The 230,686-nt window shown below is 40.3% G+C and carries 176 protein-coding genes and 2 tRNA genes (2 of these 178 only partly in view); 91 read left to right on the top strand and 87 right to left on the bottom strand.

Going from position 1 to position 230,686, the window contains the following annotated elements; translation table 11 throughout:
• The 3 genes from nadC to BFP71_RS04760 form a co-directional block, all read left to right on the top strand.
• Window positions 1-772: the 3' portion of a carboxylating nicotinate-nucleotide diphosphorylase gene (gene nadC / locus BFP71_RS04770; RefSeq protein WP_069834285.1), read on the top strand. The gene continues 86 nt to the left of window position 1, outside the view; the window shows 772 of its 858 coding nt (coding positions 87-858); its start codon lies off the left edge, out of view; its stop codon occupies window positions 770-772.
• Window positions 773-881: 109 nt separating this feature from the next.
• Window positions 882-1,382 carry a YcxB family protein gene (locus BFP71_RS04765; RefSeq protein ID WP_069834284.1) on the top strand — a complete coding sequence of 167 codons (501 nt, stop codon included), beginning with the start codon at window positions 882-884 and terminating at the stop codon, window positions 1,380-1,382.
• Between the two features lie 86 nt (window positions 1,383-1,468).
• The gene (locus BFP71_RS04760) at window positions 1,469-2,314 is read left to right on the top strand and encodes a DMT family transporter (RefSeq protein WP_069834283.1); all 846 of its coding nucleotides are present in this window, start codon (window positions 1,469-1,471) and stop codon (window positions 2,312-2,314) included.
• On the opposite strand, the gene uvrA is transcribed toward BFP71_RS04760, so the two are convergent.
• Entirely contained in the window at window positions 2,311-5,139 is a 2,829-nt protein-coding gene (uvrA, locus tag BFP71_RS04755; RefSeq protein ID WP_069834282.1) for an excinuclease ABC subunit UvrA, read from the bottom strand. The genes BFP71_RS04760 and uvrA overlap by 4 nt on opposite strands.
• Window positions 5,140-5,413: 274 nt before the next feature.
• Here uvrA and BFP71_RS04750 point away from each other — a divergent pair, with 274 nt between their 5' ends.
• Genes BFP71_RS04750 through BFP71_RS04735 form a run of 4 tightly spaced genes read left to right on the top strand, consistent with a single transcriptional unit; the run spans window position 5,414 to window position 8,148 of the window.
• Entirely contained in the window at window positions 5,414-6,013 is a 600-nt protein-coding gene (locus tag BFP71_RS04750) for an RNA polymerase sigma factor (protein WP_069834281.1), read from the top strand.
• Window positions 5,988-6,224 carry a hypothetical protein gene (locus BFP71_RS04745; RefSeq protein WP_069834280.1) on the top strand — a complete coding sequence of 79 codons (237 nt, stop codon included), beginning with the start codon at window positions 5,988-5,990 and terminating at the stop codon, window positions 6,222-6,224. Before BFP71_RS04750 ends, BFP71_RS04745 begins: the two co-directional genes overlap by 26 nt.
• A 17-nt stretch (window positions 6,225-6,241) precedes the next feature.
• Window positions 6,242-6,895 (top strand): endonuclease III, encoded by a 654-nt coding sequence (gene nth / locus BFP71_RS04740; protein ID WP_069834279.1) that lies wholly within the window; start codon window positions 6,242-6,244, stop codon window positions 6,893-6,895.
• Window positions 6,896-6,918: 23 nt separating this feature from the next.
• A complete protein-coding gene (locus BFP71_RS04735) occupies window positions 6,919-8,148 on the top strand; it encodes a glycosyltransferase family 4 protein (RefSeq protein ID WP_069834278.1) in 1,230 nt (409 codons plus the stop codon).
• Here BFP71_RS04735 and BFP71_RS04730 read toward each other — a convergent pair.
• On the bottom strand, window positions 8,114-9,415 hold the full coding sequence (locus BFP71_RS04730; RefSeq protein WP_069834277.1) for a gliding motility protein GldB-related protein: 1,302 nt from the start codon (window positions 9,413-9,415) through the stop codon (window positions 8,114-8,116). The two genes, BFP71_RS04735 and BFP71_RS04730, sit on opposite strands and share 35 nt — an antisense overlap.
• Window positions 9,416-9,459: 44 nt before the next feature.
• Between BFP71_RS04730 and BFP71_RS04725 the strand changes: the two genes are divergently transcribed.
• Window positions 9,460-10,107 (top strand): porin family protein, encoded by a 648-nt coding sequence (locus BFP71_RS04725; protein WP_069834276.1) that lies wholly within the window; start codon window positions 9,460-9,462, stop codon window positions 10,105-10,107.
• Between the two features lie 53 nt (window positions 10,108-10,160).
• On the opposite strand, the gene BFP71_RS04720 is transcribed toward BFP71_RS04725, so the two are convergent.
• Both BFP71_RS04720 and BFP71_RS04715 read right to left on the bottom strand, forming a co-directional pair.
• Window positions 10,161-12,626 (bottom strand): S9 family peptidase, encoded by a 2,466-nt coding sequence (locus tag BFP71_RS04720; RefSeq protein ID WP_069834275.1) that lies wholly within the window; start codon window positions 12,624-12,626, stop codon window positions 10,161-10,163.
• A gap of 91 nt (window positions 12,627-12,717) precedes the next feature.
• Window positions 12,718-13,659 (bottom strand): ion channel, encoded by a 942-nt coding sequence (locus BFP71_RS04715; RefSeq protein WP_069834274.1) that lies wholly within the window; start codon window positions 13,657-13,659, stop codon window positions 12,718-12,720.
• A gap of 124 nt (window positions 13,660-13,783) precedes the next feature.
• On the opposite strand from BFP71_RS04715, the gene BFP71_RS04710 reads away from it, so the two are divergent.
• The 9 genes from BFP71_RS04710 (at window position 13,784) to BFP71_RS04670 (ending at window position 23,321) form a co-directional block, all read left to right on the top strand.
• Entirely contained in the window at window positions 13,784-14,158 is a 375-nt protein-coding gene (locus tag BFP71_RS04710) for a BlaI/MecI/CopY family transcriptional regulator (RefSeq protein ID WP_069834273.1), read from the top strand.
• Window positions 14,145-16,586: a M56 family metallopeptidase gene (locus BFP71_RS04705; RefSeq protein ID WP_069834272.1), complete on the top strand. Its 2,442-nt coding sequence runs from the start codon at window positions 14,145-14,147 to the stop codon at window positions 16,584-16,586. Before BFP71_RS04710 ends, BFP71_RS04705 begins: the two co-directional genes overlap by 14 nt.
• A gap of 145 nt (window positions 16,587-16,731) precedes the next feature.
• Window positions 16,732-17,361: a peptidoglycan-binding domain-containing protein gene (locus BFP71_RS04700; protein WP_069834271.1), complete on the top strand. Its 630-nt coding sequence runs from the start codon at window positions 16,732-16,734 to the stop codon at window positions 17,359-17,361.
• A gap of 3 nt (window positions 17,362-17,364) precedes the next feature.
• Window positions 17,365-17,745, top strand: coding sequence for a hypothetical protein (locus BFP71_RS04695; RefSeq protein WP_069834270.1), 381 nt, complete (start codon window positions 17,365-17,367; stop codon window positions 17,743-17,745).
• 9 nt (window positions 17,746-17,754) lie between these two features.
• On the top strand, window positions 17,755-18,591 hold the full coding sequence (locus BFP71_RS04690) for a hypothetical protein (RefSeq protein WP_069834269.1): 837 nt from the start codon (window positions 17,755-17,757) through the stop codon (window positions 18,589-18,591).
• The gene (locus BFP71_RS04685) at window positions 18,578-19,066 is read left to right on the top strand and encodes a Rab family GTPase (RefSeq protein WP_069834268.1); all 489 of its coding nucleotides are present in this window, start codon (window positions 18,578-18,580) and stop codon (window positions 19,064-19,066) included. The genes BFP71_RS04690 and BFP71_RS04685 overlap by 14 nt, the downstream gene beginning before the upstream one ends.
• Entirely contained in the window at window positions 19,063-20,925 is a 1,863-nt protein-coding gene (locus BFP71_RS04680; RefSeq protein WP_069834267.1) for a hybrid sensor histidine kinase/response regulator, read from the top strand. Before BFP71_RS04685 ends, BFP71_RS04680 begins: the two co-directional genes overlap by 4 nt.
• Window positions 20,926-21,034: 109 nt before the next feature.
• Entirely contained in the window at window positions 21,035-22,582 is a 1,548-nt protein-coding gene (locus BFP71_RS04675; protein ID WP_069834266.1) for a sensor histidine kinase, read from the top strand.
• Between the two features lies 1 nt (window position 22,583).
• Window positions 22,584-23,321, top strand: a complete 738-nt coding sequence (locus BFP71_RS04670; RefSeq protein WP_069834265.1) for a LytR/AlgR family response regulator transcription factor — start codon at window positions 22,584-22,586, stop codon at window positions 23,319-23,321.
• A 9-nt stretch (window positions 23,322-23,330) separates the two neighbouring features.
• Here BFP71_RS04670 and BFP71_RS04665 read toward each other — a convergent pair whose 3' ends face one another.
• Together BFP71_RS04665 and BFP71_RS04660 are read right to left on the bottom strand one after the other, a co-directional pair.
• Window positions 23,331-24,311 carry a hypothetical protein gene (locus BFP71_RS04665; RefSeq protein ID WP_069834264.1) on the bottom strand — a complete coding sequence of 327 codons (981 nt, stop codon included), beginning with the start codon at window positions 24,309-24,311 and terminating at the stop codon, window positions 23,331-23,333.
• 105 nt (window positions 24,312-24,416) lie between these two features.
• Window positions 24,417-26,945 (bottom strand): M14 family metallopeptidase, encoded by a 2,529-nt coding sequence (locus tag BFP71_RS04660; protein WP_069834263.1) that lies wholly within the window; start codon window positions 26,943-26,945, stop codon window positions 24,417-24,419.
• A gap of 269 nt (window positions 26,946-27,214) precedes the next feature.
• Between BFP71_RS04660 and BFP71_RS04655 the strand changes: the two genes are divergently transcribed.
• Window positions 27,215-27,586 (top strand): hypothetical protein, encoded by a 372-nt coding sequence (locus tag BFP71_RS04655; protein ID WP_069834262.1) that lies wholly within the window; start codon window positions 27,215-27,217, stop codon window positions 27,584-27,586.
• Between the two features lie 115 nt (window positions 27,587-27,701).
• Window positions 27,702-28,250, top strand: coding sequence for a 2'-5' RNA ligase family protein (locus tag BFP71_RS04650; RefSeq protein WP_069834261.1), 549 nt, complete (start codon window positions 27,702-27,704; stop codon window positions 28,248-28,250).
• Here BFP71_RS04650 and BFP71_RS04645 read toward each other — a convergent pair.
• The 3 genes from BFP71_RS04645 to BFP71_RS04635 are packed head-to-tail and all read right to left on the bottom strand — an operon-like array spanning window position 28,235 to window position 30,073.
• Window positions 28,235-28,759, bottom strand: a complete 525-nt coding sequence (locus BFP71_RS04645) for a YceI family protein (protein ID WP_069834260.1) — start codon at window positions 28,757-28,759, stop codon at window positions 28,235-28,237. The two genes, BFP71_RS04650 and BFP71_RS04645, sit on opposite strands and share 16 nt — an antisense overlap.
• On the bottom strand, window positions 28,743-29,579 hold the full coding sequence (locus BFP71_RS04640; protein ID WP_069834259.1) for a DUF3298 and DUF4163 domain-containing protein: 837 nt from the start codon (window positions 29,577-29,579) through the stop codon (window positions 28,743-28,745). The genes BFP71_RS04645 and BFP71_RS04640 overlap by 17 nt, the downstream gene beginning before the upstream one ends.
• A complete protein-coding gene (locus BFP71_RS04635) occupies window positions 29,576-30,073 on the bottom strand; it encodes a DUF6702 family protein (RefSeq protein WP_069834258.1) in 498 nt (165 codons plus the stop codon). The genes BFP71_RS04640 and BFP71_RS04635 overlap by 4 nt, the downstream gene beginning before the upstream one ends.
• A gap of 84 nt (window positions 30,074-30,157) precedes the next feature.
• On the opposite strand from BFP71_RS04635, the gene BFP71_RS04630 reads away from it, so the two are divergent.
• Together BFP71_RS04630 and BFP71_RS04625 are read left to right on the top strand one after the other, a co-directional pair.
• Window positions 30,158-30,742, top strand: a complete 585-nt coding sequence (locus tag BFP71_RS04630; RefSeq protein WP_069834257.1) for a HupE/UreJ family protein — start codon at window positions 30,158-30,160, stop codon at window positions 30,740-30,742.
• A 17-nt stretch (window positions 30,743-30,759) separates the two neighbouring features.
• Window positions 30,760-33,093 carry a M1 family metallopeptidase gene (locus BFP71_RS04625; RefSeq protein ID WP_069834256.1) on the top strand — a complete coding sequence of 778 codons (2,334 nt, stop codon included), beginning with the start codon at window positions 30,760-30,762 and terminating at the stop codon, window positions 33,091-33,093.
• A 60-nt stretch (window positions 33,094-33,153) separates the two neighbouring features.
• Here the strand turns inward: BFP71_RS04625 and BFP71_RS04620 are convergent, their stop codons facing one another.
• The 14 genes from BFP71_RS04620 to BFP71_RS04555 form a co-directional block, all read right to left on the bottom strand.
• On the bottom strand, window positions 33,154-34,005 hold the full coding sequence (locus tag BFP71_RS04620) for an NAD(P)-dependent oxidoreductase (RefSeq protein ID WP_069834255.1): 852 nt from the start codon (window positions 34,003-34,005) through the stop codon (window positions 33,154-33,156).
• 100 nt (window positions 34,006-34,105) lie between these two features.
• Window positions 34,106-34,969, bottom strand: coding sequence for a helix-turn-helix transcriptional regulator (locus BFP71_RS04615; RefSeq protein ID WP_069834254.1), 864 nt, complete (start codon window positions 34,967-34,969; stop codon window positions 34,106-34,108).
• An 88-nt stretch (window positions 34,970-35,057) separates the two neighbouring features.
• Entirely contained in the window at window positions 35,058-35,804 is a 747-nt protein-coding gene (locus BFP71_RS04610; RefSeq protein WP_069834253.1) for a hypothetical protein, read from the bottom strand.
• A 41-nt stretch (window positions 35,805-35,845) separates the two neighbouring features.
• Window positions 35,846-36,328, bottom strand: a complete 483-nt coding sequence (locus BFP71_RS04605) for a DUF2306 domain-containing protein (protein ID WP_069834252.1) — start codon at window positions 36,326-36,328, stop codon at window positions 35,846-35,848.
• 4 nt (window positions 36,329-36,332) lie between these two features.
• Complete coding sequence (locus BFP71_RS04600) at window positions 36,333-37,091, bottom strand: LytR/AlgR family response regulator transcription factor (protein WP_069834251.1); 759 nt, start codon at window positions 37,089-37,091, stop codon at window positions 36,333-36,335.
• Window positions 37,088-38,122, bottom strand: a complete 1,035-nt coding sequence (locus tag BFP71_RS04595) for a sensor histidine kinase (protein WP_069834250.1) — start codon at window positions 38,120-38,122, stop codon at window positions 37,088-37,090. Before BFP71_RS04595 ends, BFP71_RS04600 begins: the two co-directional genes overlap by 4 nt.
• 15 nt (window positions 38,123-38,137) lie before the next feature.
• Window positions 38,138-38,821, bottom strand: a complete 684-nt coding sequence (locus BFP71_RS04590) for a hypothetical protein (RefSeq protein WP_069834249.1) — start codon at window positions 38,819-38,821, stop codon at window positions 38,138-38,140.
• Window positions 38,822-38,883: 62 nt separating this feature from the next.
• Window positions 38,884-39,528 (bottom strand): tetratricopeptide repeat protein, encoded by a 645-nt coding sequence (locus tag BFP71_RS04585; protein ID WP_069834248.1) that lies wholly within the window; start codon window positions 39,526-39,528, stop codon window positions 38,884-38,886.
• A 253-nt stretch (window positions 39,529-39,781) separates the two neighbouring features.
• A complete protein-coding gene (locus BFP71_RS04580) occupies window positions 39,782-40,225 on the bottom strand; it encodes a DUF2141 domain-containing protein (protein ID WP_069834247.1) in 444 nt (147 codons plus the stop codon).
• A gap of 187 nt (window positions 40,226-40,412) precedes the next feature.
• Window positions 40,413-40,850: a DUF2141 domain-containing protein gene (locus tag BFP71_RS04575; protein ID WP_069834246.1), complete on the bottom strand. Its 438-nt coding sequence runs from the start codon at window positions 40,848-40,850 to the stop codon at window positions 40,413-40,415.
• 10 nt (window positions 40,851-40,860) lie between these two features.
• The gene (locus tag BFP71_RS04570; protein ID WP_069834245.1) at window positions 40,861-43,026 is read right to left on the bottom strand and encodes a TonB-dependent receptor; all 2,166 of its coding nucleotides are present in this window, start codon (window positions 43,024-43,026) and stop codon (window positions 40,861-40,863) included.
• A gap of 115 nt (window positions 43,027-43,141) precedes the next feature.
• Window positions 43,142-43,888 (bottom strand): LytR/AlgR family response regulator transcription factor, encoded by a 747-nt coding sequence (locus tag BFP71_RS04565; protein WP_069834244.1) that lies wholly within the window; start codon window positions 43,886-43,888, stop codon window positions 43,142-43,144.
• A complete protein-coding gene (locus BFP71_RS04560) occupies window positions 43,885-44,940 on the bottom strand; it encodes a sensor histidine kinase (protein WP_069834243.1) in 1,056 nt (351 codons plus the stop codon). The genes BFP71_RS04565 and BFP71_RS04560 overlap by 4 nt, the downstream gene beginning before the upstream one ends.
• Window positions 44,941-45,038: 98 nt before the next feature.
• Window positions 45,039-45,749, bottom strand: coding sequence for a LiaF transmembrane domain-containing protein (locus BFP71_RS04555; RefSeq protein ID WP_141719674.1), 711 nt, complete (start codon window positions 45,747-45,749; stop codon window positions 45,039-45,041).
• A gap of 302 nt (window positions 45,750-46,051) precedes the next feature.
• On the opposite strand from BFP71_RS04555, the gene fumC reads away from it, so the two are divergent.
• The 5 genes from fumC (at window position 46,052) to BFP71_RS04530 (ending at window position 52,222) form a co-directional block, all read left to right on the top strand.
• Window positions 46,052-47,452, top strand: coding sequence for a class II fumarate hydratase (gene fumC, locus BFP71_RS04550; RefSeq protein WP_069834241.1), 1,401 nt, complete (start codon window positions 46,052-46,054; stop codon window positions 47,450-47,452).
• A gap of 43 nt (window positions 47,453-47,495) precedes the next feature.
• Entirely contained in the window at window positions 47,496-48,149 is a 654-nt protein-coding gene (locus tag BFP71_RS04545) for a hypothetical protein (RefSeq protein WP_069834240.1), read from the top strand.
• A gap of 85 nt (window positions 48,150-48,234) precedes the next feature.
• Window positions 48,235-49,935, top strand: coding sequence for a single-stranded-DNA-specific exonuclease RecJ (gene recJ / locus BFP71_RS04540; protein ID WP_069834239.1), 1,701 nt, complete (start codon window positions 48,235-48,237; stop codon window positions 49,933-49,935).
• A 19-nt stretch (window positions 49,936-49,954) separates the two neighbouring features.
• Entirely contained in the window at window positions 49,955-50,686 is a 732-nt protein-coding gene (gene lptB / locus BFP71_RS04535) for an LPS export ABC transporter ATP-binding protein (protein ID WP_069834238.1), read from the top strand.
• Window positions 50,687-50,722: 36 nt separating this feature from the next.
• On the top strand, window positions 50,723-52,222 hold the full coding sequence (locus BFP71_RS04530) for a GH3 auxin-responsive promoter family protein (RefSeq protein WP_176723321.1): 1,500 nt from the start codon (window positions 50,723-50,725) through the stop codon (window positions 52,220-52,222).
• 609 nt (window positions 52,223-52,831) lie between these two features.
• On the opposite strand, the gene BFP71_RS04520 is transcribed toward BFP71_RS04530, so the two are convergent.
• Together BFP71_RS04520 and mazG are read right to left on the bottom strand one after the other, a co-directional pair.
• The gene (locus BFP71_RS04520; RefSeq protein ID WP_176723320.1) at window positions 52,832-54,598 is read right to left on the bottom strand and encodes a chloride channel protein; all 1,767 of its coding nucleotides are present in this window, start codon (window positions 54,596-54,598) and stop codon (window positions 52,832-52,834) included.
• Window positions 54,595-55,407 (bottom strand): nucleoside triphosphate pyrophosphohydrolase, encoded by an 813-nt coding sequence (gene mazG / locus BFP71_RS04515; protein ID WP_069834235.1) that lies wholly within the window; start codon window positions 55,405-55,407, stop codon window positions 54,595-54,597. Before mazG ends, BFP71_RS04520 begins: the two co-directional genes overlap by 4 nt.
• 87 nt (window positions 55,408-55,494) lie before the next feature.
• Between mazG and BFP71_RS04510 the strand changes: the two genes are divergently transcribed.
• The 5 genes from BFP71_RS04510 (at window position 55,495) to BFP71_RS04490 (ending at window position 59,120) form a co-directional block, all read left to right on the top strand.
• The gene (locus BFP71_RS04510) at window positions 55,495-55,725 is read left to right on the top strand and encodes a hypothetical protein (RefSeq protein ID WP_069834234.1); all 231 of its coding nucleotides are present in this window, start codon (window positions 55,495-55,497) and stop codon (window positions 55,723-55,725) included.
• Window positions 55,726-55,815: 90 nt separating this feature from the next.
• Complete coding sequence (gene glmM / locus BFP71_RS04505; RefSeq protein WP_069834233.1) at window positions 55,816-57,198, top strand: phosphoglucosamine mutase; 1,383 nt, start codon at window positions 55,816-55,818, stop codon at window positions 57,196-57,198.
• 10 nt (window positions 57,199-57,208) lie between these two features.
• Complete coding sequence (locus BFP71_RS04500) at window positions 57,209-58,348, top strand: cysteine desulfurase family protein (RefSeq protein ID WP_069834232.1); 1,140 nt, start codon at window positions 57,209-57,211, stop codon at window positions 58,346-58,348.
• An 84-nt stretch (window positions 58,349-58,432) separates the two neighbouring features.
• Window positions 58,433-58,711, top strand: coding sequence for a hypothetical protein (locus BFP71_RS04495; protein WP_141719673.1), 279 nt, complete (start codon window positions 58,433-58,435; stop codon window positions 58,709-58,711).
• 91 nt (window positions 58,712-58,802) lie between these two features.
• Window positions 58,803-59,120, top strand: coding sequence for a hypothetical protein (locus BFP71_RS04490; RefSeq protein WP_069834230.1), 318 nt, complete (start codon window positions 58,803-58,805; stop codon window positions 59,118-59,120).
• Here BFP71_RS04490 and hemH read toward each other — a convergent pair.
• A complete protein-coding gene (hemH, locus tag BFP71_RS04485; protein WP_069834229.1) occupies window positions 59,117-60,136 on the bottom strand; it encodes a ferrochelatase in 1,020 nt (339 codons plus the stop codon). The two genes, BFP71_RS04490 and hemH, sit on opposite strands and share 4 nt — an antisense overlap.
• Before the next feature lie 329 nt (window positions 60,137-60,465).
• Between hemH and nrtS the strand changes: the two genes are divergently transcribed.
• The 4 genes from nrtS to BFP71_RS04470 all read left to right on the top strand — a co-directional run bounded on the left by nrtS (window position 60,466) and on the right by BFP71_RS04470 (window position 65,430).
• Window positions 60,466-60,714, top strand: coding sequence for a nitrate/nitrite transporter NrtS (gene nrtS / locus BFP71_RS19500; RefSeq protein ID WP_394331364.1), 249 nt, complete (start codon window positions 60,466-60,468; stop codon window positions 60,712-60,714).
• A gap of 47 nt (window positions 60,715-60,761) precedes the next feature.
• Window positions 60,762-61,970 carry a bifunctional alpha/beta hydrolase/OsmC family protein gene (locus BFP71_RS04480; protein WP_069834228.1) on the top strand — a complete coding sequence of 403 codons (1,209 nt, stop codon included), beginning with the start codon at window positions 60,762-60,764 and terminating at the stop codon, window positions 61,968-61,970.
• A 105-nt stretch (window positions 61,971-62,075) separates the two neighbouring features.
• Window positions 62,076-64,001 carry a cation:proton antiporter domain-containing protein gene (locus BFP71_RS04475; RefSeq protein WP_069834227.1) on the top strand — a complete coding sequence of 642 codons (1,926 nt, stop codon included), beginning with the start codon at window positions 62,076-62,078 and terminating at the stop codon, window positions 63,999-64,001.
• A 70-nt stretch (window positions 64,002-64,071) separates the two neighbouring features.
• A complete protein-coding gene (locus tag BFP71_RS04470) occupies window positions 64,072-65,430 on the top strand; it encodes an amidohydrolase family protein (RefSeq protein WP_088124872.1) in 1,359 nt (452 codons plus the stop codon).
• Window positions 65,431-65,477: 47 nt separating this feature from the next.
• On the opposite strand, the gene BFP71_RS04465 is transcribed toward BFP71_RS04470, so the two are convergent.
• Together BFP71_RS04465 and BFP71_RS04460 are read right to left on the bottom strand one after the other, a co-directional pair.
• Complete coding sequence (locus BFP71_RS04465) at window positions 65,478-65,999, bottom strand: hypothetical protein (protein ID WP_069834225.1); 522 nt, start codon at window positions 65,997-65,999, stop codon at window positions 65,478-65,480.
• A gap of 98 nt (window positions 66,000-66,097) precedes the next feature.
• Window positions 66,098-66,640, bottom strand: coding sequence for a DUF2911 domain-containing protein (locus tag BFP71_RS04460; RefSeq protein ID WP_069834224.1), 543 nt, complete (start codon window positions 66,638-66,640; stop codon window positions 66,098-66,100).
• 137 nt (window positions 66,641-66,777) lie between these two features.
• Between BFP71_RS04460 and BFP71_RS04455 the strand changes: the two genes are divergently transcribed.
• On the top strand, window positions 66,778-68,328 hold the full coding sequence (locus BFP71_RS04455; protein ID WP_069834223.1) for a glycine--tRNA ligase: 1,551 nt from the start codon (window positions 66,778-66,780) through the stop codon (window positions 68,326-68,328).
• Between the two features lie 3 nt (window positions 68,329-68,331).
• On the opposite strand, the gene BFP71_RS04450 is transcribed toward BFP71_RS04455, so the two are convergent.
• Window positions 68,332-69,381, bottom strand: coding sequence for a PA0069 family radical SAM protein (locus BFP71_RS04450; RefSeq protein ID WP_069834222.1), 1,050 nt, complete (start codon window positions 69,379-69,381; stop codon window positions 68,332-68,334).
• Window positions 69,382-69,534: 153 nt separating this feature from the next.
• On the bottom strand, window positions 69,535-70,446 hold the full coding sequence (locus tag BFP71_RS04445) for an ROK family protein (protein WP_069834221.1): 912 nt from the start codon (window positions 70,444-70,446) through the stop codon (window positions 69,535-69,537).
• 46 nt (window positions 70,447-70,492) lie between these two features.
• On the opposite strand from BFP71_RS04445, the gene BFP71_RS04440 reads away from it, so the two are divergent.
• Window positions 70,493-71,662 carry a hypothetical protein gene (locus BFP71_RS04440; protein WP_069834220.1) on the top strand — a complete coding sequence of 390 codons (1,170 nt, stop codon included), beginning with the start codon at window positions 70,493-70,495 and terminating at the stop codon, window positions 71,660-71,662.
• Here the strand turns inward: BFP71_RS04440 and BFP71_RS04435 are convergent.
• The 13 genes from BFP71_RS04435 to BFP71_RS04380 form a co-directional block, all read right to left on the bottom strand.
• Window positions 71,659-73,311 (bottom strand): glycoside hydrolase family 13 protein, encoded by a 1,653-nt coding sequence (locus tag BFP71_RS04435; protein WP_069834219.1) that lies wholly within the window; start codon window positions 73,309-73,311, stop codon window positions 71,659-71,661. The genes BFP71_RS04440 and BFP71_RS04435 overlap by 4 nt on opposite strands.
• Window positions 73,312-73,316: 5 nt before the next feature.
• A complete protein-coding gene (locus tag BFP71_RS04430; protein WP_069834218.1) occupies window positions 73,317-75,263 on the bottom strand; it encodes an amylosucrase in 1,947 nt (648 codons plus the stop codon).
• 111 nt (window positions 75,264-75,374) lie between these two features.
• On the bottom strand, window positions 75,375-77,075 hold the full coding sequence (locus tag BFP71_RS04425) for a sodium:solute symporter (protein ID WP_069834217.1): 1,701 nt from the start codon (window positions 77,073-77,075) through the stop codon (window positions 75,375-75,377).
• Between the two features lie 173 nt (window positions 77,076-77,248).
• Entirely contained in the window at window positions 77,249-78,598 is a 1,350-nt protein-coding gene (locus BFP71_RS04420) for a vanadium-dependent haloperoxidase (protein ID WP_245701816.1), read from the bottom strand.
• Window positions 78,599-78,636: 38 nt separating this feature from the next.
• Window positions 78,637-81,816, bottom strand: coding sequence for a CHAT domain-containing protein (locus BFP71_RS04415; protein ID WP_069834215.1), 3,180 nt, complete (start codon window positions 81,814-81,816; stop codon window positions 78,637-78,639).
• Between the two features lie 72 nt (window positions 81,817-81,888).
• Window positions 81,889-82,584: a hypothetical protein gene (locus tag BFP71_RS04410; protein ID WP_069834214.1), complete on the bottom strand. Its 696-nt coding sequence runs from the start codon at window positions 82,582-82,584 to the stop codon at window positions 81,889-81,891.
• Entirely contained in the window at window positions 82,581-83,150 is a 570-nt protein-coding gene (locus BFP71_RS04405) for an RNA polymerase sigma factor (protein ID WP_069834213.1), read from the bottom strand. Before BFP71_RS04405 ends, BFP71_RS04410 begins: the two co-directional genes overlap by 4 nt.
• A gap of 169 nt (window positions 83,151-83,319) precedes the next feature.
• Window positions 83,320-83,391: transfer RNA gene (locus BFP71_RS04400), tRNA-Glu, on the bottom strand.
• Window positions 83,392-83,442: 51 nt separating this feature from the next.
• On the bottom strand, window positions 83,443-83,673 hold the full coding sequence (locus BFP71_RS19235) for a class I lanthipeptide (RefSeq protein WP_141719672.1): 231 nt from the start codon (window positions 83,671-83,673) through the stop codon (window positions 83,443-83,445).
• Window positions 83,674-83,812: 139 nt separating this feature from the next.
• Window positions 83,813-84,151 carry a LytR/AlgR family response regulator transcription factor gene (locus BFP71_RS04395; RefSeq protein WP_069834212.1) on the bottom strand — a complete coding sequence of 113 codons (339 nt, stop codon included), beginning with the start codon at window positions 84,149-84,151 and terminating at the stop codon, window positions 83,813-83,815.
• A gap of 1 nt (window position 84,152) precedes the next feature.
• Window positions 84,153-85,064: a thiopeptide-type bacteriocin biosynthesis protein gene (locus tag BFP71_RS04390; protein WP_176723318.1), complete on the bottom strand. Its 912-nt coding sequence runs from the start codon at window positions 85,062-85,064 to the stop codon at window positions 84,153-84,155.
• Entirely contained in the window at window positions 85,057-87,294 is a 2,238-nt protein-coding gene (locus BFP71_RS04385) for a lantibiotic dehydratase family protein (RefSeq protein WP_176723317.1), read from the bottom strand. Before BFP71_RS04385 ends, BFP71_RS04390 begins: the two co-directional genes overlap by 8 nt.
• A gap of 10 nt (window positions 87,295-87,304) precedes the next feature.
• Window positions 87,305-88,516: a lanthionine synthetase C family protein gene (locus BFP71_RS04380; protein WP_069834209.1), complete on the bottom strand. Its 1,212-nt coding sequence runs from the start codon at window positions 88,514-88,516 to the stop codon at window positions 87,305-87,307.
• 163 nt (window positions 88,517-88,679) lie between these two features.
• On the opposite strand from BFP71_RS04380, the gene BFP71_RS04375 reads away from it, so the two are divergent.
• Both BFP71_RS04375 and BFP71_RS04370 read left to right on the top strand, forming a co-directional pair.
• On the top strand, window positions 88,680-90,887 hold the full coding sequence (locus BFP71_RS04375; protein ID WP_069834208.1) for a peptidase domain-containing ABC transporter: 2,208 nt from the start codon (window positions 88,680-88,682) through the stop codon (window positions 90,885-90,887).
• A complete protein-coding gene (locus BFP71_RS04370) occupies window positions 90,884-92,200 on the top strand; it encodes an HlyD family secretion protein (protein WP_069834207.1) in 1,317 nt (438 codons plus the stop codon). The genes BFP71_RS04375 and BFP71_RS04370 overlap by 4 nt, the downstream gene beginning before the upstream one ends.
• Window positions 92,201-92,207: 7 nt before the next feature.
• Here BFP71_RS04370 and BFP71_RS04365 read toward each other — a convergent pair whose 3' ends face one another.
• The 10 genes from BFP71_RS04365 to BFP71_RS04320 all read right to left on the bottom strand — a co-directional run bounded on the left by BFP71_RS04365 (window position 92,208) and on the right by BFP71_RS04320 (window position 115,236).
• On the bottom strand, window positions 92,208-94,220 hold the full coding sequence (locus BFP71_RS04365; RefSeq protein WP_069834206.1) for a glycoside hydrolase family 65 protein: 2,013 nt from the start codon (window positions 94,218-94,220) through the stop codon (window positions 92,208-92,210).
• 116 nt (window positions 94,221-94,336) lie between these two features.
• Window positions 94,337-96,991, bottom strand: a complete 2,655-nt coding sequence (locus tag BFP71_RS04360) for a TonB-dependent receptor plug domain-containing protein (protein ID WP_069834205.1) — start codon at window positions 96,989-96,991, stop codon at window positions 94,337-94,339.
• An 84-nt stretch (window positions 96,992-97,075) separates the two neighbouring features.
• The gene (locus BFP71_RS04355; protein WP_088124870.1) at window positions 97,076-98,344 is read right to left on the bottom strand and encodes a VOC family protein; all 1,269 of its coding nucleotides are present in this window, start codon (window positions 98,342-98,344) and stop codon (window positions 97,076-97,078) included.
• A gap of 74 nt (window positions 98,345-98,418) precedes the next feature.
• The gene (locus BFP71_RS04350) at window positions 98,419-100,095 is read right to left on the bottom strand and encodes an amidase (protein WP_069834203.1); all 1,677 of its coding nucleotides are present in this window, start codon (window positions 100,093-100,095) and stop codon (window positions 98,419-98,421) included.
• Between the two features lie 66 nt (window positions 100,096-100,161).
• Entirely contained in the window at window positions 100,162-103,455 is a 3,294-nt protein-coding gene (locus tag BFP71_RS04345) for a VCBS repeat-containing protein (protein ID WP_069834202.1), read from the bottom strand.
• Window positions 103,456-103,460: 5 nt separating this feature from the next.
• Complete coding sequence (locus BFP71_RS04340; RefSeq protein WP_069834201.1) at window positions 103,461-106,769, bottom strand: VCBS repeat-containing protein; 3,309 nt, start codon at window positions 106,767-106,769, stop codon at window positions 103,461-103,463.
• A 13-nt stretch (window positions 106,770-106,782) separates the two neighbouring features.
• Window positions 106,783-107,355 (bottom strand): hypothetical protein, encoded by a 573-nt coding sequence (locus BFP71_RS04335; protein WP_088124869.1) that lies wholly within the window; start codon window positions 107,353-107,355, stop codon window positions 106,783-106,785.
• Window positions 107,352-110,564, bottom strand: a complete 3,213-nt coding sequence (locus BFP71_RS04330) for a VCBS repeat-containing protein (RefSeq protein ID WP_245701815.1) — start codon at window positions 110,562-110,564, stop codon at window positions 107,352-107,354. The genes BFP71_RS04335 and BFP71_RS04330 overlap by 4 nt, the downstream gene beginning before the upstream one ends.
• Before the next feature lie 182 nt (window positions 110,565-110,746).
• Entirely contained in the window at window positions 110,747-112,237 is a 1,491-nt protein-coding gene (locus BFP71_RS04325; RefSeq protein ID WP_069834199.1) for a RagB/SusD family nutrient uptake outer membrane protein, read from the bottom strand.
• Between the two features lie 8 nt (window positions 112,238-112,245).
• Complete coding sequence (locus BFP71_RS04320; protein WP_069834198.1) at window positions 112,246-115,236, bottom strand: SusC/RagA family TonB-linked outer membrane protein; 2,991 nt, start codon at window positions 115,234-115,236, stop codon at window positions 112,246-112,248.
• 367 nt (window positions 115,237-115,603) lie between these two features.
• Here BFP71_RS04320 and dgt point away from each other — a divergent pair, with 367 nt between their 5' ends.
• The 5 genes from dgt (at window position 115,604) to BFP71_RS04295 (ending at window position 126,289) form a co-directional block, all read left to right on the top strand.
• Complete coding sequence (gene dgt / locus BFP71_RS04315) at window positions 115,604-116,914, top strand: dGTP triphosphohydrolase (protein WP_069834197.1); 1,311 nt, start codon at window positions 115,604-115,606, stop codon at window positions 116,912-116,914.
• Between the two features lie 78 nt (window positions 116,915-116,992).
• The gene (locus tag BFP71_RS04310; RefSeq protein ID WP_069834196.1) at window positions 116,993-119,416 is read left to right on the top strand and encodes an efflux RND transporter permease subunit; all 2,424 of its coding nucleotides are present in this window, start codon (window positions 116,993-116,995) and stop codon (window positions 119,414-119,416) included.
• Between the two features lie 22 nt (window positions 119,417-119,438).
• The gene (ileS, locus tag BFP71_RS04305; RefSeq protein ID WP_069834195.1) at window positions 119,439-122,744 is read left to right on the top strand and encodes an isoleucine--tRNA ligase; all 3,306 of its coding nucleotides are present in this window, start codon (window positions 119,439-119,441) and stop codon (window positions 122,742-122,744) included.
• A 7-nt stretch (window positions 122,745-122,751) separates the two neighbouring features.
• Window positions 122,752-123,333 (top strand): lipoprotein signal peptidase, encoded by a 582-nt coding sequence (locus tag BFP71_RS04300; RefSeq protein ID WP_069834194.1) that lies wholly within the window; start codon window positions 122,752-122,754, stop codon window positions 123,331-123,333.
• Window positions 123,334-123,436: 103 nt separating this feature from the next.
• Entirely contained in the window at window positions 123,437-126,289 is a 2,853-nt protein-coding gene (locus BFP71_RS04295; protein WP_069834193.1) for a M16 family metallopeptidase, read from the top strand.
• Between the two features lie 72 nt (window positions 126,290-126,361).
• Here BFP71_RS04295 and BFP71_RS04290 read toward each other — a convergent pair whose 3' ends face one another.
• The gene (locus BFP71_RS04290; RefSeq protein WP_069834192.1) at window positions 126,362-126,676 is read right to left on the bottom strand and encodes a DUF721 domain-containing protein; all 315 of its coding nucleotides are present in this window, start codon (window positions 126,674-126,676) and stop codon (window positions 126,362-126,364) included.
• A 95-nt stretch (window positions 126,677-126,771) separates the two neighbouring features.
• Between BFP71_RS04290 and BFP71_RS04285 the strand changes: the two genes are divergently transcribed.
• Window positions 126,772-127,557: a hypothetical protein gene (locus tag BFP71_RS04285; protein WP_069834191.1), complete on the top strand. Its 786-nt coding sequence runs from the start codon at window positions 126,772-126,774 to the stop codon at window positions 127,555-127,557.
• Here BFP71_RS04285 and hemW read toward each other — a convergent pair.
• Window positions 127,550-128,674 (bottom strand): radical SAM family heme chaperone HemW, encoded by a 1,125-nt coding sequence (hemW, locus tag BFP71_RS04280; RefSeq protein ID WP_069834190.1) that lies wholly within the window; start codon window positions 128,672-128,674, stop codon window positions 127,550-127,552. The genes BFP71_RS04285 and hemW overlap by 8 nt on opposite strands.
• 191 nt (window positions 128,675-128,865) lie before the next feature.
• Between hemW and BFP71_RS04275 the strand changes: the two genes are divergently transcribed.
• From BFP71_RS04275 to BFP71_RS04240, 8 genes are all read left to right on the top strand, one after another.
• Window positions 128,866-130,626, top strand: coding sequence for a ShlB/FhaC/HecB family hemolysin secretion/activation protein (locus BFP71_RS04275; RefSeq protein WP_069834189.1), 1,761 nt, complete (start codon window positions 128,866-128,868; stop codon window positions 130,624-130,626).
• 1 nt (window position 130,627) lies between these two features.
• On the top strand, window positions 130,628-131,329 hold the full coding sequence (locus BFP71_RS04270; protein WP_069834188.1) for a DUF4271 domain-containing protein: 702 nt from the start codon (window positions 130,628-130,630) through the stop codon (window positions 131,327-131,329).
• Window positions 131,330-131,357: 28 nt separating this feature from the next.
• Window positions 131,358-132,134: a uroporphyrinogen-III synthase gene (locus BFP71_RS04265; RefSeq protein ID WP_069834572.1), complete on the top strand. Its 777-nt coding sequence runs from the start codon at window positions 131,358-131,360 to the stop codon at window positions 132,132-132,134.
• A 64-nt stretch (window positions 132,135-132,198) separates the two neighbouring features.
• On the top strand, window positions 132,199-133,194 hold the full coding sequence (locus BFP71_RS04260) for a PorP/SprF family type IX secretion system membrane protein (protein WP_069834187.1): 996 nt from the start codon (window positions 132,199-132,201) through the stop codon (window positions 133,192-133,194).
• A gap of 130 nt (window positions 133,195-133,324) precedes the next feature.
• Entirely contained in the window at window positions 133,325-134,557 is a 1,233-nt protein-coding gene (locus BFP71_RS04255; RefSeq protein WP_141719670.1) for an SUMF1/EgtB/PvdO family nonheme iron enzyme, read from the top strand.
• A gap of 47 nt (window positions 134,558-134,604) precedes the next feature.
• Window positions 134,605-135,414: a type IX secretion system motor protein PorL/GldL gene (gene porL, locus BFP71_RS04250; protein ID WP_069834185.1), complete on the top strand. Its 810-nt coding sequence runs from the start codon at window positions 134,605-134,607 to the stop codon at window positions 135,412-135,414.
• 10 nt (window positions 135,415-135,424) lie between these two features.
• On the top strand, window positions 135,425-137,233 hold the full coding sequence (gene porM, locus BFP71_RS04245; protein ID WP_069834184.1) for a type IX secretion system motor protein PorM/GldM: 1,809 nt from the start codon (window positions 135,425-135,427) through the stop codon (window positions 137,231-137,233).
• A gap of 11 nt (window positions 137,234-137,244) precedes the next feature.
• Entirely contained in the window at window positions 137,245-138,285 is a 1,041-nt protein-coding gene (locus BFP71_RS04240) for a hypothetical protein (protein ID WP_069834183.1), read from the top strand.
• 45 nt (window positions 138,286-138,330) lie between these two features.
• On the opposite strand, the gene uvrC is transcribed toward BFP71_RS04240, so the two are convergent.
• The 3 genes from uvrC to porW form a co-directional block, all read right to left on the bottom strand.
• Window positions 138,331-140,139, bottom strand: coding sequence for an excinuclease ABC subunit UvrC (gene uvrC, locus BFP71_RS04235; protein ID WP_069834182.1), 1,809 nt, complete (start codon window positions 140,137-140,139; stop codon window positions 138,331-138,333).
• 82 nt (window positions 140,140-140,221) lie between these two features.
• Window positions 140,222-142,546, bottom strand: coding sequence for a penicillin-binding protein 1A (locus BFP71_RS04230; RefSeq protein WP_069834181.1), 2,325 nt, complete (start codon window positions 142,544-142,546; stop codon window positions 140,222-140,224).
• Window positions 142,547-145,270: a type IX secretion system periplasmic lipoprotein PorW/SprE gene (gene porW / locus BFP71_RS04225; RefSeq protein WP_069834180.1), complete on the bottom strand. Its 2,724-nt coding sequence runs from the start codon at window positions 145,268-145,270 to the stop codon at window positions 142,547-142,549.
• On the opposite strand from porW, the gene BFP71_RS04220 reads away from it, so the two are divergent.
• The 13 genes from BFP71_RS04220 (at window position 145,221) to BFP71_RS04160 (ending at window position 155,375) form a co-directional block, all read left to right on the top strand.
• Window positions 145,221-146,075 carry a M23 family metallopeptidase gene (locus BFP71_RS04220; RefSeq protein WP_069834179.1) on the top strand — a complete coding sequence of 285 codons (855 nt, stop codon included), beginning with the start codon at window positions 145,221-145,223 and terminating at the stop codon, window positions 146,073-146,075. The genes porW and BFP71_RS04220 overlap by 50 nt on opposite strands.
• A 20-nt stretch (window positions 146,076-146,095) precedes the next feature.
• Entirely contained in the window at window positions 146,096-146,503 is a 408-nt protein-coding gene (locus tag BFP71_RS04215) for a bactofilin family protein (RefSeq protein WP_069834178.1), read from the top strand.
• 55 nt (window positions 146,504-146,558) lie between these two features.
• On the top strand, window positions 146,559-148,133 hold the full coding sequence (locus BFP71_RS04210) for a TlpA family protein disulfide reductase (RefSeq protein WP_069834177.1): 1,575 nt from the start codon (window positions 146,559-146,561) through the stop codon (window positions 148,131-148,133).
• Window positions 148,130-148,333, top strand: a complete 204-nt coding sequence (locus BFP71_RS04205) for an AtpZ/AtpI family protein (RefSeq protein WP_069834176.1) — start codon at window positions 148,130-148,132, stop codon at window positions 148,331-148,333. The genes BFP71_RS04210 and BFP71_RS04205 overlap by 4 nt, the downstream gene beginning before the upstream one ends.
• An 87-nt stretch (window positions 148,334-148,420) precedes the next feature.
• Window positions 148,421-148,819, top strand: coding sequence for a hypothetical protein (locus tag BFP71_RS04200; protein WP_141719669.1), 399 nt, complete (start codon window positions 148,421-148,423; stop codon window positions 148,817-148,819).
• Entirely contained in the window at window positions 148,816-149,946 is a 1,131-nt protein-coding gene (gene atpB, locus BFP71_RS04195) for a F0F1 ATP synthase subunit A (RefSeq protein WP_245701814.1), read from the top strand. Before BFP71_RS04200 ends, atpB begins: the two co-directional genes overlap by 4 nt.
• A gap of 32 nt (window positions 149,947-149,978) precedes the next feature.
• Window positions 149,979-150,242, top strand: coding sequence for an ATP synthase F0 subunit C (gene atpE / locus BFP71_RS04190; protein WP_069834175.1), 264 nt, complete (start codon window positions 149,979-149,981; stop codon window positions 150,240-150,242).
• A 74-nt stretch (window positions 150,243-150,316) separates the two neighbouring features.
• Complete coding sequence (locus tag BFP71_RS04185; RefSeq protein WP_069834174.1) at window positions 150,317-150,811, top strand: F0F1 ATP synthase subunit B; 495 nt, start codon at window positions 150,317-150,319, stop codon at window positions 150,809-150,811.
• Between the two features lie 9 nt (window positions 150,812-150,820).
• Entirely contained in the window at window positions 150,821-151,378 is a 558-nt protein-coding gene (atpH, locus tag BFP71_RS04180) for an ATP synthase F1 subunit delta (protein WP_069834173.1), read from the top strand.
• 31 nt (window positions 151,379-151,409) lie between these two features.
• The gene (atpA, locus tag BFP71_RS04175) at window positions 151,410-152,984 is read left to right on the top strand and encodes a F0F1 ATP synthase subunit alpha (RefSeq protein WP_069834172.1); all 1,575 of its coding nucleotides are present in this window, start codon (window positions 151,410-151,412) and stop codon (window positions 152,982-152,984) included.
• 36 nt (window positions 152,985-153,020) lie between these two features.
• Window positions 153,021-153,899 carry an ATP synthase F1 subunit gamma gene (gene atpG, locus BFP71_RS04170; RefSeq protein ID WP_069834171.1) on the top strand — a complete coding sequence of 293 codons (879 nt, stop codon included), beginning with the start codon at window positions 153,021-153,023 and terminating at the stop codon, window positions 153,897-153,899.
• A gap of 58 nt (window positions 153,900-153,957) precedes the next feature.
• A complete protein-coding gene (locus tag BFP71_RS04165; RefSeq protein WP_141719668.1) occupies window positions 153,958-154,770 on the top strand; it encodes a hypothetical protein in 813 nt (270 codons plus the stop codon).
• Window positions 154,767-155,375, top strand: coding sequence for a class I SAM-dependent methyltransferase (locus tag BFP71_RS04160; RefSeq protein WP_069834169.1), 609 nt, complete (start codon window positions 154,767-154,769; stop codon window positions 155,373-155,375). Before BFP71_RS04165 ends, BFP71_RS04160 begins: the two co-directional genes overlap by 4 nt.
• Here the strand turns inward: BFP71_RS04160 and BFP71_RS04155 are convergent.
• From BFP71_RS04155 to BFP71_RS04130, 6 genes are all read right to left on the bottom strand, one after another.
• Window positions 155,372-162,565: a hypothetical protein gene (locus BFP71_RS04155; RefSeq protein WP_069834168.1), complete on the bottom strand. Its 7,194-nt coding sequence runs from the start codon at window positions 162,563-162,565 to the stop codon at window positions 155,372-155,374. The genes BFP71_RS04160 and BFP71_RS04155 overlap by 4 nt on opposite strands.
• Window positions 162,566-162,752: 187 nt before the next feature.
• The gene (locus tag BFP71_RS04150) at window positions 162,753-169,742 is read right to left on the bottom strand and encodes a LamG domain-containing protein (protein WP_069834167.1); all 6,990 of its coding nucleotides are present in this window, start codon (window positions 169,740-169,742) and stop codon (window positions 162,753-162,755) included.
• A 474-nt stretch (window positions 169,743-170,216) separates the two neighbouring features.
• Window positions 170,217-177,149, bottom strand: a complete 6,933-nt coding sequence (locus tag BFP71_RS04145) for a T9SS type A sorting domain-containing protein (RefSeq protein WP_176723315.1) — start codon at window positions 177,147-177,149, stop codon at window positions 170,217-170,219.
• 292 nt (window positions 177,150-177,441) lie between these two features.
• Window positions 177,442-178,605: an AIR synthase related protein gene (locus BFP71_RS04140; RefSeq protein ID WP_069834165.1), complete on the bottom strand. Its 1,164-nt coding sequence runs from the start codon at window positions 178,603-178,605 to the stop codon at window positions 177,442-177,444.
• Window positions 178,606-178,686: 81 nt separating this feature from the next.
• Window positions 178,687-180,774: an OmpA family protein gene (locus BFP71_RS04135; protein ID WP_069834164.1), complete on the bottom strand. Its 2,088-nt coding sequence runs from the start codon at window positions 180,772-180,774 to the stop codon at window positions 178,687-178,689.
• Window positions 180,775-180,809: 35 nt separating this feature from the next.
• Complete coding sequence (locus tag BFP71_RS04130; RefSeq protein WP_069834163.1) at window positions 180,810-181,313, bottom strand: hypothetical protein; 504 nt, start codon at window positions 181,311-181,313, stop codon at window positions 180,810-180,812.
• Between the two features lie 205 nt (window positions 181,314-181,518).
• Between BFP71_RS04130 and BFP71_RS04125 the strand changes: the two genes are divergently transcribed.
• The 4 genes from BFP71_RS04125 to BFP71_RS04110 are packed head-to-tail and all read left to right on the top strand — an operon-like array spanning window position 181,519 to window position 185,243.
• On the top strand, window positions 181,519-182,226 hold the full coding sequence (locus BFP71_RS04125; protein ID WP_069834162.1) for a response regulator transcription factor: 708 nt from the start codon (window positions 181,519-181,521) through the stop codon (window positions 182,224-182,226).
• A gap of 2 nt (window positions 182,227-182,228) precedes the next feature.
• Window positions 182,229-183,713: a sensor histidine kinase gene (locus BFP71_RS04120; RefSeq protein ID WP_069834161.1), complete on the top strand. Its 1,485-nt coding sequence runs from the start codon at window positions 182,229-182,231 to the stop codon at window positions 183,711-183,713.
• A complete protein-coding gene (locus tag BFP71_RS19130) occupies window positions 183,710-184,387 on the top strand; it encodes a DM13 domain-containing protein (protein ID WP_088124866.1) in 678 nt (225 codons plus the stop codon). The genes BFP71_RS04120 and BFP71_RS19130 overlap by 4 nt, the downstream gene beginning before the upstream one ends.
• Window positions 184,388-184,391: 4 nt before the next feature.
• Complete coding sequence (locus BFP71_RS04110) at window positions 184,392-185,243, top strand: hypothetical protein (RefSeq protein ID WP_069834160.1); 852 nt, start codon at window positions 184,392-184,394, stop codon at window positions 185,241-185,243.
• Between the two features lie 69 nt (window positions 185,244-185,312).
• Here BFP71_RS04110 and BFP71_RS04105 read toward each other — a convergent pair whose 3' ends face one another.
• Genes BFP71_RS04105 through BFP71_RS04095 form a run of 3 tightly spaced genes read right to left on the bottom strand, consistent with a single transcriptional unit; the run spans window position 185,313 to window position 188,033 of the window.
• Window positions 185,313-186,110 (bottom strand): (Fe-S)-binding protein, encoded by a 798-nt coding sequence (locus BFP71_RS04105; RefSeq protein WP_176723314.1) that lies wholly within the window; start codon window positions 186,108-186,110, stop codon window positions 185,313-185,315.
• A gap of 13 nt (window positions 186,111-186,123) precedes the next feature.
• Complete coding sequence (locus BFP71_RS04100) at window positions 186,124-186,699, bottom strand: DUF1287 domain-containing protein (protein WP_069834159.1); 576 nt, start codon at window positions 186,697-186,699, stop codon at window positions 186,124-186,126.
• An 8-nt stretch (window positions 186,700-186,707) separates the two neighbouring features.
• Entirely contained in the window at window positions 186,708-188,033 is a 1,326-nt protein-coding gene (locus tag BFP71_RS04095) for a 4Fe-4S dicluster domain-containing protein (protein WP_069834158.1), read from the bottom strand.
• Window positions 188,034-188,132: 99 nt separating this feature from the next.
• On the opposite strand from BFP71_RS04095, the gene BFP71_RS04090 reads away from it, so the two are divergent.
• Window positions 188,133-188,205, top strand: a tRNA-Phe gene (locus BFP71_RS04090).
• A 113-nt stretch (window positions 188,206-188,318) separates the two neighbouring features.
• Here BFP71_RS04090 and BFP71_RS04085 read toward each other — a convergent pair.
• The 5 genes from BFP71_RS04085 to BFP71_RS04070 form a co-directional block, all read right to left on the bottom strand.
• The gene (locus tag BFP71_RS04085) at window positions 188,319-189,122 is read right to left on the bottom strand and encodes a pseudouridine synthase (RefSeq protein ID WP_069834157.1); all 804 of its coding nucleotides are present in this window, start codon (window positions 189,120-189,122) and stop codon (window positions 188,319-188,321) included.
• Between the two features lie 43 nt (window positions 189,123-189,165).
• A complete protein-coding gene (gene scpB / locus BFP71_RS04080; protein WP_069834156.1) occupies window positions 189,166-189,750 on the bottom strand; it encodes an SMC-Scp complex subunit ScpB in 585 nt (194 codons plus the stop codon).
• Window positions 189,750-190,136, bottom strand: coding sequence for a TraR/DksA family transcriptional regulator (locus tag BFP71_RS04075; protein WP_069834155.1), 387 nt, complete (start codon window positions 190,134-190,136; stop codon window positions 189,750-189,752). Before BFP71_RS04075 ends, scpB begins: the two co-directional genes overlap by 1 nt.
• Window positions 190,137-190,346: 210 nt before the next feature.
• Window positions 190,347-190,499, bottom strand: coding sequence for a hypothetical protein (locus BFP71_RS19345; protein WP_176723313.1), 153 nt, complete (start codon window positions 190,497-190,499; stop codon window positions 190,347-190,349).
• Between the two features lie 173 nt (window positions 190,500-190,672).
• Window positions 190,673-196,759, bottom strand: a complete 6,087-nt coding sequence (locus BFP71_RS04070) for a lamin tail domain-containing protein (RefSeq protein WP_069834154.1) — start codon at window positions 196,757-196,759, stop codon at window positions 190,673-190,675.
• Window positions 196,760-196,986: 227 nt separating this feature from the next.
• Between BFP71_RS04070 and BFP71_RS04065 the strand changes: the two genes are divergently transcribed.
• The 3 genes from BFP71_RS04065 to BFP71_RS04055 all read left to right on the top strand — a co-directional run bounded on the left by BFP71_RS04065 (window position 196,987) and on the right by BFP71_RS04055 (window position 200,416).
• The gene (locus BFP71_RS04065) at window positions 196,987-197,979 is read left to right on the top strand and encodes an aspartate-semialdehyde dehydrogenase (protein WP_069834153.1); all 993 of its coding nucleotides are present in this window, start codon (window positions 196,987-196,989) and stop codon (window positions 197,977-197,979) included.
• Entirely contained in the window at window positions 197,976-199,163 is a 1,188-nt protein-coding gene (locus tag BFP71_RS04060) for a THUMP-like domain-containing protein (RefSeq protein WP_069834152.1), read from the top strand. The genes BFP71_RS04065 and BFP71_RS04060 overlap by 4 nt, the downstream gene beginning before the upstream one ends.
• Window positions 199,164-199,318: 155 nt before the next feature.
• Entirely contained in the window at window positions 199,319-200,416 is a 1,098-nt protein-coding gene (locus tag BFP71_RS04055) for a tetratricopeptide repeat protein (RefSeq protein WP_141719667.1), read from the top strand.
• Window positions 200,417-200,659: 243 nt separating this feature from the next.
• Here the strand turns inward: BFP71_RS04055 and infB are convergent, their stop codons facing one another.
• Genes infB through BFP71_RS04040 form a run of 3 tightly spaced genes read right to left on the bottom strand, consistent with a single transcriptional unit; the run spans window position 200,660 to window position 205,188 of the window.
• Window positions 200,660-203,431 (bottom strand): translation initiation factor IF-2, encoded by a 2,772-nt coding sequence (gene infB, locus BFP71_RS04050; RefSeq protein ID WP_069834150.1) that lies wholly within the window; start codon window positions 203,429-203,431, stop codon window positions 200,660-200,662.
• A gap of 39 nt (window positions 203,432-203,470) precedes the next feature.
• The gene (gene nusA, locus BFP71_RS04045; protein WP_069834149.1) at window positions 203,471-204,715 is read right to left on the bottom strand and encodes a transcription termination factor NusA; all 1,245 of its coding nucleotides are present in this window, start codon (window positions 204,713-204,715) and stop codon (window positions 203,471-203,473) included.
• Window positions 204,716-204,720: 5 nt separating this feature from the next.
• Window positions 204,721-205,188, bottom strand: coding sequence for a ribosome maturation factor RimP (locus BFP71_RS04040; protein WP_069834148.1), 468 nt, complete (start codon window positions 205,186-205,188; stop codon window positions 204,721-204,723).
• Window positions 205,189-205,346: 158 nt separating this feature from the next.
• On the opposite strand from BFP71_RS04040, the gene BFP71_RS04035 reads away from it, so the two are divergent.
• Entirely contained in the window at window positions 205,347-206,348 is a 1,002-nt protein-coding gene (locus BFP71_RS04035; protein WP_069834147.1) for a M28 family peptidase, read from the top strand.
• A 3-nt stretch (window positions 206,349-206,351) separates the two neighbouring features.
• Here BFP71_RS04035 and rfbA read toward each other — a convergent pair whose 3' ends face one another.
• On the bottom strand, window positions 206,352-207,212 hold the full coding sequence (gene rfbA, locus BFP71_RS04030) for a glucose-1-phosphate thymidylyltransferase RfbA (RefSeq protein WP_069834146.1): 861 nt from the start codon (window positions 207,210-207,212) through the stop codon (window positions 206,352-206,354).
• Window positions 207,209-208,258 (bottom strand): dTDP-glucose 4,6-dehydratase, encoded by a 1,050-nt coding sequence (gene rfbB / locus BFP71_RS04025; protein WP_069834567.1) that lies wholly within the window; start codon window positions 208,256-208,258, stop codon window positions 207,209-207,211. Before rfbB ends, rfbA begins: the two co-directional genes overlap by 4 nt.
• Window positions 208,259-208,425: 167 nt before the next feature.
• Between rfbB and BFP71_RS04020 the strand changes: the two genes are divergently transcribed.
• The 4 genes from BFP71_RS04020 (at window position 208,426) to hpf (ending at window position 211,154) form a co-directional block, all read left to right on the top strand.
• Complete coding sequence (locus BFP71_RS04020; RefSeq protein ID WP_069834145.1) at window positions 208,426-209,565, top strand: acyl-CoA dehydrogenase family protein; 1,140 nt, start codon at window positions 208,426-208,428, stop codon at window positions 209,563-209,565.
• 129 nt (window positions 209,566-209,694) lie between these two features.
• Window positions 209,695-209,889, top strand: coding sequence for a 30S ribosomal protein S21 (gene rpsU, locus BFP71_RS04015; protein ID WP_069834144.1), 195 nt, complete (start codon window positions 209,695-209,697; stop codon window positions 209,887-209,889).
• 22 nt (window positions 209,890-209,911) lie between these two features.
• Entirely contained in the window at window positions 209,912-210,832 is a 921-nt protein-coding gene (locus BFP71_RS04010) for a tyrosine-type recombinase/integrase (protein ID WP_317040705.1), read from the top strand.
• Between the two features lie 25 nt (window positions 210,833-210,857).
• Window positions 210,858-211,154 (top strand): ribosome hibernation-promoting factor, HPF/YfiA family, encoded by a 297-nt coding sequence (gene hpf, locus BFP71_RS04005; protein WP_069834143.1) that lies wholly within the window; start codon window positions 210,858-210,860, stop codon window positions 211,152-211,154.
• A gap of 54 nt (window positions 211,155-211,208) precedes the next feature.
• On the opposite strand, the gene metK is transcribed toward hpf, so the two are convergent.
• The 4 genes from metK to BFP71_RS03985 all read right to left on the bottom strand — a co-directional run bounded on the left by metK (window position 211,209) and on the right by BFP71_RS03985 (window position 214,715).
• Window positions 211,209-212,456 (bottom strand): methionine adenosyltransferase, encoded by a 1,248-nt coding sequence (gene metK, locus BFP71_RS04000; RefSeq protein ID WP_069834142.1) that lies wholly within the window; start codon window positions 212,454-212,456, stop codon window positions 211,209-211,211.
• A gap of 70 nt (window positions 212,457-212,526) precedes the next feature.
• Window positions 212,527-213,243 (bottom strand): SAM-dependent methyltransferase, encoded by a 717-nt coding sequence (locus tag BFP71_RS03995; RefSeq protein ID WP_069834141.1) that lies wholly within the window; start codon window positions 213,241-213,243, stop codon window positions 212,527-212,529.
• The gene (locus tag BFP71_RS03990) at window positions 213,240-214,001 is read right to left on the bottom strand and encodes an alpha/beta fold hydrolase (protein WP_069834140.1); all 762 of its coding nucleotides are present in this window, start codon (window positions 213,999-214,001) and stop codon (window positions 213,240-213,242) included. Before BFP71_RS03990 ends, BFP71_RS03995 begins: the two co-directional genes overlap by 4 nt.
• Window positions 214,002-214,715 (bottom strand): pyridoxine 5'-phosphate synthase, encoded by a 714-nt coding sequence (locus BFP71_RS03985; protein ID WP_069834139.1) that lies wholly within the window; start codon window positions 214,713-214,715, stop codon window positions 214,002-214,004.
• A gap of 68 nt (window positions 214,716-214,783) precedes the next feature.
• On the opposite strand from BFP71_RS03985, the gene BFP71_RS03980 reads away from it, so the two are divergent.
• The 11 genes from BFP71_RS03980 (at window position 214,784) to BFP71_RS03930 (ending at window position 224,300) form a co-directional block, all read left to right on the top strand.
• Window positions 214,784-215,236, top strand: a complete 453-nt coding sequence (locus BFP71_RS03980; RefSeq protein ID WP_069834138.1) for a GatB/YqeY domain-containing protein — start codon at window positions 214,784-214,786, stop codon at window positions 215,234-215,236.
• 1 nt (window position 215,237) lies between these two features.
• Window positions 215,238-215,762, top strand: coding sequence for a CvpA family protein (locus BFP71_RS03975; protein WP_069834137.1), 525 nt, complete (start codon window positions 215,238-215,240; stop codon window positions 215,760-215,762).
• Window positions 215,759-216,328 (top strand): anthranilate synthase component II, encoded by a 570-nt coding sequence (locus BFP71_RS03970; RefSeq protein ID WP_069834136.1) that lies wholly within the window; start codon window positions 215,759-215,761, stop codon window positions 216,326-216,328. Before BFP71_RS03975 ends, BFP71_RS03970 begins: the two co-directional genes overlap by 4 nt.
• A 90-nt stretch (window positions 216,329-216,418) precedes the next feature.
• On the top strand, window positions 216,419-217,057 hold the full coding sequence (locus tag BFP71_RS03965) for a CBS domain-containing protein (RefSeq protein ID WP_245701813.1): 639 nt from the start codon (window positions 216,419-216,421) through the stop codon (window positions 217,055-217,057).
• Between the two features lie 7 nt (window positions 217,058-217,064).
• Window positions 217,065-217,940, top strand: a complete 876-nt coding sequence (locus BFP71_RS03960) for an NAD kinase (protein ID WP_069834134.1) — start codon at window positions 217,065-217,067, stop codon at window positions 217,938-217,940.
• 41 nt (window positions 217,941-217,981) lie between these two features.
• Window positions 217,982-218,701, top strand: coding sequence for a type IX secretion system protein PorG (gene porG / locus BFP71_RS03955; protein ID WP_317040704.1), 720 nt, complete (start codon window positions 217,982-217,984; stop codon window positions 218,699-218,701).
• 83 nt (window positions 218,702-218,784) lie between these two features.
• Window positions 218,785-219,522, top strand: coding sequence for an isoprenyl transferase (locus tag BFP71_RS03950; protein ID WP_069834132.1), 738 nt, complete (start codon window positions 218,785-218,787; stop codon window positions 219,520-219,522).
• Between the two features lie 8 nt (window positions 219,523-219,530).
• Window positions 219,531-222,185, top strand: a complete 2,655-nt coding sequence (locus BFP71_RS03945) for a BamA/OMP85 family outer membrane protein (protein WP_069834131.1) — start codon at window positions 219,531-219,533, stop codon at window positions 222,183-222,185.
• 1 nt (window position 222,186) lies between these two features.
• A complete protein-coding gene (locus tag BFP71_RS03940; protein WP_069834130.1) occupies window positions 222,187-222,723 on the top strand; it encodes an OmpH family outer membrane protein in 537 nt (178 codons plus the stop codon).
• A gap of 28 nt (window positions 222,724-222,751) precedes the next feature.
• Window positions 222,752-223,342, top strand: coding sequence for an OmpH family outer membrane protein (locus tag BFP71_RS03935; protein WP_088124865.1), 591 nt, complete (start codon window positions 222,752-222,754; stop codon window positions 223,340-223,342).
• A gap of 61 nt (window positions 223,343-223,403) precedes the next feature.
• Window positions 223,404-224,300: a S66 peptidase family protein gene (locus BFP71_RS03930; RefSeq protein WP_069834128.1), complete on the top strand. Its 897-nt coding sequence runs from the start codon at window positions 223,404-223,406 to the stop codon at window positions 224,298-224,300.
• Here the strand turns inward: BFP71_RS03930 and chrA are convergent.
• Genes chrA through BFP71_RS03900 form a run of 6 tightly spaced genes read right to left on the bottom strand, consistent with a single transcriptional unit; the run spans window position 224,292 to window position 230,359 of the window.
• Entirely contained in the window at window positions 224,292-225,470 is a 1,179-nt protein-coding gene (gene chrA, locus BFP71_RS03925) for a chromate efflux transporter (RefSeq protein WP_069834127.1), read from the bottom strand. The genes BFP71_RS03930 and chrA overlap by 9 nt on opposite strands.
• An 8-nt stretch (window positions 225,471-225,478) precedes the next feature.
• Window positions 225,479-226,453: an isopenicillin N synthase family dioxygenase gene (locus tag BFP71_RS03920; RefSeq protein ID WP_069834126.1), complete on the bottom strand. Its 975-nt coding sequence runs from the start codon at window positions 226,451-226,453 to the stop codon at window positions 225,479-225,481.
• Between the two features lie 47 nt (window positions 226,454-226,500).
• Window positions 226,501-227,190, bottom strand: coding sequence for a DNA repair protein RecO (gene recO, locus BFP71_RS03915; protein WP_069834125.1), 690 nt, complete (start codon window positions 227,188-227,190; stop codon window positions 226,501-226,503).
• Window positions 227,190-229,469 carry a type IX secretion system anionic LPS delivery protein PorZ gene (gene porZ / locus BFP71_RS03910; protein ID WP_069834124.1) on the bottom strand — a complete coding sequence of 760 codons (2,280 nt, stop codon included), beginning with the start codon at window positions 229,467-229,469 and terminating at the stop codon, window positions 227,190-227,192. The genes recO and porZ overlap by 1 nt, the downstream gene beginning before the upstream one ends.
• A complete protein-coding gene (locus BFP71_RS03905) occupies window positions 229,429-230,034 on the bottom strand; it encodes a thymidine kinase (RefSeq protein ID WP_069834123.1) in 606 nt (201 codons plus the stop codon). Before BFP71_RS03905 ends, porZ begins: the two co-directional genes overlap by 41 nt.
• A 1-nt stretch (window position 230,035) precedes the next feature.
• Window positions 230,036-230,359 carry a 2Fe-2S iron-sulfur cluster-binding protein gene (locus BFP71_RS03900; protein ID WP_069834122.1) on the bottom strand — a complete coding sequence of 108 codons (324 nt, stop codon included), beginning with the start codon at window positions 230,357-230,359 and terminating at the stop codon, window positions 230,036-230,038.
• A gap of 115 nt (window positions 230,360-230,474) precedes the next feature.
• Here BFP71_RS03900 and BFP71_RS03895 point away from each other — a divergent pair, with 115 nt between their 5' ends.
• Window positions 230,475-230,686, top strand: partial view of a hypothetical protein gene (locus BFP71_RS03895; protein WP_069834121.1) — the 5' portion only. The gene runs 784 nt beyond the window's last position; the window shows 212 of its 996 coding nt (coding positions 1-212); it begins with the start codon at window positions 230,475-230,477; its stop codon lies off the right edge, out of view.

Raw genomic sequence — 230,686 nt, 5'->3', positions numbered from 1 at the left:
CACACTAGCATCTGTTCCAGAAACCGCGACTAATGCGGCTTATTTGATCATGAAGGAAAGCGGTGTAATCGCAGGCATGGAGTTGGCCGCGCGTATCTTCCATAAACTGGATCAGGGGATAGAATTAGAGCCGCTGGCTCAGGATGGAGACTATGTGCATCGTGGTGATATTATACTTCGCATTAAGGGAAATGCACGGGCTATTTTAAGTGGAGAGCGGCTATTACTCAACTGCATGCAACGCATGAGTGGTATTGCTACCAAAACGGCTGATTTGACTAAACTTATTGCTGGAACCAAGGCTAAACTATTGGACACGCGCAAGACAACGCCGAATTTGAGGATGTTAGAAAAATGGGCGGTTTTGATCGGTGGAGGGGTGAATCATAGATACGGTTTGTATGATATGATTATGCTAAAAGACAATCACAACGATTTTGCAGGTGGGATAACGGCAGCCGTCACAGCCACTAAGGCATATTTAAAAGAAACGGGGAAAGACCTAAAAATAGAAGTTGAAACGCGTAATCTAAAGGAGGTGGAAGAGGCACTTGCTGTTGGGGGTGTTGATAGAATTATGCTCGACAATATGAGTAATGCAGATATGTCTGCCGCTGTTGCATTAATAGCGGGCCGTTCAGAGACTGAAGCTTCCGGTGGCATTACTGAACGAACCATTCAGGGCGTAGCAGAGACCGGAGTTGATTATATTTCCGTAGGAGCACTTACCCATTCCATTAAAAGTCTGGATATTAGCCTTAAAGCCGAATAATACTTTGCCAAAGAACAAGCGCAATTTTTTAGTACTATTGATAGAAGCCTTGGTTTTGATCATTATGTTTGTGTTCCTTTTTCGACACTGTGTATAAAGAGGCTTTATTATGATTGTTAAAACAAAAAAATACGCGTTAGATAAGAAGGCTTACAGACGCGCCGGAATGCGCAATGTACTAACCCAACAATGGTGGGTTGGCCTTATCGTTTTAGCCATTTCTTCAATGACCTTTGTCATCCCGTCTAATTGGTGGTGGATTGGTGCGTTGATCGCTTTCACGTTATACTTACTCTTCTGGTTGATCCAATTTGCCGGTGTTACTCAATTAGAGCAAAGTAAGATGCTTTTCGAAAAGCTATCTTATGAAATCAATAGCCAGCAGATCCTGATTAAAATGAATTCCAAACAAGGCATGCCGATGAAGTGGGATCAGATTAAAAGGGCATGGGTCGACAAAAATCAAATTGTTTTGGTAGTGAGTAAAGCTCAGCTAATGCTTTTTCCTTTCACTGCCTTTAAAACGCAAAACGAAGTAAAATTCGTGGAGACGATTTTGAAGCGCAAGGGCTTATTGAAAAGCGATGCTCCTGCCGAGCAGAAGTCATAGGTTACTGCTAACACCTTAATAGCCTCTTTTCTAGGCTTTTGCTTACTGAGCCTTGATTGAAATAAGTTTCGATTACCTTTAGCCTCTTGAATTCTCGTTACTATACTGAAGGGCTTATCGCTGTTTTTCTATTTGGAATTACACCGGTGTTTATCAAAGAAGTTTCGGCTAATGCCTTTACTATAGGTATCGTTAGGCTTATCATTGGCTCAGTATTTCTGTTTAGTCTGGTTCGTGTCAGAAAGCTGAAGAAGCTTTCAAAGAAGGATTGGAAAGGACTGTTTTATATTGGTCTTTTATTTGGAGCCCATTGGATGACTTATTTCATCAGTGTGAAGCTCTCCACACCCTCCATGGCAATTCTTTCTGTTTCTTCTTTCGGTCTTCATATGATCTATTTAAACTGGATTATCAATGGCCAAAAACCCTTGTTGAAAGATCTTTTAGCGGTTCTGGTCGCATTGGTTGGTATTTTCTTGATTGTACCAGAATTTAACCTCGGTAATGATCTGACGGCCGGAATTCTTGTCGGACTTTCCAGTGCATTTTTCTTTGCCGTATTACCTTTTGTCCAGCGACGACATCAGCACATTGATTCTTTAACCCGAGCATTTGGTCAATATGCATTTGCGATGATCGTTTTCGTGGTCATGATTAGTGAGTCTAACTGGGATCTGACAAACCAAGATTGGTTGTTTCTAGGTATTCTGGGTATTGTTTGTACTGTTGGGGCGCATACGCTTTGGTTACGAGCATCTACTATGCTGGCTCCGGCAAAAATCAGTCTTATATTCTACTTGGGGACCCCAGTAGCTATGATAACGAGCTATTTGTTTTTAGACGAGGAAATGAGCGCCTCCAATCTGATAGGCGCAGGTCTGATTATTTCAGCCAATGTTTTTAGTGCATTAAAAAAACGAACAAAAACCTAGTTCAATACCTCCGATAAATACTTTGCGGTATGGTTATCTTTTAGTTTTACCATTTCTTCAGGAGTTCCTTGGAAACAAAGGTTACCACCTGCATCACCACCTTCAGGGCCTAGATCAATAATCCAATCAGCGCATTTGATCACTTCAGTATTGTGCTCAATGATCACTACAGAGTTGCCTTGTGCCACCAAAGCGTTAATAGACTTCATCAACTTACTGATGTCGTGAAAGTGAAGTCCAGTAGTAGGTTCATCAAAAATAAAGAGGATACTCTCTTTGGAGCTGTTCTTCCCTTTTCCACCTCCTTTGCCTAAGAAATAAGCGAGTTTTACACGTTGTGCTTCACCACCACTTAGTGAATTAGAAGATTGGCCTAGCCTGATATAGCCTAAGCCCACTTCCTGCAAAGGGGCTAGTTTACCGATAACTGAACGTTCATCAGCAAAAAACTCCATGGCATCGTCAATGGTCATGTCCAAAACATCGGCAATATGCTTTTCCTTATAAGTGACTTCTAGAATCTCCTGTTTGAACCTTTGCCCCTTACAGCTTTCACAAGTCAAGTGAATATCTGCCATAAATTGCATTTCGATTTTCACGACTCCTTCACCTTGACAAGTTTCACAACGTCCACCATCTACATTAAAGGAGAAAAATGCCGGCTTATAGCCTCTTTGCTTGGCAATTGGCTGGTCGGTGAAAAGCTGACGAATGGCATCGTAGGCCTTTACATAAGTAACAGGATTAGAACGAGAAGACTTTCCTATGGGGTTTTGGTCAACAAATTCAATCTGAGTAACTGATTTTAGAGCGCCCTCAAGCCCATCCATTTTTCCAGTTTGTTCCCCAACGGTTCCGAGCATTTTACCGAGCCCTGGATAGAGCAGTTTTTTGATTAAAGTCGATTTTCCTGAGCCACTTACGCCTGTTACCACAGACAAAACACCCAATGGAATGTCCACATTAAACCCTTTTAAGTTGTTTTCTCGAGCGCCATTAATACTAATGCTATCCCGCCATTTACGTCTGGCCTTCGGAATTTCCAAACGTGCTGATCCATTAAGATATTTCGCGGTATAAGTGTCTCCAACAGTTTTTAACTCTTCCAATGTGCCTTGGAACATCAATTCACCTCCGTTAGATCCAGCATCTGGCCCAATATCAATGATTTGGTCGGCGGCATGCATTACTTTTTCCTCATGCTCTACCACCACAACTGTATTGCCTAAGTCTCTAAGTGTTTTTAGAACAGAAATCAATCGATCGGTATCTCTTGGGTGAAGTCCAATGCTTGGTTCGTCAAGAATATACATTGAGCCTACTAGCGCGCTGCCTAAGGATGTGGCAAGTTTTATACGCTGGTATTCTCCGCCAGAAAGCGAAGAAGTCAATCGGTTGAGGGTTAAATAACCAAGCCCAACTTTATCGAGGTATTCCAGTCTGTTCTTTATTTCACGAATCAAACGACCAGCGATGTTTTCTTCGAATTCTGTTAAAGACAGCGCATCGAAAAACTGAATCGTTTGCTGGACTGATTGTAAAACGATGTCTGTGATCGATCTTTCGTTGATTTTCACATAAGAGGCATCCTTTCTTAAGCGAGTGCCCTTACATTCTGGACAATCGGTACGACCACGGTAACGGGATAACATCACCCGGTATTGAATCTTATGGGTTTTAGATTCTAAAAAGCTGAAAAACTTGTTAATACCCTTAAAATACTTGTTTCCTGTCCAAAGAAGTTCTTGCTCTTCCGCGGTAAGCTCACTAAACGATCGGTGTATAGGGAAGTCGAATTCAATGCCATGTTTTAGCAACGGTTCAACCCATTTTTTCATGGTTTCACTTCGCCATGGGGCAATGGCCCCTTCATAAACGGAAAGCGATTTATCGGGAATCACCAAATCAGGATCAATCCCCAATATTTTACCGAACCCTTCGCACCGTTTACACGCCCCATAGGGGTTATTAAAAGTAAATAAGTTCACGCTTGGCTCTTCGAAAAGAATGCCATCGGCTTCAAATCTATCTGAAAAAGAAAAACGACCTTCTCCTGGAATTTCGATGATACAATCTCCTTCTCCTTCGAAAAGCGCCGTTTGTACGGAGTCTCCAAATCTAAACTGGGTATCTTCATCATGTTTGACTACACCACGATCGATTAGAATCTCAAGTGATTTACCCTCTATTTCTGAAGGGTTTTCTAACAAAGCCTCGATGAAATAAGGGCTCCCATCAGAAAGCACCCTTGTATATCCTTTTTGAAGCAGGATATTCAATTCTTGCTCTATAGTTCTGTCCTCCTTTTCGAGTAATGGGCATAGTACCATCACTCGCGTGTCTTCAGGCTTAGACATCATAAAGTCTACGATGCCGCTTACGCTATCACGTTCAACAATTTTGCCACTTTTAGGAGAATAGGTTTTTCCGATTCGGGCAAAAAGTAACTTTAAGTAATCGTAAATCTCAGTTGAAGTACCTACAGTGGACCTAGGGTTCCTCGTGCTTACTTTTTGCTCAATGGCAATGGCAGGAGATACTCCTTTAATATAATCCACTTCTGGTTTTTCCATTCTGCCCAAAAACTGTCGGGCATAACTACTCAAACTTTCAACATACATGCGCTGTCCCTCCGCAAAGAGCGTATCAAATGCCAAGGATGATTTTCCCGAACCTGAAAGCCCTGTAACTACTACCAACTTGTTGCGAGGTATAGCTACACTTAAACTTTTTAGGTTATTTACTTTGGCACCTTTAATGATGATGAACTCCTTTGGGTCGAGGTCATCAATAGGGGTTTTATTCAGGACAGTTGTTGAATTCATGAGCGTGCAAAGATAACATAGCGATTAGCTAAATGTTACTTTAATTTTGAGTTGAAAAATCAGAATAAAATTTCACTCTTTGGCATTATCATTGCTTTTAATTTTGAGTGTAAGTCAAAAGACCAAAGCAAGAAAGTTAAATTTGAAATTAGCAATTGTAAATTTGCTTTGTATTCCAGATTTTCTACTTTTGAGATAACGATAAAATTAATTCCAACCCTAAAAACCGGCACAATATGATATAAACCTCTACGTTAACCTAATAATTACTGACATGAGGAAATATGCTGTAAGCGATAGTCAATTGATATCGCAGTATAAAAATGGTAACGAAGAGGGTTTCACTACGCTGGTAAACCGTCACACCAAGAAAATTTACACTACCATCTATTTGATCGTAAAAGATCAATATTTGGCTGAAGACTTGTTACAAGAAACCTTTGTTAAGGTGGTTAACACCATCAAATCAGGGCGATATAACGAGGAAGGTAAGTTTCTACCATGGGTCACTAGAATTGCCCATAACTTGGCTATCGACAACTTTAGAAAAGCTAAGCGATACCCAACTATTGTCATGGAAGATGGCAGTAGCGTATTTAATACTCTAGAATTTTCGGAGGACTCAATTGAGTCCAAACAAATAAAACAAGATACTCACGCTTTGCTACGCGACTTAATTAAAGAGTTGCCTGATTCACAGCGTGAAGTGCTTATGATGAGGCATTATATGCAAATGAGTTTTCAGGAAATTGCTGATACCACAGGTGTGAGTATCAACACTGCCTTAGGACGCATGCGCTACGCACTCATCAACCTTAGAAAAAAGATGGACAAAAAGAACGTTGCGTATGATCAAAACCTTTACCCAAGATGACTTAGTACGATACATTTACAATGAAACTTCCGCTGAGGAAGGTTCGGAAATAGAGATAGCCATGCTTTTTGATGAAAAGCTGGCCGAAACTTATGCCGAACTGTCTACAGTGGTGGGCGATTTAAATGGTGCTTTAAAGTCACCGACAAGAAACACAATTGATAGTATTATCAGTTATTCTAAATCGTATCACTTACATTCTGTGGATTAAGCTATTAATTTAGCACTATGACACGGAAAGAGCGTTACGAAGAATTTGTAAACTATTTTAGTGAGAATCAGCCGCAGGCTGAGACTGAATTGAACTACGGCAACCCGTTTGAATTACTGGTTGCTGTAGTTTTAAGTGCCCAATGCACTGATAAGCGAATTAACTTAGTCACTCCTAAATTATTCGCTGACTTTCCCACACCCGAACATTTGGCAGCGTCCAATTTCGACGAATTATTCCCTTATATAAGATCGGTTTCTTACCCCAATAATAAGACCAAGCATCTCATTGGCTTGGGAAAAATGCTAGTGGAGGACTTTAACTCTGAAATTCCTCAGACGATAGAAGAATTGCAAAAGCTACCCGGGGTAGGCCGAAAAACTGCTAATGTGATTACTTCAGTGGTCTGGAACCAACCTTCTATGGCAGTTGATACGCATGTTTTTAGGGTATCGAAAAGGCTAGGGTTAGTAAATCAGAACCTAACAACACCTTTGGCGGTCGAAAAACAGTTAGTCAAACATTTGGCTAAAGACGTGATTCCGCTGGCCCACCACTGGCTTATTTTACACGGGAGATACACCTGTTTGGCCAGAAAACCGAAATGCGAAGAATGCAATTTGATCCATTTCTGTCGTTATTTTGAAAAGAAAGAAGGCATAAAAAGGTGAGTGGGAATTGTTAAATTTGATTAGTGGCCGAACGCATTCTATATATACACCAGTATTTTAAGACGCCTCAAGACGGTGGTGCCATTCGTTCTTATTACTTATCAAAAGGCTTGGTAGAAAAAGGCTTTGAGGTTGAAATGATCACTAGCCACAATGAATCTTTCTACACCTTAAAAGAAATCAACGGTGTAAAAGTGCACTACCTCCCTGTCGCTTATTCTAACGACATGGGTTTTATAAAAAGAGTATTGTCGTTTCTGAAATTTGTAAGACTCGCCAAAAAGAAGGCCGCAAGTATCCAAAACATCGATAGCGCTTATATCACTTCCACACCATTGACGGTTGGTCTTATAGGTCTTTGGTTAAAGAGAAATTATAATATTCCCTATACTTTCGAAGTGCGCGACTTATGGCCGACTGCTCCTATTCAAATTGGTGCAGTTAAAGGCAGGGTTTTTAAAAATTGGCTCTATCGATTGGAGAGAAAAATCTATGAAGGTTCGGATAGAATTGTTGCTTTGTCGCCAGGAATGCGAGATTGGATAAAGCAGGTAGTTCCGAATAAGAATGTATACATGATTCCGAACATGGCTGATTGCGAGTTTTTCAAAAACGAGATCAAGGATCCAAAACTCATCAAATTCTATCATGCCGAAAAGCCATTTGTCGTGACCTATCTGGGAAGTATTGGTACTACAAACCATTTGGAGTTTTTACTGGATATAGCGTCATGTACCAAAGAAAATTCACTTAATGTAGATTATAAGATTGTTGGCCAAGGCTCGCAACTTGGTCATATTAAAAGTTTGGCTTATCAAAAAGGCCTAGATAATATAGAATTCATCGGTCATCAGGATAAAGAAGGGGTAAGGAGAATCTTGAATATCACGGATGCCACTTATGTCAGCTTTGCCGATTTACCAGTACTAGCTACAAATAGTCCGAATAAATTCTTTGATAGTCTGGCTTCTGGAAAACTCACAATAGTGAATACACCAGGATGGACGAAAGACTTGGTAGAGAAGTCAAAATGTGGCTTTTATGCTGATCCGAATGATCCAAATGACTTTTTAAAGAAGTTAAAGCCATTTTTGGAAAATCGAGAAGCTTTGGATCAGTTTAAGGCCAATGCCCGAAACCTTGCTGAAAGCTCTTATTCTAAGAAACTACAAATCGATAAACTGGTAAAAGTGCTGAATAACGAAAGCCAGATTAAGGCTAACGATAACGAGGTCTATATTTTGACTGCGTAAGTATTTTTTGAGCATCTGTCTCTGCCATCAGTTCGACAAAACCGACTTCTGTTTCCTCACGATATGCTTTAACGATCTGCCAGCCAAGCCACTGGCCTATCCTTCCCGGGCAAAGTTTATCTATTTCTGGAACAAAAGGACGTTCGTCTACATACTTCTTAATATTTGATGGATTATCACTGTAGAGTAATCTCTTGTCCAAAAAGTGAGACCAGATAATGCCTTCACTCACTGTCGCATTCGCCAATTGTTGAGGGGTATATCCCATTATAATGCTATCCGCAACACATGGGAGCATTTCTTTTGCAAACTCTAATGCCTTGCCATAAGAGATCATTTCCTCCAAAACCGTTCTTTTACCCTCTTTGGCACTATTGAACTTAAAAGAAGTGAACTGTATAAGTTGAGGGACTAAATGCGCTGGGGTAAGCCTTGTTCTTAGGTAATCATATACGTTAGGTCTGTAAGAAGCTTCTTCCCCAAGGTAATAGTCTAGCCCAATGACGACTAGCGTATCTGAGAAATGAAAATCTGACCCAAAACCCGAGTAAACAGCTTTTACCTTCGGCAACTTAAAGTCAGGATAGTATTGCTGAATTCTTGCATAAGCTCTATCCAATTCATAACTCACTACACCCATATCAATCAAATCGATGGTTTCTTGGTAAAGTGTATCAATCGAAGGGTTTTGAAGTAGCGCTAGATTGTCCTCAAACAACTTCTCTTCTGACCGATATTCGAATAGTGAATAGAAGTAGTTCTGTTCTGTCAAATTAGATGATAGATAGTTTAGAAGGGTGCTGGTACCTGTCGATTCTGTCACGGGTATGTTCGGCAAGTTCGATCCTGAGAAAATATCGTAGACATCCTTGAGGCTTTTCCCAGGGTTGTTGGACAAATAGCCATATGTCACAAACTGGCGTAAACTTCTGTCATTATCTAGAATCTTATCGAACTCATCATATGATTTAGCTCGAAATAGACTCCCAAATTCTTTTTCTTGGATTAGGTTTTGGAGGTTAATCAGTACTTGGTTTTCCGAAGGTCTACCACCAAACTCAAAGAAAACATCCTTAATGATAGGGTGTGCATTAAGGAATTCGACCAAGGCATCCATGGTTTGGATACCATGAATTTCGTGTGTCAGGTTTTCAACAGAAAGTTGAATTTCTACATCAGAGATATCAACATTACCATCGCAAGGATCATTATCTGAGCAAGATAAAAACCCTAAAAGCAAAATCAGAAAACAAAACCTTTTAAGCATCTACACATTTTAAATGACAAATGTATTTATTTATTTTATCGAACATGAAGAAATACATAATCTCCGCCATTTTGGTGGCAATGCTTGGTCAGCTCTCAATAGCTCAGGATTATAGAATAGGGATTAAACTCGGTCCAACACTTTCACTATCCAGAACGTCGACAGATGGTAATAGTACGAGTATAGAAAGAGATGGATCTGCCGTTAAGTTTTTAATTGGTGCTTTTGTAGACCTGCCGTTCAAGGAAAACTATCACTTTCATACCGGGATAAATTTTGCTTCAAAAACCACCCGAGTCAGTGTTACAGATGCCAGTGTTTTAGCCGGTCGTCCTGTATCCGAAAGGTATGACCACGAATACTTGCAAATACCGCTTCTTTTAAAGCTCTATACCAATGAAGTAGTCTTGGATACACGCGCATTCTTCAATTTTGGTGTGGTACCAGAACTAAGATTAAATACGGACAATGAAAGTAATGCTGTGGAGTTAGTTCGAGAGTTTAGAAGTTTCGATTTGTCAGGGAATTTCGGTGGTGGACTAGAACATAGTATTGGGGTAAATACCCGAGTATATGCAAGCTTGAATTACTATCTCGGATTCTTAAACCAGGTAAAAACGCAGAACGCGCTGTACGATGATTTTCAAATAAAGAGTAATCTCTTTAGTCTAGAACTGGGGATTAAGTTCTAATAAAAAGGGCCTCAAATCACTGATTTGAGGCCCTTTTTTGAATGAATAATCGTTTACCTGCCTTTGGAATCTAAACTGGTAGGCTCAGGTTTAGTCGCCGCGTTTTTCACATACTTTTCAAGCCAAGTATCCATTTCCCACAGCATATGTAAGATTGATTCTTTCGCTCGGTAACCGTGACTTTCATCTGGCAACATCACTAGTCTTGAAGTGCCACCATGCCCCTTAATTGCATTGTAGTACCTGATACTTTGGATCGGGAATGTTCCAGAGTTATTATCAGCTTCGCCGTGAATTAGAAGCAATGGTTCGTTCACCTTGTCTGCATGCATAAATGGCGACATATAGTTGTAAAGCTCAGGTGCTTCCCAATAAGTTCGCTCTTCACGTTGAAAACCAAAAGGTGTTAATGTTCTATTATATGCTCCACTTCTCGCTATTCCAGCTGCAAAAAGATCGGAATGCGCCAAAAGGTTGGCCGTCATGAAGGCACCATAAGAATGACCACCAACACCCACTCGATTTCTATCGCCAACACCAAGGTCAGCCACCGCATCAATTGCCGCTTTTGCATTCATTACAAGCTGTTCACGGAATTTGTCATTTGGCTGATTGTCTCCTTCCCCAATGATCGGGAATTGAGTATTGGCCATAACAGCATAACCTCTCAATACCCAAAACAGGGGCGAACCGGAGCTTACGCGCGTAAAAGAATAAGGGGTGCCGCGTACTTGAGCAGCAGTTGTTACAGACTTGTATTCAATCGGATAGGCCCACATCAAAACCGGGAGTGGTCCATCTTTTTCTTTGTCATAGCCCTTTGGTGTATACAATACCGCCGTTAAGTCTACACCATCTTCTCTTTTATATTTAATAATTTCCTTATTTACAGCCATCATATCAGGCTGAGGGTGTGGAAAGTCAGTAATTGCTTCCATAGAACCCTTTTTCAGGTTGCGAACGAAGTAATTTGGTGGCTCATTTTCAGACTCTCTGATGGTAATAATCTTATCCGCTTTGGCAGAAATAATGTCTACCGGACGCTCATAATAAGGCGCTTCTGAGCGGAAGATGATGTTTTGTTTTTGGTTCTTCAGGTTGAACTTACTCAAGAAAGGTCTGTCTCCTTCGGCAGAACCACCTGTACTGCTCATAAAAATATTATCCTTGTCAAACTTCAGTACAGACCAACCATAATCATTCGAAACCATCATAGGTCTTCCAGGATCATTGTAGCGATCAGTCGTACTGCGATCAATAATCACTTTACCAGCAGTTCCAGGCTTAGACGGGTTAATGAGCGTTCGTTTGTCCAATCGTTTTGCCCACCAGCTCTCATTCAGAATTGCTCGTGAGTCATCACCCCACTGAATGCCAGCGTAGCGTAAGCTAGTACCAGCAAGTTTTGTTGGTTTGGCTGTAAATGGAGCGTTTACCATATAAACTACATCCCTTTCTGCGATATCGGCTTTAGGATCGCCACCATCTTTCGCTTCAGCCCAGTACAGTGTGGCTGGCTTATCGGCACGCCAAGTCATACTTCTAGCGCCCAGTCTTGTCGCATCAAAACCCTTAGGTCTTACTTCGTCCAAGGCAATTTTTGCCATTTCTTTCACCATGTTTCCTTTGGTATCCCAAACTTCATAGTTAAATGGAAATCTAGAAGCTGGAACAAGGTAAGAAAACGGTTTTTGAATGGTTTGAGTCAAGATATACTGCCCATCAGGAGAGATACTGAAGGCCTTAATAATATTGGGGCTACCAACCTTAGTTTGGTTTCCGTCTAGGTCGATCATTTTCAACTGAACGGTGGTATAGTACTCAAATAATGAAGCATCATAAGGGTTCTCCAATAAATCTTGGTACGTTCTAGAAGGTGCTTCTGCACCAGCGGTTTCTTGCGTAACAGGGCCTTTAGGTGCACGAGGTTTTTTTGGCGCTTCGCCACGACCTTCCATAATAGTACTCACTAATAATTGATTACCGTCTGGCATCCAGTCAAAAGCAGAAACGTAGGCATTATTAATAATAGCCCCAGTCAGCTTTTTAGCTGATTTTGATTCTACATCGGCAAGCCAAAGCTCTATCCCATTATCGGTAGTATGGGTAAAGGCAATTTTAGATTCATCAGATGACCAGGATACATTGCTAATCTGAGGTTTGGCAGGTAAGCCTGAAAACGAGTATTCTTTACCCGTAGCTATTTCCTTAAGCGTAAGGCCAGTCATAAATGTACGCCTACTTCTTCCGTTCGTAGCGGGATTAATTCGGGTTCCACCAATACGAAGCTCTGTAGCAGCAACTTCTGCTATACTTGGGTAGCCGGGTCTCTCCATCAAAAGCATCCACTCAGCTTTAGAGTCTATACTCACTGATGGTGTCGATGGTGCATCGATAAGTTTTGCTATGGCTTCAGGAGGGCGTTGATAACCTTCTTGAGCTTGCGCCGGTGCGGCATAAAGCCAAGCCACCATTACGCAAATACTGCATATGCGATAGATATTTTGTTTCAGTTTCATATTGTCATGTATTTAACTGCTTTTGAAATTATGATTTCACGGCTGAAAATCAACAGCTAATACACTGATGTACCAAATGTGGGATAGAAGGCTAATTGAGATCTGCAGGTTCAGTAGCGCCTAGCTTTTCCATATTGATGTGAATTTTGCCTTCTTCTAGACTATTATAAATGGGAGTAAATCGCCTTCCCCATTCAATTTCGTCGGCGATGTAGCTGGTGCGATCATAAACCTGTCTGGCATAAGTATCGTCGAAAGCTTTGAACATAATAATCACTTCGACTTGTTTATCCTTAAAATCTTCCTCCGTCCATCCATAAACAGGGCTTTTTTCAGTAATCGGGTGAACGACGGTCCAACTCATGGAAAAGAAGTTGATTTTTTTACGTTCAAGCTCTACTGTTTTAAAGATTCTCCTTTTTTCCCTGTTGCTCCAATAAGTAATGACAAAGTCAACCTCAGATTCAATCAGCTGGTTTTTACTCTTGTTAGAAAACCGAAACATTAAGGCGTTAATATCCTTATAAGGAGCCACAATCGCATTTTCACTATAAATCAGACTTCTGCCGGGTCTGGAAAACCTCGCGAACATCAGACCAGTAGCCAGGGCAAACCCTAGTAAGCCTAAAAAGGATTCGATGGCCGCCAAGAAACTTACAGCATTGCTTTCCGGGCTTAAAGCCCCAAAGCCTACTGTGGTAATCGCCTGTGTACTAAAGTAAAAACAGGTAATGAAATCATTGGCAATTGTATCAGATGAGTAGCCCGCTATACCATCTACGCCAGCAATAAAGTAGCATAAGGCAAAAACAAAGTTGGCACCTAAAAAGAGCAAAAAGAGGATGCCAAAAAACTTCCACCACTTAATGGAGATTAACTCGTGATATAAATCCATAGAGTCCCAAAACTGAAGCCCCTCTTTCTCCACATTGAATTCACCATTCTGAGAAATCAACCTTGTCGTTCTAGAATAGGCTTTTTGACCAAAGCCTAACTCTTGACTTTTACCCTTCGTTTGTTTTTTCGAAGCCATTGTAAATCAAAACTACAACTCTTAGAGAAAGATAAAAGAAGAAATTAATACGAAAGATTTCGTATTGAAATTTGCTTCTACGAAATTGTTCGTATATAATTGTAGTACGAAAGACCTCGTAACTATGACAAAGCCGACAGAATCAGAACTAGAAATACTTAGAATACTTTGGGCAAAAGGCCCTTCAAGTGTCCGAGCAGTCAATGACATCATCAATGAGTCGAAAGACTCAGGATATACTACTACCCTGAAAATCATGCAGATTATGGTGCAAAAAGGGCTAGTGGATCGTGATGAATCTAGCCGAACTCATATTTACCGAGCACTTATTGGGCAAGAGAAAGTCCAAACCGCCATGTTGGACAAGTTGATGGACACGGCCTTTGGTGGATCTGCCTCTCAGTTGGTTTTACAAGCACTTGGTCGTGGGGATACCTCCAAGCAGGAACTTGAAGAAATAAAGGCACTCATTAAAAAGCTAGAAAATGGAAATCAATAGTAACATTCTAGAAGCGCTAGGCCTAACGCTATTAGATTCCTTATGGCAGGGCGTTATTATACTGGCCATTGCTTTTTTGGGTCTGGCAATACTCCGAAAGGTGGAAGCAAAATGGCGACATAATTTGCTGTTGGTTTGTATTCTTATGCTTCCAATGGGTGGAACGCTCAGCTTTGTAAAACACTATCAATCAATTGAGGTTCAGACAGAGTTCTCAGAGCGACAGTTTGTCACCAATAGTATTGATGCTACTCAGTCTCAAGAACAAGAGGTAAGAGAAAGATCGATTGTAGTTGTTCCACCAATTATTCAAAGTACATGGATCGCCGATAAAGCACACTGGGTAGCGAAAATTTGGTTAGTAGGTTTGATCCTTTTTTCTATTCGTGGCATTGGCGGCTTGTTCTATTTGAACCGAATTAAGCGTAAAGCAATAGAGATCCAAGACTCAAAGCTGAACATACTTTTAAATAAGCTAAAAAAGGAATTCAGTATTCGTTCAGAGGTCCTCTTAAGAGAGTCTTCAATGGTATTGAGCCCTATGGTTTCGGGTTATTTTAAACCCATGATCATTTTTCCCATTGGCCTGATTCAAGGTTTAACCTCAGATGAGGTAGAAGTGATTTTGGCACATGAATTAGCACACTTGAAGCGAAACGACTTTATCGTTAGCCTGATCATTACGGCACTCAGGTCAATATACTTTTATCATCCAGCTTATTGGTGGCTACAAAGTCAGCTTGATAATGAGCGCGAATATGCATCAGATGAAATGGTCATGAGTAAGCAGTCCAACGGTCTACTACTTGTTAAAGCCCTGGCAAAAACTCAAGAATATACAATGACAACACCTGCGGTTGGTTTCGCAGGAAATTCAAAAAATCAATTACTCAAACGTGTAAACAGAATTATGAAAAAACAACAACGTCCGAATTGGCTCAGCGGCTTAGTGACCGTACTGGTATTAGGCTCCGCTTTTATGCTGATGAGTCAGAGTCAAAAGAAAGAATCCGATAATAAACTTAGAAGTTCGTTCATTATTACCCCTGACACACCCAAAGAGATTAAGGATAGCCTTTATGAGACCCTTGGTTCTAAATTCAGTATGTCTTACGATATAGACACTGGCATAAGCGCTTATAATGGTGCTGCTATTCCTAACGATACGACCAAATTAGCACTGGCGATTCAGGAGATTATTCAAGATGAAAGCCCTATAAAGGTGAATACAAACGATCGTGGTGAGGTGGTTTCGATTAAGCGGAATAGCGAATCACTGAAAGGCGATGAATTCAGGGTTTACCGAAAAGCATATCGTCAACTGAGCCAATATGCCCTAACAAAAGCAGGTGTTGAGGAGCTTGAGAAGTTATCAAAAGCTGAACTGACAGAAGTAGAAAAAGTCGCTGTGAAAAGAAATGAGGTGCTACAAAACCAACGGTATCTCCAACAACTCAAAGCGCAGGACTTATTGGACGGTTTGGTAGATGAGCTTGAAGAACTTGATGAGTTAGATGAAAAAGGAGGCATATCTATAGTCTCATTGAAAGAGAAGAGTGAACAGCTAAAAGAAATTGCAAAAAGATATGGTGCCTTAAATGTTGAAAAGGAGGCAGAACGACTGAAGGCAATAAATACAAGAAGTCTTGTCATTCAGGACTATGCCAGGAGCTTAGAAAAGCAAGCGCAGCTTTTAGAGTATGTCTCAAAAATTCGGGAACAAGCAATAGCAGAGGGTTTACCGAAAGAGGAATCGGATAAGTTATTGGAGCAAATAATAGCTTTGGAAAAAGAAATTAAAGCTAATGCTGTGAGTCTAACGCCAAAAGTTAGCTTAAAAGGATCGGTTTCAGAGATTTATGAAATTAAGACTGTCGCAGATAGAGTGGCAAGCCTGCGAAAGGAAATGAAAAGGGTTGAGAGCCTCATGGAACAAGGAGATGTTTCTAAAGAGGAAGCTCTATTGATGATGGAGGAACTCAAGCTAATGGAAAATACGATTGGCGAATACAGGGCCAGAAAATATGATGAGTTTGTTCAAAAAGACTCACGAAATGCCTACAATATTTTCATCAATGAACAAGATAAGACAGGCAAGAGTGGAAATGATGAGAATGACTTAATGGTCCACACCAGAGTCACACCTACTTATGAAACTTTCACCTTTAAAGAAGGAGAATCTCGATTACATTGGGTTGGGTATGCACTTGATGGCTTGTTTAGTAAAAAACTAAACAAGAAAGTCTTTCTCTTGAATGGAAAGGTGATGAAAGACTGGACATTTAAAAACTTCGAGTCACTTGATTTCAATAAAGTCAAAGCCATTGATTTCGCAGCCGATAAAGACATGAAAAAGTATTTTGGTGATGTCCTGTCTAAGAAAATACTCAGAAACTATGACAGCGTGATTAGTATTACCACAAACTGATATAGTTACCCTTAAAGAAAGCCTCAACCGACATGCGGTTGAGGCTTTTTTGTTTTATTGGGGGTAACATTATTGAAATCGATTTATCCCTTAGAAAATTGTTTTATTTTTATTCCTTGAAAGTACTTTTTAACTGAGACCAAAAATGAAACGCCTCTTGACCTTTGCGATCCTTATAGGGGTCATTTCTTACATAGTCGTTCAGTACCTGAAAGACAGAAGGTTTAATCCGCAGGGCGATTATGACTACGTTATTTCCGAAACCATCGACAAGGATTTTTATGACCCAATGGTAGTAAAAGAGTACTACAAAAGCGCTCTTGAAATTGGTGCATATGCGCGCTCCCTTTGGAATAATGATGGTATAGACGTACGGTTTATGGATCGTGAGAATTTCGAATCCACTCAGGCCACTGAGTATTATAACCTGCTTATTGCCACCACTAAATTGCTCGAGGACAAACTTGAGACATCGGCAAAATATGCGGCTGAAGGATATACCAAAGATGAGATTAAGGCGATTATGGAAAAAGGCCTTACCCCAAAAGACATTGAGTTAAAAGAGAAGAGCTATTTCTTAGGATTGGGCATCGGTATAAATGGACAGGCAACTATGGAGTTGCAACAACTTTTAAACGAAAAGGGGCAAGACCTACTCGTAGATGGTATTTTCAACATTATTACAAGGAATGGTCTGCGAGAATTCCAGACTAAAAATGGTTTATACCCATCAGGAACAGTAGATAAAAAGACATTACAGGCATTACTAAAATAAATTATGGCTAAGCAAAAAGAAGAACAAGCGCCACAAGGCACTGGAGTAGATCCAAAGATAGAGGCGGTAAAGCAGCTGATTTTTGGTGAAAACATGCAGCAATACGATTCTGAATTTAATGAGATAAAAGCCCTCATTAAAAAGACCCGTACTGATGTAGAGAATGAGATCAATGATACGCGAGATGCATTGAACAAGCTCATTAACCAGACTAAGGAGAGCCTAACTAATGATATTTCTGATCTCAGAAGCGATATGAATAAAAAAGTGACCCAACTTCGCTCAGATATGGATGATTCTGTGGCCGATCTTGACGAGCGCAAAGTAAATCGCAAGCTCTTGGGTACTATGCTACAAGAAATGGGTAAGCAAATCGCTGAATAATCATTTCAAATGAGTCAGAGCGCAGGTTTTGATCAACTTAGAAAAATCTTGCTGGAACAAGACCGGGAAGATCGGCAAGCGCTTGCCCAAAAACTAGAGGAACTCGATGCTCAGGTTAATGACAAGGAGAAATTAGAAGAGCGAGTAAACCCTATTTTGGTTGATCAGAATGGTGCTTTAAAGAATAATTTTTCTCAGCTTTTTGGTCCACAAATCACAGAGTCCATTCGTAAGCAGATTAAAGAATCTCAAGACGAAGTTGTGGAGGTGCTTTACCCAATTATTGGTAGAATGATCAAGAAGTATATTACTTCAGAGATTGAAAAACTATCGGAAAAAGTAGATGCACAAATGGAAATGGCCTTTTCGTGGGAAGGCTGGAAAGTGAGAATAAAAGCTTGGATTTCGGGTACCCCACAGAAAGACATGGTCATGTCAGGGCTGGTAGAACCAAAAATTGAAGAAATATTCGTAATTGAGCGTAATTCAGGTATTCTACTAGGGAGCTACACTAAAAAAGAATCATTGGATGGCGATATGGTGGCAGGTATGCTCACCGCTATCAAAGCCTTTGTAGAAGATGCTTTTTCTGCCGATAGCCAAGAGCTTGAAAGCATCGATTATCAGAACTACAAAGTAATTCTGAAAAGCTTTAATTCCTTCTATATTGCAGTAGTCACCTCAGGCATTGCCAACGCTAGTTTCAAAGATAAACTAGACGATCAGCTGCTAAACTTTGCTCAAAAAGTGTTGACAAAAGCTAAAGAGGGAGAAGAACCGAACCAAGAGCAAATCACAACCGGACTAGCCGAATACTTTAACGATTTTGAAGATGTCAGTGAGTAAAAAAGTTATACTCATTGGACATTTTGGTGTTGGGAAGTCTTCATTGGTCAAACGATTTGTACACCAAAAATTTTCTGAAGACTACATTACAACGATCGGTGTGAAAATCGATAAAAAAGTAGTCAATGTGAAAGGCCTCTCGGTGAACATGATCATATGGGATATTGCTGGAGAAGATTCTCAGCAAAAAGTACCCGCAAGTTATCGGCTTGGAGCTCACGGTGCCTTGTACGTTTTCGATGTGAGTCGCCCTTCTACTTATGAAAAGTTGACTGAAGAATTAGCCTTCTTAAATGACATTATCCCAGATATACCAATACAAATTCTAGCCAATAAATGTGATCTTCTTTCCGAAGAAGAATTAAAAGAAGTTTTAGAAAAAGTAGCTAACCCTCAGGTCTTTCAAACTTCTGCCAAAACGGGCGACCATGTGGAGGAAGCCTTCGAACTTTTGGCCAAATCGATGGTCTCATGAGTTCGGCGATCGATGAAATAAAGCTTGGCCTCGTCCAAAATAAATCCCAGGTAGTCATCTTCCATACCGATGGCCAAGTACAAAAAAGTTGCAACACCCTGTTTAATGTAAACTCAGCCTCTTCCATTTATAATCAGTTCGATTTTCTTAAAAGTTTGGAAGAACTCATTCCAACATTGCCTTTGGCAGAAAGGCTTCATTTTGGGGCAGTTGAGTGGGAAGAGCAGGTCAACGGACTATTTTCGATCAGCTTGGAAAGAGTTCAGCCCGAAACGGTTCATTGGGTAATTCAAGATAAGACGGAGGGAAAATCTGAAACGCAGAAAATTCAGCAGGAGCGAAACGAGGCCACTATCAACGAAGAGTTTCTAGATATTCAGCGCAAGTATCTTGAAATGGAGAAAGAGTTGCTTCATTATAAAAATCAGGAACTGGAGAGAATCCAAGCCTTTAAAACCCAGTTTTTTGCTGAAGTAAGCCACGAAATGCGAACCCCTTTAAACAGCATTGGCGGTTTAATTAATTTGTTACAAGAAGGACCGAAAAGTAGATCATCGGAATACCTGAAAGCGTTAAGTGCTACATCTACCCACTTAAATTCCATTATCAATGATATTCTGGACCTGTCGAAAGTCGAGGCGGGTAAACTTGAGCTAAATAATAGCCCTTTTGATCTACGGAAATCGCTCCAAAATGTAGTCACTGGCTTTTCTCATATGGTGCAGGAAAAGGGACTAGAACTGATATTGACTATTGATCAAGAAGTCCCAAAAACACTAGATGGAGATGCGGTCAGGTTAACCCAAGTCGTCTACAACCTACTGGGAAATGCTTTAAAGTTCACTGGCAATGGCCATGTCGAATTAAGGGTAGTGCGCCTAAAGAAATCATCGGAACGCTGCGAGCTAGGTTTCGAAGTTTCTGATACCGGCAAAGGTATGTCCCCTGAGAGTATTCAACGGATACTAGAACCGTATGGTCAAGCCGAAGGTCAGGATTACGGCCAGTACGGCGGCACGGGTTTGGGAATGGGTATTGCTAAAGAACTGATCAACCTCATGGGGGGTCAATTATCTATAAAAAGTGAGGTCGGTGTTGGAACTAAAATGGCTTTCTCGATTAATTTTGGGATAACTGGCGAGTCAATTCCGTCTAGCGATGAAATCACCCTTAGGCTAGGTCACTTGAACGTGCTGATCGCCGAAGACGACCCGGTGAGCCAAATGGTACTTAAAGACTCTTTGGCTAAATTTCAGATTTTGGCTCCTCAACTGGTGTCGAGTGTAAAAGAATTAAAAACAGCCCTTGAAACTTCAAAGTTCGACGTTGTTTTATCAGACCTGAACTTAACTGATGGTAATTCATTAGCGCTTTTTAGTGAGATGGCTGCGCAATCTTTGCCTCCAATAATTTTTCTATCTGGAGACATTAGCGAGCAACCAAAGTCCTTTGAATTCGATAATTGGCATTTTCTTTTGAAACCCGTCAATTTGAATGCCTTGGGTACACTTTTGAAAGGTATCAAGCCAACCTCCATGGTCGATCTTTCAAACTTAAAGGTGGCTACACACCAGAATGTGGATCTGATGAAAGAGTTGATTCAGATAATTCTAGATACACTACCAGAAGAAATAGAGAAGATAAATGTGGCGCTATCAGAAAGCGAATTAGTGATTGCCAAAAAGGGATTGCATAAAATAGGGCCAAGTGTGAGCTATTTGGGAAATGACCAATTAATTGATACGAGAAGGCTATTGCACGATCGCTTGGAAAATAGTGACGATATCACCGTTGAATTTGATCAATTCTCGGTTGAAATTTTAACCGCTCTTGGAGAATTGAAGGCCATTGAGATATGAAGTCTTATTAATTATTACCGAATTCTAATTGATAAATACCGAATCCTCATCCAATAGAAATATCTCCGAAACATCCCTGTTATTCGTACTGAATCAAAAACTCAAAATAATGCGAATTTTAATTTCAGTACTCTTATTCTTTTGTTGTGCCTCGGTCAAGGCGCAACAAGCAATCATTACAACCAGTGAATTGCCCTTAGGCATAGAGATAATTAACCGAGCCGGAGATTACTCCGATATTTCTGACTATTGCGATGGATTTGACGAGAACGGATTTCCAATTAATCTGGTCATTCCGTTTGACATGTCAATAGCTTATTTTTTGCCAACCGTCACTGCTGACAATAATGAAGGTTATTCTTATACTACACGCAAAGAGAGGAAGCTGGGACCAGTGGACAACCTTATTTACGAGTATGAGGGGAAGTCAGTCGGGTTCTTGGGCTCCTTGTCCTACAGCCCTGGCTCTAGGGGTTACCTACAGGTAAATTTCGAAGATGCAGGACAGTCAAAACAGCTCATTAACTTTCAGTTCCGAGTAGATTACAAAGAGCCTCATATTGAAGAGGTCTTGCTAGGTAGCGAAATAGTAGAGCTTATTAAAGAATCTTATGGCAAGGATATTTTTGATATTACCACTCGGAAATACGACGCTTGGAAGGAGAAAGGCTACTCCTCTACTGGTGGAGATACAATTCCAACGGACCTAGTGCTACCGAGATATGAGAACAGCATTTTTTTCAATATCACAGGAAATTATGACGTGACCAGGCTCATTCTAGAGCGCAATGGGGAAGAGATAGCTTACGATAAAAGTGAAATGCTATTCAATTGGGTGATGGATTTGTCCGATCTAAAACCTGGTAATTATAAACTGACTGTAGTTAATGATGAAAAGGTATACGGTGAGAAAATCGATAGTTTCGAGTTTACCATCAAGGAAGATTTCTGGGGCACATGGGGTTACTGGTTGATTGGAACTTTAGTTGTAATGGCCATCTTTTTCATCATCTATAGAATCAATGCCCAAAGAAAACTAGACCAGGCCAATGCCCTAAAGCAGATTTCGGAGGCCGAACTTAAAGCGATCCGCTCCCAGTTAAATCCACATTTTCTTTTCAATGCCTTAAATGCCATCCAAAACCTTGTCAACAAAAGTGAGACAGAAAAGGCGAACGACTACATAGCAAAGCTTGCCAAGCTGATGAGAAATGTACTTTCCCAGTCCGATGAGTCTTTACATGCTTTGTCCAAGGAGATAGAGTTAAGCAACCTTTATTTGGCATTGGAAAACATGAGAGTTCCTTTTGACTTTGAAATCCAAGTGGATCGTTCAATTGACCAAAACATGTTAGTGCCGACCATGATTTTGCAGCCTTATCTGGAAAATGCTGTGGTGCATGGTGTCAATAAGGCCTTTGCAACCATTGTTTCGGTGAAAATCTTTGAAAAAGAGGAACATTTAATCCTTGAAGTAAAAGACAATGGAAAGCCTGAGTCAACTTTTATTAATGAAGGGAGAGGCATGAGTTTAGGCAAAGATCGAATTGAAATAATTAAGAAGCAGTTGGGATCAGAAGCTAAGGTTGGGATTAAAACAAGAGCGTCTTCCGAAGAAGGCTTTTTAGTGACAATTCAACTACCGACTAATTTATAGTATGAAACAGTACACCGCCATTATAGTAGATGACGAACTCAACAATAGGGAGAACTTAAATGGACTTTTGGTCAAATACTGCCCGAACATTGAGGTAATTGGTCAAGCTGCCAGTGTGGCTGAGGCAAAAAAACTGATTAATACCACTTCTCCTGAAGTGGTGTTTTTAGATATTGAAATGCCAGGCGGAAACGGTTTTTCGCTCTTAGAAGGGATTCCTTCACAACCTTTTAAGGTGATTTTTGTCACCGCATATGATTCTTATGCTCTAAAAGCAATCAAATTTAGTGCGCTAGACTATGTATTGAAACCGATAGATAAAGAAGAGTTGATCGCTGCAGTTGAGAAATTATCGGATGAGTCTCAGAACAAAACTAAGATTGAAAACTTAGGCCATTACTTAAATGGAGGTGCTCAGAAAATTGCCCTTAGTTTAATTGACGAAGTGCGCCTAATAGATATCAACAAGATCATTAGGGTTGAAGCGGATAACAACTACGCTACGTTTGTACTGCAAAGTGGTGAAAAAGTGATTGTGTCTAAGAATTTGGGTCATTTCTATGATTTATTGAAAGATCATGGATTTTCCAGAGTACATCAGTCACATTTGATCAATCAGAAATTTCTGGAGCGGTATGTCCGAAAAGATGGAGGCTATTTGGTCATGGAAAATCAGGACCAAGTCCCAGTTTCACGTACCCAAAAGCAACACGTAACGAAGTTGTTTTCTTCGATATGAAAGTAATTATTAGAGGTTCGGATCCTTTATATCTGTAAACTTTGCAACAATACTTCCGATTTGCTTTGGTGTTAATGTGAGATTGTCGACAGGTATGAGAACAGGCTCATTTTTACTATGAAGTTTCAACAAAAGGCTCGTCTTTTCAGCATCAAGATATAGATAAGAGAATTGTATATCCGTCCAAGCTAAATACTTGTCTTTATCCCATTTTATACCTTTCTCATCGATAATAATTCGCTCACCTTTTTTAAAACTTAAAAAAGCTTGAAGAGAATAAAGTATTAAGAGAATTGCTATTTCTTTCGCACTCAAATTGCGATTCAAGTAATAAAATGCTCCGGCCAATAGAACGAAACTAAATAGGAATAGTCCTAAATTAAATTCTGCAGATTGGATTTCATATGACCTTCGGTATACCTTATTTGGGTTAAAGTTGGTTGCCTTGAAACTGCCACGGTATTTTTCCTCTTCAAGTTGGGCTTTATATTCCTGGTAGGCAGTTGGCTTTGTAGTAATAGGATCGACTTTTGCGTTTATTTTTTCGGAAAAACGCTCTAGGTAATCGATAATAGAAAACCAACGCTTATGAATTAGGTTGCCAAGGAAAACCAGCAGAACTGCTATGATTAGTTTTAAATAAAAGTTGTACTGATTTCTATTCTCTATTGATTCTTCATATTCTTCAAAATCGACGAATGTGTCGTCATCTACCCAATAAGAGTAAGCTTTGATGGTTGATTTTATATCTCTGCCTTTGCGAATCTTTACATTTAAATTATAACTTATACTAAACTCCAAGTACTGATTTGGCTCAGGTAATGTATAATCTTTAGAGAGTAACAGGCTTTGAAGATCACTGTCGAAGATTATTCTGACAGTATCAGCTAACTCGTAGGAATATAAGGTGAACTCCTCATTTACATTTTCGCCATTTATAAGATATCCGCTCAGTATATATGGTGCATATACTGGTTGCTCTTTGGACATTTCAGCGTAAAAGGGAAAAATAACTAACAAGCCGAACAAACCCCTAAAAAGGACTCTGTTCGACTTGATAAACTCTTTTAGGCTAGTAGAAATGATGGGAGTCTTTTACTGACCTACAAAGAATATGGCATTAGCCATAAACAGCTTTCCGTTTTCCCAGAAAGCTCTAAAAAGCGGGTTATCTGCAAAATAGACCATTGCTCCACCACCTTTATTTTCCACGCCAAACACCATGGATTTTGCTAATTGCTCTTTGGCGTTTTTGCCTGCCACACCAGAAACATGCGACTCAGCACTTTCAATTATGCCAACATTCCAACCATTTGGTAGATAAGCTAGTCTTGAACTGTTATTCTTAATAGTGAAGTATTGGTTGGCGTAACCGAAGCCCAGCGGATGAGTGTTGTCAATTTTTAATTTAAAGATTGCCCCTGGAAGACGAGAATCTTCGAACCTTTTTCCACGATCGGCATATGAAGTAAGCGCTGCTTGTTCTCTTTCTTCAGCGGTTGCTTTTTTCGGTTTATCGTCACTAGATCTACGCTTCAATTGGAAACCTTTTTTGCCCACAAACGAATTGATAGCTCTTTCAATGGCAATGACTTTTCCTCCGCCTCTTACCCAAGCGTTGAGAGATTTCATGCCTTCTTCGTTCAAAATACCACCATAGCCGCCAGAAGGCATCACAATAACATTATAGTCATCCAAGTTTACCCTTCCGAAAGAACTCGTATTGACCATAGTGATCGGGTAATTGAGTTCTTGTTCCATAAAGTACCAGAATTCACCAAATCCTAGAGACGATACGCCATTGCCCCTCAATGCTAGAATTTTAGGCTTTTGGATAAAAGGAACATTGTTTGACCCAAAGTCTTTACCAGCTTCCACAAACGTTGTTGGGGTAGAATAGAGACTTCGGTTATACTTGGAAGCCGTGCTTTTTACAAGTTCGTCGAATTTACTCTTCATATGAGTATTTCCTTTCCTTGTGATGATCAATGTACCCGGATTGAATTCTCGGCCCGTCACCGTGAATGTTTCAACCGCAAACCGAATTTTGATATCGTGTTTAAGTAATTCACCCAAAAACTTAGCATCCTCAAGCGTTTCCCATTTGGCTAGGTAGGCTGCTGGCTTATTACCAACTAGTACCTTTTCAGGTTTTGCGATCGTGATTTCTGCTGGGCTTACATTCACCTTAGTTTCTGTGGCAAAAGCATCTAACCCTAGCATATATGGCGCTGCCCAGGCGGTAATATCATAAGTATTAGAAGTACTGGTATAAGTGTCAGGTTCAAAGAACGCTTGAACTAAAACCGCCTTTGGCTGATAAGCAGATATAACGATATCACCATTCTGAATAGACATATTTTTGGTCGTACCTGTCATATAATCAAAAGCCGAAACAGCTTTACGGGTGGAACCTGTCCCATAAAGGATCTTATGCCTTTTGAGGAAGTCCTCTAATTGCTTCAGCTTATCAGGGTGGTTCGTACCTCTAATGACGTAAGTCTTAAATTTTGCTTTTGGACTATTAACAGCATTGTCGAAATAGGCGGTGAATTCATCCACCATTTTTGCTGAATTGACCGAAGCAGTTTCAACCGTTGACATACCTGTAGTGAAGTGGTGCGCGATGGCATCTGCTAATTTAAGCGTATCGCCTTCGTCAGTCAGAATTGCCAAATCACTACTGGCTTGTTCGTATGTCATTCCTATAGCGCCATTGTACATAGGGTAGGAGTCGCCATAGCTCGGATAAAGAATATCAAAGCTCTCTTTAGTAAAGAATAACCATCCGTTTTCATCGAAATACTTTGCATGGTTCTTCCCAATCATCTCCTGAAAATCTCTTTGCCATTGGGTGACTTGCTCGTGAACAGGTTCTGCCGCTGGCGCGAAGTAATAAGGGCTATTACTGCCTTGCTCGTGAAAATCAACATGAATGTGCGGCATGATTGTGTTATAAAGCTTCATTCGGTGTTGCGATTCCACCTGCTTTTGCCAAGCCCAATCTCTGTTTAAGTCGAAAAGATAGTGGTTGGCTCTTCCCCCCGGCCATGGTTCGTCGTGCTCAGCAGCCTCACGACTTGGATTTGGAGTAGTACCTGCTACTTGATTGATCCAATTAGAATATCTATCCCGACCATCAGGGTTCACGCAAGGGTCCATAATAATCACTGTATTCTTTAACCAAGCTTGAGCTTCACGATTCCCAGGTCGGACCAATTCATACAAAGTCTTCATGGCGGTTTCCGTGCTGTTCGCCTCATTTCCGTGAACATTATAACTCAACCAGACAATTCCGATCTTTTCTCCAACCGGATCGCCTTCCATCAACTTAGCGCGTTTCAAGTTATCGGTTCTAATCTGTTCCCAATTATCCATGTTCTGTTGTGAAGAGAGGATATTGACCACTAAAGGCCTTAGTTCGTTGGTTTGACCATATTCTTGAGTAGTTACATTGCTCATTTCTCCGGCTACATACTGGTAGTAGTCTACCACCTTGTAGTGAGGGGTAAATCTTGTGCCAAGCTCATATCCTAAAAACTCATCGGGACTTTTTAAGGACTGTGCTTGAAGGCTAGCAATAGTAAATACAAGTAAAATAAGGGTACTGAAAAGTCTTTTCATTATGAGATTTTTAAGGAGGCGGAATTTACATGAAATGCCCACGAGATACAACACGATCTTATGCGGGGGATTTTATCTGCAGAATAAAGAATTGGCTTTTGAGTAGCAACTAATCTCACACTATATCGAGAAAATTATAGTAAACTGATAAGATAATATTGAAAAAATGAAGTTAAGAATATAAATATATATTAATTAAAATGTTAATTTTCTGATGAGTTTTTGAAAAGGCTGGCAGCTCTCTCAATACTGATTAAAAGGAGTCTAACATGGCAGCCATCAAAATACACTATTTCAAGGGTCTAAAGGCCTATTATGCAAGGTTTGGTCGAAAATGGGTCGTTGAAGAGAATGGTCAGCGCACGTCTTTCAATTCTTTTGAAGATATGATTAGCGAGTACCCTATTTTAATGGAGTTACCTGTGATGCAGGTTGCCGCGCTCCGAAGAATGCGAGGTAAGTATAAACCAGCAATGAAGAGAAAGGGAAAACCGCCAATCAATGTAAGAATAACGGTAGTGAGAGAAAAGTTGGTTACCTGCTACTATTGCTCAGGTAAGGGAGAGGTATTTGATGGGTTTGTTTGCCCTAATTGTAACGGTAAAAAGCAGTTTTTGGTGACAACCCGAGGTTTGGGTTAGATAGAGAATTCGCTAAAGCACTAAACTTACCTTAAAGATGCTACATGGCTAGTATGTCCAATTGAATTTTAGCGTTTAAGCAATACTGAAAATGGAATAATGATTAGTTTTCCATGTGAAGCCGAATCAACGCCGATACTTTATCGCACTCATCCCACCCGATCCACTCCAAAGTGAAACCCAAAGGATAAAAGAATCTTTCTACCAAGTTTATGCTAGTAAAGGTGCTTTAAGGTCTCCTGCACACATCACACTACATATGCCATTTCTCTGGAGAGATGATAAAGAGGAGAGGTTATTCAATTTGCTTGTGCATGCAACTAAAGAGACTGAATTTACCCTCACGCTAAATGGATTTGGCTGTTTTCCACCCAGATCAATCTTTATTAATGCTGAGAAATCACAAGAGTTAATTGACTTTCAGAAGCGTCTAACGAATTATACGAAAAGAGCGATGAACCTCTTCAACTCTACCCATAATAAGGGCTTTCATCCCCATATGACGGTCGCCTTTAGAGATTTAAAGAAAGACAAATTTGCTGCTGCCTGGGAGGAGTTCCAGTCAAAGAATTTTCGCGCCGAGTTTTTAGTCAACTCTTTTTGGTTGTTAAAGCACGATGGAAAAGTTTGGGTGCCCTATCGAGAGTTTCAATTTGAAGTGTAGGGTAGTTTTATTTCTATCCTGACATTATCGCCAAGTATTAGGTGGTTTTTACCCACTTTATAATCTCTTCTGTCAAGCTCCAATCCACCAACGAAAAACCAAGTAGGATTACTTTGGTCAATGGTGAAGTCAATCTGTACCTCCCGTTTAGTTCCTTTGATCTTCAAATCGCCCAACATGCTGTAACCCTCGGCGGTTTTTTTAATGCTGGTTGATTTAAATGTAAGATTTGGATGATTTTCTACGTCAAAGTATTTGGCTTTTCTGAGATGTTTGTCCCGCGCCTTATTTCCTGTGTTGATGGATTTAGTAGGAATACTGACTTCAAAACGCGATGTTTCAAGGTTCTCTATACTAAACTTTTGTGTGACGGTAATCTCATCAAAAGTGCCATCAACGGTTAATCCAGCATTTTTAATGAAGAAGGTTACTTCGGTCTTATCGGATTGTGCATAACCAAAAGAGGTTAAGCATACGAGTATAAGTATGGTACTAATTCTTGTAAGCATGGAGAACTCCTGTGTCTTTAATTAATTTGACATAATCCGTCAACTTCAATTCTAATTCTGTTGGCCCAACGGCATATGGGGCGATTTCGAATGGGTTGAAATAAAATATTAAACTCTTATTGATAATGGCGAAGTTGTCGTTCAGTTCAAACTTTCCATTTTCGAAGTAGTAGCCTTTTACCTTCAATGCTTGTGAAGGAGGTATTTCTTTTAACATTCTGAACTCAATTTCAGCTGCATCATTCAATTCCCTTTCATAACCAACGCTGAGTATATCGCTAAGTTGTATAGGATCGCCAGTGGCTAAGTCGTAACTTCTATAGACCTGATAGGCGTTCGGGTGGGCCCCTCCAGTATAGGAATATATGGTGGATGCTACGCTAATGAAAGCGGAGTCTTGGTAGATAATGTCCGAATTTACTTCCATTGACCAAGAAGCTTTGTATTCGGGCAAATCCTTCAATACATCTTCATAGGCCGTCGATAATTCACTAATTAAGCTTTCGAAGCTATCGGGTTTATCAGAGATAAAAGCGTATTCAAAAATGTTGAACTTTATGTTCTCGTTGATTTTTTCAATCACCGCTGCAGGAACTTTTCCATTGATTTTTGGGTACTCGACGCTATACTCAAGGCACTGACTGGATAGGCTATCCGTTGCACATGGTCCCTTTTGCCCAACGAGGCGCTCCACCTCATAATCAACATAACTTGGAATGGCATCGGGCACTTCGATCGGTAGATTTTGCTCTGATTTAGAACCAAAATCGCAAGAGGAAAGTGAAAGTGCTGCTAGGAAAGTAAGGAGGTAGGGTTTCACTCGTCGAATTTGAAATTGATAAACTTGGTGTCTTTGTCAAGCTTATAACTCTTAAGCTTTCCTTTTGATTTAAAATGAACGATGTTTTGTTGATCGTCGAATACTTCCATAAGCGCTACATTGGTTACTTCAACTTCATCTACCTTTTCCACATCTAATATTTCGTAGTAGCACCAGCGGCCATCGCCTTCCAATTCTGAGCCCAAATAAGTGATCTCCTTTTTAGAACCGTTGATTAAAAAAGACACCTTCGTCTTGATATAATTTCCGATCAGGCTATCCAAAACCTGTTCATCAGACGGCTTATAAGTATCGATTCGATCGATTTTATGAAACTTCTTTAACCCAACTTCTAGGTCATCCAGAAATATACGGTGACTCACTTGTACCGACTTACTCTTAACATCGTGTTCTATATCCGTAACACTAACGTGAAAAGGGTGCCAAAACAGATAAGCACTAAATAAAACCGAATAAATAAGGTTTAGCTGCATGCCTTTAAGTTTTATAGGGAGATTCAAAATTAAACTTTATTATTGCATTCCTTACAAATTCCAGGCCCTAATTAAATCCTCATTATGAGCCAGTTTGGCATGTATTTCGACATTGGACGAGCCCATATTTTAGACTGGCAGGCCTATGATCACATTTTGTTTGTGGTTGCATTGTGCGCGATCTACCTACTCCAAGATTGGAAGAAGGTTTTAATTCTAGTGACCGCTTTTACGATTGGTCATTCTATTACCCTGGCCTTAAGCACCCTAGAGATTGTAAAAGTCAGGTCGGACATTATCGAATTCTTAATTCCTGTGACCATTTTTATTACTGCGCTTTCAAACCTTTTAAGAAAACAGAGTGCGCTTACACCCTCGAATTTGAACATGAATTACTTTTTCGGGATGTTCTTTGGCCTGATTCATGGTTTGGGGTTCTCGAATTATTTAAAAAGTATTTTGGGGAAAGAGGATAGTCTTGTGACACCGCTTTTATCCTTTAATCTGGGCTTAGAACTGGGTCAGATTATCATAGTATTGGTATTTATGATTATCTCCTTTGTCTTTGTGAACCTCTTTAATGTGGCGCGAAGAGATTGGAACTTAGTAATTTCATCGGCAGTTGGGGGAATCGCCCTAACCATGATGATGGAAACGAAATTTTGGTAAACTTAACATAATAAAGAATGAAGAGACTTTGTCTTATTACACTGGCTATGACATTTATGGGTGTCGGTGCTTTTGCTCAAGTGGTAAACAGCAACCACGGTAAGCGTTTTGAACAGCTTGAGCGCATGCTGCGTGATCCGAGTGTATACAGATCTGCCTCTGGAGCACCAGGACCACAGTACTGGCAGCAAAAAGCAGATTATAAAATTGAGGCAACCTTAGATGATGAAAATCAGAGGTTGACTGGTGCTGAAACCATTACCTATTACAATAACTCACCAGATCCACTGGAATACCTTTGGATTGCTTTGGATGAGAACGTAAGAAAACCTGATAACGATTCTTATAAGTTTGAACCGAGTCGTATTCGTCCACGAATGACCTACGATCAACTCGACGCCTTAGATGGGCATGATAATGATTGGGGTTTCCATATTATGGAAGTGAAAGACGCCAAAGGAGCCGATATGAAATACACCATCAACCAAACAATGATGCGTGTAGATTTAAAATCCACTTTAAAGCCTGGGTCAAAGATTGAATTGAACATCAAATGGTGGTACAATACAACTCCTAGAGCTATTTCTGGTGCACGTGGAGGCCATGAATATTTCCCAGAAGATGGTAATTATATCTACACTATGACAGGTTGGTTCCCTAGAATGGCAGTTTACTCTGATTTCCAAGGTTGGAACAACAAACAATTCACAGGAAGAGGCGAATTTGCTTTAACTTTTGGTGATTATGATGTGAAAATGACTGTACCTGCCGATCACGTCGTAGGATCGACAGGAGTATTAAGCAATGCTAAGTCAGTGCTAACCTCAGAACAACAAAAACGATGGGAACAAGCAAAAAAAGAACTTGTTGAACCTGTTAAAATTGTGACATTAGAAGAGGCGAAGGAAAACGAAAAGAACAAAGCTTCTGGCACAAAAACATGGCACTACAAAGCAGATGACGTTCGTGACTTTGCGTGGACTTCCTCAAGAAAGTTTGTTTGGGACGCTATGGCAGTGGAGATAGAAGGAAGAAGTGATAAGCCAATGGCCATGTCTTACTATGCAAAAGAGGCCTATGGAATTTATGAAAGATATTCTACTAAGGCTGTAGCCCATACGCTTCGTACCTATTCACGTTTTACAATCCCTTATCCATACCCAGTTGCTATTTCAGTAGAGGCATCTAATGGAATGGAATACCCGATGATTTGCTTCAACTACGGTAGAACCCTACCTGATGGTACTTATGCTGAGTCTACAAAATATGGTGCTATCGGCGTAATCATTCATGAAGTGGGACACAACTTCTTCCCGATGATCGTGAACTCAGATGAGCGCCAGTGGACATGGATGGATGAAGGCTTGAATACGTTTATGCAGTATCTTACTGAGCAAGAGTTTGATCCAAATTATCCGCATAGAAGAGGACCAGCGCATAAAATCGCACCTTATATGGCCTTACCAAAAACGCAGTTAGAGCCAATAATGACCAATTCAGAAAATATTATTGGTTTTGGTAATAACCAATATGCAAAAGCCGCAGCTGGACTGAATATACTTCGTGAAACGATTATGGGAAGAGAGCTTTTCGATTTTGCGTTTAAAGAATATGCGAGAAGGTGGGCCTTCAAACACCCAACGCCAGACGATCTTTTCAGAACTTTGGAAGATGCTTCAGCGGTAGATATTGACTGGTTCATCAAAGGATGGTACTTCACGATCGACAATGTGGATATCGCAATTGATGATGTAAAATGGTACCAGTTGAGTACTAAAAACCCAGAGATAGAATATCCAATTTTGAAAGAACGTGCTAAGCAATCTCAAAGTGACTTAGCCGCGAATAGAAATAGAGCAGAGGGACGTAAATTCTATGTGGAGGAAGATGAAAGACTACAGGATTTCTATTACTCTTATGATCAATTTGAAGTTACCGACGCTGCCAAAGCTGCTTATCAAAGGTTTGATGCTACGCTTAGTGATGAAGAGCGAGCAATCTTAGGAGACAAGGCTAACTTCTACGAGATAGAATTCTCTAATGTTGGTGGTTTGGTTATGCCGATCATTATCGAATGGACATTTGCTGATGGCACCAAGGAAGTGGATAGAATTCCTGCTTACATCTGGAGAAAGAATGAAGAAAAGGTCACTAAAGCCTTTATGAAGAAAAAAGAAGTAGTACAGATCAAACTAGATCCGGATAGAGAAACAGCAGATACAGATGTTTCGAATAACTACTTCCCAAGAGTGAACAAGCCTTCTAGGTTTGAACTATTCAAGAGCAGAGGTGGAGCGGCTAGAGGCCAATCTTCTGGTTCTAACCCAATGCAAAGAGCTGGCGGTAGATAATACCTTTAGTATTTATACAAAAAAGCCTTCCCTGAAAAGAGGGAAGGCTTTTTTATTTGCTTAAGCATTAATCGATTTATAGATCGCAGAGAAGTCAAGTTCCCCAAAACCATTTTCTATAGCCGCTTTATATAGCGTTTCAGTTTGCTCCAAGCTTGCCATTTTTACTTTCAGTTCACTGGCAGTATCAAGAGCCAGCATTATGTCTTTATGAATCCACTTTAGAGGGAAATTCGTTTCGAAGTTGTCATTTGCAAGTCTTGTTTTTAAACCTCCAATGAAAGGTGCCGTCACAGGCGTTACAGTTAAGATATCCAGCAACTGATTAGAAGGTAAGCCCATTTCTTTACCAAGGGCCATTGCTTCTGAAAAAGCAGTCATTGATTGGGCTAGTAACAAATTGATGAGCATTTTTAAGTTTGCCCCGTTGCCAACTTCATCCAAAAAGATGGACTTTCTGCCCATACTGTCAAAGTATGGAGCCAAAGCTTGAAGCTCTTCTTGTTTTCCACCTACGAGGAAAAGGAGCTCACCATTTTCAGCAGGAGCCTTACTACCCGCCACTGGAGCATCGACAAAATTCACTTTCGCCATAAGCGCCTTTTTGGATAATGCTCTACTAAATGATGGATTCACAGTACTCATATCTACCCACCATGAATCATGCTTCAAATTGGGTAGAATTTTATCTGAGACTTCTTGTACAACTCCTGGTGTGGAAAGCATCGTAAAAACAATATCTACAGATTTGGCTAGCGCCTCAGGACTTTCGACGAATTCAGCGCCTTTTTGTAACAAGTCCTGCGCCTTCGACTTTGTGCGGTTGTATAACACAAGTTCGAAGCCTGATTTGATTAAGTTGGTAGCCATTCTGCTACCCATAATTCCGAGTCCGATAAATCCAATTTTCATAAAATGCTTTTAGGTTTTTCAATAATATATAGCGGCAAATAGACCATATGGTGAGTACAGAAGTTGTGTTTTTCGATCAACTTGGCCAATTGATCGAAAATTACTTCACTTGGGTTAGGGCATACTGTTTGGGAGTTATGTTATACTGCTTCTGGAATGTTTTAATGAAGTGGGGAACATCGTTAAAACCAGATAGCTGCGCTGCATAGACTATAGGTATATCTTCTTCTACGAGTAATTTGCGCGATTTTTCAAGGCGTTGCTTAATCAACCAAGATTTGGGGGATGTACCGAACTGATGGTGAAAAGCCCTGCGAAAAGTTGAAACGCTCCTGCCAGAAAGTGTAGCATAGTCTTCAACAGCCAAAGGCTTATCATAGTGTGCTTTCATAAATGTATCCAAGTCCTTTTTTGGGCTTGTGTTCAATGTCCGAAATCTGCTAATGAGCTCACTGTTATCTGTTTGGATGAGCAGGTTGAATGCTTCATGCATTTTAGTGGTCGCTAGAACGTTATCGGCTTTAGCATCTAAATAAATAGAAAGGGTTTGCTTGGCAAAAGTGCCGAACTGCGTCGGTAAATCAAGTTTATAAGGTGCTCTTTTAGCATCAGAAGTTGACTTTTTCATTAAACCACTTTTGCCTAAGTAGTCATCCAAAAACGTGCTGTTGAAAAAAAAGACGATAGCCTCAAAGCCGGCTGCCTGAGCGAATATGTCAGTGATGGCATAAAGACCCGCTGGTAGCAATACCATTTGATTCGCCTCTACTTTTAATGGCAGACTATCATCCGAATGTACATTTAAGGCACCTTGAAGTACCAAGGTGATGGCATGTGATGAGAGTAGTCGGTGATTGTCTAAAGTATGTCTATTCGTTTTTTTATGAACGATACCGCACTGATTATCGGCCATTAATGTCGTAATCTGCTTAGAATGATAAAATGCTTGCGGTAGTATCTTCATTTCTGAACGGCTCGATGCCAATATCGGAAAGAAGAATTAAGAAAAATTGTGTTTTTCGATCAGATTTAGTTTTTCATGTCTGTTCGGCTTATTTACCCTGAGGGCTGAAGGTTACGTACTTTCGCTTAGGTTCTTCCAGGCCATCGTAAATCGGAAAGAAAATTCCTTTGATTACATTCTTTTGATCTTGAAATACGTAGACCGTACCCAATTCTTGTTCAAAGCCCGTTCCAGGTTCGGGATAAAAGTCAAACTCAAAGGCACTAATGCCTTCTAGATTATATGTAAAGAAAACTTTACTCAAGGCTTCCGATTTATTGACTACAGCTTGGGTAGAATCAGTTGTAAAAGCTATCTGATTATTACTGAGGATATGATTTTCGATTTTGGCTGTGTATTTCGATTCAATTAAACGCGATGTGGATAAACTTTTAACATCCAGCTTTTCAAAATGGTAAAATGTGGGGCGATCGTCTAGTGTAGAACTTAAAATGATCTGTCCATTATCAACTTTTCCGAATAGCGTATCCCTTGGACCGTAAAGTTGAATGTCTTCTTTGTCCAGGTCGAAAGTCCACCTTTCTTGCCCATCCCATGAATGACTAATCGCCTTGTTTTGCGCTTGAAATTTAAAAGTCATCAAACCTGAATTATAAAGGAAGGAAGAGTCTTGGGGTGCAGAATCATCAATCTCAAACGACCCATTATTATCGACCATAGTGTAAACAGGCTGAAGAACCTTTACATAAGTCATAATCCATAGTTCGTTCTCTTTCTGTGCGAGAGCGGATAATGAACATAGAACTAGGCTAAATGCAATGATTTGTTTTCGCATAGCCAAATATAAGCCGAATCTACTTTTTCCTAAAACCTTAGTTATGCCAAGCTGGCAAACTGCTGCTGCCAGGTTTTTTTAAAGCGAACAAAAATAATGGTGCCTAAAAGCATAATACCAGCTGTTGCGATGCCGACCATACCAAAAAAGGGCGTTTCTGGAATTCTAGTCAATGCTTCAGATGCAAAAGCAGCATAAAGCCCGATAACCGACCAGTACATGAATGAGAAGTGTCTGTAAATCCAGCCTTTCTTTTTGCGTTGTATCACTGGAATCATGCCGCCAATGAGTGTGAGTGTGCTGGCAATAGCTGCGTAGTGAAAAATGCCAAATCCACCAAAAAGTCGATAAGTCATAAAAGCAGTAACATTCAAGACTAACATAGAAGCCACATAGACATAGCCAATTTTTACATGTTGTTTAGTGCCTTTTCTCACGATTAGCACGAAAACACCAGTAATCACGGCCACTAAAGCTGAAATTAAATGAACTAATCCTACGTTACTACCAATTAAATTGTCCATGCAACTATTTGTCTAACCAACGTTTAAAAATCTGTACTTTATCTCTACTCACAATGGCATCCATTTCATCAGAACCGTTGAGAATTAATCTTAAACGACTATTTGAGTAGGTCACAATGTCATTTACAGCGTCAAGGGAGACCAGGTACTTTCGATTGATGCGGAAAAACCGTTCTGGATCCACTAACTGTTCTACTTGCTCCATGGTATAGTCGATAATGAAGCGTTTGTTTTCTGTGGTTTGTAAGTATGTGGCCTTCTCTTGGCTAAAGAAGAAAGCTGTCTCAGAGACTGGCAGCGTACGAATATGTTCCCCTATTTTGACAACAAATCGTTCTTTATACTTTTTAGTCATCATTTGAACAGCTTGTTCTATGAGCGTCATATTCACCTGCGGTGATTCTTCTGACTTAAATCGCTCTTCATACTTATTCAGCGCATGTTCTAGTTCTTCTGGGTCAATTGGTTTGAGAAGATAGTCGACACTGTTGAGTTTAAAGGCTTGAATGGCATATTCGTCAAAAGCTGTAGTAAATATGATGGGTGCATTGACCTGCACTTGGTCTAAAATTTCGAAACTGAGGCCATCGGCTAGTTGAATGTCGAAGAAAAGTAAATCGGCTTCATTTTCTTTTAACCAGGCCACGGCTCTTTTTACAGAGTCTAGTTTGGCTAATATTTCAATATTCGAATCAAGCTTTTCTAATAGGGTGACCAGCCTTTTTGCCGCCATTGATTCGTCCTCTACAATAAGTACTTTCATGATGAAAATGACAATAGGGGAAGTTTAACAATAAATTCAGTATCTGTTTCTTGTATTTCTACCTTGTTTTCGCTCAAAAACTCGTATCGAGCAGCTATATTTTTTAAGCCTACACCAGCTGATTCCTCGATAGGGATATTCTTCTTTTGAAGGTTGTTTTTGACTATGAGAGTTTCGTTATTTTCGACATATATATCTATGGTGAGGGGCTCTTCTTCGGCTATTGTATTATGCTTAATGGCGTTTTCAAGGAGCATTTGCAATGCAATTGGAGGTACCAAACGTTGTTCGTAGCCTGATATTTCAATATTGACCTTGAGTTTATCGTCGAACCTGATTTTCTGAAGAAATAGGTACGACTTCACAAACGCCATTTCTTTTTCCAAAGAAACTACCTCTTGAGACTGTGTATCAAGTACGTAACGATAAACTTTTGACAGCTTTCTAATGAAATCTGCGGCCATATCTTGGTTTTCATAAACCAAATTTGTTAGTGCATTTAAGCTATTAAATAGGAAGTGTGGATTCACCTGATTCTTTAGGGACTCATACTTAGTAGACATCTGTTCCCGCTTTATGCGCTCGGTATCTATAGATGCTTTTCGCCAATTGTCTAAGAAGGTTTTAGCGAACAGGAAAAATGATATAAAGAAGGTGATACCAATGGAAATCCACACATCTCTACTGCCCCAACTCGTACTGATACCTGGTATAAGATTGTAAGACCAATTCAGAAAAACGATTACTAGAGGGGTGTAGATAAATACTGTTATAACGCCCAGAATGAATCGCTTCCCAGGATTTTCGAGCCAGGAAATTTTGTTGTTCCAAAAGTCGACTAGGTACTGGTTACCCTTCCAGAAGAATAACCACATAAAACCTGAATAGGAAACGCTATACTTTATGAGTTTCCAGCTCTGCTCTACCATGTCTGGATTGAATGCGAATGACATGGCACAACCCAGCATGAATATTAGAAATCCTTGGAAGATTTCGTTTTGCCAGCGCTTCTTAAATTGGGGAATCCTCATTTCTAAATATAATATTTATACCGATTGTGACTTGAACTGTGCTTTATATTTCCGGCTCCAGTAACTAATAATCGGAGAGCCTACAAGCGCTGGTAAAACCCATAACACCCAACTCATTTCGGAAGGAATCTTGAAGATTTCTCCATTTTGAACAAGGAAAGCCGTGATGGAGGCGATGAGGCTTCCTGCCATGGCATTCATATGGGCAAAAAACCACCACATTTTTTCAGCATTGGCCAGATTCTTAAAACCTTTGTAGCTCAGTCTGCCAGTTTGTGTTGTAAAATACCCAAAGAATAGGCAGAGATAACCCAGTATGGACGAGAACTCTGATTTGATAAGGTAATTAACACCCATGCCTATCATTACAATCCCAAAACCCATGGTCACTACTGCTGCAATCCAGTCGATCGGTGCGGCTTTTTTAGTTCTTTTGATCGTGATAACTCGGTAGCCTGAAAAAGCCATATAAAAGCTGAAAACTGCGATTACCATCAGAAATGAATTGAACCGAATCAGGCTGATAATGAGCATCGCACTGATAAACACCCAAAACATACACCAGAAGTATACTTTACCTACTTGTCTGTGCAACTTTCCACCTTTCTTCCCGAAAAATGCCGCGCTTAAACCAGTCAATAGGGAGATAATTGCGGTTACAACGTGAGAGGTTATGAGTATTTTTTCTAGCAATTCCATAAGGGTATCAAAAAGTGTAAACGTTGGTTCCCTATTAAGAGAACCAACCTTAATGTAAAGTATTATTTACCGCACTGTGCTATTAACGACTCCGCCATGTCCTTACCCCAAGTCGGGTCTAGGCTTTTGCCAGTTTCTTGTGCATCAAATGCTGGTAAAGTCTTTTTAACCATAGCACAAGGCTTATCAGTTGGCGATCCAAAGAATTGGGCCATACCAAACTGCATTTGTGCTAATAGCGCTTGAGCTCTTGGGTTTTCTGGGTTTATTTTCAATGCAATGCTAAAGTGCTGCATTACTTTTGGAGAAAGCATTTGACCTCTGTTTCCCGAGTCAGCTGCTAATTGTGCCATATAATTATAACCCTGTAGGGCTACCACTTCTGAGTTGTTAGGCGCCGCTGCTTTTGCTTTATCTATAAACGTTTGAGCCTTTGAGGTATAGCTATCTTTTGTTGCAATATCTTCGGCCTTAAAAGACATATTAATATAGCTTAAAGCGGCATAGTAATGTGGATGCCATTCACTATCTATTTTAGCCGAAATTCTTTCAAATTGGCTAGCCACTGCTTGAGTTTCCTCAAGGCTTCCTGCTTGACCTAAGGCAGTCAAACCCTTTTGCATGGCTTTGATATATGCCTCTTGGCCTTGACCGTGAAGTGAAAAACCTGCTATTAATAATGCGATTAATAAGAATATCTTTTTCATGTTTTTGAATTTTGCGTTTGTGATGATATAAAAGTAGTGTCCCCATCAACCGGGTTGAAAAAAGACTTACCCAATCGTAGTATTTTGAGGATGAGTCGTCGGTATTGAAATCCTAAATCCATGTAGTTCTAAACCGAGGTGATCATAGTCATGGTTTAGAGCGGAATTCTACCATCAGTTTAAGGTAAATAGATGAAAAAAGCCCATACGCTACTACGCGCATGGGCTCGACCTTGTGTGTTTGATTTAGTGTTTAATATCCACCTAAGTACATAATTTCTACATACTGATCGCTATCTTCTGTAACCTCAAATGCTGCATCATCGAAATCTGGTGGGCCCATTTCTCCTTGAGCTTCATTAGAGAATCCATAGCCTTCAAGTGGCATACCATAACTATTGAAATCTAGTTCTTCGTTACTGTTTTCATCATGCATAACGGCAATGGCATACTCTCCAACAGGAACTTCCTCAAATACTATTTCGACGGAACCTTTTTCCACTGCTATCGACTTTGTCATAAAGGCATCGTCACCCGGAAATTCTGTTTCCCCATTGTGGAGTGCTACCATCACATAGCCATCTTCGTTTCTTAAACCATCAACCGTTACGGTGATTGTTACCTTTTCTACTTCTTTTGCTGGAACCATGCCCAATGCCAGTCCCAAGGTTAATATCATTGCTGTAAGTGTTTTCATAATATGCTTTTTTCGTTTTTGATATTATAAAAGTAAGGGTGGCCCGTGCGTCTAGAAAAAAGGTCTTACCGAATCGTAGAATCATACGGATGAATCGTAGTTGTATCTTTTATCGAAGTATGATGCGCTTCTAAAACGCAAAAAGCCCGCTAATTCTAGCAGGCTTTTTAATCAGGGTAAACAGCTATTACATGCCCATATATACTATTTCTACGCTATGATCAGTATCATCTGAAACTTCAAAAGAAGCATCATCAAATTCTGGAGGGCCCATTTCAGCGGTCGCCTCATTTGAGAACCCAAAACCTTCGATCGGCATGCCATATTGGTTAAAGTCCATCTCGTCATTTCCATTTTCGTCGTGTAACACGGCAATAGCATATTCGCCTTCCGGTACTTTTTCGAAAACTACTTCAATACTGCCTTTTTTGGCCTCCGCTGACTTCATCATAAAGCCCTCGTCTCCTGGAAAATCCGATTCTCCGTTATGCAATGCGATGGTAATGTTGCCATCACTATTTCTAATCCCGTCAATGGTTACGGTCAGCGTTACTTCTGCCTTTTGCTCCTTAAATGGCACGAATAAAATGCCTAATGCTACGATAATTGTTGTAAGAGTTTTCATATGTTCTGTATTATAAGTTGTCTAATTGATTTTCTTGGCCATCTTTCGTTAGTGTGATAAACAAGCCGAGGAATATAAATCTCTTGGCGGCCTGTTTAATCGGTTGACTATTGTAAAATCCATTATTGTCGGGTTGAGTAGCATATTGATAGCCAAATATGTTGTCCCTTCCCAAAACGTTGGATGAAGACATGTAAATAATGATGTTTTGCTTCACTAGTATGGCAGCACCTAAGCTTAAATCATGAAAAGCTGGTGTTCTATCGTTTTGGAAACCATCTCTATTCGGGTTGTGAAAGCTTCTTGCCGATGCATAATTATAGGTAGCACCGAACTGAACTCTCAGTGGCTGCACAAAGTGCTTTAAGACGAAAGAGAAATTGTGTTTCGATAAAAAAGATGGTGTTGCCACGGTGTTAAAGTCTTGGTAGTCGCGCTGAGAGTCTACATAGGAATAAGATACCCAATAGTCAGTCTCCTTGAAAGTTTTACCATCTCTCCAGAATACGTCTACACCTCTAGCTTCTCCAAAACCATTGTTATTGAAATTTAATGGATTAAAGTCGTTCAAATCCTGATACTTCACTAAGTCGTCATAATCCTTCAAATAAGTCTCAACTCTAAATACACGACTGTCTTTAAAATACTGATAGTTCAGAATGTAGTGCGTCGCACGTTCTGGCGCTAAATTGTTGTTTACAAGGGCAAATTCATTTTGAGGTGCCTGTAAAAACTTTCCATATGCCAGCGAAAATTGGCCCGTTTCGTTCACTTTATAAGACATGGCAATTCTTGGGCTCACCCATGCCTGGTTTAAGAGCGACGAATGCTCGAATCGAAGCCCCGTTCTAAGGATTAACTTATTCGAAGCGAAATAATCTGACTCTACAAACGTGGCCAAAGTATTGTCTTCAAAGTTGAATGCTTCTTGTGTACTGGTTAATTCAAATTCACGGTCGAAACGCTTGTGAAGAACTTCCGTGCCTATGTTTACAGACACTTTTTCACTTGCATCCCAGTTGAAGGCAATTTTACCATGTAAACCACGCTCTATCTCATCGATTTGATCTGCATTGAAACCAATATCTTCCCTATTATATGTAGTAGAAAGACCTCCACGAACCGACCATTTCTTGTTAAGTATATCTTTATAGTTCGCGTTTAAGTAGAAATACTTATTGTCAATGCTGATGGTGTCCTTGATACCATCTCGATCAATATTTGGCTGTCTGATCGTGAAGTTGGACAAATCTGCGTTAGCGTAAACCTTCAATAAACCAGTTTCATTCACCTTTTGACGGAAGACAAACTCGCCAACCTTGCCTACAGGAGCGCTTTCCCAATCAAAGTTTTGACTGATTAAATCCTGATAAGGGCGTAAATCAGTGTATTGAACCTTACCTGAAATGGAAGTATTGTCCCATCTTTTAGTGTACGCCAAATCACCACCTACTGACATTAGCGAGATGTCGCCTTGTGTTTTATCTGCGATATCATTTGAGTTTAAAACGAGTGCCGAAGAAAGGGCTTGACCATATTCCGATGAATATCCTCCAGTGCTAAATGTAGTTCCTTTAAAAAGGAAAGGGCTAAACCGTCCTCGCGTCGGCACATTTGGGGCTGTGGCACCAAAAGCGTTTCTAACTTCTAATCCGTCGATAAAAACCTTTGTTTCATAACCTTCGCCACCACGAACGAACAAACGACCTGACTCACCAACCGTTGCTGTACCTGGCAACGTATTGATAGCACCCATGATATCACCAGCTGCGCTGGCTGTTGTTACGATATCTAAAGGTTTTAACACCGTGATTTTCTTCACATCACTGGCTTCAAAGGCTCCTGCCGTAATAGTAACACCATCGAGTTTATTGATCGCCTCTTTGATAATAAGCTTTAGATCGATGACCTTTCCTTCGATCTTTACAGGCTGTTCTAAAGTCTTGTAACCAATAAAACTTACAATTAATATTTGGTCACCGGTTTCTGACGTTTCGAAAGAAAACGATCCATCTGATAAAGTACTGGAACCATCGAAAGAGTCTTTGATGTAGACATTTGCCCCTGGAATGGACTCTCCTTTATTATCACTGACGCTACCTTTAATGGTAGTTTGCGACCAAGCATTGACAGTGCTAAGGAGTACAATTGTTAAGATTAATTTGAGCTTTTGCATAACGTGCTGTTTTGATACTCAAATGTGCAATGACTCATGCACTCCTATAAATAAGAGTTACCGAACCGTAGAATTTCTATGATGGACCGTAGGAAGTAGGGCTGGTTCGTAGGGCTTAGTACTTCAGCACTTCTTTGAGCTTACTGTGCCCGCTACGACTTACTGGTAGTTGACCACCCGTTTTTAATGAAAGTAAATAGGAGTCTTTTTCGTAGAGTTCGAGCTTTTCAATCTGCTTTACATTTACGATGTGGGACCTATGAACTCGGACAAATTCTCCATGTGGGAGTTTGTTTTCCAAGTGTTTCATACGCATCAGTTTTAAAAACTTGCCCTGGTCTGAGTGGATGGCTACGTAATCGTCTTGCGCTTCGAAATGAGCAATTGCTTCTAGTGGGAGAATTTGAATTTTATTACCCGTTTTTACAACAATCCTGTCTAGCGATTCATCACTTTCAGATCTGGTTTCTTGTAGCTCAGTAAGTTCCTCTTTGATGACACTTGAACTTCCGATTTTGGCTTTTGCCTTCGTCACGGCCTCGTTAAACCTATCTTCTGCGTAGGGCTTTAGGAGATAATCTGTGGCGTTTAGTTCAAAGGCTTTGATTGCATATTGATCAAATGCGGTACTAAAAATAATAACTGGCGGTTCTTCGAGTAATTCCAGCATTTCGAAGCCAGTAATTTTCGGCATCTGTACATCTAAAAAGATAAGATCGGGTTTGTGTTCCTGAATAGCTTTTAAGCCCTGAAATCCGTCGCCACACTCTTGAATGACTTCAATATCATCGAATTTTTGCAAATAGGCTTTGATCAAGTCTCTTGCTAAACTTTCATCGTCAATAATTATGGTCCGGATCATACGTCGGTTGCAATTTGTGGAATGTCGAGCCTAACAGTGAATAAGTTATCAGTCTTCTCGGTAACTACCAATTGAGGAACACCATAAATAAGCCTAAGTCGTTCAGTTACGTTTTTCAAACCGATTCCTTTCCCTTTTTTGCCCACTGCATTTGGGTCAAACTGATTACTTACCTCTATTCTTAATAAGTTTTGCTCCTGCCAAGCTTTCAATTTAATGGTAACCTGTTCTAGGCTCTCATAAATGCCATGTTTGATGGTATTCTCGAAGATCGGTTGAAGAATCAAGTTGGGTAAGTGCAATGCGAGACAGTCTTTTTCAATATTAGTTTCTACCGAAAGCCGATCGCCAAACCTGACTTTCTCTATGTCCAGATATAACATGATGTTGGTGATCTCATCATTCATAGTATTCATCTGGTCATTTTCTTTGCCTAATGAATACCTTAAAAATTCAGAGAGTTTCACAACCATATCCCTCGCCTTTTCAGGAGATATAATAGTAAGCGATGCAATTGAGTTTAAGCTGTTGAAGATAAAATGGGGGTTGATCTGCGACTTCAACATTTCCAGCTCTGAGCTTTTGAGCATGGTTTCTAACTGAGAGCGCTCTTGGTTTTTTTCATTTACATCATCGTAGTATAAAATGAGGTAATACACCAGTATGATGATGAAGTAATACATAAGGCCAAGGGCACCACGCCATGGCAATGACTCGCGCAAAAAGTTTAAGTACTCTTCTTCACCAGCTAGTCTGGTTAATATACTATTGCTGATAAAAAGGGCTAACCCGACCGAAATTACCAGCGCTGCCACATGGCTAATAATTAAGTTGAGGAGCTGTGATTTATCAAAGGAGCTATACCTAACATTGAACCAGTAAGATAGCCCCAGCCCATAGAAAATGCCGTTGAAAATGGCACTATCGATCGCGGCCATTTTAACTTCTAAATCGTTGAAATAGAAAAGTCCAAAGGCAAACAGTATGCTGATCACAAGCCAGATGCCTGTGTAAATGATAATGTTTCTATTTCGAATGAAAGGGTGATTCATAAAAAAATCCGCGCGAAGCGGAAATTACAAAAAAGCTAGAAGTGATTAACGGTGAGCCGTAAGAATAAACTTTCGACCCACCGTTTTAAAACTTGGTGTTATTTAACCTCTCCTCCTCCAAAGAGCACCAAACCTTTAATTACCAATTCTTTTCCATCATTAGCGTCATTTTCGTTGATGACCTTGCGCTCATCAGAGAAACCTCCAAAAATTGCAGTGACTTTTACTTTCACATTCATGTCTGCAGGAACTCTAATGTCGCAACCTCCGAATAGAACAAATACATCCAATACGTTCGTGCCCCAGGCTAAATCAGAGTTAATGAGGTTTAAACTTGTTCCTCCAAATATCGAAGTGAGTTTGCCTCCTTTGAATTCTTTGGATGTGACCACTCGCTCGGCTCCTGAAAATACTGCCAGTTCGTCGACGTAGTCGAGTTCATTCTCAAAACTTTTTTTTTCATACTCGTCTTTGTGGCTATTACGCTTCAAGATTAAGGAGAGACCAACTCCTACAAGCGCTAGTGGCCATAAGTCGAATATATCATTGAAACCAAAGTTCCAGTAATAGTAATCGGCCATATCATCCAAGAGGAAAATTCCACCTATAATTAATAAGGTGATACCTAATCCAACTTTCTCTCTTACCGATAACATAAATACACCAACAATGATGAGTATTGAATGCCACCTGAATAGATAGTATGGTAAATTAAATCTGAAGATTTCTAGATTATCGAAAGTCAGTAAGAGACCAATGATTAAGAAGGCTGCTCCTACAAATATTCGTCTGTTTATTTTTGATTCCATGATTGTTAGCTTTTTGCGTTTCGTTGTTTTTTGAGTTTTGACTTTTGGGCTTTTAATGTCTCCGACCAAAGAGACGTACCGACCAAAGTTGTTTTGTTGTTTTTGACTATTCAAATGTACGCCGATCACCTACCAAAATGGTTCGTGAAATCGGTAAACAAACGCCATGTCTCGGTAAACGGTCAGAGCTTTCGACTAAGATTTTTTGCTTCACGCTACCGTTCGGTGAATAACCGTAGTTTTCCTTTATCCTAAACACCCCAATGCCTAATTTTGAATAGCTTTAAAACATCTCATTCACTATGGAATACAGAATAGAAAAAGATACAATGGGCGATGTGGAAGTACCAGCAGACAAGTACTGGGGAGCCCAAACACAAAGATCTCGCAATAACTTTAAAATAGGACCGGAGGCTAGCATGCCGCTAGAAGTGGTACATGGCTTTGCTTATTTGAAAAAAGCCGCTGCGCATACCAATTGTGAGCTAGGCGTTTTGAGTGAAGAAAAGCGTGATTTGATTTCTGCTGTTTGCGATGAGATCCTAACAGGTTCGCTGGATGATCAATTTCCTTTGGTTGTTTGGCAGACAGGTTCAGGTACGCAGTCTAATATGAATGTAAACGAAGTGGTTGCCAACAGATCACACGTTTTGGCGGGTAACAAACTGGGCGAGGGTAAAACGTTTATTCATCCCAACGATGATGTGAATAAATCTCAATCATCCAATGATACATACCCAACAGGGATGCACATTGCTGCCTATAAAATGATAATTGAAACTACTATTCCGGGTGTTGAACAATTAAGGAATACCCTGAAGGCCAAGTCTGAGGCTTTTATGAATGTGGTTAAGATTGGTAGAACACACTTAATGGATGCTACACCGCTTACTCTAGGACAAGAATTTTCGGGTTATGTTTCTCAATTAGATCATGGACTGAAAGCTTTGAAGAATACTTTGGCCCACCTTTCAGAGTTGGCCTTGGGGGGAACTGCTGTAGGTACTGGAATCAATACACCTGAAGGATATGCTCCTTTAGTCGCAAAGAAAATAGCAGAGTTTACAGGACTGCCGTTTGTTTCTGCTGAGAATAAGTTTGAAGCCTTAGCGGCTCACGATGCTTTTGTGGAAACACATGGTGCGTTAAAACAGCTAGCTGTTTCACTGAACAAGATCGCGAACGACATTAGAATGCTAGCTTCAGGGCCAAGGTCGGGTATCGGAGAAATCATTATCCCGTCTAATGAGCCGGGCTCTTCAATTATGCCAGGTAAAGTAAATCCTACGCAATGTGAAGCCATGACCATGGTTTGTGCACAAGTTATGGGTAATGACACTACCGTATCAGTAGCTGGCGCACAAGGTCACTACGAATTGAACGTGTTTAAACCAGTTATGGCTTACAACTTATTGCAATCGGCCCGTTTGATCGGTGATGCTTGCGTTTCTTTCGAACAGAACTGTGCGATCGGCATAGAACCAAACCATAAAAGTATCCAGCAGCACTTGAATAACTCTTTAATGTTAGTAACCGCGTTGAATACGAAAATTGGTTATGAGAAGGCGGCAAAAATTGCCAAAACAGCCCATGAAAACGGCACTACCTTGAAAGAAGAATCAGTAAACCTGGGGTACTTAAGCGCCGAAGAATTCGACGAGTGGGTGAGACCTGAGGATATGATTGGTAGTTTGAAAAGCTGATGTTATTGTCATAACTTGTATTTCTGAATCTAATTTTACCCAAATGAAAGGTCAAAAAGCACTTTTTACCATCCTTCTTGGTGTTTTTGTTGCCACGGCGGCATTAGCCCAGACCATAGATGTAAGACCACTGACTAAGAAAGAGCTCAGTGAGTGGAAAAAGCGAAAAAAGAAACTTACAGTAGAGGAGTTTAAAAGGCTTTCTGATGAAAATGTTGCACAGAAGGCTCAAATAGCGGCCAGTCAGGGAGAGATCGAAAATCTGGAGAGACAATTGTCAAGCAAAGATGATAAGATCAGTGAGTTGCAAAAGCAGGTTACTCGAATGCAAGCTGCTTATCAAGTGTCACAGCGTGAAATTAATAACTTAAAATCTCAACCAAATCGACTTCCTATGAAGGTTGAAAGAGATGGCGGAGAAGATTTCAGCGTTGGTGTAGTGTTCAAAGTGCAAGTAGGTGCGTTTCGTAAAATTGATCTAAATAAATATGCTAACAGTTCGAAAGATTTCTCTGAAGAGGAAATGGAAGAGCTGAGAAAGTATGTGATAGGCAATTTTAGAAATTATGATGACGCCAACGTATTAAAAAGGTATTTAAGAGAAATGGGAGTTGAAGATGCTTGGATTGTCCCTTACAGAGATGGCAAGCGTGTTCCACTTAAAGATGTACTAGACATTAAGAAAGTGTCTAACTAGTATTTTTGAATTTATCTTAGCAGTGCCTTCTTGAGGGCACTGTTTTTTTGTGCCCAAATAACTGATTAACCCTTAAATTTAACTTATGCAGAAACGGTGGCTATTTGAAGAGGGGCATAATCCTGATGTACTCAATGTACTTCAAGAAGAAGTCAAGATAAATGAGACAATAGCCAAGTTATTGGAGCAGAGAGGCGTTTCTACTTTTGAAGAGGCCAAAACCTTCTTTCGTCCTTCCTTAGATCATTTACACGATCCTTTCTTAATGAAAGATATGGCGAAAGCCGTAAATCGACTAACCGATGCGATCGGTAATGGTGAAAAAATCATGATTTACGGTGATTATGATGTGGACGGCACTACGTCAGTCGCCACTTGCTTCGGATTTTTGAATGAGTTCTATGATAACCTCGGATACTATATCCCAAATCGGTATAAAGAGGGTTACGGTGTTTCGAGTCAAGGCATTCAATACGCCAAAGAGGCAGGATACTCCTTGATAATCACCTTAGATTGTGGGATAAAAGCCGTTGATCGCGTGAAAGAGGCCAACGATCTTGGGCTAGATGTGATCATCTGTGACCATCATACTCCAGGAGATGAGTTGCCTGCTGCATATGCAGTTTTAGACCCAAAGCGAGCTGATTGCGAATACCCATATAAAGACCTATCGGGGTGTGGCGTTGGTTTTAAGTTATTGCAAGGTTTCTGCATCCAATCTGGCATAGCATTGACCAAACTCTACCCGTATTTGGATTTACTAGCCGTAAGTATTGCTTCGGATATAGTACCGATTACTGGGGAAAACCGAGTGATGGCATTTTTTGGATTGCAAAAGGTAAATCAAGACCCTAGACCAGGACTTAAAGCACTTATTGAGCTGTGTAGAGCACAAAAAGAACTCACCATTTCAAGTATTGTGTTTGGTATAGGCCCTAGAATAAATGCGGCCGGAAGAATGGATGATGCTGGCGCGGCTGTAGACTTGTTATTAGCCAGTACCGAAGAGGAGGCGTTAAGCTTGGCCGCCACGGTAAACGATAAAAATGACGCTAGAAGAAATTTTGACAGCGCAAATACCGAAGAAGCACTGGAAATGATCATGTCAAATGAGGAATTTCGAAATGCAAAGTCCACAGTTTTATATAAAGAGGATTGGCACAAAGGTGTCATCGGGATCGTAGCTTCTAGGTGCATCGATAAGTTTTATAAACCCACGGTAATTCTAACTGAATCTAATGACATGGTTACTGGCTCGGCTAGATCGGTGATGGGGTTTGATGTTTACGCCGCAATAAGCGAATGTTCAGATTTGCTTGAGCAATATGGAGGACATATGTATGCCGCAGGAGTTACCATGCCGATCGATAATGTGGATGCCTTTAGAAAAAAATTCGAGGAGGTAGTTTCAAGAGATATTACCGAAGATCAGCTAACACCAGCTATTAATATTGATAGTCTTGTGAATTTAGAAGACATCAACGATCGATTTTATAGTATTATCTCACAAATGGCCCCATTTGGGCCAGGAAATCCACAACCCCTGCTTGTAACCGAAGATGTTTACGCCGAAAATGTTAAAGTCCTAAAAGAACAGCATTTAAAATTCACAGTCAGACAAGAAGGTACGAATGTTGCTTACGATGTGATCGGTTTTGGGTTTGCAGAGTATGCCGATTTAGTCGGTAGTGGAATGCGATTTCATATCGCATTTTCGGTAGAAGAAAATGATTTTCGTGGAAGAAAATCGCTCCAACTCTTCCTAAAAGACCTCAAGTTTGATTGATTAGCGTATTTTTACAGAAATGAAGTTATCTGCTGAGCACCTTGTTAAAACCTACAAAAAGAGAAAAGTAGTCAACGATGTTTCAGTTGAGGTAAAGCAAGGAGAAATTGTTGGGTTACTCGGGCCAAATGGTGCGGGAAAAACCACCACCTTTTATATGATTGTTGGCCTTGTAAGACCAAATGAAGGCCATGTTTTGTTAGACGGTGAGGATATTACCGCACTACCAATGTTCAAGAGGGCCCAAGCGGGCTTGGGATATTTGGCCCAAGAGCCGTCGGTTTTTCGAAAACTTACGGTGGAGCAGAATATAATGGCAGTGCTCGAAATGACTAAGCTACCCAAGCAAGTGCAGAAGGAAAAAATGGAGTCCTTGCTGGAAGAGTTTAGCCTAACGCACGTGCGGAAAAACTTAGGGCGGGTGCTTTCGGGAGGTGAAAGGCGCCGAACAGAAATTGCGAGAGCACTTTCGGTAGACCCCAACTTTGTATTGCTTGATGAACCATTTGCTGGGGTAGACCCAATCGCAGTGGAGGAAATCCAAACCATTGTCGCCAAGCTAAAGGACAGAAATATTGGTATTCTAATCACCGATCACAATGTTCAAGAAACCCTGTCAATTACAGATAGAGCATACCTAATGTTCGAGGGTAAACTTCTAAAAGCTGGTACAGCCGAAGAACTAGCTGCTGATGAACAAGTCAGAAAAGTGTATCTTGGAAAACACTTTGAGTTGAAAAGAAAAATTTAAGCTTTGGCAATCCTGAATTCCATTCTCACCTGGGTCATGAAGAAACGCATGCATCAGATTGAGCTATTCATGAAATACCCTCATGATGTTCAGGAGGAACTATTTAAAAAACTGGTAACCACAGGCCGAAACACTGAATTTGGTCGCACCCACGGTTTTGCCGACGTTCATACTGAAGAACAGTTTAGGAAACTCATTCCAATTTCTTCATACGAAGACATTTGCCCCTATATAGAACGAAATATGGCAGGAGAACAAAACCTCCTGTGGCCGTCAGATGTCAAGTGGTTTGCTAAATCATCGGGTACCACCAACGCAAGAAGTAAGTTTATACCCGTTTCCTATGAAGCATTAGAAGAGTGCCACTTTAAAGGTGGTAAGGATATGCTTTCTATTTATTGTAACAATTATCCACAGACTAAAATGTTTGATGGAAAAGGACTTACAATTGGTGGAAGCCAGCAAATCAACCAATTTGATAGCAATAGTGAATCATTCTATGGCGACGTTTCCGCGGTAATTATGTCCAATCTTCCTTATTGGACTAAGTTCGTTAGAACACCCACATTAGATATTGCGCTCCTAGAAGAATGGGAATCCAAGATTGATCTCATGGCAAAGCATACCATGGATGAAAACGTCACAAGTATTTCAGGCGTGCCGACTTGGACCATCATATTGCTTCAAAAGATTATGGAATTAAAGGGGGTTGATAATATCCATGAAGTTTGGCCTAACCTAGAAGTTTTCTTCCATGGTGCAGTCGCTTTCGGCCCTTACAAGAGTATTTTTAAGAGCATTATTCCATCCGATCAAATGCGCTATTTGGAGACCTATAATGCTTCAGAAGGCTTTTTTGGAATTCAGAATGAAATTGGATCAGAAGATATGCTACTGATGCTCGATTATGGTATCTACTACGAGTTCATTCCGTTCTCAGAAATTCATAAAGAGTCTCCAAAAACGGTAGGTTTAAGCGAGGTAGTGGTCGGAGAGCAGTATGCTTTAATTATTTCTACAAATGCTGGCCTTTGGCGCTACAAGATCGGCGATACCATTCAGTTCACATCTACTAACCCTTTTAGATTTAAAATATCGGGCAGAACCAAGCATTTCATTAATGCTTTTGGTGAAGAAGTGGTGGTCGAAAATGCAGAAAGAGCGATTGCCATGGCCGCGGAAAAAACGGGAGCGCAGATCAATAACTTTACAGCTGCACCGCGGTATTTTAAGGAAAATGAAAAAGGTGCTCACGAGTGGATAGTTGAATTCGAAAAGGACCCAGACGATATCGATCGTTTTGTAAAGTTACTGGACGAAACACTTAGAGATATTAACTCTGATTATGATGCCAAACGTCACAGGAGTTTAGCCCTGACTCAACCGATTATTCATCACGCAGCACCGGGTACTTTTTACGAATGGATGAGAAACCGAGGAAAGTTGGGTGGCCAGCATAAGGTGCCAAGGCTTTCAAATTCCAGAGAATATTTAGATGACATTCTCAAGCTAATGAGCGTTGATCATATTGATTAAAAAAGGCTGCTCAAATTAATTAAACCGTTTCTAATATTCTATCAGGAATTAGTCCTAGAACTAGGATTTAATGGAATGCAATTTTTTGAAACTGACAGCCATTAAAACGAAAAGTTCTTCATTTTCAAAAATTGTATTATTCTTATAGTGCCAATTTTAAATTTTCAGTTAGTGTTTGCTTTAAGTTATCGGAATGTGAAAAACGAGCGTTACCAATTCGACCCCTCATAATATTTAGGTAATCAACTATTTAAAACATTTTTGGGCGCTGGGGTAGGCCCAAACTAATTTTATGTATAAAAAGTTTGAATTTTTTTTAAGCTTAATATTAAGCGAAATACTGGTAAAACCATATTTTTTTTGTCGCGATATTTTGACAGTTTTTAGACAAAAAAAAGAATCAAAAATTTGGCTCATTTTTTTTCCACAATTTCGATTTTTTATCCACAGACTTTATCAAAATTGCTATAATCACCTGATTAAAAGATAGTTATGAGTAAAATTTAAAACTAGAATTTTGTTGATAACTATTTTGAATTTTAGATCAAAGTAAAAATTCTAAAAAATCATCTTGTTGGTTTTCAGGGACTTTGAGGCCGTTTTGAGAGCCTATTCTTTATTTTGCCGTTTAAGCTTTGTGCGGTAAGTATTGAAAATTCTAGATTTAGATACGATGCCTATATATTCATCATTATCGATGACAGGTAAGTTCCAAGCGCCTGTTTTTTCGAATTTGCCCATAACCTGCTGCATGTTTTCATTAGAATTTACTGTTTCAGGCGGTTTACTCATTAATGTTCCAACAATTACATTTTTCTGAGATTCACTGTCAAACATGATTTCCCTAATATCATCGAGTGTGATTATGCCTTTTAAGACATTATTTTCATCCACTACTGGAAAGATATTACGCTTAGATTTTTTGACAAGATCCACCAAATCGTCCAACTTATTTTCTGGATGGATGGTCAATAAATCCTTTTCAATCAATTTGCTAATGTTCATCAAACTGAGTAATTGCTTGTCCTTATCGTAGGGTATTAAGTCTCCAGACTCTATCAATTTGGCCGTGTAAAAGGAGTGCTTTTGAAAATAACTATTGGCACTAAAGGCCACTGCCGACACGAGCATCAGGGGTAGGAACAATGTATAGCCACTCGTGATTTCTGCAATCAAGAAAATGGCGGTTAATGGTGCATGCAAGACACCACTCATAACACCACACATACCGACTAATGTAAAGTTGCTGACAGATAGTGTTTTGCCTAGGTCTAGGAGGTTGTTAATGGAGGCAAATAAGAAACCAGTAATGCCCCCAATGAAAAGGGAAGGGGCGAAGATACCGCCATTGCCGCCCGCTCCGATTGTAAAACCAGTGGCGAATGGTTTGAGTAAAAGCACCATAAATGCGAATGCCACAATGGCCCATGGATCTGAAATTCCTGCGAACAATTCGCTATTACTGAATACTTCCGAAGCTTGACCGTTTAAGATCAGCTTAATTGTATTATAGCCTTCACCAAAAAGAGGGTTGAATAATAAGATAAGTAAGCCTAAGGCCAAGCCGCCTATGATAGCCTTAAATATCGGCCGCTTGATTTTGGCTACTAATTTCTCGGCAAACAGTGTGGTATTGGTAAAATAATAGGCGACAAGCCCACAAATAGCACCCAAGACAAGGTAGAACAGAAAGTCACTTGTTTGAAATGGATCAGTTAGATCGAATGAAAACAAAACATTGTCACCAGAAAAGAGCATCGATATTAGGGAACCAAGTACGGAGGCGATAAGTAATGGTATAAACGCTCCAATGGTTACCTCACTTAAAATGACTTCTATACTAAAGATCACACCCGCCACAGGTGAATTAAAGATGCCAGAAATCGCGGCAGCGGCGCCACAACCAATCATCAGAGTTCTCTGCTTATAGTTCAGGTGCATTAAGCGCCCAATGTTAGATCCGATGGCAGATCCTGTCACTACAATAGGTGCCTCCAAACCGACAGAACCTCCAAAGCCGACGGTCAGTGCAGAAGTTAGCATTCGGCTATACATTTTAATTCGGCTGACGATACTCGATTTTTTAGATATATAATAAAGAATAGAAGTGACGCCGTGGCCTAGAGTTTCTTTTAACACATATTTGGCTAGGAGTGCAGTCACCAGAATACCAACTACAGGTAGAAATACATGAATAAAAGAGATGTCTAATGAAAGTAGCTTGGCCTGTATGAAATGAACAGTTCCTTTTAAAGTAACTGCGGCTAGCCCTCCGATAACACCCGTTAAGCCCGCCAAAAGAATTACAAAATTCTTAATGCTTAAATGTCGGATTCTCCAGACTAGAAATTTACCCAGTAACCTTTTCAAAATCATTTGATTGATTTGGCTCTCTCCCAATATTCATCCATTTCGTCTAGACTCATATCAGAAATGCTTTTGCCGTCTTTCTGCGACTCACTTTCTAAGTACTGAAACCTTTTGATGAATTTGAGATTTGTTCGTTCCAGTGCCTCTTCAGGATCGATATCGATGAATCTGGAATAATTTACTAAAGAGAAAAGAAGGTCTCCAAATTCTGCTTGAGCCTTTTGTTTATCGATCGGTGTATCGGAATCTACATTGAATTCATCCTTAAATTCCTGCATTTCCTCTTCGACCTTTTCCCAAACCTGTTCTTTTTTCTCCCAATCAAAGCCTATTCCTCTTGCCTTATCTTGTATCCTAATGGCCTTTACCAGAGCGGGTAAGGAGTTGGGCACGCCGCCTAAAACAGAGACGTTACCTTTTTCTTTCAATTTGATTTTCTCCCAGTTGGCTTTTACAGCTTCTTCGTCATCGGCCTGCACATCGCCGTAAATATGAGGGTGTCTATGGACAAGCTTATCGCTAATCGCCGAGAGCGCATCTGCCACATCAAAAGCACCTTTTTCGTCTGCGATTTTCGAGTAAAAAACCATATGCAACATTAGGTCACCGATCTCCTTTTTAACCTCATCTAGATTCTCGTTGATAATGGCATCCGATAATTCATAAGTCTCTTCAATTGTTAAGTGCCTAATCGTTTCAAGAGTCTGCTTTTTATCCCATGGACAATTGAGCCTTAACTCATCCATTATGGTCAATAATCGATCAAAGGCCTCAAGCTTTTCTTTCCTTCGAAGATCTTTTGGGGGTTGAATCATGGAGCTTATGGGTTTTATCGAAACTTATGTTGCAAAGGTAGTGTTATGAACTCAAGTATATTTAAATTTGAGCCAAATTAGTCTGTTATGACCACGCTTGTATTAACATTAATTTTAGTAGGGTTATTCTTTGTAGGGATGTCGGTGAGACTCATTTTATTAAAGAATGGCGAATTCAAAGGAACGTGTGCTTCTCAAAGTCCCTTCTTAAATAAAGAAGGCGTTCGATGTGGATTCTGTGGTAAAGATGTGCAGCCTGGCGAGTCATGTGGCAACCCTGATAACGAGGTTGATAAAGTCTTGGCCAAGTTTAAATAACCCCTCATTTTATTTCCTTTTACATCCTTTATTATTGACTAGTTTCTGCACTTGTTTTGCTACTTTTGTGGCTGTAACAACCAAAACACTGTGACATTAATTAAGTCAATTTCAGGAATTCGCGGAACCATCGGTGGAAGCGTAGATCAAGCCCTGACACCCATCGATGCCGTAAAATTTGCAGCAGCATTTGGTACTTGGGTCAAAGAGAAATCAGGTAAATCCAAAATAGTGATCGGTAGAGATGCTCGCCCTTCTGGTGAAATGATCGCGAACCTCGTTTCTTCTACTCTAGTTGGTCTTGGTATAGATGTCGTTGACCTAGGATTGTCAACTACACCAACGGTTGAATTTGCCGTGCCACTGGAAAATGCTGGTGGAGGTATAATTTTAACGGCTAGCCACAATCCGGTACAATGGAATGCCCTTAAACTGCTGAATGAAACTGGTGAATTTATCAGTGGTCAGGATGGAAAAGAGGTACTGGCAATTGCTGAAAGTGATGCATACCAGTTTGCGGAGGTAAAGGAGTTAGGTAAAATCACTCAAGACGACACCTACATTGACAAGCACATCCAATCAGTTTTGGATTTAGCCTTGGTAGATGTTGACGCCGTAAAAGAAGCGCGTTTCAAGGTAATTATAGACTGTGTAAACTCAACGGGTGGAATTTCTTTACCACCACTTTTGAAAGCACTTGGTGTAGAAGTGGAAGAAATGTTCTGTGAGCCGAATGGAATGTTTCCACATAATCCAGAGCCACTTCCTGAGCACTTGAGCCAGATTTCTTCGGCAATGGAAAGTCGAAAATATGACCTTGGAATCGTTGTAGATCCAGATGTCGATCGTTTGGCATTTTTGTCAGAAGATGGGACTCCATTCGGTGAAGAATATACATTAGTAGCTGTGGCAGATTATGTTTTGTCACAAACCAAAGGCAATACTGTTTCCAACCTATCTTCGACTAGGGCTTTAAGAGACGTTACTGAAAAGCATGGCGGTACGTATACTGCTTCGGCTGTGGGTGAAGTGAATGTTGTCACGAAAATGAAAGAGACGAATGCTGTAATTGGTGGAGAAGGGAATGGTGGTATCATCTATCCAGACTCGCATTACGGGAGAGATGCCTTAGTCGGTATCGCTTTATTCCTAACGCATTTGGCAAAATTTGGCAAGCCTGTATCAAGACTTCGGTCTACTTATCCGAGTTACTTTATTTCTAAAAACAAGATCGATTTATCTCCAGATATTGATGTAGATAAGGTATTGACAGCTATGGAAGAAAAGTATAGCGACAAGCCCGTAAACACCATTGACGGGGTAAAAATCGAGTTTGACAAAGAATGGGTACATTTGAGAAAGTCAAATACAGAACCGATTATAAGAATATATGCTGAGTCTGAATCGTTGAATACGGCAGAACACTTAGCCAACAAGATTATTTCTGATATAAAAGAAATTGTGTCCAATTAATGCAAATGAGATGAATATCTATTTCGACAACGCGGCAACAACACCATTAGACCCTGAGGTTTTTGAGGAAATGAAACCTCTAATGTTAGATGTCTTTGGGAACCCATCTTCTACACATGCCCACGGCCGAGAGGCGCGGACAAAAATTGAACACGCCAGAAGAAAAGTTGCTGATTTGTTGAATACCACTCCTTCAGAGATCTTTTTTACTTCTGGAGGTACAGAAGCAGATAATACAGCGATTACTTGTTGTGTAGACGCTTATGGACTAAAGCATATTATCACTTCGAAAATTGAGCACAAGGCAGTCTTGGAAACCGCTATGAAAATGGAGGAACTTGGGCTCGCCAAAGTAAGTTTTGTTGACCTTGATCATCAGGGCCATATAAACATGGATCACCTGCAATCATTGCTTAAAAATAACAGCCGTTCCTTGGTGTCAATTATGCATGCCAATAATGAAATAGGCACTTTAAATGATATAAACGCTATCGGTGAACTGGCATCTGAGTATGATGCTATATTTCATTCCGATACCGTTCAAACCATGGGTCATTTTGCCCATGATACCCAAAACCTAAAATGCCATTTTTTGGTAGGCGCCGGGCATAAATTTCATGGCCCGAAAGGAGTTGGCTTCTTGCGAGTTTGTAAGAGCAAAAGAATTGGTCGTTTCATTCATGGCGGTGGCCAAGAGCGCAATCATAGAGGAGGAACAGAAAACCTATATGGTATAGTAGGAATGGCTAAAGCGCTTGAAATTGCCTATCGTGAAATGGAACAACACGAAAAGCATATCAGAGGCCTGAAGGATAGAATGATTGCTGGCCTGACAGAAAGAATTCCGGGTGTTTCATTCAATGGTGATGTAAGAGATGGCCATAGTCTATACACCGTTTTGAACGTAAGCTTTCCGCCATCAGATGATAACGATATGTTATTGTTCAATCTCGATATCAACGGGGTGTCTGCCTCGGGAGGAAGTGCTTGTAATAGTGGTGCATCTACTGGGTCACATGTTTTAACTGGAATAAACGCGGCATCAGATAGACAAGGCATTCGATTCTCTTTTTCTAAGTACAATACAGCCGATGAAGTTGATTTCGTCTTAGAAAAACTGGTGGAAATTTTAGAGCCAGTGATGGCCTAATACAACCTTTTTTCCTCTTGGCAGTCTATCTTAAGTAACTGTTTGCAAGTGATGAACCTAAAACCTCTTTTTTTATGTCTTTTTTTGTTTGCTATCGTAGCATGCAGCGATGATGACATTGAGGTAATTACCACTAGCGGCACCATTGTGGACGGTTCTACCCAATCAGGATTGGCCGACTGTGGTTTTTTACTGCGAATAGAGGGAACGCTATACCAGCCAACTTATTTGAACTTGGAATACGAACAAGACGGTCTTGACGTTTTTCTTAAAGTTGAATTTTTAAACCAAATAAGTGGCTGTAATACGAGTGGTGACGATATTTCAATGGTCAGAATTCAACAAATTAGTCCTTCGGATTGATATTGTCCGTATATTGTAAGCGAAATCCTCAACATGTATGCTTACCGATTCATTTCACAAAATAGTTACGTGAATTAAGGTGATAGAAAACATGAAATTAAAACACATAGCATTTTTAAGCCTGATATTATGCTTATACGGTTGTAAAACGGTAGAAGTAAAAGCCGAACAGTTGGCTACTATCAGAGATGGGGCAAACGTTGCAGGCTTCCAAACCTGCGGTTGGGTAATCCAATTCGACAATGAATTTAGTTCAATAGTAGTTCCTGTTGATCTAGACCCAGCTTTTCAGCAAGATGGCTTAAAAGTAGAGGTAATATTGACCAACAGTACACAATTAGCTACTTGTAGAAGAGATTCTCCACCAATGGTAGAAGTAGTCTTTATTCGAGAAATAGAGAGTAACTAAGCCGTTTTTACTAAATCTTCAAGGCATTCAATCCACGTTTCAGAATCATTTAAGCTCGGTACTAAGTCCCAGACTTCACCGCCAGCTTCCATAAACTCTTCTTTAAATTCTTCACCGACTTCAATCGTCGTTTCTAGACAGTCTGAAATGAAGGCTGGAGAAAATACAAGTGCCTTTTTGATTCCTTTTTCTGGTAATTCTTCTAGAACCTCGTCCGTATAAGGCTTAATCCATGGGTCTTTACCTAATCTAGATTGGAAAGTAGTGGTATAACCATCCTCTTTTAAGCCTAGTCTTTTTGCTAATTCTCTGGAAGTATAAAAACACTGTGCCCGGTAGCAATACCGGTTTCTTTCATGCAGTACACTGCAACAAGATCCAAGTTGGCACTGATTACCAACGGAGCCCTTTCGAATATGTCGCTCTGGAAGTCCATGATAACTAAAGATGACATGGTCATAATCCTGCTTCTCCATTAGCGCCTTGCCATTATTGGCGAAAGCTTCAAGGAATTTTGGGTGATCCATGAACTGATTGATATGTGCAACAGATGGGATAATCTGCCATTTGCTTACCAATTCATTCACTTTTTCTGAAACAGAACCTGTACTTGCGGAAGCATATTGAGGAAATAGAGGTATTACAATAATTCGCTTAACATTTACTGCCTTAAGCTCATTTAACCCTTCTTCAATACTCGGGTTTTGGTATCTCATGGCCAACGTAACCTTATAGTCATCGCCAAGCGACTTCTGAAGCATGTCTCTTACGTCGTAGCCATAGAATTTCAGAGGAGAACCTCTTTCGACCCAAAGTTTTGCATACTCTTTGGCCGATTTTGGCGCTCTTAATGGGGCAATAATTCCATTGACGAGAATAAATCGAGGAATTGCAGGAATATCTATGACCCGGCCATCCATTAAGAATTCTCTTAGATACTTCCTTACATCTTTAGTAGCAGGACTATCAGGTGTTCCTAAATTGACAAGTAATACGCCTATTTTTTCTTTTCCCATTTGTGTAGACTATTGCACCAAAACAGATCGCAAAGATATTTGTTTTGCTGATAAGGCCTATTTCTTAAGAAAGATGATGTCGTCGAAAAAATAAAGCCCCATCTAGGTAGACAGGGCTCGTGATTTATGGTCTCGTTACCGAATCGAATTTTTGTTGCAACCAGTAATTTCCTCTCTTTCCGGTAGCTATCGATATGAACAACGGACTTAAATGGTAGTCCTATAATTAACAATCGAACGCTGAAATACCCTTAGGATAATAGAAATTACGCCCTTATGTTGTTTAAAAGACACCTTCTATCATCTCAGTAGTCGATTTTTGTTTGGTCATGGGTCAATTACGGGTACACAACAAAAAGAGAAATTTGTTGAAGCACATTTTTTCGGATAAGTCCAATTTGGTGCTCGCTATTAAAATGTCACTTGTTGTCGGTACTATATTGAACTGCATTAATCAAGGAGAGTGTCTCGTGAATCAAGAGTTGGATCAGCTCAATCTTCCGAAATTGTTGATCACCTATTCAGTACCCTTTTTCGTTTCCCTATATTCCACCACCATCATTAAATTCAAAAGGTGAGTTCGAACTTTTTTGATGGCAAGAGGCTTTTCTAATAAACCTGAGCTATGAAAACCATCAGACTTCAATTCCCCAATGCAAATGGCGAGCAACTGTCGGCTAAGTTGGAAATGCCGGTAGACAAAAAACCAGTGGCTTATGCGCTTTTTGCGCATTGTTTTACCTGCTCTAAAAATCTAATGGCCGTAACCCATATTAGTAGAGGTCTTACGGCCAAGGGAATAGCCGTTTTAAGGTTCGATTTTACAGGCTTAGGTGAAAGTGAGGGAGATTTTGAGGACACTAATTTCTCTAGCAATGTAGAAGACTTAATTGTGGCTGCCGAGTACTTAAAATCGGAGTATGAAGCGCCGAAACTACTAGTCGGTCATTCATTAGGCGGTGCAGCCGTATTGATTGCCGCTGGAAAGTTAGCCTATATTGAGGCTGTAGCGACTGTTGGAGCACCAGCCGATCCACCGCATGTTCAGCACCTGTTTGGCAATTCTATTGAAGAGATTAAAGTCTCTGGAAAAGCAGATGTTTCCCTTGGCGGTCGCCCATTCACCATAAAAAAACAATTTATAGATGACCTTCAGCACTATGAGGATTCTGAAGGCATCAAAAACTTGAACAAGCCATTGCTCATTTTACATTCGCCACAGGATGAAACTGTGGATATTAAAAACGCGGAGAAGATTTATACCGCTGCAATGCATCCTAAGAGCTATATTTCCCTCGACGGGGCTGATCACTTGTTATCTAAAAAAGCTGATGCTCAATATGTCGGAGAGGTGGTTGCCTCATGGGCGAAAAGGTATGTTAGTTACGAAGAAAAACTAGACCTAACTACCGATCGGCAGGTGGTGGTTAGAAATGAAAAAGAAAATGGCTTACTGACCGAAGTCTTGGCCAATGGGCACTATTTGGTTACGGATGAGCCCACAGATGTCGGGGGAACTGATTTAGGTGGCACACCTTACGATCTTTTAGTGGCTTCCCTTGGCGCTTGTACTGCGATGACCATTAGGCTTTACGCCAATGACAAAGACATCGATTTACAGGAAGTAAAGGTGCATTTATCAAGAGAGAAGCGGCATGCTACCGATGCGATCAACTTGGATGAAAAAAGCAAAGTGGAATTTATAGACCGAGAATTAGAACTGACAGGCAACCTAACGGAAGACCAAAGGAATAGGATCGTTGAAATTGCCGATAAATGTCCTGTTCATAAAACATTGACTAAGGGGCTACAGGTAACCACTGTCCTAAAATAATCCCGTTGATTTGTCCCCATTAGACGCGTTTCGTAAGCGAAATTTGTTAATTTGGTAGCTTACGCAAAACTGAATTTTGTCAAAAAACCATTGATCTGTTCGTGAATGACTGATTATCAACAAGTTTTATTATTGCTTGGAGGCTTTATCATTGTGGCGGTGGCTGCAAATCAAATAGCTGGTTTTTTTCAGAAAATCAAGCTTCCCTTTATCACGGGAATTCTAGTGGTAGGCCTCTTTTCAGGCCCTTTTATCTTCAAACTATTGCCTCAGAATACGGGCACTGGGCTTCAATTCATTAATGATATATCTCTGGCTTTTATAGCCTTTGCCGCTGCGGCAGAGCTCTATTTGAAAGAGCTAAGAGGTCGTATGAAAAGCATCAAGTGGATGACATTCGGACAACTCATGGTAACGTTTGTCGGAAGTTCCGTCCTAATCTATTTCTTGGCCGATCAGATTGAGTTTATGAGCTCCATGAACTCAGCGTCAAAAATTGGAGTATCCATAATGATGGCCACAATTTTTGTGGCGCGATCACCCGCCTCAGCCATTGCCGTGATCAATGAAATGAGAGCTAAGGGGCCTTTCGTCCAAATGGCCATGGGCGTTACGGTGATTAAGGACTTTCTAGTCATCATTTTATTCGCGGTTTGTCTATCAGTTGCTACCACATTAATCAACGGAGACCCTTTTAACATTCAGTTTTTACTCGTTTTACTAGCAGAGTTGGCAGCTTCGTTTGCCATTGGCTATATAGTGGGTAGGCTGCTAATATTGGTCTTGAGCATAAGACTTAATGCTTATGTAAAAATGGGGCTCGTCTTAGCGGTGGGTTATGCCGTTTATCTCCTCTATTATTTCGTAAAGCATTATACGGAAGATCACTTTGGATTTGAGTTCCATATAGAACCACTCTTGATTTGTATCATTGGTAGTTTTATTGTCACTAACTATTCTCGTTTCAGACATGAGTTCATCAAGCTTCTGGAGGAAATGGGGCCTATTATTTACATCTGTTTCTTTACCCTAACAGGCGCCTCAGTTTCTATAGATATACTTGTTAAAGTAATAGGTGTAGCATTTATGCTATTTGGTATTCGTTTGGTTACCATGATCGCGGGTTCCCTTTTAGGAGGTTCTTTAGCTGGAGATTCAGCGCTGTTCAGAAAGATCGGATGGATGCCATTCGTTACACAAGCCGGTGTTGGTCTAGGACTTGCCACCATTGTGGCGAACGCATTTCCTGCTTGGGGCTCAGAATTTCAAACCATTGTAGTGGCAGTGATTGTATTGAACCAGTTCGTTGGGCCACCGCTCTTTAAATGGTCAATCCAAATGGTTGGTGAAGCTAGGGTAAAAGCAAATACGCCTCATTTTGATGGAATTCGTGATGCTATGATCATTGGAGTAGAGTCTCAATCTGTAGCACTCGCTAAGCAATTGAAAGAACACGGCTGGGAGGCTGAATTAATTACTAAGAAACAAGATATTCAAGTAGATGAGTATCCCGATTTGGTTATCCATAAAGTCGATGAATTCACTTTGGATTCTCTCACGGCTCATAATATTCAAAAGGCGGAGGCTGTAGTACTTACCTTAACGGATGACGAAAATTTGGCAATCGCCGAGATTCTCTACGAACAGGTGGGGACGAAAGACATAGTCGTTCGATTAAATCATCGATATAATTTCGAGAAGTTCCATAAACTCGATTGTTTAATCGTAGACCCATCTACCGCTATGGTAAGCTTGATGGATCACCTCGTAAGATCTCCGCAAGCAGCGACACTTTTATTGGGTATGCAAGAAAATCAGGATACTATGGATGTCGAAGTTCAGAACCCGAACCTGAGAGGATTGCCACTTCGAGATTTGCGTTTGCCTTCCGATATCATTGTGCTTTCTGTGAATCGTGGAGGACAGAGCATTATTACCCACGGCTATACCAGACTTCGGTTAGGCGATGTATTGACCATGGTAGGTTCCAACGATAGTCTTCAAGATGTTGCTCTACGTTTCGATCGCTAGGTAAGGGCTGTCAAACAAACCGTATACTACTTCTTTCCAAGTTTAGTAACTTTCGGTAAACCTTAAGCGCATGAAAACACCTTTATCGTTCATTTTTAGCCTTTTGTTTTGCCTGATCGGGTCTTCGCTCATGGCGCAAAACCTTTACATTAAAGGAGGGCACTACTTCGATACAGAAACCGGCGCCATGATTGAGAATAATGGCATTGTGATTCGAAGTGGAAAGTTTGTTTCAGTAAATCAAAGACTGGATAATACAGAAGAATATGAAGTCGTTACGCTGAGCGATGATCAATATTTGCTACCTGGTATTTTCGACTTACATGCTCACTACCGTGTAACTTTTGATGGTGTTCGTAGAGATGAAGTTGAAGCGAACCCGGTAATTTTTCTTGCCAATGGTGTGACATCTACTTTTCCCGGCGGAGAAATCCAACCAGAGGTGATGCTTGAGGCGAGAAGAAAGATCGATCGTGGTGAAAAAGTTGGTGCTCGAATCCATAGTTCTGGCCCATATTTCGGCACAGCATTTCCTGCTTGGAATCGAGGGACTACCATACAGGATATTTACGATAAAGTAGATAAATGGGCCGAGTTAGGCGTAGCGGGTTTCAAGGCAAAGGGAATTTCTCCAGTACTACTGAAAGCTTTAATTGAAAGAGCGCACATGCATGGCCTACCCGTAACGGGGCATTTGGGTTCAGGTTTTCGAAATACCGTCAACCCACGTGATGCTATTACCATGGGTATCGATCGGATTGAGCACTTTTTAGGTGGCGATGCACTGCCCAACACACAATCGGCTTACGCCACACTACAAAACTTGGATACCAGCGACCCAGCAATCGATAAACAAATCGATCATTTCATTCAAAACGGGGTCTTTTTCGATGCCACCTTGACTGCATATGGCTACTACGGGCATAGGGAAAGTTTTTATGACTATTGGCACGATGAGCGCAAGTATTTAACTCCTTATGCCTTTGAAATCACGAAAGAAACGCGTCAAGAATTGGGCATGTTCCAGAAAATATTTGACGTGAAAAAAGTAACGATCAAAAGATATTTCGACAAAGGAGGAAAAATTACGCTAGGGACAGATCATCCATCCGTTGGAGAGTTTATACCTGGGTTTAGTGCCCATAGAGAAATGGAAGCTTTGGTTTCTATTGGAATTCCAAATGCCGATGTATTGAAAATCGCGACCATTAACGGGGCTACTGCCCTTAGAAAGAGTGATATTTTGGGTAGTATTTCTGTGAGTAAACTGGCCGATGCCTTTATTATTACTGGTAATCCTTTGGAAGAGATTACTAACACCAGAAATGTGAGTGTGGTGATAAAAGGAGGTAAGGTTTATGATGCAAAAGCCCTTTTAAAAAGTGTGGAAGGAAAAATGGGCCCAAAAAGTGAAACGGATTGGAAATAAAAAAGGGGCCATTCCCAAAGCCCCTTTTTGCTCAGAATTAGTGGAAACTAGTTTCCACCACCATTTTCTTTCTCCTCGGTTTCTTTTTTCTCTTTAAGCATCTCTACCCTTCTTTTGACTACTCTTCTTCTAAGCGTATCTCTCATCGGTCTTCTTCCATCTTCTCTGATTTGGCCTCTTCTCTGAAAACGTCCTCCTTGTCGTGAATCTTGACCTCTTTTAGCCCTGTTAAGCATGGCCCCTCTGCCTCTCTTTTTGGCGCTTTCGTATTTAGCCCATTGCTCCTCCGTAAGAATGTCCTTCAATTTTGCTTCGCGAGCCTCTCTCGCTACAAAAGCATCTCGCCTCATTTCTTCTCGGATTGCCTTCGCTTTTTCCATGGCCACTTGGCGTTCCTCTTTTGCCGCTTTTAGTTCTTTATCTAGGGCCGCCTTTTGCTTGTCTGTAAGCTCAAGCGCCTTCGCCATGCGTTCGGTTTGGAGTAGCGTTTTATTCTTGTCCTGAGCTAGGAGTTGGCTGCTGGAAAAAACCGCAGCAGCTATAAAAAATAATTTAATAAATGACCTCATGATTTTTTTCTTTTAATGTGCAGTTTGGATGTACTGAAAATCAAAAGGTTTAATGAGCCACCAAAAATTTTATTGGTTAGAAAGCCTGAAAGATGGAATTACTGAACTGTGAAAGGTACAGTCACTTTGGTGTCGTCCCAAGCAAAAATCAGCACAGGAGTACCGTTATTCTCAGTAAAGTCGATAGTAAATAACTCAACTACATCGGGTAAATTCTCTACTTTCCCGGGGACTCTGGCTACATCAAATTCGGGATAATAATCCGTACCCCAATCTGGGATTTCAGTGTTAAAGATGACCGTCCATTCCTCTTTATTTGGGATGGTCACCAAGGAGTAATTACCAGCTGGTAATAACTGATTATTGGAGAACAAAATATCTTTTGAAAGCTCTATTTCTGTCGTTTCGTTGGCACCAGTTCTCCACCATTTTCCGAAAGGGACTAAATCACCAAAAATCACTCTCCCGTTTTTGGAAGGTCTACTATAAGTTACCCGAATGTTTACCTCGCTATTGGTAAACTGAGATGTGGACTCTGGGCTATATTGTTTAGTCTGATATAACTGATATTGTTGTATGGCAATGATGGCCAACAAAATGACAATTATACTTCCAAAAATGACTGTTAACCGCCTAGACATCGCTTGTAAAGATACCCAAATACCTGAATAGAGCTGTTTTTTTAACCGAGATATTACTTGTGCGGAGCGGCTAGGCCAGTTTTCCTTTTTTCTATCCGCCTTGTTTTAGTTGCCCCCCTTTTGCATATCTTTGCGGCATGGCACAGAATGAAGATAATTTGCTCAAAAAAATCGCGAGTCACGCAAAGGAATACGGCTTTATATTTCCGTCTAGTGAAATATATGATGGCCTTGGGGCTGCGTATGACTATGGGCAAAACGGTGTAGAACTTAAGAACAGTATTAAGCAATATTGGTGGAAAGCAATGGTGCAAATGCACGAAAACATTGTGGGTATTGACGCCTCTATTTTCATGCACCCTACTACTTGGAAAGCTTCTGGCCATGTGGATGCCTTTAACGATCCGATGATCGATAATAAGGATTCTAAAAAGAGATATAGAGCCGATGTTCTGATTGAAGAATACATCGCTAAAGTAGAGGCAAAAATTCAAAAGGAAGTAACCAAGGCCGAAAAGCGATTTGGTGACGCGTTTGACAAAGAGCAGTTCTTAGCTACAAATCCAAATGTTCTGAGAAACCAATCGAAAATCGATAGCATCAACGAAAGGCTAGGTAATGGTCTCGAGAATGGTGATTTAGCCGATATCAAAGCACTGATTGAGGAGTTAGGCATCGCCGATCCCGTTTCTGGGTCTAAAAACTGGACCGATGTGCGTCAGTTTAACCTAATGTTTTCTACCGAAATGGGTTCTGTTGCCGAAGACGCCAACAAGATTTACCTAAGACCTGAAACGGCACAAGGCATATTTGTCAATTTCTTAAATGTGCAGAAAACTGGTCGGATGAAGATTCCTTTTGGCATAGCCCAAATTGGAAAAGCCTTCAGAAATGAAATTATCGCCCGACAGTTCATTTTCCGAATGCGTGAATTTGAACAAATGGAGATGCAATACTTCGTGAAGCCAGGAGAGGAAATAGAATGGTACCAAACCTGGAAAGCAAAGCGTATAGCATGGCACAAATCACTGGGCTTAGGTGAGGATAATTACCGTTTCCACGATCACTTGAATTTGGCACACTACGCCAATGCCGCCGCCGATATTCAGTTTAATTTCCCAATGGGTTTTAAAGAGCTAGAAGGAATTCATTCGAGAACGGATTTTGACTTAAAAGCACATGAGGAACACTCAGGCAAGAAGCTACAGTTCTTTGATACGGTAGAAAATAAGGCTTATGTGCCTTATGTGGTAGAGACTTCGCTTGGTTTAGATCGTATGTTCTTAGCCGTTTTATCAAGTGCTTATACGGAGGAAACGCTAGAGGACGGAAGTGAAAGAACCGTACTGAAATTACCGGCGCCATTGGCACCATATCATGTAGCAGTACTTCCTTTATTGAAGAAAGTTGAGTCTGGCTTGCCAGCGAAAGCTCGTGAAATCTTGACCGAACTTCAGTTTGATTTCAACTGTCAGTACGACGAGAAAGATGCCATTGGTAAGCGTTATAGAAGACAAGACGCAATCGGAACACCGTATTGTATAACGGTAGATCACCAAACTTTGGAAGATAATACGGTAACCATTCGTGATAGAGATGATCTTTCGCAAATCAGAGTTTCGATAGACGAAGTCAAGGGCAAACTGAAAGAAACGACTTCTATGGAGTCGCTTTTAAGGAAGCTCTAAGGGCTAAAACAGCCCCATTTGGCCTTTGTTGGTTTTGACAAAGAGATCGGTTCTTAGCGGAGGTCGGTGGGGAATCCCCGTAAAACATTTGGCTTTGCTAAGTTCAAACATTCGGTGAATCGACTGCACAATCCTGCCGTCACCCCGCATGCGTTTACCAAATCGACTGTCGTTTAATTTACCGCCATGAGCACCCTTTATTTGACTTAGAATTTTTTCAGCCCTATCAGGAAAGGCTTGCTGCACCCAATTCTCGAATACTTCCCCAATTTGACCATTCAGTCTTACCATGGTAAAACCAGCGCCTCTTGCGCCAGCATTTGCCGCGGCCTTTATGAGTGCTGGAATTTCATGATCATTGAGACCTGGTATTACGGGCCCAATCATTATACTCACAGGAATACCGCGTTGACTCAACTTTTCAATTGTTTTTAATTTCTGCTTGGCTGTAGCCGTTCTGGGCTCAAGCTTCCGTCGAACTTTTTCATCTAATGAGGTAAGTGAAAAATGTAGCCCGACTAAATTTAAGTCAGCCAGTGGCCCCAGCAGGTCGATGTCTCTGGTAATGATCACATTCTTTGTAATGAGCCCTACCGGGTGCTTGTACTTTAAAAAGACTTCTAATAAACTCCGTGTGATTTTAAGCTTTCTTTCAATGGGTTGGTAGCAATCTGTATTTCCAGAAAGCACAATGGTTCTGGGATTCCACCTCGGGTTTTGAAAGTGTTTTTCAAGTAATTGAGCGGCATTTGGCTTGTAAAGAATTACTCGCTCAAAGTCCAAACCAGCATTGTAGCCCCAATATTCATGCGAATTTCTAGCGTAACAGTAAATACATCCATGCTCGCAACCTTGATAAGGATTTAAGGAATAGTCCATGCCTACATCAGGGCTTTCTACTTTATTGACGATAGTTTTAGGAAAGATTTTGATGTATTTCGTGCCTGGTGCTGCTTCATCAAATTCATCGATACCTTCTATGTGTTCTTGAACGTATTCATGCGCTAAGAACTTGTTTTTTACTTGAATTTGGGCACCTCTTCCTTTAAACAATTGCTATAATATTTAGTAAACTAAAAATAATAGCTTAATACTAATTAAAATAGCCAACGATAGATTTTAACCTCAACTTTCTGGAAAAAGGTTATTCGAAGAATTCATCGGCGTGCCAATCCTTCTCTTAAAAGGTAATGGATAAGTGCCCGATTAAACTGTAAGGAAGGCTGCACCAAAAACACCAGCGCTATCGCCGAGTTTTGGTCTTACGATTTTTGTGTCTAACCTTGGGTTGAAAACGTGTTTTTGAGCAGATTTAATCCCTTCAGTATAGAGTTCCTCTATATTTCCAACACCACCACCGAGTACGATCACGTCTGGGTCAACAATATTAATCACCGTAGATATCCCTAAACCAAAGAAATGAATCAAACGATCGAGGGTTTTCACAGCATTGGGGTCTTTTCCAGATCTGGCATCAGGAATAATTTCCTTTAGACGCTTTCTAACACCCGTGATTTCCTCATAATAATTTTCCAAGCCAGTGCCTGAGATAATTTTTTCTGTGCAGCCAGATTTACCACAGTAGCAGTCACCACCGGAGCTGTCTAAGAAATTATGACCCCATTCGCCGCCGATACCCTGTTTTCCGTTGATCACCTGTCCATTTACCACTAAACCACCACCGCAGCCCGTACCCATAATGACACCGAAGACCACTTTTGCCTCTGGGTCTACTTCTGGAACTACCCCCATTTTGGTTTCGGCTAAAGCAAAGCAGTTAGCATCATTAGCCGTAATGACGGGTATGCCTAAAAGAGCTTGCAAATCTTTTTGGAAAGGCATCTTATTGATGGATTGTGAGTTGCTGTTTTTCAACAATCCAGTAGGCGGATCGATTGCCCCTGGTGTACCAATGCCAAGCTTGATTGGGTGGCTACCAACCGATTCAGCCATATCGTCGATGAGGTTCTTAATTCTGTTCAGCACATGCTCATAACCCTGATCGGATTCCGTATCTATACGTTTTCGGATCAAGACTTCTGGTTCTGTGGGAGATTTCATCACAATTCCCTCTATTTTGGTACCGCCCAAATCAATTCCCCAAAGCTGCTCTGACATCGCTATAATTCTTTTTAACTTCTCATAATTTATAAATAGATAAGCAATGCACAAACCGATTTATCAATTCTCGATTTTGGTGTTAATCGTCGCCCTATTTTATGGCTGCAGCAGTTCTACTGAAGAGGCTAATAACAATGGCGAGGCAATCTCCAATTATAAAGCTGAAATAGCTGATTCTGTGGTTGTTCAAAGACTTTCAGTTGTTTCTATGCAAGCGTATAATGCCAATAATGAGACCCTGTTATTGATGGATGAGCAGCAAGGCGATATGCTTGTGGTAGATAGGGAAGGAGAAGTAAAAGTGAGTTTTAATCCCTTTGTCGAAGGCCCTAATTACATAGGAAATGGAAGCTCTGGTTGGAGTTTTTATGGCCAAGATGAAATTGTTGGCTATGGCTGGACCCATACTTACCGTTATTCCCCAGCTGGTAAACGTGTTCAAAGAATTGCACATCCTGTTGAAACTGGAGGTCAGCTTACATTAAACTACAATCCAAGACGTATTTTGACTTACTCTTCAGGGGATAAATTAGGTGTTGTTTCTTTAATGCCTATTGCTTTTGGCCAGGTTAGCCGTAACCAAGAATATCATGACAGTGCTCAAATAGTTTTTAAGTTAGACTTCGGTTCACAGTCCACACAACCCATTTTTGGCAAGCCCGAAGAAAGTATTTATAGAACAGGTGGAGAATACTTAGGCAATGGTTTTCCTACCATAGATCATTTGGATGGTAGCGAGTTTGTGATAGGCTATGAAGCAGACAAAAACATCTACATTATGGACGCGGAACGTGATAGTATAATGGCCACCTTAACGTTGCCAGAAGCGTATTGGCCTATTATCGAACCAGTTCCTTTTGACGCTAAAGAGGCACCGAATAAGTTGAAGGTTATATCAAATGTTTACAGTCTTGGAGATCGGTTCATAGTGAAGTATCAAGGTCTGATACCTGAACCTGAATTTAAAGCCCTGAGGAAATTACCTCGTTGGTACGAATCTCCTGAGCTCAAGCAATTAGAGAAGAAATACATAAAGTCTGAATTCTTGCTTTTTGACAGAGAAGGGTTTAAAGGCCCCATTTCTTGGGACTTAGGCACAACGGATTACCGATATTTTGGAGACAAAAACGGGTATATCTGGGTTCGTCGAGAATATCAGGACGAACGAGATTATTATACTTTTTTAAAGATTAGAATAGTAGAAGATAACTAGTCGTTTACCCTAAATATTTTGGCTTCCCAAGGTCGCATTAACAGATCTTCTGTAGCATCAGAATAATTGTAAATCAATAGTTCTAGTCCAGTAATGATCGGGTTGAAATCTACTTCCTGATCAGAAAAGTTTAGCACGACTAAGTACTCATTAGTCTCGTCCCATCTTCGGTAAGCGTAGATTTGCTCATGATTATTCTCAATCGACTCATAATCGCCATAAACTAAAGTTGGGTTGTCTTTTCTGAATTGAATCATTCTTCGGTAAAAATTCAATACCGACTCCGTATTCCTTTCTTGGTCTTCAACATTGATATCAGGGAAATTCGGATTCAAATTAATCCATGGCGTCTGTTCAGAAAAACCTGCATTTTTGCCATCCGTCCACTGCATCGGAGTTCTGGCATTATCCCTTCCCATTTTATGAACATTGTGAATGTAGTCCAATGGGTTTTTGTTATCAGCTTCCAGCGATTTGAAATAATTAAGGGTTTCTATATCTCTGTAATCAGACGGCGATTCAAAGGCTACATTGGTCATGCCGATCTCATCTCCTTGGTAGATGTAAGGCGTGCCACGCATGGAAAGTAACATAGAAGCCAGCAGTTTTGCCGCTTTTATTCGGTGCTCTTGGTCAGAAGCAAAACGCGAAACAATTCTTGGGAAATCATGATTGCCAAGGAATATACTGCCCCAGCCTTTACCCGCTAATTTTTCGTCCCATTGGTTGAATACATTCTTAAATTCAACCAGAGAATAAGGTATCGGATCGAACTTTCCCCCTTCACCCATATCCATAAACATATGATCGAAGTGGAAAACCATATTCAATTCTTCGCGATCTTCTCCCACATAATCGAGCCCATGCTCCAATGTAATTCCAGGTCCTTCCCCAACAGTCATGATGTCATATTTCGACAGCACTTCCTTATTCAAATTGCGCAAAAACTCATGTACTCTTGGGCCATTGGCATATTGCTTAGCAATCGTCTCCTCAAATACAGGAGATATCATATCGCTGTATTCAGGGCGTTTGGAGATGAGTGATATCACGTCCATTCTAAAACCATCAACCCCTTTATCGAACCAATATTTTACGATGTCATTTACCTCTGACTGAACTTTCGGATTCTCCCAATTAAGGTCAGGCTGTTTGGTAGTAAAAAGGTGTAAGTAATACTCCTCTGTTTTTTCATCGTATTGCCACGCCGAACCTCCAAAAAATGCTTCCCAGTCGTTTGGAGGACCACCATTTTTGCCGGGTTTCCAGATATAGTAATCACGATATAGATTGTCTTTTGAAGATTTTGAGGCTTCAAACCAAGCGTGTTCGTCAGAACTGTGGTTAACCACTAAATCCATGATAATCTTCATGCCTCGCTCATGGATGCCCTCCAAAAGCAGATCAAAGTCGGCCATAGAACCGAACTCGTCCATGATGTTTCTATAGTCCGAAATATCATAGCCATTGTCGTCGTTTGGCGATTTATAAACGGGGCAAAGCCAGATAACATCTATGCCCAAAGAAGCAATGTAATCTAGCTTTTCGATAATCCCCGGTATGTCACCGATGCCATCATTGTTAGCATCATTGAAACTTCTAGGATAGATTTGATAGACTATACTCTCTTTCCACCAGACTCTTTTCATGGATCTTATTTATTTGTTAACCAATAGTATTGATAAGGTTTGAGCATAATCTTTCCCTCAACCGCTTTTACGGACTTTCCAGTTATTCGGTCCACCATTTTAAAAGGATTTACTCCTGTTTGCGGAAACACCAAATGAGGATAGATCTCTTGATCGGAGTCCTTAAAATTGGCAACGACAAAAGTACTTTTTGACTCAAATTTTCTCTCAAAAGCGAAAACATGATCGTTCGATACTTCTATCAAGTGTGTATTGTTATGATCTGCAAATTCAGCTACCGTTTTTCTGACGGCTATCATCTTTTTCAACGACTGAAAAACTTCGAATTCAACAGATTTCTTTGTGTTTCTCTTTTTCGATTTTTTCCAATCCATCTCTGGCCGATGCATCCAACGATTGTCATCACTTTTGGCATCGTCTTTTAGAAAAGAATAATCATTAAGGGTAGCAATTTCGTCACCTGCATAAATCACAGGAATTCCACCATAAGAAAGGATAATGGAGTGCATCAAATTGATACGGTCTATCGCCCGTCTGATGCCCAATTTGTTATCTTCTTCTAGTGCTTGTTCCAGTCCAGCTAATGAGGCCATGGCACCTGAAATTCGTGCATCACCAGTTTTAGGGTTGTACATGAAAGGCAAGCCTTTGGCAAATGAGCCATGGAAATCACCCGTCAAGAATTTGGTCAAGAACTGCCTGTGTGCACCAGCGTCAAATCCAGCTTCTTGAATGTGTCTGTCTTCAAAACCCATTCCGATATCATCATGGCAGCGAGCATAATTTATCCAAGTGGTGCCATTGGGTTTCGCAGGTACATCCCTCAAGCTCGCTTTCATCACTCTTGTACTTCGTGTAGCCAATGAATTCCAGAGTAAGGCCATCAGCGTGGCATTGTAGGCAATATCATGTTCATTACTCCAAACCTTAGACTGCCCGAAGTATTTTACAATTTCAGTAGGGGCAACTATGGCTTCCGCTAAAAAGGCTACTCCCGGTGCTGCTATTTGCGTACAAAGTTTAAAGAGCTGGTGAATTAGGTGGGCCTGTGGTAGATTCTGACATGCAGTGCCGATCTGTTTCCAAACGAAGGCTACGGCATCCATTCTGAACACATCTACTCCCATATTAGCGAGGTGCAGAATAACATCTAGCATTTCCACCAATACATGTGGGTTTGTATAGTTCAGATCCCATTGATAGGTGTTGAAAACCGTCATGACCCACTTTTGCATTTCCTCGTTGAAGGTGAAATTCCCTGGGGCGCTTTCTGGAAAGACTTCCGGCATAGATCGCTCGTACATATAGGGTATCGATCGGTCTTCGAAAGCGTAGTAAAAGTCTTGATATTTTTGGTCGCCAGATTTCGCTTTCACGGCCCATTCATGTTCATCGGACGTGTGATTGACTACTAAATCAAGCATAAGTATCGTTCCTCGATCTCTTAGTGTTTTGGCAGTTTTTTTAAAGTCAGCATTGGTGCCAAATCGACGGTCTATTTTTCGATAGTTACTCACCGCATAACCACCATCATTCTTCACCTTTGGGCTTTCCAAAACTGGCATCAAATGCAAGAAATTAATACCAAGCTCTTCGAAGTAACCTACTTTTTCAGATAAGCCCTTTAAGTCTTTGTTGAAGCGATCGACATAGAGCATCATACCATTGATTTCTTGGCTTCGAAACCAGGCCGGGTTTGTTTCTCTTTCTAAGTCGGACTTTTTAAGGTAGCTCGGTCTTTTTAAGAAACCGTTGAGTAGTACTTGACTCAATTTTTCAAATGCCTCTACAGCATCAGGGTGTTGTCCATACAATTGATGAAATCGGTCGTAAATGTCACTAAACAGAGCAACATATCTTCTTTCAAAATCAGCGATCGATTGATCACCAGCTGCTTTTTTTAATTCTGGGAGCAGCTTTTTAAGTAAAAGGTGTGCGGTAGGATGATACATGAGGCTGTGCTCAGCTTGAAGTTTGCGCGTTAAGTTCTTTGAAAATTCTGCTAAGAATTAAAAAACCCTCGACCAGACTCACGTCGATCGAGGATTAGTTTCTACACAAATTTAAATAAACGAAATAACTATTATAGCTGTCAAAATGAGCAATAATACTGAAAGTACTCTGTAATTTTTATACCAAGGAAGCCCAACCAATTCTTTGGTTTCGTCGCGGTAGATTTGTTTGCTCCAAATCATGCCTTCAAGCTTCTCGTCGGTTGGTGCTGGACTAAATGAACTCACCACGGCATTTATTATTAAGGCGATTACGAATAGTGTTGGCACTATGTATAGGAAATGTACTCCCGTGTCACCAGTACTGATTCCTCCATAAGTCATGAAACAGTAGCCTATCCAAACCAGCACCAGCGCATAAGAAAGGACTAAACTCCAAAAGCCGCCATTTGCGTTCGATCTTCTACTAAATAGACCCATAACAAACGCAGCGACAATTGGTGGTGATATAAAGCCTAGAATCTGTTGTAAGTAAGTCCATAACGATCGGAAGGATTCTATCATCGGTGCCCAGATCGCCGCAAGTATTACGAGTACTATGGTAGCGATCTGACCGGCTCTTACAAGTCCTTTTGAACTGATTCCTGGCTTAAGTTTTTGCACAAAATCCATGGTAATCAAGGTAGAGGCAGAGTTCAGCGTGGCCGATATACTCGATGACATGGCGGCTAATAAACCGGCTATCACAAGCCCTAAGATACCTGTAGGTAGTAAGGAATAAATTAGCACAGGATAGGTCATATTAGGACAATCCGCTAAGGCACCACATGTTTCGAACCCTCCTTCTACTGGGATTGGATAGTTTAGGAAGCTTATATCAGTATCAGAGAACAAAAGAATGGCCAATACGCCTGGAATTACCATAATAAATAGCACTGGTAATTTTAAAAGCCCAGCGAAAATTGCGCCCCAACGGCCATGGTTAAGATCTTTTGCTGACAGTACTCTTTGTACCATAAATTGGTTGTTGGCCCAGAAATAGAATCCGAGTAATGGAACACCAAAAAGCAGGCCAGGCCAAGGCATGGATTCATCGGAAGCTGGCCGTATGAGACTCAGGACTTCTCCAGCATTTTTATCTATTCCGCCAGATTCGTTCAATGCATTTAGTCCATCGATCATAGCTCTCCACCCACCGACTTCGTTGAAAGCAAAGTAAGTCACGAGTACGGAGCCAAAAATGAGGAGGACAGCTTGAATTACCTCTGTGTGAACCACTGATGATAAACCACCAGGAATGGTATAAGCCGCGGCCGCAAAGGCCAGAAGTGCAATGATGATCCAAGATGGCATGTCTGGGAAAATAATTTTAAGAATCAGGTTTCCTGCATACAGACCAGAGGCCGTATCAATGATAACATTACCTATAATGGTAATTCCTGAAAACAGATATCGTGTTCTTGTATCGTACCTTCTTTCCAAGAACTCAGGCATGGTATAGACCTTGGATTTGAGGTAGAAGGGGAGAAAGAAAATGGCAAAAATGACTAGGACCACCGCGGCCATCCACTCATAGTTATAAACGGCTACGTCGGTATTGAAGGCGTCAGAAGTAAGTCCAATGAGTGTATTACTACCGATGTTTGCTGCAAAAAGCGAAATACCGACAATTGGCCAAGCCATGTTACGACCTGCCAAAAAATAATCCTCAGAACTTTCTTGCTTTCCTTTTCGGATACCATACCAAACGATACCCACGAGATACACCACGATAATAGCAATATCGATGTTCCCCAGTCCAATAGTTTCCATTTGCTCTTGTTAAGGTTGAAGTAGGACTTTTATGCAATCGATTGCAAAAAGACATACCTATAAGTATACGCTATTGCTATTGGAAATCATAGTTTTTGGCCAGTAAACGGCATATTGTGCAACAAAAAAAGCCAGTGCATAGACACTGGCTTTTTTTGAAATTTGAATTATTCTTAGTCTTCTTTCTGCGCTATGCTTTCATTTTTTAGCGACACTTTATCGATTACATATTTCCCAAGTGCTTTCCCTTGAGTCACGCCATTTGCAATGGCCGGCATGTAATGAATCCCGCCGTACATCCTGCTGATAGCCGCTTCTTCTGAGGCATCGATAAATGAAGTAAATGATCGGATAGGAAGACCATATTTAACTTCCGTATCATCGTCAAAAGCGAAGTTGTCTCCAAAAATTGAACTTAAAGCTATAGCCGCTGCATTTGAGATTACAGAGTGGCCGCTGGTATATTCTGGAAATGGAGGCGTTTGCAATAGTGGCAACCATTCTTCATCAATATGCTTATTGATCAGGGTCTCTGGTCTGATCAGATTACTTCTAAATTTCTCATCCCAACAGCTAATAAATCCATCTGCTAAGGCGATTGAGGTCAAAGCATAGGCAGCTGCTGTTTTCATAGGCTGGGTTTCTTCTTTCTGACAAGCAATTTTCACAATGCCTATCCAGTGTCCACCCGGTGTAATCTTTTTAGTCGCAGCCATTACATGACCCGTCACATTCATTACATAGGGATTGCAATCCCAGAAAGAGGCAATTTCTTTTTCCTCTTCAGATAGGTTATTACCCACAGTATACACTTCCATAACCTCTTTGTAAAAAGGGCTTCCAACAGTCATATCAAAAGGAGTAGGTCGTTCGGGAACAAACTGTGTAGCCGAATCGATCGCAAACGGTCTTATTCTAGACCAACTTGGTTCGATTGCCTCCATATACCCGGGAGGGGTTGGTTGCCATCTGGTCGGGTCATCAGTTACTGTAAATTTGGGGAAAGTACGTGTTTGCTTGTACATATCGCCATCGGCCCAAGCCAAGATATGTTCCGCTACTTGATCTCCATAAGCCAAAGAGGCATTAAAATAAGTTTTATTCACCCCTTTCTTTAGCTCTTTGAATAGTTCGGCTTTGTAGGTATCCATTTTCTCCTCAGAGAAAATGAAGTTGGTACCAAGCTTAATAAATGCTTCAAGTGCAGCCAGTTCATAGCTCACTTCTTCTGTAGGTTCAGGGATGGCCGTGAGCTCTGTTAATTGCCCTGCCAGACTTTTGTAAGCTGGGTCGGTTTTAGCCAAAATTTCGTACATACCGATACTCGGGTAGGCATAAATTCGGCTTGCCACAGGTGGCGAAAATATGTCATGAACAATGACCTCTGAGAGTTTCTCCATTGAGTCATGATATACATCTGACGATATCGTAATTTCTTTCTTACCCGAGTCACAGGCACTAAAAAGTAATACGGTCAGTGCCAGTAATAAGTAATGCTTCTTCATCTCATGTATCTTTTTCACTTCCACAAAGTTAAGGAATGAAAATGAAGATGAACAATTTATTCAGTCAGTGATAAAGCAGTTTTCTTTCTTCTTATCATCAAGCCTATTACACCTATGCTTATCAATAAAATGATTATCCAATAGTACCAGGCAATACCCGCTTTTACAATAGGACTGTCATCGCCATTTACTGTGAAGTGCGCCCAATAATAAGGATGTGCCAAGAGGCCGTCATTTTCTCTTAGATAAGCCAATTTGGCATTTCTCATAGCTTGACTTTTGGTTTGACCCTTAGCTAGGTAACTGTAAAAAGCACCCATTATATTCGCGGTGCTATTGTCGTTAGCTGTCCAATGCGTCATTATCACACTTTTAGCACCCGCGTAGAAGAAGCCATTCGCAATACTTAAAGCACCTTCTCCTGATAATATTTTACCTGAACCTGAATTACAAGCGCTGAGGACAACCATGTTCGCTGGAACATCTAAGCCAAGAATTTCCCTCATATTTAAGTACCCATCACTAATAGAGTCCTGATCAAATGGAGAAAACAGTAACCTTGAGTATAGAGAATTTTCCTCATCAATTATGCCATGAGTAGCCAAGTGCACTACTGCATAATCGGATGCATTTTTTCGGAAGGCTCTTTCAGTCGCTTCGAGGTCTAAAAGAAGCTTGGTATCAAAATGATCTTTTATAGCTGTCACTTCGCCTTGGGTATAGGCAAGATTTCCCATAGTTGCTCTTGTCGAATCAAAATTTGATGGGTTGTTTGTGCTTTTGATATTGAATAAAGGAGCGAAGGCTAAGACTTTTTGGCCAGAATGCTTTTTTGATGAATTAAGTTGTTTTAAAGAAGTGGCAGAGGTAGCATATCTAACATCATGGGTCTTTATTAGAAAGGGTAGGTCATGGTCCTCTAATTCTGCATCAACTCCTTTCGTCAGTAGAACCTCAAAAGGAATTTTATGAAGTATGCCATCAGCAATTATAGTAACCTTATTGTAACGACTAAAATCCAAAGAGTCAGTAAATAATAATTCAGATAATTTGGAAGATGAAGACTTCATTTCTGAAATATTTTGGGGAGTACTACCAGGCCTTTTTAGTTGCCTTGTAAATTGATCTATGTACTTAAATAAGGTGGAATCTGACCCGTCTAGGTGCTTAATAAAATCGAACCCTGATTTATCAATTCTGAATGAATACATACTTCTGCCAAAGATATTGTAGTTTAAAAGGAGTTCTTTATCGCCCAATAGCTTTTCTCTTGTCTCATCAATATTCAAATAATTGTTATTGTACTTTAATGAGTAGTAGTTAGGGAAATCGCGCTTGATTTTTTGCCTTAGTCCTAACAATTGCTTGTTTAATTGTAATATGCGTTCCTTAAGGTCTTTCAACTTTCGATTATCCAAGTTCTCTATCTTGCTTTCCTTGGTATAAACAAGCGTTTCTAACAAAGAGAGTTCCTTGCCGATCGCTTCTTCTTGATCTATGTAAGATTTGGGGATATCTGGTGGATTAAGATCAAAAAATGCCTGATTAGCTTTACTTTTTTCAAAGAAGGTGTAGGCAAACTCTGCATACTTATAATCAGCTGTAATCTCAAAAAGTTTGTGCGCAATTCTGATAGCATAATGTTGACTTTCCGCAATTCCAGAATTTAGTATGGTCTTATTAGTATAACCTAGCGGTAATTCTCTCAGTTTATTTGCAATGCTATCTGCTATTAGTGTAGCATCAAAAGCATAGGTTAATAACTCAGTTTTAGGTTCTATCTCGTATTTAATATCCATTGAATACGACTTCCCAATGATTGCTCGATAAAACTCATATGTAGTAACCACGTCATCAATTTGCGGGTTAATCTCAAGGAGTTCACTTTTGAAGTTTTTAGTACTAGCCACTAATGCTTTTTGAAAGTACTTCATGGCTGAATCAGGCTGAGGCCCTTCAGGTTTAGATAAAAATGCAACGGCCAAATCGTTTGCCAGTTTAGTAGCCTTTGGCTTAAAACCAAAAGGAATTTTCATGGCAATTTCCAAACCATTAGCCATTAGCCTTAACCCTTCATCTGCATTTCCAAAGTAAAGTTCAACTGTCCCTATATCGTAGGTCAAAGTTGCAAGATTCTTTTGCTCTTCAGGGAAATGAGTTTTCAATAATTCTAAAGCCTTATTGTAACTTGCCAAAGCATTTTTCCGAGCAATTTCGTATGCTCCGTTATATACACCGTCTACAAGGTAAGCTCTTCCTAAAGCCCTATAGGTGGCAATCGTTTCTAAAGAGTTCTGCCCGTAGATAAGTTCGGCAAGGTTGGCTGCTTCTTTCATTGAAGATATTCCTTCTTTTGGCTGTTCCATATCATTGTAGACCCCCGAAATTCTAGTTAAAGCAATTATTAACTCTTCACTTTCTGGGTTTAACTCTCTTGCGATATCTGTGGCTTTAAAGAGCTCTTGTAATGCATTTGGATACATTCCTAATTGCGAGTATGCCATTCCAAGTTGTGAGTAAACCTTGGCTATAAAAAAACTCTTTTTGCTGCTTGCGACTGCAGTATTTATTAAGTCAGCTTTATTAAGGTGAATGAGCGCATTATTAGGATCAGAGTTCATTGAATTAACTCTGCCAAGTTCATAATAAACTTGGGCGAGCTCAGGTTTTAGATTTAAGCTGTCATATATCGCAAGGCTTTCGGTTAGGGAGGTCAATGCCTCTGTGAATTTTCCAGTAGCTGCTTCGGTTTTACCCTGAATAACCTTAGAACGAGCAATCCCTAAAACTCCCTTATAGGAGTTTCCATCCATAAATCTCGAAGTGGAGTTAAGAGTCTCCAAGACTTCAGGCCATTTTCGTGATAGCCTTAGGATTTCGGCCTTTGTAATATATGCTTCTAATAGTATTTGAGAATTCTCGTTTCTATTAATAATACCGCTAATGACGCTATATGCTTCTTCAAAACTTCTTTTTTTGGCAAGCTGGGAGGCTACTTTTATTCTGGCAAAGAAATAGTTGAGAGAATCTTGTTTTTTCAAATAGAGGGATGAAGCCCTTTCTAATGTCTCAATCGCATTATCAAAATCATAGATTTGAGAATATTCCTTAGCCTTTCCCATAAGAAGCTCAGCATTGTCCTGACCACTTAATTGATAGTTTAAGAGAGGGTGAACTAAACCGCCTAAAATAAGTAGAATAGTGATTAACCGGAGTTCTTTCAACTGTTCAATCATATATGGTCAAGTTATTTTTTGTTCTTTTTGCTTTCACTAGTTGATCACATGTATGCAAGGCACTAAAACAAATCATTGAAGCCTTTTTATAAGTTCGAGAGACTGTTTCTTATACTTGCTCAGTGCTTTTATTTTCTCAAAGCTTTTGATAGTTGAGTCACTTTCTTCAAGAAGCAAAAATGACAGTCCTTTGAACCATTGGGATTGGTTTCTAAAGATACTATTGATTCCAATTGTATTTAATTTGTCAAGTGCTTCTTCTGGTCGTTTGAGAGCGAGTAAACAGATGCCTTCGTAAAACTCTACTGTATCGCTTTCCGCAAGAGCTTCGAAACCTTCTAACGCTTTGGCGTATTCTTGTTGTGAGTAAAAATGTAGGGCATTGCTCAGCCCATTTCCCACGTTTCGACTTGTCACAGCATCAGGGTATGGCGTGAAATATTCATTAAAAAGTGAGTTATGATTGCGTTGACTAATTTGTGTGAATATTAGAAACAAAGCGATTGCAGCAGCAACGCTTACCGGAATCAGCCACCTACGAATAGTTGGTTTAAGGCTAATTTTAGAGTCGCTGTTCATAATTGACTGCATTTCCTCCCCAGCACTTATTGCCTTAATTACATTTACCTCAGCAATATATTGCTCAAACGCTTGCGAGAACTCTGCATCATTTTGGATCCTCTCATCAAAAGCAATTCTTTCGTTTTCAGAGAGTTGATTGGTCTGATACTTATCAAAAAGATCTATGTGTTGGTCTTTCTGGCTCATAGTGTGAAATGATGTTTTTCTAGGCCGTGTTCTTTGATTAAGCTAGCCAATTTTTTCATGCACCTTAATTTCTTTGTTTTGGCAGCTTGTGCGCTACCAAGATTAAGATTTTTAGCTATCTCTTCCATGCTCTGAGTTTCAAAATAAAACCATTTGAGAATGTTACGACAACCTGAATTCAAGTGCTCTAAGACATAACTTACAAGATGCGTATCTAACTTTTCGTCGGGCTCTTGAGTTAAGCTGTGCTGTCCATCTATTGTTACCGTAGGGACGTCTTTTTTGCGAAGCTTTAGCAGCCATAGGTTTCTTGCTATGCCGATAATGTACTTGTTTAAAGCGGACTCTCCTCTGTATTTTTGTTCAATCAGATTATGATAGACTATGGTAATGGTTTCTTGAAAAATGTCTTTAGCTTCCTCTACACTGCCATTGTTTTTGACTATGTACCGTTTTACCATTGGAAAACATTCATTATAGACTTGTGTAAGAGCAGTGCTTCTCTTTTTTGGATTGACAGAAAGTATTCGCTCAACTAATTTTGAGCTTTTTTCTTTTTCTCCCATTGCAACAGGTCAGGAATCTTGTGCTGTAAATGAAACGAATTTTATTTGTAAAGTAACAAGGAGAAATTAAATATTTTTAGTATAAAAAGGGTAGACTAAAATGAAACAATTATGGAAATGTTGATTTGAAGGATGATTTTAGTTTTCGCAAGCATTTAAAAAAATAAAGTAGTCCGTAGAGGAATCGAACCTCTCTTTTCAGGATGAAACCCTGATGTCCTAACCCCTAGACGAACGGACTATAAAGATGGAGTAAGTCTTGCCATAGACAAAGACTTACCCCTAATCTTTATTATAGACAACGACAGTCAGTTTGGACATGTTCAGTTCTACAGTCTACATGTTGCGTTTCTATCGGAGGGCAACCGTATGTACAGAGTGAACCTGTATTACAAGTGTCAAAGGTTAGTTCGCATTGAGGTAAGAAACTGTCATTCGTACCTCCCCTTAGTGCACCAGCACTAAGATTAGAAATCACATTTTTCTTTAATCTCAGTTTTCCGTTAAATTTTTGCTTTTTCATTTTTTTAAATTTAGGTTTTACATTTTTTTAATTAAAGCAATGTATATAGTATTAAAACGAGATTATGAATGGATATAACATCTTTTATATCCGATAATTCTGGGAGTATAACTGATGATCAAAAGCATAAAACTGATTACTACAAGGCCAGAGAATTCCTTTTGAGAAACTCGAGAAACTCTTTCTTCCTACGTTGTGCTATAGGAAAATGAAAATCATTTGTCATGACCACTTCATTTTCAATGATTTCCACTATATGACTTATGTTAATGATTACTGAAGAATGAATCCTAAAGAATGTTTGATCAGGTAATAAGCTCGTAAGATTCGATAGGTTTTTACTTATCATATGCTTGGCACCTGAGGTTAAAATGAGTTCACTATAACTTCCTTCTGCACATACACAAAGAATGTTTTTGATCTTCTCGAGTTGCACGCCCTTAGTTGTTGGTATGAGTATGTTATTTTCTTTTCTCATATCAAGGTTGGTCTGATTTCTGATGCCTGAGCCTGGCATGTTGCGAATTGTAAGAGCGGTGGAGAAAGTCATGAATCACTAATTCATACTTGCGATTTTGTGATCGAAACAAGCGATTCATAAACATGTGAATGTAGCTAGACATCAAGTCATCAATTGAGATATGAATTACTTGATCCTTTTCTTTCAGACTTATTTGTTTGGCTACAGCCTTAAGACCAACTTCTCTTTGTTTTAGCAAAACTAGAATAGGAGCCAGTTCTTGCTCTTGTTGCAAGCTCTCGTTCAAGAATTGATCTATTTTTTTTCGGAATACCCTGTACTTTTCGTCCAACTGTTTTTTAAGGAATCTTGACATGCCAAATTCATTGGCAAAGCTGTTTTTCATTTTATCGGTTAAGTTCAGTTTTTCTTCTAACGAATAATTAAAGGCACTGAGTAGGCTGTCTATGCCGCGTAATGCCAAAAGCCACTTGAGCTCCTCTCCTTCTTCACCCTCTATTAAGTTCAATAGGCTTACAACAAATTGACTGTCGTATTGAAATAGAGATTCAGCCTCTTCCATGGTATTATGACCATATCGTTCTAATTCACGATGATAATCCTCTATTTGAAATTTCCAGACAAGCTCTTCTTTGACATAAAGTGAGAGGCTATCATAAAACAATGTGATGATTGAAGAAACAGCCCCTTTATCTTTAAGGCAAAACCTTATTCTTAAATGAGGTTTAGGGTCTGAATAACGAATAAAGAACCATTTTTCTATCATGCATTCATTTAACAACCGTTGGGCTAGTGGTCTTATAACCTCGGCCAGAATGCGGTCTGCGGTTTTATGACCCGTATATACTTTATAATAAAGCCAAGAGTCACCTATCATAAACGACCTTTGAACAGTGTCTATATTATTCATGGCCATTTTGTTTTTGAGTGTTGACAAAGGATATTATCATTTGATTGGTGTATTGGTTTGAACCCTGTTTCACTATTGTTTCTTCTCCGAAGAGAAACTCACTTAGTTTGAACCGTGCTTTCTTTTTTACCTCGTTGAGTAGCATGCGCACGGCTGTGAGGTTATCGGTATTAATGAGCAACTCGTTGTCACTTTCTATCAATAATACATATTGAGGTATTTGATAAGTTTTCTTCCATAACTTCAGTGCAACTTTCAGTTTGGCATCACTGGTATCTTCCAGCATGAGGTTTTCAATCTCTTTTTTCGAGATAGTCCACTGTGCTTTGCTTAAGATTACTCCTTCGAATTCAACTCTTGGTAGGAACTTATATAATTCAGCTAATCCACCCCAACCGAAGCCGAGCATTCTTCTCCCTTGAGTTTGCAGGTCTGCGAGGAAATTATAAATCGGCAGGGATTGGTTAGAGAAGTTATGGGCATTAGAAAGTCTTGGAATAACCTCTTTTTGCATTGAGATTGACCTGAGTGTAACTCGCCCATCACGTCTTGCACTAATGACAAGGTCGTCTATGCTTAGTTGCTTTTCCGTAGGTAGAATTGATTTGGCCAAATATGGTATTTCATAGTTTCTGAATGCTGGTCTCATCAAAATATTTCCCACCCTAGATTCGGGAAGATGAACAATTTCTGCAAGAATTTTATTCGGATTCATCTTATGCTCTCGCTCAACAATGTGCCGTGTATGAAGATTAATTTCTTTGTCCCCATGACAGAATCGAGCAAGAAGATTAGCCGATGATGATCCACCAAAGCCAGAGATAAATAATTTATCATTCCCCTGCTCTTGAACAACTTGAATCATTGCTGATATTGTGTCAGCTAGGTCGTCCCAGTTCACCTCAAATTTTTCGAAATCCTTATCGCTTAAATGAATTACAGGATACTCAAGTTTAATACTTTCAATTAGCTTTTGATGTAGTATTTTTTGGTAGGCGGTTAAACTAATTTTTTGAAATGTATTCTTGTTACTCGTTGGTGTTACAATGTCATCAATCAGTTGGTTTACATCTCCGCTGCCTTGGTTTTGTTTATAGCCAATACCTATCTCCATATCGAGTGCTTTGGCTAAAGGCACCTCTCTATTTTCATAGCGTTCATAGAGTGCTTTCCCAAATTGACTAAGCATTGTTTCCTCCCTTGGCGGTGTGATTTTGTTAAATAGTGTCAGTGCCTTTAAGGCTTTATCTATTGTGGCGTGGCCCAGCTGATTTTCTTTTAGATGCAGTATCATGTCTGTTTGAAACATGTGCTTCAACTCGAATTTGGTTTCCAGATTTTTTAAAGAATTGGCTATTTTCAAATAACTTTTGATAGGGTTACCTAACTTTTTATCAAGCGATTCTAAGTTTTGATTAGCTTGAGAAAAAGTCTCTAGTAGTAATTGAATTCCTTTTAGTTTTTTAAGATAAGTTGTTAGTTGAAATGAAAACTCTGGCCCTGAAACGGAAGGCTCTAACTCGCTAACTAATAGCTGACTACTGACGAGTTCATCAATAAAGGCGATGGCATCTCCAGTTGTAATTTCGTCATCTACTAGCAGTTTTGACAAGTCACTGAGATAAGCCCCCGGCTTTGCGGCAGATATAATTCTTCGCAGGTTATCATCATTCTCCAATGATACCATTTGATGATTTCTCTTTTTGTTATGATAGATGTATTCTATGTAACGCCATTCGTTTCCCACCCTATACAAACTGCTATTTGGGTAAAAGAGAAGTTGCTTTTTGATTGAGGGCTCTCTTACTAGATTCTGAGACAGGGCAATTAAATAGTTCATGTCGAAACGTGTATGCCTTCCGAACTTTTCATAAGGTTCCAACTCTATACTTGTCCTCTCATTAAAAGATCCAATACCAGTCCCAGCAAATAACCCAAAAGGAGTACAACGCGAAGACATACGGCTTAAGTACTTAAGCAATGAATAAACTAATTTTTCAGCCTCTTTCTTGTCAGTGATTTCATTCGAGCACCATTTTTCAAGTCGTTCATAAAGTGTAGGAGAAGCTAGGAAAATAGCTTCCTTTATAATAGCATTTGTAGCGTAGGTCTGCTTCAAATCCTCAACATCTACATTGTCTTCTTTTGTTAATTCTTTAAAGTAAGAGAGTGGGAGCAATGGTGTTCGTACTACACATTTATCAAAACTTCTGTAGGGGTTCTTTTTCATGGTCATTAAATTATTTAATCATCAAAGACTCTTCCCAGTTCGGCTCAAAGTCAGAGAGATAGGATATAATACATAAGCCAATACCAGCTATTCCTTCTAGTAGATTGACTTCGTTTACAGGAGAGTCATTCCACCTTTGTTGTTTGAAGCCAGCGTACCCATCTTTATATATTGCTAATTTTAGGCCTTCGCTTACCCAGTAATCTGTAGCCTTACCCAACGCTTTAAGCTTGGTTAGCTTAAACATGGTTCCGTAGATTTGAGCTAGTCCAAAAGCACCGTGGCAGGGGCTGGCATCTACTACTCCACAAGCTTTTAAGCCTTTTCTGTTTGTACTATGTAATAGTATTCGGCTGGCATCTTCACTGAGTTCTTGATCTTTTAGTATTTGAGATGCTTTATGTAACGAGAGGCCCACACCTAGGTCGCCATAACACCATGAGAGGCGTGATTCGACAGGCACTGTTTTTGAATTTTTTGAAATAGTACTTGGAAATAGTGAATGTTCAATGGATTTTTCTTGAGACAGTATATAACTTATACTTCCCTTTAGTAGAGGATAAGCTAAACTTTGAAATTCGTCAAACTCATAGGTCCGTGCAAGAAAGTTTACGATGCTGGACATGCCATGTGAGAGGCTAAGATTATATACAATTTCTGGACTCTGGCCTTTTTTGATTTCGGAAGACCACTTGATGCCACTCTTATCTTTTTCTGAGGTTTCCTTTAACCCTTCTAATAACTCCTTTAAATAAGCCTCATACTTTATTTTCAGCTTTTCTGATTGAGTGTTTTTGTAACGCTTAAGAAAGTAAACGCCATAGCCAATAGCTCCATGAAGGAAATCATAGTGACCTATTGAGATACGTTCTTTCATCTTATGATAGAGATGATCTTCTATATCAGGAAGAAGCTTATCATTTTTAATCTCAATGAAATTATTTTCCGATAGGTGTTCAAAAACCCAACCCACTCCTGCAATTCCAGTACAATAGGTGGGAAAACTATACCCATTGCTTATTCTATTAAGACACTCCTCAAGCACTCGGTTTCCGACTGTTCCATAATGATTGTCTCGCTTGTATTTGGCGTAGTAAAAGAAGAACATGGCAACCCCTGAAATGCCAGCTAGTACACCAAGGTGGGGGCTTTCCATCTGTTTAGTCTCTAAGGCTTGGGCAATCTCTTCTAGTTTTTTCTCTAGGTCTTTTTTCTGTAACATAGGTTTCCGCGTTTATGATAGGAGTTGTCAGAAATGCCATGGAGGTAATCACTTTTAAAAAAAAATTATCGATTGATTACCTCAGCCCATTTTTTGTAACAGTCATATAGGACGCTTAAAAATCACTGGGGATAATCCTATACCTAGCAAGTCTTAATGACATATGAATCCACTTAAGAAATTCCCCTTTTACAAACAGCTAGACCAAATGGACTGTGGTCCCACTTGTTTAAGGATGATTACCAAATTTCATGGGAAACAGATTTCAGCTGACCGTTTAAGAACAGCATCCGCGATTGGTCGAGATGGGGTTTCTTTGGGGGGTATTGCTGAAGCAGCTGAGAACTTTGGTTTTCATTCACTTCCGGTGAAAGTTGATTTTGAAACCTTTAAAGAAGATGTTTTTCTGCCTTGTATTGCACACTGGCGACAGCGACATTTTGTCGTGGTGTATAGAATAACTAGGAGTAAAGTCTATGTTGCGGATCCCGCCCATGGGCTGGTTGTCTATAGTATTTCTGAGTTTCTCAATGGTTGGTTGGGTAAGGAAGCTCCGTCTGGTTCGGAAGGCTATTTATTAGTGCTTGAGCCAACACCGCTGTTTTATGAAAATGCGGACAGTCGCGACACGAAGAAGTTTGGTTTTAAGTTTCTATTAAGGTATTTCAAGCCATATCACAGATATATATCACAGCTGTTTTTGGGTCTATTGGTAGGTAGTTTACTCCAATTGATTTTCCCCTTTATCACACAATCAGTAGTTGACTATGGTATCAACTTTCAGAACATTGGATTTATCTACCTAATGTTAATTGCCCAGTTGACCTTGTTTATCTCACAAACTACTGTCGGTATTATACGCGGTTGGTTGCTTCTGCATATGACGAGCAGAATCAACATTAACCTGATCTCTGATTTTCTAATAAAGCTGATGCGTTTGCCAATATCGTTCTTCGACTCAAAGAATACAGGAGATATCGTACAACGGATTCATGATCATAGTAGAATTCAAAGTTTCCTATCGTCTACAACTTTGAATACTCTTTTTTCGGCCTTCAACTTGGTCATTTTTGGTGTCGTTTTGGCCTATTATAATCTGACCATCTTCTCAATCTTCATGGTAGGTTCCTTGATTTATGTAGGTTGGACGGTATTATTCTTAAAGAGGAGAAAAGAGCTTGACTACAAGCGATTCGATCAATCTGCCGATAACCAAAGTAGTATATACCAATTGATTTCAGGGATGCAAGAGATTAAATTGAACGGTTCTGAAAGAAGAAGAAGGTGGGAGTGGGAGGCAATTCAAGTAAAGCTCTTTAAGGTTTCAGTCAAAGGTCTAGCACTTTCTCAGACCCAGAATAATGGTGGTGGATTCATTAACGAAGTGAAGAATATCCTCATCACCTTTGTTGCTGCTAGTGCCGTAATCTCAGGCGAACTCACGCTCGGAATGATGTTATCGGTGCAATACATCATTGGCCAATTGAATATGCCCATTCAAAACTTCATTTCTTTTATTCAAGCCGGTCAGGATGCCAAGATTAGTATTGAACGTCTAGGAGAGATTCATATCAAAGAAGATGAGGATGACCCTTTTCAGACCAATATTAAAACACTTCCGTCTGTCGCCAATATTAAATTGAGCAATTTAAACTTTAGATATGGAAGTAAGAGCTCGGCATTGGCACTTGACAATATCAGTTGCAATATACCTGAAGGAAAAGTGACGGCCATTGTGGGTACAAGTGGTAGCGGCAAAACCACATTATTAAAACTGTTACTTCGGTTTTATGAACCTGAAAGTGGAAGCATTCAGGTTGGTGCTTCCAAATTAGAAGACTTAAGTATTAGGACTTGGCGAAAATCTTGTGGCACCGTTATGCAAGATGGCTTCCTGTTTGGTGATACCATCTCAAGAAATATTACTGAATCTGATTCTGATGGTAGCACTGATCATGAAAGACTGGCAGAGGCCATAAGAATTGCAAATATCGAAACCTTTATTGAAGAGCTACCAGGAGGTTTAGAAACGAAAATTGGAGGTAGTGGTGTGAATATTAGTGGAGGGCAAGCACAGCGTATTTTTATTGCAAGGGCCGTATATAAGGATCCTAAGTACTTGTTTTTTGATGAAGCTACGAGTGCCCTTGATGCGAATAATGAAAAAACCATCATGGAGAATTTGGGAGAGTTCTATCAAGGCCGTACCGTAGTTGTTGTCGCACATCGATTAAGTACAGTAAGAGATGCTGATCAAATTTTGGTTTTGGACAAGGGGCAAATTATTGAGACAGGAGATCATGACGCACTGGTAAGTCAAAAAGGTGCTTACTATAAACTTGTGAAAAATCAATTGGAGCTAGGATCATGATAACAGAGGCAAAAGAAAAATCTGAAAAGACTGGTTTAGATATCAGATCATCTGCAGTGACGGAAATAATGGGTCAGGCACCGAATTGGGTCATCAGGTGGGGGATTACTGTAGTTCTGTTAATCGTGTCTTTAATAATTCTAGGGTCTGCGTTGATCAGCTACGATGATATTATACCTGCTAGAATTACTGTTACTAGTTATGACCCTCCAGTATATATTGAGGCAAGAAGCACGGGCAAGGTCACCGATATTTTTGTTGAGCCTGATCAGCTTGTTGTCAAGGACGAGGTCTTGGCGGTTATAGAGAACACAGCACTTTTAAATGATGTTCTATTGGTCAGACGGCTTATAGATGACTTTAAAATAATTCCTTCTGACTTGGATTCTTTGCACCTCAGATATCCTTTAACACTGTCGATAGGTGAAATTCAAAACGCTTATTCACAGTTTATTACTCAATATCAGAACTACCTACTTTATCTGAAGAATCAACCAAATCTAATTCAGGCTAATTTATTAACTGACCAAATTAGTGAGCAGTTAGGTCTTTTAGAAAAACAGAAAAACCAGATTCGATTATTCGAAAAAGAACTCGAATTGTCATTAAATGCTTACCACCGAAGCTTGAGTTTGCTAGATAGCGCCATTATTTCTACCGCTGAATTTGAGTCCATATCAAGGAGTTATCTGGGTGATAAACAGAGATTGGAAGGACTTAAGGTACAGGTCGCGACCACGAAGATTAGCATTTCTAACCTTAACGGTAGCAAGACTCGTTTACTACTTTCCGATGAGGAAACACTATACAATAATAATCAATCATTGGAGCAAGCGGTTCAGAATTTAAAGAATGCAATAGCTGATTGGGAACAACGATACCTTATAAAAAGCCCAATTAATGGAAGAGTCACACTGTTTGATATCTGGAATGAGTATCAAAATGTGAATGTTGGAACGGTACTCTTTACGGTAGTCCCTGTAAAGGTTGGTGCTATTATTGGCCGCGTTGTTTTACCAGTTCAGAATTCTGGAAAGGTAAGTATTGGCCAAAAGGTTATTATTAAGATTGATAACTATCCTCACGCCGAATGGGGTAGCCTCAAAGGTTTTGTGACCAATATCTCTTCGGTTCCTAAACAGGGTCTCGCTGAATACGCTATACAAGTGAGTATCGCAGACCTGAATACTTCTTTTGGAAAGACTATGGCTTTTAAACAAGAAATGCAGGGTTCTGCTGAAATTGTGACGGAAGAACTAACTATTCTTCAGCGTATTTTTTACCAATTGAGAGAAGTGCTCAGTCGTGGTTAAGGAGTCATTATTTTCTATAAAACCCCTTTATTTCCATACTTTTCCACCCTTTGGGTAGGTTCTGTTTTCCTTTTACAATTCCATCATTGGTGATATCTAAGCCACCAAATCCGCCAAGAACCGTTTGCAACATGCCACCTGCTCCTGTCGCAAAGTATGGATTAGTGCCACCTCTTGTTTCAGATAATACACCAAAAGGAGGGACTGCATTTGGTCTGAAGCTGTTTGTCCAAACGTCAAAAGCTTTGTTTGAATCTCCTAAACGTGCATAGATGGTCGCTAATACGCAAAATCCCATAGCAGGGCCGTCAGGTGCCATTTTGGTTTCATAAAACTTAAGGTCTTTCTCTATCTGACTGTTGTCCTTGTAAAATTGGAGTGGATAAGACAGTAAGTTCACATCCGCTTGTTTGATCATAACGTCTGCATATGTCGCGTTTTCTTTGGTAGTACCATCGGCATATTTCAGAACTGGGATGTTTTCCGCTACATGTGCCCAATCTGGGTCTGCTTTTAGCCCTAAAACTTGCGCGGCTTCCGAGGCATATCCCAAAGTGAGTTTAGCAATGGCATTCGTAAAGGCGTTGTTGTCTATATTTTCTTCCCATTCATTGGCGCCAATCACATTTTTAATATCGTATTGCCCTGGTCCGTTGCGTTCAACTCTGCTTGCCCAGAATGTGGCTACTTCTTTTAATATTGGCCACCCTCTTTCTTTCAACCATTCTTTGTCACCTGTAACTTGGTAGTATTTCCAGAATGCCCAGCCAACACAGCCGGTGATATGGTGTTCAAAAGGTCCAGTAAGAGCCCATACTGGCGTGTCTTCTGATCCGTCATCTGCAGATTCCCATGGGAACTGAGCGCCTTTATAGCCATGGGCAAATGCGTTTTGTTTTGCCGCACCTAACCGCTGAAAACGATATTCTAATAATGACTTAGCGATATCTGGTTGTAGCATTAACAATGGCGGATACATCCATAGCTCCGTATCCCAAAATACATGGCCATTATAGCCTAAACCTGATAGGCCCATTGGGGATAAAGAGTAGGCTGTACCTGCCCTAGCGAATGAATAGAGGTGGTAAAGTGCCGATCTCACATCTTTTTGAGATTGCAAATCTCCTTCGATGACAATGTCGCTTTCCCATAATTCGTCCCACGCTGCAATGTGTCTCTCTAGCAACCGTTCCTTGCCTTCCAATCTTGCATAAATCGTTAATCTTTCCGCTTCGTTTTGAGGGTCGCTGAAATGTTCGCTCGCCATAGTAGATGCCACTAAAGCAAATTCATATGTTTCTCCAGCTTTTAACTGTTTATCGAACTTTGCCCAGTGCCTATTAAAGTCCCAATCTTCATGGATTACTTTTGGTTCGTGCCCGTGCTCTTCAGGAAATATAAATGTGGATGATGCGGCGACGGTACTGGAACCTGAAGGGCTTTTTCCTACGGATGTCATTAAAGGAAATGATACGTGCGGTCGATCTATTTGTGCATAGAATTGTCTCACATCAGTCAGGTGATCCGGTGCTTCCATTACACTTATAGGCGTAATTAATATATCTTCCTTTGCCGTAATTTTCATGATCACCATTGCAGTGAAAGGTAGGTGTCTGAGTGACATCACTTGGTGTTCAACTGTCGCTTTATCTTCTATGTCAAAAGTTGTCGTCAAAATGGCCTTTTTCATGTCAAGCACCTGTTGATAGTTGCTTACCATTTTGCCACCTACTCTTCTTCTATTGATATCGAGATCGAAATTGACATGGTTGAAGGTTTTCAAGATATTAGATACCCTTCCTCTTTGGTAGTTGTCGTATACGCCATTAAGCACTACATCTTGCACTCTCATTGGCTCAGGTGAGGAAACTATTCCTACCATACCGTTGCCTACAGTAATGCCATAGTAATTATTAGGATCGATGTTTTTGGCCGGAATGTGCCATGGAGATTGGTCGTAGTTCTGAGCAAATGCTACAACAGTAAATAGTAGCAGAAAACTGGAGACAACTGTTTTCATAATTCAATTAATTAGCGCGTTTCAAGAATACTTCTTCGAAAAGAAATCTAGAATAAGTATACGAATTTTGAGGGTTACTTTCTAATCGGAAAACACCATAATTGGCCTCTCTATTGTTACAGGCTTAGTTTTAGGGCCAAGGTGTACGTTCTGGTGGTAAAGTGAAATTGTCTTTCGGCTTCCCCTGCTGTAAAACCTTGAACTATCCAGTTTGCACCTCTTGAGTGGAAGAGCCGAGGTTCAGGGTCAAGGCCCGTATAGTTCGTAATAGTAAATAAGTTTTGACCTATTATTTCTAAGGTCAGAAAGCGCTGATTACTTAATGCTAGAGTTCTTGAAATAGCCAGATGATTGAGCCTCAGAAAGGATGCTTTTTCAACATAGTTATCAGAAAAGGTGAAGTCTCGTGCTCCTACATATTGGTCGGTCAACACGTTGTTAAAACTAGCTGTGAAAGGAGACTGCGGTTCATAAAACATACGAGTAACGTTCAGCATGGAATGACCAAAACTACCTCTCAATAAAAAGTTCATCGTCCAGCTGCCAAAGTTTATTTCATTGTAGAAACCCAAGTCTGTTGTGGGAATTGCGTTGCCAACTTCTTCCCATTCAGTGTTTAGCTGAGTAGAAACTTCTACATTTCCGTTAGCGTCCACCGATAATAACCTAGGGGCGTAAAGTCCTCCTACGGTACCTCCTAATAAATTCCTTGTAGTCAGGTTAGATCGCCCGCCTGGAGAGAATGAAAACCCTCCGAAAAAAGTAGTCAATTGATTATCGGAAAATGAGCCCATTCTGTCTATTGAGTTGGGCTGGTACCGAGTGATATTAATGCTACTATTCCAAGTTAACGCGTCGAAGCTTTTTTGATAATTGAGGGTTAGTTCAATGCCCGATGTAGATAAGTCGATGGCGTTTGCAAATATGGTAGTTGTGGTATGGAATGTACCCGGGTCCAATCTATTGGGTGATCCAATAATTGCCAACTCATCCAGAATAAGGTCTTCTGATTTACGATTGAAATAGTCAAATGAACCAGAAAGTCCAATCGACGTCAAAGCAAAATCAATTCCTAGATTAAACTCTTTCGTCTCTTCCCACTGAAGCAAAGGGTTTCTAGAGTTTGGGCGAAAACCAGATACAAAAATATCATCTGTGGTGTTAGCATCACCATCAAGGTCTTGTGGTGCATTAGGTATAATTAAACTTTCTCCTAGGTTGGGGTTCGGCGGTAAGTTTCCACTTGTTCCATAACTTGCTCGAAGGCTCAATTGGCTAAAACTGCCAGCTTCTATTGTATTAATTAGGTCATACTGAAGCCCCAATCCATAGAAAAGCCCTGTTTTGTTGTCGATAAAACCGCTATATGAATCTGCCCGAAGGTTTAAATAAGCACCGAAGGCGTCACTAAATTGAGCATCAATTCTTCCATAGTATGAGTTGAGGCGATCGTCGACTCTGGAACTGCTTATCTGAGCACCCGGACCAGAGGCTATAGCCCCAAAGCCAAGGTTATTAAAGGTTTGTGCATCAAAGAGAAATTGGTTGACCTGTGCAAAGAATGTTTCATTTTCACGGTTCTGAAACCCTGTTCCCACTAAAAATTTAAAATTAATTTCTTTAATTCTTTTTTGATAGTCTACAGAGAAATCGACGATTTCAGTGAACCGATCTGAGGTTGAACGATTGCCTATACCGTTGAACCAGATACCCCGTTCATAATCATCTTTACTCCAATATTGTCCTCCAAAACTGTTTCTATTGTCCTGAGTGTAAGATCCTCGGATGTTAAGGTTATCTAGGACTTCATAGGAAGCGGAGAAACCTAAAAGGAGCCGCTTGTCCTCTAAAATATCTTGCTGTTGATTTAGCAAGGCTATGGGGTTGTAGGAATCGAAAAGGTTTTGCTGAAAGAAGCCACCTGTGCTTGTATTTGAAGGATCAAAAATTGGGGCGGTCGGATTATAAACCGTCATTTCCTGAAAAACGAGCGGGTTAACTGTTCCCCTTTCTGAATTGGTAAAAAAGATTTGGCCTGAAACCTGAAGTTTATCGTTGAGCAGTAAATGATCAATGGCAAACCTTGTGTTTAAACGTTTTTGGAATGAAGGACTCACAATTCCTTCAATGTCTCTGTAGTTAGCGGATAAACTAAAGGTGGTTTTTTCGAGTTGTTGGCTAACTAGAAAACCAGCTGCTTCTGAGAGTCCAGTTTGTGTAGATTCTTCGATCCAGTCCGTGTTTGCGCCAAAATCAGGGCCGCCAAGATCAAGAAATGCTGCTCTATCAAGTACGTCATAGGTTTTACCGATCCGATCGATACTGACGGAAGAATGAACGTTTATAATGGGGGTATCACTTTTTGCTCGTTTAGAAGTGACAATAATTACACCATTAGCACCTCGCATTCCATATAAGGCTGTAGCTGCAGTTTCTTTTAAAATGGTAAAGCTCTCTATATCATTTGGGTCAATGTTTTCCAGGGAAACCCCGACCATATTATCAAGAATTACCAATGGTCTATTCTCGGGACTCAGGGCATTTATACCTCTTATTCTTATTTGATAAGCTTCATTTAGATCGCCTCCTGGTCGGGTAATTGATACACCCGCAACCCTACCTTGCAATAGCTGTATGGGATCGTAAAGGTTTCCTTTATTGAGGTCTGTTATTTTCTGGGTTGAATCTAGATTGACATGCTGAGCGGATGCTGCAAAGACAATTGAAAAACAGAGGAGGGACGATAAGAGGAGCCGAGTTAGTTTGTTCATTGGTTGAGTTTATTGACTATAAAAAGTAACATTTTATGGCCATAAACTCAATTCTTAGACTAAGTATTTAGGTGAGAACCTTCCCTATTTGAACAAAGGCATTAGTTTCTCATTATCAGGATGATCGAAGAACTTATCGAACTCATAATAGTATTGTCCTAAGTCATAACCTACAAAAGCCTTGTATCGACCATCAGGTTCTTCTTCGAACCCTCCATCTCTTAATTCAAACGGCTTTTTACGGTTTACATAATCGTACCAGCCATCTAAGTCTTCCAGAATAAACGATACTGTTACTGCTTTTTCTTTGGAGAACTTGTGCATACCTCGTCTTTCATCCACCAACCCAATAAACCCTGAATCTGTTACGCGATAGATTTTGGTCCAGCCTTGGTCTGCCACGAGTTCAAACCCCATGATATCCTCAGAGAAGTCCTGCATCGCCAAAACGTCTTGATAGTACAGCCAAGTAATAGCACCGTGGAAATTCAACGTTTTTCCCCCGTACGTTACCTTAGTGTTGGTCGGTTCATTTTGCTCTAAGTATGGAACAAAATCTTCGTTTTCTTTGTGCTGCTTAAAGAGTTCAAACTCCAACAAATATCCCTCAGGATCAATGGCGACAAATCCATCATGCGGACCGCCTTCTTTCGGCTTATAAGTATATTTAATAGGGACACCTTCCTTTTGCAAGTAGTCGTACCATTCTGGTAACTGATCTGTCAGTAAGGCAAGCGCCACGGTTTTAGGTTCATCTGCACTATGCATGCCCTTGGCAGCATCGACAAGCACGAGTAGTGCTTCGTCAGTTATCTTCAAAATGCTTGCATTATCGTATGTAGTCAGGAGTTCTAGACCAAGTGTTTGGGTATAAAAGTCGGTTGCCTTCTTTAAGTCTTTATAGTAAAGAAAAACATTGGTGGCCTGGATATTAAAATCATCTAGGGTTCTGTAATCCGTATTTTCAGCCAGTAATCGGTTGATTTTTCTTGGGGTATAACTAAGTAGACGGCCGAACCTTCTGGCAATTTCTATTTGGGCAGACTCATCGTAGGCGTTCTCCTTAATTAAAGCAGCCTGATCTGCCTTTATCTGATCGTATGCATATTTGGTATTACCCTGAAAGAGCAATAAAACCTCTTTTCCCTCCGCGATATCCTCAGGGAAAAGGGCTGTTTTAATCAAGTCAGCTTCTCTAACCGCCGAAACGCCGTATTTGGCTGCTTCCTCTTTCGCTAATGGGTAAAACCGCTCCATTTCAGCAGGTGTCATCGGGCTACTTAAGGCTAAGACTTTTACGCCAGCATTCACCAATTCTGAAAACGTTGAAACTACTCCTAATTCTCTTTCCATATTTTCTAGCGAAGTGCAGCTAAAAATGAGGTAACAAGAGATTAGAAATAGGCTGATAGATTTTGATCTGCTTATCATTGGTCTGCTTTTGAAAAAAGTGGAGGGTGTTTTTCGTCGAAATCTGTTTCTGCTTGATATGCTTTGGCCAAAGCCAAAATACTGCCTTCATCGTACAAATTACCGATGAATGTCATACTTGTCGGTCGGCCTCTATTATCAAAACCTGTGGGAATACTAACCACTGGGTGGCCGGTTAGATTTGTAATGAAAAGTTGCCTTCCTCTGAAAGATGGCGCTATGATCACATCATAATCTTTGAATATTTGATGAACATCATCGATCAATTGCCGCCGTTGCCGATTGGCTTGCAAGTATTCTACAGCTGGAATAAAACGCGACTGCCTCAAAGAGTTTGCTCGTGAGCCATAGTTTTGCTCTACCATATTGTCCACTTCTTTCGAATAGACTAATTCATCGAAAAAGGCACCAGCTTCAGCGCGTAGAATAATGTCAAAAACGTTGAAGGGGTAATTCTTAGGCAATGAAACGGCCGATGGGTTTACACCAAGTCCTTTTAGTACTTCCAGTCCTTTTATGAGATTTTTACCCATGGAAGAGCTCGAATCGGCCATAATGTCGTCTTTTAGGTACGCCACTTTCAGTTGGCTAGCAGATTTTTTAACCTGATGAAAAGCCACGTCATTGGTAGTAGGGTCTAGATCATCTTTGCCATAAATGGCGTCAAAAACGATTTCACAATCTTCAGCTGACCTGCACATTGGACCTATTTTGTCCATAGACCAACTCAGGCTCATTGTTCCATTTCGGCTTACTCTTCCATAAGTTGGCCTTAAGCCAGTGATACCGTTTCGAGTGGAGGGCGATGTAATAGAGCCTAAGGTTTCCGTTCCTAATGAGAAGGCGACTAACCCAGCTGCTGTGGCAGAACCTGGTCCAGCAGACGATCCGCTAGCACCTTGTTTTAAATCCCATGGATTCTTGGTTTTACCACCAAACCAAACGTCTCCCCGGGCCAGGGAGCCTGATACTAGCTTGGCGATCAGTACGGCTCCTTTTTCTTCAAGCTTCTTTACAACCGTTCCCGTATAGTCGATCATTTGATCTTTATAGGGTGCGGCTCCCCAAGTAGTGGGGTATCCTTTTACCGCTATCAAATCTTTTACCCCATACGGAATTCCATGTAGCAAGCCTTTGTAGTTCCCGCTTTGTATTTCCCTATCAGCTTGTTTTGCCTGTTTAAGCGCAAGTTCTCTTGTGACGGTGATAACACTCAGCAGTTGTCCGTCAAATCGATCGATTCTATCGAGGTATATCTTTGTGAGCCTTTCCGAGCTTAGCTTTTTCGATCGTAAAAGATCGGCCAGTTCAGGAATGCTCAAAAAGGCGATTTCAGCGTCGCTTTCAGGCAATGGGGTTCCAGTGGGGATCTTCCATTGGTTATTTGTCTCTCTAATTGCTGGATACTCAAACCCTGTAGGGTGGGGATCGAAGGTTAGGGCAGGAAATGTCTCGTTGTTGATAGGATACTTCCTCATGGAATCGTACCCCGCTCTATTTCGCCCCAGATACCTGTGCATATCACCGAAATATTTTTCATCGATGTCTAGACCAACTAGTTTCTGGCTACTTTCAACATCTTTTTTGGTGAAATTCAGATCTGAACTTTTGCAGGCGGATAGGAGTCCAAGAAAGGCCACGATAAGAAGTGATTGCAGCAATGTTTTCATCATCCTACCAATATACTGATTGATGTTTAATGATTATGCCGAATTATACTAATGGAAGGCTTAGACTGGTTAGCGATTGCCTAAAAGAACGGGTGCTGAATTGTTTCGGAGGGCAAGATAAGCTTGTCGCCCCTTAATATTAATTTTCCCGGCCGATCGATATTCCCCCCAGTTCTCCTGAGTGTTTAGATGCGTATCATTACTGTGGGTGAAATTTCCTTTTCCATCGCCTAGGACTAATGTAATTGGTTTGGCATCCGCTCGGCCGTAGTCGTTTCTAAAGGTGAAATTGTTTCCAAAAAGTAAAAGGTCTTGTGCTCCGTCTTGGTTTATATCATCAGCTATAATATCCATAATGGGGCTGTATTGGGCTTCTTGAGGCATAGCAATTGCTTCGAAATTACGATTACCCTTGTTGATGAAAACCTTAGACTCAAACGTTTTGGCTTCTTTAACCAGCGTATTTTCATTGAGTTTGTCACCCAATAAATCTTCTGGACCTTTTAGTGCTGCATACGATCCGTAATCCGGATGTAGCTTCTTTATCGCTGCCATTTGTTTGATCAGATCATCGCGTGTGGCGTAAGGCGACTCGATACCATTTTGATAATGGAAAACAAAGGGGTCGGTTTGACCATTATCGTCAAAGTCGTTTAGGTAAAGCCTAGCTGGCTCTTTTTCAGATGCTTTTAGTTTGCTATTAAGGCCGAGATTTCCAGCGATTATATCCGGTTTGCCATCTTGATTTACATCGGCAATAGACAAACTATACCACCAGCCACTGTTAGCGTCTAATATTTCGTTTGCCAGTTTTTCGAATTGTCCAGACCCATTATTAGCATAAACCTGAACCGAAGTCCACTCCCCAGCCATAACCAAATCTTGATCGCCATCTCCGTCAAAATCAAACCATTTAGCGGAGTTAAGCATGCCCAAATTTTCGTGGCTGGTTAGCCTTTGAGTGATTTCGTTTTGAAAACGACCACGGCCATTATTGATCAATAAGTAATGTTGAGGGTTTTTGCCATAGGCGCCAGAAACAATGTTGGAGCCTACAAATACATCGAGGTCACCATCTCCATCAATATCTTCGATAGCTATGGCTTTGCCTTGCGAACCTATTTGTGGTAATGCACTTGGCGAAAAGCGGAAATTTCCCTTGCCGTCGTTTAGATAAAGCCTGTCGTAAGAGAACAATTGACCTTCAGGAAATTCATTGCCTCCAGTACTGATATACAGGTCTTGATCGCCATCTTGGTCAGCATCAAAAAAGTGAGAAGAAACGTCTTCCGCACGCGCTAATTGTTGAAATACGGTTGAGGGACTATTTTTGAATTCTCCATTGGCCATTTGCATCCAAAGTTCCCCTGCCTGATCTTTAGCGCCACCAAAATAAACGTCGTCTAGGCCATCTCCATTTACATCTGCAATGGCCAGTGCGGGACCTTCATGGTTGAAGTTGCGTGGCATTAGATACTCTCTGTCAAAATCGTTGAATTCATCGTCTTTATGGACAAATTCAAAAGGTAAGGTCAGATTCTCAAGTTGTGCTGTTTTTGGTTTCTGCGCTGTTCTTACCGATCGGTCAGCACTTTTATAATCGAGTGTTATTGTTCTATTTGGGTCGAGGTTTGTGAGCGTTTGTTCGTTACCATTGGGCCAGATAACTATCAACTGATCGATCTTTTTTGATTGTTTTCCCAGTCCAAAATAAAGCTCTGGGGCTGTGGCAGACTGAAAACCTCTTGTATTGAAGTTTTCTCTGGTCATTACTTGGTCACCCGTTCTAACCATAACTTTTGCCCCAATCCCAAAAGGGTTCTTTTCTGGTCCCTGAAAACGAATTTTCAAGTAAGCTTTTTTCGAATCCGTGGTGTTTTTATAAACAAAGGCTTCTTGCGCCACATTGTTGATAATCAGCTCCAGATCGCCATCATTATCTAAGTCGGCATAGGTGGAACCGTTGGAGTAAGACGGTTGGTCTAGCCCCCAATCCGCAGCTTTATTTTTGATGTTGAAATTGCCGAGGTTTTGGCCGGTGTAATTTGAGATTTTGAGGGTGGGCAGCGTTTCAATCAAGAATTCTTCTAGCTCATCCATGCTTTTTTGCCGGATTTCACTAGCACCTGATTGGTAGTTTAGATAATCTAGATCATTTGGTCTTTTATAAATGCCGTTGGTAATGTGGATGTCTTGAAAACCATCATTATCCATGTCAAAAATGAGCGGAGACCAACTCCAGTCGGAGGCGAATGAGTTTGTAAAAAGGCTGAGGTCTGAAAACTGGCCATTGCCTAGGTTGTGTTGTAGGGTATTGCGTACGTACTGATGCCCATAGCCGAAGCCTAGTTTAATTTTATAGACTTCTGACTTGTCTTCCACTACGGATTTTTTCCAAATAGTTGGGTCTGAAGGGAGCATATCCGTGGTGATTATTTCACCCAGCCCATCGTTGTTGAGATCGGCAATCTCATTTCCCATAGAAAAGCGACTCGTGTGCTGTATCCGAGTTTCCAGTTGCTCCGAAAAGGTGCCATCTTGATTGTTTACATAGAGGTAGTCATTTTCTGTAAAGTCGTTAGAGACATAAATATCTGGCCAATTGTCATTATTGATATCGCTGATGGCAATGCCCAAACCAAACCCAATTATGCTTGAGTAAATGCCAGCTTCTTCCGTAACGTCCTTAAATCCTACTAAACCCTCACTCGCTTGATTTTGAAATAGCTTATCGCCCTGATCACTTGCTTTTTTTCTTGATTCAGCCTCTGTAAATACCTCTGGATTTTTAATGGAGTGGTTTAACAAGTACATGTCTAAGTCACCATCTTTATCATAATCGAAAAAGGCGGCTTGGGTCGAAAATCCAACAAAGTCGAGTCCGTATAAAGCGGCAGATTCGCTAAAAGTACCGTCTTGGTTATTAATGAATAGCTCATTTTTACCCTTTGCCAATTTGTAGTCACCTACTTGTGACACATAAATGTCGAGGTAGCCATCATTATTAACGTCGGCCATCGTAACGCCTGTGGACCAAGTACTATTTCCTGATACTCCAGCTTGATCTGTAACATCTTCAAACTTTAGGTCGCCTTTGTTCAGATAGAGTTTGTTTGACGCTTGGTTTGAGGTAAAATAGAGGTCTACTAATCCATCATTGTTGATATCACCTGCGGCAACTCCACCACCGTTATAGAAATAAAGATATTCGAGAATATTGAAATCCTTGGTCGAGTTGATTTCATTTTTGAAGTTCAATCCAGTTTCAGAGGATGATAATAATTGGAATACCGGTGCTTCTTTGCTTTTATCGGCACAACCGAGGCAAATAAATAGGGATAGGTAAAGTAGGTGCTTTCTCATTTAGCCTAAAACTTATAGGCTTTGACAGGCTCGTTATTCATCGCGATCAACAAGTACTTTTCGCCATTTAAAGTCTGTACTTTAAAGTCTCTTACTTCTCCTGAAATGGACAAACCAGTTTCGTTTTTATCCAACGTTTTAAAGTTTCCTTTTCCATCGCCCAGTAAGACCACGCCATAGTTGGCATCGTATTTCCCAACTTGTGGCTTAACTCTGTGCAAGTTGCCACCAAGGAGTATATCAAGGTTCCCGTCGTTGTTAAAGTCATTGGTGCTCACAGCATAAATAGGAGAGAGCTGCGCCTCGAGGGGCATTTTAACGATTTCGAATGTACCGTCACCATTATTCATCATGATCATACTCGCTAGATCGTTCACTTCGGAAACAACAGCTTTTTCTAACTGATCTGGTGTGAAAATATCCTCGATTGTTTGATCTCTAAATGCCTCGTATTTCAGGTAGCGCTTTTTAATGGCCGGAATCTGCATTTGCAGCTCGTGTTTCAAGGTGTAAGGCAGATTTTTTCCGTCGATCGTTCTTGTAAATATCTGTTCTGCACTTCCATTTTGATCAAAATCATTGACGTACAGTTTGATAGGTTCAGTAGCGGAGGCTCTAAACCTTGAATTTAGACCGTGGTTGCCTAAGATAAAGTCATCATCACCGTCGTTGTCTAGGTCGGCTGTGTGGACCTTGTTATACCAACCTCTATGATTTGCCAAATTACTTTTTGAAGATATGTCTTCGAATTTTCCATTATTATTTAGCAGCACCGTCGGCATCATCCATTCACCTACTACTACCAAGTCGCTATCTCCATCTTGATCGATATCGCTCCAAGTTGCACTGGTGACCATTCCTAAATCATTGAGCATGGGTGCCAATTCATTGGTAGCATTTTCAAACCCTCCCTTTTTGTTATTTAAGAAGATAAAGCTTGGGGCAGAAACGCCGTATAAGAATGGTCTTAATCGCGAGCCCACGAATACGTCCATATAGCCATCGCCATTTATGTCGGTTGGAATGATGGTACCAGTACTCCAATTATTGGCCGATAGTATCGGGTCTACTTTGGCTTCAAAAAGTCCGTTGCCATTGTTGATGTATAACCTATCTGCCAACTGTATGGAGCCCAATCCGAATTCGTTGCCTCCACTAGCCACCATTAGGTCTTGGTCTCCGTCGTTATCCATGTCGAAGAACGTTGCATCTACATCTTCGGAAAGTTTGTGTTGCTCAAAAGCTGGTTGTTCTAGCTTCTTATATTTCCCATCGGTGGTTTGTATATATATGGCACTCACTTGTTCTTTTGCGCCGCCAATGAATAGGTCTTCAAGTCCATCTCCGTTCACATCAGCACTGGCAAATTGGGGGCCTTCGTTAGAAACCATGTGATAGGTAAGCCTGTCTCGGTCAAAGTCAATGAAGTTGCTTTCTTCATGGTTAAAGTCAAGTACTTCTTCGGCATTTATGACTGTAAAGAGAGTCGTTTTAGTCTCTTCGGTTGCAGCTTCCATTGCTTTTGAATCTGCCCAATTCAGGGCTAATGTTTGATTGGTTGTCACATTATTCAAGATGGTTTTAGTACCATCAGGCCAAGTAACTTCTACTAAATCCACTTCAGTTAATGCTCCTAAGCCAACATTTGGTCGCGGATCTACTGTTGACTGAAATCCTCTGATTGGTACTTGCTCAATGTAAAATTGTTGGTCGCCTGCTCGAATATTTATCTTGGTGCCGATGGCAAAGGTATTCTTGTCTTTCCCTGTTAATTGGAATTTCAAATAGCTGCTCTTTTCGGCATTATCCGAGGTTTTGTTTTCGAAAATATTAGAAAGCGCATTAACGTTATTAACGACCAGATCCAAATCACCATCGTTATCAAGATCACCAAAGGCCGATCCATTGGAGTGGGCTGGATCTCCTAATCCCCACTCTTTTGCTTTGTTTTCAAAAGCCAGATTTCCGAGATTTTTGTAGGCATAATTTGGTATCGGATTTACAGGCATAGGGTCAATTAATGCCTTATAGTCAACGCCATCTTGTTTGATGGTTCTGGCTTTTGTTTCACTATCCGCCGCAAAATTTAAATAATCCAGGTCGGTGATGTCTTGGTAAATTCCATTGGCCACGAAAAGGTCTTTGAAGCCATCGTTATCCATATCAAAGAACAATGCTCCCCAGCTCCAGTCAGTCGCCTCCACACCAGCTAGTCTACCTACTTCTGTGTAGGTTCCATCACCATTGTTCATGTGCAGCATATTTCGAATAAACTGATGGTGGTAGCCGTTTTGGACACCATAATCGTAGCGATCCCAGCTTTCAAAAGTTGTGACTTGCTTTAACCTTTCGTCTGGCTCAGGTAGCATATCGGTAACGAAAATATCTGATTTGCCATCATTGTTAATGTCGGCCATATCAGCCCCCATAGAGGCTTGACTTATGGAGCGCATGCTATTTTCTAATGACTCTGAGAATGTGCCATCGCCATTGTTTATGTATAGGTAATCTCTTTCGAAGAAGTCATTGGAAATAAAAATATCGAGCCAGTTATCGTCATTGATATCACCAACGGTCACCCCGAGTCCAAAGCCTATAACACTACCATAAATTCCTGCTTCTTCACTAACATCGACAAATTTCCCACTATCGTTTCTATATAATTTGTCTCCACCAACTTCATCGCGAATTGGTCGCTCATTTTTCCTAAGATTAAAGCTTTTGATGGCTGTGTAAGAGTTGTTGAGGAGGTAAGCATCTAAGTCTCCGTCTCTGTCATAATCAAAGAATGCGGCATGCGTCGAAAATCCTCTATCGGCTAGTCCATAGGCTTCCGCTTGTTCTGAAAATGTACCGTTTCCGTTGTTGATGAAGAGCTCGTTTTGCTTGTTATCACCAGCTATATCGCCGGAATTACAAACGTATATGTCTAGAAATCCGTCGCCGTTTACATCGGCCATACTCACTCCTGTGCTCCAAGCTCTTTGACCTGATACACCCGATTTTTCACTGATGTCTTCAAACTTTAAGTCTCCTAAATTCTTGTAAAGTTTGTTCTTTACTAAGTTTCCCGTGAAGTAGATATCGCTTAGACCGTCATTGTCTATGTCTCCAATAGCTACTCCTCCGCCATTGTAGAAATTTCGGTAGGTGTAAATATTGAATTCCTCATCAAAAGGAAGGTCATTCGTAAAAGAGACACCTGATGCCTGTGGCGTCAACTTGTTAAATACTTTCTCCTGATCAGTGGGGGTTGAGCATCCGAATAGAATCACCAAAAGACTAAGAGAAAGGGTTGTTTTTAAGAATCTCATTTGATGATGTGCCTTATGATTTTTCTTCTTTTTCAGGGGCTAAAAGATCAGTAATGACTACCGCCACTGATGAAATACTCTGTCGGTAAACTCTGATTCTCCTGTTACCATCTACTTTGACCCAAACAGTTTTTGAACCATCGTCGCTCACCATTTTTATGAATTCGCCTCCGTACCAGTTTACTAGCGCAGCTTTTACCTCTTCTATTAAGGTTTCTACTTTCAGCTCCTCATTCCACAGCGACCAATTGGCATATTTGAAATGCATGGGCATTTCAATGATTTTCTTATCCTGAAATTTCGGATAAAAGAACATATCTGTGTCATGTTCGAAGTATTCACTGGCGTCATATTTTATCTGGCTCCCGACACCATTAGTGAGTACGCCTTTTTTATTTAGCTCCCAGCAATGCCCGAAAAAGGTTTTAGAGTCCATTTGGAGACTAATACCTAAGAATAAACTGTCTTGTCTCACATTTGAGGCCAACTCAGTGTCTACCAGCTTTTGATATTCTGATTTACGTTGGCACGATGTGTATGCCAAGATGATCACTAATATGATCGTGCTAATTAATCCCTTCTTCATTCTTCAATTTTTTTGTAGCCAATACTTTTTGCATTGTTTCTGACAAATAAATATATCGCTTGTCCACCCAGATTAATCTTTTGGATTTGACGGGTATCGTCTTTTACCAAAATACCTGATTCAGATGGCTTTAGGGCTTTGAATTGTCCATTGCCATCGTTGAGTAAAGTTAAGCCATATGAGGCATTATTGATACCCATTTCGGGCTTCATTCTAGTCTGGTTTCCACCCAAAATCAAATCTATGGCGCCGTCTCCATTAATATCGGTCGGAAGTATGGCGAAAACCTGTGAAAACTGTACTTCGTTTGGAAGACTGATGCTGTTGAAGCCTCCGTTTTCGTCTTGAATGAAAGCGGTCGTTTCCAGCATTTTTGCGCTCAGCGTAATGGAGTTTTCTAGGGATACGGCTTCGAAAATATCTGTTATGGTTTGGTCTTTATAGCTTTCGTGTTTCACGTATTTCTTCCTCAAACCTGGTAATTGCTTGACTAAATCTGGCAATAAAGTGATGGGGTAGGACTTATCTCCTTCAAATTGAGTTACTATTTGCTCGATGCTTCCATTTTTATCGAAGTCGTTAATGTACATTCTCAATGGGTGATCAGCATCCGCTTTAAGCCGACTATTATTTCCATGATTGCCGCCTATAATGTCCAAACGTCCATCATTATTGAGGTCTGATAGGCTTATATCATGCCAAAGTCCTTCGGTATTTGGTAATTCCGTTTTGGTAAATTTCCCATTGGTATTAGTAAATATGATGATTGGCATCCATTCTCCTAATACAACGATGTCCTCATCTCCATCGGCATCAATATCTGCTACTTCGGCGTCTGTAAGCATTCCTAGCGCTTTAAAAACGCCTACTTCTTGACCGAGGACTTCGGTGAACTGGTTGTTTTTGTTTTCGTATAGATGAATGCTTCCTGGTACGCCATAGGCAAAAGGGATGCTTCGGGTTCCTGCAATTAAATCCAAGTCGCCATCAGCATCGAAGTCAATTGGTTTTAGAAAACTAGAACTTTCACTTACTGCTGTGAACTTTGTCCAATCCAGTCGTTGGAAATTTCCTTTGCCATCATTGAGGTAAATTCGATCCCGGAAAGAAGGGTCATTTGCACCATATTCATAACCACCACTGGCTACTAATAGATCAAGGTCATTGTCATTATCAATGTCGACAAAGGTAGCGTCAGTATCTTCCGATAAGGCGTTGTTTTCAAAAGGGGAGGTAGCATTTAACTCACCTTTTTCATTTTGGATAAAGAGGGTGCCGTTTTTACCTTTTGCACCACCAAGATAAAAATCATCCAATCCGTCGTTGTTAACATCACCAACGGCAGCTGCTGGTCCTTCGTTAGAGCTCATCTGAAATAATAAACGGTCACGATCGAAATCTGAAAACTGATTTTCTTTATGATAGATTGGATCTGCAAAAGTCGTTTTCTGAAAAAGAGGTTTCTGTGTTTTTCCAGTAGTTGGTTTGGAAGCTGGCAATTCCTTTTGGGAGACGGTAAGTTGCTGGTTTCCTTTAACTTCTTTTAGGGTTGACCTTGTATCATCTGGCCAAACAATTTCAATTTTGTCAATAGTCGTTTTTTCGCCTATACCGAAATGTAATAGGTGATCCATGGATGACATATAGCCTTTTACAGGATGATATTCTTTGGTTTGGCTAAGGTTGCCTGTCACGACTTTAACTTTAGTACCAAAAAGGCTGTGAGACTCACTTGGCTCAAATTCAATTTTTAGGTAGTTGTTTGTTGTGTTTTCGTTGGTCTTATTCTCGTAGAGAATTGCTGGGCTATTGATGTTATTCACGACCAATTCAAGGTCTCCATCATTGTCTAAATCGCCATAGGCTGCCCCGTTGGAAAAGACTTTATCTTTTAATCCGCTTTGAACTGCTTGATCTTGAAAGTTGAAGTCTCCTTGGTTTTTAAACAGGTGATTTGCCAAAGGTACAGTCGGAATGGCATCTAAAAGCTTTGTGACGATTAGACTATCATCTCGGTATTGCTCAAAGGCTAACGTGTTATTAGCGTAAAAATTGATATAATCTTGATCAGTTAGGTCTTTGTATACTCCATTCGCTACAAAAATGTCTGATTTGCCATCGTTATCATAGTCGAATAGTAGCGCTCCCCAGCTCCAATCTGTGGCATGAACTCCTTTCAACCTACCCACTTCACTGAAAACTACTTCTTTTGGATTGTCTGGGTTTGTTCCAATGTTTTGTTGTAGTGTATTTCTTGTAAACTGATGGTGATATCCACTGGCTAGGTTCGCTTGATATTTATCCCAGCTTTCGAAAAGGGTTTTTGTCTTTACCCGATCGTTCGTTTTGGGCAGCATTTCTGTGACATAGATTTCTGGAAACCCGTCTTCATTCAAATCGGCGATATCAGCACCCATTGAACCCATACTGGTCTCATTAATCATGTTTTCTAAAGCTTCTTTAAAGGTGCCATCTTGATTATTGAGATATAGGTAGTCACGTTCGAAAAAGTCGTTTGACACAAATATGTCAGGCCAGTTGTCTTGATTTACATCAGCTATAGTTACTCCTAAACCAAAGCCGATCGCACTTCCATAAATACCTGCCTCTTCACTTACATCTGTGAAATGGTCTCCATCATTTCTATAAAGTTTATTTCCACCATTTGGGTCTCTTTTTTCTCTTTGATCTTTTCTTAAGTCGTAGGCGCCAACTGATCTTGTGCTGTTATTTAATAAGTAGAAATCTAAATCACCATCGCGGTCATAGTCAAAAAATGCGGAGTGAATTGAAAGGCCTATTTCATCTACACCGTAAGATTTGGCCATATCGGTGAAGGTAAGATCACCGTTGTTTATAAAAAGTTGGTTGTAACGTTTTTCGCCACCTAGTGGTCCTGACTTACAGACGAATATGTCTAGAAATCCATCGCCATTTACATCGGCCATGGATACTCCGCTAGACCAAATATTCGGACAATCAACCCCAGCGGATATGGAAATATCTTCAAATTCTAAGTTTCCTTTGTTTAAGTACAGCTTGTTGTCTACAAGGTTCCCGGAAAAGTAGATGTCCGATAGCCCGTCATTATTGATGTCACCAATGGCAACACCAGCTCCATTGTAGAAATTTTTGTAAGTATACGCATTGAGTTTCTCCGTGTATTCCAGACGGTTTTCAAAGGTGATTCCAGAAGCCTTAGAACTCACTTTAGAAAACAGTTGATTAGTGTTTTCTTCTCGATCACAACTACTTGTTATTGTGATTATTAGCAGCAAAACTAATATGGGCCTTAGTCTTTGAAACATGGGGGTAAAGATGCTAAAAAAAGGACAAAAAAAGAGCCCCGAATTATCGGGGCCCTTTCAATGATTATGTAAAGTTATACTAATTAATAACCTGGGTTTTGTACCAAATCTGCGTTAGCATCAATTTGATTTTGCGGAATAGGGAAGATGTTTCTAGTTGCATCAGATGCAGGTTTCTCCCACCATGTTCCGTTGTAAGCACCGAATCTAATTAAATCAGATCTTCTGTGTCCTTCAGCGAATAATTCTCTACCTCTTTCTGCAAGAAGAATCTCGTCAGTCAGTGTAGTTAATGGGTCCGCTCCAGCTCTTTGTCTTACTTGATTTACGTAAACCAATGCTCCGGTACTGTTTCCAGCTCTGTGCATTACTTCAGCTTTCATTAATAAAACGTCTGAATATCTGAATAAAGAGAAATCGTTACTCAAACTTTGAGTTGCTCCGCTTCTGTATTCCCACTTACCAACTCTAACACCCGCTTGTCTTAAAGAGTTAGGTGCTAATTCGTTGATTTCTGGAGTAAAAGTAAGGTCTGCTCCATCAGGGTCATTTGCCTCAGCGTTGTCGTCAGTTAAACGAGAACCATCAGAAGCAAACTGAGGACCTGCTAGGAATCCAGATTTACGAGCATCATTGTCTTCATATGCATTGTAGAATTCTTCCAAGGAAGCATATCCATTCCATGGAGATTCTTGTAGATCGAAAGTTGCTTGAGTCTGGTAGTGACCAGTCATTTGAGCAATGTTAAATCCACCAGCATTGTTTTCATCATATGGTAAAGTCAAGATATTTTCGCTTGAACCTTCGTTGTTAGTAGTAAAGTTTGAGAAGAAGTTATTCTCTAAACTAAACACACCACCGTTGATGATTAAGTCAATTTGAGTTTCCGCATCTGTCCATCTTGCTGTTCCTGTATAAACCTCAGCATTTAAGTAAAGTTTTGCTAAGATCATTCTAGCAGACCACTGATTTAGAGTTGTCTTCGTGTTATCAGTAGATAATTCACCAATGTTATCGATAATTGAATTCTCAATAAAAGTGAATACATCAGCTCTAGAACGTGTTGGAGGCGTTGGATCCGTATCATCTTCGGTGATGATAGGAACGTTACCGTAAGCATCAATTAACCAGTAGTAGATTAATGCTCTCAACACTTTAAGCTCAGCTACAAGCGCAGTTACGTTTGGATTTTGGTTAATCAACAAGTTGATATCACCTACTGCAGCATAGCAGTAATCCCATCCGTTGTTAATAGCTTCCTCAGTAGGCACATATTCGTGTCTGTGAGTTCTAAGCCACTGTCCACCATCTTCCCAGTCAGCACCTTTATGGGCAATAACTAATTCGTCAGATGCTACTTCTTGCATAGACCATAGAGAGTTATGACCTCCCCATGTACCGATAATCCTACGGTAAGCAGATGCTTTAAGTACATCGATCAACGCTGGATCGGTACTTTGCGCGAGTTCTTCCGGTGTAATACCGTCGAAGATCTCCTGCTCAGGCTCCTCACAAGCAGCTACTATGAATAGCATGGCTAGTAGGAGGGCAGTCGTTTTAGTATATTTTATCATTTCTATTATTATTTAATATTGAATTTTACACCTAAAGTGAACTGTCTAGTAGGGATGAAAGTATTTCTTCTTTCTAACCCTGGCACTAATTGGTTACCACCGTCGTCATTTCTCGCTTCAGGATCTAAACCTTGGTAATTCGTAATAGTGAATAAGTTCTGTGCTGCGAAGTAAAGGTTAATGTTCTCGATCCAATCAGAATTCGAAGGAAGTCTGTAACCTAGCTGCAAGTTATCTAATCTGATGAAACTTGCATCCTCAATGAATAGATCAGAGAAGGTAGGAGAAGCAGAAACATTAGGTGTTTTGTCAGTTACGATACTATTCCAAGCACTAGTACTAGCATCTTGGTTTTCGTAGAAACCTCTGAATGAGTTGTATAACTCATGACCTACTGTACCTCTTAGGAAGAACATTAAGCTCCAGTTACCATAACCAAACTGGTTAGTGATACCGAATTCAGCATCTGGAAGTGCGTTACCAATTACTGGTAAGTCATCAATGTTGAAATCAGCTGCAGAAGAACCTCTAACACCGTTAGCATCTTCTAAGATGTACTGACCGTTCTCGTCGATTCCAATGAATCTTGGACCTACAAAGTTACCCAATGTCTGACCTACTTCGTTGAAGATGATCTGAGTGTTGTTTTGTCCAGGAGAACCTAGGTTACCACCTCTTAGGTTTTCAAATCCTAATCCATTATCTAAGGTTAAAGACTCAATAGTCGTTTTGTCATAGATAGTGAAGTTGATTGAAGGTGTCCAAGAAACGTCACCTAACTTTAAACCGTTGTAAGCAGCGGCGAACTCAAAACCTGCAGATCTTAAATCAGCTAGGTTTACCCAAGTATTATTTACTGTATTGAAGTTTCCAATGTCAAATGCACTTGGTGCTCCAATTGGTACAATAATGTTGAAGATTAGATCTTCAATGTTTCTTGTATAGTAATCAGTAGTACCAGTGATTTTTCCATCAAGGATTGAGAAATCAAAACCTATGTTAAACTCTTTTTTAGTTTCCCATTTCAAATCAGGGTTTGCATTTTGAGTTTGCTGTGGAGCAATTCTGATATCATCAGTAGTGTTAGCATCACCATCAAGGTCAATTCTACCACCATTTCTAATAACAGGAAGTGCGTAATCAGATGCGCCAGGAAGTGCACCAGTGATACCATAAGAAGCTCTGAACTTTAATTGGCTAATAGGCCCAAGGTCAGCAATCTCAGTTAATTCAGCACCTGCAGAAACAGTTGGGAAGTAACCAGTCTTGTTGTTCTCACCAAATCCTGAGTAAGAATCCGCTCTTACACTGGCAGATACGAAGTAAATACCTTTGTAATTCAAGTTAGCTCTGAAGAAAGCAGAGTTCAAGATGTTTTGAGACTTATAAGAGTAATAGTTCGTGTTAGGACCAGTTACAATAGCACCTGCACCTAAGTTGTTAGCTCCAAAAGAGTCAAATAAGAACTGACGAGTCTGAAGACCAAAACCTTCGAAATTCTGAGTTTGCTGCTCTAAACCAACTAATAATGTTGCGTTTAAGTCAGAAGAAATCTCAGTATCCCAGTTTAAAGTACCTGTAATGATTTCAGTGAATCTATCATCTACAGTTCTACCTGCTTGACCGTTCTGTCCAAATCCTTGAGCAAAATCAGTTTTAGACCAAACTTGGCTGTTTAGGCCATTAGATCTGTCTTGGTTGTACTGTAAAGCGATAGTCAAGTTATCAAGAATATCAAACTCACCTCTGAAAGAAAGTAAAGACGTTTTAGTCGTTCCAGAGAATTTTTGCTGTTGTCTAAGTGCTTCAGGGTTGAAGTAATCAGAAGATGCAAGTGTCTGGAAGAATCCACCAACACTGTTAGAACTTAAAGTTCCATCATCAAATATTGGAGCAGTTGGGTTGTAAGTCAATGCGAAATCGAAAAGACCGTTGTTTCTAGCACCGTAAGAACCATTAGTAATGTTTACGTTAGCTGTTAATCTTAAACGATCATTGATCGCATTGTGAGTTACATTTAAACGAGTATTTAATCTCTCGTTTTTGAAACCTTTTACAATACCCTCATTATTTCTGTAGTTAACTGAAGCACGGTAAGAAGTTCCACCGAATGATCCGCTTACACTAAGGTTAGTCGCATAAGACAGTGAGTTTTGAGTAATTACATCTACCCAGTCAGTTTCAGAACCGAAATCAGTACCACCTGCCGCAACGAACTCTGTAGGGCTTAGTACGCTGATTTTATCAATAGCTTTAGTTTCTACTGTAGCGAAAGTGTTCAATGAAATACTAGTTACACCATCTTCACCGCTACCTTTAGTAGTAGTAATAAGGATAACACCAGAAGATCCTCTAGCTCCGTAAATAGCAGCAGCCGAACCATCCTTTAATACGTCAATTGAAGCAATGTCATTAGGGTCAACATTACCAAGGTCAGCACCAGGAACACCATCCAATACAATTAGTGGAGATGAGTTGGCACCGAAAGTAGAGATACCTCTTAAACGAATGTTAAATCCGCCGTTCGGGTCACCACCTGGTCTAGTAATTGAAAGACCTGCCACTTTACCTTGAAGTAATTGAGTCGGGTTAGAAATGTTCCCGCTGTTAAAATCATCAGGCTTAAGGCTGGCTACAGCACTCGTGATCTCTTTTCTTTCTTGAGATCCATAACCTACAACTACAACCTCTTCTAGTTCGGCGTAATCAGGCTCTAATACTACGTCAATCGTAGTTTGGTTACCCACAAGTACTTCTTTAGAGACATAGCCTACAAAAGAGAATACTAGGGTTTCGTTGGATGCAACCTCGACAGAATACGTTCCATCTAGGTTAGTGGCATTTCCACGTGTTGTGCCCTTAATAGTCACACTCACACGAGGGATTCCTAAACCATCATCCCCACCTGTAACCGTACCGGTTACAGTCTTTGTTTGAGCCAGTAGCGCTCCTTGGAAACCTACTGACATAACAAGTAGAGTTAGTAAAAACTTTTTCATACAATCATTTTAAATTTACTTGATTATTGGCCGTACTTGGCCAAAAAAGTGCAATCGAATGCTTAAAGTACAATGACTGTGCGGCAATTCATAGGTTAATTAACTTAAAATTAACGCAATCGTTTGCAGAAATCGTGCTTTACAGCCTTCTAGGCAAGAATTGCTCAGCGGACACTTTTTTTTCAAACCAACCATTGTTAACCCATTGTTAAGCAAGGAGCCTGCGGGTTTGATTTGGGCATTTTAGGTCACATTTTGTGCAAACGTTTCACACAAACCTAGCCCTAGACAATTACTTGTTGCTTTACAGAACCAAACCTTTGTCAGATCATTTATCATTTCTAATTTCAGGGAAAAATGTAGCGATATGAACTGGGAAGTGCTTCTAGGAGGGTCTGAATTTCACGAAAAGAATATGGATAGGTCCATGTTTGATAGAGATTTTGACCGAATTATATTCTCACATCCCTTTAGGAAACTACAGGATAAAACACAGGTTCACCCCTTACCAGAGCACGATTTTGTACACAATCGTTTGACGCATAGTTTAGAAGTGTCTAGTGTAGGTCGATCTTTGGGGCGAGGGGTTGGCTCCAAAATATTAGATAGACACCCTAAACTCAAAACACAATTTAGCGCTAGTGATTTGGGTGTAATTACAGCTTCTGCCGCTTTGGCACACGATATCGGTAATCCACCTTTCGGACATTCAGGGGAAGACGCCATCTCAGACTACTTTTTAGCGAATAAGGATTTACTCGAATCCTCCTTTAAGGAGCAGCAATGGTTCGATCTTGTGAACTTTGAAGGTAATGCTCAAGGTTTTAGACTATTAAACAAGAGTGGTTATCAAGGATTAAGGCTTACGGCTCCCACACTAGCGGCTTTCACTAAGTATCCAAGGCCTTCGAAGGTGTCGGATAATTTTAAACCAAGAAGAAGCCAGAAGAAATACGGTTACTATTATACGGAAGGAGAAATCTTTAAGTCACTAGCGGCTGACCTACAATTAAGGGCGCTCGCCGAGCATCAATGGGTGAGACACCCCTTGGCTTTTTTGGTAGAAGCTGCGGATGATATCTGTTACCATATTATAGACCTAGAAGATGGCTGCAATTTGGGCTTAGTGTCACATGAAGAAACCGTTGAGCTTTATGCCGAAGTAATTGGCGATCGGTTTAATCGTAAGAAACTAAATGCTATTAATAGTAAGGCTGAGCAAATAGGTTTGCTTAGGGCCTTAGCCATTGGAGAATTGATCGCTCAGTGCGAAACCTTATTTCTGGACAACGAAGCAGCCATACTGGACGGGTCTTATGACACTTCCTTAACCGATGAGATTTCAGCTGAACCAGCTTTGTTGGATATCAAGAAAGTGTCTATCGATAAAATCTACCGTTCCAGAAACGTGGTAGAAATTGAAGCCGCAGGATTCAATGTGTTGAATGGGCTTTTAGAGGCATTCGTTCCGGCCGCTCTTAATATTGGTCAAATGAACAAAAGGCAGTCCGTTGCCTTCAGATTGTTACCAGCAGATGTCAAATTAGAGCTCAAATCTTCCGAAAGCACCTATGAGTCGTTACGTGCACTGCTAGACTATATTTCAGGCCTTACTGATTCAAATGCCATGAGTCTTTATCGCAAACTAATGGGCATCTCACTGCCGGGAATGAGATAACGATCACCGCTATTGAATTACAGTTGATTGAGATATGATACAAAGGGGAAAATACTACCTTTGTGATCTTGTTTTAAAATGTGGTCTAAACTCCCCCATATCGTACTGAAATACAGGTTGATATTGATCATCTCGATCTTTGTGCTGACTGGCTTTATGGCCTATCAAGCCAGAGATGTGAAGATGGCTTTTAACTTCAATACCGCAGTTCCATCAACCGACGAGAATTTCAAATACTTCCAAAGCTTCAAAGAAAAGTTTGGTGAAGATGGTAATATCCTGGTATTGGGCGTAAAAGATAGCTCCCTATATGAGCTTGAGAACTTCAACAAGTACAAAAAGCTCAACGAGACCATTACCAATTTGGACGGCATTAGTAATGTGATCTCGCTCGCATCACTACAGCGTATAGTTAAAAACAGAGACAACAGAAGCTTCGACTTGGTTCCTTTAATGGAAGGTTACCCTGAAACTCAAGAAGCACTAGATAAGCTACTAGAAGAAGCCGTAAAGTTAAAGCTGTATACAGGTCAGTTGCTGAATCCTGAAAATGGAGCGACGCTCATTTTGGTAAACATGGAGCGAGAGGTGCTCAATTCCAAAGGCAGAAACGATCTGGTAAACGAGATTAAGGCCTTGGGAGAAGAGTTTGTAGCCGATACGGAAATCGAGTTGCACTACTCAGGTATGCCTTTCGTTAGGACGATCATGCAGCAAAAAACCGATAAAGAACTGAGGCTTTTTATCGTTTTATCGCTAAGCATCACTGCAATTATACTTTTCCTTTTCTTTAGATCGTGGACTTCCGTTTTCGTTCCCCTTATCGTTATTAGCGTCGTTGTAGTCTGGGTACTGGGTACAATCGGGCTCTTTAACTATAATATTACTATTCTAATGGGACTAATCCCGTCCATAATAGTCGTTATAGGAATACCCAATGGCGTATACCTTATTAATAAGTACCATCAAGAGTTTGCACGGCACGGCAATAAGCCCAAAGCGCTCAGCAGAATGGTTCGAAAAATTGGACTGGTAACCTTTATCACCAATTTTACTACCGCCATCGGTTTCTTGGTTTTGATTACAACCGATATCAAGCTGCTTAAAGAGTTTGGTTTGGTGGCAGGGATCAATATTCTAGCAACCTTTATAGTAAGTATTATCCTAATTCCTGGGATACTTTCTTATTTACCAAGCCCGAAGAAAAAGCACCTACAACACTTAGAGTTCAAAGCAGTAGGCAAGTTTCTCGGACTGCTTGATTCAATTGTTCACCGACATAGATATAGAGTATTCGGCGTAACTGCGGTTATATTGGGTGTCGCTATTTTCGGACTGACGAAGCTGTACTCCGTGGCATACATGGTTGACGATATTCCAGAACAGTCTACCTTAAAGCAAGACCTTTACTTTTTTGAGGATAATTTCAGTGGGGTAATGCCGCTAGAAATCATTATCGACTTTGGTAAACCTAAATCAACGATAAACGCGAGGAATCTACGAAAGGTCGATCGCTTGGAAAAAGCACTCGATCCATTAGAGAATATTTCTTCGCCTATTTCAATTGTATCCTTCGCCAAAGCAGTCAGGCAAGCCTTTTATAATGGTAACGAACGATTCTATGGTTTGCCAAGCCCCAGCGATCGGAACGTTATACTTAGCTATTTGAGCAATCGGTCAGATGACTCCGATTTCTTAAACTCGTTCGTAGACTCTACAGGCCAAGTGATGCGCGTTTCCTTAAAGATCGCCGATATTGGGTCTCAAAAAATGGACTCGTTGATAACCAATGTGGTTCAACCAGAAATTGACAAGGTCTTTGACGATGAAAATATTGACACTGCTGTTACAGGATCGACGCTACTATTTGTAAAGGGAAACAAGTTTTTAATTGAAAACCTCCGATTCTCTCTTCTACTAGCATTTGCGATCATTGCGGTGATTATGGCTATACTTTTCGCGAATATCAGGATGATCATCATTTCCCTGATCCCGAATTTTATACCATTAATAATGACTGCTGGAATAATGGGATTCTTCGGCATACCGTTGAAACCCAGTACAGCGCTCATATTTAGTATCGCCTTTGGTATTTCGGTGGATGATTCTATTCACTTTTTGGCCAAATATAGACAAGAGCTTTTCGCGAAGAACTTCTTCGTGCCGATCGCTATTAGTAATAGTATTAAAGAAACAGGTTCGAGTATGTTGTATACGTCGATCATCCTGTTTTTTGGATTTATAATATTTGTGTTTTCGGATTTTGGAGGAACAGTAGCACTAGGTTTACTCACCTCGCTTACCCTGTTTTTTGCTATGATTACAAACCTGACATTGCTTCCAGCACTGCTCATGGTTTTCGATAGTGGTAAAAGGAACCAAAAAATTCATCCATTAATAGAACACTACGAGTTCTACATAGAGGATGAAGACGAAGAAATTGATACACAAAACCTATTGATTAAAGAAAACGACCCATTTGTAGGTTCTACCGACAAGTAATTACCATTGAAAAGGAGTTAAAGTGAATAAGTACAACGAGTATAAGAAACCCGAATTTGCCAAAGTTGGAGAAGACATACTTCAGTTCTGGAAAGACAACGGAATCTTTGAAAAGTCTGTTGCTGAAAAAGAAGGCAAGCCAACGTTTACTTTCTTTGAAGGGCCACCATCTGCAAATGGTACGCCTGGTATTCACCACGTAATGGCCAGAACGGTAAAAGACATTTTTTGTCGTTACAAAACCCAAAAAGGCTTTCAGGTAAAAAGAAAAGGCGGTTGGGATACCCACGGTTTGCCAGTAGAATTACAGGTAGAGAAGGAATTAGGCATTAAAAAAGAAGATATCGGTAAGAAAGTATCGGTAGACGAGTACAATCAAAAATGCCGTGAAACCGTGATGCGTTTCAAAGATATTTGGGACGACCTGACCGAGAAAATGGGCTATTGGGTTGATTTAGAAAATCCATATATCACTTTTGAAAAAGAGTATATCGAGTCTGTGTGGAGCATGCTCAAAGAACTCTACGACAAAGACTTAATTTATAAAGGATATACGATCCAGCCTTATTCCCCGGCTGCTGGAACGGGTTTAAGCTCGCATGAGCTGAATCAGCCAGGTACATATCAAGATATTAAGGACACCTCCATGGTGGCCCAGTTCAAAGTGTCAGGTACGGATAATGACTACATCCTAGCTTGGACCACAACTCCATGGACACTGCCAGCTAATAATGGGTTAGCTGTTGGCGCTGGAATTAACTATGTAAAGGTTAAAACCTTTAACCAATATACCTTCGAGCCAATCAATGTGATTTTAGCGAAAGATAGACTGAGCTACTATTTCAATGATAAGGCCAAAGACCTGAAAATAGAAGATTACAAACCAGGTGATAAACTGATTCCTTTTGAAGTCATTGACAGCTTTAAAGGAAGAGATATGGAAGGCATGGATTACGAGCAACTAATGCCGTATATCCCGTTAGAAAAGCCTGCTTTTACCGTGGTAATTGGTGACTTCGTGACCACTGAAGATGGTACAGGTATAGTACATATATCAAAGACCTTTGGTGCCGATGACTTTAAAACTTCGGTACAATACAACTTACCGGGAGTCTTCGTCAAAGATGAAGAAGGCAACGACGTGCCGATTGTTGACAAACAAGGGAAGTATGTAAAAGAGATTACAGACTTCGCAGGCATGTATGTAAAAAACCAATACTATAAAACAGAGGAGGCCCCTGAGAAATCACTAGACGTACTTATCTCTATTAAGCTTAAAGAAGAGAATAAGGCATTTAAAGTAGAAAAATACGAGCACTCCTACCCACACTGTTGGCGAACGGATAAACCAATACTCTACTATCCATTAGACTCTTGGTTCATTAAAACCACGGCTTACAAAGACCGCTTGGTAGAATTGAATAAAACGATCAACTGGAAACCAGCTTCAACTGGAGAAGGTCGTTTTGGAAACTGGTTAGAGAATCTTGTTGATTGGAACCTGAGCAGATCTAGGTATTGGGGAACGCCACTGCCTATTTGGGTGTCAGAAGATAGAAAAGAGCAAAAATGCATCGGCTCAATAGCTGAACTGAAGTCTGAGGTGCAGAAATCGGTGGATGCTGGTTTTATGGCGGAGCAAATCGGCGATGACTTTGATTTACACCGACCTTATGTCGACGATATCATATTAGTCAGTGATTCTGGCCAAAAAATGAAGCGAGAACTCGATCTTATCGACGTTTGGTTCGATTCGGGAGCCATGCCTTATGCGCAGTGGCACTATCCGTTCGAAAATGACGACATCTTCAAGAAGAGTTTTCCGGCAGACTTTATTGCCGAGGGAGTCGACCAAACCAGAGGTTGGTTCTTTACCCTACATACGCTTGGCGTGATGCTACATGATAAAGTAGCCTTCAAAAATGTAATAGCGAACGGATTGGTGCTTGATAAGAATGGCAACAAAATGTCTAAAAGATTAGGCAATGCAGTTGATCCATTTAAAACCATCGGTGAATACGGTCCAGATGCTACCCGTTGGTATATGATTTCAAATGCCAACCCTTGGGATAACTTAAAATTCAATGTTGAAGGAGTTGGCGAGGTGCAAAGAAGGTTCTTTGGCACACTTTATAACACCTATAACTTCTTTGCACTATATGCCAACCTCGATGGTTTTAAGTACGAAGAAGCTTCCGTTCCATTAAGTGATCGCCCAGAAAGCGATCGTTGGATTCTATCTAGGCTCAATACGCTGATTAAATCGGTAGACCAAGCTTACGATGAGTATGAACCGACTCGTGCGGCCAGAATGATCATGGATTTCGTAGCCGATGAAATGAGTAACTGGTATGTTCGCCTAAACAGAAAGCGTTTCTGGAAAGGTGAATACAACGATGATAAACGAGCAGCTTATCAAACACTATATACCTGTTTAATGACCATCGCTAAGATTGGTGCTCCAATAGCGCCTTTCTACATGGAAAAACTATATCAAGATCTAAATACGGTCAGTGGAAAAGACAACGGTGAGTCAGTACATTTAACGGACTTCCCTCAAGTTGATGAATCAATGATCAATCAAGATTTAGAGGAGCAAATGGCTTTGGCACAGACCATATCTTCTTTGACGCATTCCCTCAGAAAAAAGGAGAAGATCAAAGTAAGGCAGCCATTATCAAAAATCATGATTCCAGTCTTAGATGATTCCACTAGACATCATGTGGAGGCAGTAGCCGACCTGATTAAATCTGAGGTAAATATTAAGACTGTTGAGTTCCTAGATGATACATCAGGCATTTTAGTGAAAAAAATCAAGCCAAATTTCAGGGCATTAGGTCAAAAATTTGGTCCTAAAGTCAAATTTATTGCCGGCGCTGTAAATCAGTGGGGGCAAGAGGAAATTGCAGCAATAGAAAGAGACAATCAGTTCGATTTATCGATCGAAGGCGAAACGATTCAATTATCGCTGGAAGATGTAGAAATCAGCAGCGAAGATATTCCTGGATGGGCCGTGGCTTCAGAAGGCAAAACGACCGTTGCTTTGGACATGACAATATCGGAAGAATTACGTCAAGAGGGGATTGCGAGAGACTTGGTCAATAGAGTCCAAAATCTAAGAAAAGATATGGGCTTAGATGTTCAGGATAAAATTGACATTAAAGTTGCTAAGAATGAGGCACTGATTAATGCTGCTTTATCTGCAAACTCGGACTATATCTGCGAGGAAACTCAAGCTTTGAGCCTAGAAATTGTCGATGAATTAAGCGATGCTCAGACTGTTGAGATTGATGAATGGACACTTAATCTCTATATTTCTGTGAGATAAGCGAAATTTGAAGCCTCTAAGATATTTTCTACTTACACTAGGTATCATAATCATCGATCAGGTGGTTAAGCTTCTTGTTCATTTTAATATGGCCATGGGGTCAGCTGGCGAAATCAGTGTTTTCGGTAACTGGTTTAAGCTCCATTACATTCTAAATAGAGGAATGGCCTTTGGTTTACGCTTTGGCTTTGAATATGGAAAGCTAAGCTTGACCATCTTTAGGTTGCTTGCCATGATAGTGATAGGGTATATCCTTTATTATCTATCTAAAAAGAACTATCACGCTGGACTTCTTTGGAGTGTTGCTGCCATTCTTGGTGGTGCTATCGGTAACCTAATCGATAGCATATTTTATGGAGTGCTTTTAGATAATGCCCCTTATGATGTGATCACCCCATGGTTTCATGGTCAAGTAATCGATATGATCTATCTAGATTTCTGGGAAGGATACGTGGCCGACTGGATTCCGTTTTGGGGAGGAAAAAAAGTGGCACTCTGGCCAATCTTCAATATTGCCGATGTGGCTATTTTCATAGGCGTTTTCACCATTTTGATCTTTCAAAAGCGATTTATTGCTCGCTCAAAATAGTAAATCTCAAAGATTTATTAATATACCGTGAATTAATCAGAATTATTTTCGTTAATTGGATGCTGTCAATAATTTGAATCATATAATACTAAATCATAGATTAATGAAGAATTTAAAAATAAGTGTTGGCCTCGTAGTGCTTGCGATTTTGCTGACACCACTATCGCTTTTTAGTTTTCAGGAACTGTCGGTAGATCCTTCGGTGAAAATAGGTAAACTGGACAACGGCTTTACATACTACTTAAGAGAAAATCCAAGACCTGAGAACAGGGTAGAATTCCGGTTAGCGATCAAGGCAGGGTCCATTCTAGAAGATGATGACCAACAAGGTTTAGCTCACTTTACTGAGCATATGCTTTTTAATGGGACTAAAAATTTCCAAAAGAATGAACTGATAGATTTTCTTCAGAAAATGGGTTTAGAATTCGGTGGAGATTTAAATGCATACACAAGCTTTGACGAAACGGTCTATTTTCTTCCAATTCCTACCGAAGAGGAGGGAAACTTGGATGAAGCCCTCACTGTACTGAGCGATTGGGCATATCAAGCCACTTTCGATAACGAGGAAATCGATAAAGAGCGAGGCGTTGTGATGGAAGAATGGCGCTTGCGATTAGGAGCCAGTGAGCGAATGCGTCAACAAATTTGGCCAGTTACTTTGGCAGGATCGCGTTATGCCGAAAGATTGCCAATAGGAAAGCCAGAAGTTCTCGAGAATTTCGATTATGATGCTGCTAAGCGTTTTTATCGAGATTGGTATCGTCCAGATTTAATGGCCCTTGTTGCTGTCGGCGATTTTGATGCTGCTGCACTTGAAAAGAAAATCACAAAACTCTTTGGGGCGATGAAATCACCGGAGAACCCAAGAGAACGAATCTACTATTCTAGAGATGACTTTGAAGGAACTAGAATTGCAGTGGCAAGCGATGAAGAGGCAACAGACAATTCTATTAGTGTTGAGTTTATTACCCCAGGTAAGACTAAGACTGAAAATACACTAGAAAATTTTAGAAACTCTGTAATAAGAGGTCTATACGCCAGAATGATAAATCAAAGACTTGATGAGTTGATTCAGTCTGAAAACCCACCGTTTCAATACAGTTTTAGTAGCTATGGAGGAACACTGGGTAGAGATAAGTCGGCTTATTCTATGTACGTAGGTATAAAAGACGATAAGTTTAAGGAAGGCTTGAAAGCCGCGGTTGATGTGAATGAACAAGTAAGACGCTACGGATTTACCCAAGCAGAATTAGAGAGATCAAAAGCGCTATTTCGCAATGGTTACGAAAGAAGTGCAAGAGAGGCTGACAAATCGGAATCAAGGAGGCTTGTAGGTAGTTATGTAAATCATTTCTTGAATGGTGGGTCACTATTAAATCCAGCTCAAAGGCTCGAATATTTAAATACTGTACTTCCGACCATTAAAATCGAAGAATTGAATGCCCTAGTAAAAGGGTGGATCACTACAACCAATCGTACCATTGAGATTAATGCGAAAGCGGCAGATGTAGATAAGATTCCTACAGAAGAGGAACTAGTGAGTATTCTAGATAATGCCAGAAATGATAATTCTATAACAGCTTACACGGAAGAAAAGCTTGCGACTAGTCTGCTAGAAACTACTCCAAAAGCAGGGAGTATTGTTTCAGAAACTACTGATGAAACAACAGGTGTCACCGAAATGGTATTGTCAAACGGTGCCAAGTTATTCTTAAAACCAACGGATTTTAAGAACGACGAGGTCCTTTTAAATGCCTACAGCTTTGGTGGTGGTTCTTTATATAGTCCTGAAGATTTAATGTCGGCCCAAATGGCTGACCAAGCGATCAGCGAGATGGGTTATGGCGAATTTAATGCGGTTGACCTGCGAAAGTTTATGACTGGAAAGACTGCCTCGGTTAATACAGGTATTGGCATTTATGAGGAGAGCATTTCTGGTTTTTCAAGTAAAAAAGACCTTGAAACGTTTATGCAACTGCTGCACTTAAAGCTTACATCACCAAGAAAGGACGAAAAAGCTTTCAATGGCTGGTTGAGTAGAATAAAGAACCTTTATGCCAATGTAACATCAAGCCCAGATTTCCAATTCCAGATTGAAATGCAGAAGATAATGATGGGAGAGGATAATCCATGGATTGCTTTTCCAACTCAAGAAAAACTCGACGAGGTGAGTATGGATAGGGCTGTAGATATTTATAAAGAAAGATTTGCTGATGCGAGCAATTTCCAATTCGTTTTCGTCGGAAACCTTGAAATGGCGCAATTTAGGCCATTAGTAGAGCAGTACATTGCCAGTCTTCCGTCAAAGAATAGCAATGAAACTTACAAAGACGTTGGGTTGAACATTCGGAAAGGTGTAATCGACGAAAACGTTTATGTAGGGGTCGATGAAAAGAGTCAGGTGATGATTTTACTGAGCGGCGGTTACGATTATAGTCGCGAAAATAATGGTGTCATGAGTGCTATCGCAGGTATTTTGACCAACAAAATGATCGAAACCCTGAGAGAAGAAATGGGTGGTGTATATGGTGTTGGCGCTAATGCATCGCCAACGCCTAGACCGAAACCACAGTTTATTTTTCAAATTTCATTCCCTTGTAAACCTGAAAATGTGGAGGCATTGACTGCGGCAGCCATGAAAGAATTGGAGAAAATTAAAAATGGTGAATTTACTGATGAGGATTTACAGAAAATTATCACCGCCAGAAAGCAAAATTTTGACGAGTCAATCAAGCAAAATAGGTACTGGTCTTCATTGATGACTTCTTACTTGAAAGACGGAGAAACGAATTTTGAGGAGATACTAAAAGGAAACGAAAGAGCTGATGCAATCACGAAAGAGGCTGTAATAGCAATGGCCAATAAATACCTAACCAAGGAAAACATCATTAGCATTACTAAGCTTCCTGAAAGCTATAAAGACAAAGATTTGAATCAGGAGGTTAAGAAAAAATAGCATATACTAAATCAGATGCTTTACTAAAGAAAAGGGTTTTCGGCTTAGGTCGAGGCCCTTTTTTGTTAGAAGCTATTTGATTATCACTTCGTTTACCACCTGCTGACCAAACTCTTTGGTAAGTAAAACAAGTATTTTCTCCCTTGACATGCTCAGTTGATGTTTTAAAGGGGCGGAAGAAATATGAACGTAGAGTTTTTTGTTACGAATGTAGAGTTTACTGGTGCGATTGGCTATAGCCTTACCCATTACACGCTCCCATGAGTTGACAAGGTCAGTTTCGAAAAACTTACCTTCTATCTTAAAAGCCTTGAGCATTTGAGAAATAGCACTCCCAACCGTTTCGGGCTCGCTTTTTCTACTTTTATAGACTCGCTTTTGTTTCATATAAATACTGACTCGGTATTCAAAATTACTGATTCAGCGTGATCAATTTGTCATTAGGTTGAATTTAGTCAATATTTATCCCAAAGTTTGAGCTCATGTTTATTCGAAAGCTTTTTAAGATTGGTGATAAAGCAAAGTGGTTAACACTAGAACTACTGATTGTCTTTATCGGGGTATACTTAGCGTTCCTTTTTCAAGGATATGCAGAAAAGACGAATATTAAGAAGGAAAAAGAAAAGGTACTTGTTGGTTTAAAACTTGAACTGGAAGAATTCAGAACTGGTTTCGAACGTTTTGCCGATTTTCAAAGTGGAAAAGTGAAAGAGTGGGATTCGCTTTTTAGAGTGGGGGAAGTGGCCACCTATTATGATTGGCGATACATAGAGCCACAATACAACTTCACAATTATAGAGTATGCCTTGAATCAGAAAGGTACCGATATAGTTTCTTTCGAATTGTATACCATGCTTTCTCAGATTTACTTAGAAATCAAGAAACTTGAGCATACGGAAAGACTCTTGACAGAATTAGGAATGAAGTATAATATCATTCCCAATGATCTAGATAAAACCAAAGGGCAAGGGGCTATTCTTGCAGCGGAAAACCGATTTCATTTTTACAAATTCAAGAATTTTTCTCGAGACAGAGCTGGGGAATTGAGACGAGTGTGGCAGGCTTCTTCCGAGGTAATCAAATTGATTAATGAAGAAATAGGACCAGAAAAGGCCCGAGTGGTCGATACAGCTTTATTGGAAAAATATGTGTCTCTGGGTGTCGAAATCGATTTTATCAAAGAATTATTCGATCAATACTTCCCGCAATATAGCGATGAGGATTTTCAGCAAATGCTTGATGAAATTAAGGCTGGCGAGCCTAAATAAACAAGTCGCTGGCAATTTTGTCGGCTAGCAGCTTTCCTTTATCTGTTAAAATGAGAAAGCCTTCATCTTCGAAGATTAAATCTTCTTTAGCGATCTTATTGAGATAGTGCTTTTGAGATGACAGTAAGTCTACATCATACTTAACTTTTAACAAGTTTAAATCACAGCCCCATTTTGTTCTGAGCGAGGTCAGCAAATATTCATTGACTTGGTCTTCTGGAGAGAGCGTAATTACTTCAAAAGGGATTTGTCGTTCACCGATGCCCTTTAGGTACTTGCCATTATTTGCCACATTAGCTTTTCGGAATTTTCCATTGTAAGAATGGGCCGAAGGACCAATGCCAAGGTACTTCTCGTCTTTCCAATAAGCACTGTTATGTTGAGATTCATACCCAGGCAAAGCAAAGTTGGAAATTTCATATTGGTCGTAACCTCTCCCGGAAAGAGTATCTAGCAGTATTTCGAATTGCTCTGCCGCAAAGTCTTCATTTATAGGTTTGATCTTACCTTTCTGAAGCCAATTACCAAAGGCCGTTTTGGGCTCAATAGTCAAACAATAAGAAGAAATATGCTCAGGTCTTAGGGCAAGTATTTGTTTCAGATCAGAAAGCCATATATCGTGATTGGTATGTGGTAAGGCATAGATTAAATCTAAACTAATATTCTCAAAACCAACTTGGCGTGCAGTATGGAATGTATCGATGGCCTCCGATTTTGAATGTTGGCGATTCATCCATTTCAATTTTTCATCATTGAAAGACTGTACGCCAATACTTAACCGATTAATACCTTGCTCAAAAAAGGTAGTTAGTTTTTGGAGCGTCAGATCATCGGGGTTTCCTTCGAGTGTGACTTCTGGATTGCTTGACAGGCTGTACTCATGCTGAATTATCCGCATGATTTTTCTTAAATGTTCCTCGCCAAGCAATGACGGCGTACCACCACCAAAGTAAATCGTGTAAACCGTATCATGGCCTAAAAAGTCCTTTTGCATCTCTAGCTCAACACAAATAGCATCGACCATCTCATCTATCTGTTTTATAGATTGCGTGAAATGGAAGTCACAATAATGACAAGCTTTCTTACAGTAAGGAATGTGGATGTATAATCCGGCCAAAGTTTCGTTATTTTAACTAAAATGTCGGGTTCCGAAAGATAAGAGGTTCAGCGTTTCTGGTAAACTTTTTCATATTTAAGATGCCTCTTGTCGTAAAAAACGTCTCAATGAATAGGTTAAAGCTGAGGTCGAGCGTATCTAAAATATATTCAGTCCATTTTTCAATCATGAATAGACAAGTCTTCGATTAGATGTTTGCCTTACTGAGAATCGTGTTAGTCATTTCTTTTCTAAACCTGTTGGTTTCAGGATCTCTTTTTGCTCAAAAAGAGGTGACACTTAACATTGAGACTAAACCAGAATATCAATCGATCATTAAGAGATATAAGTACAACACAAAAGCTACAGATTCGCTCAGTGCCATTCAGACTATTCAATCTTTAGTAAAACAGCTCCACAATGACGGATATCTCTTGGCTAATTTCACAGAGATCAGGATGAGTAATGGAGAAATGAACGCCATTGTTGACCCTGGAAACCCGTTTGAATGGCTACTATTATCCCCAGGGAATATCGATAAGAGTATTATTAGAAAAACTGCGTATAAGAAAAGTCGCTTTAGCAACGATCGTTTTGACTACACACAACTGGCTAATATTGAGAATAAAGTACTCTCTTATGCAGAGGAAAACGGTTACCCTTTCGCCGCTATCAGTTACGACTCTTTGAGGATTGAAAATAATCAGTTCAGTGCTTCTTTAAACTTGGAACTTGGCCCGCTCATTAAGTTCGATACCGTTGAAATTGTAGGAGAGCAAGTACTTAAGTCCAGTTTTGCGACTCGGTATCTAGGGATTTCTCAAGGCGCAAATTATGACCAAAACATCATAGATGGGGTGGTACAAAGGCTCAGCAGGTTGCCATATCTCAGGTTGGTCAAAAGCCCGGCACTCACTTTTCAGAATAGCGAAGCCAAAATAAGCCTAAGCCTTGAAAAAAGACCGATTAATACCATCGATGGAATCATTGGTTTTTTACCCAATACTAGTCGGGATAATGGACTTTTGATTACTGGACAATTCGATTTAGAGCTTTACAACCCTTTTGCAACGGGGAAGAAGATAGGCTTACATTGGAGAAGGTTGAGCGAAGAGACACAATCTTTAAGAATGAACTACTTTCACCCCAATGTATTGAGGAGTCCATTGTCTATGGATGTAGATTTTGAGTTTTTGAAGCAGGACACCACTTTTACTCGAAGAGACTTTAAGATAGATTTTGCTTACGACCTCAGCATTCATGGCAGACTAAGTTTCTTTACCAATTTTCGAGCTACTGATCTGCTAGCAACCAGCCAATATGAAAACAGCACGAGCTTACCGGATATCGTTGATTTTTCATTAGGCCGGTATGGATTGAGCTTTCAACTGGATTATTTAGACGACCTCTTTCTGCCCAGAAGCGGGTTCAAGCTGAACCTTTCTGCTTCGGTAGGAAACAAGACCATCCGGCAGAATGCGGATTTACCCGGCGAACTTTATTTAGGTGTTGACTTAAAAACACTGCAGTACCAGTATGATCTGCGAATTGACAACTATCTGTCGATCAATCCAAAGCACATCTTTTATAGTGCTGTTAGAGGCGGGGTTCTTTCAAACGACCGGCTATTTAGAAATGATGCGTACCGGTTGGGAGGCCTAAATACTATTAGAGGATTTAGTGAGAATTTCTTTTTTGCGACCACATACGCCTATTCTACCGTAGAGTCAAGACTTTTCTTTGATGAGACATCTTATCTGTCACTCTTTTCGGACTTTGGATACATAAAAGGAGATTTCGACGATGAAGGTTTTAGTGGGGAAGAGTTAGTTTTAGGGATCGGAGCAGGAATAAACTTTTCTACTGGAAACGGAATCTTTAACTTTGTTTATGCCTTAGGTACATCAGAAAGTACTGGGGGGCTAAATTTTAATCAGTCGAAAATTCATTTCGGATACACCACCCGTTTTTAGCATGGATACACTGTCGGAAGGCTCACAGTATTTGTTTCGAAACATTTCTATCACCATTTCGGTGATCTTGTTATTAACGTTTGCTGTTTCAAGGGTGATTTTCCCTAAAATGTTTAGTGCCGTCTACAACTTCTCTAAGTTTACAAGTTTCAGAATAAAGGAAGATTTCGGCTCGAATATGAGGCTATTTAGCACGGAGAATTTTTATTTCACCTTGCTACTCTCAGCATCAATCAGTTTTGTAGGGCTAAATCTCTTTATGTTCTCTGCAAGCCTGCCGGAGTACCTTTCTTGGATAGTTCCGTCAAATTTCGGGTCAGGTTTACTGATTTGGCTACTGCTCACCATCAGTGTGCAACTCTTGTTTTTGTTGAAGTTTTTGTTTTTATCAGCGTTTGGAGGTTTGTTTGCTTTGCCCTTAAGCGTCAGTAAGCATTATCAAGAAGTTCAAGCCTTGAATAATTGCTTTGTGCTATTACTATTGGCTACCTGCACCATTACAATCTATAGCAACTACTACTTTCCGCCAGACTTGACTGGAGTATTAATGACGACTGTTGTCATCTATTTGCTTTACAGGTTGTTAAACATTTTTTTCAAGCTCTGGCAACTGAAATTATATAGTAAGTTATATATATTTTCTTACCTTTGCACCACAGAAATTTTACCCACTGTAATTGGATTTAAATTACTGTTTAACTAGCCAAATCGGGTTTAAAGTAGGGAAGTATATGTCTAATAGCATCAATGAGGAGAGGCTTAAAGAAGTAAAGAGTTTACTTGTATCACAGCCGAAGCCATCAGATCCAAAATCACCATACTACACATTAGCAAGGAAATACGGAATAAAGGTTGATTTTAGGCCTTTTATTCAAGTAGACCCAATTTCAGCTAAAGAGTTTAGAAAGCAGAAAGTTGATATTTTAAAGCATACGGCCATCATCTTTACTAGTCGTAATGCGGTAGATCATTTCTTTGCTATATGCAATGATTTAAAAATTGATATTCCTGCAGATATGAAATACTTCTGTATTTCTGAGCAGACAGCTAATTACCTTCAGAAATACATAGTTGTTAGAAAGAGAAAGATTTTTACTGGATCTAGAACAGCACAGGATTTGATCGAAATCTTGAAAAAGCATAAGAACGAGAAATATTTATTCCCTTGTTCCAATATTCGTAAGGATGATATTCCTAAATTTTTAGCGGATAGTGGTTACCAATTTTCGGAAGCCGTCATTTATGAGACCGTTGCGAGCGATCTTTCTGATTTAGATGATGTCTATTATGATATAATTGCGTTCTATAGTCCGAGTGGCATAAACTCACTTTTTGTAAATTTTGCTGATTATAAGCAAAATGACACTAGAATGGCTGTTTTTGGCCCAACTACTGCGAAAGCAGCTAGGGAAGCAGGCTTAATTCTAGACATTGAGGCGCCACAACCTAATGCACCGTCTATGACAGGAGCGTTAGAATTGTACATTAAGAAGGCGAACAAACTCTAGAATTCTCGAAACCCCTAAGGGCAATTGTGAGTTCTGTTGTAATATGTTCGTGGAAATTAAATAAATGGGAAAGATTTCGCGTTACCAATTTATGACTAGAACCTTTGTACTAACCATACTTTTGGCGTGCTGTCATGTTGGATTGCGAGCTCAGCAAGATGCTCAGTTTACCCAGTACATGTTTAATTCCCTTTATTACAATCCTGCTTTTGCAGGCCTATCAAACGGAAACACACTTACAGCCATTCATAGATCACAATGGTTTGGGTATGAAGGAACCATCAATGATGGCGGAGCACCTTCCACCCAAATGGTTAGCTACAATACATCTTCTAAGCTTTGGAATGGTGGTTTAGGATTTCATGTTGTGAATGATAACCTGGGTCCATCTACTAATTTCGAGCTCCAAATTTCAGGTTCATACTTTCTTTCACTCCCTAACAATGCCTCTTTAAGCATAGGAGTTAAATTAGGAATGTTCTCAAGTGCCATAGATTTTGATCAAGTGGTTGTGGTAGATCCTCGGGATGGGCTGGTTAATTTATCTGGAAAAGAATCCCAAATAAGACCAGATATTGGTATAGGGGTGCTATATAGAAATGGAAATTTTTTTGGTGGTTTCAGTACAAATCATTTAATTCAACCCGAATTTGACTTCGGTCAAGATCAAATAGCCAATCAATTACTTCGACATTATTATTTAACTGCAGGTTACGACTATGCGTTAACGCCTGACCTCACCATTACCCCAACTTTATTAGTTAGATCAATAGGATTTGATGCCTATAATTGGGACTTAAGTGTAATCGGTCGTTATCAAGACCAGTTATGGGGAGGAGTATCTTATAGACAATCAGAATCTGCTTCGGCAATGGTTGGATATAAAATACTAAAGGATAGAAGTTTATCGTTGGCTTATGCAGTTGATATTGTTTTGACCCAAGCCGCTAGTAAAGAGCCTACCTCGCAAGAGATTATGCTCATTTACACGTTTAAGTCAAAAAATAGAATAAGAAATCTTGGAAGGAATATCATAAGAACTCCAAGATACCGTTACTAAACAGAATGATCCGTTGCACAGTTATGAGGAAAGTAACTTGGACAGTGCTTCAGATCAAAAACAATAAAATACTAATTCCTGGTGGGTGTGTCTCAGATACGCCGAGGGGAAAACTATAAAAACTGAAAGGATGAGAAAGACGTTACTGGGTCTTATGATTGTACTATTGCTCGGCTCTGGAGTCAGTTGTAGTATGTTCGATGGCTTTTTAGCAGGCGGGGGTAAGGAATCTAAGCTTATCGAAGATGGTCAGCTACTAGGCGTTCTCGATCGAGATGGTTGGTACCAAGAATTACCTTACGGAATGGTTCCGATTACTGGAGGAACCTTTTATATGGGCCAAGCTGATGAAGATGTTGCCGCCTCGCAAATCAACTTCAATAGACAAATCACGGTTAGTCCATTCTTCATGGATTCCGAAGAGATTACGAATAACGAATACAGACAATTCCTTTACCATGTTTCTGAATTAGCTCAAAATGGAGATCGTTACTGGGACGCAACGATGATTGCTTCAGTAATGCCAAACCCTAAAGTTTGGGAGGAAGAATTTTCGTACCACTATGCCGATCGTATGGTGCAGTATTACGACGTACATGTTTCTTTCGATAACTACCCTGTAGTAGGTGTGAGTTATGATGCAGCTGAAAAGTTTGCAGAATGGAGAACAATTTGGTTAAACAACGGCCAGCAGGCTAAATATGAAGGCAGAAGCGGTGGTGGAGGTCTTTTTGGTGGAAAGAGAAAATCTGCCGACGCTGCTGCAGATATTGGACCAGTGCTGGGTGCAACACCAGTTGGACCAGCTGGAACGGGTGCAGCCACAGGAGCAGAAGTCAGTACATTTGTTGACACATCACCAATCGAGACGAGATATCCTAAATTTAGAATGCCAACAGAAGCAGAATGGGAATATGCTGCACGTGGCGGCAGAGAAATAGTTAAATACCCATGGGGTAATCCATATACTAGAAATAAGGATGGATGTTTTTTAGCAAACTTTAAGCCAGGTAGAGGTGCTTATGCCGATGATGGTCATGTATATACGGCTCCTGTAAATGCCTTTTTGCCAAATCCATTCAATCTTTTCAATATGGCTGGAAATGTAGCTGAATGGTGTAGAGATGACTTTTCACCAGTTTATAACCCATTGGTTTGGGATTTAAATCCTCTCTTCCTTTACGATCCAGATACACAAGCTGATAACCCTCACTATGGAAAGAAAGTAGTTAGAGGGGGCGCTTGGAACGATGTTGCATACTATATCCAAACAGGGACAAGATCATTTGAATATCGCGATGTGGCTTCGGCGTCAATCGGATTCAGATGTGTAATGGATTACCTAGGACAAGAACAACAATAAAAGATTTCACCTAATACAATTAATACTCAACCTAACTGAATAAAAAAATGGCTAGTAATTTAGTAAACAAATTTTATGGCAATGTCATGCCCAAGATATACGGACTAGGAGCGTCTGTTGTAATTATTGGGGCTATGTTTAAGTTGGAAGGATGGACCGGTGCTACGGCAATGCTTGTAACTGGACTTAGCGTTGAAGCCTTAATTTTTGCTTTCTCTGCTTTTGAACCGAAACAAACCGATTACACCAAACTACTCTACGATCATTCAAAGGAAGGATCTAGTAATGGTCAAGGAAGTAAAGATGATATCTCTTTTCAAAAAGTACTGAAAGAAGCTGCCTTCAATAAAGAAGGACTTCAAAATTTAAAGGCAGGTATGGACAACTTAGCAACAAACGCTAAGCAAATGGCCAATATGTCTAGTGCATCAGTAGCTACTGATGAGTACGCTAAAAATGCTAAAACTGCCGCTGCAGCATTGGCTAAAATCGATGCTTCCACTTCGCAAGCAGCCACTGCTTTCAGTGAAGTAGCGACATCCGTAAAAGGCTCTGGAGCTAATCAAACTCAACTAAAAGGCGCTACTGAAGCCTACCAAGCTCAGTTAAAAGAGGCTGCTACGCAACTCCAAGCATTAAGTGGAGCATACAAATCCGAATTGGCTGATACTGAATCAGTCGCTAAATACATGAAAGGTTACTTGGCTAACATGGAGACTATGATTAAAGGTGCCATGAATACAGCGAAGCAAACTGAAGAATTACAAGGCCAAATGGCCAAATTGAATACCAACGTTACTTCCTTAAATAAGGTATACGGGGCTATGTTATCTGCTATGAAACAAACTAACTCATAATTGAAGGATTATGGCAGGAGGTAAGGAAACCCCAAGGCAGAAGATGATTGGCATGATGTATCTCGTGCTGACTGCTCTTTTGGCCTTACAGATCAAGGACTCGGTTCTTGAGAAGTTTGTATTAATGGAAAGTGGCTTAGAGGTATCTAATAGTTCACTACTCGATTATAACGAGACAATTCTAACAACAATTCAGTCTGATGTAAGCAACCAGGGAAGTAAACCTGGAGATATAGCAGTACAAAAAACTGCCGAAAATATCAGAGCTTATACCAGAGGTGTAATTGGCTACATAGAGCAAATGAAATTGGATGTTGGCGCTGAGGCAAGTGGTGGTGATACCGCTAAAGTCTATAAGCGATCTACCCTCAAGAAGATAGAGGAGCCATCTAACTACCTATATGAAAGGCATTACGGTGATTCTCTAAAAGCTGTTCTAGATGCATTTCCAGTGCAAGTAAATGCTGCAGTGAGTGATTTAGAAAAAGGAGGAATGTCACCGAAATGGATGGAGAGTATCGCTTTAGATGCAAACGGAATTAAGTTTTATGAAGATAATCAAGAGGAGAAGAAGAAAGGCTTTTCTGAGTTTAACTTCTACAAAGCACCGTTGGCTTCGGTTTTAACGCAATTGACGTTCTATAAAAATCAAATCTATAGCAAAGAAGCTGTGGCTTTGAATAAACTAAAGTCTTTGGTAGGTACAGCAGTAACTGTTGATCCTAGTAGCATTCGTTCTCTGGGAGGTTTATCAGCAGCGCCGGCAACGCCAAGCGCTAGCCCACAACCGCAAGCTTCAAATGATGATGTAGCACAAACACCACAAAGTAGCCCAAGTAATCCTTCTAATGGAAGTGCTAGCACTGACATTGATCCAGATGATTTTCTTGACCGTCAGTTTGCAGGTATTGATTATGCGCAAGCGATTGTGTTATCAGAGTCGAACATTGTAACCGCTGGTTTGGACTTCAATGCGCAGACATTCTTGACGTTGGGTAACTCTAAATTGAATCCAAAAGTGAGAATAAATGGTGAGGAGATTGATGTAGTTAACGGTAGAGGTTTGTATACAACAAAAGCTTCTGCAGCATTATCTGACTATGATGCCAATGGATTGGCGAAGAAGTCATTTGAAGTAGAAATCGTGGCTGAGGATGGTACTGGTGAAGAGATTACGAGAACTACCACCCATGAATATTTCGTGGCAAGACCTGTAATTGATGTTCGTTCGCAGTCAGTGGATGTCCTATACTTAGACTGTAGAAATGATTTGAATATTAATGTACCAGCACTTGGACCTGCTTACCAGCCTTCTTTCCGTATTACTGGAGGCACAGTAACACAAGGTTCAAAAAAGGGTGAGGTTTCAATTGTACCAAATAACAGAGCTGTTAAAATTGATGTCTCAAGTGCAGGTCAGTATATCGATTCAAGAGAGTTTGAGGCAAGAAATGTCCCTCTTCCTTCGTTTGAAGTAAGAGTAGACGGAAACCCTTACGATGCTAATGTGGGAATAGATAATATCCCATCAACGGTTACGTTGAATTTAAAGGCTGATGCGGGTTTTGAAAGTAAGTACCCAGATGATGCTAACTTTTTTGTAACTAAAGGTTTGATCACAATTTCTTCTGGTAAAAACCGAATTGCGTCTATTGACATAGATGGTCTGAAGACAGAAGTCGATCTAGCATCCATTCGTTCACGAATGAGGTCAGGTCAGCGTTTAGTTGTGGCAATCAGTGAGATTTCAAGAGTGAACTATGCTAACAAGCAAATTCCAATTCCATTCACTGGTGTGGTTGAAATGACAATTAACTAGAATTTAAGATTATGTGGAGAAAGTTAAGCTGTTTGTTATTGTTGGTTCTGTCGATTTCTGTCGTTGCCCAAGAGGAAGGTACAGGGGTTGATCCAGCAAAATTTTTACGTACGCTTGAGAGTACTACTAAAGTAGCAGGCCTCAATAGCGCTCGTAAAATACATAATGACTTTTCTGTTCGCCCAATCAGAGATGAGGATGTGATGTTTAGTATTCGACTTTGGTCTAAACTAAACTTTAGCGAGAAAATGAACCAACCTTGGAATGCCAAGGATTCTAGAATCACACAACTCTTAGTTGATGGTATCAACGAATTCTATAATGCGAAAAATGAGGCTTTGGATCAGGTATCGGGTATTACTCCATACTTGACTTTGGAGGATGGCTCTACGGGCTTTGAAGAGGAGGATATCATGTTACAAGAGGATTTCAATCAGGCGATGTCTGATTATTCAACTCAGCAAGGAAACTATGATGAGTCTCTTAGATCCAGGGATAGAACAGCTTTGAAGCTTAGAGACGGTGGTATTTACGAGAATTATACTAGTGCGAGGTTAGACTCTATCATTGATTTAGAGTATTCAGCTAGATCTGCAGCGAAGGCTTTAGATCCTGCCATTAAAGGAAACCTAAACGTGTTATTAATAGAAGAAGACTTAATCTTTGATAGAAACGAGTCTGTTGCTAAATGGGATATTGTATCTATTAGCTTGATATCACCTTCAACGGCATCAGTTGATGGTACTGAGCGTGAAATTGTTCGCGTAAAGTATCAAGACTTTGCTAACTATGTTGAAAAGGTTTTCGCTGAATCAAATAAGAATAAGGCTTATTGGTACAACCCAAGAAACCCGAGAAATAAAGAGATCAATTTCTCACATGCTTTCGACTTAAGGCTATTTAGTAGTTACATTACTAAATTCCAGAATCCTGATGATAGCAATATTCAGACGCTATATGGAAAAGCCGACTATGATTATTCAATTATAGAATTAGCGCGCAAAAAGCGAAATGAACTGCTTGAGAAGATGCATAATCTTTGGGAATACTAATCTTGAAAGAATAAATGAATTTGAAATGGCCTTGAGAAATCAAGGCTATTTTTTTTGTTCTTTTTGTTGGAAGAAATTCTGAATAAGCCTTGCTCTAGCTTCTCCTACTATAGGGATGAGTTCTTCCGTACTGGCGGCTTCAATTTTACTCATCGTTCTAAATTCTTTCAATAGCTTGTCAACAGTAACGCGACCTAGACCTTTGACATTCTCCAACTCAAATTGAAAACTGTTCTTACTTCTAAGGTCTCTATGGAAAGTAATCGCAAATCGATGAGCTTCGTCCCTCAACCTTTGAATTAAACGCAGGGCTTCCGATTTCTTGTCAATGTGTAAAGGGAATTGGTCGCCGGGAAAATAGAGTTCTTCTAAACGTTTGGCGATACCAATGATCGGAATTTTCCCATAAAGGTTTAGTTCCACTAGAGCGTCGCAGGCTGCGTTTAATTGTCCTTTACCACCATCAATAACGATAAGTTTTGGTAATGGCGAGTTCTCCTCTACCAAGCGTTTATAGCGTCTCCCGACTACCTCTTTCATTGAACCGAAGTCGTCTGGTCCTACCACTGTTTTGATTTTATAATGGCGATAGTCTTTCTTGGATGGGCGTCCCATTTTGAAGCACACCATGGAGGCCACAGGGTTTGTACCTTGAATATTTGAGTTATCAAAACACTCGATATGGGTTGGTAACTCTTTTAACTGTAAATCGCTTTGAAGCTGTTTTAGTACCCTATTCCCTTTGTCCTTGACATTTTCTAAAGCAGCATACTTCTCCTTCTTTGCAAACAGAGCATTCTTTAATGATAGATCAATCAATTTCTTTTTATCACCTATCTGTGGTTGGATCGTTTTGAAGTTTTCCGAAACAAAAGAAACAGGCTTATTCACGAGAACTTCCTTGGCACTACTCTGATATTGGTCCCTAAGCTGAACCAAAAGAAGCATTAGAATTTCCTCATCCGATTCATTGAGCTTTTTCTTGACTTCTGAAGTTTGAGATAGGTTGATCGTGCCGTTTTTGATCCTCAAGTAATTGACAAAAGCATATTTTTCATCAGCTATGATGGTGAACACGTCCAGGTCGGCAATTTTAGGGCTGACCACAATAGATTTCGACTGAAACCTATCTACCATATCTAGTTTTTCTTTAAAGCGTTGCGCTTGCTCAAACTCCAATTGCGTGGAAGCCTCAATCATCCGCTCTTTGAAGTAATTCTTTGGAATAGATAAGTTACCCTTGAGAATGTTTTTGGCCTGATCAATGTCCTTCAGGTATTCTTCCTCACTTTGAAGACCTTCACACGGGCCTTTACAATTTCCTATATGGTATTCCAGGCAAACTTTGAATTTGCCTTTGTTTATATTCTCTTCTGATAAATCGAAGCGGCAAGTTCTCAGAGTAAATAGTGTGTTGATCAATTTCAATACGTTATTCATGACTTTCACATTGGCATAAGGGCCAAAGTAAGTCCCATTTGAGTGTATCAGCTTTCTGGTACTATAGACCCGCGGAAATCGCTCATTGGAAACACAGATGTAGGGAAACGTCTTATCATCTTTGAGCAGAATATTATACTTCGGTTGGTTTTGCTTGATAAGATTATTCTCCAACAACAAAGCATCAAATTCCGAATTTACGAGCGTGATTTCAATCGCTTTTATCTCAGTGACAAGTCTCTTCGTCTTACGATTTACTCCTTGATTTTTATTGAAATAACTCGAAACTCGTTTTCGTAGGCTTTTGGCTTTACCCACGTAGATCAGTATGCCTTCTTCGTTGAAATACCGATAAACCCCAGGGCTATCAGGAAGCTTAGATATTTCTGATGGGCTGAATCGAGTTACCTCCATAAACCGAAATTAGTAGGTAAAGTATCTTGAGCCAAGTCAATGCCCAAAATTCACTTGAGTTTAGAGGAATGTCGAGATCTGTCTATTTCGGCTGATAGATTTCATCGTCGTAAATGATAGTACTATCAGATGGGCTAACAATATCGGCGAACTTCTGGCAATCTATTTCGCGGTTCAAATCGGCAGGTCTATCGAAAAATGATCGCTCTATTCCAATTGTACTATCGGCATAGACCTTTTGCATAAATAAACCGACAATTGGCATCGCGGTTCTAGCACCTTGGCCGTCTATCCAACTTGAGAAATGTATGGCTCTATCATCGCCCCCGACCCATGCACCAGCAACCAAATCTTTCGTTACCGCCATAAACCAACCGTCTGAAGCATTTTGTGTTGTACCAGTTTTTGCGCCAATCTCATTCTTCTCCTGTTTACCATCCACTAACTGATAGGTATAGTTTAATCCTCGGCCTGAACCTGATTTTACGGTTTCCTGAAGCATATTCAGCATTACATAGGCTACGTCTTCACTTATCGCCCTGCTTTTTCTAGGAGGCTCGTTATAGATTACATTCCCGAATCTATCTTCAATTCGGCTGACATAGTATGGTTCTATATGTACGCCTTTATTGGCAAAAGCCCCGTAAGCGCCAATGAGCTCGTGTAATGTAGCATTCTCGGTACCTAAGGCTATCGAATAGTATGGAGGTATTCTACTCTTAATTCCTAGTCTCTTGGTCATATCCACCACCTTTTCAGGTTTTACTATATCCATAACTCTGGCTGTAATTGAGTTCACGGAATTGGCCATGGCCTGTTTTAGCGTCATTTCTTTTCCACTAAATCTACCTTCTGCATTCTGTGGGCTCCAAGGTTCATCTTGGTCGGGGATATCTATGGATACCGCCTCATCTTTAAAGACATAACACGGGGAGTAACCTTGTTCAACGGCCGTGGCATAGACAAAAGGTTTGAACAAGGAACCAGGCTGTCGTCCACCACTTCTGACGTGGTCGTATTTGAAGTAATTAAAGTTAATACCGCCAACCCATGCTTTTATAGCACCTGTCTTAGGATCACTGGCTAGGAATCCGCTTTGCAAAAATTGCTTATAATACTTTACTGAGTCGACAGTACTCATAACAGTATCTATTTCGCCTTGCCAAGAAAATACAGTGAGATTTTTCGGTTTGTTCATGTAGTAGTCGACCGAATCTGAATCTTCCCCGTATTGCTTCACTAAGTTTCTGTATGCTGAAGATTTTGACAACACTTTGTCTTCCAAGAAATCTCGTATTGGTCTTCCTTTGCTATCTATCCAAAGCGATCGGTCCTCTTCCGTTAGTTTTTTATCAAATAGCGCTTGAAGTTTAGACATCGCCGAGTCAGTGGCTTGTTCAGCGTATGTTTGCATTCTGCTATCGATGGTGGTGAAAATTTTCAGTCCATCGGCATACAGGTCATAGCCGAGCTCTTTACAAAGCTCTCTTAAGTCCACCCTGGCCACTTCTCTGAAATATTGGGCTAATCCAGTATTTTGATCTTGCTGTTTTAGGCTCAATTCTATGTCCGGCACTTTAAGCGTGTCATAGGCTTCTTGTGATAAGAAGTCGTATTTCACCATCTGGTTCATTACCACATTCCTCCTTCTTTTAGAAGCGTTAGGGTTGATGTCTGGTCGGTAAGTAGTCACACCTTTTTGCATACCGGCGAGTACGGCCGCCTCAGAAACTGTCAGTGCCGATGGAAGTTTGTTGAAATAGGTTTTTGCCGCTGATTTAATGCCGAATGCGTTGTTGCCAAATTCTACAGTATTGTAGTACATGGCCATAATTTCCTGTTTGGTGTAGGATCGTTCTAACCTTACCGAAAGTACCCATTCCTTTGTTTTATAAATCAACTCATCTAGGTACTTATTGCGGCCTTCTAACTTACCCTTTTTATCCTCAGTGATTACCCTGGTAGAAAAGAGTTGCTTTGCCAATTGCTGGCTAATGGTACTACCACCACCTTTTCGATTAAACGTAAGTACTCCAAAGGCTACCCTAAACATACTTGGCAGGTCAATTCCTGAGTGTCTTTCAAAACGGAAATCCTCGGCGGCTGTTAAGGCATTAACAAGGTTGTCACCCAATTGATCGTAAGTCACTGGGTTACGATTATCCCGGAAATAGCCTGAGCCTAACTGTAGGCCATCAGATGTATAGAGAGTAGAGGTAAGGTTTAGATCGGGGTTCTCTAACTGGCTATAACTTGGCAATTCACCAAACCAATTATTCATATTTGAACTAACTGCCCAAATGTAGGTTGGCAGTCCTATCACGCCTAAAATAAAAAACACCCATGCCACAATGGTCAGCTTTTTCAGTAGTGGTCTATTTTGGGTGATCTTACTTTTTAAACTCATTTACTTATAAAATTTCTCGTGAAAGGATTTGTACGCTTCTATCTTCTCGTTGTCAAACAAGAACTGAAAATTGTCCGTTGATATTGCAAAATTATGAAAATTAACGTCATCAGGATTAATCATGTCTTTTAAGGCCACACTCAATATATCTCGATAGCGCTGTGCAGCAGATTTTGTCTTAAACGAATTGACATAAACGATCGCAATATTCGGGTTTTTCCTAAACTGAAGACTTGTAGTAGAAAAACGTTGACTTTTGAACTTGTCGTTGTTGAGCGCATTCACAATTGCCATTACCTCTTCACTTTTATTTAAGGTAGTATCCACGGTGATGGCTACTAAATGAAGCCCTTGAAAGTCCTCACTAAAATCGAAACCTCTGTCACCCAAAATATCTACTTTAGTTGGCTTAAGGGCGTCGACGAGTGTTTTGGCATAATCAACCAGTGGGCCAGATTCATACTTAGCCATAAAATCATTTAGACCTTTTTCATAAGCAAAAAGCCCAACGGTTTTACCCTTAATGATTGAAGAAAGTAGTTCTACAGTAGGTAGGAAGTCTACATCTTCGAAAGAAGCCAGCGCCTCCTCTATCATTTGGTCGGCTTGTACATAATCACCCGCTTCATACTGCGCATAGGCAGCCGCGTACTGTTTTTGTAGCCTTATATTTCGTTCCTCCTTTTCTTGTACATAGTTAGGATTGATCAAAATCTTAGCTGTTAAGCTTTCTGGAAATTCTGAAATGATTTGATTCTTGTAGCCTTCTGCTCTAGCGCTGTCCTTGTCTTTAAAAATCGTGTATAAGGCGAACAGTGTTTCTAATTTAAATTCAGTATTTGGGAAGCGACTGAGTAAGGTTTCGTAGCTGGTTACTGATTTATCTTCTCTCGATAGCCCAAAAAGATAAATTCGGCCAAGATTAAATAAGGCATCCTGAATGGCTAAGTATGCTTCTTTTTTTGCTTCGGGACTCGTTGGTATGGTGGCTAACAGTTTTGTTTTCTCTTCGGCAAATAAGTCTTGACTACTTTTAGCGTCCTGTGAAAAAGATAAGTTGGTATTTGGCGTATCATCAGTCGGGTTTTGACTAACGTCGGTAGAAGAGGAAACCTTATTCGATCTTCTCCAATCATCTTCCAAAGGTCTGTTTCCCCAAACACGTCTAAATTCTTGTTGCCCTTGATCTATAGCCGCTTGATTGTAAAAGTACCAAGTGTCATCTCCTGAAGTATCAGTATTCGCGCTTGAGGCTACATTAGTTGTGGCACCACCACTTCTTTTCTTCTTTTTCTCGTCAGCCTTTTTCTTTTCTTCTTCAGCTATGAAGTAATTCTGAAGAAAAGCGTCTAACGAAACTGGATTTAACTCGGCTAATGCTAACAAACTGTCATTAAGAGCGATGGTGTTCAGCTGGGTTACAAAATCTTTGAGTACCAATTGCTTTTCAACAACTTGATCGTAGCCCTCCTCATCATTTGGGAGTTTGCTCACTGCACTGTCATAATTCAGACTGGCTTGTTGATAGTTTTGAAATGGCTCAAAATAGAGCTCTCCAAGTTTAAGAAATAGAAGCCCTTGTTGTCTGGTATCAGGTTGTTCTACTTGCGTGCCAACCTGATAATAACGCATGGCGACCTGAAGCCTTTTTCTTCTTTCCTCTAAAATCCCCCACACATAATAGATTTTGTCTTGGTACTCTAGGTTTTTGCCATCCTTTAAAAGCTTATCGAAGATTTTGTATACCTTTTCCACCTGATCTTCAGAGGCATTGGCAAAATCAGCGAGAGACATTTTGTTCAGTTGAGAATGGAATACCAATTCGTAAGGTGGATTTCCTTTTAGCGCCAAGTTGTAGTAATCGATGGCTTCTACATTTCTACCCTCTTTTTGGGCAAGTTGTCCTAAAATGAAGTTAGTCCGTGCTTTTTGATCCCTGTTTTTAATCAGTTCATTAACTTCTTCCAAGGCAGTGACCATTCCAGCCTCGTTACCCTCCAACTGATGATAATAGGCCAGAAGTAGTTTGTAGTCAAGGTTGCTCTTTTCGGTAAGTTCTTCCTCTAAAAGCAAGTAGTTAGATACTTCAAGGGCCCTGTCCATATCACCCATATCCATATAAGTACGCATGAGGCCGATCAGGGCCGCCTGTCTAGCGCCAGGATCTTTACTTGTTTGGTTTACATATTGAAAGGTCTCTATAGCATACTGAAACTGTGCCCTTAAGTGTCTGATTTTACCTATCAAGATGTAACTATCATCCGTCCAGTCGCTGGATTTATACCATTCTATCGTCTGAGATGCTTTTTTAAATGCGTCGTCAAGCTTCTCTTTATTGCCACTTACGGTACCCGAATCAATCGCAGGAAAAACCTTTAAGACATCGTTGAAATTGTAGGCGTATTTATCTTCCAGACTCTGGTAAACATCGTTTATATACTGATTTGCATAGAAATAGCCATTGTAGCGCGCATTCATGTTTTGGTACCCCTTGGAGTTACATCCCCAAAGGATAATCACCGGGAATAGGTAAACGAGATGCTTGATATTTGAAATGTTGGTTTTCAAAATAGATTGACTACTGAATAGCAACGTTGAATAATGCGCAATTAATACAATAAAAGGTATCTGGTTAGGTTTTAATGAATATTTTTGTTTCCCTTGCTTTTTAATTGTGGCTAGATTTAAGAAAACACTTTCTAACTGGTTAAACGCCAGGCACATCTTCATCATTCAGAACGAGGAAGATTTTTCAGAAAAGGCGACTTATAAGTTCACCTATGCTAGGATTGTTTTTTTTGCATTTCTCACATTTCTAGTCGTACTGACCATAAGCATTTACTTAGTGAATACAGTGATGGCCCAATGGTTTGACCCGAGGTATGCCGAACAAGAAACACGGAAGGATTTAGTGCAAATGAGTATTTCACTGGATTCATTGACACAAGAGTTAGAAAGTAGAGATCGGTTTATCACAAGTTTCAAGAAAATCATGAAAGGGGATGTCAGTACCGATGAAGTCACAGCTGATCAACCAGTCAGGCAAGTTAGCGGCACAGATACTGAACAGTTAGAAAGGACAGACTCAATATTTAAAGCAGAATTTGAGCAGGGGAGTGATTTTTTACTGACAGGTGAAATCCAAAACGATGAATTGAGGCAGCTCTATTTTTTCTCGCCTATTACAGGAACAATTTCCGAGTCTTTCGATCCGCAAGGTGGGCATTTTGGAGTGGATATCGTTTCGAAAAAAGACGAACCCGTCCGATCGATCGCCGATGGTACTGTTATAATGGCAAGCTGGACACAGTCCGAAGGAAATGTAATTGCTGTTCAGCATAGAGATGATTTAATTTCACTTTATAAGCATAATGCTACCCTTATAAAAGAGGTGGGAGACTACATAACTGCTGGAGAGATTGTGGCGATTATTGGTAACACTGGCGAACTAACCTCAGGGCCACATTTACATTTCGAGTTGTGGTACAACGGTTCGGCCGTAAATCCCGTAGAATTTATATCGTTTTAGACTGAAAAATAGACAAGAGCATGTTTTCAAAAGAAGAAAAAAAGTCCACCAACGAGTTAAGTCAAACGAGTAATATCATTGGAAAGTCCACCGTCTTAGACGGCAGTATTGAATCTGGTGGTAATATCCGTGTAGAAGGAAAAGTTCACGGAAATGCTAAAGCGAAGGCCAAATTTGTAATGGGTTCTGATGCCTACGTGGATGGAAATGTGGTAGCCAGATCAGGTGAGGTTGCGGGTAAGGTGAATGGCAATATTGAGATATCTGAACTCCTAATCTTAAAACCTACTGCAGTTATCAATGGCGATATCCTTACAAATCAGTTAGTGGTAGAGCCTGGCGCGACCTTTAATGGTGGCTGTAAAATGGGTCACCTCGCTAAAGACATTGTCATAGAAATTCCCGAGAGCAGAGTAACTGAAAAATAAGTGCCTAGAGGGGGTAACTATTTGATTAGTTGAAGTATTTCGATACCTTCATTAGATGTTGAAGTTCTTGCTCCACGATCGAAATACGCTCACAAACTATAGTGGTTTACGCATCATCAAACTGTTTTTCAGCCTTGGCATCATTTGTTTGATTGTAGCCTGTCAATCGACAACTCCAGAAGAGGAAACACTTGTTCAAGAACCACCGAAACCAGAGTCAGTTTGGGTCTCCATTAAAAACCAAGCCGATGCCGTCATTCGGCTTAAATTCCAAATAGGTTTAAATGATACTATTCAAGAAAGCCATCTAAGTGTCAAGTCTCTGGATACCTTGGTGATAAAGCTTCCAGAAGAGAGACTTTTGACTTTGGAAAGCAAGGTTACGCTTCCAACGGATGTCTTAGTCTCTCCAGGAGACTCATTATATATTGACTTAAGAGACGATCAGATGAATGTAACGTCTAATCGGGACGAACTGCTCGTAAAAACCTTATCCGCACAATTCCCAACACCTAAATCAGCCAGCCTAGATTCCCTATATGGTCTGTTAGCGTATATCGATAGTGCCAGAAGCTTCCTCGGTTATAGTGATTATTCTAAAATGAGAGCTTATCCGCTTATGTTTCAAAAGGATTTCACGGATAACAATCCAGATGTTCTTAGTGAGTTTCATTCTGGTGTATACCTAGAGGTAGAGGGCATAAGGAACAAAGTAAATAATGAGATGCCAAATGATGGTATTGGTTTGGATATGAAGGAGGAAATTGAATTACACCGGCATTTTCTTAGGCTTTCTTTTCTATCTAAAAGAGTAGAGGACAAATCTTACAAGAAAAGGCTTTTAGAAAGCTCCTATTTTGAAGAGGACTTTCTAATGCAAAGCAAATACGGTATCGCTTACTTGTTCTATTATATATCGGAAGGGGTTTTAGCTGGTAAGGAAATTAAAACATCGAATAAGCGATATGTCGACTACCCTAAGGCTTATGACCTGTTAGATGAACACTTTTCAGGTGAGCTGCTCGCTCGGGCAAGACTATTCTGTTTGGAGAGAATGGTATCCAATAATGTTTCCTATGAAACCATTGGTAAGTATGTCACGCTTTATCAAAATACTTACCCCAATGACACGGCTTTTATCAACCAGTTTCAAGAGAACTTCCTGTTGACCCAAGAAGCCTTGGTAAAAAGTAATATTGGACTGAATCTCTTGACAGAAAATGGAATGACTAAGGATTTAACAGGCCTTTTAAATGACCTAAAAGGCAAAGTTGTCTATGTTGATTATTGGGCAAGTTGGTGTGCCCCCTGTCGTCAGGCGATGCCTTACTCATTGGCTATGAGAGAGAAGATGGAAGAAATGGGGGTTGTATTTGTTTATTTTTCCATTGATAAAGGTCAAGATGTATGGAAACAGGCGAGTGATTCAGATGGCGTAAGCGGCTATGCGCATAACTACTTAGTTTTGAATCACGAGAGGTCGCAAATGAAGAAAAACTTAAAAATGAATGCTATTCCGAGGTATCTTGTATTCGACAAAGCAGGTAAATTGGTCGAACGAAACGCGCCTAGCCCAATGGACAAGGAATTAGAGGCCTTATTAACTGAATATGTAGCTAAAGACACATGAGTGAAAAGAACTCAAATAACTACTTGAAGTATTCACAGTTGGGGATTCAACTTTTTTTAACCATCGGCATTTGTGGTTGGCTAGGTTACAAAATGGATAGTTGGTGGAACAATGGAAAACCATTATTCATCATTTTAATGATACTTATTGGTACTACGGGAGCCATTTACCAATTATATAAGTCATTGCCCAAGCATTGACGCTGGACAATTGCAGAATTCTTTAGAAACTTCAGGCTTTCAATACCTTACTATATCCTAAATGCCTACCTTTGCGCGATGCAAAGTATGGGTAAAGAAATCCTTAAATCATTGATAGCTTCAATGCTCTTGGCGGGTGTCATATTTGGCCTTCATCAAATAGAAGCATCAGAGAAATTCATTCATCCAGGCATTTGGACCATTGTAATTTTCTCGGCACTCTTAGGTATGCTGGTTGTGGCTGTTGGGCATTGGGGATTAACAACTTTAGATGCACAAACCAGGACCAATTTATTTCTTGGCCTAACGGTGATGAGGCTACTCTTGAGTATGATTTTTATAGGTATAGTTGTATTTGCTGGCTTAGAAGGAAAAGTCCTATGGGTAGCTAATTTTTTTGCTGTCTATTTATTCTACTTAGTGTTTGAAATATATACCATTCTATCTAACTTGCGCGCGATTTCGACTGAGGGCGAAAAGACATGATGAAAAATAGCAGAACTAACTTTCCCAATTTACTGATCATAAGCGTCTTAATAGCGCTTTTCAGTTTTTCAAATAGTTCCAATTTGTTAGCGTCCTCGGACAGTGGAGACGAGCAAAAAGAGGAAGGTGCAACAGACTTCATTATGCACCACATTGCCGATGACTATCAGTGGCATATTGTTACCCTAGGTCATACGCATGTTACCATCCCTCTTCCAATGATTATTTACGATCATGGAGAACTCAAATTTTTCATGTCATCTGACTTCTACGATGAGCATCATGAGCCAATCGCACATGAAGGTTACATGATCTCTCATGGCAAATTAGTAAGAGCGGAAGGTGGTCATGGAGCTGCTGATTCGCACGGAGAGAGTGATGGACATGGATCTGATGATGATCATGGTGCAGCTGCAGATGATCATTCTGAGGCGAAATCAGACTTCTTGAATCTATCCATCACAAAGAATGTGGCGTCACTGCTTTTAAGTGCAGTCTTGATGATCGTTGTGTTTACTAGTGTTGCTAAACGATATAAAAACGGTGTTGCAGCACCAAAAGGACTTCAATCTTTCTTTGAGCCAATCATTGTCTTCATTAGAGACGATATAGCCAAAGTGAATATTGGTGCAGATAAGTATCAGCGATTTATGCCATACTTATTGACACTATTCTTCTTTATACTATTCAATAACTTATTAGGCCTAACTCCAGGTGCTGCCAACCTTACAGGAAACATCGCAGTGACTTTATGTTTGGCATTATTTACATTTTTCATCACTCAATTTAATGGTAGAAAGGCCTACTGGATGCATATTTTATGGACTCCTGGGGTGCCGCTTCCATTAAGACCAATCATCTTGGTAGTTGAGGTAATCGGAATATTCACTAAGCCAATTTCTTTAACGCTACGTTTGTTTGCTTCTATTACGGCGGGGCACATAGTAGTACTAAGTATCATCGGTTTAGGTTTTATATTAAATAGTCTTGCACTTGGTGTAGTGGGAACGTTGTTCTCTGCTATCATCACTGTAATTGAAATTTTAGTGGCTATGATTCAAGCGTATGTATTTACGTTGTTCTCTTCGATGTATATCGGACAGGCTGTTGATGACGGTCACCACTAGTTTAGAACCATTGTTTCACATATAACAAACAAATTATGTTATCTATTTTATTAACTGCTGGTTATGCCCTAATGGGAGCTGGTATTGGTGCTGGTCTTGTTGCGATAGGCGCAGGTCTTGGTATCGGAAAAATTGGTGCTTCTGCTATGGAAGGTATGGCACGTCAACCTGAAGCTGCAGGTAAATTGCAGTCTGGTATGTTGATTATTGCTGCACTTATCGAGGTAATCGCGCTTTTTGGTGTTGTTGCATGTTTCTTACTTGCAGTAAACACATCTATCGTTGAAAAACTGTAAGAAGTAGTTGAATAGTTTCAGGTGCTGCATTAGGCAGGCCTGAAGCTTTTCTTTAACTAACCAAAAAAAGAAACATGGATTTATTAACTCCAGATACCGGTTTATTTATCTTCCAAGTAGTGGCGTTTTTGCTACTATTATTCTTGCTCGGCAAGTTTGCTTGGAGACCTATTTTAGATGGTTTAAAAGAAAGAGAAGAGACTATAGAAACAGCCTTACTTTCTGCTGAACAAGCTAAAAAAGATATGGAGGCACTCAATGCTGATAATGCTAAGCTTTTAGCCGAAGCAAGATCAGAACGTGATGCTATGTTGAAAGAAGCAATGGCCGCTGCAAACAAAATCAAAGAAGATGCTAAGGAGGAAACTTCTAAGATTGCTTCTAAAATGATGGATGATGCAAAAGCGAGTATCGAAGTTGAGAAGAAAGCTGCTATGGCTGAAATTAAAACAATGGTCGCTGCACTTTCACTAGATATCACTGAAAAAGTGCTTCGTAAACAACTAGGTGATGACAAAGCTCAGAAAGCCTTGGTTGACGAATATGTAAATGATTTAAACCTTAACTAATTCCGACGAATGTCTGAATATAGAATTGCTTCCAGATATGCTAAGTCTTTGCTCGATCTTTCGGTTGAGAAAGGAAAGTTGGAAGAAGTAAACAATGACATGGTTATGTTTTCTCGAATGATCGAAGAAAGCAGAGACTTCGTGTTAATGTTGAAAAGCCCGATTATCACCAGCGACAAAAAACTCGCTATTCTAAACGAAGTGTTTGAAGGTAAAGTAAGTGACCTTACATTATCTATTTTCCAAATACTGACAAGAAAGCATAGAGAAGGATTCTTGCCGCAAATTGCTGAGGAGTTTCATCATCAGTATAATGCTAATCTTGGCATAGAAGAAGCAACCGTTACCACCACTTTTGCCTTGACTGATAAGATGAGAGCAGAATTTTCTAAAGTGGTAGAACAAATTTCAAATAAAAAAGTAGAGCTCACCGAAGTTATCGATGAATCTCTAATTGGAGGGTTTATCCTAAAAATTGGCGATCGTCAGATTGATGATTCTGTAAGTTCAAGATTGCAAGCTTTACGTGTAGAATTCACTAAGAATCATTACGAAAAAGCTTACTAAAAAAGATTTATAACAATAACTGTAATATAAAATGGCAGATGTAAGACCAGACGAAGTTTCGGCAATTTTGAGAGAACAACTCTCAAACTTCAGATCAGAAGCTGAATTAGAAGAAGTAGGTACCGTACTTCAAGTAGGTGATGGTGTTGCTAGAATCTACGGATTGTCTCAAGCGCAGTCAGGAGAGCTTTTAGAGTTCGACAACGGATTAAATGCACTAGTATTAAACTTAGAAGAAGACAACGTAGGAGCTGTACTTCTAGGGGATTCTGCAGGTGTAAAAGAAGGAGATACCGTAAAAAGAACTGGACGTATCGCTTCCGTTAAAGTAGGTGAAGGTGTGGTTGGCCGTGTGGTTGACACATTAGGTAACCCAATTGACGGTAAAGGCCCGATCGCTGGTGAAACTTACGAAATGCCACTTGAGCGTAAAGCTCCAGGTGTAATTTATCGTCAGCCGGTAAATGAGCCATTACAGACAGGTATTAAGGCGATTGACTCTATGATTCCTATCGGTAGAGGTCAGCGTGAGCTAGTAATTGGTGACCGTCAAACAGGTAAAACTGCGGTAGTTATTGATACTATCTTGAACCAAAGAGAATTTTACGAAGCTGGCGAGCCAGTATTTTGTATTTACGTAGCAATCGGTCAGAAAGCATCTACTGTTGCTGGAATCGTTGCAGCACTTGAAAAAGGTGGAGCAATGGACTACACAGTTGTAGTTTCTGCGTCAGCTGCAGATCCTGCACCAATGCAATTCTTCGCGCCATTTACAGGTGCAGCAATTGGTGAGTATTTTAGAGATACAGGACGTCCGGCCCTAGTGGTTTATGATGACCTTTCTAAGCAAGCAGTTGCTTACCGTGAAGTTTCTCTATTATTGAGAAGACCTCCGGGACGTGAAGCTTACCCTGGTGATGTATTCTACCTTCACTCAAGATTATTGGAAAGAGCTGCAAAAGTGAATGACAATGATGATATAGCAGCGGATATGAACGACTTGCCTGATTCTTTGAAAGGAAAAGTAAAAGGTGGTGGTTCACTAACTGCACTTCCAATTATTGAAACACAAGCAGGAGACGTTTCAGCTTATATTCCTACCAACGTAATTTCAATTACTGACGGTCAGATTTTCTTAGAGACTAACCTTTTTAACTCTGGTGTGCGTCCTGCGATTAACGTAGGTATCTCAGTATCTCGAGTAGGAGGTAGTGCTCAGATTAAATCAATGAAAAAGGTTTCGGGTACATTAAAGCTTGACCAAGCACAGTTCCGTGAGCTAGAAGCTTTTGCTAAGTTCGGTTCTGATTTGGATGCAGCTACTCAATTGACGATCGATAGAGGTAGAAGAAACCAAGAGATTCTTAAGCAAGCACAGTTTTCTCCAGTACCAGTGGAAGAGCAAGTAGCGATTATTTTCGCCTCTACTAAAGGTCTGATTGACAAAGTGCCTGTAGAAAAAGTAAAAGAGTTCGAAACAGAATTCTTAACTGTTCTAAGAGCATCTCACGCAGACGCATTAAATGACCTGAAAGCAGGTAAACTTAGCGATGAAGCGCTTGCAGCGTTGAAGCAAGTGGCAAGTGAAGTGTCTTCTAAATATTAATTAAGAATTGGACAATTGTCCACTTAACAATAGCCTATGGCAAGCTTAAAGGAAGTAAAAGAAAGGATTGTATCGGTTAGTTCTACGCAACAGATCACTAAAGCCATGAAAATGGTGGCGGCGGCTAAGTTGAGAAGAGCACAAGACCGTATTATCCAGTTACGCCCTTATTCTGAAAAACTGGGTGGCCTTTTAGCCAATGTTTCTTCTGGTAATGCTGAAGAAGGAATGAATACCTACGGAGAAGTAAGAGATGTAAAGCGTGTGCTTTTTATCCCAGTTACTTCTGATAGAGGTCTTTGTGGAGCATTTAACTCAAATATCTTTAAAGCCGTAAGAACGGCCTTGACTGATGAAGAGTATGCTAACGCTGAGGTTGAAATTCTTCCAATTGGTAAAAAAGCTTTCGACTTCTTTAAGAAGAAAGAAAATCCAGTGAATGAAGATCATTGGAATGTATTCGGAAACCTATCTTTCGACGCTGTAAAAACTGCAGCCGAAGAAGCAATGGAAGGCTTTGCTTCAGGTAAATACGATAAAGTTGTATTAGTGTACAACGAATTCAAAAATGTAGCGACCCAAATCGTAAGAACTGAGCAGTTCCTACCAATTATGGAAGTGGCTACGGATAAGGGTTCTTCTAACACTAATACAGACTACATTTATGAGCCGTCAAAAGACTTTATTATTGAGGAGCTTATTCCTAAGTCATTGAAGATTCAAATGTACAAGGCTGTGCTCGAATCAAATGCATCAGAGCATGGTGCGCGAATGACAGCTATGGGTAAAGCTACTGATAACGCTGCTGATCTATTGAAGGAGTTGAAACTGACTTACAATAGAACACGTCAGGCAGCAATTACTAAGGAAATCTTAGAGATTGTTGGTGGTGCTGAGGCCTTGGCTTCAGAATAATGAAGATTTAATCGAATCTAGATATATTGAACCCTGGCTAAATAGTCAGGGTTTTTTTATGCAGAAAGTTGTCGCCATAGTTCAAAACCTGAGCCTCGATATTGCCATTGGGGCAATGATATCGTGCTTATTCATTGGGGCGATTTTTCAAGTCGATATTAATAACCATATGCTTATTGGCCTTGGTATCGCTATCTGGCTCATCTATACGTTCGATCATTTAAGAGACGCTCGACTCGCAAAATCAAGACCCGTGAACCCACGGCATGCCTTCCATTATGACTATAAATTGCCCTTAACCGTCGCTGCCATTTCCCTCTTCATCGTAGGAGTCATCAATGCTACTTTTTTACCCGTAAAAACAATTGAGCTAGGACTTATACTGGTATTACTCAGCGGACTTTACTTTTTTTACATCTATAAGAGTAAGCGAAAGGCAAGCAAGGAGTTTTTTGCAGCATTTGTATATACAGCGGGCATTTTTACAGCACCCCTAAGCCTGTTAGACTCCGTTGAATTGACTGTTTGGTTACTTATTGGTCAATTTTTTTTATTGGCTTGCGCAAATTTGATGATCATTCCCCTTTACGAAATACGCATTGATGAGCAAGACAATGTAAACTCACTAGTGAGGTATGTAGGTGCAAGTAAAGCCGAAAAAATTATCTTATTCATTTTGGGCCTTAACGTACTGATCGTGGTTTATTTCTTCGTGACCCAGAACGGTTTTCAGCAAGCCCAATATGTAATAATAGCCATGACCCTCTCTTTGTTTGTCCTCCTGTCGAAGCATGTGATCTTTACTAAAGGCCAGCTTTACAGAATTATTTGCGACGGTATTTTCTTCTTACCAGGCTTGTATTTTATATGAGGAACAACTTCGATCATGTTGCTCCATTTTATGATGCTTTGGCGAGCTTTATTTTCGGTAATGAACTTGAAAAAGCGCAGCGACTCTTGCTAAATGATATTCCTCCAGGATCACGCGTGCTCATAGTAGGAGGGGGCAGTGGAAAAATTCTAGAGTGGCTACCCAAAGACCTGGGGCTAACGGTTGCTTATGTTGAACTATCAGCCAAAATGATCGAATTGGCACGAAAAAGAAGCTTTAAGGGCAAAAGGATAACTTATCTCCAAGAGGATGTTCGCAAAGTTTCAGGTGATTACGATGTTGTTATCGCGAACTTTTTTCTCGATTGCTTCGATCAACACGCGTTGCCAGAGATTATCAAAAAGCTAAACGAATTATTGGTGAAAGATGGCAAGCTATTGGTAACGGATTTCTCTATGCCAACAAACCTTAGACAAAGCCTTTTGCTAAAGTCAATGCATATTTTTTTTAGGATTGCTTCACGCTTAGAATCAAAGAAACTTCGAGACATTAAGCATCACGTATTAGCAGCTGATTTTGTCATAAGAAAAGAGAAGTACTCTTCTAATCAGTTGATATTTTCCGCGCTATTCGAGAAATCTTAGCGAACAATCACTTTCAATGTGGTTGTATCACCAGATTGATCAATGATTCTAATAAGGTTCAGACCAGAATCGAACCCATCGGTACTTATGTCAATGTACGCTTTGATAACAAGTGCCGAGTGCTCTTCTTTTCTAATTATTTGACCCGTTCTATTGATGATGACTAACTGTAAATCTTTATCCTCGTCTACGCTGTAGGCAATCCTTAGCGTTTCCCCTTTTCGCACTGGGTTAGGATACGCCGTATAGGAAGCTTTAAACTGACTTTCGACCCTAACCGATCTAATTTCTGAATAGTCGAATTCGCCGCTGAAATCGGTTTGTTTTAGGCGATAGTATGACAAACCATTGGCAGGTTTAGTGTGCGTATAGCTATAGAAAAGTACAGCATCGCTATTGCCAGCACCATCAATGTTAGCCACTTCTTTAAAGTTGACCCCATCAGTACTACTTTCAATGGTGAAGAATGCATTGTTTGTCTCAGAAGCAGTTACCCAATCAAGCTTTACTTTACCATCGTGGCTCGTTTCTGCTGTAAAAGAAATCAAAGTGATCGGAAGGGCGTCGGCTTCGATAGAACCTAAAGTATAGTACTGCCCATCAGTAAAGTTTACTTCAAAAGTGACCGTTTGACCATCGATGGAAACAGGTTCGATCAGAGTGACTCCGTCTGAGAAATCGTCATCGCCGTCTACCATCAAACGAACTAAGTTCAAGTTATTGGCACCGAATGGAGTCCCTGTTACACCAGACAGGTCGTAAGTAACCAAAACGGTTCCTACATCTCCAGTTTCTTGGACTTTCCACTCTCTATTCAATCGGCTACTAATTCCTGCAGGCCGCTCATTATTGTTAATCGCCTCAATGGATGCATTGTCATTTCCAGAAACAATAAAACTATCGTTTTCTCTGAAAGCTACTGAGTCCAGTTCAAAAGTAACGATCGCATCACTATTGATACTCTTCGATTTCAGTTGTTCAAAACAGGATAAGTCATCTCTACCGATACCAAAAATATCATTATGATAAGTGCTTCCTTGCCCATCTATATCCCAAATAGCATCGCCATCTGCTGCCAAGTAATCTTCATCTGTTTCAGTTAAGCCGCTTACTACTCTAGTAATACCATATTTAATGGCCAAATAAGTTTCTACTCTAGCTCTTTCCTGTGCTGAAAGTACTTTGTCGAATACAAGTACTTCTGCTATATCACCTTCAAACTGGCCATCGGCATCGTACGCCGTGTGATTTCCTATGGCAAAAGTTCCACCGTTATCTAGCACCGTGTTGTCAGAAGTTGCAGAACCTACATTCTCAGAGTTCACATATAGGTTTATACCATCAGCTTGGTTACCATCTACTCTAGTGGCAGTAGCAATTCTTGGTACTTCGTCAATATATTGTGTAGCAGGCCTTATGTTGTAGTCGTCATTATTACTTGCATTTACATAAAGCCTTCCTTCGGCCAGTCCAAGGCCATAGTTGTCATTGCCTCCATTTTCATTGGAAATAAGGGCAGGTGCTTCTGCAAAGTCAGTTGCTGAGCCATCATTTTGAGCCGTTTTGAAAACACTGATCAACGTTAGGTTATCCGTACTTGAATTACTCGATGTTTCTAACCAAGAGTTGTTGGTAGATTGTGCATTGGCAAATCGTATAGATGGGTTAAAGTTGATTTCGTCCGCTTGATAAGTGGGCTCTACTGGCGAACCACCACCTGCATTTTGCTCTGTAGCACTGTTTGCTGGAGAACTTTGATCCGTCCAAGTACTAATATTAGCGTTGTCGGTTGTAGTGTTTGTACCCAAATCAGCTCTTAACCAAAGTGCTATATCCGTATTTACGCCTCCTGGTCCACAAGTAACATTATTCGTACCGATCGTAAAGAATTGCCCATCGGTTAAATTGACGCCAGTAAATGAAAGAATATTTCCGTTAAGAGTACCTCCAGTAATAATATCAGCATCTGCCATAGTAGATGTTCCACCAACCAGTAGTGAAAAGGCTGAAGGATCACTCAGATCATATCCAAGCCCTGTTAAATCAAATTGCAGTTCGGTTTCACCAACAGTTCCTGTATCCTGAACTTTCCATACCCTTTCCATACGCTCAGCAACAGTTTCTGGAACATCACTCGTATTTACGTTCGCATCATCAGTTAGCCCATTATCATTTCCCCAGATTAGGTAGTCATGATCATCGTCGAAAGTACTTACATTCTCACCATTAGAATCAGCTATGCTGCCTAGCCCAACAGTCAAGATATCGTCTGTGTCTTCAGCCGTTGATTGTTTTTGCTGCCAACATGAATTATCGTCACGACCAATTCCTGCAACATCGTTGTGGTAGGTAGAGTTTGCAGAGTAATCCCATACGACTGTTGTTCCATCAGATGTAACATAGTCTCCTTCAGTAACTGATCCTGAAATTACTTCGCCTAGGTTGGTGTCATTATCTGAGTCCTCAGTGAGTGTAATACCATATTTTAAAGCTAGGTAAGTATAAACTTGTTGCTTCTGGATGTCAGTGATGTCATTATCGAAAACGATTACTTCAGGAATAAGGCCATTATAGCTACCTAGACTTCCAACATTACCAACAAAGTTTGTATTTGAGCCTTGAAGATCGGTGGTGTTTGAATCTGTATTCCGAGCAAAATTACCACCTCTAGTTTCTTCTAAAACACGGCCAGTGCCATCATAATCTCCGAATAGTATGAAAGGTGCACTAGGACTGTTGAACCCATTGGTGGTAACATTTAAATCATTTCCCCAATGCGCCAAAGTGGCCTGCGTATCATTATTTCTATAACCAAAATGCAGGTTTTCATTACTTGTTCCGCCTGGTGAGCCAAGCACGAAATTATACTCAGTACCGTCTTGTCTTATACCTACGCCAAACATTGTATAATCTCCTCCATTAGTAGCGCCAGATTTTATATTAGCAAGATTTCCAAGCGATAGCCTATCATCGGCTCCGTCAAAGTCGATGGTAGGGTTGAAGTTGATATTATCAGTGGTATTGTTCTTAAACAATGGTGGCGTTCCATCAGACGCAGCGTTGGTACTCGTGCCTGACTGATCCGACCATGTGCTTAAGGTGGTATTGTCAGTCGTAGTAGATGTTCCTGCATCTGCTCTTAGCCAAACGTAAAGGGCTGATGTTACTCCTCCTGGTCCGCATTGAGTTCTTGCCGTCCCTAAAGTGAAGAATTGTCCATCGGTTAGGTCGATATTGGTAAATGTAAGTGTGTTCCCTACCAATGAAGCAGCTGGAATAGTGGTAGCGCCTGAAAAATCACCCCCAACATTGGTGTCTGATATGATAAGCTGAAAGTCACTCACATTAGTGCTATACCCTAAGCCTGTGATGTCGAATTCTATGGTTGTGGCACCTACAGTACCTGTTTCATCAACCTTCCAGACACGTTGCATTCGCTCAGTAACGTTGCCAGGAAGCAGTGTTACGTTGTTCAATGCATTTGCTTGGTTTGGATTAGTATCATCGTTACCCCAAATCAAGAAGGAGTCATCGGCAGCAAATTCGTTGGTATTAGAAGCATTATCTGCTTCAATCGTTCCTAAGCCCATAGTCACTATGGCGTCACTGTTTTGACTTACGGACTGCTTTTGGTCTAAGCATGACATGTCGTCTCTACCAATTCCAGCTATATCTGAATTATAGGTGGAATTAACGCTCGCTTCCCAAATTACACCATCGTCTGAGGCTAAGTAATCGGTATTAGAAGATTGGTCTATGGTAATACCATATTTTATGGCTAGATAAGACTGTACTTTTTGTCGATCTGTAGCTGATAAGGTACCAGCATATACAATTACTTCACCTAGAAAACCTACGAAGTCGTTGCCTCCCGTATCATCATCACCGAGCGTATAATTGTAAGTTCCAAGGCCTGCATCTGATTCGCCAGTGCTATATAATGATTCGAAGCTTGCACCGTTTTGAAAAATATTTGCAGTGTTTCCTGAAGGGTGATCAATAGACCATATATTCCAACTGTCTTCATTTAAGTTGGTCGAATAATTTCCTGCCGCCGCGTAGCGTGAATTGATGAAGAAACTTCGGTCATCACTTGTTCCTCCGCGGAACTCAAACAACGCATCATCGTTTCCAGATGAACTGTTGATAAATCCAGCACTAAAGATAGTAAGGCCATCAGTTGTGGTTGTAAAATCACCTTGTAATGACGTGGCATCATTATCAAAGGAGATGGCTGGGTTAAAGTTAACTGTGTTTGTTTCGAATGTTGTAAGGTTAGAAGGGTCATCAGCATCGTTGGCCCCAGTACTAGAATCTCCCCAACCAGAAACAGTCTGCCCATCTGTAGCTAAAGTGGTACCTGTATTGAAAACATCTTCATCTGCTTTAAGCCAAAGTGCCAGATTCGTTTCTACACCACCAGGAGAACAAATAGCGAAGTCAGTTCCAAGGGTAAAATACTGACCATTTTCAAGGTCTACTCCAGTAAAAGTGATCACATCGCCCACTATAGTTCCTCCTGTCAGCACTGTTGCATTACTAAAGTCAGCATTAGAACTACTACCGGCTACCAATAAACTAAAGTCATTTTCATTTCCACTGAGCCCAAGACCAGCTAGATCAAAGGAAACTGAAGTTGTAAGTACTTCATTTCTTTCGGCAACTCTCCAAACTCTTTCTAGTCGGCTGTCTATAGTATCTGGTTTCGTAACCACATCTGACTCTGTCAGGGCGCCGTTATCGTTACCCCAGATAAGCCAAGTATCGTTTGTACTGATAGTTGCACCACGATCAATGGTGACTATTGCATCTGAGTTTTCACTCTTGGATTTTGGCTGATCAAGTTCAGAATTATCATCTCGGCCAATTCCGGCAATATCGTTGTTGTATTCCAAGTACCCTCCGATACTAGCACTAGTTGTTGTGTTAAAAATTGTAGTTCCATCAGAGTTTACATAATTGACCGGGCTGCTTTGGTCCAGAGTTATTCCGTACTTAATGGCCAAGTAGCTTTCAATTCGGTTCCGCTGAGCAGCAGAAAATGACCCAGGTTCGTTGCAATAGATGAACTCAGGAATTGAGCCGTAAAAAGACGCTGCATCACCTTCATCCAAGGTAACAGACTCAGTGGTACAGTCCACAACAATGGCGTCTAAATCAAAATCTACTTGACTACCAGTAATTGCATCTTCTTTAGTGATTAGTAAATATCTGAAGGCTTGGCTTGATGTAATGGTATTTGTTATAAATGTTGTAGATGTGGTAGAAAGTGGGGTTACCTCCGTAAAAGTTGACACATCACTAACTGTAGATTCTCTGATGATTGGTATAGCAGATCCAGCTCCAGCAGTAGTTTTTTTCCTCCAAGTAATGTCATACTCGGTGCCCAAAGGATATTCTTCCCCAAAATCTAAAATGATAGTATTTCCATCGGTATATACTTGCGCAAATGCTCCATCCGGTAGCCCGATTATGTTAGTAGAATTAGTGACTCCAGACTGGGATTCAATACCATCTGTAGCAGGTACGGGGCACTCTGCTGGTGTTGTAACTATCGTTTGCGAGTTAAAATCACCTAGACCTATTTGATCAGAATGATCAGCTAATTGACCTACTCCACTAAAGCTACCAAAGCTTTGTCCATTGAGGTAAGCTGTTATAGTACCAGTGCCCGAGGCACTGCCATTAAATTCAAATGTTATAATGTATTCGGTTTCGGTAGTAAGCGCTGTACTGATTGTCGAAAGTGTGCCACCGTTGTTCCAAGGTGAAGAAACACCAGAACCTGAATCGTCACTAATATTGTAAGCTGTAACCACCAGACTACCTGATTCTACATACATATCAATTCCTCGGTCATCATCACCCTGTTCGTAAATTTGCTGCTTCGTGGTAATGTTGTTACCGGTTCGCATAGCGATGTTGAATGACTTGGTGGTATATGGCTCACCGCCGACATTGTAATCAGAGTTATTGGCGATCTGTAATCCAGTTTCACTGGCATCAAGGAAATCTACTGTTGGGTTAAAGTTGATGGCTTCGGCAGCAGACGCACTACCATCTCGGTAAGTAGGAGCTGTACCAAGAGTAGTCGCATCATGATCTCCCAAAGACTGGTCTTGCCAATCTGTTACTGAAGCAGCATCAGTTGCGGTGGTGACTCCTTCGTTGGCTTTTAACCAAGTATTTAGCGCCGCTTTATATCCGCCTGGGCCTGTTGTTCTTACTAATTCGCCGTCACTTGAAACCGCAGATACCGCACCTGCTGCCATGTCAAGTCCACTATTATTGGAATTTGACGGGAAGGTACTAATATCCGTTAAGTCATGATCAGTAGTATTTACGTCTACACCAAATAGGGAGTATCCATATACGATTTGGCCTGCCGTAATACCAAGCTCTGCAAAGGTTATTCCAGTACCACCTAGTGCTTGCGTACTACTTCCCGTTGGAATTGGGTCTTCACCCAAGGCTTGCTGGAGGAATAATATAGACAAGCCAAGATCTACAACTCCAGATCCAAAATCACCGGGCGCTACACTTACTAAGTTTCCATAAGATGCTGGATCACCATTCGCATCTAAACTTAAAATCATGGCGATTTTAAACTCTCCGTTGGCACCACGGTCCATTACAGGAATGGCTGCATTAGCTGGAGTGGAAGTAGCCATACCAGTACGATAAATAGCGTCTATTCTTTCAATGTTCGAGGCATTTGTTCCAGAATTTACGAGTACGTTATCATAACCGATATTTAGTAGGTTAGCTTGATATAAAGATCGCTCGGGTACTTGACGCTCAGGGGCTAAGTAAATTTCGTCCGCTGTATTATCTACAGCACCGTCTGCTTCAATCCATAAACTTAAACGCGAAGCTGATCCTAATCTCCTTAGTGCGAGTGTATCAGGATCCAAAAGGAAGTCGTAATCTATACCACCAAGCGTGTATCCCGTAATTCGTCTGTTGTTTTCTGTTGTCGTATTACGAGAAAAGAATATATCATAAGAAACGTTATCGTCAATTGTCTGACCAGAGCTTGGAGATGACGTTGCGGTGTAGTCATTGGCAGAATTATTCACATCAATCCAATCAAACCGAATATCGGTTAGTGGATTTTGTGCGTAGGAATTAGTCCCTAGTAGCAGTAAGAAAATAATGCCTATAACTAGGCATAATCTATTCGGTAACATGTCAGCGTTTTGGCGTCAGTAGTCAAAGACTATTCCAGAATGTAAATATAAGCAACAATTCGCTTTACATGCACAAAAACACTGTTCGCATACAATTTTTTGTATAAACGGCGATAATTAATTCCCATATTGGGAATTTAGTTCCAATACTTCGATTGATTTCAAGATAACAAGTTGGTTAGATTAATTACCGGACAATCACTTTGAGTGTAGTCGTGTTTCCAGTTTGATCGATGATTCTAATGAGGTTTAATCCAGCATTAAAACCTGTTGTACTTACTTCGAGGTACTCGTTTCTAGCCAACGCTGTATGAACTTCCTTTCTTAAGACTTTACCAGTTCTATTCAGTAAAATCAATTGTAATTCTTTGTCTTCTTGTACCTGATAAGCTATTCTCAATGTTTCACCCTTTCTTATTGGGTTAGGATACGCCTTGTAAGTAGCTTCGAATTGGCTTTCTACTCTCACCGATCTGATTTCCGAGTATTCAAATTCTCCGCTAAAATCAGTTTGCTTTAGCCTGTAGAACGATAGTCCGTTAGCAGGCTTAGTATGGGTGTAGGTATAGAATAACACCGCATCACTATTTCCTGCTCCATCTATATTTGCTACTTCGTTAAAATTCACCCCGTCGGTACTGTTTTCTATGGTATAGAAAGCGTTATTCACTTCAGAGGCAGTCACCCAATCAAGTTGAACTTGACCTTGCTCATTTACTTCAGCTTCGAAAGAGAGTAATGTAATTGGTAAGGCGGCAACTTCAATAGAACCCAATGTATAGTACTGGCCATTGGTAAAGTTAACCGTAAATGTCGCTGTGTTTCCACCGCCATCAATTGCTGAAGGACTAATGTAAGTTGTTCCGCCATTAGAGAAGTCACCGTCATCATCAACCATAAGTCTCAGTTGCGTTAGGTTGTTGGTACCTACGCCTAATGGTCCTGTAATGCTCGTAAGATCAAATGTGACCTCAATGTCACCAAGGGTGCCTGTTTCCTGAACTCGCCACTCTCTGTTGAGTCGACTTTGTACCTGAGCGCCATCAAATTCTCGGTTATCTGAATTCTCGATAGCCGCATTATCATTTCCAGATACGATAAACGCATCATTATTATTGAATACGCCACCTGGCTGTGTGAAGGTAACTAGTGCATCACTATTTTCACTTTTAGAGCTTGTTTGGGAAAGACAAGAAAGATCATCTCTACCGATACCGAATATGTCGTTGTAATAAGTCGTGCCTTGTCCATCGAAGTCCCAAATGACATCCCCATCAGCTGCACGGTAATCTCTCTCGTCGACTCCGCCGGTTGCTCCATTATCGGAGGCATTCATTGTAAGACCGTACTTGAGTGCCAAATAGGATTCTACTCTATTGCGTTCTTCCGAGCTCAGCACGCTTGAGAATACAATACTTTCGGCAATATCGCCGGCGAACTGTGCATCTACATCACCGTCACTGTGGTTTCCAATACCGAATGAGGAAGGTGCAGTAAGTGCAGAAGTACTTCCAGTTCCTGTGGCTTCACTGTTACCGTCGACAAAGACGGTGATAGCCCCAGATGATTGTGTCCTTGTGGCTGTCACAAAATGAGGGGAGTTATTATTGAAGGTAGTGGCAGTTTCCGCGTCAAATCCTGTTGAGGTATTTGCATTGACCCAAATAGTACCGTTTTCCATACCAAGACCATAGTCAAATGTGCTTCCTGTTTCACTAGCTCCGATCAGGGCAGGGGAGTTGACGAAGTCACCGGCCGTACCCGCGGCTTGTCCAGTTTTAAAGACAGAGATCAATGTCATATCACCTGAAACCGTATTAGAACTCGTTTCAATGTAAGAGGCATTATTAGAGTTAGGATCAACAAACCTAAGGGCAGGATTGAAGTTGATTTCATTTGCTTCAAAGGTAGGCTCGATAGGCCCGCCACCACCGAGGTTAGATTCACTACCATTGTCAGCAGGCGAGCTTTGATCATTCCATTGGAGTACATTGTCTCCATCAGTAGCTGCGGTTGATCCTGCATCGGAGAATGCTTCTAAGTCACCTCTTAACCAAAGGGCAATATTTGTGTTAACCCCACCAGGGCCACAGGTTTCCAAAGCCGTACCTAGGGTAAAGTACTGTCCATCAGTTAGATTGATACCAGAGAAAGAAAGTACATCGCCATTAAATGTTCCCCCAGCGACTAAGGTACCGCCGGCCATTGTTCCTCCACTACCTGCATCAGCGATGATAAGTCTAAAATCAGCCGCATCGCTCGAATAGTTTAGCCCAGTTAAATCAAATTGAATTTCAGTTTCGCCAACGGTTCCTGTATCTTCTACCCTCCAGACTCTTCTCATTCTTTCAGAAACAGTACTTGGCAAGTCACTTAAATCTCCAGCAGCCGTTGCTTGGTTAGTTGCAACACCATCATGTCCCCAGACTAAGAAATCAAGATCGTCATGTATTCCTGAGTTCGAAGCATTATTGGTAGCAATTGCATCTAAACCGATGGTTAGAATAGTTCCATCTGAAGCACTGGTACTTTGTTTCTGGTTTAAACAAGCAGCGTCATCTCTACCAATACCTGCCATGCCATTGTGGTAAGTGCTATTACCATTTGATTCATCCCAGATGATAGTTGTCTCATTTGATGCAACCAGGTCACCTTCTTGAACAGATCCAACTCCAATTGATTCATTAAGTGTTGTATTATTATTGTTGTCTTGTGGTACGGTAATACCATACTTGATAGAGAAGTAGGAATAGATACGTAGTTTCTCCAAATCAGTCACCTCTCTATTGTACACGAGCACCTCACTGATAAAGCCATCATAACTTCCAACTGAAACAAGGTCTCCAACGTAATTGGTCTGTGTACCACTGATGGGGGTAGTATTACCATCGGTAGCTCTGTTAAAATCATCTGACCTGAGTTCCTCAACGACTCTATCACCACTAGTATAGGTAGCGCCGACAAGGAAAGGAGTATTTGGACTATTAAAAGCATTGACTGGTACATCCAAATCATTACCCCAGTGGGCAATGGTAGCATTAGTACTATTTCGATAGCCAAAGTGTAGGTCTTGGTTAGTCGTTCCTCCAGTAGAGCCTAGAACGTAGTTGGTCGATCCATCGTCTCTCAGACCAACACCAAACATACTATACTGACCTGTCCCAGAAGCGGATTTAATTTCACTAAGATCCCCAAGGCTAAGGCGATCATTAGAACCATCAAATTCCATAGTTGGTTGAAAGTTGATATTGTCTGTTGTATTGTCTCTATACAATGGTGGATTGCCATCATCAATTGCATTGTTTGAAGCTGTAGACTGATCAGTCCAAGTGGTTAAAGTAGTGTTGTCCACTAGGGTCGAGGTCCCTTGGTCAGGTCTTAGCCATAGTACCATACTACTGGTAACACCACCTGGGGCACAGAATTCCGAAGCAACACCGAGTGTAAAGAATTGACCATCAGTTAAATCTACCCCACTAAATGTGAGGACACCCCCATTAAAAGTTCCGCCAGTTATTGTTGTACCGTTTTCTAATGAGGTATTATCACCACCATTGGCAATTATAAGTTGATAGTCTCCTGCATTTCCGCTGTATCCTGGCAAAGAGGTAAGGTCGAATGAGATATCCGTTGCACCAACATCTCCTGTATCCTGAGCTTTCCATACACGAAGCATCCGGTCTGTTACCGTTCCTGGAGTACCTGCGGTCGTAATATTGGCAAAGTCCGTACTTGCACCATCTGAACCCCATGTAAAGAAATCCCCGTCATCATCAAAGGAGTTACTATTGGCATCATTGGTGGCGGCGATTTCTCCCAAACCAACAGTTACAATCGCATCATCATTTCCGCTTCTGGATTGCTTTTGTTCTAAACAAGCATCATCATCACGCCCAATGCCTGCAATATTTACATCATAACCCGGATTGACGGATGCATCCCAAATCGCTATACCGTCAGAGGATGTGAAATCAGTGGCACTAGTCTGATCCAACGTAATTCCATACTTGATGGCCATACTGCTTTCAATTCTGTTTCTATCTGCCGCAGAGTAAGAACTCGGTTCATTATAAAAACTCATTTCTGAGATAAAACCTACGAATGATGACGCTCCACTGGTTGTACCATCGCCATAACGTGATGCAGAATTCTCATCACCAAGTCCAATTGGATCAGTATGAGGATACAATCGGCCAACATTTGATAACGGAGTCCCAAAGCTGGCGCCATTTAAATAACCTGTTACGGTTCCTGTGATAGCATCGTTGCCGGCGTAATCAAACGTGACGATGTAGTCGGTATTGACTGCAATTGAAGAGGTGTTTACAGTTGCTATTGCTCCTGCTGTATTCCATGGAGCACCAATCCCGTCACTGGCTTGGTTCCAAGCGGAAAGATGTAGTACACCAGATTGTATGTATAGGTTGATTCCGCGTGTGGCCCCACCTTGCTCATAAATCACTTGCTGTGTAGTAATGTCATCACCCGTTCTGAAGGCTATTGTGAATTTTTTAGAGGTCGATTCATCAGCATTAAAGCCGCCAACATTGGCGATAAAAAGACCAGTGCTCCCGGTATTAAAGTCAATTGTGGGATTAAAGTTGACCAAATTTGTAGTAGCTCTATAGATAGGGGCTGTTAGGACTACTGCATCGTTATTTGATGGTGTCTGATCATCCCAAATGGTCACATTAGCGCCTTCTGTCGCTGTGGTTACGCCTTCATCGGCCCGAAGCCACATTAGTATTCCATCATTGTAGTTACCTGGCGTACAGAAGAAGAAAGCTGTGCCAAGCGTGAAATATTCACCATCTTCTAAATCTACTCCGGTGAATGTCAATGTATTGCCTACAAGCGTCCCTCCAGTTAAAACGGTGGCGTTACTAAAGTCACCATTAGAGCTGTTCGAAGCGACTAAAAGGCTAAAATCATCTGGATTCGTGCTTAACCCCAAGCCTGTAATATCGAACGAAACGGAGGTAGTCAATACTTCGTTTTCTTCCGCTACTCTCCAGACCCGCTCCAATCTCGTATCAATGGTGCTTGGTGAAGTTACAGACGAACTTTCTGTCAATGCACCTCCGTCATTTCCCCAAATGAGCCAAGTATCATCTGTGCTGATGGAAGCGCCTCTGTCAATGGTCACCACACTGCCTGCATTTTCACTCCTTGAGGCCGGTTGGTCTAACTCAGAATCATCGTCTCGACCGATTCCAGCGATATCATTGTTGTATTCCAAATAACCACCTATGGCTGCGCTACTCGTGGTGTTAAAGATGATATCTCCAGCAGAATTGACATAGTTTATTGGGGTTGATTGATCCAATGTGATCCCGTACTTTATGGCCAAATAGCTTTCTATTCTATTTCTTCCGGCAGTAGTTAAGGCTGCAGGGTCATTGCAGTAGATAAATTCAGCAATTTCTCCTTGATAAGAATCTGCATCTGTTGTGTTATTGTGATAACGAGACCCTCCATCTTGATCACCCAAGCCAATATCATTCCCGTGGTTATAGAGGATGCCCACACTACTGAGCGAGCCAAAGCTCTGCCCGTTCAAAAAGAGCGTCACGGTTCCTGTAAAATCAGTGCTACCATCAAACTCGAGGGTCAAGATATATTCTGTATCAATGGCGATACTTGTGCTCACGAAACTCGTGGGTGTGCCGTTGTTCCATGGTGCGCCGGCACTTGTGTCATTATTCCTATTCCAAACAGCACCGTACAATGTGCCCCCATCAATGTAAATTCCTAGACCATTTCCACCACCGCCCTCTTCAAAGATTTGTTGCCTTGTGGTAACATCCGTAGTGCTTGTTCTAAAAGCAATATTGATAGATTTTCGAGTAAAGGGGCCATTTATATTGTAGTCATCACTGTCAGGTGTTTGAAGACCCGTGTCAGAACCAGTTAAGAAATCTACTGTTGGATTAAAGTTGATTGAACTAGTTGAACTACGGAAAGTTGGTGCGGTACCGAGTGTCGTGTAATCATTGTCTGCCACAGACTGATCTTCCCAAAAGCCTACAGAACCACCTTCTGTAGAAGCAGCACCTCCGTTGGATACAAAGGCGCCGTCATTCGCTTTGAGCCATGTTCTTAAGACATTATTGGCCTTATAACCCCCAGGCCCAACAGTTTCGATAAGGTTATCGTCACTTGCCACAGCAGCGGATACCCCAGCCACAAGATCAAGTCCAGAGTCATTAGATCTAGTATCATTAGGAAAGGTACTGATGTCTGTCAAATCTACACCAGCAGCTACCGTTACTGCTCCACTTGTTACGGCATTGCCAGCATTAGAAACGTACCCGTTAACTACATCGGCTGGGAATATAGAATAACCAAAAATTGATTGGTTAGCAGAGATTCCGAGTTCAGTGAAAGATACAGCAACTCCCTGAATTGTTTGAGCAGTTTGGAAAACGTCTGTGCCAATATTGAGCAATGGAAGAGGAGTACTGCCAGATGTTTCTCTTCTTAGGATAAGGTAATTGTTAAAAGTCGACCCAGTTCCTGGCCAATCATTCTCTGAAATTCCTATCAATGTACCATAGGATGCCGGCGTACCGTCTGAGTTGAGGCTGGTAATTGCCGCAATAGCAATATTATCATTTCCGCCTCTTTCTATGACTGGAAAAACCGCTGTTGTTGGATCTGAAGTTTGTATTCCTGAATACCAGACGACATCCACGCGTTCTGTTTCTACTTCAATACTCCCGGATGCTGCATCATCGATATTTACCAAAATATTGTCATATCCTGCGTTTAGATTTCCGCTTAGATAAATTGCATCGGCATCTTCAACTTCGTCGGCATCTAGGTTCGCGATGTCATCCGTAGGAGGTGTATTGTCGACTAATGTGCTATTTAGCGTAAACCAAATGTTTACCAATCGATCGGTGGATAAAGCTCTATTAAGTACAAGGGTATCAGGTGCTAGAAAACGATCATATGTTACACCACCAACTATATAAGAGCTTACTTTGATGTTGTTCCCCACGCCATAGTTAACCGTTATTTCTTCACCAGCGTCATCAGCTAGCGAGTTTCCAGCATCACTCGGGATTTCTACATTAAGATTAGAGGTAGCAGTACCAGAAACGGTAGTGGTATTGATCGTGGTAATATCCGATTGGGCATACAGATTTTCACATAACCCAAGGGTCAGTGCCACTATGAGTAGCGCTATGTATTTATTAGTAAGTATGGTTCTGATGTCTAGGTGTTGAGCCAGTGGCTCAGCGCCATAAAATTAACTTTTATTATATTTTTTCGATTAAAACTTCTCAAAAATTAGTGTCATCAAAAAAACATATTCAATCACTATATGTGATTCTTTCTATATAGTCTCAATTGAAGAAAAACCCTCCCTTGAAATGACTGTATTTCAGTTTAAGTAAAAGTTTCACGTGATATAGTGAACTTCATTCAACCGAATTCTTTAGATTAAATATGGTGCCAAAGTGGATTTTGAATTGAATAGTGGGGATAATCGATGATTTTGACGCTTTATCGTTACTTTCTTGAGTAATAAAATTCCCGCATTGGGAATTTTTTCTCCACACTGGCATTCTTATAAAATGAGGTTTGGGTAGGGCAATTAAGGTTAAAATGGGCGATAAGACAGTATCTCAGCGATTTAACAGCCTTAGTTGATAATCAGTCGCTTGGTGATCGCTTTTCGCTTATCGACTTGCACTTTGATAAAATAGATACCTGATTTTAAACCATTAGTATCAAAGGTATGAAGCGTTTGATCTATTGATAATGACTTATGCACCACTTGAATTCCTCGGCTGTTGAATATATACATATTGGCTACAATTGTACCTTCAGGAAGATCTACTTTCAGTCTAAAATCTTGCCCGAGCGAGACTGGGTTTGGCATTACCTGAACTTTCAGTGTTTCTTCGGCGATTACAAAGACACTTTCCACTGGGGAGTAGCTAAATTCTCCTCCAATATCGGTTTGCTTGAGCCTGTAATAAGAAAGACCTTTTAATGGAGATTGATCTGTATAGGAATAATTATTGATACTGCTACTTGTTCCAGCGCCATCTAATTGAGCGATTGTTTCATAAACAACACCATCTAAACTTCTCTCAATTGAGTAGAAAGCATTATTTTCTTCAGAAGCGGTAGACCAAGATAATTCGACTTTGGTATCCTTAGTTTCTGCGTTGAATTCAATGAGTTGGATAGGTAAAGCATCATTTTCTATTGAACCCAGTGTATAATAGAACCCTTCTCCGCTGGTAAAATCGTAATCGAAAGTCACTGTATTGTTTACCGCATCTATGGCAGTTGGTTCTATGAGCGTGACGCCAGTACTAAAGTCGTCGTTAGTAGAAACCATCATTCTAACAAGATTCAGGTTATTATCGCCAGTTGGCGTTCCAGTAACATCATCAAGGTCAAATGTTACACTAACTGTACCCACAGTACCAGTCTCCTGTGCTTGCCATTCTCTATTCAATCGGCTATTGATACCGTCTGGTCTTTCTCGATTTCTTGTGGCTTCTAACTCGGCATTGTCATTACCCCAAACAAACCAAGAATCATTATTATCCCAACTGCTGATGGCAACATCCACAATCGCGTCATCATTCTCACTTTTAGATTGAATTTGATCAAGACATGATAAATCATCTCTACCAATTCCAGCAATATCATTGAAGTAAGTGGCGCTTCTAGCTGCATAATCCCAAATGATATCGCCATCGGCTGCTACATAGTCACCTTCTCTAATACTGCCCGATATGACTTCATTTGCCGTTGCATCTGCGTCATTATCATCCGATCGTGTAATACCGTATTTAATAGCAAGGTATGACTCCGCTCGCGCTAGCTCTTCTCCTGTTAGCACAGAAGAGAATACTAGAATTTCGGCAATGTTGCCTTGGAACTGGGCACCATTCTGATAACTACTTTGATTACCAATAGCCCAAGTGTCTGCTGCATCTAAAGCGGTGTTGTCCGAAGTGCCTGTACCAACATTGAGTGAATTTACATATAGATTTACGGCACCCGAAGCCGCCTGCACCCTTGTTCCTGTGGCAATATATGGCTCACTATCGTTATAGGTGGTGGTACTTCTTGCGGTAAAAGTGTTTGTATTAGCGGCATTAAAGACAATTTCACCTTGGTACATACCCAATCCATAGTCATCGGTAGCACCATCTACTTCACTACCAATGAATGACGGAGAGTTATCTATCTCATCGTTGGTCCCTTGGTTTTGAGCGGTTTCAAATATCGCAATGAGCGTCATGTCTCCAGATATATTATTGGCACTGGCTGCAGTCTCTAAATAGGAATTATTGGTTGTATTCTGATCTGAGATGAATAGAGCTGGGTTGAAATTGATTTCTTGATCTCTAAATACTGGTGGAATAGGAGAACCACCACCTCCGTCTACTTCTGATACATTCGTTGCAGGAGAACTTTGATCATTCCATTGCTGAACATCGTCTTCGTCAACAGCTGCAGTAGACCCTGCATCTGAGAATACTTCAAGATCACCTCTAAGCCAAATTCCGATATTGGTATTTACCCCACCAGGACCGCACGTTTCTAGAGCTGTACCTAACGTAAAGTATTGTCCATCTGTTAAGTCAATTCCAGTAAATGAGAGTACGTCTCCATTGAATGTACCACCGGCTACTAGTGTACCTCCAGCCATCGTTCCTCCACTACCGGCATCGGCAATAATGAGTCTATAATCAGAGGCATCGGCAGTTGAATAGCCCAATAGAGTCAAGTCGAATTGAATTTCAGTTTCGCCAACAGTTCCTGTGTCTTCAACCCTCCAAACCCTTCTCATTCTTTCAGAAACAGTACTTGGTAAATCTGTTAAATCTCCTGCCGCAGTGGCTTGATCAGCAGCGACTCCATCATGTCCCCAGACTAAGAAATCAAGGTTATCATGCACGCCAGCGTTTGAAGCATTGTTGGTAGCTACCGCGTCTAATCCAATGGTTAGGATTGTACCATCTGTAGCGCTTGTACTTTGTTTTTGGTTCAAACAAGCATCATCATCCCGACCAATACCCGCCATGCCATTGTGATAAGTACTGTTACTATTTGATTCATCCCAGATGATTGATGTCCCGTCAGAAGCAACCAAATCTCCTTCAGCAACACTTCCAGAAATCACCTCATTAAGTGTGGCATCATTATCATTATCTTGAGGTAAAGTGATTCCATACTTGATGCCGAAATACGAGTATATCCTTAGTTTCTCTAGGTCTGTTACTTCTCTGTTATATACAAGTACTTCACTGATAAAACCATCATAACCTCCAACTGATTCTAGGTCTCCAACATAATTGGTTTGTGTGCCACTAATAGGCGTAGTATTTGTGTCAGTAGCCCTGTTAAAGTCATCTGATCGGAGCTCTTCCACGACCCGATCACCACTAGTATAGGTTGCTGCTACTAGGAAAGGAGCGTTTGGATTATCGAAGGCGTTGACGGTTACATCTAAATCATTACCCCAGTGGGCTATTGTAGCAGAGGTACTATTTCTGTAGCCAAAGTGTAGGTCTTGGTTGGTCGTTCCACCAGTAGAGCCTAAGACATAGTTCGTTGAACCATCATCTCTAATACCAACACCAAACATGCTGTATTCACCGGTTCCGGAAGTCGATTTAATCTCGCTGAGGTCTCCTAAAGTGAGTCTGTTGGGGGAAGTGTCATCAAACTCCATGGTTGGATGGAAATTGATATTGTCTGTTGTATTATCCCTATACAATGGAGGGCTACCGTCACTTGTCGCATCGTTGGAAGCTGTAGATTGATCCGTCCATGTTGTTAGTGTAGTGTTATCGACTAGGGTAGAAGTTCCTTGATCTGGTCTTAGCCAAAGTACCATACTGCTGGTAACCCCTCCGGGTGCGCAAAGTTCGGAAGAAACACCAAGTGTAAAATACTGACCATCGGTTAAATCAACACCACTAAATGTGAGTACGCTTCCATTGAATGTTCCACCAGTAATTGTACTACCATTTTCGAGAGAAGTATTATCTCCTCCACTGGCCACAATGAGCTGGTAGTCGCCTGCATTGGTACTGTAGCCTGGAAGCGATGAAAGATCAAATGAGATGTCAGTAGCACCTACATCTCCAGTGTCTTGAGCTCTCCAAATTCTGAGCATACGCTCATTTACTGTTCCTGGAGTTCCATCAGTAGTTATATTTGCGAAATCTGTACTGCCGCCATCCGAACCCCAAGTGAGGAAATCCAGGTCATCGTCGAAGGAATTACTATTTGCAGCGTTATTTGCAGCGATTTCACCCAAGCCAATCGTTAAAATTGTACCGTCATTGACACTAGAGGATTGTTTTTGCTCTAAGCAGGTATCATCATCTCGCCCAATTCCAGCTATGTCGTTTACAAAACCAGTGTCATCTGAGTAATCAAAAGTAATGGTGGTCCCATCAGAGGCAACATAGTCACCTTCTCTAATACTGCCCGATATGACTTCATTTGCCGTTGCATCTGCGTCATTGTCATTGCTCAGCGTTGTTCCATACTTGATTGCCAAGTAACTTCTAACTTGTTGGGCCTCTAAGTCTGAGATATCTTCATTGTAGACGATGACTTCCTGCATGTCTCCGAAGAATCTTCTTCCACTATTGTTATCAATATTGTTCGTTTCGGATTGCCTACCAATTGAAACGGGGCCTTGATTAGTACCATGCGTACTACTTTGGGTAATCCCAGAATCATCAATATCGATATCTGTACCAGTAGTCGTACTCACAAGGTTGCCGTCTAAAATGTAGTTTCTTGTATCACTAGTACCTGCATTAGTATTGAAATCACCTTCAGCTAAAAAATTAGTACTATTGGGCGTTATGTTGAAATTGTCTCTTCCAGTTGCGAGGATATTTGAGCGACTACCATAAGATGCTATACCTACAGCTGAATTGTTATTATTCCCAAAGTTGTAAATCCATTTATTATTTCTATCTCCTCCTGTTAATGTGTTTTCTGGTTCTACAGATGAGAAGATATGGGAACCACCATTTGCGGCTGGAGCAAAAATGAAATTGCTACCTAGTGTAAATCCGATTTCATTAGTACCAGCATCCCAGTTTAGTCCTGGATTAAAGTTAACATCTGTTTCTACCCAGGTTGGGGCACGATTCGTAACGCCACCGTCATTAGTAGCATCGAAATCATTTCGACTTTGATCGCCCCAAGTTTCTACAGTTTGTCCGTCAGTGGCAGCCGTAGTTCCAGTATTGAAGGTTTCAGCATCAGCTTTGAGCCAAAGTGAAAGCCCATCTTGAACATTGCCTGGTGTACAAATGAAGAATTGTGTGCCTAAAGTAAAGTATTGCCCATTAGATAGGTCGATATCAGGGAATGTGATAACATCGCCATTAAACGTACCTCCTGTGACTAAGGTAGCGCTTGAAAAATCTCCATCTGAACTATTGCCGGCGATCATGAGTGCAAAATCATTTGTATCTGTGGTATAGCCCAGTCCAGTTAAATCGAAGGAAATATCAGTTACACCTACCGAGTTTTCTTCTGCCACTCGCCAGACTCGCTCTATTCGTTCGTTAATTTCATCTGGTTTTGTCACAGACCTGCTAGACGAAGTAAGTCCGCCATCATTTCCCCAAATAAGCCAGGTATCGTCTGTGCCGATAGCACTATTTCGGTCTATTTGAACCAAACTACCTGAATTTTCGCTTTGCGATGATAGTTGCTCTAACTCAGAATTATCATCTCGGCCGATCCCTGCTATGTCATTATTATATTCTAGGTATCCACCGATTGCTGCTGCTGTGGTTGTATTGAAAATGGTCGATCCGTCAGAGTTGACGTAGTTTATTGGGGAAGTTTGGTCTAGGGTAATTCCATACTTAATCGCCAGATAACTTTCGATTCTATTTCGTTGTGATGATGGAAAAGAGCCTGGTTCGTTACAATAAACAAATTCTGGAATGCTACCGTAGAATGATGCCGCGGCTGTGGTTCCATCATCATATCTAGATTGTGAATTTGTATCGCCTAGACCGATCCCATCAGTATCATTAAAAAGTAGCCCAACGCTTGATATAGTTCCAAAATTCTCCCCATTCAGGTAGGCAGCTACGGTACCTGTACCACCAGAATTTCCATTGAACTCAAGGGTTACAATATATTCTGTATCCGTAGAAACAGCAGTACTCGTAGAACTGAAACCCCAATTGTCTCCTGTTCCATCTGTAGAAGGAATATTCCAAGCCCCAACGTATAAGTCTCCATTTCTGATGTAGATATTGAGTCCCCGATCATTACTCCCTTGTTCATAGATTTGCTGTTTTACGGTTACATCATTACCCGTTCTAATCGCAATATTGATGCCTTTAGTGGTATACGAACTAGCGGTATTGAAATCGGAGTTATTGGCAATTTGCAAGCCGCGTTCTGTTGCATCTAAGAAATCAACTGTTGGGTTAAAATTGATGTCATCTGTGCTTAAGGCACTACCATCTCTGTAGGTAGGTGCCGATGTTAATGTGGTAGCATCATGGTCTCCGAGCCATTCATCTTGCCAATCTGTTACAGTTGAACCATCGGTACTTGTCGTTACACTTTCACTGTTATTTGCTTTTAGCCATGTGTTTAAAGCCGCTTTGTAGCCACCAGGCCCTACAGATTTTGTAAGATTATTATCACTAGCTACTGCCGTTGATACACCCGCTATAAGGTCAAGTCCAGAACCAGTCGTTCCTGTGGGGAAATTCGTAGCATTGGTAAAATCAACTAGGTCAGACCCAGTAACAGTAACATCATCTGCAAATATCGAATACCCGTAAACTATATCGTCTGCCGTAATACCAAACTCATTGAAAGCAATGGCACTACCATGTATATCTTGCGTTCCTAGTACTTGTACAGGTATAGGGTCTGACGTAGCATCCTGTCGTCTCATGACTAATGAGATATGGGATTGACCTAAATTACCCCAGTCTGTAGTACCATCATTACTAACTCTTACAACAGTTGGGTAGTAGTCATTCGGATCACCATTCGCGTCTAGTCCGCGTATCGCCGCTACCCTTATATCATCATTGCCACCTCTTTCAATTATTGGAAATACGGCTGTGGTGGGAGTCGATGTAACTACTCCTGTGTAATAAATGATATCAATCCGCTCTACATTTGCGAAATTGGTTGAGTTGTTTGTTAGAATATTATCATAACCCGCATTACTCAATCCACTCAGGTACAGCCCTTCCTCGTTATCTTGCTGCTCGGGGTCTAGATAAATTTCATCTGGAGTTGGTCCAGTCTCAATACGATCATATTCATAAAAGATAATCAATTGACGGCCTGCGTCAGTTCTTCTAATGATCAGTGTATCTGGTAAAACGAAATTGTCATAAGTGATACCGCCTACTTCATAATCAGTAATGAATTGATTCTGGATTTCTCCATATCTTACTAAGTAAGAAGTGCTTGCTGAAATACCACCACTCGCGTCAGATGGTGATGTTGCCGTGTAAGAACTTGTAGTGAGGCCTGAGGTGGTAGTGACAAATGTTGCCGTTGCTATTGGTGTTTGTCCAAAACAAGTCATGCTTGTTATAAAAAGAATAACAAGCAGCCCGGTCATCCGAGATGAATTATATGTAAATAGTTTTGCCAACACAGGGTTCAGGTCGTCTAAACTTGACAGTCTAGATCGATCAAAGATAACGTTTTTGGTTGCGTTATCTTACCTTGTTATACCCGAAAACTATCATTTCCCCTACCGCTTATATTAAATAATTAATAGGTTATCAAAGAAAATAGCCGACCGTATGCTGTGAACGACAAAATGATGAGTATGAAGTTTCTTTATTTATATGTAAGCTGAGTCATCAAGCAAATCAATAAATAAAATCTCCAGCGTCACTTTTTATCGAAAGTTTTTTGCTGTCTGAGGCCTCAACATGGCCAATAATCTGTGCAGGGATGCCAAAAGACTCTGATAAGGCAATAATATCATCAGCAATTCCATGATCGGCATAGATTTCCATACGGTGTCCCATGTTAAATACCTTGTACATTTCTTTCCAGTCTGTATTGCTTTCTTCCTGAATTAGCTTGAACAATGGTGGTACGTCAAACAGGTTGTCTTTGATAATATGAAGTTTGTCTACGAAGTGAAGAATTTTGGTTTGAGCGCCGCCGCTACAGTGAATAACACCGCCTATATCATACCTGAATTGCTTTAGAATTTCGACCATTACGGGCGCATAAGTCCTCGTTGGCGATAAAACTAATTGGCCAGCATCTAGAGGAGCTCCTTCCACCTTGTCGGTTAGTTTTTTGCCTCCTGAATACACAAGATCACTTGGAACACTTGGATCGAAACTTTCAGGGAATTTTTCGGCCAGATATTTATGAAAAACATCATGGCGAGCAGAGGTCAGCCCATTGGAACCCATACCTCCATTGTACTGGCTTTCATAATTAGCCTGACCAAAGGAGGCTAAACCAATAATAACCTGGCCTGGCTGAATTTTTTCGTTTGTGATGACATCTTCTCGCTTCATTCGAGCGATAACGGTACTATCTACAATTACTGTTCGCACTAGGTCCCCAACATCCGCAGTTTCACCTCCAGTACTGATAATGTTTAAACCATTATCTCTAAGCATTTGGAGCACCTCTTCTGTACCATTGATCAGGGCAGAAATTACCTCCCCAGGAATTAAGTTTTTGTTTCTTCCAATGGTGGAGGAAAGTAGGATATTGTCCGTGGCGCCAACACACAATAGGTCATCAATATTCATAATGATGGCATCTTGGGCTATGCCTTTCCAAACACTGATGTCGCCAGTTTCTTTCCAATACATATAGGCGAGCGACGATTTTGTGCCAGCACCATCTGCATGCATAATGTTGCAGTACGCACTATCGCCACCCATGAAATCAGGTACAACCTTACAAAATGCATTTGGGAATAAACCTTTGTCGAGGTTTTTGATGGCATTGTGTACATCTTCTTTTGAGGCAGATACGCCTCTCTGCATGTATCGGTCGTTCATGGCAAATGGTTTAAAGCACAAAAATAAGAAAGCCTCCTAATAGGAGGCTTCAATCGATAAATTACTTTATAAACCAGCGGATTAATTCCGATCAATTTTATTCTTGTCGTATTCCAGGACCTTAAATTCGGTTCTACGATTTTGTTGGTGTAGTGCCTCTTCACATTCGGTATCGTTGTCGCAGCCGTTGATTAATTTTGTTTCTCCGTATCCCTTAGCCACCAGTCTACTTCTGGCGATTCCTTTAGAAACTATATAGTCTACTGCGGCTTTGGCCCTGTTTTCTGATAACAACATGTTGGCATCGTCAAAACCGCGTGAATCGGTATGGGAGCTGAGCTCAATCTGAACGATCGCCGGATTATCCTTTAGAATGCTCACTAGTTTGTCCAATTCCAAAGCTGCATCGGATCGTATGTCATATTTATCTAAATCATAGTAAATGTTTTCCAATACGATCGTGGCATCCAAAATAATTGGGTCAAGCGTTAAGTCTTCCGTGAACGTTTTTTCTGTGAATCTTTCAATGAGTTCATCCTGAGGAATTCCTTGACCAACTGTAGAGAAGATTTTTCTTGCTGTAAAGAAATCATCGGCTTCTCCTATAAGTGTGTAGTCTTTTTCAGGGTCAATCGGGAAGTTATAAGAACCACCTCTGCTACTTAGCACATCATCTACTACTTCACCATTGACATCAAGTAATTTCACCCGAACATTCCCTAAAATAGTCTGTGTGCTGTCGTCATTGCGTCTGTATGTAGTTCCTTTCAGCAAATAGGTGATCTGCTTTAAATCGCTAGAATTATCGATAAAGCTGTAAAGGTCATCCCCACCTTTGCCACCAGCTCTGTTGGAAGTGTAAAATCCCTCGAATGGAAAGTCAGAGTAAATTAAACCGAAATCGTCGGCAGCCGAATTAAAGGAAGGCCCCATATTTCGGACAGTTACATTACCACCTTTATTCTCTGCGGAGAAAAGGTCGAGCATACCAAAACCTGGGTGCCCATCTGAAGCAAAATAAAGTTTGTTATCTGGCGCTACGTAGGGAAAAACTTCATCGCCAGCCGTATTAATGGCGTCGCCCATATTGGTGACTCCACCCCATCTACCACGATCATTTAGTGTGGCGCGGTAAATATCTGATCCTCCATATCCACCCGGCCTATCAGAGGCAAAATAGATAGTCGTTCCTGATTGGTTAAAGGATGGCGATGTATCCCAGTGCTGTGGGCTATTGATTGGCATGGATACGGGCGTACTCCATCGACCATTTTTCTTGGTTGATATAAACAGATCTACACTCCTTCGTCCTTTCTTCTCATTCGCGTTACCCTTAGCAAAAATCACGGTGTTTCCATCAGGAGAAAAAGCAATTGATCCCTCGTTTATTTCTGGTTGATTAAAAGCCCCAGGAATTGGTCCTAATGTGGCTGCATCTGGTATCAGTTCATTAACAGCCACTTGATAAAGGTCGCTGTAAGGAATGTCATATCGTTCAAAGGTTTCGGTCTCACGCGTACTGGCAAAAAACAAGGTCTTGTTATAATAGAACGGGCTGTACTCCGCTTGTTCTGAGTTGATAGCATCGAGCGGAGTTAAATCCACATTACGAACATATAACCCAATACTGTCAAGCATTTCTAAGTTATCGATTTCGCGTTGTGCCCGTTCGCGATATCTTTCAACCGAAGCCTGATCTACATAGTCTTCCAGAATAGCTTTTGCATTCTCATATTGTTCATCGGCTTTCAGGGCTAATGCATAATTAATCTGCAACTCTTCATTTTCAAACCCCGATTCTAGCGCTTTTGCATAGTAAGGGAGGGATGCTTTCGGATTGCCAAGTTTTCTATAAGATTCAGCAGTATAATAATTTAAGTCTGGTGCGTCAGGATTATCCTTCAAGGCATCCTTAAAGTCTTCAATCGCCTTGGTGTAATTCTGATCTTCCACATAGTTCTTCAGAACTTTCGGCGTTTTATCGTCTTCTTTTTGAGCTGTAACTACTTTGGCAGCTGCATTTTGGCTAGGGCCTATGGAAGGATTAGCCGGTCTTGGAGCAGTTTTCTTTGGTGCTTCTTGGACACCCAGAAAATTCTGCTTTTTGCTTGCGCAACTACTTACGATAAGTAGTGTAGTCATGAATACGAATGAAACGAGCTTTTTCATTGGTTGTAAATTAGCGAATTAAGCTGAATGCTATCTTATAATACGCTTGGAGATGTCTGAAAGTATCTTTTTAGCCAACTTTTATCTGCTTTTACGAGCCATTTTTCAGCAAGTTCAGATTTATCAGAGATGTTATTATCAAAGAATAGGTTTTCACTCTGTAAACGTCCAGCAGCTACCTCTTGTTTAATCTTAGACATTGGAATAAGTGTCACTTCATCGTTAATGGAAAAAGCAATATTGGTTCTTTGAAAGAAGTCAATGTTCATTTCACTACCCAATTGCTGTACAAATCGGAATGAGCTGTCAATAGAACAGCCACTGGCCAAGTTGAAATTTTCGTCTGTCGCGATCACTAAAAAGTGACTATGAAAAACAGCCGCTGAGGCTAACAGTGCTTGTCCATGTGCTGCCCATTCACCAATGAACTTTTCTGCTTCGGAAAGTATCGTTTGCTCTTCCGAGGCGGTGATCTTTCGATCGGCTTGATAAATCCAGATTCGGGCTTTCGGGCTTAACGTGTCAAAAGGGGTGAGCATATGGCAATAACTACTTTATAGAAAAACTTCTTCAACAAATTCACTTCAAATGTCGTGTCCTTGTCTTTTCTAACCAATTAGAATGGACAAAGATTCATTTAATTCGGTTTAATAAACGCTCAAAGGTTGTAATCGGTACTATTTAATATTCATTAAAGTTCCGTGATCTTTTCGTGAGCAACTAACACTAACCTTGTGTATAGATATGGACAAAAGAGTACTCATAGTTGAAGATGACCATGATATCAGTGGATTAATTGAAATCCATTTGAAGGACATGGGTTTTGAAACACTCGTTGCCGATCGTGGTGATACGGGCCTAGAACTAGCATTGACAGAACAAGTCGATTTTATCATCCTTGACATTATGTTGCCAGGCAAAGACGGCCTGGAGGTATGTAGAGAACTGAGGTCTGCCAAGCTAAAAACACCGATTCTAATGCTTACTGCTCGATCTGAAGAAATCGATAAGATATTGGGTCTTGAAATGGGTGCTGATGATTATTTGACGAAGCCTTTTAGTATCCGAGAACTTACTGCAAGGGTGAAAGCTATTTTGCGAAGGACAGATTCGGTTGGTGATGGTTCGAAAGAGAATTCAGAGATTATCCGCCATGGATCGCTTGTAGTTGATAAGAACAAAAGGAAGGTCATTTTGGATGGCGATCGAATAGAATTGACGCCGAAAGAGTTTGATCTTCTAGCCCTAATGGCCGAGAGTCCTGGTAAAAGCTATAGTCGGGAAAACCTGTTGAATGTGGTTTGGGGCTATGAATTCGCCGGTTACGAACATACGGTAAACTCCCATATCAATCGACTAAGAACAAAAATTGAAAGCGACTTATCTAACCCTAAATATATACTAACCTCTTGGGGAGTAGGTTATCGCTTTAACGATGAATTAAATCAATAATAATGGCCAAGAATAATACAGTCAATGGTGGTATAAGCCTTTTTTGGAAGCTATCTACCACATTTTTAGTGCTACTGTTAATGGTAGGCGCAGTCCACATTACCTTATCAATTTCGGCTAGTGATCAATACTATTTGAAACGCAACCAAAAGTTGAATGCCAATATCGCGCAGAGTATAATTCAGGAAGTTAAGCCCATAATAAATGGTGAAGTGACGAAGAATGCTCTTGATGATATCATGCATCATATGATGGCGGTAAACCCAAGTATCGAGGTTTACTTGCTAGATAAAACAGGATATATTTTGAGCCATGTGGCACCCTATAAAAAGGTAAAGCTAAAAACGGTTAGCCTTGCCCCAATTCAAGAGTTTATTGATAATAACGGCGAGGAGTTTGTCCAAGGTGATGATCCTCGGAAACCTGGAGAATTACAAATTTTTAGTGCTGCTGCCATCACCGATAATGATGAGGTTCAGGGTTATGTTTATGTAGTGCTCGCCGGGGAAGATTATTACGCAGTGGCATCCAATTTATGGGATGAATACATTACTTCATTGGGTGGTAGTTCCATGGTCATTACGCTCGTAGCGGCTTTGGTGATTGGATTGATAGCTATTTGGTTTATCACCAGAAACTTGAGAGGTATTATAGATGTTGTCAGAAGATTCCAAGATGGTGATTTGGAAGCACGCATTAGTGCTAAATCAGGCAAAGAGTTCAACACCTTGAGTCTGGCTTTTAACGATATGGCCGATACCATTGTCGGGAATATTGAAAACCTGAAATCAATGGAGAACCTTCGTAGAGAATTGGTTGGCAACGTCAGTCATGACCTGAGGACTCCTTTGGCGGTAATCCACGGATATATAGAAACTTTGATGATTAAAAAGGATCAACTAAGCATCGAGGAAAGGGATAAGTACTTAGCTATAATATTATCGAGCACCGAAAAACTAAAGAAAATGGTCGCTGAGTTATTTGAGCTTTCAAAGCTAGAATCCAAACAGGTTCATCCGAAAAAGGAGCCATTTTTCATCAATGAGCTTTTACAGGATGTGGTTCAAAAGTATCTCATTCTGGCACGAAAAAAAGGAGTCCTTATTCAAAGTGTAATATCGAATAATATAGAGTTGGTTAATGCCGATATTGCTTTGATTGAAAGAGTGCTCCAAAACCTTATTGATAATGCACTGAAGTTTACTCCAGAAGGCGGAACTATTACCATAAAGACTAATGAAATGGATAGTGCTGTAGAAATCCAAGTAGCCGATACTGGTGTGGGAATTCCCGAAGAGCAAATCCCTTTTGTATTCGACCGTTATCATATAGGTGATAAACGTTTAAGCTTGGATAAGAACACTACAGGCCTGGGTTTAGCGATCGTAAAGAAAATTTTAGAAATCCACGATGCTACGATTAACCTTTCTAGTAAACTTAATCAAGGAACGTCATTTTCATTTCAACTTCCATATCATCAAGCATGAAAAACCTAAAATCTTTGACATGTATGCTCTTGGTGAGCATGACACTATTCGGCTGTATCGGTACCGATATAGTGGAGGAGATAATTGTAGAAGAGCAATTAACCATAACCAGTAGAATACTCACATTAGCCATAGGAGATTCCTTTCAGTTCGAAGCGGATTTCTTCGACGAATTAGGAGAGCGAACGAATGGAACCACCACTTGGAGCTCAAGTGACGATCAAATTATATCAATTACAGCCGATGGCTTAGCTACGGCTTTGGCCAGTGGTGAAGTGACTATTACGGTGGCTTCTGGCAGTACTTCTGATTCTATTTCGCTGAGTACAGGACCTATGACTACGTTTAGGGCTCTGGAAAGGACAGGCTCTTTTATGGGGCTTAGAAATTACACTGTAAATGGGGACTTTACATTATCGGAAAACGGGGATAACCTAGAACTTACCTTTTCAAGTAATTTTCAGTCATCCAACGGCCCAGGGTTATTTGTTTATTTAAGTAATAATTCAACAAGGGTAACTGGTGGGATAGAGCTTGGGCAGCTAAGCGCTAATTCGGGAACCCAAACATATATTATAAGTCGGCAGAACGCTGAGTTAGATACTTATAACCACGTGATTATTTATTGTAAGCCATTTGGAGTGGCATTTGGAACAGGAGAATTTGATAATTAAGGTCATGAGAAAGATTTATATAGCAATCGTCATGGTGCTGATGATGTCTGGTAATGCACTATTTGCCGGAGGTGGTTGGCCAATTCCAAAAGGGAAAGGGTATCTAAAACTGAGTCAGTATGTGATTAGGTCGAATAGTTACTTTACGCCAAGTGGTGATATCGTAGATATATCGACCGCGAGTATTTATATCAGTAGTATTTATGGTGAGTATGGTCTAACCGATCGTTTGGGGGTGACTGCCTACATGCCTTTTTTCTCAAGAGCGACTTTGAACGAGCAGGTTTCGACAAATGGGACACTACTCGCCGAAGGTGATGCCGTTAATTCATTGGGAGATTTTGACCTTGCCGTAAAGTATGGTTTGATCGTGAATAAACCGATCGTTGTCAGTGCTACATTGACATTTGGGCTACCACTTGGCAATGACGCTGGCGGTGAAACACAAGTTTTGCAAACAGGCGATGGGGAATTTAATGTGATGCTGGGCATAGAGGCAAGCCGAAGCTTTGGCCAAGGAAAAGGGTATATCAATACACTTGCGGCTTACAACGATAGGAGCGAAAACTTTAGCGATGAATTGAGAATTGGAGCTGAGATTGGCTATCGATTTGCGCCCAAGGTGAGTGGAGCATTGAAAATTTTGAGCGTAAACTCTCTTCAAAATGGCAGCGATCTTGAGACACCTGCCAATGGTATTTTCTCTAATAATATCGAGTATTTAGCCATCACGCCTGAGGTCAACTACTTCGTCAAAGATGATTTTGGAATTTCAGGTGCTATAGGTTTTGCTGCCTCAGGCAAACGCGTTTTAGCCTCTCCTTCCTTTAGTATCGGCCTATTTAAAAGTTTTTAGCTTTCAAAAAGACACAAAAAAGGCCGCCTTCTATTTATAGAAGGCGGCCTTTTACTTTTAAGGTATTCCTTAAAGCCCCTCGTTTTTGGCAATAAGTTCGGCCAAATCAAGAACCTCTACACTTTCTTCTTTATTCTTAGTTTTTACACCGTCACGCATCATGGTCATACAAAAAGGACAAGCAGCAGCAATCACATTAGCTCCCGTGGCAAGGGCTTCTTCTGTACGCTCAGTGTTAACTTCTTTGTTGCCAGGTTCGGCATCTTTGAACATTTGAGCACCACCTGCACCACAGCATAAACCTTTAGTGCGGCAGCGTTTCATTTCTACAAGTTCAGCGTCAAGCGCTTGCAACACTTCTCGAGGTGCCTCATAAATATTATTGGCTCTACCTAGGTAGCAAGAATCGTGATAAGTGATTTTTTTGCCCTTAAATTCTCCGCCACCTTTAAGACCTACTTTGCCTTCGTTGATCAATTGTTGTAAGAATGTAGCGTGGTGAATCACTTCATAGTTACCACCAAGTTCTGGGTATTCATTCTTTATGGTGTTGAAACAGTGCGGACATGCCGTCACAATTTTTTTCACGCCATATCCGTCAAGCACTTGAATATTGGCGATCGCCTGCATTTGAAATAAAAACTCATTACCGGCTCTTCTCGCAGGGTCACCAGTACAGGTTTCCTCTTCCCCTAATACGGCAAAAGAGATTCCAACCTTGTTTAAAATCTTGATGAAGGCAATGGTCACCTTCTTATATCTATCGTCGAATGAACCGGCACAACCTACCCAGAAAAGTACTTCTGGAGATTCTCCTTTGGCTACCATTTCAGCCATGGTTTGTACTTGGTTTATGTTATCGCTCATAGTTTAATAATTATTACTTGTATGTATAATGTCCTATAATTTTGTAAGAGAAGAGGCAGTCTGAAATCTCCTGCCCATTTCCGATATTATGTGAAATCAAATAACGCTTACCGTCTCTTGATTTCTTATCAACAACAATTCCAATATGAGTAGTCGCCCCACCCAAATTCCAGCATACTACGTCTCCGGGAGAGTAGTCGTTCGGGTTATTGGAAATAGTCTTGGGCTGCCCATGTCGTTCAAAGAACTTCATAAGGTTTGGCACCCTTCGGTGATCTATATTTTTATCAGTCCCTGACAATCCCCAAATTTTCGGATACAGGTCAAAGTTTTGCTTCATATCCTCATGGACTTTGACTTGAAGATCAATATCTAACTTTCGATAAGCCCTGATGACTACATCTGTGCATACGCCCTTGTCATTAGGCACGTCGCCGTTTGGATAAGCAATGGAAAAGTAGCTCGGGTCATAGGAAACCGCATCTTTTGTCAACTCAATGGCCGCTTCCGATAACTTTTTTTCAAAAGAAACCTCTTGGCCAAACAGCGATAATGGAAGTAGGGATAATATGATGAGTAAAGATTTCAATTTGACCGTTAGTCGTTTTCTTTTAAATCATCAGCCCACTTAAACCGATCGGTTGGGGCAAATTTCCAAGGTGAAAAGCTCGTTTCAATATTTTGGAACATTCCATTCCATGAGGCAGGAGCACTTGACTCTTCCATGGATGCATATCTTCTCATTTCTAAAATGATTGCTAAAGGATCAATGTTTACTGGGCATGCTTCTACGCAAGCGTTGCAACTTGTACAAGCATTAACCTCTTCTTTGGTGATATAGTCCCCAAAAAGCGACTTACCATCTTCCAATCCTTTTCCTCCTTTGGCGATACTTGCACCTACTTCTTCCGCTCTGTCTCTAGTGGCCATCATAACTTTTCTCGGGGAAAGTTTCTTACCAGTGATGTTGGCAGGGCATTGGGAAGTACACCTACCACACTCCGTACACGAGTAGGCATTCATGATATTGACCCAGCTCAGGTCATTTACATCTTTTGCTCCAAATCGTTCTACTTCTGCAGGCGGATCGCCAGCTCCTTCTGCAGGCATTCCCAACATCATTTTCACTTCATTGGTCACCACAGGCATATTCTCGATCTTTCCTTTAGCATTAAGATTCGAATACCATGTGTTAGGAAATGCCAAGGCAATATGAAGGTGTTTGGAATAAGTAACATAAATGGCAAAGCCTAAAATACCAACGATGTGGAACCACCAAGCAAATCGCTCTAGGGCAATTAAACTACTAAGGCTCATGCCTTCGAAGAGTGGCATCAGGAGTCCACTAAAGAAGAACTTACCAGTTTGTGCGTAGTGCTCATCTTGCCCTTGAATAAGCATGTCCGTCGCATTCATAGTCAGAATGGCGAACATTAAGATAATTTCTATCACCAAGATCAAGTTAGCGTCCAGCGTAGGCCACTTACGCATTTCTTCGCCACTAAATCTTTTTACTTTCATAACATTTCTCCTCACCAGAAAGGCGACACATGAAAGCAGCACGCCCACGGCTAGGAATTCGAATACGTTAATCAGTACTGTATAAACGCCACCCAAATAAGGAGCGAAAATTCTGTGTGTGCCTGCAAAACCGTCGATTACAAATTCTAATACTTCCAGGTTAATCACCAAAAAGCCAACATAGATTAAGGAGTGCAATAATGCTGGTACAACTCTCTTAAACATTTTCTGTTGACCGAAGGCCACCAAAAGCATTGTTTTCCAGCGATCGCTAGGATTGTCATTTCTTTCAACAGCTTTTCCAAGGAAAATATTTTTCCTGATTTGGGTTATGCGCTTGTACAAAAAAAAGGTTGCTACAGCGACGATTAGGAGGAAGGCAATTTGTGGCAGATATTCCATAGTATTGAATGGTACAGGTTGATCTATATCTCTGTTTTGAATTTATTAAAAATGTTTTGCACGGTTTAACTTTTTATATACTTTTGTGCTCCATTTCAGGGTGCTATAGCTCAGTTGGTAGAGCATCGGACTGAAAATCCGTGAGTCGGTGGTTCGAGCCCACTTAGCACCACATCAAAGGTCTCTCGTTTCGAGAGGCCTTTTTTGTTTCTATTTTCTGAAATCGTTTGCATATCTACTGCTAATATAGTTATAGGCGATAAAATAGTATGCATGCATACTATTTTATTTTAACCAAAGCGCCTCTTTTTCTGTTAAAAATCTCCAGTTTCCGCGTGGTAAATCCTTCTTGGTAAGTTGGCCGTAAGCTACGCGATCCAGTTTTTCTACTTGATAACCAAGGTGTTCGAAAATTCTTCTCACGATTCTGTTTTTGCCAATATGAATTTCTATTCCTAGAACTCGGCCATCATCACTCACAATAGCTAAATCTTCAACAAGGGCTTTACCGTCTTCAAGCGTTACGCCACCAACAATACTTTCGAAGTCTCGTTTTGTAATAGGCTTGTTAAGCTCGACTTGGTATATCTTTTTAATCTTATGCGTAGGAAGGGTTAGTTTTTTTGCCAACTCCCCATCATTTGTGAAGAGTAGTAGGCCAGTAGTTACGCGATCTAATCTACCAACAGGAAAGATTTTTTCTCCACAGGCATTATTAACAAGATCCATAACCGTTCGTCTTCCTTCTGGATCAGAAGTGGTGGTAATGAACCCTTTTGGTTTGTTTAAAAGAAGATAGACTTGTTTTTCGGGTTTTAGTACCCGTCCGTTATAACGGATTACAACTCCTGGTTTTACCTTGTAGCCTAACGCTGTTATAACTTCTTTATCGGCGGTAATTTGTCCGCTTTGAATTAGTTTATCCGCTTCTCTTCGCGAACAAACACCAGAATTCGCAATGTATTTGTTTAACCGAATGCCATCGGCCTTTTCGGAGGTAGTTTGCAATTTAGCACTCTGATAATCAGGCTTTTCAACTGCTTTTTTCTTGGATCGGTTACCCTTGGGGCTAAATTTCTTTCTTTGCATAATTACGCAGTATCACTACTGGATTTTCAGCAAAGTTAGTCTATTATTCAGTATCTGAAGTGGGATTTTCTTTTTCGACTACCTCGTTCACGTTTTCCTGTGGAGCAAAATCTCTAGGGCTAGGCAAGTCTTTTAGGTCGTTTATGCCAAAGTAATCCATGAAGCGTTCAGAGGAACCGTAGAGTAGTGGCCTACCGACAGCATCGGATTTGCCTTTTATTTCAATGAGCTCTTTCTCTAAAAGTTTTTGCACGGAGTAGTCGCAATTAACACCTCTGATCTGCTCGATTTCTGATTTGGTGACTGGTTGTTTGTAGGCAATTATTGAAAGCGTTTCCAGTGCCGATGTCGAAAGCCTTTTTTTAGACTGTTGCTTCAATAATATCCCTATGCTCGCTTGATAAGCCGGCTTGGTCAGGAACTGATATCCACCACCAATTTTTGTGACTTCGAACGGAAAGGTATCGTTGTTATACTTTTCCATTATGCCCTCCAGCGACTTTACAATATCCTTTTCAGGTACCTCTGTCTCAAACATTTCTGTGAGACAAGACTGGATATCGGCAAGCTTAATTGGCTTTTGGGCACAAAATATTAATGCTTCTATATGCTGACTTAAAAAGTCCATTATTTACGCTGCGATAATTTCGCTTCAATAGAATGCATGGTATGAGGAACGGCTTTGAGTCTTTCTTTAGATATAAGTTTACCCGTGTCGATACAAATTCCGTATGTTCCGTTCTTTATTCTGACGAGTGCATTCTCTAGGTTGTTGATGAATTTTTGCTGTCTGGCTGCAAGCTGGTTCAGGTTTTCTTTTTCCATGGTATCTGCACCATCTTCTAAAACTTTGGTGGAGTTATTAGTAATGTCATCGCCAGTATCACCACTTTTTGTAAGACTCTTTTTTAACTCGTTTAATTCAATACGCGCCTTGTTTATTTTTTCGTTGATTAACGCTTCAAACTCGTTCAGTTCGTTTGCTGAGTATCTATTCTTTTCCACCTGACTCATATTGTTTCTATTAATATTGTTGATTTTGAAATTTGCGCTAAAATAAGCGTGAAACCATAATTCCCAAAACTTATTTTGTTTTTCGGACAGAATGAAATACCGAAGGTTTTACGGAAAATACCCTTTACATTATTAGTAAATTCTGAGGATAAGCAGTATTTCGAAATCTACTGCTTTCAATAAAAAAGGACCCTTGAGGGTCCTTGATAGTTAATAGTTTAAGTTCATCAGCTGGAGGCGCTTGGCCAACGCTGCATTTTCTATGCTTATCCGATACTTTAGCCTTATATATCTGGATATTACTTCGATTTTTCTGCCTTTCCTTAGGTATCGGTCGGCTGTTTCATTGATTAAGCAATTCATCTAATTTAAGTTGTAGTGTCTCTTAAGTTAATTCGGTCAGTACCTTAATATACAGATAATACTCGTCCATATATAACGATTGCATAAAATAAGTTTTGCTCTATACTCATGTTCACGAAATAAAACTGTCTTATGTTGCAATATTCTTATTAAGACTTAATCTAAACGAAAGCTTACCGACCAATGGCCACTTTGTTCGTGATGATATCCACCTCACCATTGGTACTGATTACTTTACAGAGTACCATGTAATATCCCACACGAGCCTTCTGCCCTGAATCATTTGAGCCATCCCATTTGAAGAATCCCTCGGCCCCCACTAGGGTGTTTTTGACTAAGTGTTTTATCAGCAGACCATTGGAGGAAATGATTTTTAGGTCTATAAGATTTCCTGGGGTTTCAAAGCTGTAGGTCATTGTGGTAAAATTATTTGCGCCTGGTATTTCTGGCGCGAAAGTCATCGGCTCTACACGAAGTTTCTGATTACTCGTATTAATTCTTATGACTTGTGAATTCTCATACCCTGGTGTTGCAAAGTTTTCGGTCGCCGAAGCTGAAAACCAATTGTTAGGATCATTTGAATGGGAACTAAAACTCAGCCGTTCTAGTGAAACACCATCTAATATATTCAGGAAAGGAGAGTGATATGCTTCGTCATAAGCGAATTGGTCAATCTCCAAACTATTCTGGTTCAGTAAAAAGACTTCTCCCTCGTCAGATGGAAAGCTTGGCAAGGAGCGTACTTCGATAAGGTTTTCCAAAACAGCATTTGGATATTTACTCAATAATATGGCCCCATCATCGGTTACTAAATGAAAGGTATAAGGCGCTATAAAATAGTTCTGGTCTGTTAGAGGTACTTGATTAGATGATCCGCCAAGCACCCAATTTTTCAGGTTAAGGTACTTTTCTGATTGATTGTAAATCTCAATGAACCTCACACCACCAGTAGTAGGGTTGAAAAGTATTTCATTGATGATGATATCTTGAGGATCAGATTCTCCAGCAATGATCAGGTCGATTTGATTATGGTCGGTATGGATAAGGTTACCCGAACAATCTGTGATATGTGCAATACTCAGCGTATAAACGGAGTTTTTAGCGAGATCTTCAGAGGTGGTGAGTACTATTGAATTTTGATTGATGTTTGGTACGGCCGCTATGAAGGAAATGTCAGCGTCGATCGCAAAGTTCTCTATATCTACGCTTTCGAGATCAATTTTTTCATCAAAATCTATTTGGATGGAGGAAGGATTGAGTGAAACAGCACTCACTAACTTGGGTCCAGTATTATCAGGGTTATCTCCGTTGACTGAATTAACTAATCCGGGTGTACCCCCAACTGTGCTTTGAGATGCCGTCCAATTAGATTCAAGTAAACAAGGAAACGCTGGGTCTATCATCTCTAGAGAGAATCCGCCCGAAGCTTTCACCTCATCTCGATACCAATCATTTGAATAGTTTACACTCGAGATTTCTTCTCCCGATCGTTTATAAATCGAGACTTGATCTGCCGTGTTGTTTAAACTTGGCCAATCATTAGCAGCTAATTTATTTGCTAAATCTTGATAGCGTTCGACAGCACTTTGTGGTAATAATACAAGGTATTCATGAGGTTTCAGATCATATCTTAACAGTTCAGTCGAACTAGTGGCATCGGCTAGAAAGAGGCCTTCGGTGGATATGATTTTTTCGCTTGTATTTAATAATTCCACGTACTCTGTTTCTGGAAGACCTTGGCTAGGCGTAGGGTTTACCATCACTTCGGTAATGACAAGATCGGCAGGGTTAGGTTCAATTCCGTGAAAGAAGACAAGGGTAGTGTCGGCTAATGTGTTGCCTGTACAATCCCTGATGTTTGAAACGTTCAGTCCAAGGGGAGCACCTTTCATAAATGGTTCTGAAAGGTTGAGTACAATCTGTTTTCCAAAAGTGCTAATAGAGTCTATATACGCGATAGGATTGTCATAACTTAATTGAAAGTTGGCTGGCTGAAATGTGGCAATATCAATGCCCTCGTTGAAGTTTAATAAAAGCCTAGTCCGGCTAAGTTCTTTGAATTGGGTTACCTGAGGAGCTTCAATATCTAAATCATTGTTAAAAATACTGTTTTGTCTCCCTGGTGAGCCTCTGGTAAGCGATCTGGAAGCACCATAATTAAGTTGGTCAAAACATGGTTTATCGGGGTTTATTAGCTCCAAAGAGTATCCGCTGCTGTTTCTGACTGTATCATTATAGGACGCTCGAGAAAATGAAACCGAATCAATAATAGCCCCATTGCGATCGAGAAACCAGAGCGTCTCACCATTGTTCGATAGGTTCGGAAAGTCTGTAATTCCGATAGTTGTGCCGTATTCCAAATAGGACGATTCCCCTGAATTTGTTGTGACGATCATGTAATCTCGACTTTCTAACGCTAGACTTGGTAGTTGGGCGGTGTCGCTCCCATCGGTTAAAATAAAGTCAGTTAACAGTATAGATTTTGTGCCCTTATTATAGAGCTCTACAAACTCATGGTTGGGAAGGTTTGATTCTGAATTTGGCTCAAAAAGGACTTCATTAATCACAATTTCTCTAAAATCAGGTAGGTATGGCTTAGTATGAACGAATTCAACGTCCACACTATCTAGCTGATTATTGTGCTTATCCTTGACTCGTTTAACACTTAAGGTGTATGAACTATCATGTGCCAATTCATTTTCGAAGGTTAACAACGCGATTATTTGTGCTTCGTCTAGGGTAACCTCTATGGGGCCAACAGAACCATTTAGCGTATAATGATTAGTCGTTTCTGCCGTGTTTAAATCAACAGGTTCATTGAAGGTTACAGCTACTTGATTTAGATAAATGGAACTGACTGACGCTATCTTTGGAGCAGTTACATCATAATTAAAATCGATGGAGATATCTGGCAATTTCTCGTCAAATTCATCTCTTAGATTGGTCAATTGTAGGGTATAAGATTGATTATCTATTAGCGGCTTTTCAAAGAATAATACTATGTCCTTTTGGTTTTCGACATCTAATTCTGCGAGCAACGGATTCCCTATTGATTGATCGATTAGAAAGTTGTTAATCAATTCCGTGTTTACTTTTCCCAGCTGATCACGAAAAGAGATATTTATAGAGTTTTTACTGAGGATTTCGATCCTTTCGACGGGGTTGCTGTAAGAGAATGTCGTGTCTAGGTCGATGAATTGATTACCATAAGTATCTTCCAAGCCACTAATTTTTAGGCCGTGGTCAGTGTCGGGAAGTATTTTCTGGCCGAAGTTTAAAAGTATTCTAGAATGATCAATCGAGTCGTGGGAAATACTAAAAAGTGTCAGATCATTGCCTACAATATAGTTCTGTAACGCGGACGATGAAGACTGTTTAATTGGTTTAGTGAATTGTAGTGCTACCTGCCGATCGCTTAAGACTTTGATTTGTCCTAGCTTTGGAACCATAGATGAAAAGGAAGTAGTTAGGCTATTTTCTATCGAATTTCCCTTGAGGTCAGTTAGATTGGTTATACTCAAGGTATTGATCAAATTGTTACCTACACCTTCAAATTCTAAGAAAAGAATATTTTGATCTCGCTGAGAAAGCGTAGCAACGCTCGGATTTCCTATGTCATTATCAATACGATAATTCGATACGTTTTCCGCTATTATTTTTTCAAGTGGTTCAGAAAAACCCACCTTTAATATCTTCGGTGTTAAAACGTCAATGGAAATCAACCTAGGGGCGAGTTTGTCATAAACGAATTCAAAATTTCTCGTGCTTGTCATGGCGTTACCCCATAAATCGGCCACATTTTTCACGCTTAAAACATTGGAGCTCTCTGGTTCGAAAGCATCCTCAAAATAAATAGTGACGGACCTCTTGATAGGGGATAAGCTTGCTCGGACAGGCTCTGAGTTACTATTAAGCTGATAGCTACTCAGGCTTTCAGCAGATATTATATCGATTTGTTCATCAAAGAATAGCTGTAATTCGTGGGCATTCAACATGGTTATTGAATCTACATTTGGGTCATCAGTATCATAAATGAAAGACCTATTCAGTGCTTGTAAATGGTTAAGGTTATCGTCTTTCAGGTTATCAAATGATGCTATTATCGGCTTGTTTTGGGGAAAGGCGTTATCAAAAATAAGATGGACAATGTTGCTAGTATCGGCGTCAATGATCGCGACGATCGGGTGGGCTATATCTCGGTTCAAAGTGTAATTTTCAACTTGCTCAGCTTGGGTTTTATCGATCGGGTCTTTGAATACTAAGTCGAGCAGTTTATCCGATATAAGGAGAATTGTATCAAGGCGATCTTCGAATTTAAAGCTAGTTGATGCCAAGTCGAGGTTATTTCCTAGAGTATCACTAATGTTTCGGAAAGAGAATTGATAAATAGAATCTTTTTTCAGCGCAGCATCGAGTTCAAGGCTAACCCTGTTTGGTTTGTTGTCTTCTCTGACCGCCTTTATCACGCTCGTGTAAGATGGCTCAATTAGGTAATTACTTAATTCTGCGGCGGCTTGAAATCCTAGGGGTTCATTGAAAATAAGGTCAAGATGAGTAGTATCTCTTAGACTCACATATTCTAGCAGTGGAGGCTGATTGTCAAAGAAAAATTTCAGCGTGGACGATGCCAATATATTTCCCGAACAATCGCTAACACCAGAGACTTCGATGCTATACTCTTGATTAGAGATGAGCGTATCACTCAAGGTTAAATCGACGGTTTTTATTTCAGGGGTAACTTCGTTTACCGACCATATTAAGTCTTGATTCGTGATTGAATAGGTACCGAAAGACAATGAATTGATATCCATTGGTTCGTTAAATTGAACCTGGATTTGGATAGGCGTTAGTATTTCTACTGCCGTAATGAATGGGGGTATTGTATCGGGTAAAATGTTATACCGGCTATTAGTTCTACCTGGTGTTGCTCCGCCATTATTAATAGCGGAGTTCCAGTTGTTAGCATCGCTACAGGGTAGTTCTGGATTAACCTGCTCGAGGGACCAACCGCCCGCCGATTTTTCTCCATCCTGGTACCAATTCAGATCATAAACTAAGCTGTCCAAAAGATTGCCAAGGTTATCTTTTAGAGTGATAGCTTCTCCACTGTTGCTGAGTGTGTTCCATGAATTGACACCCACAGTAGCGCCAAATTCGCGATAGGTATTGAGGTTCGCGGTCGCCGTAACTATGACATAGCTATTGCTTTCGAGAATCATAGAATCAATTGTACTACCCGAAAGCTCAAAACCAGTAATATCAATGGCTCGATTAGTTGAGTTGTATAATTCAACAAACTCCGCACTGCTTTCAGTGGGTAAAAATTCTTCTGAGGGAGCGTAAGTGCCAACAGGATCGGCAAAAATCTCATTGATTACAATCGCTCTGGTTGTTGTTGGTGTTTCAAACTTAACCTGAGCACTTAAGCTATCGGTGATGATGTTAGTAATAGCACTCTGTATCCGATGGGCTACCAGATTGTATGTATTATTGACCAGTGGTTTATTAACTAATAGATAGGCAGCGTTTCCGCTAAATTGTGTAGCACCGACGACTGATAGCCCATGGCTTAAGACATAATTTGAAGTGTCCTCAATAGAAACCCTTGACACTTCCTGGTTGAAGGCTATTTCTAAAGTGTCTTTGCTTCTTGCGCTGAGCTTATTGATTCTTAGTTCAGGTACTTTTTCTTCAATTAAAAAGTCATCAATAACGAGGATGGCCGAAGAGCCTTGACCAGACCCTCTTTCCACCATAATTTTGATAATTACGTCCTTATTGTCGGATGCTTCTATGGGCAGGTCGTAACTAAATTTTTGAAAACTAGCGTTATTGCTATTGGGGAAGGTTGAATCTTCTCCGATCTGCCTTTCATATGAGTAAGACAATCCACCATCGGTTGAAGTAGATATGCTTAAAATCGCTGGCCGGTCTGAACTCGATGCGCCATTTTGTTTTGACTTTGCATAAAAACTGATGCTTGTGTTTTCATTGTCGGTTAGGTCTAAGTTTACCAATATCTCGCCTTTGAAGCTCGATGTGGGGATTATATTTAAGGATTTGTCTCCCGTATGGGCATCGGTTCCTTGATAAATTTTTCTGGAGGCTGTTACCTCATTCCCAATCCAATTGGATATAAAAGAGATGTTAGAGCCAACAGTAAAGGTGTTTTCAAAGCTTTCGAAATGAGGTGTTTCACTGATTTGCGCATGTAATGTAGTAGCAAATACAACCAACAAAAGCGTGGTGTACAATTTCATTTCAAATTATTTTACTTAAAAAAACATATAAAATAAGTTTATATTAATTTATAATGTGACCAGAATTATTTTATTAAACAATAAAGTGTAGTATAAAATTCGATTTATTATATAGGTATAGAGCCATTCTAATGGAAACTTTTTACCGTCGGAAAGCTGTTAAAAGCACTTAAATGTATATTTGCAGAAGATAATCAAGTAAGGTTATCGGCTTAAGAAATTTTGAAATGAGAATTGCTGTTGTAGGTGCCACAGGGCTAGTAGGTGGAGAAATCCTAGAAGTGCTAGAGGAGAGAAATGTTCAATTTGATGAGTTGTTTTTGGTAGCTTCTGCCAGATCAGCAGGTTCTAAGAAGACATTTAAGGGCAAGGAATACACACTTATGACAATGGAAGAAGCCGTAGCGGTAGCGCCTGACTTCGCCATATTTTCTGCCGGTGGAGGTACATCACTAGAATGGGCACCAGAGTTCGCTGAGGTTGGTACTACAGTTGTGGACAATTCTTCGGCTTGGAGAATGAGTCCAGATCATAAACTAATCGTTCCTGAGATCAACGCGGACAGCTTGGGGCCAGATGATAAAATTATTGCCAATCCTAACTGCTCCACCATTCAAATGGTAGTAGCACTCGAACCTTTGAGGAAAAGATATGGCATCAAACGAATTGTTGTGTCCACTTACCAATCTGTAACGGGTTCTGGAAAAGCCGCTGTTGATCAAATGATGAATGAGCGAAACGGTGTGGATGGTGAGATGTGTTATCCGCACAAGATTGATCAAAATGCATTACCTCATATAGATGTATTCCAAGAGAATGGCTACACAAAAGAGGAAATGAAAATGATCAATGAGACCAAAAAGATCTTTGACGATCAAACCATCGCGTTGACTGCTACGACTGTGCGAATTCCGACTATGGGAGGTCATTCGGAAGCTTTAAACGTCGAGTTTAAGGAAGATTTCGATTTATATGAAGTTAGGTCCCTTTTGACTGCCACAGAAGGTGTGATTGTTCAAGATAATCCTGCCGAAAATCTTTACCCAATGCCATTAACGGCTCATAAGAAGGACGAAGTTTTTGTGGGACGGCTCAGACGTGATGAAAGCCAGCCCAATACCTTAAACATGTGGGTGGTTGCCGATAACTTGAGAAAAGGTGCAGCAACTAATGCTGTGCAAATTGTGGAATACTTGCAGCGCCAAATGCAAGAGGCTTGATTCAGGCACTTAGTAATCCCGAGATACAACAGTTCATCCAAGATCATCTAAATGATGATCCAGCAGCGCTCATGCTCCAAGCCGGGAAGTATTCCGGTTGGCCTATGAAAGAGATTGTATCTCAAATTCAATCCAAACGAAAGGCTCGTAAAAAACTTCCGACCTGGTTTGATGCTACTGGTATTGTTTATCCACCCTTGATTTCAATGGAGCAATGTTCTTCCGAACAGACAGCATCCTATAAAGCTGACTTGGTCAAAGAAGGTAGTACGATGGCTGATTTAACAGGAGGCTTTGGAGTCGACTTTTTTGCTTTTGCAAAGAACTTCAAAACATGTCATTATGTTGAGCGAAATGCAGATTTAACCGAGATAGCTCAACATAATTTTAATGCATTAGGACTGAATAACGTTCAGGTTCACCATACGCAATCTGCCGAGTTCTTAGACTTACCGATCGATTTTGATCTACTCTATTTAGATCCCGCTCGAAGGGGAGATCGGAATCAAAAAGTGGTTGCCTTAAATGATTGCGAACCCAATGTGATTCATCTTTTGCCAACTTTAATGAGTAAGTCTAAACAGGTCATGATTAAAACATCGCCTTTGTTAGACATCAAGGGAGCTATCCGAGACCTCGATCATGTAGCTCAGGTTCACGTAGTGAGCTTAAATAATGAGGTAAAGGAGCTGGTATTTATTCTGGAACGTGGCTTTTCTGATCATGCGCAGGTGAACTGCATCAACTTGGTTGGGGATGGTATAAGTTGTTTTGACTTTAGCTATCAAGATGAGGAGGATTTGGTGATAGATTTTGGCGGTGTAAATACCTATTTATACGAACCAAACGCGAGTATTTTAAAAGCAGGTGCCTTTAAGTCTATTGCCAATGCTTATGGGTTGACTAAACTTCACCCAAACTCTCATCTATACACGTCTAATATGCTAGTGGATAATTTTCCCGGTAGATCTTTCGAGGTAATTGAAAGTGTTTCACTAAATAAGAAAGCTTTAAAAAAGATACTTCCAGCCTCTAAAGCCAATATCACAGTTAGGAATTACCCGATGACGGTCGCCCAAATTCGAAAAAAGACAGATTTAAAAGAGGGAGGGGAAGAATACCTCTTTGCCACATCGGATATGGATGGAAGTAAAGTGTTTCGTACAAGGAAGGTGATTGATTAGTGGAACGAGTTTTTTTAAATAAAAATATTGACTCCGTAAAATTAAAGATTAGGCTAAAAAAGTATGATTTAGCTTTGGATCAGCTCAATGTATTAATTCAGAGCTATCCTGAGAATTTATCGCTTTGGAACCTTAAAGCTTACCTAAGTTATCTTATGGGGAACTTAGAAATGTCTGATTTCTCATCTTCTGAAGCCTTGAATATTAAGCCAAATTCTCCATTTGCCCTTCACATGAAAGGCCTAATTTTTTATGATCGACTTGATTATACTAGAGCTGAAGAGTGTTTTAGAGATGCATTGAAGGAGGAACCAAATGATACCGCAATCTATACGAGTTTGGCAGCGATTTATATTAAGAAGAGAAAGACAGATGAGGCACTGGAATTAGTCAATAGAGGATTGGCAATTAATCCAAACAACCAAGCTTTGCGGAATCATCTATTTCAAATTTATTCGATTCGAAATAAACCGTCAGAGGCGAATAAGATTCTTAAAGAGAACTTAAATATAAACCCTGAAAATATTACTACGATTTGTAATCTCGCTAGTCAATTTTATGACAAAGAGAATTATAAAAAATCGACGGAGATATATAGATCTGTTCTTTTATTGAGTCCCGAAAATGAATTGGCTAGAAGAGGTTTTCGATTAGCATCTAGGATGGACAATGCAGTGGAGAGATATTTAGACTCAGGATCTTTTAGCTTTTTGAAGAAACTTGTAAATATCATTTCTTTTTCAGCGGTACTTGTAATCATTGTTGGTGATTTGTCATATAGTTTGCTTTTATTGCCTTTGACGTTGATTCTGAAGCTTTTTAGTGTTCAAACTCTAGGTATTGTATGGGGTACTTTAAGATTTCTAGGTGATCGAAAGGCCGTAAGAGCCCAGTTTGAGACTGAAGGTTTTGGGTATGCTATTCTAGCACTTGTCTTGCATTTATTTTGCTTGGTCTACTTATGTATTTTTATTTATGACTCTGTCAATTCTGCGCGTGTCGACAGGAGTGATTTTTTGAATGTTTTCTACTTGTTGATATTTCCTTCAGTTTTAACAAGTCGATTGAATTGGATTCCTAAAGGGACTATAACAAAATGGACTTTATTGTTTTTATCTCTTACGCTTTCTATAGCCACTTTAGTAATATCAAGTGTGTTTTGGTGGATTCCATTTGTGCTAAGCTTGGCAGTGATAATACTTGATGCATTGGTATCCAAGTTTATAATTTTTAGAAAGGTCTCACACTTATAAATACCATATGAGAAGGGTTAAGTTGTTAAAACCCAAATTATAGTTAATAGGATCAAACCGCTTCCATAAAACTTCAATACCAACAGACGGTTCTGTTTGCTCATCCACCAAAGCGCACGCCAAGGACTTATCAAACCCAGTAGCAGTATTGCAGCATTTAAAAGAATAAGAAAAAGAAGAATATCACCCATAAAAAAACCTCGACGTTTCGGTCGAGGTTTCAATTTATAAATTTTAAAAAGCTTATAGCTTACGCTTCACTTCTTGTATTTCAAACCCTTCAATGATATCGCCAATTTGAATATCATTAAAGCTCTTAATGCTCAGTCCACATTCATAACCAGATTTCACCTCGCCCACATCGTCTTTGAATCGTTTCAGTTGACCAATGTCTCCTGTGTAAACAACAATACCGTCTCTAATCAATCGGATTTGGTTGTTACGCTTCACAATTCCATCGGTAACATAACATCCAGCAACAGTACCAATTTTAGAAATCTTGAAAACCTCTCTCACCTCGATGTTACCAGTGATAACCTCTTTTTCAGTTGGCTCAAGTAGACCTTCCATTGCATCTTTCAGCTCGTTGATCGCATCATAGATAATTGAGTAAAGTCTGATCTCGATTTCCTCAGTTTCGGCAATTTTTCTAGCACCACCAGAAGGTCGTACTTGGAATCCAATAATGATCGCATCAGAAGCCGTGGCTAACAATACATCAGATTCAGATATTTGACCTACTCCTTTATGAATAATGTTCACTTGAACTTCTTCAGTAGAAAGTTTCAGTAGTGAATCACTTAGTGCCTCTACCGAACCATCTACATCACCTTTTACGATAACATTGAGTTCCTTAAAGTTACCAACTGCCAATCGTCTTCCGATCTCGTCAAGCGTAATGTGCTTCTTAGTTCTTACGCTTTGCTCACGAAGAATTTGCTCACGTTTATTAGCAATTTCTCTCGCTTCCCGATCGGTATCCATTACGTTGAATCTATCGCCTGCCTGCGGTGCACCTGCTAATCCAAGCATTTGTACTGGTGTAGCAGGGCCTACTTCTTTCAGTCGGTTACCTCTATGGTCGTACATCGCTTTCACTTTACCAAAGTGCGATCCGGCTAGTACAACATCTCCAATTCTCATGGTACCACCTTGTACCATTACTGTTGATAAGTAACCACGTCCTTTATCTAAAGACGCTTCAATCACAGTACCAACGGCATTTTTATTTGGATTCGCTTTGAGTTCAAGTAATTCAGCTTCCAAAAGCACTTTTTCCAAAAGCTCGTCAACTCCTTGACCTGTTTTGGCTGATACTTCTTGACACTGATACTTTCCTCCCCAATCTTCAACAAGAACATTCATTTGAGAAAGCTCTTCTTTGATTTTGTCAGCGTTAGCGTTTGGCTTATCAATTTTGTTAATCGCAATAACGATCGGCACCTCGGCTACTTGGGCATGGTTGATCGCCTCTTTTGTTTGAGGCATTACATTATCATCTGCCGCCACAACAATGATTACAACGTCAGTGATTTTAGCACCACGAGCACGCATAGCCGTAAAGGCTTCGTGACCTGGCGTATCTAGAAAAGCAATTCGCTTATTGTCTTTGGTAGTTACATCATAAGCACCAATGTGCTGCGTGATACCACCAGCCTCACCAGCTGTTACGTTTGCTTCACGGATGTAATCTAGGAGTGAAGTTTTACCATGGTCAACATGACCCATAATGGTAACAATAGGAGCCCTATCTAGTAAATCTTCCTCTTTATCATTCTCTTCAGCGATGTCAGTTTCCTCTTCCGTAGTGGTAAAGTCAACATCGAAGCCGAATTCGTCTGCAATAATAGTGATCGCCTCAGCATCTAACCTTTGGTTGATGGAAACGAACATACCTAAAGTCATACAGGCAGAAATAACATCATTGACAGAAACATCCATCAAACTTGCAAGGTCACTTGCCGAAACAAACTCTGTAACCTTTAATACTTTGCTATCTTCCTGATCCTGAAGCATTTTTTCTTCTGCTGCTTCTGCAACAGCTGAACGCTTCTCTTTACGGTATTTGGATCTACTTTTTCCGCCGCCTTTTCCACCGCTTAAACGAGCGAGCGTTTCTTTAATCTGCTCTTGTATTTGCTTATCGGTGAGCTCTTCCTTCGGTACTCTTTTCTTATTGGCACCACCACGTTGGCCGCCTCTTCTTTGATCTCCTGAACCTTGTCCACCTGCACCTTTGTTTGCTCTTTCAAACTTACTTTGGATTCGTTTTCTAGGTCTTTTTGTCTCTTCTCCAGGCTTTTTAGCTTCTGGCTTGGCCTTTTTCGGAGCATCAGGAAGCTTTATCTTACCAAGTACTTTCAGTCCTCTTAAAGAATCTGCTTTGGCTTCAATCACTTTACCAGGTTCTGCTCCTTCTTCAGCAGGCGCATCTTCCAAAGTAGTTTCTTCAGTCGTTGCCTCAGCTTTTGGTGCTTCCTTTTTCGGAGCAGCCTTCTTCTTTTCTTTATCTAGGTCAATTTTTCCTAGAATTTTTAGACCAGGCTTATCCTCTTTTGGTGCCTCTTCTTTGGCCTCCGGTTGTGGATCAGGCTCAGTCACTTTTTCTTCAGCAACTGGCTCCTCTACTGCTGGTGCTGCAGGAGCAGGTTCTTCAGCAACAGGCTCTGGTTCAGGCGTTGGCTCCGGTGCAGGTTCTGGCTTTGGCGCCTCTTTTGGCGCTTCAGGCTCAGGTGTCACTGCTTCGGCAATTGGCTCAGCAGGTGTAGCGGGCGCTTTAGGCGCCAAATCCTCTACATGCTTCGTACCAATAGTCAGATGAGAAGCTTCCTCTTTTTCAGAGGCAGACGCAGCAAATTCCTTAGCAAGCAATGCATATTGCTCACCATTAATTTTAGCATTAGGACTGCTGTCTACTGAGTGACCTTTAGCAGATAGAAAGTCAACGATAGTATTTCTACCAACATTGAGTTTTCTTGCCACTTGGCTTAACCTCATCATTTTTTCTTCAGACATACTCAAATATCCCTTTTTTTAAGGTTTTTTTAAAATCTATTATTTTTCGAACTCCTTGTTTAGGATCTCGAATAGCGCCTTGACAGTTTCTTCTTCAAGGTCTGTTCTTTTTACAATGTCAGCTGGCTCGAGTGTGATGACACTTTTTGCAGTATCTAAACCGATACGCTTAAGCTCATCAATGATCCAACCATCAATTTCATCTGCAAATTCATCCAGATCAACATCTTCCTCTTCGTACTCAGATAACTCTCTGAAAACGTCGATTTCTAGTCCAACTAGTTTAGATGCCAATTTAATATTCTGTCCCCCTTTACCAATGGCAAGAGAAACTTGATCTGGTTTCAAGTAAACCGATACACGTCCCTCTTCTTCCAAGATTTTCATGGTCGAAATTTTGGCAGGACTTAAAGCTCTAGCAATGTAAAGCTCCATGTTGTCAGTAAAATTGATAACGTCAATATTCTCGTTCTGCAATTCGCGAACGATGCTATGAATTCTTGAACCTTTCATACCAACACAGGCACCAACAGGATCAATTCTATCATCGTAAGACTCTACAGCAACTTTGGCTCTTTCTCCAGGCTCTCTTACTACTTTTTTGATAGTAATTAAGCCGTCGTAAACTTCAGGTACTTCACTTTCGAAAAGTCTTTCCAAGAATTCTCCAGAAGTTCTAGAAAGGATGATTTTCGGGCTACCGTTTACCATGTCAACACGGTCTACAATAGCGCGGACAGATTCTCCTTTTCTAAATCTATCTTTAGAAATTTGCTCGTTACGAGGGATAGATAGTTCGTTGTCCTCGTTATCCATGAGTAGCACTTCTCTACTAAGGATTTGGTAAACTTCCGTTGAAATAATTTCACCAACTAAGTCTTTGTACTTCTGGTAAAGAATGTCCTTTTCTAAATCTTTAATTCGCTGAATCAAGGTTTGACGCGCAGTCATCACTGCTCTTCGGCCAAAATCAACCAACTTGATTTCTTCTGCTACTTCTTCACCGATTTCGAAATCAGGCTCGATTTTTCGAGCATCAGTTAAACAGATTTTGTCGTAATCCCAGATATCTTCAGAGTTATCATCAACAATTTCTCTAAATCGCCAAATCTCTAAATCGCCTTTGTCGGCGTTGATAACAATATCGAAGTTATCATCTACTTCATATTTCTTTCTGATCATTGTTCTGAAAACATCTTCCAGAATTCTAATCATCGTTGGTCGGTCAACGTTTTTGCTTTTTGCAAATTCTGCGAATGACTCGATTAATACTCCACTGTCCATTTTTCTTAATTAAATGACACTAAAACGTTCGCTTTATCTATAGAATCGAAAAGAATGGCGGTTTTTTCTGTAACCACTTTTTTCTTTTCCTTTACTTCTTTCAAGATTTCTACTGCTTCATCATCAACACTTTCGAGTTTACCTTGAAGCATGGTACCATCTTTTAATCTTACTTTCAGGCTTCTACCGACATTCTTAACGAACTGTCTTTTAGATGCCAGGGGGTGATCCAACCCTGGCGAAGACACTTCTAATATGAATGCACCTTCTATCAGATCCTCTGCTTCAACTTCTGCGGCTATTTGCCGACTCAGTGACGCACAGTCATCGATGTTAACACCATTATCACCATCAAGTAAGATTAGGTGTTTGGCCCTTCCAGATACTCCTTTGGATATAACATCAACAATGAAATAGCTTTCGTCCTTTAAGAAGGATTCCGCGATTGCTCTCAATTTTGACGTTATTTCCATAATCTTTTACAAAGAAAGAGGGGACTTTCGGTCCCCTCTGGTAGTATCTCCAAATAAGTGATACAAAAATAGCTGAATTTTATTTCTTTTCAAATACGAAGCGGGAAAGGTATTTTTTTCGTAAAAGCCTGTTACTTTCGAAGTAGAATCTTACGAATATGACACACTTTAAGACCTTCTTAATTTTCTGTTGTTCATTAGCTCTTTGTGCTTGTGGAAGTGGTGAAAGCTCTAGTTCCGATAGCAAAAAGGCTGAACCCTTAAAGACTGCTCCAGCAATTAGTGCTGATTCTGCATATGCGTTTGTACAAAGGCAGGTTGATTTTGGCCCTAGAGTCCCTAATAGCAATGCTCATAGAGAAACATCTAAATGGCTGAAGTCTAAGTTCGAGTCTTACGGTGCGTCAGTGACCATGCAAGAATTCACCGATTATGTTTATGACGGTACAAAAGTCGAATTGACGAATATTATTGCCTCTTTTTATCCGGAGAAGAAAAAACGAATCATGTTGTCGGCCCATTGGGATACTCGACCTTTTTCTGACCAAGGTCCAGACGATAAATACGCTGCAATTGACGGCGCAAATGACGGTGCTAGCGGAGTTGGGGTGTTATTGGAAGTGGCACGAGTTTTAAGCCAAAGCGCGGATCCGAATGTTGGCGTAGACATTATTCTTTTCGATGGTGAAGATTGGGGTGAGCACGACGAAGTGGCAAGTAAAGAATTGCCGGTTGATAAGCGAACTTGGTGGTGTCTTGGTTCACAATACTGGAGTAAGAATAAGCATAAGGCCAACTATTCTGCCTTTTATGGAATCCTTTTAGATATGGTTGGTGCACCGAACGCGACTTTTTATTATGACACTGTTTCCCAAGAAAATGCCGGTAGAGTACTTCAGAGTGTTTGGTCAATTGCCGAACGTTTAGGATATGGTAGCATGTTCAAAATGGAGCTTGGTTTTGGAAGGATCACTGACGATCACGTCTACATTAATGAAGATGCCAGAATTCCGATGATCGACATCATTGACTATCGCCCTGGTACTGATGTTGGCTTTACGCCAGCTTGGCATACCGAGAATGATAATATGGATAATATTAGTAAGGAAACTTTGGGAAAAGTAGCCAACGTAATTATGACCGTTCTTTATAACGAATAGACTTTAATCAATAAGCTTTCTCAAGTACTTGCCATAACCTGATTTCTCTAATGGTAGGGCAATTTTAATAAGTTGTTCTTTATCAATATATCCCATTCTAAAGGCAATTTCTTCAATACAAGAGATCTTGATTCCCTGTCTTTCTTCTAAGATTTGAACGAATTGTGCGGCTTGGGTGAGAGACTGAATGGTTCCTGTATCTAGCCATGCCGTGCCTCTGTCCATTAGACTTACCCTAAGAGTTCCCATCTCTAAGTAAGCCTTGTTGATATCGGTAATTTCAAGCTCACCTCGTTCGCTTGGTTTTAGGTTTTTCGCAATCTCAACTACACGGTTATCATAAAAATACAGCCCAGGTATAGCCCAGTTTGACTTTGGTACTTCTGGTTTCTCCTCGATTGACAAGGCATTCATTTCATCGTCAAATTCCACTACACCGTAGCGCTCTGGATCATTTACGCGATAAGCGTAAATAACACCACCATCAGGGTCAACATTACTTTGCAATTGCTTAGGTAGTCCAGATCCGTAAAAGATGTTATCACCGAGCACAAGGGCAACTTTATCGCTTCCAATAAACTCTTCACCAATGATAAAAGCTTGAGCTAAGCCCTCTGGTTTTGGTTGTTCCGCATAGGTGAACTTACACCCAATTCGGCTACCATCGCCTAAAAGCTTCTTAAATAATGGCAGATCATGCGGGGTCGAAATAATCAGAATATCCTTGATTCCTGCCAGCATTAGGATGGAAAGCGGATAATAGATCATAGGCTTATCATAGATAGGCATGAGCTGCTTACTAATCGCAATGGTCAATGGGTGTAATCTAGTGCCAGAACCTCCGGCTAGAATAATGCCTTTCATGATTGATATTGGTTAGCGTAATAATTTTGATAATCCCCAGAGGTAACATTCTCCAGCCAGTCGGTATTATCCAAGTACCAATCTACCGTTTTTTCTAGACCCTCTTCAAATTGCAGCGAAGGCTCCCAGTTTAATTCTTCCTGAATCTTACTTGCGTCTATCGCATATCTCATGTCATGGCCAGCTCGGTCTTTAACGAAAGTAATCAGCTCTCGTGATTTCCCTTCAGCCCTTTGAAGTTTTTTGTCCATAATATCGCACAATAGTCGCACGATATCGATGTTTTTCCACTCATTAATCCCACCAATATTATAGGTCTCACCAGAATTTCCTCGGTGAAAAATAGTATCAATCGCTCTAGCGTGATCTACCACATAAAGCCAATCTCTTATATTTTCTCCTTTGCCATATATTGGCAATGGCTTGTTATGTTTTATGTTATTGATACAAAGGGGCAAAAGCTTTTCAGGAAATTGATTTGGGCCATAATTGTTGGAACAGTTTGAAACTACAATCGGCATTTTATAAGTGTTGGCGTAAGCCCTTACAAAGTGATCGGAACTTGCCTTAGAAGCCGAATAAGGAGATTGCGGATCATAGGGAGTTTCTTCTGTAAACAAACCATCCTCACCTAGCGAACCATATACCTCATCAGTGGAAATATGATAGAATCGCTTGCCTTCATATTTCCCATCCCAACATTTTTTGGCTGAATTCAAGAGATTGACCGTACCGATTACGTTGGTATTGACAAAAGCCAGCGGATCTAAAATAGATCTATCAACATGCGATTCCGCAGCCAAGTGAATAACCGCCTCGAACTGATATTTCGAAAAAAGATCGTCGATAAACGAAGCGTCGGTAATATCTCCTTTTATAAAGGTATAGTTCTCCGATTCTTCTATGTTTTTAAGATTTTCAAGATTACCCGCGTAGGTAAGCTTATCTAAATTATAGATGTGATATTCTGAATAATTATTTACAAAAAGGCGCACCACGTGATTTCCTATAAATCCTGCTCCTCCGGTTACGAGTATTTTTTTCATGCTTTTCATTGTCTCAAAGGTAAAATTAAGGTTTCTGTTAAGATTTAATCTTCGATCAGTGGTTTATTAAACACTTTGAAAGACAAGAATTATCGACGAACCATTCTTCCTAACAAACGTTTGTTTGGAAGTGGATTTTAAGTAATTTTCGACAAACTATAATAGAAATGGATTTTGAGATGAATGAAAACCAGTTGATGATCGCAGATATGATCAAAGACTTTGGTGAGCGGCAGATTACACCATACAGAAATAAATGGGATGACAATCAGGAATTTCCGATTCACATTTTCAAAGAATTTGGTGAATTGGGCTTAATGGGTGTATTGGTGCCACAAGAGTATGGAGGCTCTGGTTTTGGGTACCATGAATACATAACTGTTGTAGCGGAAATTGCCAAACTTGATCCAGGAATTGGTTTATCTGTAGCCGCGCATAATTCTTTATGCACTGGGCATATTTTACAATTTGGTAATGAAGATCAAAAGAAAAGGTGGCTTCCCAAATTAGCTACTGCCGAGTGGATTGGAGCTTGGGGTTTGACGGAGCCAAATACTGGTTCAGATGCTGGTAATATGAAAACTACTGCCAAAAAAGATGGTAACGAATGGGTGATTAACGGTACTAAGAACTGGATTACTCATGGTAAGTCAGGTGATATTGCCGTAGTGATTGTCAGAACTGGTGAAGTCGGAGACTCTCACGGAATGACAGCTTTCGTTGTGGAACGTGGTACTCAGGGTTTTAAGGCTGGAAAAAAAGAAGACAAATTGGGTATGAGATCTTCAGAAACTGCTGAAATGATTTTTGAAGATTGTAGAGTACCAGAAGAAAATGTTTTGGGTGAAGTTGGGAATGGTTTTATCCAATCCATGAAAGTGCTTGATGGTGGTAGAATTTCAATCGCTGCCTTAAGTTTAGGAATTGCTGAGGGTGCTTTCAATGAGGCCGTGAAGTATTCTCAAGAAAGGCATCAATTCAATCAGCCAATATCCAATTTCCAGGGCATATCATTCAAGCTGGCCGATATGGCAACAAAGCTTGAGAGCGCAAAATTATTGACTCATCAGGCGGCTCAGTTAAAAAATGAAGGTAAGCCGATGACTAAGGAATCCGCGATGGCAAAATATTATGCCTCGGAATGTGCCGTTGAATGCTCTACAGAGGCTGTGCAGATATTTGGTGGCTATGGATATACTAAAGATTATCCTGTAGAGAAATACTACCGTGATTCAAAGCTGTGTACGATTGGCGAGGGTACATCTGAAATTCAAAAACTTGTAATTTCAAGAGAGATTTTGAAGTAGTTAGCCTTTAAAACACTACAAAACTCTAAAGACCTCTTTTTACAGAGGTCTTTTATTTTGTCTTATGTATCTGATTATCAGAAAAGGTTGTACCTTTGCGATCCGAATTGAGAGGAGGTGTAATATATTATGATCATCATTAATGTAAAAGAAAACGAATCTATTGACAAAGCGCTTAAACGTTTCAAGAAGAAATTCGAGAAAACGGGAGTATTGAAAGAGCTTAGGTCTAGAACTGCGTACGAGAAGCCTTCTGTCGCTAACAGAACTATGAAAATTAAGGCTGCTTACAAGCAGAAAATGTACGCTAAAGAAAACTACTAAGGCGTTCTAAATTTGCCTTTAAATGACTATGTTAGTACTGTGTGTAATGCGCAGTTCTAACATGGTTGATTCTTTCCTCAAATATATTTCGTTCGAGAAGCGCTACAGTAAGCATACTGTACAATCCTACCAAAACGATCTCGAGCAGTTTCAATCCTACATTTGCCATCATTTTAAAACGGAAGATCTTTCCCAGGCTACCCAGTTAATGGTTAGGTCTTGGATTTTGTCCTTAATGGATAGTGGTATTTCTTCTAGAACTGTAAACAGAAAAATCGCCAGCCTTAGGTCCTTTTTTAAATTTTTAGTGAGCCGAGGCCAAGTGACGGAAAATCCAACGTCTAAGGTGCGGTCACTTAAAACACAGAAGGAATTACCTAGCTTCGCAGACGAGCAGGAGTTTTCTAATTATTTAAATAGTGATGTCTTTGCCGATTCGTTTGAAGGTAGACGCGATCAGCTCATTTTAGAGATTTTTTATGGGACTGGTATTCGTCAAGCGGAGTTGCTCGGATTAAAAACTTCTGACCTTGACGAAAGAAATTCTACCATTAAAGTACTTGGGAAAAGAAATAAAGAACGAATAATACCGATCTCAAGAAGCCTCTTAGGACTGATAGAAAAATATATTCATGAGAAAAATCATGTCTTTTCTCACGACCAAAATTCATTTTTAATCGTAAACAATAGTGGGAGCCAGGCTTACCCGATGTTAATTCATCGCGTTGTAAAGAAGTATCTGACGGATATCTCTTCACTAGATAAGAAAAGCCCACATGTATTGCGACATACCTTTGCTACTCACCTGTTGAATAAAGGTGCAGACCTAAATGCAGTAAAAGACTTATTAGGTCATAGTAGTTTGGCTGCTACGCAAGTATACACACATAATTCATTGGAAAAGCTGAAGTCTGTTTTTGACCAAGCGCATCCAAAAGCTTAGTATTAACCCTTTAAATTTGTAAAACATGATAGTAAAAGTTCAATCCATTCACTTCGATGCAGATGTTAAACTAATTGATTTTATTCAGAAGAAATTAGACAAACTAGATACTTATTACGATAGGACAATTGATGCGGAAGTTATACTAAAATTGAACAATGAGGGTATTGAGAATAAAACGGTTGAGATAAAGCTAAATGTACCGGGGGAGCAACTTTTTGCTACTAAAAGCAGCTCATCTTTTGAAGCAGCAACCGATCATTGTACCGAAGCCTTGAAACGACAGGTGCAAAAACATAAAGAAAAGTTACTAGCTCACTAAAACAAAAAAGGCCTCGAGAATATCGAGGCCTTTTTTAATCAAATTTTTCCTTCTCTAGAAAGCAGCTTTCACTTTATCTACATAGTCTAGTTTCTCCCAAGTAAATAATTCCACTTCAAATTCTTGAGGCTGCCCAGAGGCATTGATAAAAGTTTTCTTCACAGTTTCTGATTTTCTTCCCATATGACCATAAGCGGCGGTTTCAGTATACATAGGGTTTCTCAGCTTGAGCCTAGTTTCGATAGCATAAGGTCTCATGTCGAAGATTTCTGTGACTTTTTCCGCTATTTCTCCATCAGTCAAATCCACTTTGGCTGTACCGTAAGTATCGATGAAAATACCCATTGGTTCGACTACGCCAATGGCATAAGAAACTTGTACTAAGACTTCGTCGGCAATACCAGCAGCAACAAGGTTTTTCGCTATATGTCTAGTAGCATAAGCTGCTGAACGATCTACCTTTGAAGGGTCTTTTCCAGAAAAAGCTCCACCTCCATGAGCTCCTTTTCCGCCGTAAGTATCCACGATAATTTTTCTACCCGTCAACCCAGTGTCACCATGTGGACCTCCAATTACAAACTTTCCCGTTGGGTTGATGTGGTATTTAATTTGGTCGTTGAAAAGTGCTTGAATATTCGCTGGTAAATCTGCTTTTACCCTAGGGATTAGAATATTGATAATGTCCTCTCTTATTTTGGATAGCATTACTTCATCCGTTCCAAAGTCATCGTGCTGAGTAGATACTACAATAGCTTCTATTCTTTGTGGAACATTTTGATCTGAATATTCTATAGTTACTTGAGACTTGGCATCAGGCCTTAAGTATTTAATTTCATTATTCTCTCTTCTTAGTTCGGCTAAGACTTTAAGTATCTTATGAGATAAGTCTAAAGCCAAAGGCATATAATTTTCAGTTTCTTTTGAGGCGTAACCAAACATCATACCTTGGTCACCTGCACCTTGCTCTTCCTTTGAAGCTCGATCCACACCTCTGTTGATATCATCTGATTGCTCGTGTATAGCAGACAGTACACCGCAAGATTTACTATCAAATTGATATTCCGCCTTATTATAGCCTATTCTTTCTATGGTTTCTCTTGCTATCCGCTGTACGTCTAAGTAAGTATTTGACTTTACTTCGCCAGCTAGTACAACTTGGCCAGTTGTAACAAGGGTTTCACAGGCTACTTTAGAATCGGCATCGAAGGCTAAAAAGTTATCGATTAAAGCGTCTGAAATTTGATCAGCTACTTTGTCTGGGTGTCCTTCAGAAACGGATTCTGATGTAAATAAATAAGGCATAGTTTATTTTTTTCTAGGGGTGCAAAAATATAGGTAAGTATTGAATTATGAAAACATATTTCAATAGATGCTAATTCGCTAGAATTAGGAAAATGGTCGGCATTTTTTTCAAAGCGATCATGTTTGGCTTCCACTTACTAATGGATTTGGTTAGAATTAGTTCCTTTTCACCAGTAATATCTCTCGCCACACATAAAAAAGTATCTTGCCTTGCCGTCTTGATGACATCTGCCAGAAGTGCCTCATTCCGATAAGGGGTATCCATAAAGATTTGCGTTTGGTTCTTTTCTTTCGATTCCCGCTCTAATTCTCGAATGCGCTGCTGACGTTGTTTTTTGTCAATGGGTAAGTAGCCATGAAAGGCAAATGACTGTCCATTAAAGCCACTGGCCATTAGTGCCAAAAGTATTGAAGATGGTCCTACTATCGGGATGCTACGTATGCCGAACTGATGAGCAATATGAACCAGTTTAGCACCTGGGTCCGCTATGCCAGGGCAGCCAGATTCAGAGAGTACTCCGACGGTTTTTCCCGATAAGATCGGCTGTATCAAATCGACACAATCTTCAAAGGTAGTTTTCTTATCAAGAATCTCGAACTCTAGGCTTTCGATAGTTAATCCAAGTTTTAAAGAACTGATGAACCTTCTGGCGGTTCTGACATTTTCTACCAGAAATGAGTTGCAAGCTTTGATGGCAGTTTTTACATGAGGAGGAATTACCGAATCTTGGGTGTTATCCGAAATAACACTTGGAATTAGGTATATTTTTCCGAATGAATCATTCATAGCAGAAAATTTCTCACTTGTTGGTAAAAATCCATTGGCTTTTCTGCGTGCAACCAGTGGCCAGCGCCTTCTACAGTTGCTATTTTACTATTTGGGAAAATTGAATGAATAAGATTGACATCACCATCAAGAATGTAGTCTGACTTTCCACCTCTAATAAAGAGGGATTCTTTTTTGAAAGTCGCATTTTGATTAAGCCCTTTTCCTACCTCTTCGATTTGAGTAGCGATTACATCTAAATTCATCTTCCACTTGAAGCCATTTTCCGTTCTTGCTAAGTTTTTAAGTAAAAACTGCCTTATGCCAAAGTCCTCTATTTGCGTACTGAGAATTTCATCTGCTTCTTTACGCGATTTCAATGTGTTGATTGGCACTGAATAAAAGGCCTTGATAATTGCCGTATGGTGAACTGGATAAGACTTTGGGCCGATATCGGCCACAACGAGTTTGTCTACTTTTTCGGGATATTTTCTCGCAAATTCCATTACGGTTTTTCCTCCCATAGAATGACCTATCAAATGGGCAGAGTTTATGCTCATTTCACCCATAAATTGGCATAAGTCTTCAGACATTGCTTCATATGAAAAAGTAGCGTCATGAAACGATTGCCCGTGATTTCTTTGGTCTACCAAGAAAACTTTAAAGTCCTCGCCGAACTTTTTGCCTAAGGTTACCCAGTTATCTAAGGAACCAAATAAGCCGTGTAATATGATTAAAGGTTTCCCTTCTCCGTAAACTTTATGATTTAGTGTAGGCATCTATTGTAGTTCTCTTAAGTATAGTTGAATAGTATTTTCTAAGCCGTAATACAGTGCATCGCAAATCAGCGCATGGCCAATACTCACTTCATCCATCATTGGAATTTCTTGCACCAAGTATTTTAAGTTATTAAGGTCCAAATCATGACCAGCATTGATACCGATGCCCAAGGCTTCTGCTTTTTGTGCCGCTGCTTTATAGTCAGCAATGGCAGTTGAAGGCTCCTTGAGAAAACCGGTTGCATACATTTCTGTATACAATTCTATTCTATCCGTTCCGACTTTAGAGGCTCCTTCAACCATTTCGACATTAGGATTTACAAATATTGATGTCCGAATCCCTAACGCTTTAATGCTACTGATAATTTCGGTTAGGCTCTTTTCGTTTTCGACGGTATCCCAACCGGCATTAGATGTCAATACATGAGGTGGATCGGGTACCAATGTCGCTTGATCGGGTCTTACTTCTTCCAAAATTTTCATAAAGCGATCGTCTGGGTAGCCTTCAATATTGAATTCTGTCGTAACGACTTCCTTTAAATCATAGACATCTTTGGTGGTAATGTGTCTTTCGTCAGGCCGAGGGTGTACAGTGATACCTTGCGCTCCGAAACGTTCTATATCTTTAGCCACTTGTACTACACTTGGGTTGTTTCCTCCGCGTGCATTTCTCAGTGTCGCTACTTTATTTATGTTAACACTCAGTCTAGTCATTCAATTTCCCTTTATTACCTAACTTTGCGCGCAAGTTAATGATTTAAAAAATCGAAAATATTTAAAAGATGAGCTTAAAAGTACAGATAGAGGCAGACATTAAGAAAGCTATGTTGGCACGTCAAAAAGACGAGTTGAAGGCTTTGAGAGCAATAAAATCAATGATTCTACTTGCCGAAACTGAAAAGGGTGGCTCTGGTGATGTTTCTGAAGATGCTGAACTTAAGCTGTTGATGAAGGCGGTAAAACAGAGAAAAGATTCTGCACAGATATATAAAGATCAGGGTAGGGAAGATTTAGCTTCTACCGAGGAGGCTGAAATTGCTGTTATTGAAAAGTATTTACCGAAGCAATTGTCGGAAGCTGAAATTAAAGTAGAGCTTGAAAAAATCATTGCACAAGTTGGGGCAACTGGTCCACAAGACATGGGTAAGGTTATGGGAATGGCAAGTAAGGCTATGGCTGGAAAAGCTGATGGTAAGACGATTTCTGGTATTGTAAAATCTATTTTAGTCGGATAGTTTGAAGACCCTCGACGTAATTCTTCTAATTCCATTGATTTTTGGCGGAGCCATGGGTTATCGCAAAGGGCTGTTACTTGAGCTTTTTGGTATCCTTGCTTTTGTTCTGGCCATAATCGGCGGGTTCAAGTTAATGGAATTGGGGATGTCTTATCTATCGGAATATCTCGAGGGGGTTGACCATTTACTGCCATTCATTTCATTCCTCATCATTTTCATTGCCATAATTCTCTTAGTCAATATGCTGGGCAAAATGGTTAAGAAAATGGTTGACATGACTTTACTTGGTGGAGTAGATAAATTTGCAGGAGCCATTGTGGGTATTGTGAAATGGGCCATTGGTTTAAGTATTATATTATGGTTGACGTCCAACTTTGGTGTCGATCTACCTGGGCAAGACGAAGAATTGGTCTTATATCCATTTCTTTCAGAATTAGGCCCAAATATCATATCGGCATTGGACGTAGTGCTGCCATTTGCTGAAGAAATGTTGGAAAATATTAAAGAGCTAATCTCTCCTGTTTGATCCTCCTCATTGATAATTACGATTCGTTTACCTACAACTTGGTTGACTATTTTAATCAGTTGGGAATTGAGGTAAAGGTGATGAGAAACAATGTCTCATTAGATCAATTGAATCCTGATGACTTTAGTGGCATTGTATTGTCTCCAGGACCTGAAAAACCTTCTGATGCGGGGAATTTACTTCCCATTATCGCCCAATTTTTAGGGAGGCTTCCGATGATTGGCATTTGTTTAGGGCATCAAGCTATTGCACAACACCTTGGAGCCAAACTTGAGAAAGCAAAAAGGCCTATGCATGGTAAAATCTCGCAAATTGAGGCGTCAGATTCTCATATGTATGATGGCCTTCCTTTAACTTTTAATGTGGTGAGATATCATTCATTAATAGTTGCCGAGTTACCTAAAATTTTGACACCAACAGCGAAAACTTCGACGGGAGAGTTAATGTCATTTGAAGGTTCCGAAGATTTAAAAGTTTGGGGAATTCAGTTTCATCCCGAGGCGTTTTTGACCGAATATGGCCTTGAAATACTGAAAAACTGGGTGAGATTTAACGAAATTGTATAGAACCCAGCTATATTAGTTAGAACTAAAAGCGATTATCGGTCGTTTTATGTCAAAAGCATTTAAATGGTAGCATTAGAATTAATAAATCATATGATTCCCCCACTCAAACCGACGGATGACGGCCACAAGGCCATTGTTTGGATGGAAGAGTTAAGGATGAATCAGCTGCCAGTTATTGAAAAAGGAAGGTTTCTAGGCTTTATTAACGAAGAAATCATTCTTGAAGAAAATGACTCCAAAAAACCTGTTAATCAATACTATTTAGATGCAGAGCAGTGTTTTGTAACGGAGCACCAGCATTTTTATGATGTGATTAAAGTAGCTGCACAGCATGAATCACAACTAGTGGCTGTATTATCAGATTCCGGTATTTTTCAAGGAGTAATAGCACTAGAAGATACTATTAACGCATTTGCGGAGTCGACCGCTGTTCAAGAACCTGGAGCTATTTTAGTTTTATTAATGAACCAGCGCGACTACTCGTTAGCTGAAATCAGCCGCCTGATTGAATCAGAAGATGTTAAAATCCTGAGTAGCACGATCAACTCTGACCCAAAAGACGCGGCAATGCTTCGGGTAACTTTAAAGCTGAATAAATCAGAGGTTTCTCATGTTACAGCTTCGCTAGAACGATTTGGTTACAGAATTATCGGAAGGTTTCAGGAGGAAGAAATTAAATCAAATGATCAAGAACGCTTCGATCTTTTAATGCGATACTTGAACATATAAAATCCATATGAGAATTGCCCTTCATGGAAAAAGTACAGGCCCTGAAGCACAAGGGTGTATCAACGATGTTTTTCAGTTACTCGAAAAGCATAGTATTGAAGCGGCTATTTCTGAATTATACAAATCTGATCTGAACGAGAAAGACTTTTCTACAGGCCATCTAGATACTTTTAAGCTTGGTGATGACCTTTCCTCTTTTGATTTTATACTCAGTTTGGGGGGTGATGGGACAATTTTAGATACGATCACCTACACCAATCGCTCCGAGACGCCGATCGTGGGTATTAACTTGGGAAGGCTTGGTTTTTTAGCGAATACACCTCGAAATGATATAAGAGATACATTTCAGCGTCTAGTTTCTGGAGAATTTACCGTAGAATCAAGGTCACTGATAAGAGTAGGTTCGGATCAGGGAATTTTTCAGCCCTATAACTTCGGTTTAAATGAACTAACCATCGTAAAAAAGGAAACCTCCTCAATGATAGTGGTACATACCTATGTCGATGGGGATTATTTGAACTCATACTGGGCCGATGGACTAATTGTAGCTACACCAACAGGCTCCACGGGCTATTCTTTAAGTTGTGGAGGACCACTTGTACATCCAACACAGAAAAATTTCATCATTACCCCGGTCAGTCCACACAACCTAAACGTTCGCCCGATCATTGTTTCTGATACTAGCGAGATCACATTTGAAATAGAGGGTAGATCAAAGCAATTCATGGTTTCATTAGATTCTCGATCGCAAAGCATAGACGATAGCGCAAAAATTTCCGTTAGGAGAGAAGAATTTGAGGCAAAACTCGTTCGTTTTAACAATGACAGGTATTTTGATACCTTGCGTCAAAAATTGAACTGGGGTTTAGACGCCCGCAATTGAGTTAACAATATTTAACTGAGACCTTAAAAAACAATTTCTCTTTGTTCTCTAGCTTGCAATCATATCATACGGATAAACTGGACAGGCCTGTCTTTTTGATAAGTCTGTTATTTGTAATGCTTTCAACAGGATTGAAAGCTCAAAATACTGAGATAGGTATTGAATTAGGTGGGTATAATTATCTTGGTGACGTCGTACGACAGTATGACTTCAGCAACAATACACTAGGCGGTCAGTTTTTCTTCAGAAAGCACATTAATGATGGGGTTAGTTTACGGTTTTCCGTAGGCCGAGGTCGTTTAAAAGGTGCTGATGATGAAGCATTTGACGTATTTTCAGCAAATAGGAGAGCTTCTTTTTCTAGTCGATTTGTAAACACAGATATGATTCTGGAGTATAACTTTCTCGACTATAGAAATGAAAAGTTGGATCAACACTGGACGCCTTATCTATTTTTCGGACTAGGCGCTTATAGGCTTCAAGGCGAAGATCAGTTGGGTAATAATTACTCTTCAGGTGTTCAATTCAGAGCACCAGTAGGGATCGGAATTAAAATCAAAATGAATCGAAGATGGGTACTTGGTATATCTACTTCGGCGATCAAAACCAATTCTGACTTTTTGGACAATGTTTCATTGAAAACTCCCAATATCAAAGACTATCGAGGAGGTAATCCAAATGATGACGATGTGATGTTTTTCACAGGATTTTCATTGAGTTATACTTTCTACAAAATAGTCTGTCCCAAACCGTTCTATTAATCTCTGAGAAAGAGTTTATTAGGAGATTTAAAAACCAATTCCATTTTCGTACCTTCGCGCTTGCTTTTTGAGAAATCCGGAGAATGAAGGAACAAATCATATCAGAATCCCTGCCAAAACATATTGCCGTCATTATGGACGGGAATGGACGTTGGGCTAAGAAAAAGGGCGCTGCGAGGATTTTTGGACACAAAAATGCGATCAAAGCTGTCAGAGATGTGACAGAAGGCTGCGCAGAACTTGGCGTAGAATACCTCACGTTGTACGCATTTTCTACCGAAAACTGGTCTAGGCCAAAAGTTGAAGTAAATGCACTAATGGAGCTTTTAGTTTCAACGTTGGTTTCCGAAATGAAGACTTTGATGGACAATGGTATTCGGTTAGATACGATTGGTGATACTAAAAGTCTACCAGAAAAATGTCAGCGAGAGTTGGCTGAGGCGATGGCAAAAACTAAGAATAACGACCGAATGGTGTTGGTTTTAGCCCTAAGCTACAGTGGAAGGTGGGATATTGCCCAAGCCACTAAAGCGATCGCAAAAGACGTGGCCGAAGGAAAGGTTGATGCTGAAAATATTGATCAAGAATTAATAAATAAATACTTAAATACATCAGGTATACCCGATCCTGAATTGTTGATAAGAACAAGCGGAGAACAACGTATTAGCAATTTTCTACTTTGGCAGATGGCTTATACGGAGTTTTACATAACAGATACTTTGTGGCCCGACTATAGAAAAAAGGATTTGTACGAGGCAATTGTATCTTATCAGAATAGAGAAAGAAGGTTCGGAATGACAAGCGAGCAAATAAAGAGTTGATAAAGCGGATGAGAAAGTTAGTAGTAGCTGTCATGTTTCTGATGTTGTGCATATCTGGTTTTGCACAAAACAGGTATCAGGTGAATGCTGGGGATGGAGTACAAATAGATTATTCTAACCCGAAGGTTTTTGAAATCGCTGATATCTCTATAACTGGCCTTGTAGGGCTACAGGAGAGTGCATTACTCGCGCTGACAGGTATTAAAGTTGGCGACAGAATTCCTATTCCAGGGGCTGAAATCTCGGATGGTATCAAAAAATTATGGAGCCAAGGAATTATTGCAGATGTGCAGTTTTGGTTGACTAAAACCGAAGGAGATCGAGCATTTATAGAAGTTCGAGTTTCTGAACGCCCAAGAATCCAGGAAGCAAAAATTGCAAACGTAAACTCTTCTCAAGAGTCAGAAATCATAGAGCAACTCAATATTAGTGGTAAAGTAGCCACTCCAGCACTTATCAAGAATTCAGAAATCGTAATTCGTAAATTTTTTATTGAGAAAGGATTCCTGAACACAACAGTAAAAACGGAACAAATTGAAGATTCCTTATTTGCGGATAGAGTAAGGTTAAATTTTGATGTCGATAAAAAATCTAAAGTAAAGATTAACAAAATCTACTTCGATGGAAACGAATCATTTACCGATAAGAGATTAAAAAGAACACTGAAAAATACCGCTGAGAAGCCGAGATTTTGGTTGGTTTCTAAACTCTTCGACGAAGTTTTTAAAACAAATCCAAATTCGATTAGAAATTACGTTGACTCCTCTTACGAGGTATCTAAAACTGATTTCAAAAAGTTCTTAAATGACAATGTCAAATTAAACTTTCTGAAGGGTTCCAAATTCATTAGCACTGATTTTGACGACGATAAGGCCAGTTTAATTTCCTTCTATAACTCAAAAGGATATAGAGATGCCGAGATATTAAGTGATGAGATCGTCAAGGTAAACGATGACTTTATCGATCTAAAAGTGGAAGTCGATGAAGGTAGAAAGTACTATATCCGAAACATAGAATGGATTGGTAACTTCAAATACACCGATTCTGTATTGACAGAAAAATTAGATATCAGAAAAGGTGATGTTTACAATCGACAAAAGCTCGATGAAAGAACTCAGTTTGCTGGCCCGGGAGGTGGAGATATCATGTCACTTTATTCAGACGACGGTTATCTTACATTTAGGATTCAAGCCGTAGAAGTCAGGGCGGAAAATGACTCTATCGACATTGAAATGAGAATGACAGAGGGTGAACAAGCCACTATCAAGCGTATTATTCTCAACGGAAATGATCGTACGAGTGATCACGTTATTCTTAGAGAAATCAGAACACTTCCGGGTCAGAAATATAGTAGAAGAGAATTAATCAGAACCATTCAGGAACTTGGTCAACTAGGCTATTTCGACCCTGAACAAATTAACCCACAACCAATTCCTAATTTGGCAGATGGAACTGTAGACATCGTATTTGACCTAGTCGAGAAATCCTCAGACCAGATTCAGTTGTCTGGTGGATTCGGAGGTCCATTTGGTTTTGTTGGAACCGTTGGCCTTTCACTGAATAACTTTTCGGTAAACAATATCGGAGATTGGAGTAAGTGGAGACCTTATCCGAGTGGCGATGGCCAAAAACTATCACTACAATTACAATCGAATGGTAGAAGATTTAGAAGTACTAGCTTAGTCTTTTCTGAACCATGGCTCGGTGGTAAAAAACCAAATAACTTCACGGTCAGCTTAAGTAGAACCTCGAATAGAACTATTCAGCCAATCACTAACGACCTTTTAGGATTCTTAAAGGCAACTGGAGTAACTGTTGGTTTAGGAAGAAGATTGAGATGGCCGGATGATTACTTCCAAGTTCAGAATACCATCGCTTACCAATTTTACGATGTATTCAATTTTGGTAATACACTTGGTTTCTCTACTGGTCAATCACACAGTTTGACATTCAATACTACTGTTTCCAGAAGTAATATTGACAACCCTCAATTCCCGACATATGGTTCGCAGTTTACGCTATCAGTAAACGCAACTCCGCCATGGTCACTACTAAACCCAGACAAATTTGCTGATCCAGAATTGAGCGAAGAAGACAGATATGAATTTGTGGAATACCATAAATGGATGATGGACTTATCATTATTTATTCCATTGAATAGTAAGTTCGTGATCAACGCAAGAGCACACATGGGCTTTATCGGAACTTACTCTGATAAAACAGATTCTGGTCCGTTTGAAAGATTCTTCCTAGGAGGTAATGGACTAAATGGCGCGAATAATTTTATAATAGGGCAGGATATAATTCCGTTGAGAGGTTATGACGATAACATAATTGATCCTGTTGACGCCAATACTGGTTTTAGAGGAGGGGTTGTATACAACAAGTTTGTTGCGGAGTTAAGATACCCGGTATCACTCAAACCTGGCTCTACTATTTATTTATTGGCCTTTATGGAAGCAGGTAATACTTGGATTGATTTTTCTGAATATACGCCTAGAAAGCTATTTAGGTCAGCTGGTTTTGGTGCAAGAATTTTCTTGCCAGCCTTTGGATTACTCGGTGTTGATTGGGCTCATGGTTTCGATTCTGATGACTCTTTCTCTCCGGCTATTCAGTCTGGTTCTCAGGTACATTTTACAATTGGACAACAAATAAGGTAACATGTACAAAATATTTTCCACTCTAGTAATCCTAGCATTAATCTTTATCTTTGCGCCTGCTCAAAGCGCTTTAGCCCAAAAATTCGGGCATTATGACTCAGAATATGTTCTGAATAAAATGCCAGAGTATGCCGAAAAACTCAAGGAATTAGAAGCACTTTCTGCTTCTTATGACAAAGAGGTACGGAGTTTGTATAACGAGGCTGAAAGAATGCGAGCAGAGCTAAGAGCGACAGAGGTACTTTTGACGTCCGAAATGAAAAAGGATAGGGCAAAAGCCATTCAAGAAAAACAAGAAGAGGCGGCCAAAAGAAGTACTGACCTCTTTGGCTACAACGGACTTTACTTTAAGAAGGTAGACGAGTTGTTACTTCCACTTAGAACAAAAGTGAGCCAAACTGTGGAGGTGGTATGTAAGAAGTATGGTTTGGACTATCTTTTCGATAAGTCCGCGGACATTGGAATAGCATATTCAAATCCTGTCCATGATTATACGGAATTCGTACTAGAAGAATTAGGCATAATAGAACAGAATTAAAGGAACTGAAACATTAAAATATAAGATCATGAAGCGTAGATTAATGATGATGGTGGTTGCATTGTTTATGTATGGAGCCACTCAAGCGCAAGACTTCAAAATTGGATTTACATACTTGGAGTTTATCGTGTACAGCATGCCAGAGATAGAGGGTATCAGATCTGAGGTTAAAACCTATGAAGGACAGCTAGGAAGTAACGTCCAAGCAAAGCAAACAACATTTCAAACCAAATACTCAGAACTTCAGGCAATGGCTCAGCAGCCTAACGCTAACCAAGCTGCAGTAAAGGAAAAAGAGAATGAGGTTATTAGGTTGGACAAAGAACTGAAAGACTATACTGCGCAAGCACAACAAGCTTTACAAGCAAAAGAGGCTACCCTTATGAACCCAGTTTACGCTAAGGTTCAAACGGCCATTGAAGAGGTAAGAAAAGAATTGGGATATAATATGATTCTTAACATGAGAGTTTCTGCCTCAGGAGATGGAATTGTACTTGCTGCAGACGATTCACTTAACATTACTGAGCAGGTTTTTGCGAAATTAGGCGTTGAAATGCCGAAGCAGCCAAGCCCAGGTGACGCACCAGCTGAAACAGCCGATACTGGAAACGACAAGTAATCCGAAGTAAAATATTCTTTTAAAGACCCCTTCTAACCAAGGGGTTTTTTATTTTGTGCTAATGAAATGCCCAACAGCTCTAAAATCTGGTGATAAGGTAATCGTAGTAGCGACTGCTAAACGATTAGAATCATCGATTGAAGCTGGTTTAGAGACATTAGAAAAATGGGGTTTGGATGTCATGATAGATGATATTGTCCATAAACAAGAAGGATATTTCGCTGGTACCGATCGTGAACGCATTAAAGGCCTCCAAAATGCACTAGACAACCCTGAAATAAAGGCGGTTATTTTTGCAAGAGGAGGCTATGGCACTACAAGAATCCTTGATAAAATCGATTTCAGAAAATTTCAAACGCAACCGAAATGGTTGGTTGGATTTAGTGATTTAACTAGCATGCTTTTACAAGCAAATAGGTTTAAGATTCCATCGATTCATGGCCCAGTTGCGCTGACGATCGGTCAAGACGCTGAGAGTGATGAATATCTCAAAGCTCTGCTATTTGGACAGCGGAAGTTCGAATATCCATTAGAACCATCATCGCTTACTATCAGCGGCGACTGCTCTGGAAAAATAGTTGGCGGTAATTTGACTTTGGTTTGTGAGTCGATCGGGGCAGCGAATGAAATCGACACAGCAAATAATATCCTTTTCCTAGAAGAAGTGGGAGAAGCTAAGTATAGTATCGACAGAATGTTCAATAAGCTTCAGCGTGTGGGTAAACTTGAACAACTCGCTGGCGTGATTATCGGGAGCTTTTCTAACATCACAGACCCACAAAATTATTTTGAGGAAGATGTCGATGAGTTAATCCATAACTACTTTGCCCATCTAGATATTCCAGTTGCCTATGGGTTAAGCGCTGGGCATGAAAAAGAAAACTACCCTTTAATAATGGGTGTCAAGTCGAATGTCCGAATCGATAATTCAAGCTTAAGTATCGAATACTTAGATTAAGAAGCCTGCTAATAATCCGCCAAGAATTATTAGCGGAGGTGGAATCTTGGTAAGTGTCAATAAAAGGAATGTCCCTAAAACTACTGATACATCCATCACGGATCCTTGAATAGGTTCGAAAAGAATAAAGGCTGCCGCGGCAACCATTCCGGAACTCGCCGCATTAATACCTTCCAAGGATGCCCTTACCACACGGTAAGTTTTTAAGCTATCCCAAAACCTAATAATAAAAAAGATCAAGAATGTACCGGGTAGAAAAATTCCACAGGCCGAAATAAAGCCAGCAAGGATTTGACCTCCAATGCCCAAATCTCTAACGGATAACGCTCCAACAAAAGAACTCACAGAAAATACTGGTCCCGGTACAGTTTGTACCATGGCCAATCCAGAAAGAAATTCTTCGGAAGATAAATAGCCTTTGAACTCAACAAACTCGGTGTTAAGGAAAGGAATAAGAACCTGGCCTCCACCAAAAATTAAACTGCCATTTCGGTAAAAATTCTCAAATAGGAGTACAAACCTGTCTTGGGTTAGTGCGCCCAATAAAGCCGCTGCTACTAATACCAAAGCCCATAAAGTAAAGTTTCCCCACTTGATTTTTATCTTTTCTTTAATGGCCATTTCCTGCTTTTTGTATTTAAAAGCAGTGATACTCCCTGCTACTACAAGCACTATTGGTAAGGCAGCAGGTGTGGTAATGAAATACGTAACCACAGCCGATAAAATCATTAAAATGATAGCCGTTTTAGTATTTATTACCTTTTTGGCGATCGTAAAGGCACCATAGCTGATAAAGCCTACGGCCATCGGCTGTATAAATCTGGTAAACTCTAAACTTAGATTTTTGGTCTGGTAGGAATTAATCAAAATAGCCGCTGTGGTCATGATGCTAACGGCAGGAATCATCCAGACCAATAATGTAAGATAGGCAAGGTTAGCTCCCCCTATTCGATAGCCAATAGCTGTTACAGTTTGAGTGGAGGTAGGCCCCGGTAGAATTTGACACAGTGCATTGAGCTCTATGAGTTCTTCCTCAGTGATATAACCCCTCTTTTCCACCATGATTTTTATAAACATGGCGATATGCGCTTGAGGACCACCGAAAGCAGTCAATGCCAATGACATGACGTCTTTGATGAAAATGAAGTAGCGTATGCGCTTTACAGCCATGGCCTCCCTTAGTTCTTTTTCAGGCCTATTTCAGCTAGACGCTGTTGTAAGAACTCACCGGCAGTGATATCGTCGTAAAGCTTAGGGTTATCACTGTCAATGCAGTTTTCTAGAACAGTCAAATCCATATCGGATCGTGGGTGCATAAAGAAAGGAATAGAAAAACGAGATGTTTTCATTTGCTCCTTTGGGGGATTCACTACCCTGTGAATGGTCGATTTTAGTTTATTGTTTGTATGTCTTGAAAGCATATCGCCGACATTAACAATAATTTGGTCAGGTAGAGCGGTGATCGGAATCCATTTATTGTCTCTACGCAGTACTTGTAAACCATCGGCGCTGGCTCCCATTAGGAGTGTAATTAGGTTAATATCACCATGTTCAGCAGCCCTTACAGCATCGGCAGGAACTTCCTCGGGGTTTTCGATCGGGAAATAGTGAATAGGCCTCAAAATGCTATTTCCATTATGTGCCTTGTTATCGAAATAGTGCTCATCAAGTCCCAAATACAAGGCGATTGCTTGAAGCATTTTTATGCCTGTAGCTTCTAATGTTTTATAAACATGCATCCCAATTTCTTCCATTTCTGGAAGCTCATCAGGCCAAATATTATCTGGATATTCCGATCCAATTTGATCACCATCTGTTACCAGTTGACCAATGTGATAGAACTCCTTCAAATCGCCAGTTTTTCTGCCTTTCGCATGCTCTTTACCTTTGCCTATATAGCCTCTCTGACCAGCCAATTCTGGTATTTCATATTGCTGTTTGGTCTCATCAGACAGCGCGAAGAATTTTTTGATTGTGTCGTACAATCTTGAGGTCATTTCATCAGTTAGGCCATGATTTTTGATGGCCACGAAACCGATATTATGGTAGGCTTCTCCTAGTGTTTGAACGAAAGCTGCTTTTTTTTCAGCATTTCCACTGGTAAAATCTGCAAGGTCTAATGAAGGAATTTCATCGTAGAGTTTAGCGCTCATAGCAAAATGGATTTGTATCGAAATTAATAATTAAAATGGAGAAAAGACTACTCAAAAATGACTTTGAGAACGCTTAAGGATTTGATTTCCCGCAGGTTCCCAGAGTTCACCTTATAGTACTTAATAATATGATCTAACACCTCTCGGCGGAAAGATAGGCTGAGCGGAATGTTCTCTCCGTAGTTTGATTCCATCAGCAAGTCAAGACTTTTTTTCTCTTCTAAGCTTATACTCAAATGAAAACCTGATTCGCTAAGTTGAAGTACAAAATCATCTGCATTGGCAGGTCCAAATCCAAGGTGATGTGTCGCTTTTAATAAAATTTGAAGATGAAAATTAGCTACATTGTCACGTAGGCGATCGAAAATTTGAAGTGAGTTGAATAGAAATTCAAATAGCACCGAGTTTTCTCCTTCTTCCCTTAAAACCTTCCCAAAAACCTCCGTTATAAATATGCCGATCGTTCTCTTAACCGGATCAAAAGGAATTTCTGTATAAGTCTGGGCAAACTTGGTCTCGGATATGCGCTGTATGTCTTTTCCCTCCTTGTAATAAACTACCATATCAAGGAGGGATAGGGGTTGGTAAAGCGCAATTTTTCCTTTGGACCTTTGGCTACGAGCTCCATTTACGATATACGACTGCATCCCATAGGCCGACGTAAAAATCTTTACAATAATCGATGTCTCTTTGAATTTGACAGTACTAAAGACAATTCCTTCGGTATGAACGAGCATTATATAACAACGATTTTTCCTACGAAGGTCTCCACACCATCGGCGCTCGAGCTAAATACTAAATAAACGCCCGACGCTACTCTTGCACCATTTATGTTTCTGGCATTCCAGAGTAATGTACTTCCATTGGCTCTTGCCTCTCTCACCAGTTTTCCTGATACATCAGTAATTTTCACTAAGGCGTTATTAGCTAAACCATTGATCACGATTTCGCCCTGAAAAGAGGGATTTACGGGATTGGGGTAAATTTTTACGTTTTCATGTTGGGCTGTACCTTCCGTAGCATCACTTCTAAAAGAGACCATTCCCTTATCGGTACCGATAAAAAGTTCACCAGATGGTCTATCAATATGAAGTGAGATTATGTTGTTCGAGGGTAATGGGCTATTGCTGGTAGTAAAATGATATACAAGTTCTTCCCCTGTTTCGCTGAAGAGCCACAAGCCATTGTTTCGCGTACCAAACCACTTTCTATTGGCAGGGTCTATTTGTACTTGTGTTATAAATTCATTTCTCAGCAAGAGCCTGTTTTCAAAGATAGGTACGTTTGCCGTGAGCGATATATTATCAAGAATTATGGATTGATTAGGAAAGAAGCAGAGGCCTTGATTGGTACCGATCCAGATGAAATCATCATCGTCTATGGCTAGGGAAGTTACTTCTGCCCCTGGCAAACCACCTTGCCCACCGTTTGTGTTTAAGTATCGTTGTCGTGAAGTCGTTTCATCAAAAACCATTAGCCCACCACCACTTGAAAGCGCTACGGGCATCCATTTAAAACCATTGCTTCCAATAAACAAATCAGTCGGAAACCTCCCTTGTGGAAAGCTGAAAGTATAACTATTCCAAACATCTGTGATTGCGTTCCAGGAGTGAAGGCTATTGGTGGTACCCGAGGTCGTCAGCCATAACAGGTCTGATTCAGATTCGATCGAAGTATTACTGTAGCTGTTGTTGATCCTGATCAGCGGACTAGAAGAGGAAAAGTCATCCAATAAGCTCGTAAATCCACTAAAACCATCACCTCCAAAGAATGGTCCATCGTTTAACGAGGAAACAATAGGCAAATTGATATTTGCGTTTCCAGCCAGTCTGAAATCAATGTCCGTTAGGTTTTGAATGATATTCCCATTCCCATCCAGGGTGATTCTAGTAGACCAAGATTGGTTTTGTAGATTAAAACTACTGATACTACCCGAAGTATTAACCCAATGAATAGCACCCTCGAATTCACTAGGTTTAATCACTAGATCAGATGCTGGCCCAAGAGGTTTTATGCTATTTGGAGCCACATTGAAAGCATTAAATTGTAATAAACCGTTGCGTGAAGCACCTATTAAGCCTGAACCAGGTACTAAGAGAAATGTATTTAAAACCTGATTGGCTTCTGCGCTGTATAGCGATCTAAAGCCTGAAATGTCGCCCGTTACCCAAAGATCCTCAACGGTGAGAACATAATAAATCTCTTCATTAACCATGTAGACATCATTAATGGACTCATTATAGTTTCGCTCAAAAACCCAATCGCCAGCGCTATATACGAATAAATCGCTATCTGAACTGGCGATAATTTCATCGCTAAATGAACTAATGTGCTGAAAAGGAAGACCAGTTAAAGTCCGTTCCCAGTTGTTAAAATCTTGCCTATTTACACCTTCCTGTAGGCTGGCGGAGAGAATGCCACTCTCTGAAACTGCATAAATGCTATCGTTGGCAAATGTGGTTTCATAGATGACTAGAGACTCTCCATTTGGTCCCAAATTGCGGTATGTTTCTGTAATCTCATTCCGCACTTGATCAAAAACAACAATTCCTAAATCGCCTGAGAAATAGAGTTTATCTTCAAACACCTTAATATCCAACAAGCGCTTGCCACCAGCTATTTCTGAATCTCGGATAGTACTGATATTGGTAACGCCGCTGGTTTCAGACCAAAAATCAATCCCGCCATTTTGATAAGCAATAATTAAAGTTTCTCTCGGCTGATCGTAAGCAATGGCACCAATGGCCACGTCAGTAAGGCCAGTATTTTTATTGATCAGATTAATGCTATTGTCTTCTTGATCGAAAAAGAAAATTGCGTTTTCTGTTGCCGCGAAGATTTTGCCGTTGCCATCAGCAATTGCTTTTACATTTTCATAACTAAAATGAGAGCGCCAACCCAGAATAGGTAGTTCGCTTTGTGCAAAACCAGTGTCAATGAATAGGTTCAGGAGAAGTAAAACCAGAACCGCTAGCTTACTGGTTCTTTTTGTCCTTTTTCTCTTGCTGACCTTCATAAAAGTATTTCCTATTTCGTGCCTCATAAATATCGGCCTCGCCAAGCTCGACAGTTTTTTCAGAATCTGTAAGCTTGTATGAGAACGAAGCCAGTGATCCACTTATGGTACATATGGCGTGTAGTTTTGTAACAAATTCTGCAATAGCCAATAACTGCGGCATGGGTCCGAAAGGCTCGCCGTTGGCATCCATGTCTAAACCTGCTACTATAACGCGTTTTCCACTATTGGCTAGTTTTCTGCAAACATCAACTATTTGATCATCGAAGAACTGGGCCTCATCTATGCCAACGACATCACTTTCCCCCGTTAGAAGAAGTATATCGGAGGCAAACTGGACTGGTGTAGACCGAATAGCTGTCTTATTATGAGACACAACATCTTCATCGTCATATCGCGTATCAACAGCGGGCTTGAATATTTCCACCTGTTGCTTGGCGATGGTCGCACGCCTTAGTCGGCGTATTAATTCCTCAGTTTTTCCGGAAAACATACAACCACAGACAACTTCAATGCTGCCCGTGTTATGTTCGCCTGGTATTTTACTCTGAGGTTCTAAAAACATATTAGGCCGAGTATTCTACGTGAGGGAACTTGTTACTTTCGGCTACGCTAACTTCAATATCCGCTTTGAGCTGGCATTGGCAAGCCAATCTTTCATTTTCGGCTAGACGATCCAAGCCTCTTAATCTTGTTTCTGGCTCAGTATCAGGTCCAAAGGATGATAAACCCGAATGGACGATCATTTTACAGGTAGTGCATTTCCCTTTTCCACCGCATGCATGCATCCAATCAATATTTTCAGAATGGATTATATCCAATATAGTTGCGTCGGTTTCGTTAGCAGAAATGGTTTTATTGTTCAGATTTCGAATTAGGATTTTGGGCATTATGCTTAATTTGACGTGAGTTCTTTTGGGTGTTGAATTTTCAATACAAAAAGGGGCTTCCTTTTTCCGGCCTTTTGCCGAACCCGTGTAATTTACAAATCAAAAGAAATAAGCAATGCGCTACAAGTTAAAGAACCATGCAGTTATAGAAATCAGTAAATTAATTGCTGCTGATATAATTGACCATGCCTACCAGTCTCATAGTAAAATGGACGGTGAGCGCTTAATTTCTTTGACTAATTCACGTCAGGTTAATTCTTTTATCATTCGTTCCTTATTTAACCAATGGCGAAATGAGGTGGAACGATTAGAGAGCCCTTATTTCGA

Source organism: Roseivirga misakiensis, from assembly GCF_001747105.1.
Classification (GTDB): Bacteria; Bacteroidota; Bacteroidia; order Cytophagales; family Cyclobacteriaceae; genus Roseivirga; species Roseivirga misakiensis.
Note: the sequence above shows the minus strand (reverse complement) of the source record. Positions and strands in the feature narration are given on the sequence as shown.

Excerpts from the sequence above, each read along its gene's own strand:
- BFP71_RS04470 (WP_088124872.1), top strand. The coding sequence starts at position 64,072 with ATGAAAACACCTTTATCGTTCATTTTTAGCCTTTTGTTTTGCCTGATC.
- BFP71_RS04620 (WP_069834255.1), bottom strand. The coding sequence starts at position 34,005 with ATGAAAATTGGATTTATCGGACTCGGAATTATGGGTAGCAGAATGGCT.
- BFP71_RS04530 (WP_176723321.1), top strand. The coding sequence starts at position 50,723 with ATGAAGAAACGCATGCATCAGATTGAGCTATTCATGAAATACCCTCAT.
- rfbB (WP_069834567.1), bottom strand. The coding sequence starts at position 208,258 with ATGAAAAAAATACTCGTAACCGGAGGAGCAGGATTTATAGGAAATCAC.
- BFP71_RS04105 (WP_176723314.1), bottom strand. The coding sequence starts at position 186,110 with ATGAGCGATAACATAAACCAAGTACAAACCATGGCTGAAATGGTAGCC.
- BFP71_RS04165 (WP_141719668.1), top strand. The coding sequence starts at position 153,958 with ATGCAGAAAGTTGTCGCCATAGTTCAAAACCTGAGCCTCGATATTGCC.
- nrtS (WP_394331364.1), top strand. The coding sequence starts at position 60,466 with ATGGGTCAATTACGGGTACACAACAAAAAGAGAAATTTGTTGAAGCAC.
- BFP71_RS03930 (WP_069834128.1), top strand. The coding sequence starts at position 223,404 with ATGAAATGCCCAACAGCTCTAAAATCTGGTGATAAGGTAATCGTAGTA.
- BFP71_RS04070 (WP_069834154.1), bottom strand. The coding sequence starts at position 196,759 with ATGAAATTGTACACCACGCTTTTGTTGGTTGTATTTGCTACTACATTA.
- BFP71_RS04675 (WP_069834266.1), top strand. The coding sequence starts at position 21,035 with ATGCGAATTTTAATTTCAGTACTCTTATTCTTTTGTTGTGCCTCGGTC.
- BFP71_RS04710 (WP_069834273.1), top strand. The coding sequence starts at position 13,784 with ATGACAAAGCCGACAGAATCAGAACTAGAAATACTTAGAATACTTTGG.
- fumC (WP_069834241.1), top strand. The coding sequence starts at position 46,052 with ATGGAATACAGAATAGAAAAAGATACAATGGGCGATGTGGAAGTACCA.
- BFP71_RS04600 (WP_069834251.1), bottom strand. The coding sequence starts at position 37,091 with ATGAAAGTACTTATTGTAGAGGACGAATCAATGGCGGCAAAAAGGCTG.
- BFP71_RS04705 (WP_069834272.1), top strand. The coding sequence starts at position 14,145 with ATGGAAATCAATAGTAACATTCTAGAAGCGCTAGGCCTAACGCTATTA.
- scpB (WP_069834156.1), bottom strand. The coding sequence starts at position 189,750 with ATGGACTTTTTAAGTCAGCATATAGAAGCATTAATATTTTGTGCCCAA.
- BFP71_RS04490 (WP_069834230.1), top strand. The coding sequence starts at position 58,803 with ATGAAATTAAAACACATAGCATTTTTAAGCCTGATATTATGCTTATAC.
- BFP71_RS03940 (WP_069834130.1), top strand. The coding sequence starts at position 222,187 with ATGTACAAAATATTTTCCACTCTAGTAATCCTAGCATTAATCTTTATC.
- BFP71_RS04275 (WP_069834189.1), top strand. The coding sequence starts at position 128,866 with ATGTTTGCCTTACTGAGAATCGTGTTAGTCATTTCTTTTCTAAACCTG.
- BFP71_RS04110 (WP_069834160.1), top strand. The coding sequence starts at position 184,392 with ATGAGAAAGATTTATATAGCAATCGTCATGGTGCTGATGATGTCTGGT.
- BFP71_RS04570 (WP_069834245.1), bottom strand. The coding sequence starts at position 43,026 with ATGCAAAAGCTCAAATTAATCTTAACAATTGTACTCCTTAGCACTGTC.
- BFP71_RS04155 (WP_069834168.1), bottom strand. The coding sequence starts at position 162,565 with ATGTTACCGAATAGATTATGCCTAGTTATAGGCATTATTTTCTTACTG.
- BFP71_RS04095 (WP_069834158.1), bottom strand. The coding sequence starts at position 188,033 with ATGGAATATCTGCCACAAATTGCCTTCCTCCTAATCGTCGCTGTAGCA.
- BFP71_RS04145 (WP_176723315.1), bottom strand. The coding sequence starts at position 177,149 with ATGACTTGTTTTGGACAAACACCAATAGCAACGGCAACATTTGTCACT.
- hemH (WP_069834229.1), bottom strand. The coding sequence starts at position 60,136 with ATGGGAAAAGAAAAAATAGGCGTATTACTTGTCAATTTAGGAACACCT.
- BFP71_RS04465 (WP_069834225.1), bottom strand. The coding sequence starts at position 65,999 with ATGAGGTCATTTATTAAATTATTTTTTATAGCTGCTGCGGTTTTTTCC.
- BFP71_RS04460 (WP_069834224.1), bottom strand. The coding sequence starts at position 66,640 with ATGTCTAGGCGGTTAACAGTCATTTTTGGAAGTATAATTGTCATTTTG.
- BFP71_RS04595 (WP_069834250.1), bottom strand. The coding sequence starts at position 38,122 with ATGAGGATTCCCCAATTTAAGAAGCGCTGGCAAAACGAAATCTTCCAA.
- BFP71_RS04075 (WP_069834155.1), bottom strand. The coding sequence starts at position 190,136 with ATGAGTCAGGTGGAAAAGAATAGATACTCAGCAAACGAACTGAACGAG.
- BFP71_RS04670 (WP_069834265.1), top strand. The coding sequence starts at position 22,584 with ATGAAACAGTACACCGCCATTATAGTAGATGACGAACTCAACAATAGG.
- BFP71_RS03985 (WP_069834139.1), bottom strand. The coding sequence starts at position 214,715 with ATGACTAGACTGAGTGTTAACATAAATAAAGTAGCGACACTGAGAAAT.
- BFP71_RS04665 (WP_069834264.1), bottom strand. The coding sequence starts at position 24,311 with ATGTCCAAAGAGCAACCAGTATATGCACCATATATACTGAGCGGATAT.
- uvrC (WP_069834182.1), bottom strand. The coding sequence starts at position 140,139 with ATGGAGGTAACTCGATTCAGCCCATCAGAAATATCTAAGCTTCCTGAT.
- porL (WP_069834185.1), top strand. The coding sequence starts at position 134,605 with ATGGCTAGTAATTTAGTAAACAAATTTTATGGCAATGTCATGCCCAAG.
- BFP71_RS04125 (WP_069834162.1), top strand. The coding sequence starts at position 181,519 with ATGGACAAAAGAGTACTCATAGTTGAAGATGACCATGATATCAGTGGA.
- BFP71_RS04520 (WP_176723320.1), bottom strand. The coding sequence starts at position 54,598 with ATGATTTTGAAAAGGTTACTGGGTAAATTTCTAGTCTGGAGAATCCGA.
- BFP71_RS04160 (WP_069834169.1), top strand. The coding sequence starts at position 154,767 with ATGAGGAACAACTTCGATCATGTTGCTCCATTTTATGATGCTTTGGCG.
- BFP71_RS04555 (WP_141719674.1), bottom strand. The coding sequence starts at position 45,749 with ATGGAATCAAAAATAAACAGACGAATATTTGTAGGAGCAGCCTTCTTA.
- BFP71_RS04645 (WP_069834260.1), bottom strand. The coding sequence starts at position 28,759 with ATGCTTACAAGAATTAGTACCATACTTATACTCGTATGCTTAACCTCT.
- BFP71_RS03900 (WP_069834122.1), bottom strand. The coding sequence starts at position 230,359 with ATGCCCAAAATCCTAATTCGAAATCTGAACAATAAAACCATTTCTGCT.
- BFP71_RS04700 (WP_069834271.1), top strand. The coding sequence starts at position 16,732 with ATGAAACGCCTCTTGACCTTTGCGATCCTTATAGGGGTCATTTCTTAC.
- BFP71_RS04590 (WP_069834249.1), bottom strand. The coding sequence starts at position 38,821 with ATGGAATTGCTAGAAAAAATACTCATAACCTCTCACGTTGTAACCGCA.
- BFP71_RS04750 (WP_069834281.1), top strand. The coding sequence starts at position 5,414 with ATGAGGAAATATGCTGTAAGCGATAGTCAATTGATATCGCAGTATAAA.
- mazG (WP_069834235.1), bottom strand. The coding sequence starts at position 55,407 with ATGATTCAACCCCCAAAAGATCTTCGAAGGAAAGAAAAGCTTGAGGCC.
- BFP71_RS04510 (WP_069834234.1), top strand. The coding sequence starts at position 55,495 with ATGACCACGCTTGTATTAACATTAATTTTAGTAGGGTTATTCTTTGTA.
- porZ (WP_069834124.1), bottom strand. The coding sequence starts at position 229,469 with ATGAAGGTCAGCAAGAGAAAAAGGACAAAAAGAACCAGTAAGCTAGCG.
- BFP71_RS04405 (WP_069834213.1), bottom strand. The coding sequence starts at position 83,150 with ATGGGAGAAAAAGAAAAAAGCTCAAAATTAGTTGAGCGAATACTTTCT.
- BFP71_RS04310 (WP_069834196.1), top strand. The coding sequence starts at position 116,993 with ATGTGGTCTAAACTCCCCCATATCGTACTGAAATACAGGTTGATATTG.
- BFP71_RS04695 (WP_069834270.1), top strand. The coding sequence starts at position 17,365 with ATGGCTAAGCAAAAAGAAGAACAAGCGCCACAAGGCACTGGAGTAGAT.
- BFP71_RS04605 (WP_069834252.1), bottom strand. The coding sequence starts at position 36,328 with ATGGACAATTTAATTGGTAGTAACGTAGGATTAGTTCATTTAATTTCA.
- BFP71_RS04565 (WP_069834244.1), bottom strand. The coding sequence starts at position 43,888 with ATGATCCGGACCATAATTATTGACGATGAAAGTTTAGCAAGAGACTTG.
- BFP71_RS04375 (WP_069834208.1), top strand. The coding sequence starts at position 88,680 with ATGAATCCACTTAAGAAATTCCCCTTTTACAAACAGCTAGACCAAATG.
- BFP71_RS04370 (WP_069834207.1), top strand. The coding sequence starts at position 90,884 with ATGATAACAGAGGCAAAAGAAAAATCTGAAAAGACTGGTTTAGATATC.
- BFP71_RS04765 (WP_069834284.1), top strand. The coding sequence starts at position 882 with ATGATTGTTAAAACAAAAAAATACGCGTTAGATAAGAAGGCTTACAGA.
- BFP71_RS03950 (WP_069834132.1), top strand. The coding sequence starts at position 218,785 with ATGAAGGAACAAATCATATCAGAATCCCTGCCAAAACATATTGCCGTC.
- BFP71_RS04395 (WP_069834212.1), bottom strand. The coding sequence starts at position 84,151 with ATGAGAAAAGAAAATAACATACTCATACCAACAACTAAGGGCGTGCAA.
- BFP71_RS04380 (WP_069834209.1), bottom strand. The coding sequence starts at position 88,516 with ATGTTACAGAAAAAAGACCTAGAGAAAAAACTAGAAGAGATTGCCCAA.
- BFP71_RS04215 (WP_069834178.1), top strand. The coding sequence starts at position 146,096 with ATGTTTTCAAAAGAAGAAAAAAAGTCCACCAACGAGTTAAGTCAAACG.
- BFP71_RS04040 (WP_069834148.1), bottom strand. The coding sequence starts at position 205,188 with ATGGAAATAACGTCAAAATTGAGAGCAATCGCGGAATCCTTCTTAAAG.
- BFP71_RS04290 (WP_069834192.1), bottom strand. The coding sequence starts at position 126,676 with ATGAAACAAAAGCGAGTCTATAAAAGTAGAAAAAGCGAGCCCGAAACG.
- BFP71_RS04435 (WP_069834219.1), bottom strand. The coding sequence starts at position 73,311 with ATGAAAAGAGTCTGGTGGAAAGAGAGTATAGTCTATCAAATCTATCCT.
- BFP71_RS19130 (WP_088124866.1), top strand. The coding sequence starts at position 183,710 with ATGAAAAACCTAAAATCTTTGACATGTATGCTCTTGGTGAGCATGACA.
- BFP71_RS04335 (WP_088124869.1), bottom strand. The coding sequence starts at position 107,355 with ATGAAGAAGGGATTAATTAGCACGATCATATTAGTGATCATCTTGGCA.
- BFP71_RS04680 (WP_069834267.1), top strand. The coding sequence starts at position 19,063 with ATGAGTTCGGCGATCGATGAAATAAAGCTTGGCCTCGTCCAAAATAAA.
- BFP71_RS04325 (WP_069834199.1), bottom strand. The coding sequence starts at position 112,237 with ATGATAAAATATACTAAAACGACTGCCCTCCTACTAGCCATGCTATTC.
- BFP71_RS03965 (WP_245701813.1), top strand. The coding sequence starts at position 216,419 with ATGATTCCCCCACTCAAACCGACGGATGACGGCCACAAGGCCATTGTT.
- BFP71_RS04730 (WP_069834277.1), bottom strand. The coding sequence starts at position 9,415 with ATGCTTAAAAGGTTTTGTTTTCTGATTTTGCTTTTAGGGTTTTTATCT.
- BFP71_RS04615 (WP_069834254.1), bottom strand. The coding sequence starts at position 34,969 with ATGAAGATACTACCGCAAGCATTTTATCATTCTAAGCAGATTACGACA.
- BFP71_RS03990 (WP_069834140.1), bottom strand. The coding sequence starts at position 214,001 with ATGCCTACACTAAATCATAAAGTTTACGGAGAAGGGAAACCTTTAATC.
- BFP71_RS04055 (WP_141719667.1), top strand. The coding sequence starts at position 199,319 with ATGGGGAACTTAGAAATGTCTGATTTCTCATCTTCTGAAGCCTTGAAT.
- BFP71_RS04010 (WP_317040705.1), top strand. The coding sequence starts at position 209,912 with ATGACTATGTTAGTACTGTGTGTAATGCGCAGTTCTAACATGGTTGAT.
- BFP71_RS04385 (WP_176723317.1), bottom strand. The coding sequence starts at position 87,294 with ATGAAAAAGAACCCCTACAGAAGTTTTGATAAATGTGTAGTACGAACA.
- BFP71_RS04185 (WP_069834174.1), top strand. The coding sequence starts at position 150,317 with ATGGATTTATTAACTCCAGATACCGGTTTATTTATCTTCCAAGTAGTG.
- BFP71_RS04340 (WP_069834201.1), bottom strand. The coding sequence starts at position 106,769 with ATGAGATTCTTAAAAACAACCCTTTCTCTTAGTCTTTTGGTGATTCTA.
- BFP71_RS04320 (WP_069834198.1), bottom strand. The coding sequence starts at position 115,236 with ATGAAAAAGTTTTTACTAACTCTACTTGTTATGTCAGTAGGTTTCCAA.
- BFP71_RS04500 (WP_069834232.1), top strand. The coding sequence starts at position 57,209 with ATGAATATCTATTTCGACAACGCGGCAACAACACCATTAGACCCTGAG.
- BFP71_RS04630 (WP_069834257.1), top strand. The coding sequence starts at position 30,158 with ATGAGCCAGTTTGGCATGTATTTCGACATTGGACGAGCCCATATTTTA.
- BFP71_RS04455 (WP_069834223.1), top strand. The coding sequence starts at position 66,778 with ATGGCACAGAATGAAGATAATTTGCTCAAAAAAATCGCGAGTCACGCA.
- recJ (WP_069834239.1), top strand. The coding sequence starts at position 48,235 with ATGCAGAAACGGTGGCTATTTGAAGAGGGGCATAATCCTGATGTACTC.
- BFP71_RS04415 (WP_069834215.1), bottom strand. The coding sequence starts at position 81,816 with ATGATTGAACAGTTGAAAGAACTCCGGTTAATCACTATTCTACTTATT.
- BFP71_RS04085 (WP_069834157.1), bottom strand. The coding sequence starts at position 189,122 with ATGCAAAGAAAGAAATTTAGCCCCAAGGGTAACCGATCCAAGAAAAAA.
- BFP71_RS04210 (WP_069834177.1), top strand. The coding sequence starts at position 146,559 with ATGTTGAAGTTCTTGCTCCACGATCGAAATACGCTCACAAACTATAGT.
- BFP71_RS04265 (WP_069834572.1), top strand. The coding sequence starts at position 131,358 with ATGTCTAATAGCATCAATGAGGAGAGGCTTAAAGAAGTAAAGAGTTTA.
- BFP71_RS04285 (WP_069834191.1), top strand. The coding sequence starts at position 126,772 with ATGTTTATTCGAAAGCTTTTTAAGATTGGTGATAAAGCAAAGTGGTTA.
- BFP71_RS04260 (WP_069834187.1), top strand. The coding sequence starts at position 132,199 with ATGGGAAAGATTTCGCGTTACCAATTTATGACTAGAACCTTTGTACTA.
- BFP71_RS04425 (WP_069834217.1), bottom strand. The coding sequence starts at position 77,075 with ATGGAAACTATTGGACTGGGGAACATCGATATTGCTATTATCGTGGTG.
- BFP71_RS04205 (WP_069834176.1), top strand. The coding sequence starts at position 148,130 with ATGAGTGAAAAGAACTCAAATAACTACTTGAAGTATTCACAGTTGGGG.
- atpA (WP_069834172.1), top strand. The coding sequence starts at position 151,410 with ATGGCAGATGTAAGACCAGACGAAGTTTCGGCAATTTTGAGAGAACAA.
- BFP71_RS04295 (WP_069834193.1), top strand. The coding sequence starts at position 123,437 with ATGAAGAATTTAAAAATAAGTGTTGGCCTCGTAGTGCTTGCGATTTTG.
- rfbA (WP_069834146.1), bottom strand. The coding sequence starts at position 207,212 with ATGAAAGGCATTATTCTAGCCGGAGGTTCTGGCACTAGATTACACCCA.
- BFP71_RS04610 (WP_069834253.1), bottom strand. The coding sequence starts at position 35,804 with ATGCGAAAACAAATCATTGCATTTAGCCTAGTTCTATGTTCATTATCC.
- BFP71_RS04560 (WP_069834243.1), bottom strand. The coding sequence starts at position 44,940 with ATGAATCACCCTTTCATTCGAAATAGAAACATTATCATTTACACAGGC.
- BFP71_RS04745 (WP_069834280.1), top strand. The coding sequence starts at position 5,988 with ATGATCAAAACCTTTACCCAAGATGACTTAGTACGATACATTTACAAT.
- BFP71_RS04065 (WP_069834153.1), top strand. The coding sequence starts at position 196,987 with ATGAGAATTGCTGTTGTAGGTGCCACAGGGCTAGTAGGTGGAGAAATC.
- BFP71_RS03995 (WP_069834141.1), bottom strand. The coding sequence starts at position 213,243 with ATGAATGATTCATTCGGAAAAATATACCTAATTCCAAGTGTTATTTCG.
- BFP71_RS04020 (WP_069834145.1), top strand. The coding sequence starts at position 208,426 with ATGGATTTTGAGATGAATGAAAACCAGTTGATGATCGCAGATATGATC.
- BFP71_RS04625 (WP_069834256.1), top strand. The coding sequence starts at position 30,760 with ATGAAGAGACTTTGTCTTATTACACTGGCTATGACATTTATGGGTGTC.
- porM (WP_069834184.1), top strand. The coding sequence starts at position 135,425 with ATGGCAGGAGGTAAGGAAACCCCAAGGCAGAAGATGATTGGCATGATG.
- BFP71_RS19235 (WP_141719672.1), bottom strand. The coding sequence starts at position 83,673 with ATGAAAAAGCAAAAATTTAACGGAAAACTGAGATTAAAGAAAAATGTG.
- BFP71_RS03920 (WP_069834126.1), bottom strand. The coding sequence starts at position 226,453 with ATGAGCGCTAAACTCTACGATGAAATTCCTTCATTAGACCTTGCAGAT.
- BFP71_RS04350 (WP_069834203.1), bottom strand. The coding sequence starts at position 100,095 with ATGATGAAAACATTGCTGCAATCACTTCTTATCGTGGCCTTTCTTGGA.
- metK (WP_069834142.1), bottom strand. The coding sequence starts at position 212,456 with ATGCCTTATTTATTTACATCAGAATCCGTTTCTGAAGGACACCCAGAC.
- BFP71_RS04035 (WP_069834147.1), top strand. The coding sequence starts at position 205,347 with ATGACACACTTTAAGACCTTCTTAATTTTCTGTTGTTCATTAGCTCTT.
- BFP71_RS04715 (WP_069834274.1), bottom strand. The coding sequence starts at position 13,659 with ATGGCTTCGAAAAAACAAACGAAGGGTAAAAGTCAAGAGTTAGGCTTT.
- lptB (WP_069834238.1), top strand. The coding sequence starts at position 49,955 with ATGAAGTTATCTGCTGAGCACCTTGTTAAAACCTACAAAAAGAGAAAA.
- infB (WP_069834150.1), bottom strand. The coding sequence starts at position 203,431 with ATGTCTGAAGAAAAAATGATGAGGTTAAGCCAAGTGGCAAGAAAACTC.
- hpf (WP_069834143.1), top strand. The coding sequence starts at position 210,858 with ATGATAGTAAAAGTTCAATCCATTCACTTCGATGCAGATGTTAAACTA.
- BFP71_RS04240 (WP_069834183.1), top strand. The coding sequence starts at position 137,245 with ATGTGGAGAAAGTTAAGCTGTTTGTTATTGTTGGTTCTGTCGATTTCT.
- BFP71_RS04725 (WP_069834276.1), top strand. The coding sequence starts at position 9,460 with ATGAAGAAATACATAATCTCCGCCATTTTGGTGGCAATGCTTGGTCAG.
- BFP71_RS04440 (WP_069834220.1), top strand. The coding sequence starts at position 70,493 with ATGCACAAACCGATTTATCAATTCTCGATTTTGGTGTTAATCGTCGCC.
- BFP71_RS04120 (WP_069834161.1), top strand. The coding sequence starts at position 182,229 with ATGGCCAAGAATAATACAGTCAATGGTGGTATAAGCCTTTTTTGGAAG.
- BFP71_RS04140 (WP_069834165.1), bottom strand. The coding sequence starts at position 178,605 with ATGAACGACCGATACATGCAGAGAGGCGTATCTGCCTCAAAAGAAGAT.
- BFP71_RS04585 (WP_069834248.1), bottom strand. The coding sequence starts at position 39,528 with ATGAAAAAGATATTCTTATTAATCGCATTATTAATAGCAGGTTTTTCA.
- BFP71_RS04255 (WP_141719670.1), top strand. The coding sequence starts at position 133,325 with ATGAGAAAGACGTTACTGGGTCTTATGATTGTACTATTGCTCGGCTCT.
- BFP71_RS04130 (WP_069834163.1), bottom strand. The coding sequence starts at position 181,313 with ATGCTCACCCCTTTTGACACGTTAAGCCCGAAAGCCCGAATCTGGATT.
- BFP71_RS04430 (WP_069834218.1), bottom strand. The coding sequence starts at position 75,263 with ATGTATCATCCTACCGCACACCTTTTACTTAAAAAGCTGCTCCCAGAA.
- BFP71_RS04635 (WP_069834258.1), bottom strand. The coding sequence starts at position 30,073 with ATGCAGCTAAACCTTATTTATTCGGTTTTATTTAGTGCTTATCTGTTT.
- BFP71_RS19345 (WP_176723313.1), bottom strand. The coding sequence starts at position 190,499 with ATGAATTGCTTAATCAATGAAACAGCCGACCGATACCTAAGGAAAGGC.
- BFP71_RS04345 (WP_069834202.1), bottom strand. The coding sequence starts at position 103,455 with ATGAGAAAGCACCTACTTTACCTATCCCTATTTATTTGCCTCGGTTGT.
- BFP71_RS03960 (WP_069834134.1), top strand. The coding sequence starts at position 217,065 with ATGAGAATTGCCCTTCATGGAAAAAGTACAGGCCCTGAAGCACAAGGG.
- atpG (WP_069834171.1), top strand. The coding sequence starts at position 153,021 with ATGGCAAGCTTAAAGGAAGTAAAAGAAAGGATTGTATCGGTTAGTTCT.
- BFP71_RS04200 (WP_141719669.1), top strand. The coding sequence starts at position 148,421 with ATGGGTAAAGAAATCCTTAAATCATTGATAGCTTCAATGCTCTTGGCG.
- uvrA (WP_069834282.1), bottom strand. The coding sequence starts at position 5,139 with ATGAATTCAACAACTGTCCTGAATAAAACCCCTATTGATGACCTCGAC.
- BFP71_RS04355 (WP_088124870.1), bottom strand. The coding sequence starts at position 98,344 with ATGGAAAGAGAATTAGGAGTAGTTTCAACGTTTTCAGAATTGGTGAAT.
- BFP71_RS04480 (WP_069834228.1), top strand. The coding sequence starts at position 60,762 with ATGAAAACCATCAGACTTCAATTCCCCAATGCAAATGGCGAGCAACTG.
- BFP71_RS04580 (WP_069834247.1), bottom strand. The coding sequence starts at position 40,225 with ATGAAAACACTTACAGCAATGATATTAACCTTGGGACTGGCATTGGGC.
- nusA (WP_069834149.1), bottom strand. The coding sequence starts at position 204,715 with ATGGACAGTGGAGTATTAATCGAGTCATTCGCAGAATTTGCAAAAAGC.
- nth (WP_069834279.1), top strand. The coding sequence starts at position 6,242 with ATGACACGGAAAGAGCGTTACGAAGAATTTGTAAACTATTTTAGTGAG.
- dgt (WP_069834197.1), top strand. The coding sequence starts at position 115,604 with ATGAACTGGGAAGTGCTTCTAGGAGGGTCTGAATTTCACGAAAAGAAT.
- BFP71_RS04410 (WP_069834214.1), bottom strand. The coding sequence starts at position 82,584 with ATGAGCCAGAAAGACCAACACATAGATCTTTTTGATAAGTATCAGACC.
- chrA (WP_069834127.1), bottom strand. The coding sequence starts at position 225,470 with ATGGCTGTAAAGCGCATACGCTACTTCATTTTCATCAAAGACGTCATG.
- BFP71_RS04690 (WP_069834269.1), top strand. The coding sequence starts at position 17,755 with ATGAGTCAGAGCGCAGGTTTTGATCAACTTAGAAAAATCTTGCTGGAA.
- BFP71_RS04720 (WP_069834275.1), bottom strand. The coding sequence starts at position 12,626 with ATGAAACTGAAACAAAATATCTATCGCATATGCAGTATTTGCGTAATG.
- BFP71_RS04135 (WP_069834164.1), bottom strand. The coding sequence starts at position 180,774 with ATGAAAAAGCTCGTTTCATTCGTATTCATGACTACACTACTTATCGTA.
- porW (WP_069834180.1), bottom strand. The coding sequence starts at position 145,270 with ATGTGCCTGGCGTTTAACCAGTTAGAAAGTGTTTTCTTAAATCTAGCC.
- BFP71_RS04545 (WP_069834240.1), top strand. The coding sequence starts at position 47,496 with ATGAAAGGTCAAAAAGCACTTTTTACCATCCTTCTTGGTGTTTTTGTT.
- BFP71_RS04270 (WP_069834188.1), top strand. The coding sequence starts at position 130,628 with ATGGATACACTGTCGGAAGGCTCACAGTATTTGTTTCGAAACATTTCT.
- BFP71_RS04660 (WP_069834263.1), bottom strand. The coding sequence starts at position 26,945 with ATGAAAAGACTTTTCAGTACCCTTATTTTACTTGTATTTACTATTGCT.
- BFP71_RS04365 (WP_069834206.1), bottom strand. The coding sequence starts at position 94,220 with ATGAAAACAGTTGTCTCCAGTTTTCTGCTACTATTTACTGTTGTAGCA.
- atpB (WP_245701814.1), top strand. The coding sequence starts at position 148,816 with ATGATGAAAAATAGCAGAACTAACTTTCCCAATTTACTGATCATAAGC.
- BFP71_RS04230 (WP_069834181.1), bottom strand. The coding sequence starts at position 142,546 with ATGAGTTTAAAAAGTAAGATCACCCAAAATAGACCACTACTGAAAAAG.
- recO (WP_069834125.1), bottom strand. The coding sequence starts at position 227,190 with ATGCTCGTTCATACCGAAGGAATTGTCTTTAGTACTGTCAAATTCAAA.
- BFP71_RS03905 (WP_069834123.1), bottom strand. The coding sequence starts at position 230,034 with ATGTTTTTAGAACCTCAGAGTAAAATACCAGGCGAACATAACACGGGC.
- BFP71_RS04390 (WP_176723318.1), bottom strand. The coding sequence starts at position 85,064 with ATGAATAATATAGACACTGTTCAAAGGTCGTTTATGATAGGTGACTCT.
- atpH (WP_069834173.1), top strand. The coding sequence starts at position 150,821 with ATGTCTGAATATAGAATTGCTTCCAGATATGCTAAGTCTTTGCTCGAT.
- BFP71_RS04685 (WP_069834268.1), top strand. The coding sequence starts at position 18,578 with ATGTCAGTGAGTAAAAAAGTTATACTCATTGGACATTTTGGTGTTGGG.
- BFP71_RS03945 (WP_069834131.1), top strand. The coding sequence starts at position 219,531 with ATGAGAAAGTTAGTAGTAGCTGTCATGTTTCTGATGTTGTGCATATCT.
- BFP71_RS04655 (WP_069834262.1), top strand. The coding sequence starts at position 27,215 with ATGGCAGCCATCAAAATACACTATTTCAAGGGTCTAAAGGCCTATTAT.
- rpsU (WP_069834144.1), top strand. The coding sequence starts at position 209,695 with ATGATCATCATTAATGTAAAAGAAAACGAATCTATTGACAAAGCGCTT.
- BFP71_RS04360 (WP_069834205.1), bottom strand. The coding sequence starts at position 96,991 with ATGAACAAACTAACTCGGCTCCTCTTATCGTCCCTCCTCTGTTTTTCA.
- BFP71_RS03980 (WP_069834138.1), top strand. The coding sequence starts at position 214,784 with ATGAGCTTAAAAGTACAGATAGAGGCAGACATTAAGAAAGCTATGTTG.
- BFP71_RS04575 (WP_069834246.1), bottom strand. The coding sequence starts at position 40,850 with ATGAAAACTCTTACAACAATTATCGTAGCATTAGGCATTTTATTCGTG.
- BFP71_RS03935 (WP_088124865.1), top strand. The coding sequence starts at position 222,752 with ATGAAGCGTAGATTAATGATGATGGTGGTTGCATTGTTTATGTATGGA.
- BFP71_RS04475 (WP_069834227.1), top strand. The coding sequence starts at position 62,076 with ATGACTGATTATCAACAAGTTTTATTATTGCTTGGAGGCTTTATCATT.
- BFP71_RS04445 (WP_069834221.1), bottom strand. The coding sequence starts at position 70,446 with ATGTCAGAGCAGCTTTGGGGAATTGATTTGGGCGGTACCAAAATAGAG.